Below are 225,342 nucleotides of genomic sequence, written 5' to 3'. Positions count from 1 at the left end.
CGGCCATTGACCGCGTAGGCCTGCTTGAGAAAGCCCTAGCACGGGCAGACACCTTGTCTGGTGGGCAACAACAACGCATTGGCATTGCGCGTGCCTTGGTGCAAAAGCCCCGCCTGCTGCTGGCCGATGAGCCGGTGGCCAGCCTCGACCCGGCGACCGCGCAGAGTGTGTTGACCCTGCTTCACGACATCTGCAAGAAAGACCGACTCACGGCCATCGTGACTCTGCATCAAGTCAACCTCGCGCGCATGTTCGCCGACCGCATTGTGGGCCTTCGCCAGGGCCAGGTGGTGTTCGACGGGACAGCAGCGCAGTTGACGGAAGAAGCCCAGTCTGCCCTGTACGCGAAGTCGTCACCTGCCAACATGGGCAGTCAATTTGATTCCCCCTCTCAATCCAAGGAGTTTTTACCGTGCTGAATCGTCGCCGTTTCCAATTTATCGCTGCCGTCACTTTGGCCGCCCTGTTGCCACTTGGCGCCCATGCCGAGGGCAAAAATCCTTCCAAGCTTCGCGTTGCACTGTTGCCGGACGAAAACGCCGCCACCATCATTCAGAACGCACAGCCTCTGAAGCGGTACCTGGAACAGACCCTGAAGAAGGAAATAGAGATTACGGTGACTACGGACTACTCGTCGATGATTGAAGCCATGCGCTTTGGCCGCATCGAGGTGGCCTACTTTGGACCGTTCTCTTACGTGCTGGCCAAGTCCAAGGCGCCCAACATTGAGCCTTTTGCCGTTGGCGTGGAGCGCGGCTCTCCGACCTACCAGTCGGTTCTCATTGCCACGGCGGGCGGCCCGGTCAAGACCCTGGCTGACGTTCGTGGAAAGCCTTTTGGCTTTGGCGATCAGGCTTCGACGTCCGGTCACCTTGTACCGCGCGCGCACTTGCTTAAAAACCACCAACTGAACGGCGAGACTGACTACCGCCCCGTTCACCTGGGCACGCACGATGCCGTGGCCCGAGCTGTTCAGGCAGGGCAGGTTCCCGCCGGCGCTCTGTCAAAAACCATTCTGGACAACCTCATCGCAAAGGGCATGGTGGATGCCAACAAGATTGTGCAACTTGAACTGTCGGCACCCATTCCGAACTATCCCATTGCGATGCAAGGTAATCTCACGCCGGAGCTCAAGGAAGCCATCCGAGCCGCCTTTCTTCAGATGAAGGACGCCGAGATTCTCAAGTTATTCCGTGTGCAGGCCTTTGCCGCGACCGATGACAAGGCCTACGACGTTCTGCGTGACACCGCACAAATTCTCAAGCTTGATCTGGGACGCATGAAATGACATCGGTAGCCTTGGAATCCATCATTGCCATTGACGGACAGCGGCGACTCAGACGGCTGGGCGCAGCCTGCGTAGTCCTGCTCGTTTGCACGCTGGCATTGTTTGTCACCGGTTTCTTTGACGCGCAGCGTTTCATCGAAGGGGCTCCTGCCATTCAGCAGTTGGCCTCTGAGATGGTGCCGCCGAATTTCGAGCGCTGGGAGCACTGGGTCATTCCATTGCGTGACACCTTAGCCATGTCGATCGCAGGCACGGCGCTGACCGTTCTGGCGTCGTTGCCGCTGGCCCTGGTGGCGGCGCCCAACACCGCGCCGAATGCGGTGGTTGGGCGAATCGTCAGAACCATCTTGGCTGCATTTCGGTCTGTGCCTGAAATCATCCTGGGCATTCTGTTCGTCGCGGCCGTGGGCTTTGGGGCATTGCCTGGTGTGCTGGCGTTGGCCCTGCATTCCACGGGCATGGTGGCCAAGTTCTACGCCGAAGCCATAGAGCACGTGGACCCGAAACCTCTGGAGGCCGCTAAGGCCGCGGGCGCAAGCCGGTTTCAGGTCATCACCCATGCTGTGTTACCGCAGGTTTTGCCCCAGTTGGCGGACATCACCATCTACCGATGGGAATATCACTTTCGCGCATCGGCAGTGATGGGCATCGTGGGTGCGGGCGGCATTGGCTTCGAACTCATGGCAGCTCTGCGCCTGACCAAGTACGACGAGGTCTCCGCCATTTTGCTGTCCATCCTCATATGCGTGCTCGTGGTCGACGGCATTGGGTCGGCGCTTCGCAAACATCTGAAATAGAAAGAGAGAGGAAGGTAATGATGCCGAAAATTGTGGTGACGCAGCCCATTCATGAAGAGGTACTGGCGCGTCTTATGCAGGTTGGTGAAGTGGTGATGAATCCCGGTCCTGAGCCGTGGAGCGAGGCCGAGCTCCACCGTCATCTGAAGGATGCCGACGCAATGATGGCTTTCATGCCTGACCGGGTAGATCAGCGAACCCTGTTGCACGCTCCCAGGCTCAAGACCATCGCTTGCGCCCTGAAGGGGTATGACAACTTTGACCTCAAGGCATGTGCGCAAGCCGGTGTCAGCGTGAGCTTCGTTCCTGACCTGCTCACAGAACCCACGGCAGAACTCGCCATTGGGCTGGCCATCGCCGCCGCGCGCCATGTGCTGGCAGGTGACGTCAGTGTTCGCAAGAGCTACGCAGGATGGCGTCCCCAGCTGTACGGAATGGGGTTGCACGGCTCGATAGTGGCGGTCGTCGGACTTGGCGCCGTTGGGCGGGCCATTGTGGACCGTCTCTGTGGCTTCGGGTGCGCTCAACTGCTGGGCGTGGACCCGCATGGTGATGACGAACGCCTGACCATGGTGAGCCTGGGTGAGGCCCTGTCGCAATCCGACTATGTCATTCTGGCCGTTCCGCTGCTGGACGTAACGCGTCACCTCGTCAATGACACCATGCTTGAAGGTGTTCGGCGGGGGCAGATCCTGGTCAACATTGGGCGAGGCTCGGTTGTGGACGAGGCTGCCGTGGCACGGGCGCTCAAGGACGAGCGCCTGGGTGCATACGCCGCCGATGTCTATGAGATGGAGGACTGGCTGCTTGCAGATCGCCCTCGCCAGATTCATCCGGAACTCTTGCAACACCCCTCCACCGTCTTCACTCCCCACATCGGATCGGCTGTGAAGAAGGTCCGTCTCGCTATCGAGTTGCGCGCTGCTGAAAATTTGCTCGTTGCGTTAAATGGTAATGAGCCGCTTGCACACTACGAGGCATCGCACTGAGCGGCTCATGTGGCAGCTTCGCACTGCTCGGTGCAGCCATGAGGTCACCACACCAGAGAATGCTTTTGGACGTTCTATGGTTCTGGCCGATCTAATTCTTTGAGAAGACCTTGGCTACGTGTTTCGGACCCGCGGGCCAACTGCGGATGCTCTTCGCAATGGTTCCGATAAGCCGTGCCGCCAAGTATCCGGGGTGGGATTCCCCCGGTTTCTCGGACGGTTTTCTGGGATCGTTGCCTACATCAACACCGACCGCAGCGGGTCGGGAGAACCAATTCATCCTTGGTGTGATCAGTTGCTCCTGCTACCTTGCCCGGCTCGCATCAATAGAGTGACCGGTCTGAGCAACAAAGCGGTCGCTTGAGACCCTGCTCGGCCAATGACCAGTTGCGCAACACGCGAACTTTCAGGCGTTAGGTTCGAGTGTCGGAGATCAGCCTGAAGCAGCCAGCCCAGCAGGCGTTGCGACCGGCCCCTTCTGGCCGCAAGCTGCCCCACAGCCTTTGAAGCGCGGTCTTTGCTCAGCGCCTTCTGAGCATTTCACTGAAAAATCAGCTTTCCCTTCAAGCCGATTCGGGGAATTAAATCCTGCCGGCCTATCAGTTAAATAGGCCGCTAAGGCGCTTTAGATAAGCGCTAGCAGCTACCAAATTCATAGCATTCAGCACCGTTCGGTATCACGGGCACGCGTGCTGCCCCCCATCCGAACCCAGCCCCTCACCCCACCAGCCACCACCGTGGCAACAACGCGCGCACCTCTGCACGCTGAAAGCGGTCGTCCATCAGCACCACCACGCCCCGGTCGTGTTCGGTGCGGATCACGCGGCCGGCGGCCTGCACCACCTTGCGCAGGCCGGGGTAGAGGTAGGTGCAGGCATAGCCCTGGCCAGGGCCCATCGCCTCGTCCAGCGCACATTGCATGGCGTCGTTCACCGCGTTCACCTGCGGCAGGCCCAGCGTGGCGATGAAGGCGCCGATGAGGCGGGTGCCCGGCAGGTCCACGCCTTCGGCAAAGGCGCCGCCCAGCACGGCCAGGCCCACGCCCTGGCCACCTTCGGTGAAGCGGGCGAGGAAGGCGGCGCGGCTGGCGTCGTCCATCTCGCGCGTTTGCTGCCATTGGGGCACCTGCGGGTGGCGCTGGGCCAGGGTGGCGGCCACGCGCTGCAGGTAGTCGAAGCTGCTGGCAAAGCACAGGTAGTTGCCGGGCTGGCGCGCGTACTGCGCGGCCACCAGATCGGCGATGGGGGCGAGCGAGGCCTCGCGGTCGCGCCAGCGGGTGGAGATGTACGGGGCCACGCGCACCTGCAGCTGGTGGGCGGCAAAGGGGGCGGCCACGTCCAGCCAGGCGGTGTCGGGCGGCAGGCCCAGCAGGTCGCGATAGAACTGCGGCGGGCTGAGCGTGCCCGAGAACAGCACCGTGGCCTGCGCCGCGGCGTGGCGCGCGGCCAGGTGCGGCGCGGGCATGACGTTGCGGATGCACAGCGTGGTGGCGGGTGTGCGGGCCCGGCCGCTGCGGCTGCGCGGTGGCGTGGCGGTGCGCTGCAGGTCGAACAGCGCATGCGGGCCGAACTGCTCGGCCAGGGCCTGGAAGTGCAGCAGCGACCAGTAGAACACCAGCACCGCGTCGCCCGGCGGCAGGGGCTGGTCGGCCTGGGCCTCGGCCATGGCGCCTACGGCGCGCTGCACGGCGCCCAGCAGCGCGGGCGGCACGGTGGTGTGGGCCTGGTAGCTGGGCGTGGCGGCGATGGGGAGCGCGGGTGCGGTGGCGCCGGTGTGCAGTGCGCCGGGTGCGCCCGGCGCGTCAGCGTCTTCTGCGGCCTGGCTCACGGTCTTGCTCAACGCATTCCACTGGCGGTGCAGCGCGTCGAGCGCCTTCTTCACGGGGCCGGTGGCGGCCTGGCGTGCGGCGGCCAGCTCGAAGGGCGAGAGCGGCGCGGTGTACATGCTGCGCGCGCGCTCCAGCAGGTTGTGGGCTTCATCCACCAGCACGGCCACGCGCCAGCCCTGCTGCTGCGTGAGGGCGTACAGCATGGCGGCGCTGTCGTAGTAGTAGTGGTAGTCGGCTACCACCACGTCGGCCCAGCGCACCAGCTCTTGCGACAGGTAGTAGGGGCAGATGCCGTGCTGCAGCGCCACGCTGCGCACGGCGGGCGCATCCCAAGGCGCGGGCTGTTGCACGGCGGCGGCGCGGGCGGCGGGCAGCCGGTCAAAGAAGCCGCGCGCCAGCGGGCAGGCATCGCCATGGCAGGCGCTGCCGGGGTGTTCGCAGGTCTTGTCGCGCGCGTGCAGGTCCAGCACGCGCAGCGGCGTGCCGGGCGCGTGCGGGGCCAGCGCGCCCTGCAACTGGGCCAGCGCGTGCAGCGCCAGGCCGTGGCCCGTGCCCTTGGCGGTGAGGAAAAACAGCTTGTCCAGGCCGCTGAGTGAGCGTGGCGCGCTCTCTTTTTTGATGACTTCCGTATCCCCGTTGGGCACCGCATCGGCGGCGGCGCCGGATGCGGCAGCGGCCGGGGCTGGCCCGCCCTGCCCTGGCGTGGTCATTGCCGGGGGCACCGTGGCTGGGGGCACCGTGGTCGGGGGCGCCATAGCCGGGGGCGCCATAGCCGGGGGCGCCATAGCCTTGAGCAGCGGGAACAGCGTGCCCAGGGTCTTGCCGATGCCGGTGGGCGCCTGGGCCAGCAGGCAACGCCCGGCGGGGGCGCTGGCACCCTCTGCGTTGGGGTGCGCGGTGCGGTACACGGCCACGGCCAGGTCGCGCTGCCCGGCGCGGAACGCGGGCAGCGGAAAACGCAGCAGCGCCAGGGCCGCGTTGCGCTGCTGGCGGTGCGCGGCTTCGCTGTGCGCCCAAGCCAGGTAACGCTGGCACTGCGTGGCAAAGAACGCCTGCAGCGCGGCGGCGGTGTTCTCTTGCACCAGCACGGTCTCGGCATGGGTGGTGGCGTGCACGTAGACCAGCGCGAGCTTGAGCCCCGCCAGCCCGCGCGCCTGGCACAGCAGGTGGCCGTACACCTGGGCCTGGGCCCAGTGCAGCGCGCGGTGGTGGGGGCGCACGCTGTCCAGCGTGCCGCGGTAGGTCTTGATTTCTTCAAGCTGCCCCAACGCTGCGTTCCACCCATCGGCACGGCCGCGCACCGTCAGGTGGTCGTACGTGCCGCTCAGGGGCACCTCGGCCTCGTAGCCGGCGCCCCGGCGCTGCTGCACGGCGCGGTGGCCTTCCATGCCCTCAAGGGCGCTGGGAGCGGGGGTGAAGCGCAGGTCCAGGTCGCCCGTGCGGGCCGTGAACTCGCACAGCGCGCGCACGGCCACCACGTGGGGGCGCGGGGCGGCCGTCATGCCGCGCCGCACCACTGCACGTGGCACACCTGCACCGGAATGCCCTGCGCCACGCAGTAATCCAGCCAGCGGATCTGGTTGTCCTGCAGCTTGTCGCCGGGGGCCTTCACCTCCACCAGCGCATAGCGCTCGGCCCCGGGCGGGCGGCCGGGCCAGAAGCGCACCAGGTCGGGCAGGCCGGTGCGGTTGGCCTGCACGTCGCGCAGCAGCCGGGCGAACAGCCGCTCCAGGTGCGCCGGCGGAATGCATTCCAGCGCCAGCGCCAGCAGTTCGGCGCTCAACGCGCCCCAGGCCACGAAGGGCGACTGGGTGCCGTGCTTCTCTTCAAAGCGCTGCAGGATGGTGGCGCGGTAGCGGCCGTCGTGCAGCTCGGCCAGGCAGGCGTCGAACAGGGCCTGGCGGCGCGCCACGAAGTCGGGCGCGCCCAGGTCGGCCGGGCCACTCTGGAACGGGTGGAAGAACGCGCCCGGCAGCGGCGCAAAGATGGCCGGCCAGCACAGCAGGCCGAACAGCGCGTTGACGAGCGTGTTCTCCACATAAAACACCGGTGCCTCGGCGCAGTGCCAGTGCGCGCGCAGCGCGTGCTCCACCGACTGGGGCGGCGTGGGCGCGGGCAGTTCCACGTCCATGCGCAGCGCAGCCACGGCCGGGGCCAGCGCGGGCCGGCGCGGCCCGCCGCCCTGCCCCAGGCTGCGGCGCAGGCGCGGCAGCATGCGCGCCACGCGCTGGTGTTCTTCTTCACTTTCAGGAGCAGCCAGCGCTTGATGGGCAAGGGCTAGAGCCTGATCGGAGCATTGCATGCGCTCCAGCACGCGGATATGGCGGTGGCGCGCACCGGGGGCGCGGCTGGCGGCGTAGGCCTGGGCGGCCAGCGGCCAGTCGCGCGCGCGCTCGCAGGCCTGGCCCACGCGCAGCAGGACCCGCGCGCGGCGCTGCTCCAGCCACGGCGTGGCGCTGTGCGCGGCGGCCAGGGCCTGCAGCAGCGCAGCGGCGTCGAAGCCCTCCGCGTCCAGCGCCTGGCGGCAGGCGCTGAGGGCGAGGTAGGTGTCCACATCGGCCTGATGCTGGAAGGCGCGCGAGGCAGCGTCCAGCGGCACGGCCTCGTAGCGGAACACGCCCAGGTCGGCCAGCACGAACTCCGCCCAGCTCTGGTGCAGGTTGCCGAAGAACATGAGCCGCAGGCGCTCGCAGCGCGCGCCCACCGTCACCTGCCACACGGGCTCGTCGGCGTGCGGGTGCCACGCGGCGTAGGGCTGCCGCAGGTCAGCGCGGTCGACCAGGGCCTGCAGCATCTCGGCCTTGCGCATGGTGGGGTGCAGCGCAGTGCCCTGCAAAATCTGTAGCAGCTCGCGCTTAGTGTGCAAAGCGAACAGCTCCGATAGACCCAGGGGCGCATCGGCGCACAGCCAGCCCCGCGACAGCAACGGCGCGGCAGCGTCGCGCGTGTCGGGAATCTCGTCATAGGCCAGCTTGCTCGCGCGAAACCACGGCCTGCGCCGCATCACCATGCGCACCAGCAGGGCCTGTGCGGCCTGGGGCAGTTGCCGAAAGTCGGTGAGGAACTGCAGGTCGTCCACACCGAGCAGGTCGCCATAGCGCGTGTGCAGCCAGTCCAGCGCACGCTGGAAGTTGTGCAGGTAGTAAAAGCGGTGCGGTGCGGGCGCAGGGCCGGGCTGCGGCATACAAAAGACTGTGCGTTTATAAGGGGTATCTATTTAGCTCCAGTGACGTGAGAATAGCTGGATGGAAACCCAGATGCTAACGCCAACTCCTGGAGGGGACTACCCCCGCACCTGGAACGAATTTCTTGACTGGTTTGCCACCGAAGAGGCTTGCCAGGCGTTCCTGGAGAAGCTTCGGTGGCCCCAAGGCTTCGTCTGCCCGCGTTGCGGCAACGCTGGCGATGTGTACCGCGCCAGCCGCACCCGCCTGATGTGCCGCTCATGCCAGTACCAAGGCACAGTGACATCTGGAACCATCTTTGACAAGACGCGCACACCGCTGCGTGTCTGGCTGGCTGCAGCTTGGTACCTGACCAATCAGAAACAAGGCGTGAGCGCCCTGGGGCTGCAGCGCGTATTGGGTTTGGGGAGCTACCAGACCGCCTGGACCATGCTGCACCGGTTTCGACGTGCCATGGTCCGCCCGGGCCGGGACAAGCTCAAGGGGCTTGTGGAGGTGGATGAAACGTACCTGTCCATCACGGATCGCAAGAATCCCGCCACCCCTGCAGGGCGCAAGAGCAGCACCACCAAAGTGTTGATGGTCATGGCGGTGGAGATCGTGGAGCCCAAGGGGTTTGGGCGCATCCGGTTACGCCGCATTGACCGAGACGCCGCCACCCACGTAATCCCCTTTGTGCAGGAGGTGGTCGAGCCTGGAGCCCAGGTACGCACGGATGGTTCGGCGGCATACCGCGCTCTGGGAGAACTGGGTTACACCCACCAGCGCACCGTCATGCTCGGCTCAGGCGTACCTGCCCATGTCTCCATGGCGGGAGTGCACCGGGTCGCCTCACTGGTACAGCGCTGGGTGCTGGGAACACATCATGGCTCTGTACAGCCAGACCACCTGGACGCCTATCTCGATGAATTCGTGTTCCGTTTCAACCGGCGCACATCCAGCTCACGCGGGATGCTGTTTTACCGCTTGCTGCAGCAAGCGGTGGTTACGCCGCCAGTGACGTATGGGGATGTCGTGAGCAAGAACACCGGGGAGAGCCAATCGGATACCATTGCTGGATGAAATCACAGTATCAATGGGGCTGCTGGAGCTAAATAGATACCCCTTGCGTTTATACAGTCAATGATACCGGCGCAGCGGGTGCGCCGTTAATGTGGGGATAACGCGCCGTTCCTAGAATGCGGGCTTTTGCCAAGCGGGCCGCATGCACATCCTGATCGTCGAAGACAACGCACTGGTGGCCAGCGGCATCCAGGCCGGGCTGGAGTTGCACGGCTTCACCAGCGACACCGCGGGCAGCGTGGCGCAGGCGCAGGCCCACATGACCAGCCGCCAGTTCGATGCCTGCGTGCTGGACTTAGGCCTGCCCGATGGCGACGGCATCAGCCTGCTGCGCCAGTGGCGCGGCAAGGGGTTGGCGCTGCCGGTGCTGATCCTTACCGCGCGCAGCACCATCGAGGACAAGGTGGCCGGCTTTCAGACCGGCACCGACGACTACCTGACCAAACCCTTCGACCTGCAGGAGCTGGTGCTGCGCCTGCGCGCCCTGCTGCGCCGCGCGGGCGGGCGCACCAGCGACCTGCTGGCGCTGGGCGACTGCCAGGTCAACATGGCCACCGGCGAAGTCACGCGCAACGGCGTGGCGATAGACATCTCGCGCCGCGAATGGGCGCTGCTGCAGGCCCTGCTGCAGGCGCACGGGCGCGTGCTGAGCGCGGCGCAGCTGCATGACAGCCTGTACGGCCTGGACCAGGACGTGGGCAGCAACACCGTGAACGTGCATGTGCACCATCTGCGCAAGAAGCTGGGCGCCGATGTGATCGACACCGTGCGCGGCCTGGGCTTTCGGCTGGGCACGCGGTACTGCGGCGGTGCGGCATGACGGCACGACCTATGCAAAGCCTGCGGGTTCGGCTGGTGCTGGGCCTGAGCCTGACCATTTGCCTGGTCTGGAGCGGCGTGGCGATCTGGCAGTTCACCAACATGCAGCGCGAGCTGCGCACGCTGCTGGACGACCGTCTCATCGCATCGGCCCGGATGGTGGTGGGCATCGTGCAGCAGTTCCAGCAGGCCGAGCTGGCGGTAGCGCCGCGCGCCAGCAACGATGCGCTCCTGTCGGTCATTGGCCGCGATGGTGTGGCCTGCGAGGTGAGCCTGGTGCGCAGCGAAGTGGACATCCTGCCCATCGCGCGCACCAACAACATCCCGGACATGGCCTCTGCCGGCAACGCGGGCTTTGGCCAGATCACCAAGGGCGGCAAGCAGTGGCGCACCTATGTGCTGGAGGACAAGGGGGTGCGCGTGGCCACCGCCGACCGGCTGGATGTGCGTGACCAATTGGTGCAGACCTTCGTGCGCACGCTGGTGCTGCCCTTCGTGCTGGCGCTTGCCGTCATCCTGCTGCTGACCTGGTGGATGGGCACGCGCAGCCTGCGCCCGCTGCAGCGCCTGCGCGAGGAGCTGGTGCAGCGCCCACCCCACGACCCCACGCCCGTGCAGTCGGGCCGCGACGTCAAGGAACTGGCCCCGCTGGTGGACAGCCTGAACCAGTTGCTGGCGCGCATGGATGCCAGCATGGAACACGAGCGCCGCTGGACCGCCGACGCGGCGCATGAGCTGCGCACGCCGCTCACCGCCATCAAGACCCATGTGCAGGTGGCGCAGCTGACACTTGCCGCGGGCAACAACAACGCCAGCCCCGACAAGGCCGCCAACGCACTGCGCCAAGCGGGCGAAGGCATCGACCACATGCACGCCACGCTGGAGCAACTGCTGCAGCTTGCACGCGTGGAAAGCGCCAGCGCGGGAGAGGCGCGCGCCACCGTGGGCACCGGCATCGCGCAGGCCTTCCGCCTGGCCTGCAGCCAGTCCCTGCAGCGTGCCGAGAACGAGGGCATTCAGTTGCCCTCCCCACCGCTGGACGCGGCAGAAATACCCGCCGACCCGGCAGCCTGGCAGGCAATACAGCTACCGCTGCCCCCCGCGCTGCTGGCCTGCGCCATCACCAACCTGATCGACAACGCGCTGCGCCATCACCAGGGCCCCGCCCCTGTGAGTGCCACGCTGCGCTGGCAAGCCGATGATGCCGGCCCGGGCACGGTGGAAGTCTGTGTGCGCGACGAAGGCCCCGGCCTGACCCCTGCGGAGTGCGAGCAAGCGCTGCGGCGTTTCTGGCGCAAGTCCAGCACCTCGCCCGGCAGCGGCCTGGGCCTGACGATCGTGCGCCGCATCGCCGAAAGCGCCCATGGCACGCTGACGCTGGAGCCGGCCGAGCCCGGCCTGCGGGCGCGGCTGTGCCTTCCGGCGCTGGCAGTGACCTCTTCGGCGGCAAGGGACTGACGCCGCCGTGGACCGCGTACTGCACCTGGGCCCACTGGTCCTGCCGTGGATGTTGCTGGTGCTCCTGGGCGCCTGGCAGTTGGGCACGATGGTGCATGAGCGACTGGCCGCACGGCGTGGCCTGACGGGCGGCCCGCATGGCTGGCGGCTGCCCCTGGTCGCACTGATCGCGGCGCGGCTGGGCTTTGTGCTGCGCTATGCGGATCTGTATGCCAGCGCGCCGGTGGCTGTGCTCGACATCCGCGACGGCGGGTGGTCGCCCTGGGCGGGCCTGGGCGCCGCGCTGCTCTATGTCGCGCTGCTGTGGCTGCGCCGCAGCCCATGGCGGCAGAGCGCCACGGCAGGGCTGGCCACATTCGCCGGCGTATGGCTGCTGGGTTGGGGCGTGCTGCAGGCTACGGCACCGCGCGAGCAGGCCGCCCTGCCCTCATGGCAAGGCGTGGCGCTGGATGCGCGCACGGTCGCCCTGCCAGAACTGAAGGGGCAGCCCGTGGTGGTGAACCTGTGGGCCAGTTGGTGCCCACCCTGCCGGCGCGAGATGCCCGTCATGCTGCAGGCGCGCGAGGCCCAGTCGCCCCAGTCACAGGTGCGTTTTCTGTGGGTGAACCAGGGGGAGCCTCCCGAGACAGTCGCCCGGTTTGCTGCGCAGCAGCGCCTGCCGGCCGCCGATGTGCTGCTGGACTCAGCGGGCCAGCTGGGTAGCGCGCTGGGCCACAAAGCCCTGCCCACCACCCTGTTCTATGACCGCCAGGGCCGTCTGGCCGCGGTGCGCGTGGGCGAGCTGTCGGCTGCCACGCTGGCCCAACACCTCGCGCTCATCAGCGGCCACTCCGCCCCTTAGCAACGCGGCCGCTGGCGCAAAGAGGTGCGCCGCCGGCATCACGACATGCCCTGCGGCGCGCCAGCCCCTTTCAGGAACGCATTGATGGGCAGCTGGATATAGGTACGCCCGTCGTCCTGCGCGGGCGGCAGCTTGCCGGCGCGCACATTGACCTGCACCGAAGGCAGGATGAGCGTGGGCATCGCCAGTGTGGCGTCCCGCGCGGTGCGCATCTGCACGAACGCGGCCTCGGTCACGCCCTCGTGCACATGGATGTTGCCGCTGCGTTGCTCTGCCACGGTGCTGACCCAGGCAGGTGCGCGGTTCTCGGGCGGATAGTCGTGGCACATGTGCAGTCGGGTGTGCGCGGGCAGCGCCAGCAGGCGCTGGATGGAGCGGTACAGCGTGGCGGCATCGCCACCCGGAAAGTCCGCGCGGGCCGTACCCACGTCGGGCATGAACAGCGTGTCGCCCACAAACACGTCGTCACCCACGCGGTAGGCCATGTCGGCAGGCGTGTGGCCCGGCACATGCAGCGCCGTCAGCTCCAGCCCGCCGACATGGAAGGTCTCGCCGTCCTCGAACAGGTGGTCGAACTGGCTGCCGTCGGGCAGGAAGCTGCGCTCGAAATGGAACACGCTGCGAAAGAGCTGCTGCACCGCGCGGATGTGCGCGCCGATGGCGACCTTGCCGCCGAGGTGGTGGCGTATGTGCTGCGCGCCCGAGAGATGGTCGGCGTGTGCGTGGGTTTCCAGGATCCACTGCACCTGCCAGCCCTGGCGGCGCACGTATTCAATGATGCGGTCCGATGACGCGCTGGTCAGCGTGCCGGACTTCGGCTCGAAATCCAGCACGGGGTCGATCACTGCCGCTTGGCCGGCGTCGGTGTCTGCGAGCACATAGCTCACGGTGCCCGTCACGGGGTCGAAGAAGGGCTCGATATGCATGGAGGCGTGGGGCATGAAGGTCCTTTCGCAATGAAGACGGAAGTGCCGAAGCAGCACCACCAACCAACAACAATTTATTTTTTGATATATTATATGAAAACATATTGTTTTGCACCTCCATCATGATTGACGACGCCACGACCCTGGACCTGCCCGCCATGCGCGCCCATGCGGGCGAAGCCGTGACCATGCTCAAGCTGCTGGGCAACGAAGACCGGCTCATGCTGCTGTGCCAGCTGACCGAAGGCGAGCGCACCGTGGGCGAGCTGGAGCAGCTCACCGGCATCGGCCAGCCCACGCTGTCGCAGCAGTTGGGCGTATTGCGCCGCGACGGGCTGGTGCAAACCCGCCGTGAAGGCAAATTCATCTGGTACCAACTGGCGGACGACCGCGCACTGCAGCTGATGCAGGCCATCCATCGCCTTTTCTGCAAGCAAGGAACTTGATCCCATGACCATCCTCTGGAATTCGTTCACCCCCTGGTCATCGCTGGCCGGCGGCATGCTGATCGGCCTGGCCGCGGCGCTGCTGATCGTGCTGCTGGGGCGCATCGCCGGCATCAGCGGCATCGTGGGCGCGCTGCTGCAGCGCAGCAGCTGGGCCAGCGTTGCCAACTGGGGCTGGCGTGCGGCCTTCGTGATCGGCATGGTGGTGGCGCCATTGGTCTGGCAGCTCATCGCCCCCCTGCCACCCATGGAGATGCCCAGCAACCCGCTGGTCATCGTGCTGGCCGGCCTGCTGGTCGGCTTTGGCACCCGGCTGGGGTCGGGCTGTACCAGTGGGCACGGCGTGTGCGGACTCTCGCGCCTGTCGCTGCGCTCCCTGGCCGCCACCCTGACCTTCATCGGTGCCGGCGCCGCCACGGTGTTCGTGGTGCGTCACGTGCTGGCCTGACCCCATCTCAAGGAGAAACACCATGGCTTCTGCCATCGCATCACTGCTCGCCGGCCTGATCTTCGGACTGGGCCTGATCCTGTCGGGCATGGGCAATCCCGCAAAAGTACAGAACTTCCTGGACTTCTTCGGCGCATGGGACCCTTCGCTCGCCTTCGTCATGGGGGGCGCCATTGTTGTGGGCCTGGTGGCGTTCACCTGGGCCCGCAAGCGCAAGACCTCGCTGCTGGGAGACCCCATGCAGCTGCCCTCCTCCACCGCGGTGGACAAACGCCTGCTGACCGGCGCGGCGCTGTTCGGCATTGGCTGGGGATTGGCGGGGTTCTGCCCCGGCCCGGCCGTGATGAACCTGGGGACGCTGCGCGGCGAGGTCTGGCTGTTCGTGGCCGCCATGCTGGCGGGGATGCAGCTGCAACACTTCTGGGATCGCCGCACGCGCTCCTGAAAAAATAGCTGGCAGCGCTTGTCATTGGCTGAATTCATCGCAGTAACGCATTGAAAACCAATACCAGCAAGCGCTATAAGCTCCTTAATTCATAGCGATGCACATGGACTCCCTGTTGTTTCTCCTCACCGCCGCGCTGCCGTTGCTGTACCTTGTGCGGCACTGGGCGTGGGCACCTTCCGCCACACGCGCCCATACCCGGTTGCGGCAGGAATGGTTTACCGCCATTGCGCAGCACAAGGGCACCGAAGTGCTGGGGGTCCAGACGCTACGCAACTCGCTCATGTCCTGCACCATGACGGCGACCACCGCCACCCTGGCCTTTATGGGCGGGCTTACGCTCACCCAGGGCCACTGGCCGTCGCAGTGGTGGCACCACGGTTTTCCACCGTTGGGCACCGACCAGGGGTTGGCCTTCTGGAACGCGTTCGCCGTGCTGGTGCTGTTGGCACTGGCATTCCTGACCTCGATGCTGGCGGCGCGCAACTACCACCACGCTGGCTTCGTGGCGGGCATGCCGGTGGAGTCCGCTGCGCGCCGGTCATGGCAGACCCTGGGCGAGCGCAGTCTGATGCGCGCGGGCCTGTACTACAGCCAGTCGCTGCGCCTCATGATCTGGGCGGTGCCGCTGGCGCTGTTCTACATCCACAGCCTGCTGGGCGCTGCCGTTGCGGTGGCGCTGTTCCTGTCGATGTGGGGCTGGCTGGACGTGGACCGCTGATGCCCTATTTGCCGCCGCCCAGGCGGTCCATCAAGCCGCCGCGAGAGCTGTCGGGGTTTGCCACCTGGCCGCTGGCGGACTCCACGGCAGTGACAAAGTAGCTCATCGCCTCGACGGCCTTGCTGCGCTCTTCACCGCTGTTGAGCGTCTCATCCACGCTGCGCCCATCGGCGGTGTGAACCCGCACCCAGCTACGCGGCGTATAGGCGATCTGGTCCACCAGCCGCAAGGGCACATCGAACGCCGTGGCGGGGTAGCCCAGCGCAGCGGCCTCGGCGCGCGAACGCGACCGCACGCGCACCGCCTGCCCGCCCCCCAAATGGAAGTCCGCGCCCGTGACCTCCGCCGCCTGATGGGGCAGGCCCACGGTGAGCACCGCCTGCGCCGGCTTCGCCGCGCTCCACGCCGCCGCCAGCACGGGGCACTGGGGCCGGGAGCACGCGGCACTCGCGGGCGCCACCGTCACGGTCTTTTTCCCTTCGGATTCGCCTTGCTGAATCTGCGGCACCAGCGTTTGCTGGCTGGCACAGCCCGCCAACACCAACGCTCCGAACGCACCCGCCCGCCAGAATTTCATGGATTCACTCCCACATAGAAAACCGCATGGTGCCATGCCCGCGGGCGAGATGCGGCAACCCTCGGAATCCTTCATGGGCCCGCTCCCGGAATAAGGCATCCGCGCCGACCGGCTCCGGCGTCGCCATTGCACGCTCTGCGCCAACGCGACGGCACGCGATGCGGCGCGCGGCTTTCACCGAGGCGCGCAGGAGGCGATCCGCCACCGCACTGCCGGGCATTACCGCCCCAGCAGGTCCGCCGACGGATTGCATGGCAGCCACCATGGCCGGGCTTACCACCAGTGCCCACCTTGCTAGGTCAGGGCCTGGATCGTTTGCTGGATAGCGCATCACCTGGCACGCAACGCACTGAGGCCCGCCACCCCGCTCCGCGCATGGCCGCAAGCCGGCCGGCCAAGGAGTTGCGGGTCACGATGTGGGGGACGTCGCCTCCCTCATGGCTTTGGCGAGCCCATGGTTGCCGCGGGACTCCAGTCCTTGAATCGCGCCCTCGCGGTCTTGCTCGCCGTGGTGCTGGTTCAGCTTGCGCTTTCCTTCCAGTCGCCCGAGACGGATCTCAATGCCCACGATATGCCGCAGTTGCTCATCCAGGTAGTCTGGCGGCGCATCGCCCATCTTCCACGGCTGTGCCTGCCCCGCCTCATGCTGGCGCGTTAGCAAGGCGACCACCCTGCGAACGAATTTCACATCGTCGCGGACATGAATCGTTCCGTGGGCATGGACAACCTCGTAGTTCCAGGTAGGCACGCGCCGATGCGTCTCCTGTTTACCGGGATACCAGTTGGGAGAGATATAACCTTCGACGCCGCGGAAGACGACAAGCACTTGATCGCCGTCGCGTACCTCGCGCCAGATGGGATTGCCACGCGCCACATGCGCCAGCAGCATGTCGCCATCCAGAAAAAAAGGAAGGTGGTTGGCCTCCAAACCGGCGGGAGTGTGTGTCACCAGCATGCCCAGCGCGTTCTCGCGGACGATGCGGTGAAGCTCCCCGATCCGGGACTCGGCGAATTGTGCAGGTAGGTACATAAAGTGCGTGGTGAAAAAAGTTGCCGGAAGCCTTTCAGCCAAGCGCCCGTTTGGCGCCTATCCAAACCCGCTGCGCAAAGGATGGACAGGCCCCTAAGGCTAGCAGCCTCATCGTCAGCACTAACGTGATGGGCGCTTCAAATGTGCGAGCGCCTGTCCAAATCCAGCGACTATGGGGCTAGGGAAGGTCTGCAAAACCTCCCGAGCTGATCCTCCCCAGCGCCAAGCATCCAAGACAATGGCGCCATGGATCAATACACCCTGGGCCTGGGCCCACTGCCCAAGAAGACCCGCAAAGAGGTCTTTCTCGATGAGATGAACCAGGTGGTGCCCTGGGCAACGCTAGTGGCTGTCATTGCCCCATTCGCCCGGGGCTCGCACCAGGCCCTGGGTGGGCGCCCACCGTTTCCCATCGAGACCATGCTGCGCATCCACTGCCTGCAGCTGTGGTGGAACCTGAGCGACCCGTCCATGGAAGAAGAACTGCACGAGCGGCCCCTGTACCGCCGCTTTGCAGGCCTTGATGGTGCAGCGCGCATGCCCGATGAGACCACCATCCTGCGGTTCCGCCATTTGCTGCAGAAGCACCAACTGGCCCCGCAGGTGCTGGCTGCCATCAACACCGGACTGGCCCAGCAGGGCCTGATGCTCAAGACCGGCACCATCGTGGACGCCACCATCATTGCGGCCCCCAGCTCAACCAAGAACAAAGAAGGTGAGCGAGATCCAGAGATGCACCAGACCAAGAAGGGCAACCAGTGGCACTTTGGCATGAAGGCGCACATTGGCGTGGATGCCGACTCAGGACTGGTGCACACCGTCATCGGCACAGCTGCCAACGTCAACGATGTGACGCAGGCAGCAGGACTGTTGCATGGCAAAGACAAGCATGCCTGGGGTGACGCGGGCTACCAGGGCGTGGACAAGCGCCAGGAGATGCAAGGGAGCAAAGCCAAGGCCAAGATCAAGTGGCACGTAGCCATGCGCCCGGGCAAGCGCAAGACGCTCGATGCCAATCGGGAGCTGCACAAACTGCTGGAGAAGGTCGAGCGACTGAAGGCCAGCGTGCGGGCCAAGGTGGAGCACCCCTTCAGGGTGATCAAGCAGCAGTTTGGGTATGCCAAGGTACGCTACCGTGGGTTAGAGAAGAACACGGCGCGGCTGACGATGCTGTTTGCGCTGGGCAACCTGTGGATGGCCAGGAAGCGGATCATGGCGCTGCAGGGATAGGTGCGTCTGTGGGGCGCCAAAGTGGCGCCACAAGGGCTGAACCAGGCCTGCAAACGGTGTCAATACACCCAGCGCAGCCGGTCGTTCCTGTATGTCTCCATCGGCGCGACGATTGCTGGAATGCTGGGCCTGCGCAGCGTGCGCTTCTACGAGAACGGGGTCATCAGCTTGAACCTGCCGGTGTGCGCCCAAGTGGTCGGCGGCCGCGCCACGCGCACGACGCATCCCCGGGTGATGAAAGGTTTTCAGGACATCATTTCGCTGGTCGCGGGAGAGCCCTTCACGATAGAGAACCCGTACATCTGGAAAACCAAGGCAGACGTCGTCAAGGTCATCACGGAAGCAGGCTGCCACGATTTGATCGCGCACTCGATGACCTGCACGCACACGTGGGAGATGACGAACCAGCATACCCACTGCGGGGGCTGTTCCCAGTGCATCGACCGGCGCTTCGCGGTACTTGCGGCAAAAGCCGATCAGTACGATCCTGTCGACCACTACAAGTTCGACGTGTTCACCCAGAGCCGCGATGCCCAAGACGAGAAGAAGAACGTGGACAAGATCATGGCAGCGGCCTACCTGGAACGCGCCAATCAGGTGAAGGGGCTATCAAACGTCGCGCAGTTCGTCAGCAGCTACCCTGACGTAGGCCGGGTGTTCAAGTTCTTGAACTGCAACAGCGCCGGGCAGGCTGCGCAGCGAGTGTTCGATCTCTACAAGCAGCACGCCAAAGAGGTGATGGGAGCCTTGGATGAGCTGCTCGGTCGTCATCGCACAGCGATTCGGGAGCGGACGCTCCCAGGTGATTGCCTGCTTCAAACTGCGTACCAAGCAAATTCCGTGATCTCGATGCCTGCCGTGGTCTCGGCAGAAAAGCAGCCGGAGAACTTCTTCCGCAAGCGCGGAGCAGTCTGGGAGACGCGATTCCAAGGTCGCAACACTATCTGCCTGATCAATGTCGACAAGGGAGCGGAGTACATCAACCTCTTGCTGGCGTTTCCAGATCGTGAGTCATCGGTCTATGAGATCGCCGTCGGAAGCGCAGCCAACGCCATTGACCTCCCAGCCAACACTGGGGTTGCGCCGGAAGACATTGAGGAAGGCTTCCTAGTCACCCAAGGCATCCCGCAGGGCGATGCTGGAGACGTCGCAGACCGGCAAGCACTCCGTGAATGGCAGCAGCGCGCCCGCGAGCTGCTGAGCGAGATTGAGGAAGCGCGCGAAGCCGGTGACCACGCCCGCATTGAGGAAATCGAGGAAGAAATGGCCTTCCTGACCAAGGCGATGGAAGGCGGTAAAGGCCTCGGCGGGCGGCAACGTAAGGCTGGGGACAAGCGCAAGAACGTCAGGGACGCCTTTCGCAACGCCGTCGACCGGGCGATCAAGCAGATCGAGAAGTATGACAAGCCGCTGGCCGAGCACCTCAAAGACACGATCAAGATCAGTCACGAGGTCGCCTACCGGCCTGGGGTGCCGATCACTTGGGACGTCCGGCCCATCGTGAATGGGTAGCTCGTTCGGGGGCGGGTCGCCAGCGTGAAGGCGCTTTCCCTGACGAACAAGGAGCCGGAAACCCGCATCAATGCTGAGGTGGGCGCGAAGGCGTCCGTCGCAGAAACAGAGAATGGGCGGGAACAGAGAGCGGAAAACCGCCCGAAACCGGGCCGTCCTGGGTGATAGCGTCCGTCGCAGCGTGGCCCGAACCCGCGCCAGCACTGGGGATTCCGGGCGAAAAAAACCAACCGAGAACGGTTGGTTTCTTGAAAAGTGGTGGAGCTGGCGGGAATTGAACCCGCGTCCGCAAGCCTTCTTCGGGCAGATCTACATGTTTAGTGCTCTGTTTTCATTCTTGCATCTCACGTCGCGCAGGCACACGCTACGCAAGATGCCAGCACCCTTGAATCTCGTGCCATGCCAAGGTGCCCGGCATGCCACCAGCTGATGTAAATTCCCTTGCAGCCGGGAGGCCTTGCGGCCCCCTTGCCCAGCCCATCAGCGTGCTGTTGCAAGGCTCACCGGTATTTAAGCGGCGAGTGCGAAACGTTCGTCGTTTGCAGTTAGTTTAGTGAATGGAGATTTACGAGCGTCACTCAAGCTCGACATGCACCGCTCCGATTCCGAACCCACGTCGAAACCGGGACAGCCCCTTGGATGACTATTTTAGTCCAGGCCCATCAATTTCAAGAGGTCAAGGGGGGAATAAATCTCTGCATCCGCGCCCCAACTCTTCGGGGAGGCGCCCGAGCCAAGATAGCCGTACATGGCCACCACGGTTTTCATGCCTGCGGCTTGCCCTGCTTGAATATCTCTTTCGTCGTCACCGACGTAAATGCACTCGTGCGGCTCCAGCCCCAGGCGCCGTGCAGCCTCCCACAAAGGCTCTGGGTGAGGCTTGGAATACGCAGTGGTGTCTCCGCTGACGATGGCCCCCGCATTGGCGAAAAGCGCCACGCGCTGGGCGATGAGCGAGGTAAAACGCTCCACTTTATTGGTCACCACACCCCATTTCAACGGACGATGCTCAAGAGTAGCCACCAATTCCTGGATGCCAGGAAACAATGCCGTTTGGTCGTGGATGCATTGCTCGTAGTTAGTGAAAAACTCTTCCCTCAAGCCGGGAAAGTCCGGATGGTCCGGCGTGATACCGAATGCCACCGACAACATACCCCTCGCGCCCGCGCCGGCCAGGGGGCGATAGGCCTCCAGCGGCAGCGAAGGGAGCCCGCGGACGGACCGCAACTGGTCCGCAGCAAAGCCCAGGTCAGGCGCACTGTCGATCAAGGTGCCATCCAGGTCGAACAACACCCCGCGCACCGCCGTGAAAGACACCTCGCTCATGCAGTGGGTCGCCTGGTAGCGAACAGGTAATTCACATCGGTATCCCCGCTCAGCCAATAGCGGCCGGTTACGGGGTTGTACTGCATGCCGCGCGTATGCAACACATCAAGGCCCGCCTGGCGGCATGCGGATGCCAGCTCACTAGGGCGGATGAATTTGGCGTACTCATGCGTTCCCTGGGGCAGCATCTTGAGCAGGTATTCCGCCCCCACGATCGCCAACGCAAAGGACTTCGCATTCCGGTTGATCGTAGAGAAGAACACCCATCCGCCTGGCTTGACTAGGCGCGCGCATGCGGCCACAACCGACTGGGGATCGGGCACATGCTCCAGCATCTCCATGCAGGTGACCGTGTCGAACGACCCAGGACACTCGTTTGCCAACTCTTCGACGCTGATCTCCCGGTACTGTACGCGCGGCGTTTCCGCCTCCAGGGCATGAAGCCGCGCCACGCGCAATGCCTTGGACGCCAGGTCGATCCCCGTGACCTCTGCCCCCTTGCGGGCCATGGAGTCCGACAGAATTCCCCCGCCGCAGCCCACGTCGAGAACCTTGCGCCCTTCCAGAGGCGAGAGTTGATTGATCCAATCCAGCCGCAACGGATTGATTTGGTGCAGCGGACGGAATTCGCTGTCGGGGTCCCACCAGCGATGGGCCAGTTCCGAAAACTTGGCCAACTCAGCGGGATCGGCGTTTACAGAAACAGTCATGTTTTCATTGTCCCATCTGCAACGAGCAAGGCATAAAAAAAGCCCCGTTGCCGGGGCTTTTTTGTGACCGATGGATCGATCAGTTGGCGCGGGTACCAACCACTTCGATTTCCACACGGCGGTTCTTGGCGCGACCTTCCTTGGTCTTGTTGTCCGCCACGGGCTGCTTTTCGCCCTTCCCTTCGGTGTAGACGCGGTTCTTTTCGATGCCCTTGGACACCAAGTAAGCCTTCACGGCTTCAGCGCGACGCACGGACAGCTTCTGGTTGTATGCGTCGGTACCGATGGAGTCGGTGTGACCCACGGCAATGATCACTTCCAGGTTGATGCCCTTGACCTTGGAAACCAGGTCGTCCAACTTGGCCTTGCCTTCGGGCTTGAGGACGGACTTGTCGAAGTCGAAGAAAGCGTCGGCTGCATAGGTCACCTTGCTAGCGATAGCAGGTGCGGGGGCAGGAGCGGCAGGAGCTGCGGCTGCAGGAGCGGGTGCAGCTGCGGGAGCAGGAGCAGCAGCCTTCACCAGAGCGCCGTCGCAACCTTCAGCAGCGGTTGCGGGGGTCCAGTTGGCGTCGCGCCAGCACAGTTCATTCGTGCCGTTCTTCCAGACCAGCTCGCCCGAGCCGTTTTGCCAGTTATCGATGACCTTACCGCCGTCTGCCGCCTTCACTTGAGCAACAGCCGAGGTAGCAAGCACAGCAGAGGCCAACAACATCGCCACTTTGTTCAGTTTCTTCATGGTTCTCCTCTTGGGGAAAAAGCCGCAGCCGCGCTGCGAATCAGGGACGTCGTCAGTGACCATCACCAAAAACGTTGAAATGATTGTGCCATACGTAACAAGGCCGGGGCTGCTTTGACGAGGTGCAAACCGTAGGACAAAAGCGCAATCCCAGGGATGTGTTGCTCAGCTACTACAGGGCGTTGCACCTAAAATGGCCGCTTCCTGCCGCCACCCCTCCGTCGACATGACCCAGTTTGCCAAAGAAACCCTGCCCATCAGTCTCGAAGAGGAGATGCGACGCAGTTACCTGGATTACGCGATGAGCGTGATCGTCGGGCGCGCCCTGCCCGACGCGCGGGATGGCCTGAAGCCTGTGCACCGGCGCGTGCTGTTTGCCATGCACGAACTCAACAACGATTGGAACCGGCCTTATAAGAAGTCCGCCCGTATCGTTGGTGACGTGATCGGTAAGTACCACCCCCACGGCGACAGCGCGGTATACGACACGATCGTGCGCATGGCGCAAGACTTCTCTCTGCGCCACATGCTGGTGGACGGCCAGGGCAACTTCGGCTCAGTGGACGGCGACAGCGCCGCAGCAATGCGCTATACCGAAATCCGCCTGTCAAAAATAGCGCACGAGATGCTGGCGGACATCGACAAGGAAACGGTCGATTTCGGCCCGAACTACGACGGCAGCGAGAAGGAACCGCTGGTGCTGCCGAGCAAGCTGCCCAACCTGCTGGTCAACGGATCGGCCGGCATCGCGGTGGGTATGGCAACCAACATCCCGCCGCACAACCTCAATGAGGTGGTGGATGCCTGCTTGCACCTGCTGCGCCAGCCTGACGCGACGGTGGACGAACTCATGGAGATCATCCCCGCGCCCGACTTCCCCACGGCCGGCATCATCTACGGCATCAACGGGGTCAAGGAAGGCTACCGCACGGGCCGCGGCAAGGTGGTGATGCGCGCCAAGTGCCACTTCGAGGACATCGACAAGGGCCAGCGCCAGGCCATCATCGTTGACGAGCTGCCCTACCAGGTCAACAAGAAGACGCTACAGGAGCGCATGGCCGAGCTGGTGCACGAGAAGAAGCTCGAAGGCATCAGCCACATCCAGGACGAGTCGGACAAGTCCGGCATGCGCCTGGTGATCGAACTCAAGCGCGGCGAAGTACCCGAGGTGGTGCTCAACAACCTGTACAAGCAGACCCAGCTGCAAGACACCTTTGGCATGAACATGGTGGCGCTGGTGGACGGCCAGCCCAAGCTGTGCAACCTGAAGGACCTGATCGAGGTCTTCCTGCAGCACCGCCGTGAAGTGGTCACGCGCCGCACGGTGTTCGAGCTGCGCAAGGCCCGCGAGCGCGGCCACGTGCTGGAAGGCCTGGCCGTGGCGCTGGCCAACATCGACGAGTTCATCCGCATCATCCGTGAGTCGCCCACGCCGCCCGTGGCCAAGGCCGAACTGATGGCGCGTTCCTGGGACAGCCAGTTGGTGCGCGAGATGCTCACGCGCACGCGCGCCGATGGCGGCGTGGTCAACGCGGACGACTACCGCCCCGAAGGGCTGGAACGTGAGTTCGGCATGCAGGAAGGCGGCCTGTACCGCCTGTCGGACACGCAGGCCCAGGAAATCCTGCAGATGCGCCTGCAGCGCCTGACGGGCCTGGAGCAGGACAAGATCGTGGCCGAGTACAAGGACGTCATGTCGGTCATCGAGGACCTGCTGGACATCCTGGCCAAGCCCGCGCGCGTGTCCACGATCATCGGCGAAGAGCTTTCCACGCTGCGCCAGGAGTTCGGCCAGTCCAAGGTGGGTGCGCGCCGCAGCACCATCGAGCACAGCGCCCAGGACCTGTCCACCGAGGACCTGATCACGCCCACCGACATGGTGGTCACGCTGTCGCACACCGGCTATATCAAGAGCCAGCCACTGTCCGAGTACCGCGCGCAAAAGCGCGGCGGGCGCGGCAAGCAGGCGGCGGCGACCAAGGAAGACGACTGGATCGACCAGCTCTTCATTGCCAATACGCACGACTACATCTTGTGCTTTTCCAACCGCGGCCGGCTGTATTGGCTCAAGGTGTGGGAAGTGCCCTCCGGCTCGCGCAACTCGCGCGGGCGCCCCATCGTCAACATGTTCCCGCTGGCCGAGGGCGAAAAAATCAACGTCGTTCTGCCCCTGACGGGCGGCATGCGTACCTTCCCCGCCGACCACTATGTGTTCATGGCGACCAGCATGGGCACGGTGAAGAAGACCGCACTGGACGAGTTCAGCAACCCCCGCAAGGGCGGCATCATCGCGGTGAACCTGGATGATGGCGACTACCTCATCGGCGCGGCGCTGACCGACGGCCAGCACGACGTGATGCTGTTCTCCGACGGCGGCAAGGCCGTGCGCTTCGACGAGAACGACGTGCGGCCGCTGGGCCGCCAGGCGCGCGGCGTGCGCGGCATGATGCTGGAGGACGGCCAGAGCGTGATCGCCATGCTGGTGGCTGAGGATGAGAACCAGAGCGTGCTCACCGCCACCGAGAACGGCTACGGCAAGCGCACGAGCATCGTCGAGTACACCCGCCATGGGCGCGGCACCAAGGGCATGATCGCCATCCAGCAAAGCGAGCGCAACGGCAAGGTCGTGGCCGCCACGCTGGTGCATGCCGACGACGAGATCATGCTGATCACCGATACCGGCGTGCTGGTGCGCACCCGCGTGTCCGAAATCCGCGAACTGGGCCGCGCCACGCAGGGCGTGACGCTGATCTCGCTGGACGAAGGCGCCAAGCTCAGCGGACTGCAGCGCATCGTGGAGAACGACGCGAACGCCGCTGATCTCGATGCAGCCGACGCCCCGCCGCCTGCTGACGCCTGAAACCGCTTCCAAAACGATAGCTACCAGCGCTTGACTGACAAGCGCTGGCAGCACATTTGACCCATGACCATGAATCGCCCTTACAACTTCTCGGCCGGTCCGGCCGCCATCCCTGAGGAAGTGCTGCAGCAGGCCGCCGCCGAGATGCTGGACTGGCACGGCAGCGGCATGGGCGTGATGGAGATGAGTCACCGCGGCAAGGAGTTCATCGCGATCTACGAGCAGGCCGAAGCCGACCTGCGCGATCTGCTGGCGGTGCCGCCGGAGTTCAAGATCCTGTTCATGCAGGGCGGTGGCCTGGCGGAGAACGCCATCGTGCCGCTGAACCTCTCGCGCGCAGCCACCGTGGACTTCGTGGTCACCGGCAGCTGGAGCCAGAAGTCGCGCAAGGAGGCAGCCAAATACGCCGCCGAGGTGCGCACCGCGGCCTCCGGCGAAGAGAGCCAGTTCACCACCCTGCCCGACCCGGCCGGCTGGCAGCTGAGCCGCGGCGCCAGCTACGTGCACATCTGCAGCAACGAGACCATCCACGGCGTGGAATTCCAGGAGCTGCCCGACCTGCGCGCCCTGGGCAGCGATGCGCCACTGGTGATCGATTTCTCCTCTCACGTGGCGTCGCGCCCCGTCGACTGGAGCCGCGTGGGCCTGGCCTTCGGCGGCGCGCAGAAGAATCTGGGCCCGGCAGGCCTGACGCTGGTGGTGGTGCGCGAGGACCTGCTGGGCCACGCCCTGCCCGCCTGCCCCAGCGCCTTCGATTACAAGATCGTGGCCGAGAACCACTCCATGTTCAACACGCCCCCCACCTGGGGCATCTACATGGCGGGCCTCACCTTCCAGTGGCTCAAGCGCCAGCGCGAGGGCGCGGCCAGCGGCGTGGCCGCGATGGAGCAGCGCAACATCGCCAAGGCGCGGCTGCTGTACGACTTCATCGACCAGTCGCAGTTCTACGTGAACAAGGTGGCGGCCAACTGCCGCTCGCGCATGAACATCCCCTTCTTCCTGCGCGATGAGTCGCGCAACGACGCCTTCCTGGCCGGCGCCAAGGAGCGCGGCCTGCTGCAGCTCAAGGGCCACAAGTCCGTGGGCGGCATGCGCGCCAGCATCTACAACGCCATGCCTCTGGCGGGCGTGCAGGCGCTGGTGGACTATCTGCAGGACTTCGAACGCACCGCTGCCTGAAGCCACGGCACGGCCCTTTCATAAAAATGTGAGCTGTTCGCGCTTGATTTATCTGGGTTTGAGATAGTTTCTCCACTCAAACATAGAACAGACAAGCGCGGGCAGCTATCAAATCCATGGCAGACAACGCTTCAAGCCCCACACCCCAGGCCAGCCCCGCGCTGGCCGATCTGCGCGTGCAGATCGATTCGCTGGACCACCAGCTGCTGCAGCTTCTCAACCAGCGCGCCCGCGTGGCCGAGCAGGTGGGCGAGCTGAAGAAGCGCGAGGGCACGCCCTACTTCCGCCCCGACCGCGTCGCCCAGGTGATCGAGAAGATCACCAACGCCAACCCCGGACCGCTCAAGGGCGCACACGTGTCCGCCATCTGGCGCGAGATCATGTCGGCCTGCCTGGCGCTGGAATCGCCCCAGCGCGTGGCCGTGCTGGGCCCCGAGGGCACGTTCTGCGAGCAGGCAGCCATCGAGTACTTCGGCGGCGCGGCCGACCTGATGTACTGCAACAGCTTCGACGAGGTGTTTCACGCCACGGCCGCGGGCAGCGCGCAGTACGGCGTGGTGGGCGTGGAGAACTCCAACGAGGGCGTGGTCACGCGCTCGCTGGACATGTTCCTGCACACCCCCTGCCATGTGGTCGGCGAGGTCAGCCTGCTGGTGCGCCACAACCTGCTGCGCTCCACCAACAGCGCCGAGCACATCGAGGCCGTGTTGGCCCATCCCCAGGCGCTGGCACAGTGCCAGGGCTGGCTGTCCAAGCACCTGCCCCACGCCGAGCGCCGGCCCGTGTCCAGCAATGCCGAAGGCGCACGCCTGGCCGCCACCAACCCGGCGTGGGCCGGCATCTCCAGCGAGCGCGCCGCGCAGCAGTTCGGCCTGCATGTGGTGGCCCACGCCATCCAGGACGACGCCTACAACCGCACGCGCTTTGCCGTGATCTGCCTGCCGCACACGCTGGCCACGCCCGCGCCCACGGGGCGGGACTGCACCAGCCTCATCATCTCGGTGCCCAACCGTCCCGGCGCGGTGCACGACCTGCTGGTACCCCTGAAGAAGCACGGCGTGTCCATGACGCGCTTTGAATCCCGCCCCGCGCGCACCGGACAGTGGGAGTACTACTTCTACATTGACATCGAAGGCCACCCCGCCCAGCCCAACGTGGCTGCCGCGCTGGCCGAGCTGCAGCAGCTGTGCGCCTTCTACAAGGTGCTGGGCACCTACCCCGTTCCGGCGTGAGGGGGCAGCATGTTTGAACAACTGGGACTGATCGGCTGCGGCCTGATGGGCGGCTCCTTCGCCCTGGCATTGAAGAAGGCGGGGCTGGTCAAGCGCGTCGTGGGCTACAGCAAGTCGCCCTCCACCACCGATCGGGCGCGCCAGCTCGGCGTGATTGACGTTGAGGCGCCCTCCGCGCTGCTGGCCGCCGCGGGTGCCGACATCGTGCTGCTGGCCGTTCCCGTGGCCGCGACCGAATCCACCTTGAAGGCCATCAAGCACCTGGTCACGCCGCAGATGCTGCTCATGGACGTCGGCTCCACCAAGGCCGACGTGGTGCAAGCCGCGCGCCGCGCGCTGCGTGACCAGATCGGCTCGTTCGTGCCGGCGCACCCGATCACGGGGCGCGAGGTGTCGGGCGTGGAACATGCCGACGTCGACCTGTACACCGGCCGCCAGGTGATCCTGACCCCCACCGAACGCACCCTCACCGCCCAGCTGCACCGCGCGGAGGACGTGTGGCGCGCCCTGGGCTGCCACGTGAGCAGCATGTCGCCCGAGGCGCACGACGCCAGCTTCGCGGCCGTGAGCCATCTGCCGCACATGCTCGCGTTCGCCATGATCTCGGGCATCACCGCGCAGCCCAACGCGGACGAACTGCTCGCACTGGCCGGACCCGGCTTTCGCGACTTCACCCGCATCGCCGCCAGCGACCCCAAGATGTGGCGCGACATCCTGCGCGCCAACCGCGACGAGGTGCTGGCCCAGTCGCGCGTGTTCAAGCAGGCACTGCAGACGCTAGAGGAGGCCATGCAGGCCGACAACGACCAGGCGCTGGAAGACCTCATCACGCTCGCCAGTCACACCCGCGCGCACTGGCGCATGGGCGCGCCCCGCAAGCACAAGGACCACTGATGTTCTCCACCGCGTTCCTCGACCTGCCGCCCCTGGCCAGCGTGCAGGGCAGCGTGCAGCTGCCGGGCTCCAAGAGCATCTCCAACCGCGTGCTGCTGCTGGCCGCGTTGAGCCAGGGCACGACCGAGGTGCGCGACCTGCTGGCCTCCGACGACACGCGCGTGATGCTGGATGCGCTGCGCCAGCTCGGCTGCACGGTCGACGAAGCCGGAGGCGGCACCGTGCGCATCACGGGTTTGGGGTCTTCCACGCCGCCCTCGCCCACGCAGCTCTTCATGGGCAACGCCGGCACGGCCATGCGCCCGCTCACCGCGGCACTGGCGCTGCTGGGCGGCGAGTACGAACTGTCGGGCGTGCCGCGCATGCACGAGCGTCCCATTGGCGACCTGGTGGACGCCCTGCGCCAGCTCGGCTGCCGCATCGACTACCTGGGCAACCAAGGCTTTCCACCGCTGCGCATCGCCCACGCGGGCGGCCTGCCGCCGCTGCAGTTGCAGGCGCCGATCCGCGTGCGCGGCGACGTGTCCAGCCAGTTCCTCACCGCGCTGCTGATGGCGCTGCCGCTGGTGGCCCGGCAGCAGGACGTGGTGATCGAAGTCGTGGGCGAGCTGATCTCCAAGCCCTACATCCACATCACGCTGGAGCTGCTGGCGCGCTTTGGCATCGCCGTGCGGCATGAGCAGTGGCAGCGCTTCACCATTCCCGCGGGCAGCCGCTACCAGTCGCCGGGGCTGATCCATGTGGAGGCGGATGCATCATCTGCTAGCTATTTCATAGCTGCTGGCGCAATCGCTGCGGGCGCTAACGGCCAAAATGGCATCAAGATCCTGGGCGTCGGACTGGATTCGATCCAGGGCGACATCCGCTTCGTGGAGGCCGCACAAGCCATGGGCGCACGCGTCACCGGCGGCCCCAATTGGCTGGAGGTGACCCGCGACACCTGGCCGCTCAAGGCGATCGACCTGGACTGCAACCACATCCCCGATGCAGCGATGACCCTCGCCGTCATGGCGCTGTATGCGCGGGGCACGACCGTATTGCGCAACATCGCAAGCTGGCGCGTCAAGGAAACCGACCGCATTGCCGCCATGACCTGCGAGCTGCGCAAGCTGGGCGCCACGGTGGAGGAAGGCGCGGACTACCTGTGCGTCACGCCACCCGCCCAGTCCGGCGACTGGCGCGCCGCCAGCATCCACACCTACGACGACCACCGCGTGGCCATGTGCTTTTCGCTGGCGGCCTTCAACCCGGCCGGGCTGCCCGTGCGCATCGAAGACCCCAAGTGCGTCGCCAAGACCTTCCCGGATTACTTCGAGGCCCTGTTCCAGGTGGCGCAGACGGACGCGGACCGCATCCCCGTGATCTGCATCGACGGCCCCACGGCCTCGGGCAAGGGCACGGTGGCCGCTGCCGTGGCGCGTGCGCTGGGCTACCACTTCCTGGATTCGGGGGCGCTGTACCGCATCACCGCCCTCGCGGCGACCCGTGCGGGCCTGGAGATCAGCCCCGACAACGAGCCGCGCATCGCCGAACTGGCGCGGCAACTGCCCGTGCGCTTCGCGGGCAACCGCATCTGGCTGGGCGAGGAAGACGTCACCGACGCCATCCGCACCGAGCAGGCCGGCATGAACGCCTCGCGCGTGTCGGCGCTGCCGGCGGTGCGCGGCGCCCTGGTCGCGCTGCAGCATGGCTTTCGCCGCCTGCCGGGCCTGGTGGCCGACGGGCGCGACATGGGCACGGTGATCTTCCCGCAGGCACCGCTCAAGGTCTTCCTCACGGCCAGCGCCGCCTGCCGGGCCGAGCGCCGCCATAAGCAGTTGATTTCCAAGGGAATTTCGGCTAATATCGACGAACTTCGCGCAGACTTGGAAGCGCGGGACGCGCGGGACGCAAACCGCAGTGCCTCGCCCCTGAAGCCCGCGCAGGACTCCCTGGTACTGGACAACTCCGAGCACACGATCGACGAGGCCGTGATGCAGGTGATTGACTGGTGGCAGGCTCGCCAGCCGTTCGGCGCGTAAGTGCTGACGGCCGGTACATGGCCCACACGGCTCCCGCCGCGCCCTGACTGCGCACTGGCCGTGTGGTTCTTACAACCTCAACCCCGCGGTGTGATGCCGCACAACCTCCGCAAGCAGTCTTAGAAACGAAGGCAATGGTGCCGTCGGAAACCTGCATGCGGGCAAGGAACTACATGTCTGAATCTTTTGCCGCCCTTTTTGAAGAGTCGTTGACACGCACCGAAATGCGTCCCGGCGAAGTCATCACCGCTGAAGTCGTGCGCGTGGAGCACAACTTCGTCGTGGTGAACGCTGGCCTGAAGTCGGAAGCCTATGTGCCGATCGACGAATTCAAGAACGACCAGGGCGAGATCGAAGTCCAAGTGGGCGACTTCGTGTCCGTGGCCATCGGCTCGATCGAAAACGGCTACGGCGACACCATCCTGTCGCGCGACACCGCCAAGCGTCTGGCCTCCTGGCTGTCGCTGGAGAAGGCGCTGGAGTCCGGCGAATTCGTGACCGGCACGACCTCCGGCAAGGTCAAGGGCGGCCTGACGGTGCTGGTCAACGGCATCCGCGCCTTCCTGCCCGGTTCGCTGATCGACACCCGTCCCGTCAAGGACCTGACTCCGTACGAAAACAAGACCCTGGAGTTCAAGGTCATCAAGCTGGACCGCAAGCGCAACAACGTGGTGCTGAGCCGCCGCGCCGTGGTGGAAGCCTCCATGGGCGAAGAGCGCGCCAAGCTGATGGAAACGCTGAAGGAAGGCGCCATCGTCAACGGCGTGGTCAAGAACATCACCGAATACGGTGCGTTCGTGGACCTGGGCGGCATCGACGGCCTGCTGCACATCACCGACATGGCATGGCGCCGCGTGCGCCACCCCTCCGAGGTGGTCACCGCCGGCCAGGAAATCACGGCCAAGATCCTCAAGTTCGACACCGAGAAGAACCGCGTCTCGCTGGGCCTCAAGCAAATGGGCGACGACCCGTGGCTGGGCGTATCGCGCCGCTACCCCTCGGGCACGCGCCTGTTCGGCAAGGTCACGAACATCGCCGACTACGGTGCATTCGTCGAGCTGGAGCCCGGCATCGAAGGCCTGGTGCACGTCTCCGAAATGGACTGGACCAACAAGAACGTGGCTCCTTCCAAGCTCGTGTCGTTGGGTGACGAAGTCGAAGTCATGGTCCTGGAGATCGACGAAGACAAGCGCCGCATCAGCCTGGGCATGAAGCAGTGCAAGGCCAACCCCTGGCAAGAATTCGCGCAGGACACCAAGCGCGGCGACCGCGTCAAGGGCCCGATCAAGTCGATCACCGACTTCGGCGTGTTCGTGGGCCTGGCTGCCGGCATCGACGGCCTGGTGCACCTGTCCGACCTGTCCTGGAACGAGCCCGGCGAATCCGCCGTGCGCAACTACAAGAAGGGCCAGGAAGTCGAGGCGATCGTGCTGGCCGTGGACGTGGACCGCGAGCGTATCTCCCTGGGCATCAAGCAGCTCGACGGCGACCCGTTCACCACCTTCGTGACGGTGAACGACAAGGGCCAGACGGTGACCGGCAAGGTCAAGACCGTGGACGCCCGTGGCGCCGAGATCGATCTGGGCGAAGACATCGTGGGCTACCTGCGCGCTTCGGAAATCTCCCGCGACCGCGTGGAAGATGCCCGCAACGTGCTGAAGGAAGGCGACGAAGTCACGGCCGTGGTGGTGAACGTGGATCGCAAGACCCGCAACATCCAGCTGTCCATCAAGCAAAAGGACATGGTTGACCAGCAGGAAGCCATGGCGCACCTGTCGGCCCAGTCCGCGAAGGAAAACGCCGGTACCACCAGCCTGGGCGCCCTGCTGCGCGCCAAGCTGGACAACTCCGACAAGTAATCCGTCGCGGCCTGCCCTGCAGGCGCCGGTGTTCCGCCACCTGCGGGTGGCGGCACACCACACACAGCGGGCGCTCTGGTAGCGCCCGCTGTCACATCAACCTCTGCCCGAATGCCGTCCCATGACCCGATCTGACCTCGTCGAAGAACTGGCTGCCCGCTTTGGGCAGCTCACCCAGCGCGACGCCGAATACGCCGTCAAGACCATTCTGGACGCCGTGAGCGATGCACTGGTGCGCGGGCACCGCATCGAGATCCGCGGCTTTGGCAGCTTCTCGGTCAACCGCCGCCCCCCGCGCATGGGCCGCAATCCGCGCAGCGGCGAGGCGGTGCATATCCCCGAAAAGCGCGTTCCCCACTTCAAGCCTGGCAAGGCCCTGCGCGAAACCGTGGACCAGCGCACCGCTGAACTGCAGGGCGTACAGGCGCAATAAAACCATAGCTGTTCACGCTTGCTGGGCAGGCGCTAGAGCCGTTTTTGGCTTGAGGCCAACGGATGGCCTGCCGCCTGCCGCTCAGGCCGCTACGCTGCCCGTAGAATCTCGCCACCACTGGGGAGATGCATGAAATACCTCCTGTGGCTGCTCAAGGCAGCCATTTTTTTTACCCTGTTCGCGTTCGCGCTGAACAACCAGCAGGACGCCACGGTGTACTTTTTCTTCGGCACGCAGTGGACGGCACCGGCCGTGCTGATCGTGCTGACGGCCTTCGCGCTTGGCGTGGCCGTAGGCGTGCTGGGCATGGTGCCGCGCTGGTGGCGCCACCGCAGCGCTGCGCGCCGCGCGCACCAGGCCTTGCCGCACCCCGCCGCGCCCACCGCCGCGCCCACCGCCGCATCCGCTGCCGCATCTCCGGCGGCGGCCGACCCCGCCTTGCCGCAGCCACCCATCCATGGAATTTGACCTGAGCTGGATCTTCCTGGGGCTACCGCTGGCCTTCGGGCTGGGGTGGTTCGCCTCGCGTTTCGACCTGCGGCAGATGCGGGAGGAGAACCGCCGCGCACCCAAGGCTTACTTCAAGGGCCTGAACTACCTTCTCAACGAGCAGCAAGACCAGGCCATCGATGCCTTCATCGAGGCGGTGCAGAGCGACCCTGACACCACCGAACTGCACTTCGCCCTGGGCAACCTGTTTCGCCGCCGCGGCGAGTACAACCGCGCCGTGCGGGTGCACGAGCACCTGCTGTCGCGCGGCGACCTGAGCCGCGCCGACCGCGAGCGCGCACAGCATGCGCTGGCGCTGGACTTCCTCAAGGCAGGCCTGCTCGACCGCGCGGAAGACGCACTGCGCCGCCTGGAGGGCAGCGCCTTCGAGGGCCAGGCACGCATGGCCCTGCTGGCCATCTACGAGCGTTCGCGCGACTGGCCACAGGCGTCGGACATTGCACGGCGCATGCACGATGCGCAGCAGGGCGACTTCAGCACCCGGCTGGCGCACTACCTGTGCGAGCAGGCGCTGGCGCTGGCGGCCCATGGCGAACTGCACGCCGCCCAGGCGCTGCTGGAGCAGGCCCTGGCCACGGCGCCCCAGGCGCCGCGCGCGCGCATCGAGCTGGCGCGGCTGCAGCAGCGCCAGGGCCAGCCCGAAGCGGCCTTCGACACCCTGCAAGCGCTCGCCCAGGCTGCACCCGCCGCGCTGCCGCTGGCCGCACCGCTGCTGGTGGAAACCGCCACCGCCACGGGACAAGCGCCGCAGGCCCAGGCGCTGCTGCAGCACCACTACGGGGACATGCCATCCCTGGATCTGCTGGAAGCCGTGGTGGCGCTGGAGGCTGCCAACGCGGACACTGCGGCCGTCGGGCGCGAATGGTACGTGCGCCACCTGGAGCGCGAGCCCTCCCTGGTCGCCGCGACGAAGTGGCTGGCAGGCGAGACGCTGACCCATGAGCAGTTCCACCCGCAAATCCAGCGCGCGCTGGAGCAAGCGGCAAAGCCGCTCACGCGCTACCGCTGCGCAGCCTGCGGGTTCGAGGCACGCCAGCACTTCTGGCAATGCCCGGGCTGCCAGACCTGGGACAGTTATCCGGCACGGCGCGTCGAGGAGCTGTAGCCGTGCGCATGCCCCCGGCCCTGCGGCTTGCGAGCGTAGCGCTCGTGCTGCTGCATGCTGCCGTCGCGCTGGCCGGCGTGGACGTGAACCACGCACGCGAAGCGGACCTGGATGGCGTCAGGGGCATCGGGCCGGCGATGTCGTCGCGCATCCTGGCAGAGCGGGCACGCGGGCCCTTCCAGGACTGGAGCGACCTGATCGCACGCGTGAAGGGCATCGGCCCCGCGGCCGCCGCCCGGCTGTCGGCGCAGGGGCTCACCGTCAATGGCGCCGCCTATCCAACCGTAGCAACGCCCGCGGGCGCGCCTGCAGCCTCCGACGCGGGGGTCGGCGACAGCCCCTTCTCACGCTGACACACACTGGTAGCCGCGCGCCATAACGCGCTGGACGGCAGCGTATTCGCCGCCACTTGCTCGGGTTTTCATAGCACGCGGGAAGGGGCGACGCCCTAGAATCAGACGCTGATGCCTCTGACCCTCCTCATTCTTCTTCCCTTTGTGGGCAGCTTGCTGGCGGCCGTGCTGCCCGCGAATGCGCGCAATACCGAGTCCACGCTCGCGGGCCTGGTCGCGCTGTTTTGCACGGTGCAAACGGCGCTGTACTTCCCCCAGATCGCCGAAGCGGGCGTGTTGCGCGAGGAGATCACCTGGTTGCCTGCCCTGGGCCTGAACCTGGTCATCCGCATGGACGGGTTCGCCTGGATGTTCAGCATGCTGGTGTTCGGCATCGGCACGCTGGTGGTGCTGTATGCGCGCTACTACATGTCGCCGGCGGACCCGGTGCCGCGCTTTTTCTCGTTCTTTCTGGCTTTCATGGGCGCCATGGCCGGCGTGGTGCTGTCGGGCAACATCATCCAGCTGGTGTTCTTCTGGGAACTCACCAGCCTGTTCTCGTTCCTGCTCATCGGCTACTGGCACCACCGTGAAGACGCCCGCCGGGGCGCGCGCATGGCCCTCACCGTGACGGGCGCGGGCGGACTGTGCCTGCTGGCCGGCGTGCTGGTGCTGGGCCACATCGTGGGCAGCTATGACCTGGACCGCGTGCTGGGCGCAGCCGAGCTGGTGCGCGACCACCCCATGTACCTCACGGCGCTGGTACTGGTGCTGCTGGGGGCGTTCACCAAGAGTGCGCAGTTTCCGTTCCACTTCTGGCTGCCCAACGCCATGGCTGCGCCCACGCCCGTGTCGTCGTACCTGCACTCGGCCACCATGGTGAAGGCGGGCGTCTTCCTGCTGGCACGGCTGTGGCCCGTAATGGGCGGCACCGAGCCGTGGTTCTGGCTGGTGGGCGGCGCGGGCCTGGCCACGCTGCTCATCGGCGGCTACGCGGCCATGTTTCAGAACGACCTCAAGGGCCTGCTGGCGTATTCCACGATCTCGCACCTGGGCCTGATCACGCTGCTGCTGGGCCTCAACAGCCCGCTGGCCGCCGTGGCCGCCGTGTTCCACATCATGAACCACGCCACGTTCAAGGCATCGCTGTTCATGGCCGCGGGCATCATCGACCACGAAAGCGGCACGCGGGACATACGGCGCCTCTCGGGCCTGCGCCGCATGATGCCCGTCACCGCCACGCTGGCCACGGTCGCCAGCGCCGCCATGGCGGGCGTGCCGCTGCTCAACGGCTTCCTGTCCAAGGAGATGTTCTTCGCGGAGACGGTGTTCTTCGACGCTGCGCCGGCCGTGGCCCAGATACTGCCGATCGCGGCCACCGTCGCGGGCATGTTCAGCGTGGCCTATTCGCTGCGCTTCATCGTCGATGTGTTCTGGGGCGCCCCCGCCACCGATCTGCCGCATGAGCCCCATGAGCCGCCGCACTGGATGCGCGTGCCGGTGGAGCTGCTGGTCTGCGCCTGCCTGGTGGTGGGCGTGCTGCCCGCGTGGTCGATCGGCCAGTACCTGAATGCCGCGGCGCTGCCGGTGGTGGGGGGCGAACTGCCGGCCTTCAGCCTGGCGGTCTGGCACGGCTTCAACACGCCCTTCATGATGAGCCTGGTGGCGCTGGTCGGCGGCACCGCCCTGTACATGGTGTTGCGCTGGGAGCGCAAGCGAGGCCGCATCAACGCCGCCCCACTGATGCACCGCGTCAGCGGACGCGGCGTGTTCGAGGCAGTGCTGGTGCAGATCACGCGCTGGGGGCACAGCGGGCGGCGCCTGCTGTCCACGCGCCGCCTGCAGTGGCAGATGCTGTGGCTGGTGCTCGTCACGCTCGTGGGCGCCGCCATGCCGCTGTACACACGTGGCTTGCAGCTGGGAGACCGGGGCACGCTGCCGCTGTCGCCCGCTTTCGTACTGATCTGGGCGTTGGGCATGGTCTGCGCCGTGGCCTCGGCCTGGCAGGCCAAGTACCACCGTCTGGCGGCGCTGACCCTCATGGGTGGTGCAGGGCTGTGCGTCTGCATCACCTTCCTGTGGTTCTCTGCGCCGGACCTCGCACTCACCCAACTGGCCGTGGAACTGGTCACCACCATCCTGATCCTGCTGGGCCTGCGCTGGCTGCCCAAGCGCGACGAAAGCCTGCCCGCCTCGCCCGCCAGCGCCGCGCTGGCGCGCACGCGGCGCGTGCGCGACCTGCTGCTGGCCGTCGCCGCGGGCGGCGGCATGGCGTGGCTGGCATTTGCCATGATGAGCCGGCCCTTCGCGCAGAGCACCTCCACGTTCTTCCTGGAGCGCGCCCTCACCGAAGGCGGCGGCACCAACGTGGTCAACGTCATGCTGGTGGACTTCCGCGGGTTCGACACGTTCGGCGAGATCGTGGTGCTGGGCATCGTGGCGCTTGCGGTGTATGCGCTGTTGCGGCGCTTTCGCCCCGCGGTGGAGACCATGGACCTGCCCGAGCAGCAGCGCTACCTGCCGGCCGATCTACAGACCGACCTGCTGAACCCGCGCAACGCCACCGACACGGCCATCGGTTACCTGATGGTGCCCGCGGTGCTGGTGCGGCTGCTGCTGCCGTTCTCGGCCCTGGTGGCCTTCTACCTCTTCATGCGCGGGCACAACCAGCCGGGCGGCGGCTTCGTGGCGGGGCTGGTGTTCTCGGTGGGGCTGGTGCTGCAGTACATCATTTCGGGCACATCGTGGGTCGAGGCGCACCTGCCCCTGTATCCGCGGCGCTGGATTGCTTCCGGCCTGCTGCTGGCGCTGGGCACCGGACTGGGCGCCGTGGCGCTGGGCTATCCGTTCCTTACCAGCCACACCGCGCACCTGCACCTGCCGCTGATCGGGGACCTCCACGTGGCCAGCGCCATGTTCTTCGACATGGGCGTCTTCGCGCTCGTCGTCGGCTCCACGCTGCTCATCCTCACTGCCATCGCCCACCAGTCGGTGCGCAGCCACCGTTACCACGCCCGTCTCATGGAAGAAGAACAACAAGCGGCCAGCGAGCAAGCAGCCGTCCCCGCCACACAAGGAGCCGTCTGATGGAAATCGTGCTGGCTCTGTCCATCGGCGTGCTCACGGGCTCGGGCGTCTGGCTGCTACTGCGCCCCCGCACCTTCCAGGTCATCATGGGCCTGTCGCTGCTGTCGTATGCCGTGAATCTGTTCATCTTCAGCATGGGTCGCCTGGGCCTGGCCGTGGACAAGGAGCCCGTGCTCGTGCCCGGCGTGCCGCAGGATCTGCAGCATTACGCGGACCCCATGCCCCAGGCGCTGGTGCTCACCGCCATCGTGATCGGCTTTGCCATGACCGCACTGTTCCTCGTCGTGCTGCTGGCTTCGCGGGGCATGTCGGGCACCGACCACGTGGACGGCTCGCACTCGCGTGAAACGCAGGAGATGCCATGAGCCGCATCGCGGAGCTGACCTCCCTGCTCATGCCGCACCTGATGCTGGCGCCCATCGGGCTGCCGATGCTCACGGCCGCTTTGCTGCTCACCATGAAGGAAGAGCAGCAGCGCCTGAAGCTGGGCCTGAACATCCTGTCCACCCTGCTCGGGCTGCTGGTGGCCTTGGCGCTGCTGCTGTGGTCGCACGAATCCAGAGCGCCCGCGACCATGGGTGTGTACCTGCCGGGCAACTGGCCGGCGCCGTTCGGCATCGTGCTGGTGCTGGACCGGCTCTCGGCCATGATGCTGCTGCTGACGGGCTTCGTGGCGCTGTGCTCCATTGTGTTCGCCGGTGCGCGCTGGCACCGAGCCGGCGTGCACTACCACACGCTGTTCCAGTTGCAGCTCATGGGACTGGGGGGCGCCTTCCTCACGGGCGACCTGTTCAACCTGTTCGTCTTCTTCGAGATCCTGCTGGCAGCCTCGTACGGCCTGCTGCTGCACGGCGCCGGCCGCACGCGCGTGCAGGCCGGCCTGCACTACATCGCCATCAACCTGGCGGCGTCCTCGCTGTTCCTGATCGGCGCGTCCATGATGTACGGCATCACGGGCACGCTCAACATGGCCGACCTGGCGCAGGCCATCCCGCAGGTGTCGGCCGCCGACCGGGGGTTGCTGCACTCGGCGGCCGCCATCCTGGCCACGGCGTTTTTCATCAAGGCGGCTGTGTGGCCCCTGAACTTCTGGCTGGTGCCGGCCTACAGCGCGGCCACGGCGCCCGTGGGTGCGCTGTTCGCCCTGATGACCAAGGTGGGCATCTACACGCTGCTGCGCCTGTGGACGCTGATGTTCAGCAGCGAGGCCGGTCCCTCCTCCCTGTTCGGCAGCCTGTGGCTGATCGGCGGCGGCATGGTCACCATGGCCTTCGGCGCCATCGGCATGATGGCCTCGCAGCGCCTCACCCACCTGGCCGGCCATGCGGCCGTGCTGTCGTCGGGCACGCTGCTGGCGGCAGCAGGCTTCGGACAGAACGCGCTCACTGCCGGGCTGCTGTACTACCTGCCCAGCTCCACGCTGGCCGTGAGCGCGCTGTTCCTGCTGGCCGACCTCATCGACCGCTGGCGCAACGATGGCGCGTCGCTGGCGCCTTACGAACTGGACGACGTGGCCCCCTTCCTCACCCCCGAGCTGATGCCCACCACCGGCCTGAACCTGGGCGAGGACGAGGAAGTGCTGGTCGGCCGCGTCATCCCCGCCGCGGCCGCGTTTCTGGGTCTGGCCTACATGGCCTGCACGCTGGTGATTGCGGGCCTACCGCCGCTGTCCGGCTTCATCGGCAAGTTCGCGATGCTGACGGCGCTGGTAAACCCGCTGGGGCTCGGCTCCTCGGCCGGCACACAGCCCGGCCTGCCGGGCTGGACGTTGATCGCGCTGATGATCGCCACGGGTCTGCTGGCGCTGCTGGCGCTCACGCGCTCGGGCATACGCCACTTCTGGGCCGCGCACGACCGCCCCACGCCCCAGTTGCGCGTGATGGAGGGGCTGCCCATCGCCATACTGCTGGGGGCCTGCGTGGCGCTCACCCTGCAGGCCAACGGCGTGATGCGTTTCACCGAGGCAACGGCCAACGGGCTGCATGCGCCGGGCACGTATGTACGCGCCGTGATGACGGCCGCGCCCATTCCCAGCCCCACCACGACGCCGACGCCTGAGCGCGCGGAAAGCTCTGCCACCACGAAGGCCGCGCCATGATGAAGAAGCTGCTGCCCGCCCCGCTGGTCTCCCTGGGTTTGTTTGTGATGTGGCTGCTGCTCAACCACACCACCAGCATCGGCCACGTCCTGCTGGCACTGGTACTCGCATGGGGCCTGCCGGTGCTGTTCAGCGAATTGCGCCCGCAGAAGGTGCGCGTGCGCCACCTCGGCACGATCATCCGGCTGTGCTTCACGGTGATGGTGGACACCACGCGGTCCAACCTTGCCGTGCTGCGCTTTCTGCTGCTGCCGTCACAGCGCCGCCACCCGCCGGACTTCGTCAAGATTCCGCTGGAACTGCGCGACCCCAACGCCCTCGCCGTACTGGCCATGATCGTGTGCATCACCCCTGGCACCTCCTGGGCCGAGCTGTCGCTGGACCGCAGCCTGCTGATGCTGCATGTGCTGGAGGTGGGCGATGCGCAGGCCATCATCGACCACGTCAAGGCGAGCTACGAGCGCCCGCTGATGGAGATTTTCGAATGACCGGTTCCGTACTGTCCTGGGCGCTGCCCATCGCCATGTTCCTGCTGGCCGCGGCCATGGTGCTGTGCCTGGTGCGCCTGCTCAAGGGCCCCGCCGCGCAGGACCGCGTGCTGGCGCTGGACTGCATGTACCTCAACGGCATGCTGCTCATACTGGTACTGGGCATCTACTACGGCAGCACCAACTACTTCGAGGCCGCCATGTTGATCGCACTGCTGGGCTTCGTCAGCTCCACGGCCATGGCCAAGTTCCTCTTGCGCGGCGAGGTGATCGAATGAGCGACGCACTGCCGCTGTGGCTGGACATCGTGCTGTCCGCGCTGGTGCTGTGCGGCGCGGCCATCGCGTTCATGGGGTCACTGGGGCTGCTGCGCCTGGCCACCTACTTCGAGCGCGTGCACGCACCGTCCATCATCGCCACCATGGGCTGCTGGTGCATCATGCATGCCACGCTGGTGTACTTCTCCGTGACGGGCAACGGCCTGGCGCTGCATGCGCTGCTGATTGCCCTGTTCATCGCCATCACCGTGCCCGTGACCAACATCTTCCTGATGCGCGCCGCGCTGTTTCGCGCGCGCCGCGCGGGCGAGAAGGTGCCGCCCAGCCTCAGCCGCGTGGCGGACAGCAGCACGCTCGACTCGTGATTTGCTATTGAAAATATAGCTACTAGCGCTTGACCAGCAAGCGCTAGAGCCTTATTTCACTCAAACCCACTCAGCGTCCACCAAAGCCACCACCGCCCGGCGTGTGGATCTCGAACACATCCCCCGCTTCCATTTGCGCCTGCCCGATGTGCTGCAGCGGCTCCGCCCGGCCGTCCGCACGCACGACGCGGTTGACGCCGGGCATGCCCGGCTGCCCACCCGCCATGCCGAAGGCGCCGTGCACCCGGCCGTTGGACAGAATGCTCGCGGTCATGGGCTCCAGGAAGCGGATGCGGCGCACGCCGCCGTCGCCGCCCTTCCAGCGGCCGCCGCCGCCCGAACCGGCGCGGATGGCGTAACTCTCCAGCCGCACGGGGAAGCGGAACTCCAGCACCTCCGGATCGGTCAGGCGTGAATTGGTCATGTGCGTCTGCACCACGCTCGTGCCATCAAAGCCCCCCACCAGCGCGCCCGCGTCGTCGAACTGGCCGCCCGCCCCGCTGCCGCCCGAGATGGTCTCGTAATACTGGTAGCGCGCGTTGCCGAAGGTGAAGTTGTTCATCGTGCATTGGCTGGCCGCCGACACGCCCAAGGCGCCCAGCAGCGCGTTGGTGATGCAGCTGGAGGTCTCCACGTTGCCCGCCACCACCGATGCCGGTGGGTTGGGATTGAGCATGGAGCCCGGCGGAATGATGACCTGCAGGGGCTTGAGGCACCCGGCGTTGAGCGGAATGTCGTCCTCCACCAGCGAGCGGAAGACGTAGAGCACCGCGGCCATGCACACCGCCGTGGGCGCATTGAAGTTGTTGGACTGCTGCGCACTGGTGCCGGTGAAGTCGATCACCGCACTGCGCGTGGCCGCGTCAATGCGCACGGCCACGGTGATCTGCGCGCCGTTGTCCAGCGGCAGGGTGAAATGCCCGTCCTGCACGCGCGCGGCCAACCGCGTGATGGCGCGGCGCACGGACTCCTCGGCGTTGTCCTGCACATGCTGCATATAGGCCTGCACCACGCTCAGGCCGAAGTGCTCCACCATGCGGCGCAGCTCCTGCACGCCCTTCTCGTTGGCGGCGATCTGCGCCTTCAGGTCGGCCAGGTTCTGCTGCGGGTTGCGGCTGGGGTACTCGCCACTCTCCAGCAGCGCAATCATCTCGGCCTCGCGCAGCACGCCGGCATCCACCAGCTTCACGTTGTCGATCTGCACGCCCTCTTCCTCGATGCGCGTGGAAAACGGCGGCATCGACCCCGGCGTGGTGCCCCCCACGTCCGCATGGTGGCCGCGGCTGCCGACATAGAAGGTGGGCTCGGTCGCCTCGTCGTCGTCACCGATATAGACCGGCGTGATCACGGTGATGTCCGGCAGGTGCGTGCCGCCGTGGTATGGGTCGTTCAGCACAAACACGTCGCCGCGCCGCATGTGGCCGCGGTTGCGCGCGATCACGGTGCGGATGCTCTCGCCCATGGACCCCAGGTGCACCGGCATGTGCGGCGCGTTGGCAATCAGTTGGCCCTCGGCGTCGAACAGCGCGCAGCTGAAGTCCAGCCGCTCCTTGATATTCACGGAGTACGCGGTGTTCTGCAGCTGCAGCCCCATCTGCTCGGCAATGTTCATGAACAGGTTGTTGAACACCTCCAGCAGCACCGGGTCCACCTGCGTGCCCGCGGCATGGCGCTGGGCGCGCGGCAGGTGGCGGTGCAGCACCAGATGGTCCAGGGACGTGAGCCGTGCCTGCCAGCCCGGCTCTACCACCGTGGTAGCGTTCTTCTCGGCAATGATGGCCGGGCCCTGCAGCAGGTCGCCGGGGCGCATGTCTTCGCGCACCACCAGCGCGGCGTCGTGCCAGGCCGGTGTGCCGTCCGTGCCCACGGTGAACATGCGCACGGTGTCGCGCCGCGGCACTTCGCGCTCGGGCTGCAGATCCTGCGCATGCTCGACCGGCGCATCGCCCGCCACCACGGCTTCCACCGACACCGCCTCCACCATCAGTGCCTTGCCCTGCATGAGGAAGGCAAACCGCTGGCGGTACGCGGCCTCGAAGCCCCGCGTGATCGCCTGCAGGTCGCCAAAGGGCACGGCCAGCGCCGAATCGGTACCCTCGTAGCGCACATGCACGCGCCGACGCACCACGATGTCGCCGCCCGAGAGGCGCTCTTGCGCCATCTCGGCCTCGGCGGCCTGGGCCAGTGCATCCAGCGTGGCCGTGATGCCGGGCAGCGCCTCGGGTGTGAGGCGTGCCTCCACCGCCTTCTCACGCATCACGTTCTGGTCGGCCAGCCCCATGCCGTAGGCCGACAGCACGCCCGCCAGCGGATGCACCAGCACCTGCTGCATGCCCAGCGCATCGGCCACCAGGCAGGCGTGCTGGCCGCCCGCGCCGCCAAAGCACTGCAGCGTGTAGCGCGTGACGTCGTAGCCGCGCGCCACGGAGATCTTCTTGATGGCGTTGGCCATCTGCTGCACCGCGATCTGGATGAAGCCATGCGCGCAAGCCTCGGGCGTCAGCGCAGCTGCGCCATCTGCCGCTCCTGCGGTCTGGCCCGCCAGCGCCGCAAAACGCTCGCGCACCACGACCGCGTCCAGCGGCTCGTCGGCGCCATGGCCGAACACGCGCGGGAAGTACGCGGGCTGGATCTTGCCCACCATCACGTTGGCATCGGTCACGGCCAGCGGGCCGCCGCGGCGGTAACTGGCGGGGCCGGGGTTGGCGCCGGCACTTTGGGGACCTACGCGGAAACGGGCGCCGTCGAACTCCAGGATGGAACCGCCGCCCGCGGCCACCGTGTGAATGCTCATCATGGGCGCACGCATGCGCACGCCCGCCACCTGGGTCTCGAACTCGCGCTCGAACTCACCCGCAAAATGGCTCACGTCGGTGGACGTGCCGCCCATGTCGAAACCGATCACGCGCACCGGCGGCTGCGTGGCGGCCGCACCGGCCCCTGGCGCTGCCTCGGCCTGCGCCGCAATCTGCGCCGTGCGCGCCATGCCCACGATGCCGCCGGCCGGCCCGGAGAGGATGGCGTCCTTGCCCTGGAAGCGGTGCGCATCCGTGAGCCCCCCCGAGGACTGCATGAAATACAGCGGCACGCCCGGCATCTCGGCCTCCACCTGCTGCACGTAGCGCCGCAGGATGGGCGACAGATACGCGTCCACCACGGTGGTGTCGCCCCGGCTCACGAACTTCATCAGCGGGCTGGTGCCGTGCGAAGTGCTGACCTGCGTGAACCCGGCAGCCAGCGCCAGGCGGGCGGCTGCTTCCTCATGCGCGGGATAGCGGTAGCCGTGCATGAACACGATGGCCACGCTGCGCAGGCCCGCGTCATAAGCGGCCCACAAACGCTCCTTCAGGTGGTCTTCCTCCAGCGGCTGTACCACCTCGCCGTGCGCGCCCACGCGCTCCTGCGCCTCGATGACGCGGCTGTACAGCAGTTGCGGCAGCACGATGTGCCGATCGAAGATGCGCGGACGGTTCTGGTAGGCGATGCGCAGCGCGTCCTTGAAGCCACGCGTAGTAACCAGCAGCGTGGGCTCCCCCTTGCGCTCCAACAGCGCGTTGGTGGCCACGGTGGTGCCCATCTTCACGCACTCCACCAATTCAGGCGTCACGGCCTCGCCCGGCGCCAGCCCCAGCAGGTGGCGGATGCCCGCCACCGCCGCATCGCGGTACTGCTCGGGGTTCTCGGAGAGCAGCTTGTGCGTCACCAGGCTGCCGTCGGGGCGCCGGCCCACGATATCGGTGAACGTACCCCCCCGATCCACCCAGAACTGCCAGAGTTTCTTTGCCATACCCGTTTCCTTTGTGTGCCGCGTGTGAAACATTGCGGAGAAAGAACCCACAATTTACCGATAATTTATCTGCAAGCCTGCATGATCCATACCGGATATTCACCACCCCCCCACGCATATGACCCAACCGCCCGCCGCCACAGGTTCCCGGCTGCTTGACCTGCCACTGGAGCGCACGCTGCACGCCTGGGTACAGCGCTTTGGCGAGCCGCGCTGGCGCGGCTGCCACGTGGAAGGCTGGGTGTTCGAAAGCCAGGCCGCGCGCCTTGCTGCGGCGCAGCAGCTGGCGGCCGCAGGCGTGCATGCCCGCTTTCACAGTGCCTACAAGCCGCTGGTACAGCATTTCATGGACCACGTGGATTGCACCCAAGTGGTGCAGGCCCGCGTGCGCTACCCGCTGGCGGCGCACGGGCCTGCACAGCGCTTTCGGTTGGAGGCCTATCCGCTCGCCGCCCTGCTGGGGGGCAGCATCTTGCACATGGAGCCCCACGACGACGCCAGTGGCGGCTACCACGTGGAACTGGAGCTGCGCGACGGCACCCGCACCGTGCAGCACGTGCACGCACCCAACCGCGTACACGCCGACATGACGGGCGCCACGGTGCTCTCGCCCACCGGCTGGCTGCGCGTGGGCACACAGGAAGGCGCTGCCGACCTGATCGACACCGCCGTATGCACCGACTACGAGCAGGCCTTCGCCGCGGCGGTGCAGGCGGTGCGCAGTCACGCGTGGCCGGACCATGAGCCGTACTTCGACCGCCTGCTGCTGCGCGTGGACCTGCCGGGCTACGAGCAGCCCGTGGGCGCCACCGGCGAGACCATAAGCACCCTGGAGGCGCTGCACGAGGACCTGTACTTCACGCTGCTGGAGTTCTTCCAACAGCACAGCGGCCGCCCCGTGGGCGACCGCCGGTTGCAGCCCGGGCAGATCGTGCCCGACGTGCGCGCGGGCGACGGCGCTCCGCACGTACAGGTGGACCTGCTGCCCTTCGCGGCGTGCGCCGACGACCTGCCAGCCCACCCAACGGCCCACGCCCCGGACAGTTTGGCGACGCTGGCCGAGTCCCCTGCCCCTGATCGCATCACCCAGACCCTGCACGCCTGGCCAGCGCAACGTTTCAGTGCCCGGTCACGTCAGGGACGCACCGTATGGGGGCAGTACCACGCGGGCACGCAGGCACCGGTGTTCATCAGTGCGGGCCAGCATGCCAACGAGACATCGGGCATCGTGGGCGCGCTGCGCGCCGCCGAAGTGCTGCAGGCGCAACCCGGCGCGCACTTCGCGCTGATCGCGCTGGAGAACCCCGACGGCTACGCTCTGCACCGCGCGCTGTGCGCCCGCCACCCGAGCCACATGCACCATGCCGCGCGCTACACCGCGCTGGGCGACGATGTGGAATACCGCGACCACGCGCCGCTCTACGAGCGCGAGGCCCGCCAGTCCGCGCTGGCGCTGTCGGGCGCGCAACTGCATGTGAACCTGCATGGCTACCCCGCGCATGAGTGGACGCGACCGCTGTCGGGCTATGTGCCGCGTGGATTCGAGCAGTGGATGCTGCCCAAGGGGTTCTTCCTCATCCTGCGCTACCACGCCGGCTGGCAGCAGCCCGCGCGTGCGCTGCTGGAGGCCGTGTGCGCGCGCCTGCGGCAAGTGCCGGGGCTGGCAGATTTCAACGCACGCCAGCGGGCCCTCTACGAGCACCACGCAGGCCCGCTGCCCTTCGAGGTGCTGGATGGCATCGCCTGCATGCAGTCGCAGACGTCGCACGATGCGCCGGTGACGCTGATCACCGAGTTCCCCGACGAGACGGTGCACGGCGACGCCTTCCGCTTTGCGCACACGGTGCAGATGCACACCGCCCTGGCCGCCGTGCAGGCCTGGCAAGACATTGCCACGCATCTGCCATCGCCCGTCGGCACTTCAAGCCAAACAGGCCTCTAGCGCTTTACCGACAAGCGCTAACAGCTATCAAATAAATAGCATTTCTCACATGGACGCCGCGGCACGGGCCGCCTGGTCGTACATGCCGGACAGCACGCGCAGCAGGCGCGCCAGCTCGCCAATGTCGCGGTTCAGGCCGTCGTCGGCATTCAGCGCATCGATCAGGCAGCTCTCGCGGATCTCACGGTAGCGCTGCACATGGGCGCGGCCCGCCTCGGTGGCGGCGTAGGTCACTTCCTTGCCGTTCTTGCTGGAGGCCACCACGCCCAGCGCCAGCAGCTTCTTGAGCGAGTAGTTCACCACGTGCGTGTCTTCCACGTTCATGATGAAGCAGATGTCGGCCAGCCGCTTGTCGCGTGCGCGGTGCGTCACGTGGTGCAGCACCACCACGTCCAGCGGCGTGAGGTCGCGCAGACCGGCCGCGGCCATGCAGTGCACCACCCAGCGGTGGAACGCATTGCCCGCGACGATGAGGCCGAACTCGAACTCGCTCATCTCCGCACTGCGGTCCGACACCAGATGCGCGGACGACACGATGGGCCCGCGCGCCTTGGCGGCCTTGCCCACCTTGGCAGTGGCAGCGGGGGCTGGGGACTTGGGTCTGGCGGCTGCGGTCATGGTTTCACTCCGAGGACTGCGCCAAAAGCGACAGATGGCATTGGCATGGGATGTGCATGTCGATTGATTGTAGGGAGCAGCCCGATGATTTGCCGGCAATTTATCGACATTCAGGTGAATCACCTAGGCCGTTTCCCTGTGGCCCCCGCTACAGTGAACGCGCTGAGCCCCCTCTCTTCTCAACCCTTGCGGAGACCCCCGAGATGAAGCGTCGAAACCTTGCCGCCGTTGCACTGGCTGCCCTCACCGGCCTGTGCGCCCCCGCCCTGCATGCCCAGACCAAGTGGGACCTGGCCGCCGCCTACCCGGCCACCAATTTCCACACGGAGAACCTGGCGCAGTTCATCAGCGACGTGGACAAGGGGTCAGGAGGCAAGCTCAAGATCACGCTGCATGCCAACGCCGCACTGTTCAAAGCGCCCGAGATCAAGCGCGCCGTGCAGGGCGCGCAGGCGCAGCTCGGCGAGATCCTGCTCGCTAACTTCCAGAACGAATGGCAGATCTTCGGCGTGGACGGCCTGCCCTTCCTGGCTGACAGCTACGACGCGTCGATGAAGCTGTACAAGGCGCAAAAGCCGTTCCTGGAGAAGAAGCTGGCCGAGCAAGGCATGGTGTTGCTGTACGCCGTGGCCTGGCCGCCACAAGGCATCTACACCAAGAAGCCCGTGAACAACGCCGCCGATCTGAAGGGCATCAAGTGGCGCGCCTACAGCCCCGCCACCGCGCGCATCGCCGAGCTGGTGGGCGCGCAGCCGGTGACGGTGCAGGCCGCCGAGTTCTCGCAAGCGCTCGCCACCGGCGTGGTGGAGTCCACCATGACCTCGGGCGCGACGGGCGTGGACAGCAAGCTCTACGAGCACCTCAAGTATTACTACGACACCCAGGCCTGGCTGCCCAAGAACGCGCTCATCATGAACAAGAAGGCGTTCGATGCGCTGGACAAGCCCGTGCAGGAAGCCGTGCTCAAGGCCGCCGCCGACGCGGAGACCCGCGGCTGGGCCGCCAGCCGCCGCGTGAACGAGGACACGTTGGCCAAGCTCAAGGCCGAGGGCATGCAGGTAGTGCCGCCCAGCAGCCAGCTGAAGGCAGACATGGCCAAGGTGGGCGACACCATGCTCAAGGAATGGCTGGACAAGGCCGGGCCCGACGGCAAGGCGCTGATCGACGCCTACCGCAAGTAACACCTCCCCGCCCAGAGAGCCTCCACGCGCCAGACCACGATGCGACGCCTGTTGAACTTCCTCTATGACGGCGCCGCCGCGCTGGCGGCGCTGTGCATGGTGGCGCTTCTGTGCGCCGTGCTGCTGTCCATCGTGAGCCGGCAGCTCAGCTTCCATGTACCGGGCATCGACGCCTATGCGGGCTACCTCATGGCAGCTGCGGGCTTTCTGGCGCTGGCGCATACCCTCAAGCGCGGCGAGCACATCCGCGTGACGCTGGTGCTGAGCGCCCTCAAGGGGCGCGCGCACCAGGCGCTGGAGCTGTTCGCGCTGGCCCTGGGCACGCTGCTGGCCGTGCTGTTCGCGTACTACAGCGTGCGGCTGGCCTGGCAGTCGCATGCGTTCAACGACATCTCCACCAGCAGCGACGCCACGCCGCTGTGGCTGCCGCAGCTGTCCATGGGCGTAGGCGCGGTGGTGATGGCGATTGCCTTCGTGGACGAGCTGGTGCTGCAGCTCCTGGGCCGGCGCGCGGGCGCCAGGCCGGGCGAAGCCCTGCGCAACGAATGACCGGAAGACGCCTTCATGAGTGACCTTGCCATCACCGGCCTGTTGATCCTGTCGCTGTTCCTGATCCTGGGCAGCGGCGTGTGGATCGGGCTCACGCTCTCGGGCGTGGCCTGGATCGGCATGCAATTGTTTTCCTCGCGCCCCGCGGGCGACGCCATGGCGGTGACCATCTGGGGCTCCTCGTCGAGCTGGACGCTCACCGCCCTGCCCCTCTTCATCTGGATGGGCGAGATCCTGTTTCGCACGCGGCTGTCGCAAGACATGTTCAAGGGCCTGGCCCCGTGGGTGCAGGGCCTGCCCGGGCGGCTACTGCACACCAACGTGGTGGGCTGCACCATCTTTGCCGCCGTGTCGGGGTCCAGCGCCGCCACCTGCGCCACCATCGGCAAGATGACGCTGCCCGAGCTCACGCGCCGCGGCTACCCCGAGAAGATGGTCATCGGCACGCTGGCCGGCGCCAGCACGCTGGGCCTGCTGATCCCGCCCTCGATCATCATGATCGTCTACGGCGTGACGGCCGAGGTATCGATCTCCAAGCTGTTCATTGCCGGCGTGCTGCCCGGGGTGCTGCTGGCCGCGCTGTTCTCGGGCTACATCATGTTCTGGGCATTGCGCCACCCCGACCAGGTCCCAGCGGCAGACCGGCAGATGGGCCTGGTGGACAAGCTGCGCGAATCGCGCGCGCTGATTCCCGTGGTGCTGCTCATCGCCGCGGTGCTGGGCTCCATCTACACGGGCATCGCCACCGCCACCGAAGCCGCGGCCGTGGGCGTGGTGGGCTCGCTGGTGCTGTCCGCGGCGCAGGGGTCGCTGAACTGGGCGAGCTTTCGCGACGCGCTCATGGGCGCCACGCGGCTGTACTGCATGATCGCGCTGATCCTCGCGGGCGCGGCCTTTCTCACGCTGGCCATGGGCTACATCGGCCTGCCACGGCACCTGGCGGAATGGATCTCTTCGCTGGGGCTGAGCCAGGCGCAACTGGTGGTGGCGCTGGCCGTGTTCTACATCGTGCTGGGCTGCTTCCTGGACGGCATCTCCATGGTGGTGCTGACCATGGGCGTGCTGATGCCCACGGTGAGCGCAGCGGGCATCGACCCGATCTGGTTCGGCATCTTCGTCGTGCTGGTGGTGGAGATGGCGCAGATCACCCCGCCCGTGGGCTTCAACCTGTTCGTGCTGCAGGGCATGACGGGCAAGCAGCTGCCGTGGATCGCCCGCGTGACCGCTCCCATGTTCCTGCTGATGTGCGCGGCCGTCACGCTGATCTATGTGTTTCCGGGCATCGTGACCTGGCTCCCGCAGCAAATGACGGCGCGTTGACCAGGCCGCCGCCGCTCGGCAGCGCCTCCCTACAATGCGCCGATGTTCCACGTTCTTGCCATCTGCGCCGGTGCCTGCGCCGGCGCGCTCGCGCGCTGGCGGCTGGGCCTGTGGCTCAACACGCAGGGCGCGCTGCTGCCCTGGGGCACGCTCGCGGCCAACCTCATCGGCGGCTACCTCATCGGCCTGTGCCTGGCGCTGTTCCAGGCACTGCCGCAGTTGGACCCGGTATGGCGCGCGCTGCTCATCACGGGCTTTTTGGGGGCGCTGACCACCTTCTCCACCTTCTCGGCCGAAGTGGTCGGGCTGCTGCAGCAGCAGCGCCTGGCGCAGGCCCTGGGCCTGTGTGCGCTGCATGTGGCCGGCTCGCTGTGCATGACCTGGGCCGGGCTGCACAGCCTGCCCTGGCTGTGGGCGGGCGCGCGGCAAGGCGCTTGATCACTATTAATTTAATAGCTGCTAGCGCTTGATACATAAGCGCTACAGGCCATTTTCATTAAAATCCCCCCGCTACACTGCGCACCCCGGCGACTGCCCCACAGACAGCCGCCTCCACTGAAAAATCATCCATGCAAGCCAATACCGACCTTCAAGACAGCCGCCTGGCGCATGCCTGGGCCGAGCTGCACAACTACGCCGTTGCCGGCAATCCGCTGCACGCCGACGCCTACCGCCTCGCCTTCGCCGACCCCGAGTTCATGCTGCGCCGCGAGACGCGCGGCATCCGTTTTCAACTGGAACTGCTGAAGCCCGACCTGGGCCAGACGGCGCAGGGCATCGAGCACACCGTCGTGGTGTACGGCAGCGCACGCTTCATCTCGCCCGAAGCGGCCGAGCAGCAACTGGCCGATGCACGCGCCAGCGGCGATACCGAGCGCATTGCGCGCGCCGAGCGTGCGGTGAAGAACGCCTATTACTACGACCAGGCCCGCCAGTTCGCACGCCTGGTGGCCGAGTACAGCGAGAGCCGCCCGCCCGCCGAGCGCCTGTACATCTGCACCGGCGGCGGCCCGGGCATCATGGAGGCGGCCAACCGCGGTGCGCACGACGCAGGGGCACTCAACGTGGGCCTCAACATCTCGTTGCCGCACGAGCAAAGCGGCAACCGCTTCATCTCGCCCTCGCTGTCGTTCAAGTTCCACTATTTCGCGCTGCGCAAAATGCACTTCATGATGCGCGCCAAGGCCCTGGTGCTGTTCCCTGGCGGCTTCGGCACGCTGGACGAACTGTTCGAGGTGCTCACGCTGGTGCAGACCGGCAAGGCCAAGCCCGTGCCCATCGTGTTGTTCGGCGTGGCCTTCTGGAAGAAGCTGATCAACTTCGAGGCGCTCGTGGAGCAAGGCACGATCTCGCCCGAGGACCTCCAGCTGTTCCACTACACCGACGACCCAGCCGAGGCCTGGAGCATCATCCGCACGTTCTACGAACTCTGACCGCGCACCGGCGGCGCGGCGCACCCTGCGGACCGCCTTGCAAATCCAGGCCTGTCAGGGATGCGGCGGAGGGGCCGGCGCCTCGCCGCGCAACCGCCAGGCCACGCGCGCACCCAGCCCCACGGTGGCGCCCACGGCCCAGAACAGGCCACTCAGCCCCACCAGCGCGCTCGCGGTGCCAAACAGCAGCGGCATCACCACGCTGGAGCCGTTGATCGCCATCAGCCGCAGACCCAGTGCCTCGCCATGGCGGTGCGGGGGCGTGAGTTGGTGCAGCATGCTCATGATCATGGGCTGCACCGAGCCCAGCGCGAACCCCAGCAGCACCGAGCACGCTCCCAGCGTCACGGCCGTCGGCAGCAGCGGATAGACCGCGAACAGCAGTGCCGTCGCCACCATGGCGCCGGTGACCACGGTGGATTCGCGCAGCCGGTCGGCCACCAGCGGCATGAGCACGCGGATCACCGCGGCGGCAATCGCGAACGCGCCGAGGATGGAGCCGATCACCGAGGCCGACAGCCCCCGCTCATGCCCCAGCAGCGGCACCACGAAGGTGTGCACGTCCCAGCACGACGACAGCAGCCAGTTCACGATGAGCAGCCGCCGAAAGCCGGGCTCGGCCAGCAGGTCCCAGGCCCGCGCGCGCGTGCCGTCCTCCGCGGCCACCACTGGCGGCATCTCCTGCGTGCCGCGCACCCAGAACCAGGTGGCCAACGGCAATACCGCCATGAGCGCGAAGGCCGCGCGAAAGCCCATGGTCGCGCCCGCCTGCGCACCCGCGTGATCGATCAGCAGCCCCGCGCAGAACGGGCCCACGAAGTTGGACACCGCCGGCCCGATGGCCAGCCAGCTGAAGACCTGGCGCAGCTGCGTGCCGCCGTGCGCGGCGCGACCCACGTGGCGTTGCAAGGCGATCGTGGCAGCCCCCGTGGCGCCACCGGTGAGCAGTGCCGCAGCGCACAGCACCGCAAACGTCGGCCATACCAGCGCCGCGCCGGCACCCAGGACGGCCGCGACGACCGCGTGGCGCACCGGGCGCTTGAGCCCATGGCGGTCGGCATAGCGTCCCGCCGGCAGCGCCAGGAACACCTGCGTGAGCGCGAACAGCGCCAGCAGCACGCCCACGGCCGCCGCGCTGTAGCCCTCGCGCAGCGCCAGCAGCGGCGCGGCCATGCGCATGCCCGCCATGCTGGCGTGGATGCAGATCTGGCCAGCGATCAGCCGCGCAAGCGCCAGATTCAAGTCACTCGCCTTCGTCTTCGATCAGCAGGTCCGGCAAGGGTGCACCCTCTGCATCGCCCTGCCCCGCCGCCGGCTCCGGCGCGGGCAGCTCCTGCACGCCGCGCAGCTTGCGCTGGATGGCACGTGTGCGCACATCCACCTGCTCGAATTTCTTGGCCGCCGCGTCGATGGACTTGCGCGTGGCCTCCACCACGTCGCCGAACTTGGCGAACTCGGTCTTCACCTGGCCCAGCACGCTCCACACCTCGGACGAGCGCTTCTCGATGGCCAGCGTCTTGAAGCCCATCTGCAAGCTGCTGAGCATGGCCGCCAGATTGGCAGGCCCGGTGATCATCACGCGGCAGTCGTTCTGCACCGCCTCGACCAGCCCGGGGCGGCGCATGACTTCGGCAAACAGCCCTTCGGTGGGCAGGTAGAGCACCGCGAAGTCGGTGGTGTACGGAGGCGCCACGTATTTGCTGAAGATCTTCTTGGCTTCCAGGCGGATGGAGGATTCGAAGGCGTTGCCCGCCGCCGTGATCGCGAGCTTGTCCGCCGTGTCCTGCGCGTCCAGCAGGCGCTGGTAGTGCTCCACGGGGTACTTGGAGTCGATGGGCAGCCACACGGGCTGCTCGTCGCTCTTGCCCGGCAGGCGGATGGCAAACTCCACCAGATCGTCGCTGCCCGGCATGGTCTTGACGTTGCGGGCGAACTGCTCGGGCGTGAGCACGTTGTCGATGATCGCGCCCAGCTGCATTTCGCCCCAGGTGCCGCGCGTCTTCACGTTGGTCATCACGCGCTTCAGGTCGCCGACGCTGCCGGCCAGCGTCTGCATCTCGCCCAGGCCCTTGTGCACCTGCTCCAGCCGGTCGCTCACCAGCTTGAAGGACTCGCCCAGGCGCTGCTCCAGCGTGGCGTGCAGCTTTTCGTCCACGGTGCGGCGCATCTCCTCCAGCTTGGCGGCGTTGTCGCCCTGGATGGCGGCCAGGCGCTCGTTGAGCGCGCCCCGCAGCGCCTCGGCATTGTTCTGGCTGCTGGCGACCAGGCCGGACAGCTGCTGCCCCATGGACTCCTGCAGGGCCGAGAACTGGCTGCGCAACTGGTGCGTGGTGCCTTCCAGCTGGTCGCGCAGCGCGCCCGACATGGTGCCCAACTGGCCCTGGATGTCGCCCTTGAGCGAGTCCAGCGTGCCGCGCGTGGTGCCGCTCAGCGCCTCGAAGCGCTCCTGGATGCGCTGGCCGAAGAGCTGCGTGCTCTCGGCCATGGCGTCGCGCGACTTGAGGCTGTCGGCCGCCAGCGCCTGCGCCGTCTGGCTCAGCTCGGCACGAAAGGCGGCCAGCGCATCCGCCTGCTCCTTGCGGGCCACGGCGGCATCGGCGCGCGCCTGCGCCAGGTGCTGCTCCAGACGCGACTGCAGCGCGGCAAACGACGCCTGCAGCTCGCCGCGGCTGGTGCGCGACTCCTGCGCGGCCAGCGCCAGCCGCTCGTCCAGCAGGGCCTGCGTGGTCTGGGTGAACCCGCGCAGCTGCTGGGCCATGGCATCGAGGGCACCATCATTCTTGGCCACGGCCAGCTGCGTGGCCTGCACCGAAGATTCCAGCGTCTGCAGGCGCACCAGCCATTCGGGCGGCAGGTCAACGCGCGGGCGGCGCAACAGCAGCACCGCCAGCAACGCCACGGTGAGCACCAGTAAAACCAGTGCTGCAGTCATTTCCAATGTCATTTTTCCACTATCAAAAAAATAGCTTCCAGCGCTTGTCTATCAAGCGCTACAGGCTGATTTCATTCAAATCTTGCCCAGCGTGCTCACCGGCGTGTTGACGGGCGTGTTGACGGGCGTGAGGGCGCCCCGCCCCTCGAAGAACGCGATCAGGTTGTCCACCGCCTTGTGCGCCATGGCCAGGCGTGTGGGCACGGTGGCGCTGGCAATGTGCGGGGTGAGCACCACGTTGGGCACTTCCAGCAACGCGGGGTGCACCGCGGGCTCGCCTTCGAATACGTCCAGCCCTGCGGCAGCGATGCGACGGTCTTTCAAAGCCTGGGCCAGCGCCGCGTCATCCACGATGCCGCCGCGCGCGATGTTGATCAGCGTGGCCGTAGGCTTCATGCGCGCGATCTCGGCCGCGCCGATGGCGTGGTGCGACTCGGGCGTGTAGGGCAGCACCAGCACGAGGTGGTCGGCCTGGGCCAGCAGCTCGTCCTTGCCCACGTAACGCGCCTTGCATTCGGCCTCCAGCGCGGGCGACAGGCGCGAGCGGTTGTGGTAGATCACGTTCATGCCAAAGCCATGCGCCCCACGCTTGGCAATGCCCTGCCCGATGCGGCCCATGCCCAGGATGCCCAGCGTGCTGCCATGCACCTCGCAGCCGGCGAACATGTCGTAGCTCCAGCGCGTCCACTGGCCGGCGCGCAGGTAATGCTCGCTCTCCGTGATGCGCCGCGCCGTGGCCATGAGCAGCGCAAAGCCGAAATCGGCCGTGGTCTCGGTCAGCACGTCGGGCGTGTTGGTGCCCTGCACGCCGGCGGCGGTCATCGCGGCGATGTCGAAGTTGTTGTAGCCCACCGTCATGTTGGCCGCGATGCGCAGCTGCGGGCAGGCGGCCAGCAGCTCGGCGTTCACCGGCTGAGTGCCGGTGAGCAACGCGCCGTCCTTGCCCTGCAGCCGCTCGATGAGCTCGGCCTGCGTCCACAGGTTGTCGTCCTGGTTGGCATACACCTCGAAATGCTGCGTCAGGCGCTCAATGACCTCGGGGAAGATCTTGCGCGCGACGAGGATGTGGGGCTTGGACATGGGAAGTGCTCCTTTCGGTCAGGTGTCGGCAGCCTGAACGCGGGGCCGTGCCGAGGCACCCCGCGGTTCAGGCCCGGGCTCATTGCAACCAGATGAAGGTCATCACGACGAACAGCGGCACCAGGATGCCGCACGACCACAGCATGTAGCCGAAGAAGCTGGGCATCTTCACGCCGCGGTCCTCCGCAATCGCCTTGACCATGAGGTTGGGCGCGTTGCCGATGTAGGTGTTGGCGCCCATGAACACGGCGCCCGCCGAGATGGCGGCCAGCGTGGCGGCATGCGTGGTCATCAGCGTGGCCGCATCGCCGCCGGCCGTGTTGAAGAACACCAGGTAGGTGGGCGCGTTGTCCAGGAACGAGCTGAGCAGGCCGGTGGCCCAGAAATACATCGCCGGATCGGGCGAGCCGTCGGGCCGCGTGACGGCGGAGACGATGGCGCCGAAAGGCCCGTTCACGCCGGCCTTGAGCATGGCAATGACGGGAATGATGGTCAGGAAGATGCCCGCGAACAGCTTGGCCACCTCCTGCATCGGGCCCCAGCCGAACTGGTTGTCTGCATGCACTTGCCGCGGCGTCAGCGCCAGCGATGCCACGGTCACCGCGATCAGCCCCGCATCGCGCACCAGGCCGGGCAGGCCCAGCGGCGTGCCGGCTATCACCCATTCCACGGGCGACTTCCAAATGCCGCTGAGCAGCACCAGCCCCACCACAGCCAGCAGCAGCACGAAATTGATCTTGCCGTCAAAACCCAGCGCGGCCGGTGCCGAATCGGGGGTGGGGTCGGTGCGGCTGACTTCACCCGCCTGGCGGTAGTACCAGCTGTCCATTACATAGAACAGCACCAGCAGCACGCCGATGAGGAACAGCGTTTCCGGAAACACGTGCCGCGCCGTCCAGGAGAAATCCACGCCCTTGAGGAAGCCCAGGAACAGCGGCGGATCGCCCAGCGGCGTGAGCGAGCCGCCGGCGTTGGAGACGATGAAGATGAAGAACACCACCACGTGCGCCACATGCTTGCGGTTGTCGTTGGCGCGGATCAGCGGACGGATCAGCAGCATGGACGCGCCCGTGGTGCCCATGAAGCTGGCCAGCACCGCGCCCACGGCGAGAAAGCCGGCATTCAGGGCCGGGCTGCCGTGCAGATTGCCACGGATATAGATACCACCGGCCACGGTGAACAGCGCCGTGAGCAGGATCACGAAGGGCAGGTATTCCGCGACCAGCGCATGCGCGAAGCCCGCCGCCGCCACGCCGGGGCCAAAGACCACGGCAAACGGCACCAGAAACGCCAGCGCCCACGCGGCGGTGACCTTGCCGAAGTGGTGGTGCCAGAACAGCGGCGCCAGCAACGGCAGCAGCGCAATGCTCAACAGCACGCCGGCAAACGGGACACCCCACAGCACCGACAGCTGGCTGCCGTCGATCTCCGCCGCCCCCGCCAGCGCGGGTGCCAGGCACAGCAGCCCAAGGGCCAGGGTGCGGATGGGGTTCATGGACAGGTCTCCTCGGGTCGTTCTTGGGAAAGTTGAAATGCCGCCGGCGGCGCCAGGCGCGCGCTCACTGCGGCGAGGGAATCTCGAACACCTGGCGCAGGTAAGCCAGGTATTTCTCGTCGTTGCACATGTTCTTGCCGGGTGCGTCCGACAGCTTGGCCACGGGCTGGCCGTTGCAGCGCGTCATCTTGATCACGATCTGCAGTGGCTCGTAGCCCAGGTCGTTGGTCAGGTTGGTGCCGATGCCGAACGCCAACTGGCAGCGGCCGTTGAAGCGCTGGTACAGCTCGATGATGCGAGGCACGGTCAGCGCGTCGCTGAAGATCAGCGTCTTGGTCAACGGGTCCACGCGGTTGTCGCGGTAGTGCTGCAGCAGCCGCTCGCCCCATGCGAAGGGATCGCCGCTGTCGTGGCGCGCGCCATCGAACAGCTTGCAGAAGTACAGGTCGAAGTCGCGCAGGAAGGCGCTCATGCCGTACACGTCGGACAGCGCGATCCCCAGGTCGCCGCGGTATTCCTTGGCCCACATCTCGAAGCCGAACACCTGGCTGTCGCGCAGCCGCGGGCCGAGGGACTGGCAGGCCTGCAGGTATTCGTGCGCCATGGTGCCCAGCGGCGTCACGCCCAGCTTCATTGCGTACAACACGTTGCTCGTGCCCGCAAACTGCCCCGGCGCGCCGCGCCGGTCGTCAGAGCCCAGGCGCACGCACAGAACGCGCAGCACCTCCTCGTGCCAGGCGCGCGAAAAGCGCCGACGCGTGCCGTAGTCGGCAATCTTGAGACTGTCCAACCCCGGCTGCTGCAGCTGGCCGATCTTGGCTTCGAGCCGGCGGCGCCCCTCGGGAAAGTCGGGCACCTTCTGCGTGTTGCGGAAGTACACCTCGTTCACGATCGCCAGCACCGGGATCTCGAACAGGATGGTGTGCAGCCAGGGCCCGGTGATGGTGATGTCGATCTCGCCCGAGGGCAGCGCGCTCACGCGGATGTACTTCTCGTTGAGGCGAAACAGCCCCAGGAAGTCGACGAAGTCGCTCTTGATGAAGCGCAGCGAGCGCAGGTAGGCCAGCTCCGCGTCCTGGAACTGCAGGCTGCACAACGCGCGGATCTCGTCGCGGATCTCGCTGACGAAGGGCGCCAGCTCCACACCCGGGTTGCGGCACTTGAAGCGGTACTCCACCTGCGCGCCCGGAAACTGGTGCAGCACCACCTGCATCATGGTGAACTTGTACAGGTCGGTGTCGAGCAGGCTGGTGATGATCATGGATGCGCGCGGGGCAGACTGTCCCGCTACTGGACATGGCGATGGGGATTCGCCGCGCCGCCACACACGCGTGGCCGGGCCGGCGAGCCCCTGATTCTGGCATCAACCCACCCGGGCCGCCGCGAACCGGCGCGCAGCCCCGGCAGCCCTCAGGGAAAGCCGGCGCGCCGCGCTCGCGATCAACGCGCCACGCACAAGGGCTGCAGTGCCTGGCGCAGCCGATCGGGCAGCGCACGCGGACGGCGGTCGTCCCGTCCCACGTACACATGCACGAAGTGGCCGCAAGCCGCACTCATGGCCTCGCCCTGGGCGAACAGGCCGACCTCGTAGCGCACGCTCGTGTCACCCAGCCGCGCCACACGGATGCCGGCGTCGATGGTTTGCGGGAACGCCAGCGACGCGAAATAGTTGCACTGCGTCTCGATGACCAGCCCGATGGTGTCGCCGTGATGGATGTCCAGCGCGCCCTGCTCGATCAGGTAGGCGTTCACCGCGGTGTCGAACCAGCTGTAGTACACGACGTTGTTCACATGGCCATAGACGTCGTTGTCCATCCAGCGTGTACCAATGGAGCGAAACACCGCGTAGGCCTCGCGCGGCTGCGGCCGGGGCCGCTGGGCCGTGCCTGCAGCGCCTGCCGCACCTGAGGGAGAGAGGGACGTGTTCATGAGGCGCTGATTCTGCCAGCGGCCAGCGGCGGCCTCCCCTTGTCCCCTGTCTTCGTAATAGGCAGCGCGCAGTCCACCGCCGGTCCAGATGTAACCAACAGAACTTTGGGAGTTGCCCCTAAAAATGCTGCATTGCAACAAAAATGCTTGCGCCTATCGACAGGATCCCTAAAATTCGGCTCATGCTGCACTGCAACATGACGCACAGGTCAGTCAGGGCAGATGTCTCAACCCGCCCATCCCGGGCATCCAATGGAGATATGACATGTCGCTGACCCCTGAGCAAATCCTCGCTTCCCACAAGGCCAACCTGGAGACCCTGTTCGGCCTGACGAACAAGGCCTTCGAGGGCGTGGAGAAGCTCGTCGAACTGAACGTGACCGCCTCGCGCGCCGCCCTGGCCGAAGCCGCCAGCCACACCCAGGCCGTGCTGTCCGCCAAGGACGCACAAGAGCTGCTCGCACTGCAAGCCAGCCTGTTCCAGCCCCTGGCCGAAAAGGCCGTGGCTTACAGCCGCCACCTGTACGACATCGCTTCCGGCACGGGCGCCGAGTTCGGCAAGACCTTCGAAGCACAGGCCGCAGAAGTGCAGCGCAACTTCACCAACCTGGTGGACAGCGCCGCCAAGAACGCCCCCGCTGGTTCCGAGACCACCGTCGCCGTCTTCAAGAGCGCTGTGTCTGCCGCCAACAACGCCTTCGAGTCGGTGCAAAAGGCCGTGAAGCAGGCCAGCGATGTGGCCGAAGCCAACTTCAACGCCGTGGCCAGCTCTGCCGCCACCGCTGCCAAGACGGCGACCGCCGCAACCGCTGCTCCCCGCAAGCGTTGAGTGAATCGCTGCCACGTCGCTGGCAGATTACAGGGTTTACCCCTATAATTCACTCACTGGCCCGGCGATGGGAATGAACGTCGCAGGGCCCTCCAGTTGTCTCCTTGGATCCTCTCGAAACTCTGGTTTCTTGGATCCCTTCAAGCCCAGTCCCTGACTGGGCTTTTTTTTGGGCGGATGACCGCCGCGGCCTACCGGCGCCTTCGGCAGCAGCCGAGGCCCCGGCAGCGCCCCTCAATCAGCGGCCTGGATGGCGCCCGCCTGCGTGAGGCGCTCGGCCACCAGCAGCTTGTGCATTTCGGCCTGGGTCATGATGCCCAGGTCCTCGGCCACCACGGCAATCGGCTTACCCGTGGCAATGGCCGACTTGGCGATGGCAGCCGCCTTCTCGTAACCGATCAGCGGGTTGAGCGCGGTCACCAGCGTCACCGACGCGGCGATGCGTTCCGTCAGCAGCCCCTGGTTGGCCACGATGCCCTCCACGCAGTTCACCTGCAGGGTTTGGCAGGCCCTGGCCAGGTGGTGCAGGCTCTTGTGCAGCGCCCAGCCCATCAGCGGCTCGAAGGCGTTGAGCTGCAGTTGGCCCGCTTCGGCAGCCATGGTGATGGCGGCGTCGTTGCCGATCACTTCGAAGCACACCTGGTTCATCACCTCGGGGATCACGGGGTTGACCTTGCCGGGCATGATGGACGAGCCCGCCTGGCGCGCGGGCAGCTGGATATCGCCCACGCCGGCCTGCGGGCCCGAGGACAGCAGGCGCAGGTCGTTGCTGATCTTGGAGAGCTTGGCGGCGATGCGCTTGAGCACGCCCGAGATGTCAACGAAGGCCCCCGTGTCCGACGTGGCGGCGATCAGGTTGGCCGCGGCCTTGACCGGCACGCCCGACAGCCGCGCCAGCTCGGGGATGACCACGTCCACGTAGCCGACGGGCGCGTTGATGCCGGTGCCGATGGCGGTGCCGCCCATGTTCACCTCGGTCATCAGGTAGGCGGACTCGCGCAGGCGGCGCTCATCGTCGGCAATCATGGCGGCGAAGGCGGCGAACTCCTGGCCCAGCGTCATGGGCACGGCATCCTGCAACTGGGTGCGGCCGATCTTCAGGATGCCCTTGAATTCCTCGGCCTTGGCCTCGAACGCGCCGCGCAGGGCCGACAGGGCCTTGAGCAGCGTCTCGATACCGAAATAGGTGGCGATCTTCAGCGCCGTGGGGTAGGCATCGTTGGTGCTTTGCGATGCGTTGACGTGATCGTTCGGGTGGATCGTGTCATAGCGGCCTTTGGGCAATCCCAGGTGCTCCAGGGCACGGTTGGCGATCACCTCATTGGCGTTCATGTTCGTGGAGGTGCCGGCACCGCCCTGGATCACGTCCACGACGAACTGGTCGTGCAACTGTCCGGCGATCAGGTCGTCGCAGGCTTGGGCAATGGCGTGGGCTTGGGTTGCGTTGATCGCGCCCAGCTGCAGATTGGCGTGGGCGGCGGCCTTCTTGACGAAGGCAAAGGCCCGGATCAACTCGGGCATGTGGGCCACGGTGTGGCCGGTGATGGGAAAGTTTTCTACGGCACGAGCGGTGTGGACGCCCCAATACGCGTCCGGGGGAATGGTCTTGATACCGATGAAGTCATGTTCTTGACGCATGGTCGATCTGCTTTCTAGCGAAATGGAATAAACAAAAGGGGAACAAAGCCAGGCCCCAAGTGAAAACACCGCCTGAGGTGCAGGCGGTGCTTGGTGGGTGCAGCCGTAGAGCGCCCTGGAGCCGGGCGCGCACCTTGTGGGCGCAAGTGCCGTGCCAGACGTGGCAATGCCCCGGGCACCATGGCGCCGAGGGCATTGGGTGCGGATTATGGACCACTGCCTCGCACGCGCATGAGAACCTTAGCTTTGCGCATAACCATGCCCACGCGGCGGGCAGGCGCCGGCCACGAGCGCTCTACACTGCGGCCGTGCCATTTCCTTGCGACCCCACTTTTCCGCCCCTTTCCCCCTCAGGCGCACGGCGCCGCACGCTGCTGCAGGCGCTGGGCCTCGCCCTGGCGCCCGGCATGCCCGCGCTGGTCCTGGCGGGCACCGCCCAGCAATGGCCGCAGGCCCTGGCCGTGCCCGGGGGCGTGGCCCGGCTGTCGCTGGGCCCCGCGGCCGATCGGCCGGTGGTGCACGCGGGCGACATCCCGGTGCTGGTGCTGGGCGATGCGATCGAGTGGACGGCCATCGTCGGCATCCCGCTGGCCGCGCCTACGGGCGAGGCCGAGGTGACGGTACAGGCCACGCCGACCGCACCGGCGCGGCGCGTGCCTTACCGCGTGGCAGCCAAGCAGTACCGCGAGCAGCGCCTGACCGTGGCACCGCGCACGGTGGATCTGGCACCCGAAGACCTGGCCCGCCACGAGCGTGAGCGCGCCCACCAGCAGCACGTCATGGCCACCTTTTCAACGCCCCTGCCAGAGGGACTGCAGATGCGTCAGCCCGTGCCGGGACGGCGCTCCAGCAGCTTCGGTCTGCGGCGCGTGTTCAACGGCCAGGCGCGCAATCCGCACAGCGGCATGGACATTGCCGCCGCCACGGGCACCCCTGTCGCCGCGCCGCTGGCGGGCCGGGTGATCGATGTGGGCGACTATTTCTTCAACGGCGGCACCGTGTGGCTGGACCATGGCGGCGGCCTGCTCAGCATGTACTGCCACCTCAGCCGCATGGAGTGCCAGGTGGGTGACGTACTGCGCACGGGCGATGCGTTCTGCAGGGTAGGGGCCACCGGCCGCGTGACCGGCCCGCACCTGCACTGGGGCGTGATGCTCAACCGCACCATGGTGGACCCGGCCCTGTTCCTGCCCGCATGAGCACGCCCCCTGCCCCACGCCCGCGCCTAGCGCTGCGCCGCCCCGCGGCCGCGGCCGCGCTGGCGCCCGCCCCCCAGCGCGCGGCGCGGCTGCTGCGCTTCAACAAGCCCTATGGCGTGCTGAGCCAATTCACGCCCGAGGGGCGCTGGCGCGGGCTCCAGGACTTCATCGACGTGCCCGGCGTCTATGTGGCGGGGCGGCTCGATGCCGACAGCGAGGGGCTGCTGCTGCTCACCGACGACGGGGCGCTGCAGGCACGCATCAGCGATCCGCGCCACAAGATGGAGAAGACCTACTGGGTGCAGGTGGAGGGCATTCCTGACGAGGCCGCGCTGCAGGCCCTGCGCCATGGCGTGCAGCTCGGCGACGGCCCCACCCTGCCCGCACGCGTGCGCCGGCTGGAGCCGCCCCCCGCCCTCTGGGAGCGCGATCCGCCCATCCGCGTGCGCCAGAACATTCCCGACTGCTGGATCGAACTCATCATCCGCGAAGGCCGCAACCGCCAGGTGCGCCGCATGACCGCCGCCGTGGGCCACCCCACGCTGCGGTTGGTGCGCGCGGCCATCGGCCCCTACGCCCTGGACGGGCTGGAGCCGGGCTGCTGGCAGCCCGCCAGCCCGCCCTCGCCAGTGCCGCACCACCGCAAAAAGTAGAGCTGCTGGCGCTTTCCTGCATTGGCTTTGCGCCGGATTCTTCACTTACGCTCAGCACCCTCCACCCAGCAGCGACAATCGCGGCGGGAGGAACTGAACACCATGACCACAAACCCTGGCGACGGCCTGTCCCTCGCCCCGCTCGACCCCGCGCCCACGCAACCCGCGCCTGCTGCGGCCTCATCGCACGTCGCACGCACCTGCCCACGCTGCCATTACACGCGCCAGGCCAGCGACACCGCCCCCGCCTGGCAATGCCCGCGCTGCGCGGTGGTCTACGACAAGGCCACGCCGCGCCCACGCGCACGCGCGGGCCACGATGAAGATGACGATACCCAGCCCGTCCCGCTGGACCCGCGCCGCGCCCGGGCCAGCGCGGGTCTGCCCTGGGCCTGGATCGCCCTGGGCAGCGCCGTGCTGGCCGGGGCCGCGCTGCTGGGCTGGAAGTGGAACGGCGAGCGCCAGCGCAGCGCCCAGCAGGAGCAACGCGCCGCCAGCGACAGCCGCGCCGCCGATGTCAGCCAGGCCCGCGCCGTGCAGGACGGGCGGGCGCGCATCGATGCACTGGAACACCAGTGGCGCATGGGCGAAGGCGCCCAGGCGCTGCCTGCCGTGCGCGCGCTGGCCGATGAGGGCGAGCCGCGGGCCATGGTGCTGCTGGGCTCCATGCTGCTGGGTGGCAGCAGCTACCGCAACGCCATCGGCCAGCCGCTGGACCCGGCCGAGGCGCTGCAATGGCTGGAGCGCGCCGCCCGCGCGGGCGATGCCACCGCCGCCGTGCGCCTGGGGGGTCTGTATGAGCGCGGTGAACATGTGCCGCGCCAGCCCTCACTGGCCGAGAACTGGTACCTGCGTGCGGCGCGCCAGGGCGACGGCGCGGGCCTGTACAGCCTGGGCATGCTCTACGCGCGGGGCGCCGATCCCGTAAGCCAACGCCCCGTCCCCGCGTGGATGCTGCTCACGCTGGCCGAACGCGCCTCGCGCGCCACGCCGGAGCGCGACGCGCTGCTGACCGAGCAGCACTACCCGTCCAGCGCCCGTGCAGGCCTGGTCCGCCTCAAGGACAAGCTGCATCCCAGCGACATTGCCGAGGCCGAGCGTCTGGCCGACGCCTGGAAGCCCGGCCAGCCGCTGGGCTTCTAGCGCGGCACGCGCCCGCCAGCGCCACGGGCGGCCTGCACGGTGTGCAGTGCGCCGAGCGGCGCTAGCGCTTGCGCCACCAGACGACCAGCGCGAGGAACACCACACCCGTGAGCAGCGGCACGGCGGACATGAGCAGCTCGACGAACGAGCTGCGCCGCATGCCGGACCACACCTCCACGCGCACGCCGTCCAGCCGCAGGTTGCTCGCGCCCGCGAACTCCAGCGCCGGCGCCACCTTGCGGTCCTCCTTGAAGCTCACTGGCCCGGCCGTGCCCGCCAGCTGCAGCACCTGGCCCGCGCGCGTGCCCGTCCCGAACGCAGCGCCCTGCACCATCGACAGGCGCGTGCCGTTGTCCGTGTCCCAGCCGGCCATCCAGCGCGTGAGACCCTCGCCGTCGGCCTGGGCCACGCCGGCCACGTGCACCACCAGCGTGTAGGGGTTGCCGCTGGCGGGCAGGTCCAGCGCGCGCGGCGCCTTCCAGGCCACCGTTTCGGAGAAAAAGCCCGCGGGCTTGCTGCCGGCCGTCTTGTCTTGGTGGCGCGCCAGCCGCGCCAGGTCTTCGGGCGTCAATTCGAACGACTCCACCAGGCGCTTGCCCCAGGCGGTGGACGCGTCGCGCGCGCCCGCGGGCGTGGCGGGCAGCGCCAGCAGGCCAGCGGTGGCCAGGGCGAAGCACACGCCCGCCGCAGAAAAGACGCGCAAACGCTGGCGCGGACAGGACACGGTGGCGTGCATGTGGGGGCTCCCTCGGGTGGCTGTGCGGTGCTGCGAATGGCACCGTTTGCATCGATTTTAATAGCTGCCAGCGCTTGATGGACGGGCGCTAGAGCGGTTTTTTGTCTTGAACCTGCACGGCCGGGCGGCGCAGGCGCAGTGCGCCGTCCAGCACCAGCAGAGCCACGGCGGCGAAAATGGGGCCGTAGGTGGGCCACTGCGCCGCGCCGATGCTCTCGCCCAGCGCCAGCGCCACCAGCGCCAGCAGCACCGGCTCCACATAGCTCAAGAGACCAAACAAGCCCAGCGGCAGCAGGCGGCTGGCGGCCATGTACAGCGCCAGCGCCACGGCGCTGAGCACGCCCAGGACGGGCACCATCGCCCATAGGTGCGCATGCTCCAGCACCAGCGGCAGGGACGACGGCACGCGCACCACGAACCACAGCGCCGCGGGCACCAGCAGCAGCATGTCCAGCCAATGGCCGCCCAGGTGGTCGGTGCCCAGGCGCCGGCGCATCACGAAATACGCGGTGTAGCCCAGTGCGACCAGCCAGGTCTCCCACGACATGCCGCCGGCGCGCAACACCTCGTGCAGCACACCTGCACCCGCCAGTGCCGTGGCCAGCCACTGCAGGTGCGACAGCCGCTCGCGGTACAGCACCCGCCCGGCCAGCACCATCACCAACGGCAGCAGGAAGTAGCCCAGCGACACCGGCAGCGCCCGCCCGTGCAGCGGCGCCCATAAAAACAGCCACAGCTGCACGCCCAGCATGGCGGCGCTGGCCAGCAGCCCCAGCGCCAGCAGCGGCTGCCGCCACGCGCGCGCAGCCAGCAGGCGCACGCGCGGCCACTGCCCGCGCGCCAGCAGCAGCGCCGTGGTGAACGGCAGCGTGCACAGCACGCGCCAGCCGAAGATCTGCTCGCCATCCAGCGGCGCCAGCGCCGGTGCCAGGTAATACATGGCGCCGAACAGAACGGACGCGACGATGGACGCAACAAGACCTTGGATCACAACGGCAGCAGGTGGACAAGAAACGATGCGGGAAACCCGGCGACAACGCAGCGTCGCCGCCTCGGGCAAGACACAACAAGCACGCATCCGGACGAGGACAGCAGGCAGGCACCCGAACGAGGTAAGGGCAGACCTTCGCCCGCGTGCGACCCGCGATTGTCGGCCATTGGCGCATGCCCCGCCGCCGCACCACTTATGCCCACCGCCTGTGGGCGGCCCTGTGGACAACCGCCGGGACAACCGCGCGCAAGCCGCGCCGGCATTGGGCTGCAGCGCATCGCTCATTTTTTAGGCAACCGGTACGGGCAAGGCCGCGAGGCCGCGCGGACCGGCAAGCGCGCATCACACGCGGTTATAGTGCGCGCCCTTGCGGCGTCACCGTGCGACACCGGCGCGGCCGCAGCGGCCGCATGCCCACACGCCACCGTCACCGCCACCGCCACCGCGCTTTTATCCGCTCTTCACCTCTGCCCCACCCGTGTCTGCTGCCGCCCTCCTCTGCCTTGTGATTGCCATCAGCGATGGCGACACGCTCACCGTGCGTTGCGGCACGCCGGGGGCCTGGCGCCCGCAGCGCGTGCGCGTGGTGGCGATCGACGCGCCCGAGAGCCGCCAGGCCTTCGGCCAGCGCGCGCGCCAGAACCTGGCGCGCCTGTGCTTTCGCCAGCAGGCCGCCCTGCGCACGCTGGGCCGCGACGACTACGGCCGCACGCTGGCGCATGTGCGCTGCCAGGGGCAGGACGTGGGCACGGCCCAGGTGCGCGCCGGCCTGGCCTGGGTTTATGCCCCCCAGGCCCAGCGCTACCCCCACCTGGTGGCGCTGCAGCGCCAGGCACGCACCAGCCAGACCGGGCTGTGGTCGCAGCCGCGCCCGCAGGCACCCTGGGACTACCGGCGCCGGCAGCGGTAGGCGACTATCATTTCAATAGCTGCTCACGCTTATCCATCAAGCGCTACGGGCCATTTCGGCTAAAAATTCACACCCGTTCCATTGGCCTGGAACACGCCTGACAGCAACTGCGCCAGCCGCTCGCCAGGCAGGCGAAAGCCGCAGGCCTGGGCATGGCCGCCACCGCCCATGCTCACGGCCAGGGGCGAGCAGTCATAGCCGCGCTGCGAGCGCAGGCCTACCTTGACCTGCCCGTCCTTGCCCACCACCCACATCAGCGCGAAGGTGCCGCTCTGGCGCGACAGCAACTCGCCCACCAGGCTGTGGAAGGCGCCGGGCGCATTCACCATCAGCCCGGCCTCGCCGTTGAACACCAGCGGCTGTGCGCCGCCCGCCACGTCCTGCGCCAAATGGCGGAACTTCTCGTCCATGGCCTGCCCGCGCGCGACGAAGGCCGCCGTCTCGGCGGGCGTGAAGTCGGCGATCTGCTGCCAACGGGCGAAGTCGAACGGCTCCATGTCCAGCGCCGCCACGTAGCCCGCGGTGTCGGGGTACTGCCAGGCCCACAGGTCGCGGTCTTCCACGTGGCGCACCAAGGCGGGCAGTGGTGCGTCACGGTGGAAAAACTCCCACGCCAGGCGCGCGCCAGACTTGCCCATGTCGAAGTGCAGGCCCCCGCAGCGGCAGGCAAAGCCCTCCAACTGCTCGGCCGCGCTCTTGTGGTGGTCCAGCAGCACCAGCCGGGCGGCACGCGCGTCGATGGCGGCGAGCAGGTCGGGCGCAAACGCAAAGTCCAGCACATAGACGGCCCGCCCCTGCAGCGACGGCAGGTCGTCCACGGTGGCCACCTGCCCGTGGGTCAGCCCCAGGCATTCGACCTGACCGCCATAAAAGCGCCAGGCGGCCAGCGCGGCGGCAAAACCGTCGGCGCAGCGGCCGTGGTACAGCACCAGCGGGTGCGGGTCGTCCCGCTGCGGCGCGGCCAGCAGCGACAGGGGCAGGAAGGTGGAGCGCGAAGACACAGTCATGGCGGGATTGTCGGTCAGCGCACGGCACCGAACTGCCTACTTGAGAACGGGGCCTTTGTTGTACCGGCCTCGCCCCAGGGGCCACAATAACCCCGTCCGCCGCACCGTTTGCGCGGCGCAGCACCGGGAGCCAGTCACATGCCCATGGAACTTCTCCGTCAACTTGCGCAGCGGGACCAGTTTCCCGCCCCCGTCGTCGGTGAGGCAGAGGTGGACAAGCTGCGTGTCCTGCGCGCTGCGGGCATGGTGCAGGCTGAACTGCCCGGCGAAGGCGAATCCGTACGCTCCGCACGCGTCATCACCATCACCGGGCTGGGCCGGGCCACCCTGCGCGCCCAGGCGGCCCGCGAATTCATCGCCCGGCGCGACCGACTCCCCGGCACGCCCCTCTCCACCGCCAAGGCGTAGCGCGCCCGCGTCGCCTGCGGGAGCTCCTGGCCGCTGCAGCCCCCGCCACTGTTATCATGGCTGTACAAACATAAGGGGTATCTATTTAGCTCCAGTGACGTGAGAATAGCTGGATGGAAACCCAGATGCTAACGCCAACTCCTGGACGGGACTACCCCCGCACCTGGAACGAATTTCTTGACTGGTTTGCCACCGAAGAGGCTTGCCAGGCGTTCCTGGAGAAGCTTCGGTGGCCCCAAGGCTTCGTCTGCCCGCGTTGCGGCAACGCTGGCGATGTGTACCGCGCCAGCCGCACCCGCCTGATGTGCCGCTCATGCCAGTACCAAGGCACAGTGACATCTGGAACCATCTTTGACAAGACGCGCACACCGCTGCGTGTCTGGCTGGCTGCAGCTTGGTACCTGACCAATCAGAAACAAGGCGTGAGCGCCCTGGGGCTGCAGCGCGTATTGGGTTTGGGGAGCTACCAGACCGCCTGGACCATGCTGCACCGGTTTCGACGTGCCATGGTCCGCCCGGGCCGGGACAAGCTCAAGGGGCTTGTGGAGGTGGATGAAACGTACCTGTCCATCACGGATCGCAAGAATCCCGCCACCCCTGCAGGGCGCAAGAGCAGCACCACCAAAGTGTTGATGGTCATGGCGGTGGAGATCGTGGAGCCCAAGGGGTTTGGGCGCATCCGGTTACGCCGCATTGACCGAGACGCCGCCACCCACGTAATCCCCTTTGTGCAGGAGGTGGTCGAGCCTGGAGCCCAGGTACGCACGGATGGTTCGGCGGCATACCGCGCTCTGGGAGAACTGGGTTACACCCACCAGCGCACCGTCATGCTCGGCTCAGGCGTACCTGCCCATGTCTCCATGGCGGGAGTGCACCGGGTCGCCTCACTGGTACAGCGCTGGGTGCTGGGAACACATCATGGCTCTGTACAGCCAGACCACCTGGACGCCTATCTCGATGAATTCGTGTTCCGTTTCAACCGGCGCACATCCAGCTCACGCGGGATGCTGTTTTACCGCTTGCTGCAGCAAGCGGTGGTTACGCCGCCAGTGACGTATGGGGATGTCGTGAGCAAGAACACCGGGGAGAGCCAATCGGATACCATTGCTGGATGAAATCACAGTATCAATGGGGCTGCTGGAGCTAAATAGATACCCCTTACAAACATCCAGTTAACACCCTATCGCCACGCAACGGCCACATCACCATGGGACTTGACCAGATTGCCATCGCCCTGCTGGGTGCCACCGCCGCCTGGCTGTCGCAGGCGCGCAGAACGGCGCTGCGCCGCTGGGCCTGCATCTTCGGGCTGCTGGGGCAGCCGTTCTGGTTCTACGCCTCGTGGAAGGCCGAGCAGTGGGGCCTCTTTACCGTGTCCATCATCTACATGGGCGCGTGGCTGCGCGGCCTGTGGGTGTACTGGCTCACCTCGCAGCAGGACCCGCCCCATTCGGGCCTGAGTACCATCCAGCTCACCCCGGGGCGCAACCCCTGACGCCCGCGCACCCTCCGCTGCGCCTGCTGTGGCAGGACGCGCACATGGTGGCCGTTTTCAAGCCGGCGGGCTGGCTGGTGCACCGCACAGGTCTGGACGCAGGCGAAACGCGCTTCGTGATGCAGGCGCTGCGCGACCAGATCGGCCAGCACGTCTACCCCGTGCACCGGCTGGACAAGGGCACCTGCGGCGTGCTCGTCATGGCCCTGCTCCCCGCCGCCGCGCGGGCCCTGGCCGACGCCTTCGCCCGGCATGCCGTGCGCAAGCAGTACTTGGCGCTGGTACGCGGCTGGGCACCGGCGCAGGCCGAAGTGGACCACCCGCTGCGCCCCGACGACGCGCCGCCCGACGCCCCCACCCAGCCTGCCCACACGCGCCTCATGCGCCTGGCGCGGCTGGAGCTGCCCGAGTCCAGCGACCCCCGCTTTGCCACGACGCGCGCATCGCTGGTGCTGGCCGAGCCGACCACGGGGCGCCGCCACCAGATCCGCCGCCACCTCAAGCATCTGGCCCACCCCATCCTGGGTGACGCCACCCACGGCAAAGGGCCGCTCAACCGTTGGTGGGCACAGCGCCTCGGCCTGCACCGCCTGTGGCTGCATGCGTGGCAGCTCAGCCTGCCCCACCCCGCAGACGGCCGCCTGGTCACGCTGCACAGTGGATTGCAGTGGCCCGCTGCCAGAGCATCCACCACCGCCAGCGCACCCACGCCGCCAAACGCGGCCGCAGCGCCCGATTGGCAGCAACACATCTGGACCCTGCCCTGGCAGCAGGACATCGAAGACGCGCTACCAAAAGAGTAGCTTTTCGCGCTTACCTAGCAAGCGCTACCGGCCAATTTTTATCTAACGCCCTGCAGCTTTTCGGAGCATCCCGCCACCCGGCCGTGTCCTACCCACAGGAGCGGCGGCCGCCGCTGCCCACCCCTGTCTGCGCGCTTCACACAGGCGGCCATGCACCGTGCAGCGCCCCACGCTTTCCTCCCCGCTTTGCCCCTTTCTCGCCTGGTCTTCAGGCGTGGCACGCCATGACCGGCTGGTGGGCTGACGCCCTGGCCGTGGCCGCCCACGAGTTCTCGGACATTGGCGACCCCCAGCAAACCACGCGGGTGGTCTTGCGCATGGGCGTGGCCGCGCTGCTGGGCGGCCTGCTGGGGTGGGAGCGCGAGCAGGCCGGCAAGGCCGCAGGCATGCGCACCCACATGCTGGTGGCCATGGGCGCCGCGTTGTTCGTGCTCGTCGCGCAGCAGGCGGGCATTGCCCCGGCGGACAACAGCCGTGTGCTGCAAGGGGTGATCGCCGGCATCGGCTTCCTGGGCGCGGGCACCATCCTGAAGGGCGACGCGGAAAGTCAGGTCAAGGGCCTGACCACCGCAGCCGGCATCTGGCTTACGGCCGCCATCGGCGTGGCTGCGGGCCTGGGGCGTGAGAGCACGGCCATCCTGGCCACGCTGCTGGCAGTGGTGGTGCTGTGGGTGATTCCGCTGGTACAGCGCGTCGCCCCGACGGACCCGGGCCAGCCCGCGGCTCGACGCAAACGCCTGCGGCGCAAAACGCGCGCTGGTCTGACAGCCGACACGCCGCAGGATGGCCTGTAATGCGGTAGGGGGCACCCGTCCCCCTTTTGACCGCAACGACCCAGGAGCACGCACATGCCCCAGCAAGCCACCATCCAAGGCCACGTCACCTACCGGGAAGGAGACGGCATGCCCATTGCCATTCCGGAAGGACCGGTGGAACTCACCTTCGCCACCGACAGCGTCACGCTGAGCTGGCGCGACGACAACAACACCGCGGGCCTCACCGCCCTGCCGCGCGACCAGTACGAGCTGTATGTCGCCGACGGCAAGATCGTGCTGTAGTCCCTCCCGCGTGCGGGCCCCGGTCGGCAAGGCCCCGCGCTGCCCGCCGCAGCGACAGAACCCAGGCCCAGCCATGGCCGACGCCCCGCTACCCATGGCTCGTGGGGGCCCACGGGCCGCACATTGATGGCGCAGCGGTGTCGGCGCTACCATGCGCCACACAACCGTGCGCCTTTGCCATGTCCAGCCCCTCTTCATTCGTGCCTCCGCCTGCCAGCGCGGTCAAGCCGGCTCTGTCCGAAGAGCCCGGGCTGCCGGTGGACGACGGATTGTGCGCAGGCGATGCAATGGACGCGGCGCAACTGCGGCGGCTGCTCCAGGCCGCCCTGCCCGACAAGAGCCAGCACAAGGCAGCCGGCTGGTTCGGGCAGACGGACTTTCTGCTCACGCGCAGCCACGTGGATGAAGACCAGGACGCCTACCACGACGCCCTGTTCATCACTCTCTGGAAGCGCTGGGACTTCTGGCTCGCCCTGCCCCCGGCCGAGAGCGCACCTACCCACGCGCTGGCGCAGGCCTGGGCGCGGTTGCGCTCTGGCATCCCGCCTCCGCCCCCCGGCGCGGACGGCCTGGTGCGCCAATACCGCGCCTACGACAGCGCCGGCCAGCCCGGCGCATGGCAACCGCTCCCCGCACAGGCCGGGGCGGGCGACGCGGCAGCCGGCGCGCTGGTCGCCTGCGGAGAGGGCTGGCGCGAGGTGCTGGCCTACTGGCGCCTGGCCGAGGGCCAGCGCCGCGCCGGCCGGCCGCTGCGCGAGCGGCTGCATGCCACGCTCACCCCCGCACGCATCGAGGCGCTGACGCTGCTGCCCGTATTCACCACCCGTTACAACACATGGAGCGACCCCGAGCGCAACGGCTGGTGGGAGGGCGACGTGTGGATCGGCGCGCGCCAGCCCGGCCAGCAGGGGGGCCATTCATGGGGCCGGGCGCTCAAGTTCAGCTGGCGCAACGGCAGCGAGCGCGCCGGCGACCCCGAGGACGACGCACATGCCTGCTACCAGATCGACCTGACGCCCGGCGATGCCCTGCCGGAGGGCACGGCCCACCCGAACGGCCTGCGCATCAGCTACAGCCAGCGCCAGAGCGATCCGCGCACGCCGCTGCCCAACCACGCCGTGCAGCACATGCAGCACCTGCTGGAGCTGTTCACCACGCTGGAGCAGCGCCTGCACGCCGCCCATGCACAAGAGCAACAGGCGCTGCACTCCAGCGGCTTGTCCGGCGATGCCCCGCCCCTGCCCCGCCTGCCGCCCTTCGCGCCGCACGAGGCCGACACCGAGGTGTTCGGGCCCGTCCTCATGGCGCTGTCGCACGACTGGCAGGCCCACGGCCGGGCCCACGCCGCCCGCGTGCGGGAGCACTGGCTGCGGCAGGCCGACGACGCTGATGCCGCGGCGGCCCTGGAGCACGGCACGGAACCCGCGGCGTCATCCGCTGAGGCGGCGGCCGCTGCCGTGGCGGCCGCTGCGGTAGGCGATGCTGTACCCGCCCATGGTGTGGCGCCCGGCGCCGCGGCAGCCGGCACGCCCCCGGCGACCGTACCGCCGCCCGCCCCTGTGCATTTCATGCCTGCGCAGCCCACCGACCCGCGCGGCCCCCAGGCTGGCGCCGTGCTGCAACTGGCACGCGCTGTACACGCGCTGGCCGACGGCGACCTGTCCGCACGCTTTCACCGGCGCTTTGCCTTCGCGCCCCATGTCTATGCCCACCACGCCGCACGCACCGGCCACGCCGTGGACGCCCTGCAGTGGCTGGAAGATGGCCGTCTGCTGGCCCGCACGGAGCCCGTGCATCCCACGCAAGCACCCGCGTGGTGGCGGATCAGTGTCGATGCGTGGGCGCTGAGCCCCACGGCCGCACCGCCAAACCTGCCTGCATCGTGCCCCGCCGCCACCGTCCATGGCCTGCGAGTGGAGGGCGACGCACAGGGCGATCTGCACGGCCTGGCCGAGGACGGCACGGCCCTCTGGCGCCACCACATCGGCGGCGCCATCCTGGCGATCGCCGCAGCGCCCGACGGCCACACCCTGGCCGTGGGCAGCGCCAGCGGCTACCTGGTGCTGCTGCGCAAGGGCAGCGGCACCGACCCGGCCCTGCTCAGCACGTCGCGCTATGCGGAGCTGCGGCGCTTCATCTTCTGGGCGGATGCATCCAGCCCGCTGGCCTGGTAGGGGCAGCGCGTGCATTGCTTCGATATCCATAGCTGCTCGCGCTTGACAGGCGGGCGCTAGAGGCATTTTTCATTCAAACACCACCATGGCCACTTACCACGCCGAAATCACCTGGACGCGCGACGCCACGCCGCAGGACTTCCTCAAGAACCGCTACAGCCGCCGCCACCTGCTGCGCTTTGACGGTGGCGCGCAGTTGGCCGGCTCCTCGTCGCCCCACGTCGTGCCGCTGCCCTGGTCCGACGCGTCCGCCGCGGACCCGGAGGAAGCCTTCGTCGCCGCACTGTCGAGCTGCCACATGCTGTGGTTCCTCTCCATCGCCGCGCAGCAGGGTTTTTGCGTGGACGACTACCGCGACGCAGCCGAGGGCGTGATGGCCCGCAACGCCCAGGGCCGCATGGCCATGACCGTGGTCACGCTGCGCCCGGCGGTGCGCTTTGGCGGCGACCCGCAGCCCACGCACGAACAGTTGCACGCCCTGCACCATGAGGCGCATGAACAGTGCTTCATCGCCAACTCGGTCACCACCGAGGTGCGCTGCGATCCGGTGCTGGCCTAGGGCCTGTTCACACTATTTTTGCCAGTGCGAATGGCGTGAAAACCGCGCCAATCTAGGCGCGTGACGACGCCAAGGCCGGGGCCTTGGCTAGGAGGGCAACGACGAATGGCGCGGTTTTCACTCCGTTCCCTCCGGGTTGCGATCAAAAAGGGCCATTCGCGGCGTTGCCAAGCCTCGCTGGGGTAGCACCCCAGCTTCGTTTGGCGCCTTGCGCCTGGCCCTTTTTGATCGCAACGCATCTGGCAAAAATAGTGTGAACAGGCCCTAGGGCCTGTGAACTGTGCAGATCCTGCGAGCGAACCTGGCCCTGATCAGTCCTCGTCCCGCGGGGCGTTGCGCGCGCGGCGCTCGTTGCGGCGCAGCTGCTCGGCCTTGCGCGCGGCGCGTTCCTTTTCCTGCACCTCGGCGGCGGCCAGCCAGGCTTCGAACTCGGTCGGCGTCTCCAGCGTCACACGGCCCAGCGCTGCGCTGCGCAGGTCGGTGAGCACGATCTCGGCGGCCTTTTGCAGGTTGAGGCGCCCGCCGCTCATCACCGCGCCGCGCTTCCTGGCAATCAGCTCCAGCAGCTCGTCGTCGTGCTTGGCGGCGATGGCCGCCGCGTCCAGCCCCAGCTTGTAGCGCGCATCCAGCAGCGGCGCGTAGTGCTGCTTGAGGTAGGCCAACAGTTCCAGCGCCACTTCTTCCTCGTCGTACGCATTGCGGCCCACGGCGCCGCTGGCGGCGAGCTTGTAGCCGCTTTCGGGCACGGTGATGCGCGGCCACAGCATGCCGGGCGTGTCCCACAGGTAAAAGTCATCGTCCAGCACGATGCGCTGCTCCTGCTTGGTCACGCCGGCCTCGTCGCCCGTCTTGGCTTCGCGCTTGGCGGACAGGGTGTTGATCAGCGTGGACTTGCCCACGTTGGGAATGCCGCAGATCAGTACCCGCATGGGCTTGGAGAGGCCGCGCCGGTTGGGCGCAAGCTGCCGGCACGCGTCGATGAGCCGGCGCGCGGGCGCGGCGTCGGACGCATCCAGCGCGATCGCGCTCGTGCCGGGCCGCGCGTTGTACCAGGCCAGCCACGCGGGCGTGCGCGTCGGGTCGGCCACGTCCTGCTTGTTGAGCACCTTCAGCGCAGGCTTATGGCCCGTCAGCTCGGCCAGCAGCGGATTGCTGCTGGAGCCCGGCAAGCGCGCGTCCAGCAGCTCGATCACCACGTCGATGTCCTTGATGCGCTCGCCGATCGCCTTGCGCGTCAGGTGCATGTGACCGGGAAACCACTGGATGGCCATGGACTGTGTACTTTCACGAATGGGGCTTGCGAAGCCGCCAAGGATAATCGCCGCCATGCCCTCTTTCTCCCAGCGCAAACAAGATTCCGAGCTGCTGCTCAAGGGCGCGGTGTGCACGCTCATTGGCGTGATCATCCTGCTGGCCCCCTACATTGCCCGCTCGCCCGACGTGCGCGAGATGATGGCCCAGGGCCACGTCATGGGGTGGTTCGCGCTGGTGCTGGGCTGCGCCTTCCTGGCGCGCTACGGCCTGATCCGTTGGCGCGGGCGCCGGTAAGGCCCCGTCACCTTCATGCTGCAAGCCACCCGCCAGCGCTTCGCCGCCCTGCAGGCGCAGGCCGCCCACGCCGGTGTAGCGCTGCGCCCACCGCCACCTGAGCCCACCACCTGCTGCGGGCGCGGGTGCAACGGGTGCGTGTGGGAGGGCTTTTATGCGGCCGCGCAGTGGTGGTGCGAAGATGCGCAGGGCGCGCTGGCGCAGCCCGGCGGGGGCTCCTCCTGACGCTGCACCGTGGCTGAATGTGTACCGCGGCCCGCGAGGCTCTTGCATGCCAGGAAGGGCCGCCTCCGCAGGTCAAGGCTCCAGCAGATCCCCCAGCGCCTTTGCGCCCACGGGCGGGGTCGCCGCCCAGGGAATCAGATAGAACCGGCCTTGCGCCAATGCTTGAACCCGCTCCATCTGCCGCCTCTCGCTGTTCAACCGGGCCTGAAGAAGGGGATCGCGGGTGTTGCTGGCCAACAGTGACTTGTTGACCACCCAGGCGAAGGTGCCGATCCGGGCCCGCTGCAGGTCCTCCTTCAGCGCGGCGGCCTGCGACACCGGGGTGGCCTCGGGCAGCGTCACCAGAATGATCTTGGTGTAGTCAGGGTCCTGCAGCCGCATCAGGGGCGTGGTGATGCGCCCCGACGCCTTGCCTTCAAACTCCCGCACCATCTGGCGGTGGTAGGCGCCCGTGGCATCCATGAGCAGCAGCGAGTGGCCCGTGGGCGCGGTGTCGAGCACCACGAACGCACTGCGGGCCTGAGACACCACATGCGAGAACGCGTGGAAGACCGCCACTTCCTCCGTGCATGGAGAACGCAGATCCTCAATCAACAGGTCCTTCTCCGCCGGGGTCATGCCGGCCGACTTGGCGGCAACGACCTTGTCCACGTATTTCTGGGTTTCTGCTTTGGGATCAATGCGCCCGACGGTCAGGCCCGGGATCTCGCCGTCGAGCGTCACCGCCAGGTGGGCGGCGGGATCGGTGGTGCTCAAGTGCACGGACTTGCCGAGCTTGACCAGTCCCAGGGCGATCGCGGCGGCAATGGTGGTCTTGCCCACGCCGCCCTTGCCCATCACCATGATCAATCCACGCTCACCCCGCGCCAGCTCCGCCACCAGCGCGGACAGTTTCTGGTGCGCGAAGTCGGGCGCGTCCAGGACTGCCGCAGGCACCTCGGTCGGTGATGGCGACAGCAGCGCCCGCAGCGCCTGCAGCCCCACGGAATCGACGGGCCGCATGGGAATCACGTCAGCCGCCAGACGTTTCAGCGCCTGCGGCATCTCCTGCATGGCCTCCTGTCCCAGAGCCTCGATGGCCAGGGCGACGGCATCGCGAGGGTCTTGCGCCTTGAAAACCGCGTTGATCACCAGGCGCTGGTGGGAAAGGCCCAACTCACGCAGTTCGTCTGAAGACCTGGCGGCTTCGTTGAGCGCTCCCGCCTCAGGCCGCGCCACCAGAACAATGGTGGTGAGCGAAGCGTCGTTCAGGGATGCCAGCGCCCGGTTGAAAAGCTGCTCCTGCATCTTCAACCCCGAATGCGGCCCCAGGCAGGATGCTCCGCGGTCATTGCCCTTGAGGAACCCGCTCCATGCCTTGGGCAGGCTGAGAAGCCTCAAGGTATGGCCCGTGGGGGCGGTATCGAACACGACATGGTCGAAATCCCGCCCTCCCTCCGACAGAAGTTGAGAGAACTCATCGAAGGTGGCGATCTCGGTGGTGCAGGCACCCGAGAGCTGCTCGCGCACGAGGTCCACCTCCTCAGCCGTAGCCTGTGTGCCCATCTGTTCAATGACGCGGGCACGGTAGTTCTGCGACGCGGCTTCCGGATCGATGTTCAGGACCATCAGGCCCGGAACCCCTGGCACAGGAACCGGATGGTTGCGCAGCGCAATGCCGAGCATTTCATCAAGGTTCGACGCCGCATCGGTACTGACCAATAGAACCTTCTTGCCCGCGTCTGCCAAGGCGATGGAGACGGCCGTGGACACCGAGGTCTTGCCGACACCACCCTTGCCGGTGAAGAACAAATACTTGGTGGGCGCGTCCAGAAGGGAGAAGTGAGATGGCATAGGCGTTCGTGGTCAATGCACCGAATGGGCGGGGATAAGGGCGTGCCTCAGGCATGCGCAATGTTGCGCCAAAGAAATTTACAACATTTCCAATATCGTTGTATAGTCGTCTTATGCAAGAAATCGATGTCATCCGCTCCCTCGCAGCGTTGGCCCAAGAAGTACGCCTGCGGGTGTTTCGCGCACTGGTCGTGGCCGGCGCAGAGGGGCTCACGCCAGGCTCGTTGTGCGAGCAACTGGCGGTAGCGCCCAACACCTTGTCCTTTCACCTCAAGGAACTCGTGCACTCCGGCCTCGTCAGCCAGGAGCGTCAGGGGCGCAACCTGATCTACCGGGCCTCCTTCGACACGATGGACGATCTGCTCGGCTACCTCACGGAGAACTGCTGCCAGGGCGCGTCCTGCCTGGCGGAGACAGCAAAGAGCTGCGACTGCTGACCCACTTTTGAAGGAGAACCCCATGAAGCGATTCCATGTCCACCTGCATGTGGAAGACCTGGCCCAGAGCATCCGTTTCTACTCCCAGCTCTTCGCGGCTGAGCCCGCTCGCGTGGAGGCCGATTACGCGAAGTGGATGCTCGACGATCCGCGGGTCAACTTCGCGATCTCCACGCGGGGCACCTCCCCAGGCCTGGATCACCTGGGCTTTCAGGTGGACGACGCGGCCGAACTGTCAGAACTGAAGGCCAGGGCCGCATCGGCCGACATGGCCCTGCTCGACGAAGGCGCCACCACCTGCTGCTATGCGCGCAGCGAGAAGCACTGGGTTACCGACCCGCAGGGCATCGCGTGGGAGCACTTTCACACGCTCGGCGACATTCCCGTGTTCAACGAGTCCAGCCCAACGGCTGCCGCCGGCGCGTGCTGCGCGCCAAAGGCGCCTGCGGCCACGGCATCCAAGGCGCCCTGCTGCGAGCCCGCCACTTCCTCATCCACCTGCTGCTGATCCGCTGAAGGTCCTTCATGACGACGCCCTTGAATGTTCTTTTTCTCTGCACGCACAACTCCGCGCGCAGCATCCTGGCCGAGGCCTTGCTCAACGCCATGGCGGGCGGGCGCTTCAAGGCCTGGTCTGCCGGCAGCAGCCCGCGCGACAACCAGCAGCCGCATCCCCTGGGTCTGCAGGTCCTGCAAAAGGCAGGCGTCTCCACCGAGGGGTTGCGCAGCAAGAGCTGGGATGAGTTTGCCGCCCCAGGCGCGCCCACGATGGATCTGATCATCACCGTGTGCGACAACGCCGCGGGAGAGGTCTGCCCGATCTGGCCGGGGCACCCCGCAACGGCGCACTGGGGCTTCGCCGATCCTTCCGAAGGCGACGCGCCTGACTCGGAAAAGCTCGAAGCCTTCCGCCAGACGCTGCACCTGATCAAGCGCCGCCTGGACCTGCTGATCAACCTGCCCGCCGACAAGCTGGAGAAAGCGGTATTGCAGGCCAGCGCCCGCGAACTCGCAGGGAAATGACATGAGTGCCCAGTGCGAAACCACCGCCCAACGCGCGGCAGGCGCTCCCATGAGCGTGTTCGAGCGCTATCTCACCGTGTGGGTGCTGCTGTGCATCGTGGTAGGCATCGGGCTGGGCCAGGCGTTTCCCGGTGCAGCGCGGACCATTGGGTCGTGGGAGGTGGCCCGCGTGAACCTGCCGGTGGGGCTGCTCATCTGGGTGATGATCATCCCGATGCTGCTCAAGGTGGACTTCTCCGCCCTGGGCGAGGTGCGGCACCACGTGCGCGGCATCGGGGTCACGCTGTTCGTGAACTGGCTGGTCAAGCCATTCTCCATGGCCTTCCTGGGGTGGCTGTTCATCCGCCAGTGGTTTGCCCCCTACCTGCCTGCGGACCAACTCGACAGCTACATTGCTGGCCTGATCCTGCTGGCCGCCGCCCCCTGCACGGCCATGGTGTTCGTATGGAGCCGCCTGACCGGCGGCGACCCCCTGTTCACGCTGTCCCAGGTCGCGTTGAACGACAGCATCATGATCGTGGCGTTCGCGCCGCTGGTGGCCTTCCTGCTCGGCCTGTCGGCCATCACGGTGCCATGGGACACGCTGCTCACCTCGGTGGTGCTGTACATCGTCATTCCGGTGGTGCTGGCCCAATGGTGGCGGCGCGCCTTGCTGGCACGGGGGCAGGCCGCGTTCGACGCGGCACTCCAGCGCATCGGGCCGTGGTCCATTGCGGCGCTGCTGCTCACGCTGGTGCTGCTGTTCGCCTTCCAGGGCGAGGCCATCCTGCGCCAGCCACTGATCATCGCGCTGCTGGCCGTGCCCATCCTGATCCAGGTGTTCTTCAACTCGGCGCTGGCCTACTGGCTCAACCGCGCGGCGGGCGAGAAGCACGCGGTCGCCTGCCCGTCCGCCCTGATTGGCGCATCCAACTTCTTTGAACTGGCCGTGGCCACCGCCATCAGCCTGTTTGGCTTCGAGTCGGGCGCGGCACTGGCCACGGTGGTGGGCGTGCTCATCGAAGTGCCGGTGATGCTGCTGGTCGTCAAAGTCGTGAATTCATCCAAGGGCTGGTACGACGCGGGTGCAAAGCGTGCAGCGTAGAACCACTACCACGCTGATGCTGGGCGTGGCCCAGACACTGGCGTGGGCGTCGTCGTACTACCTGCCGGCCGTGGTGGCCGCGCCGATGGGGCGAGACGTCGGCATGTCCTCGTCGGCGGTGTTTGGGGCGTTCTCGATGGCGCTGCTGTTTGCCGCAGCAACCGGCCCCTGGGCGGGGCGCGCCATTGACCGGGCTGGTGGGCGGCCGGTACTGGTCGTCAGCAACCTGGTGTTTGCCGCAGGGCTCGCGGCGCTCAGCCTGGCCTCACAGCCCGCCCATGTCTTTGCTGCCTGGGCCTTGATGGGCCTGGCCATGGGCAGCGGCCTCTACGAAGCCGCGTTCGCCACCGTGGTCCGCCTGCATGGCCAGGACGCGCGGCGGGCGATCACCGGCATCACCTTGCTGGCAGGCTTTGTAAGCACGATCGGCTGGCCATTGACGGCCTCCCTGGAGTCGGCGTTCGGCTGGCGGCAGGCCTGCCTGACATGGGCGGCGCTGCATCTGCTCATCGGCCTGCCGCTGAACGCGATGCTGCCCACGGCCGCGCCGGCCGCTTCGGCCGGTGCGCAGGCCGCTGCGGCAGGGAGTCCTCATCCACAGGCAGCGGCGAGCCCGGCACCGGCCCGGCGGCGTGCGGCCGTGCTCATGGCCTGCGTGTTTGCCATTGCGTGGTTCAACAGCACCGCGATGGCGGCGCATCTGCCGCAGGTCCTGCAGGCTTCGGGCGTGGCCTTGGCTGGCGCGATCGGCATTGCGGCGCTGGTGGGGCCGGCCCAGGTCGCGGGGCGATTGGTCGAATTCACCGTGCTCAAGCGGTCGCATCCGCTGTTGTCGGCGCGGCTGGCCACGCTGGCGCATCCGCTGGGCGTCGTACTGCTGATGCTGCTGGGCAGCTACGCGGCGCCCGCGTTCGCCGTGCTGCACGGGCTCGGCAACGGCATCCTGACCATTGCCATCGGCACCCTGCCGCTGCTGATCTTCGGCGCACAAGGCTATGGGCAGCGGCAGGGGTTCCTGATGGTGCCCGCGCGCATCGTGCAGGCCGGGGCGCCATTCCTGTTCGGGCTGGCCGTGGAGCGCTGGGGCGGCGCGGCGCTCTGGCTCTCCGCCACACTGGCGGTCCTGGCTTTTTTGGCACTGGCCGCCCTGGCCGCAGGCATGAAACGGTCCGGCGACGCTTGACCGCTATTGCCAGGGAGGGTGTCCGCCCGCAATGCGCACCATGCGCTCATCCACCAACGCGGCCCCGCTCCTGCTGGCCCGCTACCTCCCGCAGCCACGCCCTGATGGCCTTCACCCCCGCCGACTCTGCACGCGCCAGCGGCACCACGAGGTAGTACGCATCGCTGCTGGTCAGCACGCCACCGGGCAGCTCCACCAGCGCACCGCTCGCCAATTCCTCCTCCATCAGAAACCGCGGCAGCAGGGCCACGCCCAGGCCGGAGATGGCGGCCTGGGCGATCATGGCGAACTGCTCGAAGCGCGGGCCGCGCAGGGCCTGGGGCGCGGGCACGCCCTCCTGCTCGAACCAGTCGGCCCACAGCATGGGGCGCGTGGTCTGGTGCAGCAGGGTCAGGCCGGCCACGTCGGCAGGGGTCTCGATGCGGTGACGGGTGCGCAGCGCGGGGCTGCACACCGGCACCACTTCTTCGTGCAGCAGGTAGTCGCACACGGCGCCGGCCCAATGGGGCGCACCGTAGTGGATAGCGGCATCGAACGGTTCCTGGGCGAAGTCAAAAGGCTCGCCACGGGCAGAAAGATTCACTGTCAGCTCCGGGTGCAGCGCGGCAAACGCAGGCAGGCGCGGCACCAGCCAGCGCGCGCCCAACGTGGGCAGCACCGCCAGGTGCAGGAGTCCGCCGCCATCGGCCAGGGCCATGGCCTTCTGCGTGGCGGCACCGAGCTGCTGCAGCACGGCGCGTACGTCGGCGGCGTACAGGCGCCCCGCATCCGTCAACACCACGCGCTGGCGCACCCGGGTGAACAGGGCCTGACCGAGCTGTGCCTCCAGTTGACGCACCTGGCGCGAGACGGCGCTTTGCGTGAGGTGCAGCTCCTCCGCCGCACGTGAGATGCTGGCGTGGCGCGCGGCGGCCTCAAAGGCGAGCAGGTCGGCCACGGGCGGCAGGAAAAGTTTGCGAAACATGGCGTTAATTCATGCAATCAAAGAATGAACCCGACCAAGGCTTGTGGTAACGCATAAGGCGCCAGCGCTTGATCCATAAGCGCTGGCGGCAGGCAGGGCTGGGACGGGATATTGCCACTTGATGCGATTTAAGCAACAAGTCGTTCCGCTTTTTTGCTATGCAAGCGCGCATGGCTGGGCGATATTTGCAGCTTCGCCTTCTCTTGGACCTCCATGCCGCACACCGCTACCTCCACCGCCGCATCCCGCACGGGCGGGCAGATCCTCGTCCAGCAGCTCATCGTGCACGGCGTGCAGCAGCTCTTTTGCGTGCCGGGCGAGAGCTACCTGGCCGTGCTGGACGCCCTGCACGACGCCAACATCGCCGTCACCGTGTGCCGCCAGGAGGGCGGCGCGGCCATGATGGCCGAGGCGCAGGGCAAGCTGACCGGCCGCCCGGGCATCTGCTTCGTGACGCGCGGGCCGGGGGTCACCAACGCATCGGCGGGCATCCACATCGCGCACCAGGATTCGACGCCGTTGATCGTCTTCGTAGGCCAGGTGGCGCGCGGTGCGCTGGGGCGCGAGGCGTTCCAGGAGCTGGACTACGGCGCCGTGTTCGGCACCATGGCCAAGTGGGTGGTGCAGATCGACGATGCGCGGCGCGTGCCGGAACTGGTCTCGCGCGCATTCCACGTCGCCACCTCGGGCCGCCCCGGCCCCGTGGTGGTGGCCCTGCCCGAGGACATGCTGACCGATGCCGTGCAGGTGGCCGATGCCCTGCCCTACTCCGTGCCCGAGACCTACCCCGGCGCGCCCGCACTGCAGGCACTGGCGGCGCGGCTGCAGGCGGCCGAGCGGCCGGTGGTCATCGTGGGCGGCAGCCGCTGGTCCGACCAGGCGGTGCGCGACATGCAGGCCTTTGCCAGCGCCTGGCGGCTGCCGGTGTATTGCTCGTTCCGCCGGCAGATGCTATTCCCGGCCAGCCACGCCAGCTACGCGGGCGACCTGGGCCTGGGCGTCAACCCCCAACTGCTGGCGCGCATCCGCGCGAGCGACCTGGTGCTGGTGCTGGGCGGGCGGCTGTCGGAGATCCCCTCGCAGGGCTACGAGCTGTTCGACATTCCCGTGCCGGCGCAGCCGCTGGTGCATGTGCATGCCGACGCCGACGAGCTCGGCCGGCTCTACCGCCCGGTGCAGGCCATCCACGCCACGCCGCAGGCCATGGCCGCCGCACTGGCCAGCCTGCGCCCCGCGGCCGAGCCGCGCTGGACCGCGCACACCGAGGCTGCGCGCGCCGAGTACCTGGCCTGGAGCGACCCGGCGCCCATCCGCATCCCCGGCAAGCTGCAGATGGGCGAGGTGATGCAGCACCTGCGCGCGGTGCTGCCCGCCAACACCATCTTCTGCAACGGCGCGGGCAACTTCGCCACCTGGGTGCACCGCTTCTGGCCGTTCACCACCTATGCGAGCCAACTGGCCCCCACCAGCGGCTCGATGGGCTACGGCCTGCCGGCCGGCGTGGGCGCCAAGCGCCTGTGGCGCGAGCGCGAGGTGGTGGTGTTTGCGGGCGACGGCGACTTTCTGATGCACGGCCAGGAGTTCGCCACCGCCGTGCAGTACGGCCTGCCGCTGATAGTGGTGCTGTTGGACAACGCCATGTACGGCACCATCCGCATGCACCAGGAGCGCGAGTACCCCGGGCGCATTAGCGCCACACAGCTCAAGAACCCCGATTTCAAGGCCTATGCCCAGGCCTTCGGCGGGCACGGCGAGCGCGTGGAGCGCACCGAAGACTTCGCCCCGGCACTGGCACGCGCACGGGCGAGCGGGCTGCCCAGCGTGCTGCACTGCCTGATCGATCCGCAGGCGATCACACCCACGGGAACGCTGGATGGCATCCGGTCGGCGGCGATGGCGCGCAAGGGGTGATCTGAAGGGCTAGGGCCTGTTCACACTATTTTTGCCAGATGCGTTGCGATCAAAAAGGGCCAGGCGCAAGGCGCCAAACGAAGCTGGGGTGCTACCCCAGCGAGGCTTGGCAACGCCGCGAATGGCCCTTTTTGATCGCAACCCGGAGGGAACGGAGTGAAAACCGCGCCATTCGTCGTTGCCCTCCTAGCCAAGGCCCCGGCCTTGGCGTCGTCACGCGCCTAGATTGGCGCGGTTTTCACGCCATTCGCACTGGCAAAAATAGTGTGAACAGGCCCTAAATGGGGCTCTGCGCTTGTGGGGCAAGCGCGGACAGCTATCGTTTTTGAGTTTTTTTTGCTGCCGAATGCTTGGGTGCCGACCGGGTTATGCGCCCCCGCGCAGCAACATCAAAAAGAATAGCTGGCGGCGCTTACGCCATAAGCGCTGCCCTCAAAAAACTACCCCAACTGCTCGACCGCCATGAACCGCTCGCGCCACGCCTCGAACGGCAGGTCATCTGCCACTTCAATGGCCCGCTGCTCCTCCAGCGACCGCTCGGCCAGCGCCTGGTAGCGCGCCTGCTGCGACTCGCTCCAGGGCTGCCCCATCAGGATGTCCTGCGCCGACTGGGAATGCGCAAGTGCGAAGGCGATGAAGTCGTTGTCATGCTGCTGTTGCAGCTCGGCCAGCACGCGCGCGGACGGTGTGGAGTGCGGGGCCGCCAGTGTCGCCTGGGCCGCCGTCAGCGCGTGCGCATAAGCCTCGCCGCCGTGGGCGGCATCCAGCGTGGCGGCAATGGGCGCGCATTCGGCCAGCACCTCGGCGGCCCAATCGGTCAGCAGCACACGCTGGCCGCGGCGCATGAGCTGCAGGCCGGCCTCGCGCCCGCGCTCGGCCGCCAGGTGCTGGTTGTTCTTGAGTTCGGCGATCTCGGCCGGCGTGTCGGGCGGGCTGTCCGACAGCAGGCAGTGCAGCAAAAACACGTCCAGCAGGCGCATGGTGTCGGCGGTGATGCCCACGGGCACGAACGGGTCCAGGTCCATCAGGCGCACCTCGACATACTCCACGCCGCGCTCGCGCAGCGCGTGCAGCGGGCGCTCGCCGCTGTGGACGGTGCGCTTGGGCCGGATGGTGCCGTAGAACTCGTTCTCGATCTGCAGCAGGCTGGTGCCCAGCTGGTTGTAGTCGCCGCCGGGGTTGCGCACGCCAATCGCCTCGTAGGCCGGATAAGGCCGCGTGAGCGCCTCGTGCAGCGAATCGGCATAGCCCTGCAAGCCGTTGTAGCTGACGGCCAGCGTGGCCTGGGCGTCGCTCTGGTAGCCCAGGCGCCCCATGCGCAGCGAAGTGGCATGCGGCAGGTACAGCGCGCGCTTGCCGTCGCCCAGCGGCTGCAGGCTGTGTTGTCGCCCTTCGACGAAGCACGGGCACAGCGCAGGCGATGCACCAAACAGGTACAGAAGCACGAACGCGTGCCGGCGGAAGTTGCGGATCAGCGCAAAGTACTCGTCGCTGCCTACGCCGGGCAGCGACCAGTTGTAATGAATGCCCGAGATGGTCTGCATGCGCCGGCCGTAGCGGTGGCCCAGGCCCATGCGGTACACGCTCTTGGCACGCCCCGGGTTGGACGAGCCGTAGCGCGCCAGCGGAATGGTCTCGTCCGTAGGCAACATGCAGGGCATGCTGGACACCCAGAGCATCTCGCCGCCCGGCTGCTGCTGCAGCACGCGGTGCACGAACTGGTGGATCTCGGTCAGTTCATCCTGGCATTCCTGCACCGTGCGGTGGGCACCGGTGATGAGCTCGATCTGCGATTCGCTGTAGTCCGTGGTGATGCAGGGGTGCGTGAGGGCCGAGCCCAGCGCCACCGGATGGGGTGTGAGCGCCAGGGCGCCCGTGGGCAGCACGCGCAGCCCCTCCTTCTCGATGCCGCGGCGCATGCCTGCCAACCGGTCGGCGGACAGGGCTGCGATTCGCTGTGGGAGTGTGCTCATGGTGGTGGTTGTTCCATCTTTTTTGATGTGGGGCCGAAACTTAGCACGCCGCGCTGCGGCCTGCCCGCGCCCACATCAAGCGCCGGCCTGACACCGGGGAACTGCCGCCGGCCTCTGCACGGTCGCTCTTGGTACGGTAGCAGCGGGGCAGCACCGCCCCGGACAGGCCGTGTCAGCGGTGCGCAGCCAGGGCCTGCGCCACCTCGTTCGTCCCCTGTGCGGCGCCGCTTTGCGGTACCTGCTCACCCGCTCCGCGGGCCGTCACCTCGGCCAGGCGCGCGGCCAATTGCTCCGGCACATCGGCACCTTGTCCCAGGTGGATGCCCTGGGTGAGCGTAATGTGCGCGGCCTCGAATGTGCCCGCGCCTGCACACAGAATGGTGCGCGTGGGCGCGCTCTCATGCGCCAGCACCAGCATGGCGGGTACCACCGCCTCGGGTTGGAGGGCAGCCAGCACTTCCTCGGGCATCAGGCCCTCGGTCATGCGGGTGGCGGCCGTGGGTGCCAAGGCGTTCACATGGATGCCGTACTTGGCCCCTTCGATCGCCAGCGTCTGCATCAACCCCACCTGGGCCAGCTTGGCCGCGCCGTAGTTGGCCTGGCCGAAGTTGCCGTACAGCCCCGTGGAGGACGTCGTCATCACGATGCGCCCATAGTTCTGCGCCTGCATGTGCGGCCACACCGCCTTGCAGCAATGGGCCGCGCCCATGAGGTGGACCTGGACCACGAGGTTGAAGTCCGCCATGTCCATCTTGGCAAACGACTTGTCGCGCAGGATGCCCGCGTTGTTCACCAGGATGTCCACGCGACCCCACGCGTCCATGGCCTGCTGCACCATGGCCTGCACGGCCGCGAAATCGGTCACCGACGCACCGTTGGCCAGCGCCTCGCCGCCTGCGGCGCGGATCTCATCCACCACGGCCTGCGCGGCGGACACCGAGCCGCCGCTGCCGTCCACGGCACCGCCCAGATCATTGACCAGCACCTTGGCGCCACGCGCTGCCAGCGCCAAAGCATGCTGACGGCCCAGGCCGCCACCCGCACCCGTCACGATGGCCACACGGCCGTGGAAATCAAGGGACATGTTGAAGTCTTTGAACGAAAGATTGCCACCAGACACGCAGGCCCGCGGCCACCGGTGGCCGGACACACGCGCAGCGAAAAGAAATGGCCCCGGCCGATGACCGGGGCGATTCAAAGGATACAGGAAGCAACCAGGTTCAATCAGCGGCCGCCTAGACCGCTTGTATGCCTTCGCCCCACCATGATTGCATGCAGGGCCACCAGGGCTATGGGTGGCGTTTTTCCCCAAGCGCCTTGATCGCCGGCCCGATGGACACGGCAGCCTCGTCATAGCCCGACCAGGGGCCATTGCCCGTCTTCAAGCGCCGGCCCACGGTCTGCACCGTCCAGTGGGCGCCACCCGTGAGCGCGTCCAGTTCCTGCCAGGCGACGGGCACGGACACGCCCATGCCCGGCCGCGCGCGCGCCGTCCATGCACAGGCCGTGGTGGCGCCAAAGCCATTGCGCAGGTAGTCCACGAAGATCTTTCCCACACGGTTGCGGGGTCCGCTCTTGGCCACGAAACGCTGCGGCAGGGTGCGCGCCAGATGCTGCACCACGGCTTGACTGAAGTCTTTCACGGCATCCCAGCCGTGCAGTCGCTTGATGGGCACCACCACATGCAGTCCCTTGCCGCAGCTGGTCTTGAGGAACGATGGCAGGCCCAGCTCGGTGAGCATCAAGCGCACGAGCGCTGCGCCCTCTTGCACGTGCGCCCACGGCACGCCCTCGCCCGGATCCAAGTCGAAGGTGATGCGGTTGGGCCGCTCGATCCGGTCCTTGCGAGCATTCCAGGTGTGAAACTCCACGGTGTTCATTTGCGCGGCCGACAGCAGGCCCTGCGCCGTGGCCACTTCCAGCAGCGGCGGGTGGCCAGGATCCAGGTCGGGTGACAGCGCACTCACCCCGTCCAATGCCCCCGTGTCCAGGTGCTTTTGAAAGAAAAGCTCGCCCTCCAGACCTTGCGGCGCCCGCAGCAGGGACACCGGCCGCCCCTGCAGGTGGGGCAACATGAGGGGCGCTACCGTGGCGTAGTACCGCACCAGATCAAGCTTGGTGAACCCGGTGGAGGGATCCACCACGCGCGCCGGGCTTGTCACCTGCAGCCCCCCCACGCGCGCGGCGCGGCTGGGCGCAGCCCCCTGCAGGTGCGCAGGCTCCTCGTGGACGATGGCGGCGGCGGGCTTGTCGTCGCGCAACCCGCGGAACACGGCGTGGCGCACCTTGCCCTCTTTCGTCCATTCGGCGAAGGAAACCTCCGCCACCAGCGTGGGCCTCACCCAATGCACCTTGCGGGGGATGGAGCGCGGCTGGGCAAACGGGCTGTCCTGGGTGCGCAAAGCGCCCAGCCGCCGGGCCAGGTCCGCGAGGACGCGCTCGCTGAAACCCGTGCCCACGTTGCCGGCATAGCGCAGGGCACCGCCCTCGTCATGCACGCCCAGCAGCAGTGAACCGATCCCTGTGCGTGAGCCCTGCGGGTCGGTGTATCCGCCGATGACGAACTCCTGCCGATGGCTGCACTTGAGCTTGATCCAGTCCGTGCTGCGGCGCGAGGCATACACGCTGTCCTTGCGCTTGCCGATCACCCCTTCAAATCCCAGCCGGCAGGCCGAGGCCACCAGGTCCGCGGGCCGGGCTTCGAACGCTTCGCTGAACCGCACCCGGTCTGAGGAGGCTGGCTGCAGCACACTGCGCAGCAGCGCACGCCGTTCAGCGAGGGGCATCTGCCTCAGATCGCGCCCGTGCGCATAAGGCAAATCGAAGGCATAAAAGACCAGCGCGTCGGTCGATCGCCCGTCAAACGCGTTCTGCAGCGCCTGGAAGTCGGGGACACCCTGGGCGTCCAGCACCAGCACCTCGCCGTCGATCCATGCAGAGGACAGCGGCAAGGCGGCCAGCGCTTGCGCCAGGGCGGGCATCCTGGCGGTCCAGTCGTTGCCGTTACGGGTGTACAGCCGTGCCTTGCCGCGCTGAACCCGGGCCAGCATGCGATAGCCGTCGAACTTGAGCTCCCACAGCCACTGCGTAAGGTCGGCCGGCGGTCCGTCCACCAGCGTGGCAAGTTGCGGGGATAGCTGGTCAGGCAGCGGTGCCGTGGGTGCGGATGTCCACGGCACCGCCGCTGCCGTGGGCTGAATCTGCGCGGGCCCGGCCCGCTGAGCGAATGCGCGCGCTGGTGGCGCAACCGGCGGCTGGTCTGCCACGCTGTCGGGCATTTCGTCCACCACGTTGAACTCCTCGGCCGCACGCTCTAGCCCGTCGCGCTCCTTGATCAGCAGCCAGGGGGGCTGCTTATCGTCGTCCCGGCCATGCATACGCACCAGGGTCCAGTGACCCTGCAATTTGTGGCCGTGGATCTCGAACTTCAGCTTCCCCTTGCGGTAGTCTTCGCGCGGATTGCCCTGCGGCACCCAATAGCCGCGGTCCCAGATGATGACCCGCCCCGCGCCGTATTGGCGCGGCGGGATCTGCCCTTCGAATTGGTTGTAGGAAATCGGGTGGTCTTCCACCTGCACGGCCATGCGTTTGACCGCCGGGTCGTAACTGGGGCCCTTGGGTACGGCCCAGCTCTTCATGGTGCCGTCCAGCTCCAGGCGCAGGTCGTAGTGCAGGCGGCTGGCCCAGTGCTTCTGGATCACGTACTGCAGCGCCTGCGACTGAGCTCCGCCGTCCGGGGGCTCTGGCGTCACGGCAAAGTTGCGCTTTTGCTTGTACGCCGCCAGCGGGTCTTTGCGGGGCATGGTCCGTCGCCTTGTCCGGGACCGCTATCCGTGTGCGCGGCGAGGTTTCTTGGCCGCAGCGGGCTTGGCAGGCGCCGCCTTGGCCGCCGTCTTGCGGGCCGGTGACTTTTTGGCGGCGGTCGATTTGGCCGCTGTCTTGCCCGACGGTGCAAGGCGGGTCACGGAGGCGGGTTTGTCCTTGCGCGGCGGGGTGGCCGAGGCGCCCTCCAGGCTGCGCTTGAGCAACGCGGTGAGGTCCAGCACCTCCGCCCCCGCAGCCACCGCCGGTCCTTCATCCGGCTGAGCGACATGGGCAATCTCTCCCGCGGAGGCCTTGGCCTCGACCAGCCTGTGGATCTCCTCAGAGAAGGAATTGCGGAAGCGGTCCGCGTTCCACTCCTGCGTCATGTCCTCGATGAGCTGCATGGCCATGGCCAACTCCGCGTCCTTGATACCCGCGGCTTTCGCATCCAGCGGCGGCAGGGCCAGCTGCTCGAATGAGCGGATCTCCCCTCCCCAGCGCAGCAGGTTGAGGATCAGCGCTCGGCCGCACGGAATGAGCACGGCCAGGTGCTGCTTGGACTGGATCACCACTTTGGCCACGCCCACGCGGTTGCTCTGGCGCAGGGCCTCGCGCAGCAGTGCGTACACCTTTTCGCCACGCTTGAGGGGTGCCGTGTAATAGGGACGCTCCAGGTAGACAAAGGGGATCTCGTCGGCGTCAAGAAACGCCTCGATCTCGATCGTCTGCGTGACCTTGGGAAAGGCGGCCGCGATTTCCTCGGGCGTCAGAATGACGTAGCGGCCTTCTTCATACTCCACACCCTTGACGATATCGACCGTGGCGATTTCCTTGCCCGTGATTTTGTTCACACGCTTGTACCCCACCGGCTCCATCGACCGGCGGTCCAGCCAGTCAAAGTCGATGCCCGAGCTGACGGTCGCCGAGTACAAGCCCACGGGAATATGGACGAGGCCAAAGCTGATCGCCCCCTTCCAGAGGGTGCGCGTCGAGGTAGGGGCCTTGCCCTGCCCCTGCTTCGCGCCAGATGAGAGGGCGTCGCTCGCGGTGGGTTCCTTAGATCGCATGTGCAAACGCTATCCATGACGCAGGGGCGCAGATGTAGGACGGCGGTTGCTTCTATCGTGGTGGAATCTCCGGTCATCCTGGGGCGTCGGACTATGTGCGGAGGCTTCTTGCCGTCGGCCTGATGTGCGGACGCTGCCGCATCCCCATCGCCGCGCCCCCCGGTGCATCGCCCTGCACCCGACAACTGCACTGCCCGCACACGGACCAGCGGCTCGCTCTGCTTGTTCAGGCAGCCTGGCAGGCACCAGCACTAAGCCACACGTTCATAGGCAGCCCCGTGTGCGCCCCGTTCGGCGCACGCCCTCTTCCCCACTGCAATCCATATTCACACAAAAAGGCTGCAACCCCTACCTAGCAAGCGCCAGCAGCTCCTATTTTTAGAGCAAAAAAAAAACGCCCGGTGTTCAGACCGGGCGTTGTGCAAAAGTTGACGGGGTTACAGGAGCAGCACCTACTGCCTGCTAGACGCCGGTAAGCGTCACTCCCACTCGATGGTGGCAGGCGGCTTGCTCGACACGTCGTAGGTCACGCGGTTGATGCCGCGCACCTCATTGATGATGCGGCTGGAGACCTTCTTCAACAGCGCGTAGGGCAACTCCGCCCAGTCGGCTGTCATGAAGTCGCTGGTCTGCACCGCGCGCAGTGCCACCACATAGTCGTAGGTGCGGCCATCGCCCATCACGCCCACGCTCTTGACCGGCAGGAACACGGTGAAGGCCTGGCTGGTGAGGTCGTACCAGGTCTTGCCCGTGGCTTCGTCGGTGAAGTTGCGCAGCTCTTCGATGAAGATGGCATCGGCGCGGCGCAGCAGGTCGGCATATTCCTTCTTCACCTCGCCCAGAATGCGCACGCCCAGGCCCGGGCCAGGGAACGGATGGCGGTAGACCATTTCGCGCGGCAGTCCCAGGGCCACGCCGAGCTCGCGCACCTCGTCCTTGAACAGGTCGCGCAGCGGCTCCAGCAGTTTGAGGCCGAGTTGCTCGGGCAGCCCGCCCACGTTGTGGTGGCTCTTGATGGTGACGGCCTTCTTGCTCTTGGCACCGCCGGACTCGATCACGTCGGGGTAGATGGTGCCTTGCGCCAGGAAGGTCGCGCCCTTGTGGCCCTGGCCGCTGGCCTTGAGCTTTTCGGCTTCGGCCTTGAACACGTCCACGAACAGGCGGCCGATGATCTTGCGCTTTTGCTCGGGCTCGGACACACCGGCCAGCTCACCCAGGAACAGGTCCGAGGCATCCACGCGCACCACCTTCGCGTGCAGCTTGCCTGCGAACATGTCCATGACCATATCGCCTTCGTTGAGGCGCAGCAGGCCGTGGTCCACGAACACGCAGGTGAGCTGGTCGCCAATCGCACGGTGGATCAGGGCCGCAGCCACCGACGAATCCACGCCGCCAGACAGGCCCAGGATCACTTCCTCGTCGCCCACCTGCTCGCGGATCTTCTGCACGGCTTCCTCGATGTGGTCGCGCATGATCCAGTCCGCCTGGGCGCCACAGATCTCGCGCACGAAGCGGTTGAGCAGCGCGGCGCCCTGCACCGTGTGCGTGACCTCGGGGTGGAATTGCACGGCGTAGAAGCGCCGCGTTTCGTCCGCCATGCCGGCGATGGGGCAACTGCCGGTGGAGCACATCAGCTTGAAACCGGGAGGCAGCTCGGTGACTTTGTCGCCGTGGCTCATCCACACCTTCAGCATGCCGTGGCCCTCGGGCGTGGAGAAATCCTCGATGCCCTTGAGCAGCGCGGTATGGCCATGGGCGCGGACTTCGGCATAGCCGAACTCGCGGCTGTGCGAGCCCTCGACCTTGCCGCCCAGTTGCGCGGCCATGGTCTGCATACCGTAGCAGATGCCCAGCACGGGCACGCCCAACTCGAACACGGCGTCAGGGGCGCGGTCGTCCACTTCGTAAACGCTGGCGTGGCTGCCCGACAGGATCACACCCTTGAGCTTGCCGTCTGCGGCGAACTGGCGCACCCAGTCGCTGCTCACGTCGCAGGGGTGGACCTCGCAGTAGACATGCGTCTCGCGCACGCGGCGCGCGATGAGTTGGGTGACCTGGGAGCCGAAGTCGAGGATGAGGATCTTGTCGTGTTGCATGGAGAGCGACAGGGTCGGTAAAAGACAAAAGGCCCGAACACCTGGAGACGGGTTCGGGCCTGCGGAATGGCGAAAACTCAGTCCGCCCGGTAGTTGGGGGCTTCCTTGGTGATCTGCACGTCGTGCACGTGCGACTCGCGGATGCCAGCCGCCGTGATCTCCACGAATTCGGCCTTGTTGTTCATCTCTTCGATGGTTGCGCAACCACAGTAGCCCATGGCCGCACGCACGCCGCCGGCCATCTGGAACACGATGGACACCATGGAGCCCTTGTAGGGCACGCGGCCTTCGATGCCTTCAGGCACCAGCTTGTCAGCGTTGGGATTGCCCGTGGTGGCCTCCTGGAAGTAGCGGTCGGCCGAGCCCTGCTGCATGGCGCCGATCGAGCCCATGCCGCGGTAGCTCTTGTAGGAGCGGCCCTGGTACAGGATGACTTCGCCCGGCGCTTCCTCGGTGCCAGCGAACATGCCGCCCATCATGATGGTGGACGCGCCTGCGGCCAGCGCCTTGGCGATATCGCCCGAGAAGCGAATGCCGCCGTCGGCGATCAGTGGCACACCTGTGCCCTGAAGCGCGGTGGCGACGCTGTCGATGGCCATGATCTGGGGTACGCCCACGCCAGCCACGATGCGTGTGGTGCAGATGGAGCCGGGACCGATGCCGACCTTGACCGCATCGGCGCCTGCCTCGGCCAGGGCCAGCGCGGCAGCGCCGGTGGCGATGTTGCCGCCGATCACGTCCACTTGCGGGTAGTTCTGTTTGACCCAGCGCACGCGGTCGATCACACCTTTGCTGTGGCCGTGGGCCGTATCCACCACGATGGCATCCACACCGGCCTTGACCAGCAACGCCACGCGCTCTTCGGTGCCCGCGCCGACGCCCACGGCAGCAGCCACGCGCAGGCGGCCTGCCGCATCGCGCGCGGCGTTGGGGAACGTGGTCTGCTTGTTGATGTCCTTGACCGTGATGAGGCCCTTGAGCTCAAAGGCGTCGTTCACCACCAGCAGGCGCTCCAGCTTGTGGCGGTTGAGCAGCGCCTTGGCCTGGGCCGGGGTGGTGCCGTCTTTTTCGTTGACGGTGATCAGCTTCTCGCGCGGCGTCATGATCTCACGCACCTTGACGTCGTAGCGCGTCTCGAAGCGCACGTCGCGGCTGGTGACGATGCCCACCACCTTGCCACCGTCACAGACCGGGAAGCCCGAGATGCCCAGGTTCTCGGACAGTTCCAGCACCTGCAGCACCGTGTGTTCGGGCGTGATGACCACGGGATCGTGCACCACGCCGGACTCATGCCGCTTGACCTTTGACACCTCGGCCGCCTGCTGCTCGGCCGTCATGTTCTTGTGGATGACGCCAATCCCCCCTTCTTGCGCGATGGCGATGGCCAGACGCGCTTCGGTCACGGTGTCCATGGCGGCGGACACGAGTGGGAGGTTCAGGGTGATGTTGCGCGTGAAGCGCGTGACGAGGGAGGTGTCCTTGGGCAGGACCTGGGAGTACGCCGGCACCAACAACACATCGTCGAAGGTGAGCGCTTTTCCAAGAAGGCGCATGTGAAAGCTCCAAAAAAAGGATTGTACCCGCCGCGCGACAAATCGCACACACCCCGCGTGAGCGCCCCTTGGTGGGTGCAGCCGCTCACCGCTACACTCGCCCGCATGAAACCGCACAAGCTTCTTCTGCTGGCGCTGGGCTGCTCCTGGGCCATGGGCGCAACGGCCCAATGGCAATGGGTGGACAAGGATGGGCGCAAGGTGTTCAGCGACCGCCCGCCGCCACAGGACATTCCTGACAAGAGCATCCTCAAGCAACCGCAGCGCGCCCTGCCGCGTACAGCGATGGCAGCGCCCGCTTCGCCAGCGTCGGCCCCCGCATCCGAAGCCGCCGCGCCTGCCAGCGGCAAGGACAAGCAGCTGGAGGAGAACAAGGCCAAGGCTGACGCCGCCGAAGCCGCCAAGAAGAAAGCGGAGGAGGACCGCGTGGCCAAGGCCCGTGCCGACAACTGCGCGCGCGCCAAACGCGCAAAGGAGCAGTTGGCGCCCGGCCAGTTGGTGAGCAATGTCAATGCCAAGGGGGAGCGGGGCTTCATGGACGACGCAACCCGCGCAGCAGAATTACGCCGAGCGGAAGCAACCATCGCTTCCGACTGCAAGTAGCAGCTACCCCATAACCGCCGCCACCGGCCGCCCTTCCGCATGGATGAGGCGGCCGTTTTGTTTTCAGCGCATGCTGGGAAGCACTCTCAATAACCGGACTTAGCCCCCGGCCGGCGTTTGGCGAACAATCCCGCCGCACGAGCGCCCTGGCGCGCAAAGCGCTGGCGGCGCGCCAGCTTCGGGTCAACCCGCAAGAGGCGGCAACCTTCCACGCGGTCACCATCGTGCAGCAAATCGTCCAGTCTGCCTTCCCTGCCCCAAATGCCCCAGACAAGCCCCTCAGCCTGCGCATCCAGTCCGCAGGCGCTCAGAGCATCGGCCACCGTAGCACCGGCCGGAAGCAGTAGCACCCACTCGTGCACATCGCCCGGTTGCCGCGAGATGGCCACCGCGATGCGTAGCCGCCCCGGCGGGGGCAAGGTTTCAGCCATAAACCTGCTCGGCCCGTTTGATGAAGGCATCAATGAACGTGGCGGCGATGCGGTCAAACACGGGGCCGACCAACGCCGCCAATGCCCGGTTGTCAAAGCCGTAGCTCAGCTGGAGTTCGACCTTGCATGCGCGCTGCGTACCGTCCCCCACAGGATGAAAGTGCCAGTCGCCGTCGAGCTGTGAAAAGGGGCCCTCCACCAGCTCCATCTTGACGCGGCGCCCGGGCTCATGCGTATTGCGCGTGACAAACGACTTGCGTATACCGCCCAACGCAATGCCCACTTCCGCCTTCATGCCATTTGCATGGGTTTCCAGGACGGTGGCGTGGTCGCACCACGGCAGGAACTGCGGATACTTGGCCACGTCCGTCACGAGGGCGAACATTTCTTCGGGGCTGTACCAGATGAGGACGGACTTGTTGACAGTTTTCATGCAGGCGAAGGCTGGATGGGCCTGGTGGCACAGCCGGCCTAGAATCGATGGTGCGAGACGACAACAATTGTAGGGAGACCCTTGATCTCCCGGTTTGCGCCGCATCTATTCACCATGGCCAAGAAACCTGACACATCGTCCCGCATCGCCGACAACAAGAAGGCGGCATACAACTATTTCTTTGAAGAGCGCTACGAGGCGGGGCTGGTGCTGCACGGCTGGGAGGTCAAGGCACTGCGCGAGGGCAAGGTGCAGCTTACCGACGGCTACGTGATCATCAAAGATGGGGAACTGTTTCTCATCGGCTGCCAGATCAACCCGCTCAAGACCGCGTCCACGCACGTCAGCCCCGACGCGGCGCGCATCAAAAAGCTGCTGATGCACAAGGACGAAATCCGGCGCCTGATCGGCAAGGTCGAGCAAAAAGGCTACACCCTGGTGCCGCTGAATCTCCACTGGAAGGACGGCCGCGCCAAATGCGAGATTGCCTTGGCCAAGGGCAAGGCCGAGCACGACAAGCGCGACACCATCAAGGAGCGCGAAGGCAAGCGCGAGGTGGAACGCGTCATGAAGAGCCGCCACCGCTGATCTTTTTTTGGCGGAGGGTGGAATAAACGCACCGCCCCCGGTGTTCATGCCAGCGTCCGGCCACAATTCCTGTGACCGGCACCCTTCCGGAGAACACCATGACCAAGCTCAGTTCCCTGCTCGCCGCGCTGGCACTCGCCGGCTGTTATTCCCTCGCGCCCGCGCAAGTCAGCACCCAGGACGGCGTGCTCGTCGGCCCGAACGGCATGACGCTCTACACCTTCGACAAGGACGTAGCGGGCGATGGCCAGTCGGCCTGCAACGGCGCCTGCGCCACCAACTGGCCGCCCCTGACCGCCACCAGCGCCCCCGCGGGTGAAGGCTACAGTCTGATCCAGCGCGCCGACGGCATCAAGCAGGTGGCCTACAAGGGTAAGCCGCTGTACTACTGGATCAAGGACGGCAAGCCCGGCGACAAGACGGGGGACGGCGTGAACAACCTGTGGCGCACAGCCAAGCCATGAGCCCCACAATGCGCCCATGAACCGCGTCCAGATCGTGGAGCAACTGCCGGGGTTGCGCCGCTATGCGCGCGCGCTCACCGGCGACGCATGGGCAGCCGACGATCTGGTGCAGGACACGCTGGAGCGCGCCTGCCGCAAGTGGCTGCTGTGGCGCGGCGGCAGCAATCTGCGCGCCTGGCTTTTCACGCTGATGCACAACCTGTACCTCAACCAGCGCCGCGGCCTGGTGCCCGTGCAGGCGCTGGATGTGGATGCCCTGGCGGCCATCGCGGACGCGCCTGACGCCTCCCACGAAACAGCCATGGACCTGGACCGCTGCCTGCAACGCCTGCCCGCCGATCAACGGGCCGTGCTGCTCCTGGTGACACTGGAAGACATGGCCTATGCCGACGTGGCGCGTGTGCTGGGTATACCGGAAGGCACGGTGATGTCGCGGTTGTCCCGCGCTCGCGCACGCATGCGCGAATTGATGGAGCCCTCAGTCCACGCCCAGCCGTCATCCACCCCGACTGCCTTGCGCCGCATGAAATGAAGCGCCCTTTCCGCCCGTAGTGAGCCCGCCATGAAGCCCGACCCTTTCAGCCCTTCGGACGAGACGCATCTGCATGCTTTGGCGGACGACCGGCTGCCGCGCGCCCAGGCAGAGTCGCTGCACTCCCGCATGGACTCCTCGCAGAGGCAGCGTGCCGAAGCGTGGGCGCAACAGCGTGCGCAGCTGCAGACCCTGCACGCTGACTGGTTGCGGCAGCCTGTGCCCAATGTGCTGGTACAGGCGGCAGAGCGCCTGCAAGACGCACACGACACGCAACAGCACTGGGCCCGTTGGGGCGGCTTTGCCGCGGGCTGGGTGCTGGCGTTCGGGCTGGGCTGGAGCCTGCATGCGACGGACGGCAAACAAACCACACTGGCCACGGCCCCCCCGCAACGGTTCGTGCAGCAGGCGGCCGTGGCGCACGCGGTCTACCAACCCGAACAGCGCCATCCTGTGGAAGTGGCGGCCGCGCAGCAGGACCACCTGGTGCAGTGGCTGTCCAAGCGGCTGGCGCGCCCGCTCACCGTGCCGCGGCTGCAGGCCGAGGGGTTCGAATTGATGGGCGGGCGCCTGCTGCCCGGCGGCAGCGGGGCGCGCGCGCAATTCATGTACCAGAACGCCGCGGGCGCGCGAATCACGCTGTACCTGGGCGCACTCGACGGCCTACAGGCTGCGGCGGCACCGACCACCGCGTTCCAGTTCCACGACGAAGGGACCGTGTCCAGTTTCTACTGGGTGGACCAGGGTTTTGGCTACGCCCTCAGCGGCGAACTGCCGCGGCCCACGCTGCAGGCGCTGGCCACGGCGGTGTACCAGCAGATCAGCGCAGCGCCGCCAGCGGGTGCGCGTGCGCCGGCCAAGGGCTCTTGAAGAACGCTTGCACCAGCGCGGGCTCCACATCCTCCACGCGCGCGGGGTTCCAGCGCGGGCTGTGGTCCTTGTCCACCGCCAGGGCGCGAATGCCCTCCACCGTCTCGCTCTGGCCGGGACGCAGGTAGAAGCAGTGCCGAACCATGTCGCGCTCCATGCGCAAGTCGTCGGCCAGGCCCATGCTGCGCGCACGGCGGACCTGCTCCAGCACGACATGCAGCATCAGTGGAGAGCGCTTGCGCAACGTGGCAGCCGTGGCGCGTGCCCACTCGTCGTCAGACTGCTCCAGCGCAGCCACGATGGCCGCCGCATCATCCAACGCAAAGTAGTGATCAATTTGGCCTCTAGCGCTTACAGCGCAAGCGCCAGCAGCTACAAATTTTGATGCAACCCACTGCTGAACGGCAGCGCCGTCGGCAAACGTCTGCAACGCCAGACCGTCCCACACCGCCGCTTGCTGGTCCGCTGGCAGGAAGCCGTCCGCCAGGCCGAAGTCAATGGCATCGGCTGCGCCGATGGCGTCGCCCGTCAGTGCCAGCCACTCGCCCACGCGGCCAGGGCAGCGCGAGAGGAAGTAGCCGCCGCCCACATCGGGGAACAGGCCGATCGCCGTCTCCGGCATGGCCATCTTGGTGCGCTCGGTCACGATGCGCAGCGTGCCGCCCTGGCTAATGCCCATGCCGCCCCCCATGACGATGCCGTCCATGAAGGCGATGTAGGGCTTGCCGAAGGTGTGGATCAGATGGTTGAGGGCGTATTCCTCGGTGAAGAAGTCCTCCAGTTGCGGATTGCCCGTGCTGCCCGCGGCGTGCAAAAAGCGGATGTCGCCGCCCGCGCAGAAGGCGCCGAAGGGCCCTTCGCGGCCGTTGCCGCGGATGGCCACGGCCAGTACCTTGTCGTCATGCTGCCAGGCCAGCAGCGCCGCCATCAGGTCGCGCACCATGCCCAGCGACAAGGCATTCAGCGCCTTCGGGCGGTTCAGCGTGATGCAGCCCACCTGGCCGCGCACCTCGGTCACGACTTCCGCCGTCATCTCCGTCATTGTTGTTCCTTCCATCCAAGCAGTTCATTGAAAACGAGCGCGCCGATCACCAGCGCGCCTCCCATCAGCACGGCCGGGGCTGGGCGCTCTCCAGCGCCCACCCAGGCCAGCAGAATGCCAAAGATCACTTCCAGCAGGCCCAGCAGCGCAATCTCAGGCGCCTTGAGCACGCGCGCGCAGTACACCACCAGCACGCAGGGGATCGCCAATTGGACCAGACCCAGCAGGGCCAGAAGGGACAAATCACGCGCCGTGGCCTGGAACGGCCACGCAAGCGGCAGCGTGGCCAGGGCGGACAGCGCCGCCCCCAACAGCACGGCGGGCACCAGGCCCACCGCATGGCCCTGGCGCTGCGAGTGCTGCACCACCACCCAGTTCACGGCCGCAGCCACCGGCACGCACAAGGCAACAAGCACGCCCACCACGGACAGGCCGGAGATGCCCGAGCCATACATCCACCCGATGCCTGCGCCCGCCAATGCAATCGCGCACCAGGTGCGCGGCGCGATGTGGTGGCCAATGAAGACGCGCGCCAGCATTGCCGTGAGCAGCGGTCCGATGGCCATGGTGACCAATACGCTGGCCACGGGGATGAGCAATATGGCGATCATGAAGGCCGTGAACATCACGCTCCAGCACACGCCAGAGATCCACACCGCCCGCCCCCCGCGCCGCAGATTGGCCAGCAACGCCCTGCCCTGCAGCACCGGCAGGATTACGCACAGCGACAGCAGCATGAAGAAGCTGCGCCAGAAGGTCACTTCAAAGCTGCGCGCCTGGTCCAGATGGCGCGTGACGACGCCCGCGATGGACCACATGAAGGTGACGGCCACCATCAGCCAGACCGCCCGCGCGTGGCCGGGCAAGGCATTCGCGGTCATCGCTGTCTCCTCCCTGTGGATTTCTTGTGTCGTCGGCATGTGCTACCCACGCATGCCGTGAGGCCCGCATGTTAGCGGCTGGCGCCATACCGCGCTGCCTCAGATGCGCGAAGGGCGAACCCTCCTTGCGGATGGGCTCACCCTTCGTCGGCTCGCAGCGCCTTGGCTGCCGCAGCCAAGCCGGTTCAGGCAGAACAGGCCTTGCCGATCACGCGCCTTCGCGGCTGGCGCGCTTGCGCTCGTGCTCCTTGAGGTGGCGCTTGCGCAGGCGAATGCTCTTGGGCGTGATCTCCACCAGTTCATCGTCCTCGATGAACTCCACACCGTACTCCAGCGTGAGGTCGATCGGGGGCGTGATCTTGATCGCGTCTTCCTTGCCGCTCACGCGGAAGTTGGTGAGCTGCTTGGTACGCGTGGCGTTCACCACCAGGTCGTTGTCGCGGTTGTGCACGCCGACGATCATGCCTTCGTACACCGGGTCGCCTGCCTTCACGAACATGCGGCCACGGTCGTCGAGCTTGCCCAGGGCGTAGGTGAAAATTTCACCATCGTCCATGGAAATCAGAACGCCGTTCTTGCGGCCGCCAATGTCGCCCTTATGCGGCTCATAGCTGTCGAAGATGTTGCTGATGAGGCCCGAGCCGCGCGTCAGGTTCAGGAATTCGTTGGTGAAACCGATCAGGCCACGGGCCGGGATGCGGTACTCCAGGCGCACGCGGCCACGGCCGTCAGGCTCCATGTTCACCAGTTCACCCTTGCGCTCGCCGAGGGCCTGCATCACACCGCCTTGGTGCCCTTCCTCGATATCAGCGGTCACCAGTTCGATAGGCTCGCAGCGCTCGCCGTCGATGTCGCGGTACACCACACGCGGCTTGGAGACGGCCAACTCGTAGCCTTCACGGCGCATTTCTTCCAGCAGGATGGTCAGGTGCAGTTCGCCGCGGCCGGACACCTCGAAGATGCCGTCCTCGTCGGTTTCATTGACGCGCAGGGCCACGTTGGAACGCAGCTCCTTCTGCAGACGGTCCCAGATCTGGCGGCTGGTCACGAACTTGCCTTCACGGCCCGCCAGCGGCGAGGTGTTCACGCAGAAGTTCATCGTCAGCGTGGGCTCGTCGATCTTCAGCATGGGCAGCGGCTGGGGGTTGGCGGGGTCGGTGAGGGTCTCGCCGATACCCACGTTCTCGATGCCGTTGATGAGCACGATCTCGCTGGGGCCGGCTTCGCTCACCTGCACGCGGTCCAGGCCCTGGAACTGGTGGATCTGGTTCACGCGGCCCTTGTAGCTGGCGCCATCGGGGCCAGCCATGACCAGCACGTCCTGCCCGGCCTTGAGCGTACCCTGGGTGATGCGACCCACGCCAATGCGGCCCACGAAGGTGGAATAGTCCAGCGCCGATACCTGCATCTGCAGGGGTGCCGTGGCGTCACCCTTCACGGACGGCACATGCTTGAGGATGGTCTCGAACAGCGCCGACATGTCGGGGCCCCATTGCTCGCCGGGGTTGCCCTGCTCCAGGGAGCTCCAGCCGTTGATGCCCGAGGCGTAGACCACGGGAAAGTCCAGTTGCTCGTCGGTGGCGCCCAGCTTGTCGAACAGATCGAAAGCGGCGTTCACCACGTAGTCGGGGCGCGCGCCGGGCTTGTCCACCTTGTTGACCACCACGATGGGCTTGAGGCCCAGCGCCAACGCCTTCTTGGTCACGAAGCGCGTCTGGGGCATGGGGCCTTCCTGCGCGTCGATCAGCAGCACCACGCCGTCCACCATCGACAGGGCACGCTCCACCTCGCCGCCAAAGTCCGCGTGGCCGGGCGTGTCCAGGATGTTGATGTGCGTGCCGTTCCAGCTCACGGCGCAGTTCTTCGCCAGGATGGTGATGCCGCGCTCGCGCTCGATGGCGTTGCTGTCCATCACGGTGTCCACGACCTTCTCGTGCTCGGCGAAGGTGCCGGACTGGCGCAGCAGTTGGTCCACCATCGTGGTCTTGCCATGGTCGACGTGAGCGATGATGGCGATGTTGCGGATTTGTTTGCTCATAGCGTAGTTGCTTCCAATGTGCCGCGTTCAGCCCGCGGCGAGTTCTCCAGAATCTGTTGAATTTCAAGGGGGCTGAGCAGCCGGTCTGGAATCAGCTCTCCTCCCCGCACATGACCGACCCCCAGCAGCACGCGCGGGCGCGCCCCGAACACGGCCACGGCGGGCGCGTCGGGCCAGGGGCCGCGCCGGCGCATGCCCGAGAGGAAACGCCCGGCATTGTCATCGTCCAGCGTGACAGCCGTGTGCTGCGCCAGCAAGGTCTCCGCCGGGTGCACGCAGGCCATGCGCGCATCCTCGTCCATGGCCTGCAGCGCCTCCAGCGTCACGCAGCGCTCCACGCCGATACCGCCCGTGTCGATACGGCGCAGGAACGTGAGATGCGCGCCGCAGCCCAGCGCCTGGCCGATGTCTTCGCCCAGGGTGCGGATGTAGGTACCTTTGCTGCAGGTCACTACTATTTTAATAGCTGGTTGCGCTTGCTCCGTATGCGTTAGCGCCAGTTTCAATGCATGGATCGTGACATCACGCGCCTCGCGCTCCACGGCAATGCCGGCACGCGCGTACTCGTACAGCGCCTTGCCGTCTTTCTTGAGCGCGCTGTGCATGGGTGGCACCTGGCGGATGGGGCCAGTGAACTGCGCCTGTACCGCCGCCAGCCGCTCGGGTGTGAGCATGGCCGGATCGACCGCGCACTGCGCCAGCACCTGACCCTCGGCGTCACCGGTGCTTGTGGTGGTACCCAACAATGCGACGGCTTCATAGGTCTTGGGCGCTTCCAACTGCAACTGGCTGAACTTGGTGGCGGCACCAAAGCACAGCGGCAGCACGCCACTGGCCAGCGGGTCCAGCGTGCCCGTGTGGCCAGCCTTCTCGGCGCGCAGCAGCCACTTCACCTTCTGCAAGGCGTCATTGCTGGACAGGCCCAGGGGTTTGTCGAGCAGCAGCACTCCGTGCACCGGGCGCCGCTGCACCCGGATGCGGGGAGCGCGTTCGGTCATGCTGCGTCGTCGTCTTTGGAACGAGAGGCCACCGCACGCGCGATTAGCGCATTCATGTCGGCCGCCTTCTCGGTGGTGCGGTCGTACACGAAGTGCAGCGTGGGCACGGTGTGGATGTGCAGGCGCTTGAACAGGCCGTTGCGTAGAAAGCCAGCCGCCTGGTTCAAGGCCTCCTCGGAGGCCTCACCATCACCGATGAGCACACTGAAGAACACCTTGGCGTGCGCATAGTCCGGCGTCACCTCGACCCCTTGCAGCGTCACCATGCCGATCCGCGGATCCTTGAGATCGCGGATCAGCTCGGTGAGGTCGCGCTGGATCTGATCCGCGACCTTGAAGCCGCGGTTGGGGGACGAGGATTTCTTGGCAGCCATGTCGTGCGGACCTTACAGCGTGCGTGCGATTTCCTTGATCTCGAAGAACTCCAGCTGATCACCTTCCTTGATGTCGTTGTAGTTCTTGAGCTTGATACCGCACTCGAAGCCTTCCTTGACTTCCTTGACGTCGTCCTTCATGCGGCGCACCGATTCCACATCGCCCGTGTAGATGACGATGTTGTCGCGCAGCAGGCGGAACTTGCAGTTGCGCGTGACCTGGCCCGACGTGATGTACGAACCCGCCACGGTACCGATCTTGGAGGCCACGAACACGGTACGGATCTCGGCCGTGCCGATGGCTTCCTCGCGCTGTTCGGGCGCCAGCATGCCGGACATCGCTGCCTTCACTTCATCCACGGCGTCGTAGATGATGTTGTAGTAGCGGATGTCCACGTCGTTGCCTTCGGCCGTCTTGCGGGCCTGCGCATCGGCGCGCACGTTGAAGCCAATGACGATGGCCTTGGAGGCGATCGCCAGGTTGACGTCCGACTCGCTGATGCCGCCCACGCCGGAATACACGATCTGCACGCGGATCTCTTCGGTGGAGAGCTTGAGCAGCGAAGCGGCCAGCGCCTCCTGGGAGCCCTGCACGTCCGCCTTGATGATCAGCGGCAGGGTCTGCACCTCGCCCGCCCCCATCTCGGCAAACATGTTCTCCAGCTTGGCCGCCTGTTGCTTGGCCAGCTTGGTGTTGCGGAACTTGCCAGCGCGGTACGTCGCGATCTCGCGGGCGCGGCGTTCGTCCTGCAGCACCATGAAGTCGTCGCCCGCCTGGGGCACTTCGTTCAGGCCTTGGATCTCCACCGGGATCGACGGGCCGGCTTCCTTGGTCTGCTTGCCGTCTTCGTCCAGCATGGCGCGCACGCGGCCGAAGGTCTGGCCTGCCAGCACCACATCGCCCACCTTGAGCGTACCGGACTGCACCAGCACGGTGGCCACGGACCCGCGGCCCTTGTCCAACTGGGCCTCGATGACGATACCCTTGGCAGCCGCATCGACGGGAGCCTTGAGTTCCAGCACCTCGGCCTGGAGCAGCACCTGCTCCAGCAGAGCATCGATGCCCATGCCCGTCTTGGACGACACGGCCACGAACGGCGAATCGCCGCCGTATTCCTCAGGCACCACCTGCTCGCCCACCAGTTCCTGCTTGACGCGCTCGATGTTGGCCTCGGGCTTGTCTGCCTTGGTAAGCGCCACCACGATGGGAACACCAGCCGCCTTCGCGTGCTTGATGGCTTCCTTGGTCTGGGGCATCACGCCGTCGTCTGCCGCACACACCAGAATCACGATGTCGGTGGCCTGGGCGCCGCGCGCACGCATGGCCGTGAAGGCCTCGTGGCCCGGCGTGTCCAGGAACGTGACGATACCGCGTGGCGTCTCCACATGGTAGGCGCCGATGTGCTGGGTAATGCCGCCAGCTTCGCCAGAGGCTACCTTGCTGCGCCGGATGTAGTCCAGCAGCGAGGTCTTGCCGTGGTCCACGTGGCCCATCACCGTGACCACGGGGGCGCGGGACAGCTGTTCGGCATCCTGGCTGGACACTTCCTCGGCGGTGAAGGCTTCCGGATCATCCAGAGCGGCCACCTTCGCGGTGTGGCCCATTTCCTCCACCACGATCATGGCGGTGTCCTGGTCCAGCGGCTGGTTGATGGTGACCATCTGGCCCATCTTCATGAGCGACTTGATCACTTCGGAAGCCTTGATGGCCATCTTGTGCGCCAACTCGGCCACCGTGATGGTCTCGGGCACATAGACCTCGAGCACGCGGAACTCTGTGGCTGCCTGCTGCTGGCGCTGGTCGTCGCGGTCATTGCCGCGGCGGCCGCGGGGGCCGCCACGCCAGTTGTTGCGACCCACGCCGCCACTGCTGTCGCCGCGGGTCTTGATTTCCTTCTTCTTGGTCGTGTCGTTGGCCCAGCTGGACGACAGCTTGGCTGACTTGACCTCCTTGCCCGCCCCGCCTGGCGCCGATGGCGCAGCGGTGCGCGCGCCCGTGCCGGAACCGGTGGCGGGTTTGTGCAGCGTACCCTTCTTGGCATCCCCGGAAGCTCCCGCCTTAGCAGCAGGCTTGGGTTCCTCGGGCTTCTTCGCCACGAGCACCTTCTTGGGGGCAGCCATCATTGCGCGAATGGCCTCGGCCTCGGCAAGCGCCTTGCGGCGGCGCTCGTCCAGGTCGGCCGCACGCGCGGTTTCTTCCGCCGCACGTGCCTTGGATTCTTCATCGGCCTTTGCCCGGGCATCGGCCTGCGCCTTCGCACGTTCTTCGGCCTCCACGGCAGCTTCGCGCTGCGCCTCGGCACGCTCCGCAGACTCCTGCGCCTTCTTTTCCGCCTGCTGGGCGGCATAGGCGGCAGCGCGTTCTTCGGCTTCGCGCTCGCGGCGCTCGCGCTCTTCACGCTCGCGGCGTGTCAAGGCCAACTCTTCCTCCTGGCGGCGAATCAGCTCTGCCTGACGGCGCGCCTCTTCCTCGCGGCGCACGAGCTCGAGATCCTCCGCCGAAGGAGCGGATTCAGTCGCATCGGAAGGCGCGTCGACACTGTCGTCACGCTTGATGAAAGTACGCTTCTTACGCACTTCGACCTGGATCGTGCGTGCCTTGCCAGAAGCGTCGGCCTGCTTGATCTCGCTGGTGGACTTCTTGACCAGGGTGATCTTTTTGCGGTCCCCCCCCGCAGTGCCATGACTGGCCTGCAGGTGGGCCAGCAGCTTTTGCTTGTCGGCTTCGTTTAGAACGTCCGACGGCGACGCCTTGACCACACCGGCGGACTTCAGCTGGTCCAGCAAGGTTTCAGGCGATTTCTTGAGCTCTGCAGCGAACTCAGCAACAGTGTTACTCGACATATTGTGTTCGAACCTCCCTGACCCTTACTCTTGCCCCGTGAACCAGTGCTCGCGCGCCTTCATGATCAAGGCGGTCGCATCTTCGGCAGACTGGCCGGTCAGCTCGGTCAGTTCGTCAATGGCCAAATCGGCCAGGTCGTCACGCGTATGCACGCCGCCTTCCGCCAACTTGGCGATCAGTTCGGGCGTTAAACCTTCGAGGTCACGCAGGTCTTGCGATACGCTTTCCACGCTTTCTTCACGAACGATTTCCATGGTGAGCAGCGCATCCTTGGCGCGTGCGCGCAGTTCGTTCACCGTGTCCTCGTCGAAGCTCTCGATCTCCAGCATTTCCTGCAGCGGCACATAGGCCACTTCTTCGAGGCTGGCAAAGCCCTCCTCGATCAGGATGTTGGCGATCTCCTCATCCACATCCAGCTTCTCCATGAACAGGCGACGCGCGGCATCGGTTTCATTGGCCTGCTTCTGCGCGGATTCGGCCGCATCCATGATGTTGATCTTCCAGCCCGTGAGGTCGGACGCCAGGCGCACGTTCTGGCCGCCGCGTCCGATGGCGATGGCGAGGTTTTCCTCGTCCACCACGACGTCCATGGCATGCTTCTCTTCGTCGACCACGATGGAGGTCACGTTGGCCGGAGCAAGCGCGCCGATCACGAACTGCGCAGGGTCGTCGGACCACAGCACGATGTCCACGCGCTCCCCCGCCAGTTCGTTGGTCACGGCGTTCACACGCGTTCCGCGCACGCCCACGCAGGTGCCGATGGGGTCCACGCGCTTGTCATGGCTGAGCACAGCGATCTTCGCGCGGCTGCCGGGGTCACGGGCACAGCTTTTGATCTCCAGCAGGCCCTGCTCGATCTCGGGCACCTCGTTGCGGAACAACTCGATCATGAACTCCGGCGCGGAGCGCGAGAGGATGATGGGTGCTCCGCGCAGCGTGAGGTCCACATCCATGATCAGGGCGCGCACACGGTCTCCATTGCGCAGGTTTTCCTTCGGGATCATCTCGCCGCGACGCAGGCGCCCTTCCACCCGGCCGCTCTCGACGATGATGTCGCCCTTGTCCATGCGTTTCACCGTGCCGGTGAAAATTTTCTCGCCGCGTGACATGAAATCGTTGAGCAGCATCTCGCGTTCGGCATCGCGGATCTTCTGCAGGATCACCTGCTTGGCCGCCATGGCCCCGATGCGGCCGATCGGTACCGACTCGACGGCTTCCTCGATGTACTCCCCCACCTCGATATCGGCCACCCGTTCGCGGGCATCCATCAGCAGCTCTTCGGCGTCGGGGTTCTGCAATCCGGCATCGTCGGGCACCACCAGCCAACGACGGAAAGTCTCGTATTCGCCGCTGTCGCGATCAATCGACACGCGGATGTCCACTTCACCCTGGTAGAGCTTCTTCGTGGCCTGTGCCAGAGCAGACTCCACAGCGCCCAGGACCACATCGCGCTCCACGTTCTTTTCGCGCGAAATGGCTTCTACCAACATCAACAACTCGCGATTCATGCGACGGCTCTCCTGTTTCTCAATTCCTGACGAACTGCCCGTTCAGAGGACAGTCCGGTTATGCAACCTTCAGCCCGGCTCTCCGGGCTTGATCCCTCGTCCTTTGAAATCCACGATCGGCGCAAGCCGCGCCTCGCGCAACTCATCCAAAGTGAAACCAAGGGCCTGCAAAGGCGCTGGCACGCGCTTCTTGCTGATGCGCTGCCCCGGCTTCACGGGCGGCTCATCGCTCCAGACAATCTGCCAACCGCCCGAATCGGCATGCTCGAGCGTTCCCCGGAATTTCTTGCGGTTGGCATGCACTTGCCCTCCCGCCGCAGCGCCCATGGGCTGCTTGAGTGTGATGTCGATCACCTCGCCCTCGAAACGCTTGAAGTCCGCCTCGTTGCGCAACAAGCGATCGATCCCAGGGGATGAGACTTCCAACCGCGTGTAGTCCACCCCCTCCACCTCCAGCGCGAACTGCAGCTGACGGGTGACCTTTTCACAATCCTCTACGGTAATGAATTGCTCGACGCCTACGGCAGCGGACACCTCATCCGTGGGCGGCACCCAAACCAGGTCAATGGTAATGCGCAGCAACCCTCCGGCGGAGCGCTCAATCTCCACCAGGTCATAGCCCAACCCGGCCACGGTTTGTTCAACGATTTGCTGCAATGCCACGTGCGTGCGCTCTATCCAATTCCAAGTGATGACCCCGCCGGGGCCGGCAAGGCTGCAAAAACCAAAATCAAACGCCCAAAAAAAAAGGGCGGTAAGTACCCGCCCGTTTTGGTCGTGAAGCCAGTATTGTAGCCAATATGCGAGGCACCTGCAAAGATCAAAGGCACGTATCTTGCGTTCGGGCGGGAATCAACCCTGGCGGCTTGACCGTATTCTCTCAAAAAGGTCCTGCGCTGCGCTGTCCATCGTGGCTACTTGGGAAGCCTGCTGCATGCTTTGAAGCATGCGCCCCAACACTGTGGCCTGAGGCAATAGGGGTCCCAGAAACCGTGCAGCCCTGCCATCGGCAATCAAGACAGTAGGAAAAGTCTCTACATCCAGGTCGCCGACCACTTCTTCCTCATCCTCCACATCCACCCATTCAAAGCGCATTTGCGGCCAAGCGCGCGCAGTTTGCTCGAAGGCTTGACGGTATTCACGGCATACACCGCACCATTGTGCGCACAGGCACACAACCCACCACTGCGGCGTTGCGCTGGCATGTGAAGCAGCATCCGGCAAAAAGGCTTCGGAGCCCATGAGAAGTTCCTTAAGAATCACGCCCCTCACGGGCCCGATGGACATCGATCGTATCGACCCTGGAAGCCGCATTACCCCAGGCGTTGCGAATATATGAAAGCACATCCGCCACTTCTGCGTCACTCAAACGCTGCAGGAATGGCGGCATGCCATGGGGTTGCGGATTACCGCCGGTTGCTGGCAGATACCCGCCCCGCAGCACCATATGCACCAGATTGACAGGATTTTCCAGCATCACCGCCCGGTTGCCTGCCAGCGGAGGAAAGGCCTCAGGATCGCCCTGGCCCTCGCCTCCATGGCACTGCGCGCATTGACGCTCGTACGTGGCCCGCCCACGCTGCATCGACCCAGGTGAAGGGGGCCGCCGAGACGCGGCGACCTTGTCCGTTGGCGGCAGCGCTTGCAGATACTCCGCCATCGCTTGCAGATCGGCATCGCTCAAATACTGAAGGCTGTGGTAGACCACCTCCGCCATGGGGCCGGATACCGCGGCCCGGGGTGAGCGCCCCGCCCCCAGAAGCATGACCACATCCTGCCTGGGCCATTCCGCCACACCTCCTTCATTCGAGGTGGTGAGCGCTGGGGCGTACCAGCCTGCCGCCATCCCCCCGCTCAAACGCCCGTCTGTAGATACCGCCCCCATCGCGTTGCGCGGCGAATGGCATGCAGCACAGTGCCCGAGCCCCTGCACGAGATAGGCGCCTCGATTCCATTCCGCAGAGCGGGACGGTACGGGCTCGAATACACCAGGCCGAAAATACAACGCTCGCCACACTGCCAATGCCGCTTGGGTATTGAACGGGAAGCGCATGCGCGACGGCACGCTGGGTTGCACCACCGGCGGCAAGCTTTGCAAGAAGGCAAAGATGGCATCCGAGTCTTCACGGGTGACGCGCGTATAGCTGGGATAAGGAAAGGCCGGCGAAAGCAGCCTGCCATCGCGCGAACGGCCATTGTGCAGGGCACGCCAGAATTCCGATGCAGACCACGCTCCGATACCCGTTTCCCGGTCGGGTGTCAGGTTGGGGGCGTAAATCACGCCAAAAGGCGTCTCTATCCCACGGCCCCCTGCGAATGCCACGCCTCCCTGCCGGGTGTGGCAGGCGAGGCAGTTACCAGCACGTGCCAAGTACCGGCCTCTGGCAATGTCGAGAGAGGCCGTGGTGGTCACGCGTTCGGCGTGCGGCAACGGAGCTTCATCCAGCCGGTTCAATACCCAGATCCCTCCCGCAACCAACGCCACGGAAAGCCCCGCCGTCGCAAGCCTTTTGCGCCAAGCACTCATTGCACCTGCTCCGCGCCAGCCCGCAACGCCGGAGAATCCATGCCGCCACAGGGTATTGGCAGCGACGCCTTGATTGCCGGCGCCGGTGTGAACCTTGAGGGAACAGGACGGGAGGACAGCCACGCCGCGATGGAACTTACATCGGCAGCGGTCAGTTTGCTGGCGATGCGCGCCATGCAATCTGGCGCATGGGCGCGCCGCAGACCGGTCTGCCAGGCCCCCAATTGGCTGCTCACATAATCGCGAGACAGCCCCAGCAACCCTGGAATGAAAGGCGCGACGCCCGCCAGAGCATCGCCATGGCACTGCACGCAGGCCGGCAATTGGCGGCTCGCATCCCCCCACAGCACAAGCCTCTCTCCCTGCGCCAGTGTGGCTGCTGATACAGCTGCAGCCACCGGTGGCGCATAAGGCAGGTCCAATCTTGCGAAGTAGTCCGCCATCTCCCGGAGATAGTCGTCCGTCAGATGCTGCAGCAAGTACGCCATCTGCGGATAGCTGCGCCGGCCATCCCGGAAATTGAGCAGTTGGTTGTGCAGATATCCCGCCGGCTTTCCCGCGATGCGAGGGAAATAACCGTCAGGAGTGGCACGCCCCTGCTTGCCATGGCACGCGGTGCAGGCCTGCACACGCGGCGCCATATCCACGGCCGGCGCAGCGGCCACCGAGGCAGCGAGCAGCATGCACAGCGCCCCTGCCGCGTGCTGCAAGGGGCGTATGAATTTCTCAGCCACGCCCGACAAAAGGCATTTTGGTCGCCATGACGGTATGGAACAACACATTGGCCTCCAGCGGAAGATTGGCCATGTAAAGCACGGACTGCCCCACGATGTCCACGTCCATCAGAGGTTCCGCCGCAATCTGGCCATTGGCCTGTTGCACGCCCTGCGTCATGCGCTGGGCCAGCTCGGTCTGGGCGTTCCCGACATCGATTTGTCCCACCGCAATATCGTACTTGCGCCCATCGAGAGCCGCTGTCTTTGTCAGGCCCATCACCGCATGCTTGGTGGCGGTGTAGGCGATGGAGTTGGGCCGCGGGGCGTGCGCTGAAATCGAGCCGTTATTGATGATGCGCCCGCCCCGTGGCGACTGCGTCTTCATGACCCGAAAAGCGTTCTGCATGCAAAAGAACATGCCATTGAGGTTGACGTCGACCACCTGCCGCCACTGCTCCACCGCCAGATCCTCCAGCGGCACGGCGGGAGCACTCACGCCCGCGTTGTTAAACAACAGATCCACGCGCCCGAAATGAAGCACAGCCCGGTCAAACAGCGTGCGCACCGCAGCGGGGTCGGACACATCGGTGGGGACGGCGAGCGCACGCACCCCACCCTCTGATTCGCCCACGACATCCTGCAATAGCGACTCACGCCGCCCAGCGAGAACAACGCTCCATCCATCGCGCAGCAGCGCCAAAGCCGCCGCCTTGCCAATCCCTGACCCAGCCCCCGTAACGATGGCCACCTTCGATGCTTTAACCATATGCGACGCTTGTCTCCTGTCCTTCTTACCCATCAATCTACTCAACCGCGGGATTTGCGGCCCTTAGAAGGGTTCTTGCCACCTGCCGCTTTTTTGCCGGCCAAGGCCTGCTTATGCGGGCGCCGCCGGCTCCCCTCCTCTCTGCTTTCCCGGGCCGTGGGCACCGAGGCGGATCGACCATCCAAGGCCGCTGCCGAGGAACCGCGTTTCGCGCCATCCCTGGACTTGGGGCCTTTGGTGGAGAAACCGTCGCCGGCTTCGTGCACCAGCCGGAAGTCGATCTTGCGGCCATCGAGGTCGACGCGGCTGACCTGAACACGCACGCGTGCACCAATCGCATAGCGGATACCCGTGCGCTCCCCCCGCAGTTCTTGCCGCGCCTCATCGAACTTGAAGTACTCCCCACCCAGTTCCGTGATGTGCACCAGCCCTTCCACATAGAGGGCATCAAGCGTCACGAAGATGCCGAAGCTCGTCACCGCGCTGACGACACCGCTGTACTCCTCACCCAGATGCTCACGCATGTACTGGCACTTGAGCCATGCTTCCACGTCACGACTGGCCTCGTCCGCACGGCGTTCGTTCGCACTGCAGTGCAGTCCCGCGGCCTCCCACGCCTGCGTCTCCCGGACGCTGATAACGCCACCCGTCTTGGAAGGGCGTGCAGAGGATTCCCCCCCCTTGGAAGCCAGACGCTTGGCCAGCTTGAACTGAGCCTCCCCCGGCGTCGGCAGCGCGGGCAGCACATATTTGGTGCCGCTCAAGATGGACTTGATCACGCGATGCACCAGCAGGTCCGGGTAGCGGCGAATAGGACTGGTGAAGTGTGTATAGGCTTCGAATGCCAAACCGAAGTGACCGCTGTTGACAGGCGTGTAGATCGCCTGCTGCATCGAACGCAGCAGCATGGTGTGGATCTGCTGCGCATCCACCCGGTCCTTGGTGGCCTCGGCAATCGCCTGGAATTCTGCCGGCCGCGGGTCGTCCCCGATCGACATGCCAACACCCATGGCTTTGAGATATGCACGCAGGATCTCTTGCTTCTCCGGCGTAGGCCCCTCATGAACGCGATACAGCCCCGCCCGGCCGGCATGACCGATGAAATCGGCGCTGCAGACGTTGGCGGCGAGCATCGCCTCCTCAATCAGGCGGTGCGCCTCGGTGCGTACACGCGGGACGATTTTCTCGATACGGCCATTGTCATCACAGACGATTTGCGTCTCGGTCGTCTCGAAGTCCACGGCGCCGCGCGCCTGCCGCGCGGCCAGCAATGCGCGGTAGACCTCGTAGAGATTGAGCAGGTTGCCCACGCGCTCTTGATGCTTCAGCGCTTCCGGGCCGCGCGTATTGGCCAGCACCGCAGCCACCTCGGTATAGGTAAGCCGCGCGTGGCTGAGCATGACCGCAGGATAGAACTGATAGGCGTGAATTTCACCCTTGGCGGTAACCATCATGTCGCACACCATGCACAGGCGCTCGACATGGGGGTTCAGCGAGCACAGCCCGTTGGAGAGCTTCTCCGGCAGCATGGGGATAACGCGCCGCGGGAAATAAACGCTGGTCGCCCGGTCGTAGGCGTCAATATCGATGGCGCTGCCCGTCTCCACATAGTGGCTCACGTCCGCGATGGCCACGAGCAGGCGCCACCCCTTGGCGCGCCCGATCTTGGCGGGCTCGCAATACACCGCGTCGTCGAAGTCGCGCGCGTCTTCACCATCGATGGTGACCAGGGGGACATCTGTCAGATCAACGCGTCGACGCTTGTCCTGAGCGCGCACCTTGTCCGGCAGCGCCTTCGCCTGGTCAAGGCACGCTTCGGAGAATTCGTGCGGAACCCCGTATTTGCGCACGGCAATTTCCACCTCCATCCCGGGGTCATCTACCTCCCCCAGCACTTCGACCACCCGCCCCACGGGTTGCCCAAACAAAGCCGGCGGCTCGGTCAGTTCCACCACCACGACCTGTCCCGTCGCAGCAGCCCCCGTGGCACCCTTGGGAATCAGCACGTCCTGGCCGTACCGTTTGTCCTCAGGAGCGACCAGCCAGACACCGCTCTCCTGAAGAAGGCGCCCGATGATGGGTTGGGGCGGGCGCTCCAGAATCTCAACCACGCGGCCTTCAGGCCGGCCGCGCCGGTCCTGGCGCGCGATGCGCACGCGCACCCGGTCCTTGTGCAATACCGCCCGCATCTCATTGGCAGGAAGGTAGATGTCAGGCTGGCCGTCATCGCGCAGGACGAAGCCATGCCCGTCGCGGTGTCCCTGGACGGTGCCTTCGATCTCGTCCAGTGAAACTTTGGCGACGGATGATTCAGAGTGATTTTTTTTGATATACAATCTATGACTTTCCTGAAATGCCCAGGTGGCGGAATTGGTAGACGCACTAGTTTCAGGTACTAGCGAGTAACATCGTGGAGGTTCGAGTCCTCTCCTGGGCACCAAGTTTAACGAGAACCCGCCAGGGTTCTGACAGCAAAGGCCACTTCATTTGAAGTGGCCTTTTTTGTTACCCGCGTCTCAACAATGTGGGCGTGTTGGAGCAGCGCGAGGGATACATAAAATTTTTTGAAATGCCGTTCAGGCGAACAAAAAGGCTCCTATAATCTGAGCTTCCCTGAAATGCCCAGGTGGCGGAATTGGTAGACGCACTAGTTTCAGGTACTAGCGAGTAACATCGTGGAGGTTCGAGTCCTCTCCTGGGCACCAAAGACAAGCAAAAGCCGCTGTTTTTTTCAGCGGCTTTTTTGTTTGTAACGCCCCTGCAGGCCCGAGATTCACTGCTGGCGCAGCGAGCCACACAATAAACATTACCGGAGGAGGATCATGAAGCGGCCCACTTTCGCCCTGCTGGGACTGATGCTCACACTAAGCGCCCCGCATGCCCTGGCCCAAGATGCCGTGATCGGCCGGTATGGCCATCATGTGTATGTGATGGTGCCGACCGACAAGGCAGGCAACCGCGCCTATGTGCAGCGCGCCGCGGCGAATGCCTGCGAAGGCAAGAGCCTGTGCCATGCCTCCGTGTGGGCCGAGAGCCTGGACCGCCCCGAAGGCGCGCCGCCCCATCCGCGCTACGAAGAGAACAAGCTGGCGGCATTCCAACGCAACCGCAACGCCGGCGTGGAAGCAAGCCACTCGATCAATTGCCGGCTGTTCGCGCGCGACATCAATGTGCCCTGTCTCGCGGGCACTGAGTAGGCTTTCCCACCGATTCGCCCTACCGCCGGCGGACGCGCGGCCAGGGCCGTGAACGCCTCAGCCAGCCGAGTCGCGCGCCGCAGCGCTGGCATGGAGGCAGATGGCCGCGGCGGCCCCCACGTTGAGCGACTCCTCGCCCCCAGGCTGCGCAATGCGGATGTGGCGCCGCGCACGCTGCTGCAGGGCGGGCGAGACGCCCTGCCCTTCGTGGCCCATGATCCAGCCACACGGCCAGGGCAAGGCTGCGCGATGGAGGAAGTCGCCCTCGTGCGAGCTGGTTGCCAGCAACGGGACCTCCAGCCGGTCGATGTCTGCGGGCGCCAACCCCTCGACCAGCCGCAGGGCGAAATGGGCGCCCATGCCCGCGCGCAGCACCTTGCCACTCCAGAGCGCAGCGGTGCCTTTCAGCGCCGCCACTTGCGTGAACCCGAATGCCGATGCGCTGCGCAGGATGGAGCCCACGTTACCTGCATCCTGCAGGCGGTCGAGCACGACAGTCGGCATCCTTCCGTCCAACCCCTCCGCTTCAGGCAGCGGCAACACAAACCCCATGGGCGCCGGAGACTCCAGAGCGCAGATGTCACTCCAGAGCGCATCAGCGATCACTACATTTTTTATAGCTGCTCGCGCATATTCAGCAGGCGCTTGGGGCCAAAATGACTCCGAGAACACCGCTACCGCTGGCTTTTGTCCACGCGCCAGCGCAGCGCTGCACAGATGATCTCCCTCCAGCCACACACGGCCCTGCTTGCGGTATGCGGAACTGTCCTGCGACAGGCGGCGCAACTCCTTGAGCAGTGCGTTGTCGCGCGATTGGATGAAAGCAGGCGTGGCGTGCATAGGAAACGCAAAGGGGGATAGCGATCTGACTCAGGCAGCGACGGGCGCCTGCAAGGCGCGCGCCACCGGCGCGAACGAGCGCCGGTGCTGGGGACAGGCCCCATGCACTTCCAGCGCGGCCAGATGCTCTGCCGTGCCGTAGCCCTTATGGCCGGCAAAGCCATACACCGGGTATTGCTGATGCAATTGCGCGCACCAGCGGTCGCGCGTGACCTTTGCAAGGATGGAGGCGGCTGAGATCGACGCGACCAGCGCATCGCCCTTGACGATGGCCTCCGCCGGAACGTCCAGCGGCGGCAAGCGATTGCCATCCACCAACACCCGCACCGGCTTCAGCCGCAGCCCCAGCACCGCACGACGCATGGCCAGCATCGTGGCTTGCAGGATGTTGTGTTGATCGATCTCCTCCACCGATGCTTCCGCAATGCTGCAGCACAGCGCCTTGGCGCGGATCTCGTCGTAGAGCTTCTCGCGCCGTGCGGCCGTAAGCACCTTGGAGTCGGCCAGGCCGGCGATGGGCTGCAGGTCGTCCAGGATCACCGCAGCCGCCACCACGGGGCCGGCCAACGGCCCACGCCCGGCCTCATCCACGCCGGCGACGAGGCCGGGCGGATGCCAGTCCAGGGCGGCCTGTTCAAGCAAGGAGGTTCTGGATCGCATGGGCAGCCAGTCGCGGGGTATCGCGCTGCAGATCGTCGTGCAATGCCGTGAAGCGCTGTTCCAGCCGTTGGATACGGGCCGGATCCTGCAACCGCGCGTCCAGCCAGTCCTGGACCGCGGTGGCCAGTGCGTCGGGCGTGGCGGCGTCCTGCAACAGCTCGGGCACCACGAACTCCCTGCACAGGATGTTGGGCAAGCCCACCCAGGGCTGCAACTGCTTGCGGCGCATGAGGCGCCAACTGATCGGATGCATGTGGTAGGAGATGACCATCGGCCGCTTGAACAGCGCGGCCTCCAGCGTGGCGGTGCCACTGGCAATCAGCGTCACGTCGCAGGCCGCGAGCACCGAGTGCGATTGGCCCGTGACGATGGTCGGCGCATCCAGCACCCCGCATTCGCGCGCGATCTGCTCGATACGAGCCCTCAGGGCCGGCACAGCGGGCACTACTATTTTTATAGCTGATCGCGCTTTTTTGATAAGCGCTGCAGCCTGAAAGAACGGCTTGGCAATGTAGGCCACCTCTGCCGAGCGACTGCCCGGCAGGATGGCCAGCACTTCATCGTGTACCGCCAGGCCCAGCTGTGCGCGCGCAGCCGCCTTGTCGGGCACCCGGGGGATGACACTGGCCAATGGGTGGCCGACATAGGTGGCGGAGATGCCCTGGCGCGCGAGCAGTTCCGGTTCAAACGGAAAGATGCACAGGACATGGTCCGCGCTGGCACGAAGCTTCTCGACCCGTTCGGCGCGCCACGCCCAGATCGAAGGGCAGACGAAGTGCACCGTCTTTATACCCGCGGCACGCAGATCCGCCTCCAATCCCAGGTTGAAATCGGGCGCATCCACGCCGATGAAGACGTCGGGCTTGTCCGCCAGCAATCTGGCACGCAGCTGCCGGCGGATCCGCAGAATGCCCAGCAGGCGCCGCACCAGCTCGACGCTGTAGCCGTGCACGGCCAGCCGTTCGCTGGGCCACCAGGCCTGAAAGCCCCGCTCCTGCATGCGCGGCCCGCCGATGCCCATACTGGCCACGGCGGGCCACCGCGCACGCAGGCCGTCCAGTAGCAGGCCGGCCAGCAGGTCGCCGGAGGTTTCGCCAGCCACCATTGCGACGCGGGGAGACTCAGCCACCATGGCGCCAGTGGCGTCTCAGCGCGCGATACCGCGCTGCGACGCGATCACGAAATCACGCAGCAGGGCGATATCGCCTTCCGCCTCGGGATGCGAATGCGGCACGTCGGCCATGGCCGACAGCGCGGCCTCCAGCGTGAGGCCCTGGCGGTACAGCAGGCGGTAGGCCTGCTTGATGCCCGCCATGCGCTGCGCGGAAAAACCCCTCCGGCGCAGCCCTTCCAGGTTCAGCCCGCGCACGGCCAGCGGATTGCCGTCCACCATCATGAAGGGCGGAACATCTTGCGAGATGCGGCTGGCAAAGCCCGCCATGACGTGGGCGCCGATGCGTGAAAATTGGTGCACTCCGGTCAAGCCGCCGATGATGGCCTGGTCACCCACCTGCACATGTCCGGCCAGCGTGGCGTTGTTGGCCAGGATGGTCTGGTTGCCCACCACGCAGTCGTGCGCGATGTGCACATAGGCCATGATCCAGTTGTCGTCCCCGATGGTGGTGACGCCCCGGTCCTGCACGGTGCCGACGTTGAAGGTGCAGAACTCCCGGATCGTATTGCGGTGGCCGATCTCCAAACGCGTGGGCTCGCCCGCGTATTTTTTGTCCTGCGGAGCTGCTCCCAGCGAACTGAACTGGAAGATGCGGTTGTCTTCGCCAATGCGCGTATGGCCCTCGATCACGCAGTGCGCGCCAATCGACGTGCGCGCGCCGATTTGCACGTGGGGGCCGATAACCGCATACGGCCCCACCGTAACAGTAGGGTCCAACTGCGCGGCCGCATCAACGAGGGCCGTGGAATGTATGTTGGGCGCCAAGCGAAATCCTCGGCCTGTCAGGCCACCGTGCGCATGGTGCACATGATCTCGGCCTCGCACGCGACGCTGTCGCCCACGCGCGCGACGCCCTTGAACTTGTAGATGCCGCCCTTGATGCGGTCCAGTTCCACGTCGAGGATGAGCTGATCGCCTGGCTCCACGGGGCGCTTGAAGCGCGCACCATCGATACCGACGAAGTAAAAGACCTTGTCGTCGCCCGGCGCCTCACCCATCATGTCGAACGACAGCAAGCCCGCCGCCTGCGCGAGTGCTTCGAGAATCAACACCCCCGGCATCACCGGGCGTGCGGGGAAGTGCCCCGTGAAAAACGGCTCGTTGATGGTCACGTTCTTGATGGCCAGGATGCGCTTGCCGCGTTCGAGCTCATTCACCCGATCCACCAGCAGGAACGGATAGCGGTGGGGCAGGAGTTTGAGAATTTGGTGGATATCCATCATTTTTCTGTGAGCGGCCTAGCCGTCTTTTCGTGTTTGTTCGAGAGCCTTGATGCGTTCACGCAGCCGGTACAGCTGCCGCAGCGTGGCCGCGTTCTTTTCCCACTTCGCATTGTCGTCCATGGGAAACACCCCGGTGTACTGCCCCGGTTGCGTGATCGAGTGCGTCACCACCGTGTTGGTGGAGATGTGCACATTGTCCGCCAACTGCAGGTGCCCCACGATGGACGCGGCCCCTGCAATCGTGCAGTGCGCGCCGATGCGGGTGCTGCCCGCCACCGCAGAACAGCCCGCCATGGCGGTGTTGCGGCCGATGTGCACGTTGTGCGCAATCTGGATCAGGTTGTCGAGCTTGACGCCGTCTTCGATGACCGTGTCGTCGAGCGCTCCGCGGTCGATGCAGGTGTTCGCACCGATCTCCACATCGTTGCCGATGCGCACCGCGCCCAGTTGCTCGATCTTGATCCATTCGCCGCGCTGCTGCGCAAAGCCGAAGCCGTCAGCCCCGATGACCACGCCAGGGTGCAGGATGCAGCGCTCGCCAACCGTGCAACGCTCGCCGACCGTCACCCGCGACTTGAGCACCGTGTGCGCTCCAATCACTGCGCCGCGCTCGACCACGCACAGGGGACCGATGGAGGCCGTCGGGGCCACCTGGGCTTGAGGATCAACCACGGCGCTGGGGTGAATGCCCGCAGGCGCACCTTGGCCATGCGCGCGCACCCACAGCTGCGTCACGTGTGCAAAGTACGTGTAGGGCTGCTCCACAACGATGCAAGCGCCGCGCTCCAAGGCTGCATTGCGCATCGCGGGGGCCACAATGACACAGGCCGCCTGGGAGGCGGCCAGTTGTGACTGGTAGCGCGGATTGCTCAGGAAGGACAGGTCACCCGGGCCGGAGGATTCCAGCGGGGCGATGCGGAGGATTTCGGTATCCCTGTCCCCTCCTTCCAGGCTGCCCCCAAGTGCATCGACGATCTGCCCGAGTCGCAAGCTCACGCGCTACTGCCTCGTGCCGGTGCTTTACTTGCCGCCGTTGGCAGCGTTCATCGCCTTGATCACCTTGTCGGTGATGTCGTGCTTGGGATTGATGTAGACGGCCTCCTGCAGGATCACGTCGTACTTCTCCTGCTCGGCCACCTGCTTGACGACGCGGTTCGCACGCTCGAGCACCTGGCCCAGTTCCTCGTTCTTGCGCGCGCCCAGGTCCTCCTGGAATTCGCGGCGCTTGCGCTGGAATTCGCGGTCCTGGTCCACCAACTGGCGTTGCCGTACGGTGCGCTGGCTCTCGGCCATCGTGGGCGCCTCACGCTCGAACTTCTCGGTGGCGGACTTGAGCGAATTGCCCATGTCCACCAGTTCTTTCTCCCGGCGGGAGAACTCCTGCTCCAGCTTGGCCTGCGCCGCCTTGGCGGTGTTGGCTTCGCGGAAGATGCGGTCGGTATTCACAAAGCCGGCCTTGAACTCCTGTGCCTGTGCAGGCACGGCGGCAGCCAGGGAGCCCAACAGGACGACCAGGGGAATGTGGCGGGAAAGGGATTTCATTAGAAAGACGTTCCGATCTGGAATTGCAGTTTCTGGATTTTATCGCCGGCGAACTTGCGCACCGGTTGCGCGATGGCGATACGTAGCGGGCCCAGCGGGGAAATCCAGCTCAGGCCCAGACCAGCCGAGACGCGCATGTCGCCCAGCTCCCAGCTCTCATCCTCGCCGTACACGTTGCCCGCGTCCACGAAAGTGAACCAGCGCAGCGTGCGGTCGTTGCCGGCGCCGGGGAACGGCGCGATGAGCTCGGCATTCAGCGTGATCTTCTTGGGGCCGCCCAGCGACGCACCGGTCACGTCCCGCGGACCCAGTGTACCCTGGTCGAAGCCGCGCACCGAGCCCAGGCCGCCGGAGTAGAAATTCTTGAACACCGGGAAGGGACGGCCATTCATGCCCTTGCCTAAGCCCAACTCGCCGTTGAAGGCGATGGTGAACTGCTTGTTCAAGGGAATGTACTGCTGGTATTGGTAGTTGGCTCGCACATAGCGCGCATCGCCGGCCACGGACCATTCGGAGTTCAGGCGCTGGTACCGCCCGGAGTTCGGTGCCAACGCACTGTCACGGTCATCGCGCGACCAGCCAATGGTGAGCGGCACGGATAGGCTGTTTTCACCAAACTGCTGCGCATAGGCGAGGTAGGCGGCGGGGATATTGGTACCGGCCTTGATGCGCGTCTGCTCCACTCCCCCCCCGAAGAACACGGTGTCGGTCTCGCTGAAGGGTACGCCCAAGCGCACACTGGTGCCCGCGGTGACCAGCTCATAGTTGCCGCCCTGGTCTTCATAGGGCTTGGCCGTGCGGTAGTACACGTCGAAGGTACGGGAGATGCCATCCTGCGTGAAGTACGGATCGGTGGTGGAAAACACCAGCGTGCGACGGTACTTGCTGGTGTTGACGTCCACGCCAAGGTAGTTGCCTGAACCGAAGACGTTCTCCTGCTTGATGGCAAACGACACCGAGACCTTCTCGGCGCTGGAAAAGCCCGCCCCCAGTTGCAGCGAGCCCGTAGGCTTCTCGGCCACGTTCACCACCAGGTCCACCTGGTCGGGCGCGCCCGGCACCTCCTGGGTTTCCACATTCACCTCAGTGAAATAGCCCAGGCGGTCCACGCGGTCGCGCGACAGCTTGATCTTGTCGCCGTCGTACCAGGAGGCTTCAAACTGGCGGAATTCGCGGCGGATGACTTCGTCGCGCGTGCGGTTGTTGCCGCTCACGTTGATCCGGCGCACATAGGCGCGGCGCGAGGGCTCTGCACGCAGCACCAGGGCCACGCGGTTGTTCTCGCGGTCGATCTCGGGCACGGCCTCCACACGCGCGAAGGCAAAGCCGAAGTTCCCGAAGTGGTCAGTGAAAGCCTTGGTGGTTTCGGCCACCTTATCGGCGTTGTAGGGTTCGCCAGGGCGGATGGTGATGAGCGACTTGAACTCGTCATCGCGGTCCAGGTAGTTGCCTTCCAACTTCACCCCTGAAACCACATAGCTCTGGCCTTCGTTCACGTTGACGGTGATCGAGATGTCCTGCTTGTCGGGCGAGATTGCCACCTGCGTGGACTCGATGCGGAACTCCAGGAAGCCGCGCGCCAGATAGTACGAGCGCAGCGTCTCCAGGTCTGCATTGAGCTTGGCGCGCGAATAGCGGTTGGATTTGGTGTACCAGCTCATCCAGCCGCCCGTGTCCTGGTCGAACAGCCCCTTGAGCGTGGATTCGCTGAAGGCCTTGTTGCCGACGATGCGGATTTCCTTGATCTTGGCGGGCTCGCCCTCGGTGACGGTGAAGGTGAGGTTGACACGGTTGCGCTCAATCGGCGTGACGGTGGTCACCACCTCCGCGCCGTACAGGCTGCGGTTGATGTACTGGCGCTTGAGTTCCTGCTCAGCGCGGTCGGCCAAGGCCTTGTCAAAGGGGCGCCCCTCGGTCAAACCCACGTCGCGCATGGCTTTCTTGAGGGTGTCCTTGTCGAACTCCTTGGTGCCGGCGAAATCCACGTCGGCGATGGTCGGGCGCTCTTCCACCACCACCACCAGCACGTTGCCGGAAGCCTCCAGGCGCACGTCCTTGAACAGGCCAAGGGCAAACAGCGCGCGGATGGCTGCTGCACCCTTGTCGTCGTTGTACTCGTCACCCACGCGCAGCGGCAACGACGCGAAGATGGTGCCCGGCTCCACACGTTGCAGGCCTTCCACACGGATGTCCTGCACCTTGAACGGCGCCAGCGCCCATGCGGCTTGGGAGGCAAAAACCATGGCTGCGAGGGCGGATGCCGTACGCACGCCCAGGCGATTGATATGTTTTCTCATGGATGAAGCTGGAGCCGACAGTGCAGCGCAACGGCGGCGAAAAGGTTAGCCAAAAAGCCGGGTGAGGTCGTTGAACAGGGCGATGGACATCATGAGGAGAAGCACCGCGACGCCTGTGCGCTGCAGCCGCTCCATCCAGGCTTCGGACACGCCCCGTCCCGTCACCCCCTCCCAAAGATAATACATCAGGTGCCCCCCATCCAATACGGGCAGCGGAAGCAGGTTCAGCACTCCCAGGCTCACGCTGATGAGTGCGAGGAAGCTGAGGTACTGGGTCAGCCCCATGCTGGCGGAACGGCCTGCGTAATCGGCGATGGTCAGCGGCCCGCTGAGGTTCTTGAGCGAAGCCTCACCGATCACCATGCGGCCCATCATGCGCAGCGTGAGGACCGACACCTCCCATGTGCGCACCGTGCCTTTCCAGAGCCCTTCCAAGGGGCCGTAATGCACGTTCACCATCTCGGGCGGCGCGCCCACATAGGCGCCGACGCGTCCCACGGCGCCGCCAGCCTCCTGTGCCACTTCGGGCGTGACTTCCAGGTCGCGCGGCTGACCGTCGCGCTCGATGCGCCAGACCTGCGTGAGCGGCCGGCCTGCCTGCACGGACGCGCGTATCAGCTCGCGCAGTTGCACGCCATCCACCACCGCCGCATTGCCCAGGCGCAGAACCACATCGCCAGCGCGCAGCCCCGCACGCGCAGCCGCGCCGCCTGGCACGACCTCGCCCAACACGGGACGCGTCCAGGGCGCGGTGATGCCGATGCGGCGATACAGCTGCACATCGGCCTCACGCACGTCCAGCTGATCTATGCGCAACAGCACCTCGCGCGGCGTCGTTCCGCGCTCTGGCTGCAGCAGCAGCCGCACGTTCTGCCCGTCCAGCGCGCCGCGCGTGAGCGTCCAGCGCAGGTCTTCGAACGAGCGCACGGGCTCGAAATCGCCCTCGCCCAGCCCGGCGGACACCACCAGTTCGCCGCCGCGCAGGCCCGCCTGCTCGGCCACCGACCCCGCTACAGGGCTGGCCAGGTAGGCCTTGGGCTCGTCCACGCCGCTCCAGTTGACGGCGGCGTACAACAACACCGCCAGGAGCAGATTGGCCAGCGGCCCCGCGGCAACGATGGCGGCGCGCGAACGCAGGGGCTGGGTATTGAAGGCCAGGTGGCGTTCATGCGGCTCGACGGGCGCTTCGCGCTCGTCCAGCATGCGTACGTACCCTCCCAGCGGAAAGGCGCCGATGACGAATTCCGTGGGTGAGCCCTTGGGCTGCCAACGCAGCAAAGGCTTGCCAAAGCCGACCGAGAAGCGGAGGACCTTGACACCGCAGGCCACCGCCACGCGGTAATGGCCGTACTCGTGCACGGCGATCAGCACGCCCAACGCGACGATGAAGGCAACGACAGTCAGCAGCATGCCTGGGGTTTCCTACAAAAATCAGAGCGCCTGGCGCTTATCCACCAATGACTTGAATATAAAAGGCACCTGTAACCCTTGTATGACAAGCGCAAAACGCTCACCTTTTAAGAGCATCCTCACAAGCGCGCCATCAACTCCGCGGACCGCGCACGCGTGCGCGCATCCAGCGCCAGCAGTGCGTCCAGCGAGTCCGGGTTGGACGGTTCGACGGCTTCCAAAGTTGCAAGGTTGAGCGCATGGATCTGGTCGAAACGTATGCGCTGCTCCAGGAAAGCCGCCACTGCCACCTCGTTGGCGGCATTGAGCACGGCCGTGGTGCCGGGCGCCGCGCGCAACGCCTGCCAGGACAGGTGCAGCCCGGGAAAGCGCGTGGCATCCGCTTCTTCGAAGGTCAGCGCTGCCAGTTGCGTGAAATCCAGGGGTGCCGCGCCGCTTTCCACCCGCTCGGGCCAGGCCAGGCCACAGGCGATGGGCACGCGCATATCGGGCGTGCCCAACTGGGCAATGATGGACGCGTCCACGAACTGCACCATGGAGTGGATGATCTGCTGCGGGTGGATGACCACCTTGATCTGCTCGGGCGCCAGGTTGAACAGCCAGCGCGCCTCGATCACCTCCAGCGCCTTGTTCATCATCGTGGCCGAGTCGATGGAAATCTTGCGGCCCATCGAGAAGTTGGGATGCGCGCAGGCCTGCGCCGGTGTCACGTCGCGCAGCGTGGCCGGGTCACGCGTGCGAAACGGCCCGCCCGACGCGGTGAGCAGCACGTGGTCCACGCGCCGCGGCCAGGTGGCGGGGTCTTCGGGCAGGCTCTGGAAGATGGCGGAATGCTCGCTGTCGATGGGCAGCAGCGTGGCGCCGCCTTCGCGCACCGCAGCCATGAACACCTCGCCCCCGACGACCAGCGCCTCCTTGTTGGCCAGCAACAGGCGCTTGCCCGCACGCGCGGCCGCCAGGCACGGCGCCAGGCCCGCCGCGCCCACGATGGCCGCCATGACCGCGTCCACCTCTTCGTGCGAGGCAATGGCTTGCAGCGCATCGGGTGTTTGCAGCACCTCGGTGGGCAAGCCGCTCTGCTGCAGTTTGTCTGCCAGCTGGCGCGCATGCGCACTGCTGGCCATCACCGCATAGCGCGGACGGAACTGCGCGCATTGCGCCAGCATCAGGTCCACCTGCGTGGCCGCGCTCAGCGCAAAGACTTCGTAGAGATCGGGGTGGCGAGCCACCACGTCGAGGGTGCTGGTGCCGATGGATCCCGTAGAACCCAGCACCGTGAGACGTTGTTTCATGCGGATGCGAAATGAGAAAGCATCATGGCCAGGGGCAGCGTAGGCAGCAGCGCATCGATGCGGTCCAGTACGCCGCCGTGGCCGGGCAGCAGGCCGCTGCTGTCCTTGACACCGGCGCTGCGCTTGATGAGCGACTCCACCAGGTCGCCTACCACGCTCATGGCGGCCATGAACAATGCGCCAACGACCAGCAGCCATACGCCCTGGGCTGCCAGGCGTGAGTACAGGCTGGGCACGCTGGCCTGCCAGGCCCCATCGGCCGCGGTCCAGGCCGCGGCCAGCACCAGCACACCCAGCATGCCACCCCACACCCCTTCCCAGCTCTTGCCGGGGCTGATAGAGGGAGCCAGCTTGTTGCGCGTGAAGCGCAGGCCAAAAGCGCGGCCGGCAAAGTAGGCAAAGATGTCGGCCGCCCACACCAGGGTCAGAACCGACAGAAGGAAATTGACCCCCACCACGCGCGCCTGGGCTACGGCCAGCCAGGCCATCCACAGCGCCAGCACGCCGCCGGCCACGCGCAGCCCGCGCGGCAGCTGCGGCCAGCCGGCCACGCCGACGCGCAGCAAGGCGGCCCCACCCAGCACCCAGGCAGCGCCGCCCACCAGCCACAGCCAGGGCAGCGGCTGGTGCAGCCAGCCCGCGGCCCACCCGAGGCCGCACAGCACTACACACGCCGCCCCCAGGCCGATGCTGGCGCCGCCGCCGAGGCCGTTAAGCCGACCCCATTCCCACGCCGCCGCAGCCATCATGACCAGCGTCACCACGGCAAAGGGCACGAACGAGGGATAGAACAATGCCGGCAACAGAATGGCCAGCAGGACCAACGCGGTGATGACACGTTGCTTGAGCATCCAGGCCCCCTTCAGCGATGTGCGGTGGACGGAATCAGGCACGCAGCGAACCGGGCTGCTGCGCTTGTACCTGGTCGGAGGTTTGGCCAAAGCGGCGCTCGCGCGCCGCGAAGTCCGCGATGGCTTCATCCAGTGCGGCCTCGTCGAAATCGGGCCACAGGCGGTCACTGAAATACAGTTCGGTATAGGCGGCCTGCCACAGCAGGAAGTTGCTGATGCGCCGCTCGCCACCGGTTCGGATCAGCAGATCCGGATCGGGCACATGGGCCATGCCCATGGCGGCATGCAGGCTGGCCTCGGTGATGGGCTCGCCCCGCGCTGCAAGCGCAGCTGCGGCCTGTGTGATGTCCCAGCGGCCGCCGTAGTTGAAGCAGACATTGAGCACCAGGCGCTGGTTGCTTGCGGTGGCCGCCTCGGCACGCTGGAGCCCTTCGCGCACCTGCGCCGAAATGCCCGATTTTTCCCCCACGAAGTGCACCTGCACGCCATCCCGGGCCAGTTGCGGCACCTCACGTGTCAGCGCCTTGGCAAGCAGATCCATGAGACCGGACACCTCGTCCGCCGGACGGTTCCAGTTCTCGGAGGAAAACGCGAACACGGTAAGCACGCCCACGCCGCGTTGGACGCAGGCATGCACGCAGCGCCGCAGCGATTCCACGCCCTGCCGATGCCCCGCCAGGCGCGGCAGGAAGCGGCGCGTCGCCCAGCGGCCGTTGCCATCCATGACGATGGCAATGTGGTGGGGAATGGCTCCCTGCACGGTGGGCATGAATCCAGGATCGATCCGCAAAACCGGATCAGATCGCCATGATTTCCTGCTCCTTGGCCGCCACCAAGGCATCGATCTCTGCAATGTGCTTGTCGGTGGTTTTCTGCACATCGGCCTCGGCGCGCTTTTGGTCGTCCTCGGAGGCGAGCTTGTCCTTGACCAGCTTCTTGACGCCCTCATTGGCATCGCGGCGCAGGTTGCGGATGGCCACCTTGGCGCCCTCGCCTTCGCTGCGCGCCAGCTTGGTCATCTCCTTGCGGCGCTCTTCACTCATCGGCGGCATGGGCACGCGGATCAGGTCGCCCATGGAGGCCGGGTTCAGCCCCAGATCGCTTTCACGGATCGCCTTCTCGATCTTGGCACCCATGTTCTTTTCCCAGGGCTGCACACTGATGGTGCGCGCGTCGAGCAAGGCCACGTTGGCCACCTGGGACAACGGCACCATGGATCCGTAGTACTCGACATGGATTGTGTCGAGCAGCTGCGGGTTGGCGCGGCCGGTGCGGATCTTGGCCAGGTTGTTCTTGAAGGCGGCGATGGACTGGTCCATCTTCGCCTCGGTCGTTTTCTTGATGTCGGCAATCGTCATGTGTGGTTCCTCTGCAAGCGGGCAATCAGGCCAGGCGCGGCAAAGCCATCAAGCGTACACCAACGTGCCTTCGTCTTCGCCCATCACCACGCGCTTCAGCGCGCCATGTTTCACGATGGAGAACACGCGGATCGGCAGCTTCTGGTCGCGGCACAGGGCAAATGCCGTCGCGTCCAGGATGCCCAGGTTGCGGCTCATGGCCTCGTCGAACGTGAGCTTGGCATAGCGGGTGGCCGACGGGTCCTTCATCGGATCGGCCGTGTACACGCCGTCGACCTTGGTCGCCTTGAGCACCACCTCGGCGCCGATCTCGGCGCCACGCAGCGCGGCGGCCGTGTCGGTGGTGAAGAAGGGGTTGCCGGTTCCGGCGGCGAACACCACCACTTTGCCCTCTTCGAGGTACTGCAGCGCCTTGGGACGCACGTAGGGCTCCACCACCTGCTCGATGCCGATGGCGGACATCACGCGGGCCGTCAGCCCCTGCTTGTCCATGGCGTCCGCCAGGGCCAGCGCGTTCATCACGGTGGCCAGCATGCCCATGTAGTCGGCCGTGGCGCGGTCCATGCCCACGGACCCGCCCGCCACACCGCGGAAGATGTTGCCCCCGCCGATCACCACCGCCACTTGCACGCCCAGGCGGTTGACCTCGGCGATCTCCTCGACCATGCGCACGATCGTGGCACGGTTGATGCCGAATGCGTCATCGCCCATGAGCGCCTCACCAGACAACTTGAGCAGGATGCGCTTGTGGGCTGGCGTGGCGAGGGTCATGGGCAATTCTCCGTAAGGCTGGACTGGGGGGATGAAGGGCGTGGGCGGCAGGCGCTATCAGGCGCCCGACTTGGCGGCAGCGACTTGCGCAGCCACCTCGGCGGCGAAATCGTCCACCTTCTTCTCGATGCCCTCGCCCACCACGTACAGGGTGAAGCCCTTCACCGTGGTGTTGGCGGCCTTGAGCATCTGGGCCACGGTCTGCTTGCCATCGGCGGCCTTCACGAAGACCTGGTCGGCCAGCGAGACTTCCTTGAGGTACTTCTGCACCGAGCCTTCGACCATCTTGGCGGCGATATCGGCCGGCTTGCCGGACTCGGCGGCCTTGCCCTCGGCCACGGCACGCTCCTTGGCGATCAGGTCGGCAGGCACGTCGGCGCTGGTCAGCGCCACGGGCTTCATGGCGGCCACATGCATGGCCACGTCCTTGGCGGCCACGGCATCGCCGTCGAACTCCACCACCACGCCGATGCGCGAGCCGTGCAGGTAGGCGGCCAGGTTGGAGCCGCTGAAACGCTTGAAACGACGGAAAGACATGTTCTCGCCGATCTTGCCGATCAGGCCCTTGCGCACATCTTCCAGGGTGGGGCCGAAGCCATCCTGCTCATAGGCCAATTGGCCCAGGGCTTCGATGTCGGCGGGGTTGTGCTCAGCGACCAGCTTGGCGGCGGCGTTGGCCATGGCGATGAAGCTGTCGTTCTTGGACACGAAGTCGGTTTCGCTGTTCACTTCGATCAGCGCACCCACGTTGCCGTTGATGAACGATGCCACCACGCCTTCGGCCGTCACGCGGGAAGCGGCCTTGCCGGCTTTGGTACCCAGCTTGACGCGCAGCAGCTCTTCGGCCTTGGCCATGTCGCCGTCGGCCTCGGTCAGGGCCTTCTTGCATTCCATCATGGGGGCATCGGTCTTGCCACGCAGTTCGGCAACCATGCTTGCGGTAATTGCAGCCATCGTGTTTCTCCAGTTCTTGAGTTCAGTTCGTTACAGGATCAGAAGCTAAAAAAAAGGGGGCTCACCAGGGGCCCCGCTTTTTTTGCGACGCATCGCGCGGCCCTTGACTTAGGCGGCGTTCTCGTCCACTTCCACGAATTCGTCGGAGCCTTCGGCAGCCACAGCCTTGGCCACTTCCGTCACGGCGTTGGCACGGCCGTCAAGGATAGCGTCGGCGATGCCGCGAGCGTACAGAGCCACAGCCTTGGCCGAGTCGTCGTTACCGGGGATCACGTAGTCAATGCCCTCGGGCGAGTGGTTGGAGTCCACCACGCCGATCAGCGGGATGCCCAGCTTCTTGGCTTCGGACACGGCGATCTTGTGGTAGCCCACGTCGATCACGAAGATGGCGTCGGGCAGCGCAGCCATGTCCTGAATGCCCCCGATGTCCTTCTCGAGCTTTTCCAGCTCGCGCGAGAACATCAGCTGCTCCTTCTTGCTCATGGACTCCAGGCCGGCTTCCTGCTGTGCCTTCATGTCCTTCAGGCGCTTGATGGAGGTCTTGACGGTCTTGAAGTTGGTCAGCATGCCGCCCAGCCAGCGCTGGTCGACATAGGGCACGCCAGCGCGCTGGGCCTGCTCGGCCACCAGTTCGCGGGCCTGGCGCTTGGTGCCGACCATCAGGATCGTGCCGCGGTTGGCGGCCAACTGCTTGGCGAACTTCTGCGCCTCCTGGAACATCGGCAGCGACTTTTCCAGGTTGATGATGTGAATCTTGTTGCGATGGCCGAAGATGAAGGGGGCCATCTTGGGGTTCCAGAAGCGCGTTTGGTGGCCAAAGTGGACACCGGCTTCCAGCATTTCACGCATGGTGACGGACATGAGGTTTCTCCGAAGGTTGGGTCTAAAATCCAGCCTCAATACTTGCCCACTGAATCGCTCTTGCGTGGAACTTGCAGTCCCACGAGAGGGCAGAGGGCAACACCTTGAGAGGGCTGGTTTGCGATTAAGTTCTGCATGGTGCCTGGCAGCACGGCGGCGGCGCAGCTCTCAGCAAAACCCAAAGATTCTAGCATATCCCCCATGTTGGCTGACCTCGTCTCCACCCGCAGCCACGTAGCTGCCGGGCACAGCAGCGCACGCGATGAAATCGAGCGCTGCATCGCCGCCGCCGAAGGGCCCACCTGCGCCCATGTGTTCCGCCAGACCAGCTTCGACCAGGCCCGCCCAGCAGCCGCCGTGCCCGGCGTGGAGCGTCTGCCGCTGGCGGGCCTTGCCGTGTCGGTCAAGGATCTGTTCGACATCCAGGGCATGACCACCGCCGCGGGCTCCACCGTGTTGCGGGATGCGCCACCCGCGCCGGCCGACAGCCCGGCCGTGGCGCGCCTGCGCCGCGCGGGCGCAGCGTTCATCGGCCGCACGCACATGGTGGAGTTCGCCTTCTCCGGCGTGGGTGTGAATCCGCACTTCGGCACGCCCGCCGCATTTGACGCCCGCCACGGCGCGCTGCCCGGCCCCGCGCGGGTGTGCGGGGGCTCATCGTCGGGCGCCGGGGTGTCGGTGGCCACGGGCGCGGCCTTCATTGGCCTGGGCTCCGACACGGGCGGCTCGATCCGTATCCCGGCCGCGCTGAACGGCATCGTGGGCTTCAAGAACACCGCGCGTCTCGTGCCCACCGAAGGCGCTGTCCCCTTGTCCACCACGCTGGACACGGCCTGCGCACTCACCCGCACGGTGCGCGATGCCGTCGTGGCGCACGAGATCCTGGCGGCACGGCGCGTCACGCGCAGCCCCGCACCGCTGTCGGCCTGGCGGCTGGCCGTACCCGCCACACTGTTCCTGGACGGACTGGACGCCACCGTGGTCCGCGCCTTCGACCGCACGCTGTCCCGCCTGCGCGCGGCCGGCGCGCAGATCACCGAGATTGCCCTGGCAGAAACCGCCCAGTTGGCCGATGTGAACGCCACCGGCGGGTTTTCCGCCGCCGAAAGCTACGCCTGGCACCGCACGCTGCTGGCACGGCACGGCAACGCCTACGATCCGCGCGTGAAGAGCCGCATCGAGCGCGGCGCTGGCATGTCCGCGGCCGACTACATCGATCTGCTGCACGCGCGGCGCGCCTGGATCGCACGCATGCAGACCGCCATGGCCGACTTCGACGCCCTGCTCTCGCCCACCGTGCCCATCGTGGCGCCCCCCATCGCATCGGTCGCGCCGGGCAGCGAGCGCGACGCGGAGTTCTTTCGCGTCAACGGATTGCTGCTGCGCAACACCAGCGTGGTCAACATGCTGGACGGCTGCGCCCTGTCCCTGCCCTGCCACGAAGCGGGCGAACTGCCCGTGGGCCTGATGGTGTGGCACGGCGCACTGCGCGACGACCCGGTGCTGAACATCGGCCTGCTGATCGAACAAGAACTACAAAAACAATAGCTACTAGCGCTTATCCTACGGGCGCTAGAGGCATATTTCGCTTCAATTTTCATGCACATCATCATCGTGGGCGCCGGCATCGTCGGCGCGGCCACTGCTTATGAACTGGCCGCGGACGGCCATCAGGTCACCGTGGTCGAGCAGCGCGGCGCCGCGGCAGAGGAGGCGAGCTTCGGCAGCTCCGGCCTGCTGGCGCCCTCGCTACTCATGCCGTGGGCGGCGCCGGGCCTGGGTGGGCCGCTCGGCCGCTGGCCTTGGAGCCGCGATGCCACGCTGCGCCTGGTACGCGGCGCCGGCATGGCAGGCCGGCGCTGGCGCTGGCGCTGGTCCCAGGCGGGTCGCCGGCCCGAGACGGCGGCGCGGCTGGCCGCGCTGGAAGGTCTGGGCCGCTACAGCCTGGCACGCACGCGCGAACTCATCCACCAATTGGACGTGGACCTGGAAACCAGCCGCGGCACTCTGGTGCTGCTGTGCCGCCCCGAAGATGTGGAGCGCCTGCAGCCCGCGTTGAAGGTGCTGCGCGACGCGGGCGTGGGCCTGCGCGATGTGGATGCCGACACCGCGCGGCTCATCGAGCCCGGCCTGTCCACCGACGTGCCGCTGGCGGGCGCCGTGCATGTACCGGATGGCGAGTCCGGCAACTGCCGGCTGTTTGCGCAGATCCTGCGCCACGCGGCGCAGGAGCGCGGCGCACAGTTCGTGTTCGGCGCGCATGTCCGCGCTCTCAGCGCATCGCCGCCCGGCGTCCACGTCGTAGGCGAAGCCGCCCCGCGCCAGGCCGACGCCGTGGTGCTGTGCGCCGGCGTGGCCAGCGCCGCGCTGCTGCGCCCGCTGGGGCGCCACCTGCCCCTGGAGGCCGTACATGGCTACACTGTCAGCGCGCCGGTGCGCGAGGACAGCCATGCACCCCAGGGCTCGGTAATCGATCCGCTGCACCGCATCACCATCACCCGCCAGGGTCAGCGCGTGCGTGTGTCCGGCGGCGCCGAGATCGGGCACGGCAACGGCAGCCACCACGCGCCCACGCTGCAGACGCTCTACCTCGCGCTGTCGGGCTGGTTCCCGGGCGGCGCACTCACCTCGTCCCCGCAAGTGCAGGTCTGGCGCGGCGCGCGCCCCACGCTGACCGATGGCGCCCCTGCCATCGGCGCGAGCGATGTGTCCGGCCTGTGGATCAACACCGGCCATGGCGCTTGCGGCTGGGCCCAGGCCTGTGGCAGTGCCCGCGCCTTGGCGGACCTGATCGCCCAGCGCAGTCCCGCGATTGACCTGCAGCCCTTTGCGCCGCAGCGCTTCTAGCGCGCTTCGCACGGCCCCCGCCCGGCGCCACAATGCCGGGCATGCAGCGCATCGCACCTGACCGGCCCCATCCCCTGTTCGACACCGCGGCCACGCGCCGCCTGGAGGCCAGCGCCGCCGCTGCCCTCGCGCCCCACACGCTGATGCAGCGCGCCGGCCAGGCCACGGCCCGGTTGGCGCTCGCGCTGGCTCCACATGCGCGCACCTTCTGGTTCGCCTGCGGCGGCGGCAACAACGGCGGCGATGGGCTGGAGGCCGCCCTGCTGCTGCACCGCGGCGGCCACCCGGTCGTGGTGACCTGGATGGGAACGCCCGAGACGGCGCCTGCCGACGCGCGCCAGTCCTGGCAGCGCGCACAAGAGGCCGGCGTGCCGTTCGCGGCTGAGCCACCCTCCCTCGGTCCGCAGGACCTGTGCGTGGATGCGCTGCTGGGCATCGGCCTGAGCGCCGATCCGCGCCCCCGCAGGCCCGACGCGCGGCTGCTGCAATGGCTGGCCCGCATGCGCGCCTGCGCGGCACCCACGCTGTGCGTGGACCTGCCATCGGGCCTGGTGGCGGAATCAGGCCAGTACATCCCGGGGCTGGCGCCGGCCCAACCAGGTGCCACGGCGGCGCGCCACACGCTGAGCCTGCTCACGCTCAAGCCAGGCCTGTTCACCGGCCAGGGTCGCGACGCAGCGGGCAGCGTGTGGTTTGATGACCTGGGCGTGCCGGCATCAACCGAAACCCCTTGCGCCTGGCTCGCCGGCCCCCCCGCCCCTGCCGTGCGCGCCCATGCCAGCCACAAGGGCAGCTACGGCGACGTGGCCGTCATCGGCGGCGAAGGCCTGCAGGCGCGCGGCATGGGCATGACGGGTGCGGCCCTTTTAGCCGCCAGCGCGGCGTTGCACGCCGGCGCGGGCCGCGTGATGGTGGCGCTGCTGGACGCCGGCGCACTCCCCGCCCTGCCGCAGCAGCCTGAACTGATGCTGCGCCGTTGTGACGCGCTGGCGCTGGACCACGCCACCGTGGTCTGCGGCTGCGGCGGGGGCGCGGCCGTGGCGGCCGTGCTGCCAGACGTCCTGCAGCAATCGGCACGCCTGGTGCTGGACGCAGACGCGCTGAACGCCGTGGCCGCCGACCCCCATCTGCAGCATCTGCTGCGCGAGCGTGGCCGGCAGGGCCGCCCCACCGTGCTGACTCCGCACCCCCTGGAGGCCGCGCGGCTGCTGGCCGGCACCACGGCCACCGTGCAGGCCGACCGCCTGGCCGCGGCGCGCACGCTGGCCGATCAGTACGGCTGCACCGTGCTGCTCAAGGGCTCGGGCAGCGTGATTGCCGCACCGGGGCACACGCCCCTCATCAACCCCACGGGCAATGCGCGTCTGGCCACGGGCGGCACCGGTGACGTGCTGGCCGGCCTGTTGGGGGCGCGCTTGGCCGCGGAGCCTGCACAGGCCGGTGCGGCATTTGCGGCGGCGGGCCGCGCCTGCTGGGAGCACGGCGCTGCTGCCGACCGCTGGCCCGCCGGGAGGTCCCTCACCGCGGGAGCGCTCGCACGCGCACTGAACGCTGGTTGACCGCGCAGCGCGCCGCGCGGTCCGGTCGCCGCACGATTGCATCCAACGGTAACGGTGGTTTCCAAGCTGCGCATATCTACCTTGTCTTACAGACGGTGCGAGGACTGAAGCGCTTTAATCGCTCCATGTCTTGGTATGCATGCATACCGTGTGTTCCACCCACCTGAGGTACTGCCATGAAACGCCATTTCCGCCCCGGATCGCGCGCCTACGCGGCCTTTGTGGTCACCGTGGTCCTGGCCTTCGCGGCCAGCGTCATGACCCTGGTGCCCCACCAGACGACCCAGGTGGCCGACTCGCAGGTGCACAGCCAGCTGGAACAACTCGTTCCCGCTGGCGTCTTCGACTGAGCTCCCTTTCACTCCTCCCCTCCAGCCGCCTTCGGGCGGCTTTTTTGCGGGCCGCCCGGGCCGGGCTTCAGGGCACGGCGCTGGCGGGTGCGCCGCCGCTTTCCACCACAGCGACGCGCCGCCGCAGCGCGGCCTCCAACGCGGTATCGCCCGCCGCACCCGCCCGTTCGGCGCGCAGCAGCAGCCAGGCCATCAACGGGCGGCGCCATCCCTGCGCCGAGGCGGTGTCGGTGGCCAGCACCATGACTTCCGGCGTAGCGCGCCCGGCGCGCACGGCCGCACCCGCTGCCACCAGGCGCGCCAAGGGGTCGGCAATCCCGGCAATGGACTGGGGGCTGGCCGCGGCGGCGCGTTGTGCCTCGGGCAGCAGCGCCGCCTGCGCGGGCGTGGCGCGGCCTGCCAGGTAGTCGGCATAGGCCTGCTCCGGCGGCGCCGCATCGGCGCGCAGCGGCTCGAAAGCCGTGCAGGGCTGCAGTTGCAGGCTGGCGACCTGCGCGGCGCAGCGCATCAGCTCCACGCGCGCCAGCAACTCGGGCCGGCCTGTGCGTGCCACCTCGGCGCGTGCGCGGGTCCATTCCTGGTCGGCCACGCGGGTGTTGCCGGACAGGTAGGCCTCGGTCGCCCGCTCGGCCGCGCCGTGGGCATTCATCTGCCAGTCGGGCACCGGCGCCTTGCCGGCGCAGGCCGACAGCACCACGGCCAGCGCGGGTGCCAAGCCCCGGCACAAGAGAAGCTGCAGGGAGGTCATGGCAGTTTCAGCTCCGTTTCGCGGGCAAAGGGCCACTTGCGGTTGATCTCGTTCACCAGCGCATCCACCTTGCGCAGGCTGCCTTCCACCTCGGCGCGCAACGTGCCCAGGTCGGTCGTGGCCTCGCGCGCGTTGGCGCCCACGGCCTGGGCCTCGGCCAGCACGGCGTCCACCTTGGTGAGGCTCTGGCGCGCGTCGGCCAGCAAACCGTTGAGCTGCACCACGGCGGCCCGCACCTCGGGCACCAGGCCGGGGTCGCCCTGCGCACCGAAGACCTGCCTGTCCGCCTTGGCGGCCATGCCGTCGATGCGCGCAAGCAGCTGGTTGGTGCGCTCCAGCGTGGTGAGGATCTTCTTCGCGTCCGCCTCGTTGCCCATGAGCACGCCCAGGGCGCCGCTTGGCGCGTTGAGCCGCTCGGTGAGTGTGCGCACCTGGGCCATGGCGCCACCCAGGGCGGACTCTGCGCCGGTCATGGCGTTCAGGTTGTCCAGCAGCTGGCGTGCCGATGACATGAGCTGCGGAATCTCCGCCGTGGCGTCGCCGCGCAGCACGGGTCGCTCGGCGCCGTCCTCCAGCGGCGGGTCGGCCAGCATGCCGCTGTAGGCCTTGATGGTGGTGCCGCCCACCAGTCCGCTGACCAGGGTGAACACGCTGGAGGTGCGCAGCCAGTGCGCGTCGCGCTGGGCCACGTCGATGAGGATGCGCACGTTGCCGGTCTCGGCCAGTTCGATGCGCCGCACCCGGCCGATGGGAAAGCCCGAGAACGTCATGTCCATGCCCACGACCACGCCCTCGGAATCTTCGGCCGTGAGCACCAGCCGCTGCGTGGGCTCGAACGCGCCGCGCGCGTACAGCAGGTACAGGCCCGCACCCAGCACGAGCACCAGCGTGAACAGCAGCAGCGCCGCCGCCTTGCGCTCCAGATGGGCCACGGGCCGCAGCAACTCTACCGGCGCGTTCGCCGGCGGTTCGGACAGCGGGGGTTGGGGACGTTGCGGATCGGTCATCGCGTGGCCATGAAATCAGTAGTAATTGCCCATCAGCGAGATCACCTCGATGAGCAGCAGCACAGCGAACATGCGCGCCAAGCCGCCCAGCTCGGAGTCGGGCTGCTGGGCCTGGCGTGCGTCGCCGCTCTCGTAGAGCCCCGAAGCCATGGGAATCAGCGCCACGGCCAGGCTGAAGAACACGGTCTTGAGCACGAACACCAGCGTGATCTGCGGCGCGAACACATGGCCGAACATGCGCGTGTACACCGGCAGCCCCGCCGTGTTGAGCCCATACACGCCCAGGTAGGCCATGACCAGCGCCACTACGCACGACAGCGCCGCCAGCGTGATGCTGGCATACACGCCAGCCACCACGCGCGGCAGCAGCTCCATGCGCACGGGGTCGGCGCCGCGTTGGCGCAGAGCCTGAAGGTGGCCCGACTGGCGCATCAGCGCCAGCTGCGTGCCGTTGGGGATGGTGGCGCGCATCGCCACGAACAGCGCGGCGGTCAGCGGGATCAGCTCCAGCACCAGTACGCGGATCACCATCTCCAGCGCATAGCGCGACAGGCCGTAGCTGAGCGCCGTGACGACCACGATGCGCGTGATGACCAGACTGATGAGTGCCGCCAGCACCGTGAAGCCCAGCAGGATGGGCGCGGTGTCCTGGTACATGTGGCGCGCCAGCCGCCAGCGCGTGGCGCGGCCGTAGCTGGACGGCGAGAGCATCAGCACCATGACCACGGCGCCCAGGTAGATGATGCGCCACCACGCCACGGCCCAACGCCGCGCCTGGGCCCACAGGCGCCGGGGCACGATGGAAGGGTGCAGGCTGGCGTTCATGCGCGGATCATAGGCGAAGGCTGCATTCGATAAGTAACAAATTAGCCGCTAGCGCTTATGCAGCAAGCGCTAGCAGCTATTAACACCATAGCAACCTGTGCCATGGGCCTCATACATGCCTGCGGGCCGCCGGCCCTGCGGGCGGCACGGGATCGGCATCGGCGCGTGCGTGCAACGCCTCGATCACGTGGCACTGCCTTCCCGTGCCGTCGCAACGGCTGCGCAGCGACAGCAGTTCCTGCTCCAGCGTCGCCAGCTCGGCCATGCGCGTGCGCACGTGCGCCAGGTGCTCGTCCAGCGTGACGCAGGCGGCATGGCCGTCGGTGGTACTGCAGGCGTCCAATGCCAGCAGGCCGCGCACCTCCTGCAGCGACATGTCCATGGCGCGGCACAGCCGCACGAAGCGCATGCGGTGAACCTCCTCGTCGCTGTAGAGGCGGTAGCGGTTGTCCGCGCGGGTCTGCGCGGGCAGCAGGCCTTCCTTTTCGTAATAGCGGATGTTGGCCGGTGGCACGCCCGAGAGCCGGGCGGCATCACCGATACGGTGGCGGGGGCTTTGTCGCAGCATGGCTTGACCTTCGAGTGGCTTCAAGGTTTCCAATCATGGCATGAGCCAAAGCCATTCCTCCCATTCCGCGTCCCATTCCCATGGCCCGGGCGCGGCAAACCTGCCTCCTTCGCCTGCATCCGCATGCAGCGGCTGCGCCTGCAGCACATCGGCGGGCGACGGCCACGACCACGGCACCCTGCCCGGTTGGCCGCGCATCGCCGCGGCGCTGGCCCTGGCCACGGGCGCCGAGGTGGCGCACTGGATGCAGCAGGACTACGCCGGCATGGCCCTGGCCGTGGTGGCGATTGCACTGTCGGGCCTGGGCGTGTACCGGGTGGGCCTCAAAGACCTTGCGCGCCTGCGCCTGGGCATCCACGCGCTCATGGCCGTGGCGGTGACGGGCGCCTTCCTCATCGGCCAGTGGCCCGAGGCAGCGATGGTCATGGCGCTGTACGTGGCGGCCGAGCGCATCGAGGACGGCGCCATGGACCGCGCGCGCCATGCCATACGCCAGCTGCTGCAACTGGCGCCCGCCACGGCCGACGTGCTGCAGCCGAATGGCAGCACCCTGAGCCTGCCCGTGGACCAGGTGCCGCTGGGTGCCACCGTGCGCATCGCCCCGGGCGCGCATGTGCCGCTGGACGGCACCGTCACCCACGGCAGCAGCAGCGTGAACCAGGCCCCCATCACCGGCGAGAGCCAACTGGCCGACAAGGCCGCCGGCGACCCGCTGTACGCGGGCAGCGTGAACCAGCAGGGCGAGCTGCTGATGCAGGTGAACGCCCCGCCCGGCGACACGCTGATTGCGCGCATCGTGCGCGCGGTGGAGCAAGCGCAGGCCGGCAAGGCCCCCATCCAGCGCTTCGTGGACCGCTTTGCCGCCATCTACACGCCCGTCGTGTTCGCACTGGCCGTGCTGCTGGCGCTGCTGGCCCCCCCGCTGATGGGCTGGACCTGGACGCAGTCCACCTACCAGGCGCTGGCGCTGCTGGTCATCGCCTGCCCCTGCGCGCTGGTCATCTCCACGCCGGTCACGGTGGTCAGCGCGCTCACGGCCGCCGCGCGGCGCGGCATCCTCATCAAGGGCGGCAGCGCGCTGGAGGCCGCGCGCGGCCTGCGCGTGGTGGCGCTGGACAAGACCGGCACGCTGACCATCGGCAGCCCTGCCCTGGTGCAGTGGCGTGCCCTGAACGGCGCCGATGCCGACGCCGTGGCAGATGTGGCCTGGCAGCTGGCCAGCCGGTCTGAGCACCCGGTCTCGCGCGCCATCGCCGCCGGCCTGCCCGCGGCCACCCACAACGGCGTGCAGAACCTGCAGGCCCTGCCCGGTCGCGGCGTGCAGGCCGAGGTGGGCGGCCAGCGCTGGTGGCTGGGCAACCTGCGCCTGATGCGCGAACAAGGCCTGGCCGACGCTGCGCTCGAAGACGCCCTGGCCCAACAGGAGCGGCAGGGCCGCACCGTCACCTTGCTGGCCGACGCGCAAGCCGTGCGCGCGCTGTTCGCCGTGGCCGACCCGCTGCGCGGCCACGCGCGCCAGGCCATCGCCGAACTGCGCGCGCTGGGCGTGCACCCGGTGGTGTTGAGCGGCGACAACCCGGCCACCGCACAGGCCATCGCGGCCGAGGCGGGCATTACCGACGCGCAGGACGCGCTCGGCGGCCTGCTGCCGCAGGACAAGCTCGACACCCTGGCCGCGCTGCAGCGCACGCGCGGCCCCACCGCCATGGCGGGCGACGGCATCAACGATGCGCCCGCGCTGGCCCAGGCCGACGTGGGCTTCGCCATGGGCGGCGCACACAGCACCGGCATGGCCATGGAGACGGCCGACGTAGTACTCATGAACGACGACCTGCGCCGCATTCCCGACACCGTGCGGCTGGCACGCCGCGCACACGCCGTGCTGTGGCAGAACATCACCCTGGCGCTGGGCATCAAGGCCGCGTTCTTCACCCTGGCGCTGCTGGGCATGGCCAGCATGTGGATGGCCGTGGCAGCCGACATGGGCGTGAGCCTGCTGGTGGTGGCCAACGGGCTGCGCCTGCGCCGCGGTGCCTCTATCGCGGCGAAGGAGGCCGCATGACCATGACCCAATCACCACAAAGCCGCCAGCGCGCCGCCTACGACTACCTGCTGCAGCGCTGGCGCACCAGCGTGGATGCGCCCACCGAACAGCGTTGGCGCTACCTGGAGGCCGCCCATGTGGTGGGCCAGAACCGCCTGGGCCTGCACTGGCGCGCGCACTGGCAGATGCTGCGCTTTGCGCGCCAGTTGGGCGACGCGCCGGAGGCTCGGGGCCAATGGGCGCGGCTGGGCCTCACGCTGGTGGGCCACCTGGTGCGCCGGCTGCCGCAGGGCAACATCGGCCGTGCCAGCGTGCCCGCGCTGCGGCCCATGGTGCCCAGCGTGGCCGTGCGCGCATGCATCACCGAAGCCATGCAGGCCACCCAGCCCCCCGGCACGCCGGGTGCGTCAGAGATGAGTCAAATCGACCTCTAGCGCCCGCCTGACAAGCGCAAACAGCTCACCTTTTAGGAGCATCACACCACCCAGACACGGGAATTTGACCCAGCGCAAGACACAACGACCGATGCCGTGGTGCAATCGCGCCCCCGCCGGTCACCACGGCGACTGCCGATCCCGCCCATGTCCACCACCACCGCCAACGCCGCTCCCGCCATGGTCCCGCACACCCGCACCGAAGACGCCGTGGCGATTGGCGTGGGCGTGACGCTGATCTCCGTGGGCGTGGCCTTCCTCGCCAGCGCCGGGCTGCTCACCACCGGCGGCATGGCGGGGCTGGCCTTCGTGCTGCACTACGCCACGGGCATCGGCTTCGGCAAGCTGTTCTTCGCGCTCAACCTGCCGTTCTACTGGCTGGCGCTGCGCAAGCTGGGCCTGGCCTTCACGCTCAAGACCTTCGCGGCCGTGGCGCTGCTGTCGGTGCTGTCGGAGCTGCAGTCGCAGTTCCTGCAGATCAGCGAACTGCAGCCGCTGTATGCGGCCATCACCGGCGGGCTGATCATGGGTATGGGCTTTTTGGTGCTTTTCCGCCACCGCTGCAGCCTGGGGGGCGTGGGCATCATGGCGCTGTACCTGCAGGACCGCTTCGGCTGGCGCGCCGGCAAGGTGCAGATGGCCGTGGACTGCTGCATCGTGCTGGCTGCGCTGGTCACAGTGGAGCCGCTGCGCGTGCTGTGGTCGGTCATCGGCGCCGTGGCGCTCAACCTGGTGCTGGCCATGAACCACCGGCCAGGGCGCTACATGGCGGTCTGACGGCACGCGGCCGGGCCATCGCCCGGCGCTCGCTCTGGCGGGAACTTCCTGCACCGCGCCGGTATCATTCGCTGCATGCGCCACGCCGTTGCCATGATCCTGGGTCTGCTGCTGGTCCTGCGGGGCCTGCTGGGCGACGCCATGGCCATGGGCGTTGCACCGGCCACGCCCGCGCAGCCCACCATCGCGGCAGCCGCTACCCACCACGCTATGGCAAGCGACACGCACGACCACGGTGGTCATGACGGCGACCATGCCAGCGCATCAGCACAGCCGCACTGCTGCGATACCGGCGGGGCGGTCCACGCGGAACACCCAGCCGGCTGTTCGGCCTGCGGCGCCTGCCATTCGGCCTTCTACGCGCCGGTCTGGGCGCCAGCCTTCCATGGACGGCACGACAGCAGGTTGCAACCGCACCCTGGCACCCACTTTGCCAGCGCCACGGCTGCGCAAGCCATCAAGCCACCCATCTCCTGAGCACTGACGCCCGAAGTGCGTCCGCAATCGGCTGCATGTCCCCCGACGGGGCCGCAGCCGAGAGTCGCGGACGCGGTTGTGTCATGTTTGACGGGAGACTCCCATGCGCTTCGCGCACCCCACCAGCCCTGCGGCCATGATGGCCCTGGCGGCCCTGGCCGGCATCGCACCGCCGACCTGGGCGCAGGTTGACAATGTTCCTGCCGCCCCATCGCAGACCGCCACCGCCGACTCGGCACAGGCCCCCAGTCTGCCCTTGCGCCACCAGCCCCTGCCCCCCAGCGGCGACGTGGCCGAGGCCGACATCGGCTGGAAGGCCGCCAACACCGCCGTGGGCGCCTTTCCCGGTGGCCACTCCGACATCGTGCGTTGGGAAGCCGAGCAGGCACGCGCCGCGCCGCCCAGCCCTGGCATGCCCACCCCGAAACACCACCACGGAGGCCGGCCATGAGGCGCCCTCCGCTCGCCCTGGCTGCGCTGGCCGCTGCACTGGTGTTGGCCGGCTGCGCCAGCGTCGCCCCCGATGGGCTGCGCGGCGACGTGCAAAGCCATGTCCAGCCCCGCCTGCCCGACGGCGCGCAACTGCCCGCGCCCGATGCGCAAAGCCGCAGCGACGCGCAGGCCCAGATCACCGAATGGCTGCGCCTTCCCGTGGATGCGGACACCGCCGTGCGCGTGGCGCTCTTGAACAGCCCCGCGCTGCAGGCCCGCCTGGCCAATCTGGCCGCGCAGGATGCGCAGCGCGCACAGGCGCTGACCCTGTTCAACCCCACGCTGACGCTGGGGCGATTCACCAGCGGGCATGAGCGCGAGATCGAGCGCCAGCTCGGCTTCAGCCTGGTCAACGTGATCACCCTGCCCTGGCGCACGCGTTGGCAAGGCTGGCAGATGGAGCAGGCCACGCTGGCCGCCGCACAGGATGTGCTGCGCCTGGCCGCGGACACACGCCGCGCCTGGCTGCGCGCCGTGGCCGCCCGGCAGGTGCTGGCCGCGCGCGAACGCATGCACGAGGCGGCCGAGGCCGGTGGCGAGCTGGCGCGGCGCATGGCGCGCGTGGGCAACTTCAGCCGGCTGCAGCAGGCACGCGAAATCGCCATCACACAGGACGCGGCAGCACAGCTGGCCCGCGCGCGGCTGAATGCCGCGCTGGAGCGCGAGCAACTGGCGCGGCTGATGGGGCTGTGGGGCGCGCAGGCCGACTTCACGCTGCCCGATGCGCTCCCTGCCTTGCCCGCGGCGGATGCACTGCGCGGCGGCGACGACGCCGAAGCCACGGCCCTGCGCGAGCGGCTGGACCTGCGCGCGCTGCGCCGCGACCTGGACACCACCGCCGACCGCAGCGGCTGGGCCGGTGTTGGATCCGTGTTCGGCGACATCGGCCTGAGCTACAGCCGCAACACTGCGACCGAGCGCGCCTCCGGCCACCGCGAGACCACACGCGGCTGGGAGGTAGAGCTGCCTCTGCCGCTGTTCGACTGGGGCGGAGCTGCCACGGGCCGCGCGCGGGCCGAGTTGCAGCACAGCGCCGCGCAACTGCAGGATGCCGCCATCCGCGCGCGCAGCGAGGCACGCAGCCACTGGCTGCGCTACCGCACCGCCTGGGACCTGGCGCACCAGCAGCAGGCCGAGGCTTTGCCGCTGGCGCGTTTCATGCAGGACGAGGCCGTGCTGCGCTACAACGGCATGTTCATCAGCGTGTGGGAGCTGCTGGCCGAGGCGCGCCGCGCCAGCCAGGCCGTGGCTGCCGCCACCGAGGCGCAGCGCGACTTCTGGCTCGCCCAGACCGACCTGCAACTGGCTCTCACGGGCACATCGCCCGGCGCGCCCACCGGCCTGCCGTCCGCTCCCACCACCCCCAACGCCCCTTCGGAAGGCCACTGACATGCAGCGCCGCCATTTCTTCTCCGGCGCCGCCACGGCCGTGGTCGCAGCCTCCGCCGCATCGGTGAGCCGCGTGGCCTTGGCCGCGCTGCCCGAGGCGCCCTCGCAATCCTCTGCCGCCACGGCCGCGCCGCTAACCCCGTCCGGCGGCCGGCCCTACCAGCCCGTGGTCACGCTCAACGGCTGGACGCTGCCATGGCGCATGAACGCCGGCGTCAAGGAATTCCACCTGGTGGCCGAGCCGGTAGTGCGCGAGGTGGCGCCCGGCTTCATGGTCAACATGTGGGGCTACAACGGCCAGAGCCCGGGCCCGACCATCGAGGTGGTGGAAGGCGACCGCGTGCGCATCTTCGTCACCAACCGCCTGCCCGAGCACACCAGCGTGCACTGGCACGGCCAGCGCTTGCCGAGCGGCATGGACGGGGTGGCCGGGCTTACCCAGCCGCACATCCCCGCGGGCAAGACCTTTGTGTACGAGTTCACGGCGCGCCGCCCCGGCACCTTCATGTACCACCCGCATGCGGACGAAATGGTGCAGCTGGCCATGGGCATGATGGGCCTGTGGATCACGCACCCGAAGGCGCGCCACCCCCTGATCGCGGAGGTGCAACGTGACTACGCCTTCCTGCTCAGCGCCTACGACGTGGAGCCGGGGAGCCTCACGCCCAAGGTCAACACCATGACCGACTTCAACATCTGGACCTTCAACAGCCGGGTGTTCCCCGCCATCGACCCGCTGGTGGCACGACAGGGCGACCGCGTGCGCATCCGCGTGGGCAACCTGACCATGACCAACCACCCCATCCACATCCATGGGCATGAGTTCGAGATCACGGGCACCGACGGCGGGCCGACCCCGAAGGCCGCGCGCTGGCCCGAGGTGACCACCGACGTGGCCGTGGGCCAGATGCGGCAGCTGGAGTTCATCGCCGACGAGCCCGGCGACTGGGCGCTGCATTGCCACAAGAGCCACCACACCATGGGCGCCATGGGCCACGGCGTGCCCACCATGATCGGCGTGGACCATCGCGGCCTGGTCGGGAAGATCCAGAAGATCATTCCCGACTACATGGTCATGGGCGAGCGCGGCATGGCCGACATGGGCGCGATGGAAATGCCGCTGCCCGACAACACCTATCCCATGATGACCGGCACCGGCCCCTTCGGCCCGCTGGAGATGGGCGGCATGTTCACGACCCTGAAGGTCCGCCAGGGCCTGGCCGCCCAGGACTGGCGCGACCCGGGCTGGTACCAGCACCCGGCGGGCACGGTGGCGCACGAATGGGCCGGTGCGCCCTTGGACGCCACTGCCCCGCGCCCGACCCCGCCCGGCCGGGCCCCCGGCGCCCCCAGCGTGCGCAAGCCGGGTGCCAGCCACGAACACCACTGAACTCTCGGAGAAACCCATGAAATCTATCAAATTCATAGCTGCTTGCGCTTTACTGGCGGGCGCTTCAGCCAGTTTTAGCCATGAGAACATGCACAACAGCCACCCTACCGTCGCCCCGCAGCAGCAAGAATGGGGGATTGCGGGAGAGGCCAAGGGCGCAAAACGCACCATCACCTTGCGCATGACAGACGACATGCGCTTTACCCCCTCGCACTTCACCGTCAAGCAAGGCGAGACCGTGCGCCTGCGCGTGGAGAACAAGGGCCAGGTCATGCATGAGGTGGTGCTGGGCACACAGGGCACGCTGGACCAGCATGCGGCCATGATGCGCCAGTACCCCGACATGGAGCATGCCGAACCCCACATGGCCCACGTGGCCCCGCGCGCCAAGGAAGACCTGGTCTGGCACTTCAACCGGCCCGGCCGCTTCGACTTCGCCTGCCTGATCCCCGGCCACTACGAAGCAGGCATGCGCGGCACCTTCACCGTCACGCCCTGAACAACACCACCACCCGCATCATCAGGAGTCCACCATGCGAATCACGCAACCCACCCGCCGCCAATGGATGACGGCCCTCGCCACCGGCTTGGCCGGCGCTGCCCTGCCCGCCCTGGCCCGTGCCGCCGCCCCGCAGACTGCCGTGGAGGTCTGGAAAGACCCCAACTGCGGCTGCTGCAAGGATTGGGTGAGCCACATGCAGGCCAACGGCTTCACGGTCACCGTGCACGAAACGGGCAACGCCGCCGTACGCGCCAAGCTCGGCCTGCCCACGCGCCTGGGCTCGTGCCACACCGCGCTGGTGGGCGGCTACCTGCTCGAAGGCCATGTGCCCGCTGCCGACGTGCGCAAGCTGCTCCAGGACAAACCCAAGGCCCTGGGCCTCACCGTCCCGGGCATGCCGGTGGGCAGCCCCGGCATGGACGGGCCCGAGTACAACGGCCGCAAGGACCCGTACGACGTGCTGCTGGTCACCAAGAACCTGATGAACAGCGACGTCTCCACGCGCGTATTCACCAGCTACCGTTGATGCACACCATGAAAGGCCACGCCATGCCATCGCACACCCTGCCAGCGCGCGCGCCGCGCATCGCCCTCGCACCCGTGGCCGCTCTGGCACTGCTGGGCCTGCCCGGCAGCTGGGCACATGCCCAGGGCTCGGACCACGACGCCCATCACACCGAAACGCCCGCCGCGTCCGGCGACAGCACGCAGGATCTCAGCGAGGGTGAAGTCACGCGTTGGGATGCACGCAGCGGCAAGATCACGCTGCGCCACGGCGAGCTCAAGAACCTTGCCATGCCGCCCATGACCATGGTGTTCACGTTGCTCGACCCGGCACAGGCGGCCACCTTCAAGCCCGGCGACAAGGTGCGCTTTCGGGCCGAACGGGTGAAGGGCGTATTCGTCGTCACCCATATCGAACCATTGCGCTGACGCCCCACGGACCGGGCGGCAGTTGCCCGGCCTCGTACCGCACCAAGGAGCCCTCATGCATTCCCACAGCACGCCGCCCGCAGCTGCCCCACACGGGCAGCACCTACACCACAGCCCCCACGTGCCCCGGCCATCGGCCGCTCCACCCGCCCCACCAACCGCCGACACGGTCTATACCTGCCCCATGCACCCGCAGGTGCGACAGAGCGGCCCCGGCCACTGCCCCAAGTGCGGCATGGCGCTGGAGCCGGTACTGCCCAGCCTGGACGCAGCCGATGACAACCCCGAACTGCGCGACTTCTCGCGCCGCTTCTGGTGGACGCTGCCGCTCACCATGGTCGTCACCACGCTGGCCATGGCCGGGCACCGGCTGGGTTGGGTCGGCATGGCCACGCAAAGCGGGGTGGAGCTGGTGCTGACGCTGCCCATCGTGCTGTGGGCCGGCGCACCGTTCTTCGTGCGCGGCTGGCAATCCGTGGTGCAGCGCAGCCCCAACATGTGGACTCTGATCAGTCTGGGCACGGGCGCGGCCTTCCTCTACAGCGTGGTGGCCACCGTGGCGCCGGGCGTGTTCCCGGCCTCATTCCAGTCCATGGGCCGCGTGGGCGTGTACTTCGAGGCGGCCGCGGTCATCATTTCGCTGACGCTGCTGGGCCAGATGCTGGAGCTCAAGGCGCGCTCGCAGACCTCGGCCGCCATCCAGTCGCTGCTGGGCCTGGCGCCCAAGACCGCGCGCCGCATCGCGGCCGACGGCAGCGAGGAGGACGTGCCGCTGGCCCATGTGCATGTGGGCGACCTGCTGCGCGTGCGCCCCGGCGAGAAGGTGCCGGTGGACGGCGTGGTCGTCGAAGGCAGCAGCGCCGTGGACGAGTCCATGCTCACGGGCGAGCCGCTGCCAGTGAGCAAGCGCACGGGCGACAAGCTGATCGGCGCCACGCTCAACACCAGCGGGGCGCTGGTCATGCGCTCCGAACTCGTGGGTGCGGCCACGATGCTGTCGCAGATCGTGCAACTGGTGGCGCAGGCCCAGCGGTCGCGCGCGCCCATGCAGCGCATGGCCGACCGCGTTGCGGGCTGGTTCGTATTGGCCGTGGTCGGCGTGTCTGTGCTCACGCTGCTGGGCTGGGGACTGTTCGGGCCCGAGCCCAGGTGGGTCTACGGCCTGATCAACGCTGTGGCGGTTCTCATCATCGCCTGCCCCTGCGCGCTGGGCCTGGCTACGCCGATGTCCATCATGGTGGCCACGGGGCGCGGCGCCACGCAGGGCGTGCTGTTCCGCGATGCGGCCGCCATCGAACATATGTGCCGCGTGGACACGTTGATCGTGGACAAGACCGGCACCCTGACCGAGGGCCGGCCGCGCTTTGAGCGCACCGTGGCCGCGCCCGGCTGGGGCGAGGCAGAGGTGCTGCGCCTGGCCGCCAGCCTGGACCAGGGCAGCGAGCATCCGCTAGCGGCGGCCATCGTCGCCGCGGCACGCCAGCAGGGGCTGGCGCTGGACGCGGCCGAGCAGTTCGACTCGGCCTCGGGCATCGGCGTGCGCGGCCGGATCGCGGGCCGCACCTTGGCGCTGGGTAACACAGTGCTGATGCAGCAGTCCAGCGTGAATACGGGACCACTGGCGCAGGCCGCCGAGGCACTGCGCGGCGAAGGCGCCAGTGTGATGTTCCTGGCCGTGGATGGGCAACTGGCGGGCCTGCTGGCTGTCTCCGACCCCATCAAGGCCAGCACGCCCGACGCGCTGGCCGCCCTGCATGCGGCCGGCCTGCGCATCATCATGGCCACCGGCGACGGGCTGACCACGGCAGGTGCCGTGGGACGGCGCCTGGGCATCGACGAGGTGCACGGCGAGGTATTGCCCGCCGATAAGCTGGCCCTGGTCGAACGCCTGCAGGCCGAGGGACGCACCGTGGCCATGGCCGGCGACGGCATCAACGACGCGCCGGCACTGGCGCGCGCCGACGTGGGCATCGCCATGGGAACCGGCACGGACGTGGCCATGAACAGCGCCCAGCTCACCCTGGTCAAGGGCGACCTACGCGGCATCGCCACGGCGCGCGCACTGTCGCAGGCCACGGTGGCCAACATGCGCCAAAACCTGGGCTTTGCCTTCGTCTACAACGCGCTGGGCGTGCCGCTGGCCGCCGGGCTGCTCTACCCATTCACGGGCTGGCTGCTGTCGCCGATGATCGCGGCGCTGGCCATGAGCCTGAGTTCGGCCTCGGTGATCACGAATGCCCTGCGGCTGCGCCGCGCACGGCTTTGAGAGCACCCCGCAAGACGCGGGGACAGGTGCCGGCGCGGCACCATAATCGGCGCCCATGCAAGCTTGCTCCCTGCACAGCGCCTGCGGCGCCATCACCGACGTTGCCGGCATCGAGGTCGGCCACTTCACCGACCCACGCCGCCCCACCGGTTGCAGCGTGGTGATTGCGCGCGAGGGTGCCGTGGCAGGCGTGGATGTGCGCGGCGCCGCCCCCGGCACGCGCGAGACCGACCTGCTGGCCCCGGGCAACCTGGTGGAGCAGGTGCACGCCATCATGCTGGCGGGTGGCAGCGCCTGGGGGCTGGAGGCCGCCACGGGGGCCGTGCGCTGGCTGGAGGAGCACGGCGTAGGGCTGGACGTGGGCGTGGGCCGCCTGCCACTGGTGCCAGCGGCCGTGCTGTTCGACCTGCACGTGGGCGACATGAAGGTGCGTCCCGATGCGGCGGCCGGCTATGCGGCCTGCGCCGCCGCCACATGCGAGCCGCCAGCCGAGGGCAACGTAGGCGCCGGCGCTGGCGCCGTGGTGGGCAAGATGTTCGGCCTGCAGCACGCCATGAAGGGCGGCGTGGGCACAGCCTCGGTCACCGTCGCGGGCGTCACGGTGGGTGCGCTCATTGCCTGCAACGCCGTGGGCGACGTGGTCGACCCGGACACCGGGCGCCCACTGGCGGGCGCCCGCGCTGCCGACGGGCTGACGCTGCGCGATACACGGCACGCGCTGCTGCGCGGCGAGCCCCCTCATCCCCTGCTGGCCGGCAGCAACACCACGATCGGCGTGATCGCCACCGACGCGCGGCTGACCAAGGTTCAGGCTCAGCGACTGGCCGTTGCCGGCCACGACGGCCTGGCCCGCAGCATCAACCCCGTGCACACCATGAGCGACGGAGATACGCTGTTCACGCTGGCGACGGGCCACGTGCCGCACCACCCCGGCATGATGGTGTTGGCCACGATGGCGGCCGAGGCGGTGGCCCGCGCCACCGTGCGCGCCGTGCTCGCCGCGCGCACCCTGCGCACGGCCGAGGGCCTGGCACTTCCGTGCCATGCCGATCTGGCTGCCGGGAGCTAACCATGGGACAGATGTCACGCCGCCTGCGCATGGCGCTGCTGTCGCTGCGCGACCTGTTGGTGTCTGCCGGGCCGCTGGCGCTACTGGGCGCGGGCCTGGTGCTACTGGCCTATTGGTGGCTCAACCCCACGCCGCCGCGCACGGTGACGCTGGCCACCGGCCCCGCGCAGAGCGCCTACGAGGCCTTCGGCCAGCGCTATCGTGACGCACTGGCGGCAAGCGGGATCAACGTGGTCTTGCTGCCCAGCGATGGTTCGTCATCCAACCTGCAGTTGCTGCGCGATGGCCACGCCGACCTCGCCTTCGTGCAAGGTGGCACGGGTGAGTTGCGTCCCGAGGACAGTGATGAGCTGGTCTCGCTGGGCAGCCTCTTCGTGGAGCCCATCTGGCTGTTCTACCGCGGCGATGTGGCGCGCCGCATCCACCGATCGGCCCGGCTGGAGGGGCTGCACCAGCTGCGCGGGCTGCGCGTGAACGTCGGCTCGCCCGGCAGCGGCGTGCCAACGCTCATGGAGCGCCTGCTGGACGCCAACCACATTCCGCTGGATGCCCTCACGCTCACCCGTCTGGAGCAGACGCCCGCCACGGTGGCGTTCCTGGCGGGGCGGTTGGACGCCCTGGTGTTTGCCTCCGCCCCCGAGTCATTGATGGTGCAGATGCTGCTGCAAACGCCCGGCGTGCAGCTCATGCACTTCCCGCAAAACGAGGCCTACAGCCGCCGTTTTCCGTTCCTCACGCCGGTAGTGCTGCCACGCGGCGTGGTGGACCTGGCGGCCAACGTACCCCCGCGCGACGTACGGTTGGTGGCATCCACCACATCCCTGCTGGCGCGTGAAGGCACCCACCCCGCCCTGCTGCAATTATTTGCCCAGAGCGCGCAGGGCATCCATGGCAATGCGGGCTGGTTCAACCGTGCGCGCGAATTCCCCAGCACCCGGCACGCGGAACTGCCCATTGCCAAGGAGGGCGAGCGCGCCATCAACGAGCCGGCGCCGCTGATGCAGCGCTATCTGCCATTCTGGATCGCCAACCTCGTCGAGCGCATGTGGCTGGTACTGGGTATCTTGATTGCCATCATGCTGCCGCTATCGCGCGTGGTGCCGCCGCTGTACCAGTTCCGCGTGCGCTCGCGCGTGTTCCGCTGGTATGGGCATCTGCGCGACATCGAAGACGACATGGAACGAGGAGAGGCCACCCCCGACGCGCTGCGCGAACGGCTGGACCGCATGGAGGCGCAGGTGGAAAAAGTGAGCGTGCCACTGTCCTATGCCGACGAGCTCTACGCCCTGCGCAACCACATCCAACTGGTGCGCCGGCGCCTGCCACGCGCGGCAGGCTGAACGGCAGTCCCCGCGACCGGCGGAGCGCCCTAACGCAGCTTGGCCGGCTTGGTGCGCACGGCGCGCAAAGCGCGGTCCACCACCGGCTGGTCGGAAATCAGGCGGAATGCCCCGTCAGAGGACAGTTTGTCGATCATGCGCCGCGTCATGGACTGCGTGCTCGCGTCGGCTCCGGTGAACAAAAACAGCGTGTTGTGCGGGCTACACCAGGTGAGCTGGGTTCGCACCGCACGCTGGTTGGTGATGATTTCCACCCACTGGCCGATGCGCAATGCGGGCTGAGCCACTGCTCCGGCCATCGACGGGTCCGCCGCGGCGGCCGTATCGGAAGACAGCACATCGTCAGCGCGGGTTTCAGGGCTGACCTCTTCCGCCGGCGTGTCGCCGAAGACGCTCGCGGCTGCGTAGTTCAGCGCTTCACCCTGAAGCTGCGCCAAGCGCTGCGTCACTTCGGCAATACGCTCGATCGGGTGGTCAATGCTCTCCAGCCCACGCACCAACACCGGCACCATGTCGGCAATGGCCTGGCCCAGGCGCTCCGGGTCCGAGCGCAACTGCTCGGGCTGCGCGCAGCACAGCAGCAGCGGCACCAACGCCAGGTAGCCTCCGGGGTCTCCGCCGGTTTCTTGGGGCTGGCAGCTTTGCGCCTGCGCCACCACATCCGCCCACGGGCCGGTCACGAAGGCCAGCAGGTCGGCCGGCACCTTGTCCGCATCGGGCAGGCGGCGGAAGTCGGCGGCAATCTTCTCGGCCAGCAATTCCCGCTGCTCCCGCTGGAGCAGTTCGCGCTGCTGCGCTTCATGGCGCTCAAGCTGGCGACGCTCCTGCGCGGTCCAGGCCTTTTCCAGCGCCTTGAGCACTTGGGCGAACGGTGCGGCATCCCGGATCTCAATGGAAGCCAGGTGGCCTACGGCTTCGTTCACCAGCCGCATGAAGCGGCTGAAGGCGGGCCCATCCTCGGCGTTGAATGCCAGGCTGCGCTGGGTCAACTCGTCCAGCAGGCGCCGGGCGGGGTGCTGCTCATCCGTGAAGAACCGCGTGTCGTGCTGCACCAACTCCTTCAGCGCGGGCTCCAGGCTTTGCACGGCACGCTGCATGGGAGGCAGCAGCCGCGAATCCTGCGCAATGTTGTCCATCATGCGGCTCACGACCTCATGCGCCGTCCGCGTGGGGGATGCCGCCACCGGCGCATGTGCAGAGGTGCCGTTCCAGCCCGTCACCGGGACCGCAGCCCCTCCCGACAGACGGCCCACGATGCGTTCCAGCTGCGCAATGTCTTCCATTGCTTCCACCGCGGCCGGCGTGACGTACGCGTTGGCCGGAGTAGCTGCCGTATAGCCGCCGCGTGCATCGTAGGCGAAAGGGTCACCACCACCGGCCAGCATCTGGCGCAGGATACCCACCGTCAGCAGCGCTTCTTCGGCCTGCGGCGCCAAGGCCACGTTGCCCGAGGCGCCTCCCCAGCCTGCCCCGTAACCTTGGCCATAGGCGCTCGCGGCACCATATTCGCTGGCCGGCGCACCATAGGCCGAGGGCGGCGCGTAGCCCACGCCCATCTGGGAACTGTGGGCATATCCACCACCATGACTGCTACGCACACCCGGGGCTCCCGCCACCGCATAGCCCACGGGCTCGACGCCATGCTCGCGCAGGCTCTGGGCGGCGCGCTTATAGGCGCTTACCAGTTGCATGCCCAGCAGTTCGCGCATCTGGCTCATCCACAGCTGCCGCACTTCCCCACTTACACCGGTATCGCTCACCACTTGCTGCAGCGCGCGGATGTAGTTCTCGGGGCGGAAAGGGTTGCTCTCGGGTTGCACGCTGTGCAGGCCCTGCGCCGAACTGACGAGCGTGTTGAGTTCCGCCAGCGTTGCCTCTGTCGCCAGAGCGGCGATCTGCTGCGCCCGCGACAGCTCCACCTGGACCAGCACGTCGGCATCGTCCATGAGGGCGAGCTCGCCCAGGTCCATTCCGCCGGGCTGCCCGGCCCTCGTCTTCGCGGCCGAGGGGCCTTCGGCAAAAATCTCCAGCAAGGCCATGGGGTAGGCCTTGGGCAACGACGCCTCGTGCTGCTTGAGCAGGCGCAAGGCATCGCTGATCTGGGTACGCTTGTGAAGGTCGCGGGTGGAAGACTCCTGCGCCGTGAGCGCTTCGCGCGTACCAGTCACCAGCGCCTCCATCAGGGCCTCGCTGTCCCTGACGGCGTTGACAACGCAGGCGCGAAAAACCGTACGGGCGCGGGACGCGGAAAGGGACATGGTGGAGACGGACGAAGAATGGGCGGCGGTCCGCCCGATGCTACTACCTGTAAGTGCTTATTTGAGGGCCTTGTAGCGCATACGCTTCGGTTTCGCACCCTCTTCACCCAATCGTTTTTTCTTATCAGCTTCGTATTCTTGGTAATTGCCGTCAAAGAATACCCATTGGCTGTCGCCCTCGGCGGCCAGGATGTGCGTCGCGATACGGTCGAGGAACCAACGATCGTGGCTGATGACCAGCACGGTGCCAGCGTATTCCAGCAACGCGTCTTCCAGCGCACGCAGGGTTTCCACGTCCAGGTCGTTGGACGGTTCGTCCAGCAGCAGCACGTTGCCGCCCTGGATCAGCGTCTTGGCCAGGTGCAGGCGGCCGCGCTCGCCCCCGGACAGGTTGCCCACCTTCTTCTGCTGGTCCTGGCCGTTGAAGTTGAAGCGCCCGGCATAGGCGCGCGACGCCATTTGGAACTTGCCCACGTTGATGATGTCCAGCCCGCCGGAGATGTCCTCCCACACGGTCTTGTCATCGGCCAGTGCGTCGCGGTGCTGATCGACAAAGGCCATCTTCACGGTCTGACCGATTTCCACGGTACCGGAATCAGGTTGCTCCTTGCCCGCGATCAGCTTGAACAGGGTCGACTTGCCGGCACCGTTCGGGCCGATGATGCCGACGATGGCGCCGGCAGGGATGTTCATGCTCAGGTTGTCGATCAGCAGGCGGTCACCAAAGGCCTTGGAGACATTTTTGAATTCGATGACCTTAGAGCCCAGGCGATCCGCTACAGGAATGAAGATCTCCTGCGTTTCGTTGCGGCGCTGGTATTCGTAATCGCTCAGCTCTTCGAAGCGGGCAATACGCGCCTTGGACTTCGCCTGGCGGCCCTTGGCGTTCTGGCGCACCCACTCCAGTTCCTTTTTCAAAGCCTTGGCGCGAGCCTCCTCGCCTTTTTGCTCGGCTTCCAGACGGTTGCCCTTCTGGATCAGCCAGTCAGAGTAGTTGCCCTTGTAGGGGATGCCGTGGCCTCGGTCCAGTTCCAGAATCCACTCAGCGGCGTTGTCCAGGAAGTAGCGGTCGTGGGTGATCGCCACCACGGTACCGCTGAAGCGGTGCAGGAATTGCTCCAGCCAGTCCACGGACTCGGCGTCCAAGTGGTTGGTGGGTTCGTCCAGCAGCAGCATGTCGGGCTTGGACAGCAGCAGCTTGCACAGGGCCACGCGACGCTTTTCGCCACCCGATAGCTTGCCGATCACCGCATCCCACGCCGGCAGACGCAGCGCGTCGGCCGCAATTTCCAACTGGTGTTCGGAATCGGTACCGGCCGCGGCGATGATGGCTTCCAATTCACCCTGCTCTTTGGCCAGCGCGTCAAAGTCGGCATTCTCTTCCGCGTAAGCAGCGTATACCTCTTCCAGGCGGGCTTTGGCGTTGTTCACCTCGGCCATGGCTTCTTCCACGGCCTGGCGCACGGTGTGCTCGGGATTGAGTTGGGGCTCCTGGGGCAGGTAGCCGATCGACAGCCCGGGCATGGGCAGTGCCTCGCCTTCGAATTCCTTGTCCACGCCCGCCATGATCTTGAGCAGAGAGGACTTGCCGGAGCCGTTCAGGCCCAGCACGCCGATCTTGGCGCCCGGAAAGAAGCTAAGGGAAATGTCCTTCAAGATCTGCCGCTTGGGCGGCACGGTCTTGGTGACGTGGTTCATCGAGAAAACGTATTGGGCCATGGATTTATTCAGGAAACGGGCAGAAGAAGGCGCCAAAATTTTTTGCGCACAAACGCGGATTATCGGCGCATGCGACAATAGACCCCGTCTTGGGCTCCAGTTGCCCACGGCATCAGCCTAGACAAGCTGGGGACGAAGGAAGAATTTTCCGGGCTCCCACCCTTGCAATCATCTGCCTAACAAACTGGCTGGGCGGCCCGTAAAGTCGCCTGCGACAGGCCGATACCCAGCGCCCCGGATGGGCGCATCCAATTACATGACATTTGAAGAACTGAAGCTGGCGCCGGCCATTTTGCGGGCCGTGCAAGAACAAGGCTACGACAACCCGACCCCTATCCAGGCCCAGGCCATCCCGGCCGTCCTCGCTGGACACGACCTCCTCGCCGGCGCACAGACCGGCACTGGCAAGACCGCCGCGTTCACGCTGCCCATGCTGCACCGCCTGGCCGAAGGCCAAGCCCCACGCAGCCAGTTTGGCGGCAAGGGTGTGCGCGCCCTGGTGCTCACGCCCACGCGGGAGCTGGCAGCGCAGGTCGAAGAATCCGTGCGCGGCTACGGCAAATACCTGGATCTGAACTCCACTGTGATCTTCGGCGGCGTCGGTATGAACCCCCAGATCGAACGCATCAAGCGCGGCGTGGACGTGCTGGTGGCCACCCCTGGCCGCCTGCTGGACCTGCAGCAGCAAGGCTTCATGGACCTGTCCACCGTCGAGATCCTGGTGCTGGACGAAGCCGACCGCATGCTCGACATGGGCTTCATCCACGACGTGAAGAAGGTGCTGGCGCTGCTGCCCCAGTCCAAGCAAAGCCTGCTGTTCTCGGCCACGTTCAGCGACGACATCCGTGAACTGGCCAACTCACTGCTCAAGAACCCGCAGAGCATCCAGGTCACCCCGCGCAACACCACGGTGCAACGCATCAGCCAGGTGATCCACCCCGTGGGGCGCGGCAAGAAGAAGCAGGTGCTGCTGCACATCATCCAGGAGCACGACTGGAGCCAGGTGCTGGTGTTCACGCGCACCAAGTTCGGCGCCAACAACGTGGCCGAGTACCTGACCAAGAACGGCGTTTCGGCCATGGCGCTGCATGGCAACAAGAGCCAGAGCGCCCGCACCCAGGCGCTGGAGGGCTTCAAGACGGGCCAGATCCGTGCCCTGGTGGCTACCGACATCGCGGCACGCGGCATCGACATCGACGACCTGCCGCACGTCGTGAACTACGAAATCCCCAACGTGCCCGAGGACTATGTGCACCGCATCGGCCGCACGGGCCGCGCCGGCCGCGAGGGCCATGCCGTGAGCCTCGTCTGCATGGACGAGGAAGGTTTCATGATGGAGATCGAGCGCTTCACCAAGCAGGAAATCCCCGTGCAGGTGATCGACGGCTTTGGCCCGGACGAGGGAGAGAAGGCCGAGCCCATCGCCATGGGCCGCCAGACCATCTGGGGCGGCGCGGGCAAGCCGCCCAGCCGCGAAGTCATGCAGGCCGCGGCCAAGGCGGCACGCCAGGAGATGATGGAGCGCATCCGCACCAACAAGGCGGCCACTGGCGGCCAGCGCGGTTCGCGCCAAGGCGGTGGCCAGGGCGAAGGCCAGCAGCGCGCCGGGGGTCAGAACGGCAGCGGGGGCCGCGGCGGCAACGCAGGCAATGCAGGCCGTCCTGCCGGTCCACGTGATCAGCAACGTCCGCAGAACACGGCCGGTGGCCGCCGCCGCGGCGGTCCCGCGGGTGCAGGCAATGGCGGCGGTAATGGCGGAAATCGCCGTTTCGACGACAGCCAGCCTCGCAGCGAGAACGCCCACCTGGGCACGCAGCTCGGCAACATTGGCATCGGCCCACGCCATGGCAGCGGCCGTGCCAGCCAGCCGGACCCCATGCGCACCAGCGTGGACAGCATGGCGGACCGCGGGCGTCGGGGCGGCTTCGGCCGTGGCAACGGCGGCGGCGGTGGTGGCCGCGGCCCACGCGGTGGCGGCTTCGGCCGCTGAGACCTTCACGACAACAGAAAGCCCGGCACAGCCGGGCTTTTTTCCATGGCCCCTGAGCCAACCACCCCGCCGCACGCGCAGGACATCAAAGCTGCCAGGTAACATCCGCCCCAGCACCACTTCCGCCACGCCCACCATGACGCCGAAGAATCTGCTCACCCACACTTACGCGCTGCCAATCGCCGCAATCGCAGCACGGCACCGCGCTACCGCGCTGCTGGGCGCATTCCTGCTGTCCGCCTGCTCCAGCACGCCCCTGCCTCCGTGGCCCGCGCAGTCCTCCCCCCCCACGCCCACTGGTCCGCAAACGTCCCGCGCCGTACCGCCGCCGCTGGGAACAGTGCAGCGTGGCGAAGTCGTGCCCAGCCCGGTCACGGTAACGCCCGTCGCCCCGGCCACCGAGCCGGCCTCCACCGCGCTCCCCTACAGCGCGGCTGTCGCGGCACGCTTTCCCGCGCCTTCCGTGCGGTACGAAACGCCGGGGCTCGCCGAGGGGCGCCAGGCTTTCACCACCAACGCCGAACTCACCCAATGGCTGCGTAATCTGGCCACGGCGCAGCGCGGCACGACCCGCGTGCAGATGCTCGACCTGGGGGTATCGCAGCGCGGCACGCCCTTGCACGGCCTGGTGCTGACCCGCGCGGCTGGCACCGACGTGGCCGCACTGGACGCCAGCCGCCGCCCCACGGTGCTGCTGCTTGGGCAGCAACATGGCGACGAGCCCGCCGGCAGCGAGGCATTGCTCGTACTGGCGCGCGAACTGGCACAGGGTCTGCTGGAGCCCATGCTGGAGCGCATCAACGTGATCGTCGTTCCCCGCGCGAATCCCGACGGAGCCGAGGCCGGCACACGAGCCACGTCCAACGGCATCGACATGAACCGGGACCACCTGCTTTTGCAGACTCCGGAGGCCCAGGCACTCGCCAAACTGGTGCGCAACTATCGCCCGATCGCCATTTTCGATGCGCATGAATACACCGTCACCGGACGGTTCCTCGAGAAATTCCATGCCATCCAACGCTACGACGTGCTGCTGCAGCACGCAACGACGGCTAACCTGCCGGAATTCATGACCAAGGCAGCTCTGGAATGGTTCCACCACCCCATGATCAGGGCCCTGGAAGCGGAAGGCCTGAGCCAGGAGTGGTACTACACCACCTCGACCCGCGCCGAAGACCTTCGCCTGTCCATGGGAGGGACGCAACCCGATACCTGCCGCAACGTGAATGGTCTGAAGAACGCCGTCAGCATGCTCGTGGAAACGCGCGGCGTGGGCATTGGCCGCACCCACATCCAGCGGCGCGTGCACTCGCAGGTGACGGCCCTCACCAGTGCACTGCGCAGCACCGTGGACCGCGCCGCCGACTTGGAGCAGGTGCGCTCCTATGAAGCGCGGGACATTGCCTCCCAGGCATGCCGCGGCGAGATCGTGGTGGAAGCCACGCAAACCCCTGGCCAGCGCGACCTGGTCATGCTGGACCCACAGACCGGCGCAGACCGGACCCTGCGCGTGGATTGGAATTCCTCGCTGCAACTCAAGCCGGTCAAAAAACGCCACCGTCCCTGCGGTTATTGGTTGGCAAGCGGCGCAACGGATGCAGTGGAGCGCCTGAAGCTGCTGGGCATCCAGGTGATGCACGTCGCCGAGGCGGGCTCCGTACTGGCCGACATCTATGAGGAAACCAGCCGGGAGAGCTCCGAGCGAGAGGACGTGCGCGGAGCCATCCCTGGCGCCCGCCCGATCATCCGCGCCACCGTGACCCCCATGCGCAGCGCCATCGACGTGCCGGGGGGCAGCTATTACGTGTCTCTCAACCAGCCCTTGGCCAATCTGGCCGTGGCAGCGCTGGAGCCCGATACGCAGAACAGCTATTTCGCCAACCATGTCATCGGCCAGCTCGGCGATGTGGCACGGGTCATGGCACCTCCATCGCTGGTGTTTGAGGAGATGGACTGAAGAGCACGCCAGACTGCGGCCACTCTTTAAATGATAGCTGCTTGCGCTTGCTGGATAAGCGCTAAAGGCATATTTGGCATCATACAAAGCACCCGCATGCCGTCTTCTATTTCATGGGCTGCGCAGGCTGGCGCGGAAGCGCTCCGGGCGCCTGTATGATCCTGCACTCCGAGCGCGCACATCACCGCGCGCACCGCATACCTGCATCATCTGCCCGTAGCTCAACCGGATAGAGCAATTGCCTTCTAAGCAATAGGTCGGGGGTTCGAGTCCCTCCGGGCAGGCCAAAACAGACCTCCAAAAAATCTCACGACCTTTTAGAGCCCGCATGCTTCCTAGCGTTGCGGGTTTTTTGTTTTCTCAAGCCGTCTCGCGTACCGTGACATACCAACAAATAGTTGGTACTTTTGCCGGCATCTCCACATACCGTATTGACCCAGCAGAAACTGCACAGGTCACAGGTCACAGGTCACAGGTCACAGGTCACAGGTCACAGGTCACAGGTCACAGGTCATGCCGCTAATGCGAATGCCTCAGCGGGGGTTCTCACGTTCAGCGCCTGGTGCGGGCACCGGTGGTTGTAGAAATGGATCCAGTCCCCGATCAGGCGTAAGCGCACGGTCATCCCACCCTTGAGGGCGGCGGCGTAAGCGGCAACGATGGTGTCCACCAAACCAGATAGGTGGACACCATGACCGAAGCCCAGAACAAGACCCGTCGGCGCCACAGCGCCGAGCTCAAGCAGCAGATCCTGGCCGAGTGCGCCCAGCCCGGTGCATCGGTGGCCAGCGTGGCGCTCTCGCACGGCATCAACGCCAACGTCGTGCACAAATGGCGCCGACTGGCCCATGCCCCCAGCACAGATATGCAAGTTCCCACCTTCGTGCCGGTGACGCTGCCTGCGCCCAGCTGTGCGCCGGCCCCAGACATCCGCATCGAGTTGCGCCGTGGCGCTACCAGCATCTCGCTGACCTGGCCGGTCTGCGCGGCCGAGCACTGCGCGGCCTGGATGCGGGACCTGCTCAAGTGATCCGCATCGACGCCCTGTGGCTGGCTACCGAGCCGCTGGACATGCGTGCCGGCACAGACACCGCGCTGGCCCGTGTGGTGGCCGTCTTCGGTGCTGCGCGTCCGCATCACGCCTACCTGTTTGCCAACCGGAGAGCCAGCCGCATGAAGGTGTTGGTGCACGACGGCATTGGGGTGTGGCTGGCGGCGCGGCGCCTGAACAGCGGCAAGTTCGTCTGGCCGCGTGACGGTGCGTTGACCACCACGCTCAGCCGCTCGCAGTTCGACGCTCTGGTGCTCGGGTTGCCTTGGCAGCGCCTGGGCGATGGTGGCCTCATCACCGTGCTCTGAATCTGATCGCTGACATGCGGCCTGCCAATCGGTGCATGTGCCAATGGCGTGGCGTTACCGGCGCTGGCACAGTCATGCCCATGGTCGTAGAGCCGCAATCCCTGGATAGTCTGAGTCCCGAGCAATTGCGCTCGGCGCTGCTGTCCATGCTGCAAGCCGCTGCTGCCAAGGACCAGGAGCTTGCCTTCAAGCAGACCCTCATCGACAAGCTCACGCACGAGAACGCGCTCTTGAAGCGCATGAAGTTCGCCGCCCAATCAGAGCGCTTCAGCCCTGAGCAGAAGAGCCTGCTCGACGACGAGATCGAAGCGGACCTGGCGGCCGTGGCCAGCGAGATCGACGCGCTGGCGCAGACGCAAGCACCGGCCACCCCCGAGAAGAGACAGGCCAAGCGGATGCCCTTGCCGGCGCACCTGCCACGCCGCGAGATCCGCCACGAACCCACGTCCACCACGTGCGCGTGTGGCTGCCAGATGAAACGCGTGGGCGAGGACGTGGCCGAGAAGCTGGACTATGTGCCCGGCGTCTTCAGTGTCGAGCGCCACATCCGCGGCAAGTGGGCCTGCGCCCGGTGCGAGACCATTCAACAAGCGCCGGTCGAGGCGCACGTCATCGACAAAGGTATCCCCACCACCGGCCTGCTGGCCCAGGTGCTGGTGGGCAAGTACGCCGATCACCTGCCGCTGTACCGGCAGGAGGCGATCTTCGGCCGCGCTGGCCTGGCCATCCCTCGCTCGACCCTGGCGCAGTGGGTGGGCACCTGCGGGGTGCGGCTGCAGCCGCTGGTCGATGCCCTGAAGACCGAGATCCTCAGCCACCGGGTGCTACACGCCGATGAGACGCCGGTGGCCATGCTCAAGCCCGGCGATGGCAAGACGCACCGCGCCTACCTCTGGGCCTATGCGCCGGGGGCCTTCGAGAGCATCAAGGCTGTGGTCTACGACTTCTGCGAATCCCGCTCGGGCGAACACGCCCGGCGCTTCCTGGGCCACGGCACCGACAAGGCCTGGAAGGGCTGCCTGACCTGCGACGACTTCAGCGGCTACAAGGCCTTGATCGCCAGCGGCGTGACCGAGGTGGGCTGTCTGGCCCATGCCCGGCGCAAGTTCTTCGACCTGCACGCGGCCAACCAGAGCCAGATCGCCGAGTTCGCCCTGCAGCAGTTCGCCCGGGTCTATGAGATCGAGCGGGACGTCAAAGAGCTGGACACCGAGCAACGGCAAGCCGTTCGGCAGCAGCAGACCCGGCCGATCCTGGACGCTCTTAACGAGTGGATGACGCTGCAACGGCGCCAGGTGCCCGACGGATCAGCAACCGCCAAGGCGCTGGACTACAGCCTGCGGCGCTGGGATGCGCTGACCCGATTCGTGGATGACGGACAACTGCCGGTCGACAACAACTGGATCGAGAACCAGATCCGGCCCATTGCCATCGGTCGTAACAACTGGCTGTTTGCCGGCAGCCTGCGTGCGGGCCAGCGAGCGGCCGCCGTCATGAGCCTGATCCAGTCGGCCCGTATGAACGGGCACGACCCGTATGCCTACCTCAAGGACGTGCTCACGCGACTGCCCACGCACAAGGCCAGCCGCATCGTCGAGCTCCTGCCACACCGCTGGAAACCCGCCGACGCCTGATCACCGGCCTCGGTAGGCCTGGGTTTGCCGGACGCTTACGATCAGGCGACTGGCATGCTGCAGCGAGTCGAAGCGATGCCGATGCACGCACTTGAGCGTGCGGATCACCCGCTCGACCAGACCGTTCTGCTCAGGGCTGTGCGGCGTGATGAATTCTTGACGCAGTCCGTAGCTTCCCAGGGCCGTGAAGCTGCGGCTGGTGAAGACCAACCCATTGTCCGAACGCAGCAGGAACGGCTCGGGTACCACCGCTTGGCCTTCTTGCAGGCGCACCAGGTCAGGCGCCCTCAACTCCTTGCCCACCACCAGCACACCCGCCTGCTGCGCCACATGCACCACGGCCGCCAGGTTTTCCACACAGGGGCATGGCCCATGGTCCATCCATCGGCCAACAGCCAGTAACGCGACCGCTCCATGCCGTCCAGCCCTGCGATGGTTTCCTCATAGACCAGACACAGTGGACCATCCGCACCTGGCCCTACCGGGGTGCCGTAGGCTTTCCAGACGGACAAATAGCGTTGCACGTCCGGCGCTTCCGCCTTGCGCGCCTGCAGCCAAGGTCCGTATCGGGCGGGGTGCTTGTAATGGTCTACAACCAAGTGCGGCGGCACATCCTCCCTGCCGTCCAACCAATCCCTGCGCAGATTCAAATAACCTGCCGCCCAATCCAGCAATGCCGGAGTCAGCTTGGGCTTGAGTTGCTCAGGCGACGAGCAATCGGCCATACCCAGCTCAGGCTTGGCCTGGGCGATAGCGGCGGGCACCAGGCGAATGATCTACTGCCGAGGCACGCCATGCGCCTCAAAGGCAAGGATCAGGCGCTGAGCCGCACGACGGGCCGGGTCGCGCCTGCCCCGCCACCAGTCCCAGCCCTTGCTGAGCACACCCCACAGGCCCGTGGCTTCGCCTACCCAAGACATGGTCAGGCGACCTCTTGCACCAGCGCCTCGGCCAGACGGGCCTGCACGGACTGACGTTCGGCCAGGCGCTGGCGCAGGTTGGCGCACAGGCGGCGCAGGGCGGTGACGCGGGTGACGATGCGGGATTGTTCGGCCAGGGGTGGCACTGGAAATGCGCAATCTTTTAACTGCGTCATGTTGATCGAAGCCAAATTGGTTGTTTGCTTTGCAGAGGAAGCGAAATAGCTCCGGGCCACCGCCGAGTTGAGAAAAAGCTCTGCCCAAACGGCATTCCAGTCACTCGTGATCCCTCGTGCTTTAAACACATGGTTCTGATGCAAGCATGTTGTGATTTCATCGCGCCAAATGGCTGTTCGTCCCACCTTGTCCCAGTCGCCACCTTCGGTGATGAGCAAATCCCCCTTTTGCAGCTGATAACGGGGCAGTTCAGTCTGATCAACAACAACTTCCTTCATGGAAGTGAGGTCTAAGCGCCACCGCTGAACATTCGCAACACGCAGATATGGCAAAGACACAGGCTTGGTCAAAGGCGTCTTTCGCCCAAGCGTGACGCCACTGGAAACCGAGACAACATCCCCAAACCTCACCCACTCCCACCCAACAGGCAACTCAAACGGTTTTTCCTCGTCGGTGATGGGCGGCAGGGGTTTGTCGCGTTTGATCTTCCCCTCGGCGATGAGGCGGTCTTTTTCGGCGCGGATTTTTTGCAGCAGGGCGCTGGCGGGTTCGTCGGTGGGGTCTTGGGGCACGAGCAGGCCGCGCACGGCCAGTTGCAGCAGGGTTTGCTCCAGGGCGTCGATGGCTTCGGGGCGGTCCAGCAGCAGGTCGAAGTGCTGGGCCACGCGCTGCCAGTGGGCGGCCAGCTCTTCAGGCGTGGTGCTGGCGGTGAGCGTGCCCAGCAGGGTGCTGACCAGTTGGGCGTGTTGCGCGGCCTCCAGCCGGTCCTTGGCCTCCAGCGCATCGCACAGGCGCATGAGGGCTTCGACACGGTTTGCGATACGGGATTGTTCAGCGAGGGGCGGTACTGGAATTGGTATCAGTTGCAAACGAGCAGATTTGATTCCTTGGGCTGTTACGCCAGTAGCTTGGTCTGAGAACACACCTTGCATCCAGGGCGACCGGAGAAATGTTGAGAGCGCACCGGACATTTGGGGCTCGTACAGTCCAAAACAGATGACGCGCTGGGCGAGTGCAAAGCGTTCTTCAATATCAATTGCAGCGACATTTCCAAGCGGGGCTTCGGTTGTGAACAACAGATCACCGACTTTCGGGAATCCGCGAGTCATCCAGCCAGCGTAAGCCGCTTCAGCAATGAATTCGCGCGGCAAACGGTTGATGAACCCTTGCCGAACATTTTTTGCGGTGATCAGTGGAATACCTGACTCGGTCTTCGTCGGCGTTTTGCCGCGATAGTCGATGAAGTTTGCAAGTTGGCCAAGCCGCACCCACTCCCACCCCTGCGGCAACCCAAACGGCTTTTCCTCCTCCGCAATCTCCGCCAGCGGCTTGTCCCGCTTGATCTTGCCCTCGGCGATCAGCCGATCTTTCTCCGCCCGAATCTTCTGCAGCAGCACGCTCGCCGGTTCATCGGCCGGGTCTTGCGGCACCAGCTTGCCTTGCACGGCCAGGGTGAGGATGAGTTCGCGCAACTTGGCGACGCCACCGGGGGCGGTGGCGATTAGCTCCATATTTGATAGCAGCATGCGCTTGCTCCTCAAGCGCCAGAGGCGTTTTTGTTCAATAACGGGGCCAGCTTGTGCTGCGCCAGCTCGCTGAGCGTTTGGGCCTGTTGCAGGCATTCGCGCAGGGTTTGCTCGGTGACCAGCTCGCCGTCGTAGTCGCTCAGGTTGCGCTGTTTGCGCAGGGCATCGAGCACGCGCACGGTGGCGGGGCTGACGCCCAGGGTGTGCACCAGGCAGCCGATGGTGGTTTGGTGGTGGCCGGGCTTGCTGGTGGAGGTGCGCCAGCCTTGGGCGTGCAAAGCGGCGTCGGCCAGGGCGCGGATGGCGGTGTAGGCGCAGTCAAAGCGCGTTTCCGTGCTGTTGTCGGTGCGCTGTGCGTCTTGCAGGCGGGTGTGGGCGGTGGCCAGCATTTTTTGCAGCAGGGCGGCAGAAAACGGCACCTTGTCGAGCATGCCAATGCGGGCCAGGTTGTTGAGTTCTTCTTCAGGCATCGAGGGTTCCGGTCAGCAAAATTCGGGGCTTGGCCAGCAGCTCTTGCACAAAGGGGTGGCCTTCGGCGCGTTTGGCGGCCCATTCGGTGGGGGTCATGACCTTGGGGTTGATGTCGCGCCCCAGCTGGGTCTGGGCGGCGTAGGTGGCTTCCACCACCTGGGCAAAGCTGGCGCTGCCCACCACCAGCACATCCACATCGCTGCCTGCGTGGGCGCTGCCGCTGGCCATGGAGCCAAACACAAAGGCCAGCGCCACCTGGTCGCCCAGCGGCTGCAGGGCCTGGCGCAGCACATCAGCCAGGCCAGTGGTTTTGCGGATGAGGGCTTGCAGCTCGGCAAACACGGGGTGGCTTTGGTTGGCCTGGAACTGCACCTGGTTGCCTACGCGCTCGCTGGTGAGCAGGCCCACATGGCACAGCGCGTCCAGCTCTTTTTTCAGGGTGCCGGGGGCGGCCTGTGTTTGCCGAGACAGTTCGCGCAGGTGCATTTTTTGGTCGGGCTGCATCAGCAGCAAGGCCAGCACTTTGCGGCGGTACTGGTTGGGGAACAGCAGCTCGGCCAGGGTGGGTGGTGTTTTCAAAATGGAAACGAATGTTTTCTTTTAGAGAACAAATTATGCGTTCCGGCGCATGAATGTCCAGCCCCCCGGCGCCCCCCCAACGTGGCTCAGGGGCTTGGCGGGTGCACGAACTGCTCTTTTTTTGATAGCTACTAGCGCTTGTCCTTCAAGCGCTAGCGGCTGTTTTTGCCAAAGACTGGGCCAGGATGCCCTTGAGCTCATCGCGCAGGGCCTGGGCCTCGGCCTGCAGGCGGGCGTAGTCGGCCAGCAGCGCGTCGGGGTCGTGGCTTTGCTGTTCGCCGATGTGGGGGTTCTTCTGGTCCAGGTTGTAGCCTGCGGCCTTGATCTGGTCGATGCCGACCTTCCAGGCCCGTTCGTTTTCCACGCGGGCGGCAAAGCCGTCCTGCTCGGTGCCCCACCAGGCTTTCTCGGCGTCGAACTCGTCGATGCGGATGGGTTTGGTCTTGTTGTAGGTTTTGACGCCCTGGGGGTAGGGGTGTTCGTAGTACCAAATGTGCTGGGTGGGCTGGCCCTTGGTGAAGAACAGCAAGTTGGTTTTGATGCCGGTGTAGGGCGCAAACACGCCGTTGGGCAGGCGCACGATGGTGTGCAGGTTGCAGTGCTGCAGCAGTTGCTCTTTGATGCGGGCCTTGACGCCTTCGCCAAACAAAAAGCCATCGGGCAGCACCACGGCGGCGCGGCCGCCGGGTTTGAGCAGGTGCTGGATGAGCACGAGGAAGAGGTCGGCGGTTTCCTTGGTGCGCACGTCGGCGGGGAAGCCCGCCTCGATGCCCGGCTCTTCAATGCCGCCAAAGGGCGGGTTGGTGAGGATGACGTTGACGCGGTCTGCCGCCGTGTAGTCGCGCAGCGGGCGGGCCAGGGTGTTGTCGTGCACGATCTGGCTGGGCACTTCAATGCCGTGCAGCAGCAGGTTGGTAACGCACAGCATGTGCGGGAGCTGCTTTTTCTCTACACCCCGAATGCTGTTTTGCAGCACGGCTTCTTGCTCTGCGTTGTGCACTTGTTTGCGCAGGTGTTCGATGGCGCAGACGAGGAAGCCGCCGGTGCCGGTGGCGGGGTCCATCACGCTTTCGCCCAACTGGGGGTTGGTCATGTCCACCATGAATTGGGTGACGGCGCGGGGGGTGTAGAACTCGCCCGCGTTGCCCGCGCTTTGCAGGTCGCGCAGGATCTTTTCGTACAGGTCGTTGAACTGGTGGCGTTCGGCCTGGCGGTTGAAGTCGATGGCGTTGAGTTTGTTGACCACCTGGCGCAGCAGGTGGCCGCTTTTCATGTAGTTATAGGCGTCTTCAAACACGCCGCGCACCACGAAGCCGCGTGGGTTGCGTTGTGGGTCGGCGCTCAGGCCCTTGAGGGCGGGGAAGAGTTGCTTGTCCACAAAGTCGAGCAGCGCGTCGCCCGTCATGCCCTCGGGGTCGGCCGCCCAGTGGCGCCAGCGCAGGTGCTCGGCAATGGGGCTTTGGTAGTCGTCGCGGGTGAGTTCGAGTTCTTCTTCCAGAGCGTCGAACACCTTGAGGAACAGCAGCCAGGTGAGCTGGCTGATGCGCTGGGCGTCGCCATCCACGCCAGAGTCCTGGCGCATGATGTCTTGGATGGATTTGATCACGGGGGTGAGGTTGGACATGGGGTGCAAAATTTAAGTCAAAACAGGCTCTAGCGCTTATGGGATAAGCGCTATTAGCTATCATTTTATGAGCTACTGCGCCACTGTTTCGGGCGGTGTCCGGGGCAACAGGCGGTCGCGATAAAGCGTCCCTTGGGCACGGCAGGCGGCGAGTTGCTCTTTGAAGCTGCTCCGGTAGTTTGGCCCCAGCCAGGCGCCAAAGCCCACCAACCCGTCGCAGATGACCTGCCCTTGAAACACCAGCAGACCGCAGGAGATGACGGCACCGCTGCTGCCAAGCATTTCTTTGAGGGGCGTGGTCAGCGTCTTGATGGCATACCCCGCATTCGTCTCATGGGGCTCCAGAAAGTGGCTGTGTATGGCGGTGTCGTTGACATAGATCCAGTTGTCAACGCGCAGCGTGTGCACGGCTTGCAGCACGTCGTCGGCACAGAAGCGGCCCTGGTCCTGCAGTTGTGCCAGCGCTTGCTGCAAAAGCGCAGGGTTGGCATACAGGGCATCGCGTGCCGCGGTCAGTTGCGCCACCAGGTTCGCCTTGCGCTTGGTGGTGGGGATGGTTTCGAGCAGGCTTTGGTAGTTGGCAATGAAGTGCCGTGCCGCTGCAGGGTCGATGCATTTTTTGTTCGTCATAGGGGTTTCCAACGCGGCTCTTGAGAGGCTGGCGTTTGTCTGAATTTCGGCGGGCAGCAGTCAGCGAGGAGCGTACAGCTCGCGCTCCAGGGTTTGCAGCGCGCTCAGGTACTGCGGGCGGCCGCCAAAGCTGCGCACCAGCTCCACGGGGCTGCCCAGGTCGGTGAAGGGTTGGAGCTTGAAGACTTCGTTGCTCTCGATGGTGGTGATGCCTTCGTCCGCGTATTTGTCGAGCAATGCCTCCAGCACCTTGCGGGCCACGGGGCCGTATTGGGTGAAGACATTGCGCTTTTGCACACGGCGTGCGCGTTCGCGGCGGGTGAGCGGGGGCTGGTCGTAGGCGACGTGCAGCAGCAGGTCGAAGGGGTCGAGGTCTTTGCCAACCTCGTCGGCCAGCGCATCGAGCAGCACGCCCTGCGCTTCCAGTTCTTGCAGCAGGGCGGCCTTGCGGTCGGCCTGTTGCCAGGCTTGCAGGAACTGGTCGAGCGACTCGTATTGCTTACGCACGTTGATGCGGGTGTAGTCGCGCAGGCTCTCGGTGATGAGCTTGCCTTCGGCGTTGAGGTACTGCACGCGCTCGCGGGCCACGGCCACGGTGACGTTGTTGCCGAGGACGTATTTTTTGGGGCCATCTGATTCGCCACTGCCGCCAGCAAAGGGGCCTAAAGTGCTCAAAGGATCCAGAGGGTCTGGCGCACCTGGGTCGCCAGGAGTGGAGCCAGGCAGTGCCGGTTCGGGCGGGGCCACAGGTTCACCACCGCCGGGTTCGTAGATTTGCACGGGCTCGCCGTCAAAGTCCTTATCGGCAAACAGTTCAGTGGCGCGCTTGAAGTCGAGGATGGTGAACCAGGTCTTGCCCAGGTCTTCGCGCAGGCGGGTGCCACGGCCGATGATCTGCTTGAACAGCGTCATGGACTTGATGGTCTGGTCCAGCACGATGAGCTTGCAGGTCTGGGCATCCACCCCGGTGCTCATGAGCTTGGAGGTGGTGGCGATCACCGGGTAGGTTTTCTCGGGGTCGATGAAGTTGTCGAGTTCCAGCTTGCCTTCGATGTTGTCGCCGGTGATCTGCACCACATATTTGGGCTGGGTGGCGCACAGGTCGGCGTTGGCGTTGCTCAGCGCTTGGCGCATGCGCGCGGCGTGGTCGATGTCTTCGCAAAAGACGATGGTTTTGGCGTAGCGGTCGGTGGCCTTGAGGTATTCGGTGATCTTGGCGGCCACCACGGCGTCGCGCTGCTCCAGCACGAGCTTACGGTTCATGTCGGCGCCGGTGTAGATGCGGTCTTCGATGGCGTGGCCGTGTTTGTCGGTCATGCCCGCCGTGGGGCGCCAGCCAAAGGTGTCTTTGTCCAGATCGACGCGGATGACCTTGTACGGCGCCAGGTAGCCGTCTTCGATGCCTTGCTTGAGGCTGTAGGTGTAGACGGGCTCGCCGAAGTAGTCGGTGTTGGAAACGTCCTTGGTTTCTTTGGGCGTGGCGGTGAGGCCGATCTGAGTGGCGCCGGCAAAGTAGGTGAGGATGTCGCGCCAGGCGGAGTCTTCGGCTGCACTGCCCCGGTGGCATTCGTCCACCACGATCAGGTCGAAGAAGTCGGGGCTGAACTGCTTGTAGATGTTGCGCTCTTCCTCGGTGCCGGTGACGGCCTGGTACAGCGACAAGTAAATCTCGTAGCTCTTGTCCACCAGCTTGGTAGTTTTGTTGACAGCCAAGTCCACGTCTTCGACCGACACCGCGCCCTGCGCATCGACACGCTCCACGCCCTTGGCATTGGGGCTGAGCTTGGCCATGGCGCCCTTGAAGGGGCGAAAATCGTTGACCATGGTCTGGTCGATGAGGATGTTGCGGTCGGCCAGGAACAAGATGCGCTTCTTGGCGCCGCTCTTCCACAGGCGCCAGATGATCTGGAAGGCGGTGTAGGTCTTGCCGGTGCCGGTGGCCATGACCAGCAGCACGCGGTCTTGCCCTGCGGCGATGGCCTCGACGGCGCGGTTCACGGCGTTCAGCTGGTAGTAGCGCGGGGTCTTGTTGGGGGCGTAGTCAAAGCCGGCGATGCGGCTTTCTTCGGCGGACCAGCCCTTCCAGGCGCAGTAGCGACTCCACAGCTCGGCAGGTGACGGAAATTCCTCCAGAGTCAGGTTGCGCTCCAGCACACCATCGGCCAGCGTGGCATCACGGAACACGAAGCCATCGCCATTGCTGGCGAAACTGAACGGCACGCCCAGCAGCTCGGCATATTGGATGGCCTGCCCCATGCCTGCGCCCACGGCATGCTGGTTGTCCTTGGCCTCCACCACGGCCAGGGGGATGTTGGCCTTGAAGAACAGGGCGTAGTCGGCACGCAGCACGGTGCTTTTGTCGCGCTGGGCCTGCCTGCCGCGCACCACCACACGGCCCGCGCGCAACGGATACTCCCGGTAGATCTGGTCCATGCCGTCCCAGCCCGCCTGCTCCATGGCCGGCCGGATGAACTTTTCGCAAATGTCGCTTTCGGAGAGTTTGGTTTTATCCATTCGGCAGTTCGCACCATCCCAGTGCATGCAAAGGCGACGTGTGGTTGTTACCGGATACTACCGCCCCTGCCCGAGACCACCGAAAGAATCACTACCATTAAAGCCGTCTCATAGCGTGTCCTAAGCGCCACAAAGGAGACGCACCGAAAATGATGGTACTTTTCAAAATCGAAAATACGAAACGTAGCGCCTGTGCGGCTTTCAGGGCGTTATGTGAACTCCTCCGGGCTTCGAGTGTGCCTCCGCATCCTGGAGAAGACGTCTCTCTGCGGCCGAAGTGCCACTGTCGGGCGGAAATGCGGGACGCCGTCCGACACTCTACAGCGCGTTGCGCGCTCTATGGTCTTGTTACCCCTTCACAGGAGAAGACCATGCTCAAGCGCCTCTTTGATCCCGCTGCCATGTATGCCCGCCGTCTCGAGACCAGCCTGAATGAAGCGCGAATGGCGGCATTCGAACACGAAAACGCTGCCGAACACCATGCTGCACTGGCACGGATGTACCGGCAGCGCATTGCACGGCTGGAAGCCGAGCTGGCTCCCGCAACTGCGGGTATACCTTCGCGGTTGATCCTCGACCCTGCGGGGCCCATTCCACGTGTGACCCCGCTCAAAAAGCCTCGGGAGCCCCACCAACGCATGCCAGCTTATCTGCCTCAAGGGGCGGGAGGATAGTGTGCGGTGCGACTGTGCAGAGCAACCTTTGGTACCCCCGCCCCTTCCCAGGATTCACGCCATGACGCCCCACGACCCGACAGAACACCCGCTGCACACTGTGCCAGACGACTTACCGCGCCCACCCGGTGATCTGCCACCGGCCCCACCACCGACCTCGCCACCGCGGCAGCCCAACGAGGAAATACCAGCCAACTTACCGGGTTAAACCACCTGCAGGCTCCACTAGCTTGGTTCTTGCATAGGGTCACCGGGCAGTTCGATGGGCGGCGTGTTGTCGGGCGGATCAATGGGAATAGGTCGCGGCGGCACCTCGCCGGGATTTGGCGGGACGGGCGGGACCGGTTGAGGGGCGGGGGTTGCTGGCATGGGGCATCCTTTGTGCTGGTTGTAGTGCCTTTGCACTTCGCACTCCGTCGGACAAAACCGTATGCAGGCGAACGGCTTCCGGCACGATCAGTCTGCTGTTCGGGAGGGCCTCTTCAGTCAGGCCACCGGTCACACCAACCTTGTTGAATGCAAAAGGCCCCCGAAGCTTGCGCTGCGGGGGCCTTTGTTATTTGGGGTGGCTGATGGGACTCGAACCCACGACGACAGGAATCACAATCCTGGACTCTACCAACTGAGCTACAGCCACCGTAGCCTTGAATTATAGCCTGATAAATCTACCCGCTGAGGTAACCGGCTTAGTTTTGTAGCTCTGCCTGGGCCACCGGTCGGGGGGCCTTGATCTGGACCTTGAAACGCTGCTTGAGCAAATCGTAATACGCTAGCGCCTCGGCCGACGCCCACGATTGCAAGTATTGCTCTCGCTCCATACGCGCACGAGCGTCGTCCACACCGTCCCGGGGAACGACGCGGTTGATTTTCACCACGGCATAGCCCTGCGCACCAAGGTCCACACCTGTCCAGGCCGGGAGTTGGTCCACATTGGCACGCAAGGCGGCATCCACCACGGAACGAGGTTGATCCTGCAGCCGGTCCCGCGACACCGTCAACGCAGCAGTCAACCCGGAGGCTGCGTCCGGCGCGGCCTTCCAAGCGGTCAGTTTGGCTTGGCCTTCCTGCCGCGCAAGTTCAGCGGACTTCTCGGCGATATAGATCGCGCGCACCTGGTCGCGCGCCTTGTCCAGCGGCAGCGTCATGGCGGGCTGGTATGCCGTAACGCGGCCGGCTGCCAGCACACTTGTACCGATCTCGATGGCCTCGGTATTGCGCTTGTTCTGCAGCGAGTCCGACTGGAACAGCGCCTCCAGGAAGCGTGCATTGGCAAGCGGCCCCGCGCCGCCGGCAGCCGGAGTACGGGTAACCCCGTCGGCCGTCTGAATCTTGAGCTTGAGCTTGTCGGCGACGGGTTGCAGGCTGTCCGCCTGTTCATACACACCATTGGCAAACGCCTCGGCCACTTCTGCGAACTTGCGTTGGGCCTGCTGCTGCTTGAGTTCTGCCTCGAGCGAGGGGCGCAGCTCCTCGAAACTGGGCTGGCGCGGAGTCTTGATATCGGAAAGCAGGATGATGTGGAAGCCGAAGTCGGTTTCCACTACGTCGCTGATCTCCCCCTTCTTCATGGAAAAAACGGCGTCTTCAAAGGGTTTGACCATGGCTCCCCGGCCAAAAAAACCGAGGTCACCGCCGGACGGTGCTGAGCCCGGGTCCTGCGACTCCTTTTTGGCAATCTCCGCGAAGCTGCCCGGCGCTTTGCGTACCTGCGCGAGCAGTTCCTCCGCCTTGGCCTTGGCCTGGGTGCGCGCATCCGCAGGGGCGTCTTTGTTGGCGTTGATCAGTATGTGACTTGCGCGGCGCTCCTCCTTGCCCGCGAGGCGATTCAGGTTTTCCTTGTAATAGGTGCGCAGGTCATCTTCGCTGAGCGTGATTCCCGCTTTCACGGCATCAAGGTCAAGCACCACATACTCCACTGACGCTTGTTCAGCCTGCTGGAATTTCGCAGGATGGGCGGTGTAATAGGCCTCCAGGTCGGCATCCGTCACCACGACCTTTGACACAAACGCCGAAGCATTGAAACGGGCGATTTGGATTTCACGGCGCTGGAACAGTGCATCCAGTGCCAAACGTGCTTCCGCCGGGCCGCTGAATGCCGAACCCATGACACCGCCCATGACCTGGTTGACCGACAAGTCCTGCCGGATGCGTGCTTCAAGCCCCTCAGGGGTGAGTCCCTGCGCACCGGCCAGGGCGCGATAGGCTTCGGCATCCAGCGTGCCGTCAGCTCGTTTCAACGCCGCTATCTGCGGAATGCTCTGCAGTTCGCGTGCCAACCGCGCATCGCTGGTCAGCATGTGCATGTCCTGCGCCGCGACTTGCAGCACGCGGTCACGCACCAGCCGCTCCAACGTGGCATAGCGTGCCTGCGGTGAATCCAGCAGCTTGGCGTCGATACCTGGCGACTGAGCGCGGATTCGATCACTCTCCATACGGTGAGCGTTGTCCCAGTCGGCTTGGGTGATGTCCTTGCCATCGACCCGCGCTACCACCGGGCTTCCTCCGCTGAAATAGTTGCTGTCGATACCCACGAGGATGAACGACGGGATGATCAGCAAGAACAACAAGAACATGACGATCTTGGAGTGCTTGCGGATGGATTCGAACATGGTCAATCTTTCAACAGCTGCAAAAGAAAAGGCGAACTTGCGTTCGCCTTTGAATGGGGTGGTGGGTGCTAACGGGGTCGAACCGCTGACCTACGCCTTGTAAGGGCGCCGCTCTACCAACTGAGCTAAGCACCCCCCATATTTCACAATCAGTTCAAAGCATCTTTCAGTGCTTTGCCTGGACGGAACTTTGGAACTTTAGCAGCCTTGATTTTAATCGTAGCGCCCGTGCGGGGATTACGACCAGTGCGCGCAGCGCGCTTGCCGACGGCGAATGTGCCGAAACCGACGAGCGACACCGTGCCGCCCTTCTTGAGAGTCTTCTTAACCGCTTCGATCGTGGACTCCAGTGCGCGCGCAGCTGCAGCCTTGGAGATATCAGCGTTGTTGGCGATGTGCTCAATCAATTCGGTTTTATTCACAAGAAGCCTCTCGGGAAAAGAGTGGATGAATGTCTTTATGCAAATCTGGCCTCCGCGCCCCCTGCAACGGAAGCGGTCCGAAAGGCAGAGGCGGAGGGAACTGAAGCAGCGTCAGAAATTGCTGTGTCAGATTAAAGCCATCGCACTGTAGGGTGTCAATAAGACGTACCGCGTGGGCGACAGCATGGGAGCGAATTCTAGTCGTATTTGATCCCCGTCCCGGATTCGAGCACCGCTTTTGTTTCGACCTTGCGCGCTAGGCGCATTCCGTATTGACAAGCACTTTCGCCCTGCGGTGCCGAGTTGCCGCCACCAGCCTTCTCCATGTGGGCGCGGATTGCCTTGCTATGTCATCTATAGCAATGAACCCTTTTGACACAAGGCTCTCCCAGCAGTAGCAAGAAACTTAACGGACTCTCGCTCGAATTTCTGGCAGTGCTTTTTGCAGGTAATAAACCATGGACCACACCGTCAGCACTGCGGCGACCCAGATCAGCCAGGTACCCCACACACCCGTGTCAATGACGCCAAACAACTGCCCGTCATACAACAGGAAAGGAATGGCAATCATCTGCACCGTGGTCTTGAGCTTGCCGATCATGTGCACGGCCACACTCTTGCTCGCCCCGATCTGCGCCATCCATTCCCGCAAGGCACTGATAGCGATTTCGCGGCCGATGATGATGAGTGCCACGAACACATCGGCACGTTGCATATGCACGAGTACCAATAGCGACGCACATACCAAGAACTTGTCAGCCACGGGATCCAGAAACGCCCCGAACGCGGAGGTCTGGTTGAGCTTGCGTGCAAGAAACCCATCGAGCCAATCGGTGGCCGCAAAAACGATGAACATCACCGTGGCGATGAGGTTGCGCATCGCCGGGTCCAGCGGCGCATAGAACACTCCCACGATCAAGGGTATCGCGACAATGCGCGTCCAAGTCATGATGGTGGGAATAGTGAAAAACATGGGTGCCAATTGTGGCACGCGCGGCAATGCCCCGGGCCGTCAACCGGGTCAGCGCAGCGCGCGATAGATCTCTTCCGCCAAGTCGTGAGATATGCCCTCGACCGTGGCGAGGTCGTCCACGCTGGCATCTGCCACGCCGCGCACGCCGCCAAAGCGCTGAAGCAGCCTTGCCCGTTTTTTAGGCCCCACACCGGGTATATCTTCCAATCGGCTGCCGCCTACGCGTACTTTTGCACGAGCGGCGCGCATTCCGGTGATGGCGAAGCGGTGGGCCTCGTCACGGATCTGCGCCACAAGCATCAGCGCAGCCGAGTCTCGCCCCAGATAGACTTTGTCGCGTCCATCCGCAAAGACCAGTTCTTCCAGCCCCACCTTGCGGCCCTCCCCCTTTTCGACACCAACGATGCGTGAGATATCCAGGCCCAGTTCCTGGAACACATCGCGCGCCATGCTTACTTGCCCCTTGCCACCGTCCACCAGCACCAGGTCCGGCAAGCGCGGGGCATTTGTCACCTCCGCTCCCCCTGCCTCACGCTGTGCTTCGGCAACCTTGCTGTAGCGACGCATGAGTACCTGACGCATAGCTGCATAGTCATCGCCCGGGGTAATGCCCTCGATTTTGAAACGGCGGTACTCGCCACTTTGCATTTTGTGGTGATGAAAAACCACGCAGGAAGCCTGGGTCGCCTCCCCTGCAGTGTGCGAAATGTCGAAACACTCGATGGTGAGGTCATCCAAGCTCTCTGCCTCCAGATCCAGCGCTTCCGCCAGGGCACGCGTGCGCGCCCGCTGGGAACCCTCCTCCGCCAGCAACCGTGCCAACTGGATCTGTGCGTTCTGCTCCGCCATTTCCAGCCAGATTCGCCGTTGTTCACGCGGCTGGTGGACGACTGTCGCTCGCACCCCCGTCTGCTGTGCCAGCACCCAAAGCAATGCGGGGTCGACTGGCTCGCTCGTGATCAGTGTCGGTGGCAAGGGTACCCCAAGGTAGTGCTGCGCAATGAACGCAGCAAGGATCTGCGCCGGCACCGACTGCTCGAGTCCGCCAGCCTCCTCTACCACCAGGTTATCCGGGGCATCCTCGCGCGTTTCCAGTTGGAAGACACCTGTCGCTTCCTCTACGTGAACCGGAAAGTAAGGCCTGTCGCCAAGGTGCCGGCCACCGCGCACCATCGCCAGGTTGACGCAGGCACGGCCGCCAGCCACTTTAACGGCGAGTATGTCCACGTCCTTGTCCGATGCCGTCTCCACCGCTTGTTGGTGCAACACACGTGCGAGTGCCGTGATCTGGTTGCGAACCTCAGCCGCCTGTTCAAACTCCAGCTTCTCGGCGTACGCGAGCATGCGCTCTTCCAGCGTTTGAAGCAGTTCCTGGGTTTCACCCAGCAACATCGCCTCCGCACTGCGGACATCTGCTGCATAGGCCGTTGGGGAAATCAAACCCACACACGGAGCGGAGCAGCGTTTGATCTGGTACAGCAAGCAGGGACGCGCGCGATTCGCAAACACCGTGTCTTCACAAGTACGCAACCGAAAAACCTTCTGCAGTAGCTGAATGCTTTCTTTGACGGCCCATGCGCCAGGGTAAGGACCGAAGTATCGGTGACGTTTATCCACTGCCCCCCGGTAATACGCCATGCGCGGGTAGCACTGTCCCGGAGCATCCCCCGTACCGTCCTTTGCCGAGACTCCGGTGATCTTGAGATAAGGGTAACTCTTGTCGTCCCGAAAAAGAATGTTGTACTTCGGGCCCAGGGACTTGATGAGATTGTTTTCCAGCAGGAGCGCCTCGGCCTCGGAGCGCACCACCGTCGTTTCCAGCCGCGCGATTCTGCCCACCATATGGCCAATGCGCGTGCCTCCGTGCTGCTTGCTGAAGTAGCTGCTGACTCGCTTTTTCAGGTTGCGCGCCTTGCCGACATATAGCAAGACATTCTGTGCATCGAAGTAGCGGTACACCCCGGGCAAAGGTGGCAACGCCGCCACCTGTGCCAGAAGCTCATCCGAATAGGTTGTGGTCATGACGCTATTGTGGGCACGCGTCGAAAGCCTCTTCTATACCGAGCGAGGGGAGCACTGCAACTCACGCCGTGGTGCTCGACACAGAGATCGAGCACGTCAGTGAAGGTGACGCGGCCGGCGTCCGCCGCCATGCCCGCTGCCACCCGGACCTCGTGGCGGTTTACCAATTTCAAGCGAACTCACCAGCGCATCAAAACGTTGAGAGAAGAGCTTGTCAATCTCTGAGACAACGCCACCGAGCTCGGAGCCGTCGAAGTGCCGCTCCATCAGATTGACCACATCTTGCACAAGAAGGTCACGTTGTACTTGCATGATGGCGGCGGGAGTGGGCCCCACAAACAGCATCACGAAATCATCACGCGCCTCTTCGTCCTCGGGTGCCTCATCCTCATCGAACTCGGCATCGTAGAACGTCACCTCGATGGCTGCGCCCTGCTCGGCCAATTCATTGAGACTCATGCACATTTCATCCAAAGACTGGCGGAAGTCTTCGTCGCCACGCACCGTCCAGCACATCTGCAGAATGTGCTCCTTGGCATCGAACTGTATGCCCGGCTCCTCCTCATAGGCGCTCGAAGCCCCATCCGCGAGAGAACGCGCACCAGCGTACTTCCACAATGGCTTGAGTGCTTCCTGAAGCTGATTGAAGTCCACATCAGCACGCAATTGCACTTGACCATGGACGTGGATTTCAAAGGGAGCGTTGTAATGTGACATAGCGAATCCAGATGGTGCCCCGAGCCGGGGTCGAACCGGCACGCCCCTTCTCAGGAAGCGGCGGATTTTAAGCCAGAGCATGGCATCCGCACCGGGCTACCGATGGGCTTGGATGAGGCTTGCTGTAGCAGGTTTTCCCCCAGGCCAATGCCTTCGATCATATCCCGGTGCGCGATGCAAACCGCCCCGGTTCCCTTCCGCCTGGCTCCTAGCCGGCCCCTGGAATCGGGGCCTATCAGGAGCACCTCATGGCGAAAATCAAACTCACCAAGTCCGTCGTTGACACGGCGCAGGCGCAAACCTGCGACGTGGAACTCCGGGATACGCTCGTTCCGGGCTTCTTGTGCAAGGTTACACCAACCGGGCGCAAGGTCTTTATGGTTCAGTACCGCACGAACTCCGGCGTGCGGCGCAAGCCGGCAATCGGCCAGTTCGGCGAGCTGACGGTCGAACAGGCCCGGTCGCTGGCACAAGACTGGCTGGCCGAAGTCCGGCGCGGGGGCGACCCCGGACTCGACAAGGCCGAGGCCCGCAAGGCGCCGACGGTCAAGGAGCTGTGCGGCCGGTTCGTGGACGATCACTCCAAGCCGCACAACAAGCCCAGCACGCAGGCCGGCTACCAGTACCAGATCGACAGCTTCGTCATCCCAGCCTTCGGCAGCAAGAAGGCTCACGAGGTTACGCGCAACGACATTACCGCGCTGATGAAGCGCATGGAGAAGTCCCCCACCCAGGCCAACCGCGTGCTGTCGCTCGTCCGCAAGATGTTCAACCTGGCCGAACTGTGGGGCTATCGGCCCGATGGCTCCAATCCCTGCCGTCACGTCCCCAAGTACCCGGAAAAGGGTTCGACCCGGCTCATCACCGACGACCAGATGACCAAGCTGTTCGCCTATCTGGAGAAGGCCGAGGCAGAAGGCTTGGAGCACCCCATCCACCTGTTGGCCGTCCGGCTGCAATTCGAGTTCGCGGCGCGCATGTCGGAAATCCTGCTGTTGCAATGGGATTGGCTCGACCTGCCCAACGGCCGGGTGGTCTGGCCGGACAGCAAGACCGGTGATATGTCCAAGCCGTTGAGCGAGGAAGCCCGCCGGCGGCTGACCAATGCCCCCCCGCTACGGCGATTCGCCCTATGTCTGCCCGGCGATCCTCGACCACAGCAAGCCCCTCAGCACCCATACCTACTATCAGGCTTGGCGGCGCATCCTTGACCGTGCCGGGGTGCCGAAGGTCGGCACCCACGGCATCCGCCACCGCTCGGCGACGGACATTGCCAATTCCGGTGTGCCGCTCAAGGTTGGCATGGCGCTGACGGCGCACAAGACCGTGGCGATGTTCATGCGCTACGTCCATACCGAGGACGATCCGGTGCGGCAAGCGGCCGAACTGGTGGCGGCCCGGCGCAAGACGATCACGGGTGCGCAGCGCCCGGCAGAGCTAGAAGCATGAGAAGGACACTGCCCACTGCGGTTGCGCGGGGAGCTGCCGCAGCCTGCCAACAAGGAAATCCGAGACAGTGTCTCGGAAATGTGGGCGCCGGCTCGCCCCTTCATCCTTGACTTTCATTCGTCTATAAACGAAAATGACCATGTACCGAATCGAGCACTACCTCACGGCCGACGGCCAGAAGGATCTCTACACCGACTGGCTGCGGCGCTTGCGTGATGCCCAAGCCAAGGTGGCGGTCATCCGTCGCGTGGCCCGTGTCGAACAAGGCAACTTCGGTGACCACAAGTTTTGCCGCGATGGCGTGTGGGAGCTACGCATCGACGTGGGGCCAGGCTATCGGGTGTATTACGGCTTGGCGGCCCAGCGGCTGGTGCTGCTGCTGTGCGGTGGCGACAAGCGCACGCAGGATGCGGACATTGACCGGGCGGTGGACTATTGGCAGGACTGGCAACGGAGAACCGACGAATGAGAAGCAGACCCCATGACGAGGCGATGGCCGAGCTGTACCGCAGCGATCCGGCGCTCGCACTGGAAGTCATCAACAACATCCTGGCCGATGGCGACCAGGCCGAGCTGATGACCGTGCTGCGCCAGCTTGCACAGGCAGTCGGTGGCGTGCAGGCGGTGGCCGAACAGGCTCACCTGAACCCGACTCAGCTTTACCGCACGCTGTCGCCGAAGGGCAATCCCGCCCTGAACAGCCTGACCGCCATTCTCAAGGCGATGGGCCTGCGCTTGGCGGTGCAGCCACTGCCTTCACCGCCGTCCGCGCACGTGGCTTGACCCTCGGCGGGAAAGCGCCCGCCGATTCTCGTATCACTGATACGACAATTTCTCCCGTTCATGCCCTGGTGTCAGCTTGGGCGTCCCGGCGCGCCGCCGGCGCGCTGTCTTACTGCACATCAGGCCTCGCTGTACGAGTCTCGCCCCCCAGCGGGCTTCGTCATCGTCGGCAAGTTCGACTCACCGCCGTTAATCCTCAAATCATTCGGCAGCCTACTCGAAATTCAGGCGATCCCTATACCTTCCAGTGGGTCTGGTAGTTGGGACCGTCAGAAAAAGGCTTCGCGCTCGGCGGGAAGACTTGAATGGTCAACGGGATGGGGAAATCGGCGCCGATGATCGCAGCCTCGCCGGGCTTCAGATTGGGCAGAAACGACGATGCCGATCGGTCGATTTCGCCGCAGGCGCGTTCGACAACCTCGCGGTCCCGATCATTCGTGAGCCGATGTACCACGAGTGTTCCCATCTGGCTCAGAACACCTTCCGTTATGTCGCGTGGGCGCTGAGTTGACAGACAGATATTGAGTCCGTACTTACGGCCCTCTTTGGCGATCAACTCGAATGCGTCCAGGCGGGCAACCACGTCATCGGCTCCGATATGCCGCCCGAGAAAGTTGTGTGCCTCATCGACGATGACGACAACAGGGCAACTCTTGAATGCGCCATCGCGTGCCATGTTGAGAAGATGCCGTCCGATCACGTTCGCGATGATCTCGCGCGCCTTGAACTCAAAGGCAACGCCACTCAGGCATATCCGAAGCAACCGATCTTCGTTGGAGACGAAGGACGAGATGCTTTCCGTCAATGCAGGAGCCTTCGACTTGAAGACACAGTCGAAGGACGATGAACTGAGAATGCCGCTAATGCGCGACATCAAGGACAGGCAGTATGAGACCTCGCCCGAGTCGCCACCCCATTTTGTGGTGTCTTTTGATCCCCGGGCCACGCCGAATCCGTCCGGGTAAACGCACTCCTGCTCGATCTGTGAAACGAGCTTCCACACGTCGAACGCTTGCTGTGGATCATCAAGTTTCTCCGCGATGCCAGCCTTGGCTTCTTCGGTCAGGATCGGGACCTTAGACTGATCGATCTTCTTGATAATCCCGCCTGTCGCAACATGAGGAGCGAGAGTGGCGAGTCGAAGGCTGCGAATCGCCGCACGCAGTTTCGGCCCCTGAACCTTGCCAGCAGGCTCGAACAGCGCGATAAAGTCCGACTCCATGAAGGACGTATGCGGCAACGAACAAGGAGCAGAAGACTTCGCAGTGCTGACCGGCGCACCCAAGTGAAGATTTGAGACGTGTTCTCCGTCGAACCCGCGATATTCCCCCGTCGCGTCCAAGAGGATGATTTTGGTCTTGTAGCGCAGGCATTCTTCAATGATCCGAGCGGTCGTCCAACTCTTGCCGCCGCCAGTGGCGCCCAGAATCGCGCAGTGCCGGCCGAACAGTTTCTCCGGCTTGACCGACACGTAGCTTTCAGGCGCGACATCGATCGAGCCCAGCTTGAGAAGGACGTGGCTCGCTTCGGTCTCCGCCGCCTCCATGAACTTCGGTAAGTTGGCGATGAAGCTGTGCGGCGCAGCGTAAACGCGGTCGCCCAAGCGAGGATAGGAGTCAACGCCCGCCGAGATTCGAAGTGAGTCCATTGCGATGGAGCCCAGCAGTTGGATCGTCCCGATGCCGTCCAGATCCGGCACCCTGCCATGCGAGGTGTCGATCAGGCGCCTGTCGGCATCTGGCAAATGGATCTCGACCACCCGTCCAAGCAGGAGGTTGATCTGTCCCTCGATCAGGACGAACTCTCCAACCTCACCTTTTCCATATCGGCCACCCAGAAAGTGGGAACCGCTGGGCGAGCCCGCCTCGTTGAGGTTGAACTTCACCACCTGGGCGGAAACGGAGCACAACTGGCCAACATACAACTCCGGTCGGAGCAATCCGCGCGGAAAAGCGTCGGTGACGTCGAGCGCGGTACTCATGTCGGTTTGACCAGCGACTTGATGTCGCGCGTGAGCCGCTGCGCGGGAGTCAGCGATTTGAGGTCCGGAATCATCTCGGCGAACTCGCTGAACGTGGCATTGATCAGCCACACATCCTCGCCCTGTTTAGCGAGGCTGTAGAGCGCATCCCAGTATCGGTTGTTTTCCTTGGGTCGGGAGGTCAGGTCGTCCGCCGAGGGATTGACGATGATCAACCGCAAATGCGGGTTGGTGCGGACCGCCGCGACAATAGGTTCAGACAAGTGATCGTCATTGAAGCCGAACCCCGAGACAATGAGGCAGGTATTCGGTTCACGCAGCGCCGCCAGGTACTGGGAGATCAGTTCCAGGTGCGGTTGTACGTAGGACTGTTGGTATTTTCCTTTGGCGGGATAGATGAGACAGGCCGTTTCCGGTGTTGGATCGGTCTTGATCTCGATATCGCCCGAACTGGACTGATCCCAGTTGACTGAACCATGCAATTTGTAGAGGTGAAACACACCCTCCAGCGGATTGCCGACCTCATCGCCGGTCGAAGGTCGGCGGACGATGTCGTATAGGAAGAACCGCGGGTCAAATTGCCTGGGCTGCGTGAACGAGAAACCGTCGAGCAAGACCAGCCCCTGCTTGCCAGCAGCGCGCTCAAAGCACAGATCGTAGTTCGTCGTGAACAACTTCATCCGTGAGTCGCGGACGCGGCGACGAGACAGTCGATGTAGGAACGTGCGATGGCTCGCCAACTTTGAATCGTCGGCTCCATTGAGAAAAGCGGAGCACTTCTTCAGGATCACGGCCTTTGAGGCGGATACGAATTTTTCGACCTGCTCGCTCTTCTTGATCTGAAGGTATGCGTCACACCGTGAAAGAAGGGCCTCGATGTTCTCATGTTCGACGGCAGTCTCATAGCCGATCTCAGAAATGACAGCTTCAGCCTGCTCGGTAGGCTTCCGCTCATCCTTTCCAGTGTCGGGATTCGAGTTCACGCAGTGGTCCCACAGCGTCCACATCGAAGGACCGTTGATCTCTCCCAGAGATGTTCCACTTCCTGCGAGTGCAACCACATGCTGCATCTGAAGCGAGGACAGCAATACCGCCTTCAGTTCTTCGCGCGCTGCGGCGGCCTCCGACAGCATCTGCTGCCTCTTGGCATCATCGGCCTCGCCAGCCGCGTCCGGCCTGAGCGCCTTCCAAGTGCCGGCTTCCGGACTGAAGAAAAGTTGTTGACCGAAGGTGGTCGGCTGTGGCGTCGTCATGTCGTCCCTACAGATGTATTTGGATTCTTCCGGATACCCGATCGCCCCGGAATTGTCCTTTGGAATAGTAACAAAGCGCTTCGCACATTCTGGCCGACCCGCGGCCCCAATATCCATGAAAGCCAAGGCCGTGCGTCCCGGCGCGATGCGCCGTCTGGTTCGCGGGCTGCGCCCCGCGCCTCGTGCCGAGTCGCGGCCATTCGGCTTTGACCCCTGACGCCTCCGGCCCTCTCGGGCCTGCGCGCTCCGCTTGCCCCCAAAGCCGACTGTGTGCAGTGGGCGGGTGTGGGCGGTCTTGCTGTTCCCTTCACCGTATCACGGCGTTCTCGCCGTCAAGGGCGGCGCGCGCCATGCGCGCTTGCGTCCTCGCGGCCGTCTAGCGACCCCTGACTGCTTGCGCTGCGCCGTGCTGGCGCCGGTTCCGGGCAATTCCGCCCGAGCAACCGGAGCACGATCATGTCGCAACTGACCCTCTCTCTCGATACCCCGCTGATGGTGCGCGATGGCCGTGGGCGCTATCGGCCGGCGGACGCCGACCAGATTCTGGAAGCCGCACGCCAGGTTATCGAACAGAAGATGCAGCGTGGCGCCGAGTTCACTTCGCCGGTGGTGGTCAAGGACTACCTGCGCGCCAAGCTGGCCGGCTTCGAGCACGAAGTCTTCGCGGTGTTGTTCCTCGACACGCGCCATCGGCTGATCGACTACGTGGAGATGTTCCACGGCACGATCGACGCCGCCGAGGTGCATCCGCGCGAGGTGGTCAAGCTGGCGCTGCGGCTCAATGCGGCGGCGGTCATCGTTTCGCACAACCATCCGAGCGGGAACCCCGAGCCGAGCGCGGCCGACAAGGCGCTGACCTCGCAGCTTCGGCAGGCGCTGGCGCTGGTGGACGTTCGCACGTTGGATCACATCATCGTCGCGGGAAGCCGTACCACGTCATTCGCCGAGCGCGGCCTGCTTTGACCCTTGGGGGCTTCGGCCCCCTTTTTTTGCTGCGCCCGGCCGCGCGACTCCGGCCCTCGCGGGCCTGCGCGTGCTGCGCACTTGCCGAAAACCGGGGTGCGTGGAGGTGCGAGAGAGGCGGTCTTGCTGTTCCCTTCATCGTGCCACGGCGTTCTCGCCGTCAAGGGCTGCGCGCCGATGGCGCTTGCGTCCTGGCGGCCGTCGTTGACCCCTGACTGCTTGCGCTGCGCCGTGCCCCGGAAGGGTCGGGCAATACCGCCCGGCATCCTTTCAGGAGTTCACCGTGAACAACGCACTCATCACTGACGAGCAGCGCATCGTGCTGCTGGCCAACGGCCGCGAATCCTTGGAGAACCCGGACTTCGATCCGGCACCCGTGGTCAAGCTGTTTACGCCGGACGCCGGCGCGACCTGGCTGCTGACCGAGATTGATCCCGATGACCACGACCACGCCTTTGGTCTTTGTGACCTGGGCCTGGGTGCGCCAGAAATCGCCTGGGTCAGCCTGGGCGAGCTGGCGACGGTGCGCGGCGGGCTGGGCCTGCCGATCGAGCGCGACCTGTCTTTCCGCGCCGAGAAGCGGTTGAGCGCCTACGCGCGCGATGCGCGGCTGGCCGGGCGGATCGCTGTCTGAGCCGGCCCTCGGAGCGCCGCAAGGCGCTCCTTGCGCTTTTCCAACCTTCGCAGGAGATCAATGCCATGAGCAGCCATCACGACTACATCATCGAAATCACTGCGCAGCACGATGCGCTCAAGCCGTTCGCGCCGGAGAACGGCCAGCCCCTGCGCTTCAAGATCGGCGACGCGGTGATCTACACCAACGAGTTTGGCGCGCAGTTCCGGCGCCGCGTCACCGGGTTCTACCAGCCCACCGGGCTGTCGGGTCTGTACGCGCGTGGTGCGCGCTACCTGCTGGACTCGTCATCGCCGTGGATGCCGGTATCGGAATCCAGCCTGCGCCCTGACGACTCGGCGTGATGCCTACGCGCCCCTTGTGGGGCGCTGCGCGCTTCGCTTGCCTCCAGGGAAAGCCCTGCGGGCTATCCCCGCCGCGCGGTGCTTGGCGCCCCTCAAAGACCGCCGAACCGGCTGCGCCGGATCGGCCAGACCACAGCAGTCGTTGTCGAACCTGTTTCCCCATGACTGACGCATGAGCTTGTGCATCGAGCATTGAATGCTGTGCGTCCCCGGCCAAGAAACATGGCCGGTCGCGCTGTCGTGCGCGCTGCGCATCGAGCCGCCTGCGGCGTCTCGCCCCTGTCGGGCTTCCATCGTCCCCTCGCTCCGCTCGGCTGACGCCTCCGGCCCGGATTCCTAGATCCGGGCCTGCGCGCTTCGCTTGCCGTGCGGTCGGCGTGTTGAGGGGCCGTTGCCTTGTCCAGCCGTCTTCCCTGACTCCATCACCTTCATCGCGACTGTAGCCCGCGGCCGTGTGCCGTCAAGGCGCGCCAGGCCGTGTCCTCGGCTGCGCCTGCGGGCCGCACCTACCTGGCGCTTGCCTCCTTGACGGCCCCCGTCCACGGGCTCCCTTCCGTCGCGGGCGATGAACTCAGGAAAGACGGTGGCAACAGGGCCAACCGGGTTCCTCGTGCCGACCGCACCGAACAGCCGGAAGGCTGGGCTTCCGAATCTAGGAATCCGGTGTGCGGTGAACAGCAAACCCTTTTTTCTTTGTCAGGAGAAATGCCATGCAACTCGCATCCCGCTTCGCTTCCCGTTCCCCGGTGCTGCGTTCGGAACGTCCCTTGTCCGACGACCAAATCCGGGCCGTGGCCCCGTCCATCTTCGCGGACGCGCCGCACGAAAGCCGCTCCGAGCGGTACAGCTACATCCCCACCGCGACCGTGCTGCAAGAACTGCGCGGGGAAGGCTTCGAGCCTTTCATGGTGACGCAAACCCGCGTGCGCAACGACGACCGCCGCGACTACACCAAGCACATGATCCGGCTGCGCCACTCCAGCCAGATCAACGGCCGCGAGGCCAACGAAATCATCCTGCTGAACTCCCATGACGGCACCAGCAGCTATCAGATGCTGGCCGGGATGTTCCGCTTCGTTTGCAGCAATGGCCTTGTCTGCGGCGACACCGTGGCCGACGTGCGCGTGCCGCACAAGGGCGACGTGGCGGCGCATGTGATCGAAGGCGCTTACGAAGTCCTGCACGGCTTCGACCGGGCGCATGAATCCCGCGATGCCATGCGCGCCATCACGCTGGACGCCGGGGAATCGGAAGTGTTCGCCCGCGCTGCGCTGGCGTTGAAGTACGACGAGGACAAGCCCGCGCCCATCACGGAATCGCAAATCCTGATGCCGCGCCGCCACGACGACGACCGCCGCGACCTGTGGAGCGTGTTCAACCGCACGCAGGAGAACTTGACCAAAGGCGGCCTGTCCGCCCGCGCCGCGAATGGCCGCCGCCAGACCACCCGGCCCGTGCAGGGCATCGACCAAAGCGTGCGCCTCAATCGCGCCCTGTGGCTGCTGGCCGATGGCCTGCGCCAGTTGAAAGCCTGAATCCCCACGCGGCAGGGGCAGGCAGCAGCCCTTGCCGCTTCTCTCGCTGCTGCATCCCTAACCGCAAGGAGTTATCACCATGAACGCCGTACTCAAAACCGAAGCCGTCGCCATCGAAGCCGCCGCCCCGCTGGAAATGGCCGACCCGTCCAAGAACCTGATTCTGGTTCCGCTCTCGCAGTTGCTGCCGCGCCGCTCCAAGCGCAACGCCCGCAAGATGCCGCGCCTGTCCATCCCCGAACTGGCCGCGAGCATTGCCCGCATCGGCCTGCTGCAAAACCTGATTGTCATCCTCGCCGCCGATGGCGAGCAATACGAAGTCGTCGCAGGCGACCGCCGCCTGACCGCCTTGAAGCTGCTGGCGAAGAAGAAGCGCATCCCCGCCGACTACGAAGTGCCGTGCCTGCTGGTGGCCGATGCTTCCGCCCGTACCGTCAGCCTCGCGGAGAACGTGCAGCGCGAGAACATGCACCCCGCCGACCAGTTCGCGGCCTTCGCCGCGCTGGTCAAGGAAGGCCGGCCCGTCGAAGACATTGCCGCCGACTTCGGCGTGTCCCCGCTGGTGGTGCAGCGCCGCTTGAAGCTGGCGAACGTCTCGCCGCGCCTGATGGCCGACTACCGGGCCGGTGGCGTGACGCTGGAACAGTTGATGGCCTTGACCATCACCGATGACCACGCCGCGCAGGAAGCCGCGTTCTATGGTGCGCCGGAATGGCAGCGCAGCCCGTCCAAGCTGCGCGAGCGCCTGACCGAGCGTGAAATCGACGCCACGCACGCGCTGGTGCGCTTCGTCGGGCTGGACACCTACCGGCAGGCAGGCGGCGGCGTCCGCCGCGACCTGTTCGCCGAAGGCGATGCCGGAACCTACCTCACCGATACTGCAGTGCTGGAAACGCTGGTGCGCGACAAGCTGGCAACGCTGACCGAGGACGTGCGCGCCGAGGGCTGGGCATGGGTGGAGGCCGTGCCGCATCTGGCCTATGAGGAACGGCAGGCGTTCCAAAACGCCCCGCGCCACCGCCGCGAGCCGACCACCCGCGAGGCCCGCCGCATCGCCTCGCTGGAAACCCGCCTCGAAAAGATCGACGCCGAACTGGAAGAGGCCTACCAAGGTGAAAGCAGCGAGGACGAGGCCAAGGCCGAGAAGCTGGAACAGCGGCGCGATCAGGTGGTCGGGGAACTGCAAGACGCGGAGGACGCCTTGCAAGGCTACGCCCCCGAGGTGCGCGAGGTGGCCGGTGCCATCGTCACCATCGACCGCAACGGCGAGGCCGTCATTCATCGCGGCCTGCTGCGCGAAGCCGAGGCCAAGGCGCTGCGCACGCTGGAAAAGCTGCGGCGCGGTTTCGGCAGTGCCGAAGGCGAAGCCGCCAACGACGAGCACGAGGACGCCGACGACGCGCCCAAGGCCGCGAGCCTGTCCGACCGGCTGGCGCAGCGGTTGAGCGCCCACCGCACGGCGGCGCTGCAAATCGAAGTCGCGCGGCATCCGCACGTCGCGCTGGCCGCGCTGGTGCATGGCATGGTGCAGAGCGTCTTGCAACCCGACGCCTACGGCGACGGCCTGCCGCTGGGCGTGCGCCTCACGGCGCAAGACCGGCTAGAAGGCAGGGCCCCGGACTGGCCGGAATCGCCCGCCGCCGTGGCGCTGCGCGAACTGCAAGAGTTGGCGGGCGAAGCCTTGCCGCAGGACAGCGCCGAACTGTTCGCCGCGCTGCTGGCGAAGTCGCAAGACGAACTGGTGCGGCTGCTGGCCGTGTGCGTGGCTTCCACGGTGGACGTGGTAACGCCCCGCGCCACGCCATACCAGCCCGGCGAGGAACTGGCGCAGGCCGTGGGCCTCGACATGGCCGCATGGTGGAAGCCGACCGCAGAAGGCTACTTCAAGCACGTTTCCAAGGCCGTGATTCTGGATGCCGTGGGCGCATTTGCACCGGAATCCGTCACCCGACTGGCGAAACGCAAGAAGGCCGACATTGCCAGCGAAGCCGAGCGGCTGGCCGATGGTACGGGCTGGATGCCCGCCATCTTCAAGGCCGAAGGCCCGCAGCAGGCAGTACGGGAAAGCGCGCAGGAGGCAGGCCCGGAGCAGGACGCACCGGAGGATGCCGAAGCAAGGGCGGATGAACCCGCCGAGGCGCTGGCCGCTTGACCCGCGCCGAAGGCAAGCGCCCCGGCCTCGACCGGGGCGCTTCGCTGGAAGGAGAGGCCCCATGACCCACATCACCAACAGCCGCCCGCGCATGGCGGCGATCTACGCCCCCGGCAAGGCACGCGCCCGCCGCTGGCACGGCGCAGGCGACGTGCGCGGCTACCGCCCGCCCTCGGGCTGGTCGGCTTGCGCCGACCTCACCGACATTCATCCCATCACGGGCCACGCCTTGCCGCGTGCCGTGTGGTGGCTCATCGAGACGAAGTAATAATCGCGTTCAGCACCGCGTCCAGGCCGTTCCGACCTGGACGCGGTGGACGCAAAATCCGGGCGCGGCAGTGGCCGCGCCCGGTGTTCCAAGCGCACAGCCGAATCGGAACGCCGTCGCCATCACCACAGTTCAGGCGGCGGCGTTGACGTGACCGGGCTTCCCGCCCGGCAATACCAGGCCCGCATGGACCTGCAAGCCGAAGCGCCCGCGGTGCGCAGGAATCACCAGCAGTTTTCGGCTTGCCGCGTGCATACCCCGCAGCGTAGGCCGCGCCCATTTCATCAGAGGCATGTCCGCGTTTCCTGTTTGGAAATCTGGAACTGCCTGGGCGTGTCGGCGCACTGCGCCGCCGGGCTTTCGGGCTGCGCCCCGTGCCGACTTCGCTGTCACGGCCATTCGGCTTCAATCCCTCACGCCTTCGCGCCTGCGGCGCTGCGCTTGCCTCCAAGGGAAAGCCCTGCGGGCTATCCCCGCCGCGCGCAGCTTGGCGCCTCTCGATGCGGCCAAACCGGCTGCGCCGGATCGGCCCGGCCAGCGCCCCGCCGCGATGAACGGAGCGCTGGCGACCACGCTGGCGCTTGCTGCGGCAGGTTGTGCAGGTGCGTGCCGTCCTCAACGCTGGCGGTTCCTGCCCATCACGTCACGATGGACGGTTCACGGACAACCCGCCCGGCATCGCTATGGAACTTCCACGCCACGCCTCAAGACCGGCACCGCAAGATGTGGCGGAGGCGTTCTCGCCTGTCGTTGCGGGGCTGACCTGGCCCGCGTCAGCGGGCGAGCCGGAGAAGCCTTCGGGCGGGGATGCCGAGTTGGCCCCATCTCCTTTCGGAGCGGTTCGGCCCAAGGCGTCCTTGTCTCGTTATGAATCCTGGCGGGGGCGCGGCTGCGCCTCGGGCTTCATGGCTGCAACCGTCCGGCGAAAACAATTTCCCCGCCGCTGCGCGGCTTCCTCGCGCAGCAAATTCTTTTCGCCTCCCGGCTCTCCACTGCGTTTCGACCGCAAGCGGTGCAGCCAGCCCGTCCCCCGCCGGCCGGATCACAACAAGGACGCGATGGGCGCGAACCTTGTTCAACCGAAAGGAGAAATCATCATGGCCAACATCGGCACCTTCACCGCAGACAAAGACGGCTTCACCGGCACGCTTCGCACCCTGACGCTCAACGTCAAGGTCAAGCTGGTTCCCAACGACAAGGGGGACAGCGAGAAAGCCCCGGACTTCCGCGTTCAGGCCGCCAGCCACGATATCGGCGCGGCGTGGAAGAAGACCAGCGAGGCCGGGCGGGACTACCTGTCCGTGACCCTCGATGACCCTTCGTTCCCGGCTCCGGTCTATGCCCGCCTGATTGAAGGCGAGGACGGCACGCACGACCTGATCTGGTCGCGCAGCAAGCCCCAAGCGGCGTGACCGCCGCAGCGCCCCGCCCATTGCGGCGGGGCGTTTTTAGCTCACGGCCCTAGTTTGAGGAATGGCTTCATCAGGCACTGTCAAGTTCTGACTGAAGAACATTACCTCATTACCAACATATCGTCTTTGTGCGGTGTAGTTCAGACCATAGCTCAACGATTGGCTCATGCGATACATGGCACAAATTTCTTCCGCGTTGTCATAAGAAACAACCCAAGGCCATTTGAACTTCTTCTGTTGAATGACTTTGGCAATGGCCGCGTGGTCATCATGCTCGTAGTAATTTCGATACAACCCCTTTCCCTTAACGTAGTATGGGGGGTCGAGGTATATCAGAGATTGTTTTGGCAGAAAATCCGAGCAGCGATTCAGAAGGCGCAATGAATCTTCACGATACACCGATATGTCACTCTGTCGCCGGGCGATTTCACGAATGCGTGAAGCAACAACGTCCTTCTTAAATCTAGCATCCAGCTTGTAGTTCCCGTTCTGACTCTTTCCGCCAATGACGCCTGCCTTGAGAATTCCAGATCGATTCGTCCGATTCATGAATAAAGTCGCAAATCCTTTCTCGACTAGGCTGGCAACGCAATCTTCGCGCAAAATGGTTCGCCATCTAAACCATTCTTCAATGGTAATAGGGGTGGATTCGAGTAAATCAAGAAGCTCAGTTGAATGCTTTGTTACAGCAACCCAAAAAGCGTATACGGCAGGATCAGCATCGTTGATATGGATATGACTTGCGTGCCCATGAAAGAGTAGATCAAGTGCAACGCCTGCCCCGCCAGCGTATGGCTCCAAGTAATGCCCTCCCGTGACACCATTCGTTTCCATTATTTTTGCAATGAATGGAGCAAATGGCGCCTTCCCGCCAGGGTAGCGCAGAGGGCTATACAGTCTGTTTGAGAACATCGTTATACCTTTCTTGGCTTAACTTCCAAGGCGGCCAACTTGGTGACGTCCACAGCATACCCTATGCTCATCACACCGTGAACAGCCGTCTTGAAATTTTCCAAGAATTCGTTAATAAGCACTGGATTGTTATCTGCCCAATGCTTCCAAGGATTGTAGGGCTTGGCTCCAGAGGTGAGCAATTTCTGAAATTCGACACTCTTATAAAAACGCTTAAAAACCTCTCTCGGCTTCTTGGTTCCAGTGTATGCAGCCACCCGCTCCTTCACCTCAACAGAATCCCCGTTGATTGAAAACTCGTTCAAAACCTCGCGAGCTGCATTGGTGAAAACATCTCTTGTGAACTGCAAGTCATTTTTCCAAAATGGATGTGCGGCAGGGAGATTGTACAAGTGCTCGAATACAAGTTGGTCAGGCGGGAGATGCCCGGGCAAGAGAGTCACTGTCTTATAGCTCTTCCCTGTAACTTGAGAGCCTTGATCTGCATCCAGACAGACGATGCTTCTTTCCGAGAACTCAGGGATTTTCTTCTGGATCAACTGAAGATAGTTGGAGCATCCGAGTGACACTTCCGACATCGGGTTTGTGAACTTCTTTATTGGCTGCCTGTACAGCAAAGTTGCAAAAAAGTCTTCAGCCTCTTTATCTTCGAAATAGATATTGATGCGAGGCAGTGAAACTCCAGACGATGTATCGATGGTCTTTGTGTTGATGTCTGCACTAATCTGCGCCCATGACCAGTCTTGCATCACCTGGACATTGCCATAGGTGTTGCTCAAATAAATGGTCTTGTACTTTCTTCTGAACTGGCGACTTTGCTCATATGCATACTCAATCAGAACTGGCGAATGCGAAGTCATGACAACTTGAAGATCCAAGTTCTTGCACTCGCGATCAAGCATCTTCAGTAGATTTACTTGTGCAGTCGGAAATAGCCCAGCATCAGCCTCGTCGATTAAAAGCAAACCGCCTTTATAGTCAGCATAATCTTCCTTCAGCTTTCTGAAAGACATCAAGGCCAATATGATCTGGCCTGCATTGTCCTCACCCGCCGAAACAGAGTCTTGGTCGTAGTTCTCCCCGTGCGCCACCGCAGAACTGATTGTTCCATCAGTCCCTGTTGCAAGCGATGCGTTGCGATTGAGAAGTTCGTTCGTTAGCGCAATGAAATCTTTCTTGTGTTGCTCTAGATAATCAAAGTCGCCTAGCTTGTAGTCTCTGGCCGCGATAGGGTAAAGACGCTTCAAGCTAAGAAAAATCACCGGATGAGTAAAATTCCTGCTCGTGTTGCTGCTTCCGGCCGCTGTACTATTATTCCTAACCACAGGCCTGGGTGACTTCCCTCTTTTCATCAGCTCAAGTTTGGCGGTCGCAGCCTGATTTGTATATCCATCAAGCAAATCAATGTTCACGGACATGGAGCCGGGGACATCAAACTTTTCGGATATCCTGAAATGGTCACTGTATTGAGACTTGAACATCCCTCCTGCAATCTGCCGGAATGCAAGGGACTCATCCTTGACGTAATCTTTTTCAAAGCTAAAAATTTGCGCAGCTATGCCCAGTATCGAGGACTTTGATGTGCCATTTTTCCCGCAAACAACAGTGATGTAATCGCCGAACTCAACCGCCACATCGTTCAATGCGCGGAATTTCTCGATTGTTAGCTTTTTTAGTTGAGTCTTAGGCATGGTGTGCGGAGTTTGTTTTTAAGTCCCTTGAAGAAACCTATCTTTGGCCGGAATCATCCACAGCCAATTCTTTGAGTTCCTGTCGAACTAACATTAAAAGGTGATCGGCTTTCTGTTCGCTGTCGCCGGAGTACGCCAAGGTCAGCAACGTGAGCGGGTGGATCTTCATCACTTCGGTATCCGTCCGGTGACCCCATATTGAACGCGCCGTGAGAAGCGGGCATCGTGCCCACGATTGGAGGATCGTGGAGACGATGGAACAGGTTTCAAGCGAAGGCCGGCCGCGCCGGCGTGAATACAGCAAAGCGTTCAAGGCACAGTTGGTGGCTGCGTGCGCGCAGCCCGGTGCCAGTGTCGGTGGTGTGGCCTTGTCGCACGGGCTGCACGCGAACATGGTGCACCGATGGATTCGGGAGGCGGGCCCTGTGCGCGCTCAACCGGGCGTTTGTTCGGATGCTGAGCCCGGCTTCATCTCGCTGCCGCTGACGGCAATGGCGGACAGCACCCATGAGGAGCAGGCGCTGGCTGCATTACCGCCATCCGCGCCTTTACCGCTGCCGTCTGCGCCAGTCCATGTGCGCCTGCAACGCGGCGAACTGGTGGTCAGCCTGCAGTGCCCACTGGGCCAGTGCGGGGCGCTCTTGCGCGAGGTGTTGCGGTGATCCGGGTCGATGCGGTCTGGATGTCCACGCAACCGCTGGACATGCGCGCCGGCCCCGAGACGGCCCTGGCCAGAGTGGTGCAAGTCTTTGGCGCGGCCCGCCCGCACCACGCTTATCTCTTTGCCAACGCACGGGCCAACCGCCTGAAGGTACTGGTGCACGATGGCTTTGGCGTCTGGCTGGCCGCAAGGCGCCTGAACCAGGGCAAGTTTGCCTGGGGCGATGAGCGCCTGGGTCCTCGGCTCACACTCAGCGTCGAACAACTGCAAGCCCTGGTCACGGGCTTGCCCTGGCAGCGCCTGGGAGAAGACGCTGTGATCACGGTGCTGTGATGTTGGTCGCCCCTGGGGCGGCGTTCAATTCGTGGATATGCCAGTAGGCGGCTGCCCACCCATCAGGGATGATGACGGCCATGAACGAACCGGTGGATCTGCAGAGCATGGACGAGGCGCAAATGCGCCAGATGCTGCAGCACCTCATGAGCGAGCTCAAACACAAGCAGACGCTGCTGGACAAGCTCAGCTACGAGATGGCCATCCTCAAGCGGCTGAAGTTCGCCGCCAAGACCGAGGCATTGAACGCCGATCAGCGCAGTCTGCTGGAAGACGCGCTCGAAGAAGACCTGCAGGCGGTGGATGAGGAGATCGAGCAGCTGCGCTCGGCTGAAGAGCGCAGCCCACGCCAGCAACCCAAGCGCCTGCCATTGCCGGCACAACTGCTGCGCCAGGAATTCACACACGAGCCCGAGGTGACTGAGTGCTGCGGCCAGGCCATGCGCCGCATGGGCGAGGACGTGGCCGAGAAGCTCGACTACACGCCCGGCGTGTTCATGGTGCACCGCCATGTGCGCGGCAAATGGGTGTGCGCGTGCTGCCAGACGCTCAAGCAGCAGCCGGTCGAGGCGCACATCATCGACAAGGGCCTGGCCACCACCGGCTTGCTGGCCCAGGTGCTGGTGGCCAAGTACGCGGACCACCTGCCCCTGTACCGCCAGGAGAGCATCTATGCCCGTGCTGGGGTGCCGCTGGCACGCTCGACCCTGGCGCAGTGGGTGGGCAGCTGCGGCGTGCAACTGCAGCCGCTGGTCGATGCGCTGCGTCAGGAGGTGCTCGCACACAGCATCGTGCACGCCGATGAGACCCCGGTGCAGATGCTCAAGCGCGGCAGCGAGCGCGATGGCAAGACGCACCGCGCCTACCTGTGGGCCTACACCCCGGGGCGGCACGAAGACCTCAAGGCCGTGGTCTACGACTTCTGCGAAAGCCGCGCGGGCAAGCACGCCGGTGAATTTCTCAACGGCTGGCGCGGCACGCTGCTGGTCGATGACTTTGCGGGCTACAAGCAGCTCATGGGCGAGCACATCACCGAAGCGGCTTGCTGGGCGCACGCCCGGCGCAAGTTCTTTGAGCTGCACGCAGCCAACAAGAGCCAGATCGCCGAGCAGGCGCTGGTGCAGATCGGGCAGCTCTACGAGGTGGAGAGGCAGGCGAGCAATGTCGATGGCACCGAGCGGCTGCGAATGCGCCAGCAGCACAGCCGCCCGATCGTGGACAAATTGCACGCCTGGCTGAGCGAGCACCGCAGTAAGGTACCCGAGGGTTCAGCCACGGCACGGGCCATCGACTACAGCCTGCGGCGCTGGCAGCCGCTCACGCGCTTGCTGGACAACGGCCAACTGCCGATCGACAACAACTGGATCGAGAACCAGATGCGACCGGTCGCGCTCGGTCGTAAGAACTGGTTATTCGCCGGGTCGCTGCGGGCGGGACAGCGTGCGGCTGCCGTGATGAGCCTGATCCAGTCGGCCAAGCTCAATGGCCACGACCCACACGCTTACCTCAAGGATGTGATGACCCGACTGCCCACACACAAGGACAGCCGCATCGGGGAACTGTTGCCGCATCGGTGGCAGAGCGCCACGATCTGAGTCTCAGTCATGACCGCCGGCGACGGTCAATATGGGGTGGCCGGACGGATACTCACTTCGCACAGTTCGGCCAGCTTGTGCAAGGTCGGGCTTTTCAGGTCGCGCTCCAGGGTACTCATGTAGGTGCGGCTAGACACGTCAGAGAACGCTTCCTGGCTCAAGCCGCGCGCCTTCCTGACCGTCTTCAATGCCTTCGCCAGCGAGTAAGTTGTTGCCACCTTGGGTTCCCCACAAATACCAAGATGACACCCCATTGCATCCTATAGAGCTACAATCTATAGTGTTCATTCAATGCCTGTGCTTTTACGGAAATCCGTATCGGCGGGTTCCTGTAGAGCCACGGAACCGCATCCGTGCTTGCGCACGAAGGCGCAAATCCGGTTTCGCGGTTCTGCGCTTCGACGTGGAACCGCGTTCGTGCACCATTGGATTTGTGGGATTGCCGACCATGCCGCAGCCGCTCACCACCGCCCCGGAACGCGCGCAACTGCTCGCCAACGGCGAGGCCCGCGCCGCTGGCCGGGCCATCGACCCGGTGCCCGTGGTGCGGCTGTTCACGCCGGACGCGCATGTGACCTGGCTGCTGGCCGCACTCGATCCCGCCGATGGCGACACCGCCTGGGGACTCATCGACCTGGGAATCGGGATGCCGGCGCAGGGAACCGTCAAGCTGTCCGAGCTGGCCGGCATCGTCGGGCCGCGCCAGCAGCCCGTGATGCGCGACCTCTATTTCCGCCCCACGCGCACGCTGTCGGAATACACCCGGCTGGCCGAGCGCGACGGAGCGATCCCGGACTGAATACGGCTTACTGTGACTTTTTCAGTCTGGTGTCATACCGGGTAAGTCTCAATCGGGATTCTTGCGGCGTAGCCCCACCAGTCTGACCCAAATAGACAGGATGCTTGGCGCGGGTCGCGGCAGGCTGGCTTGTGCAGTGTCCCCGGTCGGGGCGCTGCCGCCGCAGCATTGAGACGAATACCGCAACACATCGGAGCCAATCGGTCTTGACAGCCCCATCCGCCTTTGTAACCCATGACGTTCCGACGAGGGCGATGTAGCGCGTAGTTCTTCCGTGGCGGCGAGTCCTGTTCGCAGGAGGAGACGTCATGGTCAATCCTCATCACCTCGCGCATTGGTATCCGACTGCCGCATACCTGTATGTCTTTTGGCTGGATGCGCTCGCGCTCGCTTGGGAGTACCTGCGCAGGCATCCCGACTACCGGCTCGACTGGCTGCGCCGTCATGGCCGGCCTGAAGCAGCGCATCGCTGGGGCTTGCGCCTGCTGGAAGATCCGATGCTGGATGCGCGTGACGCGCATCCGGCCTGGCTGCCTGGTCATGCCGCCGTGGTGCAGCTCTACCCCGACGCTGATCCGCCGCAGGATGCCACCGCCTTCGCGTTCTGGCGCATCCCCGGCCACAAGCAACTGTTCCACGACGGCAAGAAGCTGGCGCTGATCGCGCGCAGCCCAGGCCATTGCCTGCGCTTTGCGCTGGCGCCCGGCCTGGAAGACGGCATGGCCGTGGCCTATGCCCAACGGAGCGGCACTGCCGCGCCTGTGCGCGGTCATGCACGCGGCGCGACCTTCGCTGCCACCACGCCCAGGCCAACACCTTCCGCGCTGCTGGAACTGCACACCTTGCAGGCGCTCGACGCGACCCTCGCGGGCGCGTCCTTGCGCGATTTGGGCGAAGGACTGTTCGGTGCCGACGCTGTGGCCGATTGGTACAGCGACGGCGGCCTGCGCTCGAAGGTGCGCCGCCTGGTGCGGCGCGGCGATGCGCTGATGCGCGGCGGCTATCGCCACCTAGCACAGCTTCCGCCGCTTGAGAAGGGTCGTTTTGATGTGGACGCAAAACGACCCTGAGTAGAAGGGCCGCGTTTTCTGAGACTGCCTCCATCCGGTCGCGCTGTGTGGCCGGGCGCTTTCAACCGATGGAGGTTCACACCATGCGTCCCGCTCCCTTGCGGCCTGCCGCCACTGTCTCGACCGCTGCCGCGCAGCCCCAACGCTATCTCACCAACGACGAAGCGGCCGAATACCTGCGCCTGTCGCCGCGCACGCTGGAAAAGCAGCGCGTGATCGGTGGTGGTCCGCGCTTTCGCAAGTTCGGCCGGCGCGTCATGTACGCCGTGGCCGACCTCGATGCCTGGGCCGCCGACCGCAGCTTCGAGACGACTTCCGATCCCGAATACGCCGAGCACCACTCGGCCGACAGCCGTGCGCGCTGATCGGCGGTGCGCGGCAGGCCATCGCCATGTCCAGCACCGCGCTGCCATCCCGGCAGCGGCCGTTGCAAGAGCGCGAACAGCTCGACCTGTTCCGCGCCTTGCCGGGCGAAGGCATGGCACCGCGCGACAGCCAGGACTTGATGGCCTTTCCCTTTTTCTCGCTGGCGAAGTCGCGGCGCACGGCGCCGATCGACTTCCGCGCCGGCAACGTCACGATCCGCGTGGAAGGCACGCAGGAGCATGGTATCGCCACCATTTGGGATGCCGACATCTTGATTTGGGCCGCCAGTCAGATCGTGGAAGCACGCGACGCGGGCCTGCGCCCGTCGCGGCTGATGCAGGCCACGCCCTACGAGATCCTGCGCTTCATCGGTCGCGGTACGTCGCTGCGCGACTACCAGCGCCTCAAGGCGGCCCTGGATCGGCTGCAATCGACCACGGTGGCCACGTCGATCCGCGAAACCACGGGAAGGCGGCTGCACCGCTTCTCGTGGATCAACGAATGGAAGGAGCTGGCCGATGCCAGCCGCACGCCGCTGGGCATCGAGCTGATCCTGCCGGACTGGTTCTATGGCGGCGTGCTGGATGCGGCACTGGTGCTGACCATCGACCCGGCGTATTTCCGGCTCACCGGCGGCATCGAGCGGTGGCTGTACCGCCTGGTGCGCAAGCACGGCGGCAAGCAGGCATACGGCTGGCAGTTCGACTTTCGCTATCTGCACCAGAAGTCCGGCAGCACCGCGAAGCCCTACGACTTCGCCTGCGATCTGCGCGCGCTCGTCGCGCGGCAGTCGCTGCCCGGTTACGTCCTGGGCATCGAGCGGATGCCCGACAACGGCATGGAACTGCTGACGTTCCGGCCCGTGCCGCAGACGGCACGGGGATAACTCCGGGAAAGCCTGTGAATGGTGTCGTGCTATCAGGCGTGCGGGGTATCGTGCTATCAGGCGTGGGACTATCGTGCTATCAGGCGTGCCGATCGGCCGCAAACCCGCGCCAGCACTGGGTTTGCGCGTCCTCTAACTTCCCTAACTTAGTTTCTCTAACTTTTAGTAGGGAAACGCCGCTGCGGTGGACAACCACCCCGCGGCCACAAACGCAGCAGCAAAAGCCCGGCTTTCCAGCATGGAGGGCCAGGCCATGATCGTCGCACTGCTCAACCAGAAAGGCGGCGTCGGCAAGACCACGCTCGCCACGCACATCGCCGGCGAGTTGGCGATGCGCGGCCAGCACGTCGTCCTGCTGGACGCTGACCCGCAGGGCTCATCGCTGGACTGGACGCAGCGCAGAAGCCAGCAAGGCTTGCCACGGCTGTTCAGCGCCGTGGGCCTCGCACGCGAAACGCTGCACCAAGAGGCGCCGGAACTCGCCAGGCGGGCCGATCACGTCGTCATCGACGGCCCGCCGCGCATCGCCGCCTTGGCGCGCTCCGCGCTGCTGGCGGCCGAGCGCGTGCTGATCCCGGTGCAGCCCAGCCCCTACGACTTGTGGGCCAGCGCTGAGATGGTGGCGCTGATCCGCGAGGCGCAGGTATTTCGGCCTGCGCTGCGCGCGGCCTTCATCATCAATCGGCGCGTCAGTACCACCGTGATCGGGCGCGAAGCACGCCAGGCACTCGCCGACCAGCCGCTTCCTGCGCTGCGCGCGGAAGTGCATCAGCGCATCGTGTTCGCCGATAGCGTGGCCGCTGGCCGGCTTGCACGCGAGACGGCACCCGACAGCGCCGCCGCACGCGAAATCACTGCGCTGGTGGACGAATTGCTGCGGTGGCCGACATGACCGCGAAGCCGCCATCGAACAGCAAGCGCACGGCAAAGCGCGTCGGCATCGGCGCGCGTCCGCCCGCGAATCCGCACGCCGAGGCGTGGATTCGCCAGGGCGACGCCGATGCGCTGGGCAAGGGCGACCTCTACACCGCCCGTCTGACTCTCGACATCACGCCCGCGATGCGGGCACGCATCAAGGTGTCGGCCTTCACGCAAGGCGTGACCGTGGCCGACCTGCTGCGTGGCCTGTTGGAGCGGGAGTTTCCAGAGCACCGCAGGGAGAACGCACCATGACTGCATCCGCTTCGCCTGCCGCTGGCGCGGCTACGGCTGCACTTGCCGGCCAGCCTGCCAGCGCGCCGCTGACGCGCGTGGCGCTGGCCTACATCGAACCACGCTTCAAGCTCTACCTGCGCTTCGGCGAACCTGCGCGCACGCACCAGCTCGACCGCTGGCGCCGTTGCGCGGTGTTCCTGCCGGGCGCCATGTTGTGCCGTATCCGCTGGCAGGCCAACGACTACGGCACTGTGCGTTGGCAGCTCATGGTGATGCAGGCTTGCACGCCGCTGGATGCAGCGCAGCGCATCCCCGGCGTGCAGCCGGGCGCGCGCCTGCTGCTCCACGCCGAAGGGGAGAACCAGGTGCGCGCGGTGCTGGAGTGCATCGACGCCATCGAGGCGCTGGGCATCGCGCCTAACGGCGCCTCGCCCGCGTACTGGCGCACGCTCGCCAACCGGCTCGCTGCACGCCTGCCGCTGCCCGAATACACCGCCGAGCGGCACGCTGCCTGGCTAACCGGGAGGACGCTGCCATGACGCTTCCATCCGCCGTTGCCAGCGCAACCGGCATCCCGCCGCATCCTCGCTCGCGCCTGCGCGCTCGCCTCGTGTTGGCGGGCCTGTCCGCCTGCGGCCTCGCTGCGCTCGCCTGGGCGTCCTTCGTGCATCCGCTGCCGCGCCTGATCTACAACCCGTCCGACAGCGTGGCGGTCGGCTGGTATCGCGTCGATCCGCAAGGCCACGGCACCGACTCGCCGCCACGTCCCTTGTCCGTGGGCAGCATCGTCCTGACCACGCTGCCGCCAGACGCCGCCGCGCTGGCCGCGCAGCGCGGCTACCTGCCGGCGCGCGTGCCGCTGCTCAAGCGCGTGGGCGCCGTCGCGCCGCAGGAGGTGTGCAGCACTGGCCGCGTCGTCCGCATCGACGGCGTGCCTTCGGCCGCCGTGCTGCCTGCCGACCGCTGGGGCCGGCCGCTGCCATCCTGGCAGCAATGCCGCCGCCTCGAATCCGGCGAACTGTTCCTCTTGAGTGTGACCAACCCGGCGTCGTTCGACAGCCGGTATTTCGGGCCGGTCAGCGCATCCGCCGTGATCGGCATTGCGCATCCGGTCTGGCTGGAGTCACGCCCATGATGGCCGCCGACTCGCTGCACGTTGCCGTGCATCTTGTCGTGCCATCGGGCGTATCGTCCTGCTGGTCGTCGCCGTGTCGTCGCGCGTGCAGTGCGGGTGCCAATCCTGCGCATTGGGCACCGCACTTCGCGCTGCCTTCGGCGCAGCCGTCCAACGTGCAGGCGTCTTGCCTCGAACGCGCCCGGCCTATGGCCGTCGCCGCGTTCGCCGGCGCGCTGGCTGCTCGCGCAGCAGCACCGCCGGGCCGCCGCTGCCCGGAGCGCCAGCGAGGGGCAAAGGCGGAAGGCAAGACAAAAGGACGCGGCACCGGGCCGCGTCGAAAGCCAGTCTGCACATGGGGTGGCGCGGCACGGAGCGGCTTCGCCACCGTGCCGCTTGGGGCGCGAGGCCCGCGCCAATGCAGGGCTGTCCGCGTGCTTCACACGACCGGACACGCCAGAGCTTGCAGGGAGCGCAGCCATGACCGACCGCCGCGACGATGATTTCCGCATCCGCCCCAGCGCACCGAAGAACCGGGGCCAGAGCTTCGTTTCCAAGGTGCTCAAGCAGGCAGGCAAGGCCAGTAGCGGCAAGTCGTCGGTGCGCCATTCCGCAGCCGGCGGCAGTGGCGCACGCGCAGGCCAGAGGCCCGGCTCGCGCCTGGGGCGCGGCTATACGGCGGCGCGTTTCGCCGGGGCGAAGCTGACGCCCATGTCTCGGCGCGTGACCATCAAGACCCTGCTGGTCAATCAGCGCAATGCCAGCCCGCAATCGCTCGCCAAGCACCTGCGCTACATCGAGCGCGATGGCGCCGGCCGCGATGGCGAACCTGGGCGGGCCTACGGGCCGCAGACCGACGAAGCCGACCTCGATGCCTTCAAGGAACGGGCGGCCGACGACCGGCACCATTTCCGCTTCATCGTGTCGCCAGAGGACGGCGCCGAGCTGGACGACCTGCGCACCTACACCCGGCATCTGGTGAACCGGATGGAAGCCGACCTGGGCACGCGGCTGGATTGGGTGGCGGTCGATCACTGGAATACCGACAACCCGCACACCCACCTGATCGTGCGCGGACGCGACGACACCGGCAAAGACCTCATCATCGCCGGCGACTACATCGCCCACGGTTTCCGCCATCGCGCCGTCGAGCTGGCGACGGAATGGCTGGGGCCGCGCACCGAACTGGAGATCCAGCAGACCTTGCAGCGGGAAGTGAAGCAGGAGCGGTGGACGAGCCTCGACCGCACGTTGCAGCGCGAAGCCGGCGAGGACGGCCGGGTGCAGATCGAACGCTTCAACGAACCCCGGCTGCAACGCCAGCGCCTGCTGCTGATCGGCCGGCTGCAACGCTTGCAGCGCCTGGGCCTGGCCGACGAGACGCAGCCCGGCACCTGGGCCGTCCATGCGGACGCGGAGAAGACCTTGCGCGCTCTGGGTGAGCGTGGCGACATCATCCGCACCATGCAACGGGCCATGAGCGGCCAGCCGCGCGAGCTGGCGGTGTTCGAGCCGGGCGACGACGGCCGTACCGTCATCGGCCGAGTGGCTGCAAAGGGGCTGGCCGACGAGCTGCACGACCGCGGCTATCTGGTCATCGACGGCGTGGACGGCAAGGCCCACTACGTTGCGTTGAACGCCCGCGACGAGCTGGCGAACTATCCGACCGGCGCGGTGGTGGAGGTGCGCGGTTCCGCCGAGGTGCGGGCGGCCGACAAGAACATCGCCGCGCTCGCGAGCGATGGCCTGTACCGCACCGATCATCACCTGGCGATCGAGCAAGGCCGGGCCACGGCTGGCCGCGACCCGCAAGAGGTCGTCGCGGCCCATGTTCGCCGGCTGGAAGCCCTGCGCCGGGCCGGCATCGTGGAGCGCGTGGCCGATGGTCTATGGACGGTGCCGGACGACCTGGCCGAGCGTGGCCGCCAATACGACGCGCAGCGCCTGGGCGGCGTGGCGGTGGAGCTGAAATCGCACCTGTCGATCGAGCGGCAGGCCCGCGTGATCGGGGCCACCTGGCTCGACCAGCAGTTGATCGGCGGCGGCTCGGGGCTGGGTGACCTGGGTTTTGGCAGCGAGACCAAACAGGCGATGCAGCAGCGCGCCGACTTCCTGGCCGAACAGGGACTGGCCGAGCGGCGCGGGCAGCGCGTGATCCTGGCGCGCAACCTGCTGGGCACGCTGCGCAATCGAGAACTGGCGCAGGTCGCCAAGGACATCGCTGCGGAAACTGGCTTGGAACACCGCCCGACGGCGGACGGGCAGCGCGTGGCTGGCATCTACCGCCGGAGCGTGATGCTCGCCAGCGGACGGTACGCGATGCTGGACGACGGCATGGGGTTCAGCTTGGTGCCGTGGAAGCCAGTGATCGAGCAGCGACTGGGGCAGCAGCTTGCGGCGACGGTGCGTGGCGGAGCGGCCTCATGGGAAATCGGGCGTCGGCTTGGAGTTTCTTTGAGCTAGTCACTTGAGGCTATGCGCCCCATGAACATGACCCCTGCGCGTTGCTGGCTCGTGCACCTGGCGCGATGCTGAGGACAGTTCGGTCAAGATGCCGCACTGACTGGCCTGCTGGGATTCCCGGCAGCTTTCCCGCAAGGTCTTGAGTTGTCGTTCCAGCGCTTTCAATTCCTTGATGCGAGTAGCCACATGGTCTATGTGCTCGTCGAGCAGGTCATTCACCTGGGCGCAGTTCTCGTGCGGAGCATCCTTGAAGCGCAATAGAACCCGGATTTCATCCAGTGTCATGTCCAAACCCCGGCAGTGCCGGATGAAGGACAGTCGGTCAACGTGTTCTTCTGCGTACATGCGGTAGTTGCCATCTGTACGGGCCGTTTCTGGTAGCAAGCCTTCACGCTCGTAGTACCGGATCGTCTCTACCTGGGTATGTGCGGCCTTAGCCAGTTCGCCGATTTTCATAGCTTCATCTTGAGCGGTCGCGGGTTTTTCTCCAAGGCTCATTGTAGGCGCTTGACTCTGTAGTGGGTACAGGGTTTCCAATTTGCCTGAAAAGGAGAATTTCATGAACTCTGCCCGCCAACGCCAACACGCTGACCCTGCCTGCTGCGGGAGTGGCTGTGCAACAGTGCCTGCGGTGCCCGAGCCAACAGCGTCTGATGGAACGACTATCGAGCCGCAACGCTTTCGCATAGCGAACATGGACTGTGCCTCGGAGGAGTCGGAAATCCGCCGGGCGCTGGAAGGCATGGCGGGGATTCGCAGCCTGCGATTCAACCTGGGGGATCGAGAGCTTGCCATTGCCGCCGATGACCACGCGCTGCCCCAGGCCCTGGAAGCGATCCGCAAAGCGGGTTTCAAGCCAGAACCCCTCGGCGCGAAGAATGTCCAGCGCTTCCGCATTGCGAATATGGACTGTGCCTCGGAGGAGTCGGAAATCCGCCGGGCGTTGGACGGCATGGCGGGAATTCGTAGCCTGCAATTCAATCTGGGCGAACGCGAGTTGGCCATTGCCGCCGATGATCCTGTCTTGCAGCAGGCGCTGGACGCAATCCGCAAGGCAGGCTTCAAGCCGGAACCTCTTGGCGACACAGGCTCGTCGGCTGCTGCGGTTGCCTCGCCAACGGGCTTCTGGACGAGATGGGGCAAATCGCTGGGCGCCCTTGGGTTGGCTGTGGCGGCCGAGGGCTTGGCATTCGCCTTTCCAGACAGCGTACCTGTCAAGGCGCTGGGAATGGCGCTGGCCGCGGCGGCCATCGCGCTGTCGGGTTTCTCGGTTTACGGCAAAGGGCTGGCTGCACTGCGGCAGGGCCGCTTGAACATCAATGCCCTGATGACCGTGGCCGTGACCGGCGCTTTCCTGATCGGCCAGTGGCCCGAAGCGGCGATGGTGATGGCCCTGTATGCGATTGCGGAAGCCATTGAGGCCCGCGCCGTGGATCGGGCGCGCGGCGCCATCAAGAGCCTGCTGGCGCTCGCGCCGGAGCAAGCTGAAGTGCGTCAAGACGATGGCAATTGGGTGCGCATGGGAGTCAAGGAAGTCACCGTGGGCACGACCGTGCGTATTCGCCCCGGCGAGCGCGTTCCGCTGGATGGCATCGTGAGCCTAGGTCAGAGCGCTATTGACCAGTCCCCCGTGACCGGCGAAAGCTTGCCGGTGGACAAGAGCCCCGGCGATGAAGTCTTCGCCGGCACCATCAATCAGGCTGCGGCGTTGGAAATCCGTGTCACGGCCCCCGCGTCCGACAGCACGCTGGCGCGGATCATCCACGCCGTTGAGCAGGCCCAGTCTTCCCGTGCGCCCACGCAGCGTTTCGTGGATCGCTTCGCCGCCGTCTACACGCCTGCGGTGTTCGTCCTGGCCGTTGCCGTTGCGTTGTTGGCGCCCTGGCTCATGGGGCTGACCTGGACGCAGGCCGCCTACAAGGCCCTGGTGCTGCTGGTCATCGCCTGCCCTTGCGCCTTGGTGATTTCCACGCCCGTCACCGTCGTCAGCGGTTTGGCCGCTGGGGCGCGGCGAGGCATCCTGATCAAAGGTGGTGTGTACCTGGAAGAGGCGCGCAAGATCAAGGCCGTGGCGCTGGACAAGACCGGCACCATCACCGAAGGCAAGCCCAAGCTGGTGGCTTTCGAGCCCGTGGACACAGGACTCGGCCAACAAGCCCTGGAGGGGTTGGCCAAGAGCCTCGCAGCGCGGTCGGATCATCCAGTGTCCAAGGCCATTGCGGACGGCGTGTCGTCCGCCACGCAAGAAGTGGATGAGTTTCAGGCTGTTGCCGGGCGCGGCGTGCAGGGGGTGATCGACGGCCATACCTATGTGCTGGCTAACCACCGCTGGATTGAAGAGCGCGGGCAGTGTTCGGCTGACCTCGAAGCCCGCCTTGCAGTGCATGAGCAAGCTGGCCGCACCGTCACGTTGTTGGCCAGCAGCGAACGGGTCATGGCCATCTGTGCAGTAGCCGACACCATCAAATCCTCATCCGCGCAGGCCGTGGCCGACCTGAAGGCATTGGGCGTGACGCCGGTGATGTTGACGGGCGATAACCTGGCGACGGCGCAAACCGTCGGCACCCAGGCGGGCATCGCCGAGGTGCGTGGCAACCTGCTGCCCGAGGACAAGTTGCAGGCCATCGGAGAGCTTCAGCAGCGCTTGGGCGTCACGGCGATGACCGGCGACGGCATCAACGACGCCCCCGCGCTGGCGAAGGCTGACATCGGCTTCGCTATGGGCGGCGCTGGCACCCACACCGCGATGGAGGCCGCCGATGTGGTGGTCATGAATGACGACCTGCGCCGACTACCCGAAACGATCCGACTGTCCAAGCGCACCCACGCCGTGCTGTGGCAGAACATCGTGCTCGCGCTGGGCATCAAGGCGGTTTTCCTGTTGCTGGCCGTCTTCGACGATGCCTCCATGTGGATGGCCGTGTTCGCCGACATGGGGGCGAGCTTGCTGGTGGTCTTCAACGGACTGAGGCTGCTCAGACAGCGGGCGGGTCGATAAAACGGAATACGGAGTTTGAAAATGGGAATCTTAGGTCGAATTTTTGGCGGAGACAGCGGAGGGCATGGCAGTTCCCACGGGCATGGCAATAGCCACGGCCGCGGCAGCTCCAGCGGTCATGATTGGGGGCGCAATCCAACGCCTTCGGCCAGTGGCATCCCATGCCCGCAATGCAAAACGATCAATCCGCAAGGCTCCCGCTTTTGCGGCCAGTGCGGGACATCGCTGGTGCCAGCATCGTGTAAGAAGTGCAGTAGCGTCATTCCCATCGGCGCGAAATTCTGCGCTCAGTGCGGCAACGCAGTAACTTGAATCATGGTGATCTCGGCCTGGATCTACACCTTGATTCCGGCAGCGGCCGCCATCATCGGAGCTACGGTCGCGGTGAACGTGCGGCCGGGGCCAACACTGGTCAGTGCGATTCAGCACTTTGCCGCTGGCGTCGTGTTCGCGGCGGCGGCCGGCGAAATTTTGCCCGACATCATGCACCGCGCCTCACCTTTGGCGACGATGATCGGCGGCGGAATCGGCGTCGCCACCATGCTGCTGGTGAAGCATCTGGAAGCATTGGCGAAGGGGCCAGCCGGTCTCCTGACCGTGATCGGCATCGACATCCTGATTGATGGCTTGGTGCTTGGTATCGGGTTTGCGGCTGGCCCAAAGGTCGGCTTGCTTCTGACCATCGCCCTGACCATTGAGGTTCTGTTCCTGGGATTGACGGTGGCGACGGAACTCGGCGAGAGCGTTCGTTCTCGTGCCAAGGTCATTTGGATTACGTCCGCGCTCGTGCTCTTGCTGCCGATCGGGGCCTTGCTTGGAGCGCCGGTGGCGCTGTTGCCCAACCCTCTTCTGACTGGCTTCTTCGCGTTTGGTCTGATTGCGTTGCTCTACCTCGTGACCGAAGAACTGTTGGTCGAAGCGCACGAAACGCCAGATCGTCCCTGGGTGACGGCGATGTTCTTTGTCGGCTTTCTGGCGCTTCTCCTGCTAGAAGAAGTAATTGGCTAGTAGGCCAGCCTGTTGGTAGGGCGCGACCCGTTGAACTATTGCGTGTTCGGGGTAGGCACCGCGAGCCCGATAGATGTGACGCCGTTGCTCGAATCGACCATAGTCCGCCCTCCGTGCATGCGGGCGATGGCGGCCACGATGGCCAAGCCCAGTCCATGATTGCGGGCGGCATCCGACCGCGCTGCATCTGCCCGGTAGAAGCGGTTGAACAGATTGGGCAAATGCTCGGCTGAGATCGTCGGCCCTTCGTTCATCACCCGCAGGGCGATCTCACCATCCAGTCGGTCGATTTGCACGACAACGGTGCTGTGCGGATGCGCGTGCCGGGTTGCGTTGCCGATCAGGTTGGACAATGCGCGCTGCAATAGGCGCACGTCGGCCAAGCCAGTGGCATCACCATTGATACGAACTTTCAGCCCGGCTTCCTCAATGGCCGCCTCGTGCAATTCCACCACCGCGCGCGCAACGCCGGCCAGACTGGCGACATGCTCGCGGCGGGCTTCAGCTCCTCGGTCGGCTTGCGACAAGAAGAGCATGTACTGCACGATCATCGACATGCGCTGGATATCTTCGAGGTGCGAGCCCAACACATCCCGCAGCGTGTCGGCATCGCGTGCTTTGCGCAAAGCGACTTCGGTGCCCCCCATCAACGTCGCCAACGGCGTGAACAGTTCATGCGCAACGTCAGCATTGAAGGCTTCCAGTTGTTCGTAGGCTTTGTGCAGACGCTTCAGCAATTCGTTGACGTGGGCCACCAGCGGAGCCAGTTCGTCGGGTTGAGCGGAGCCATCCAGAAGCCGGTGCAGAGTATCGGCCTCCAGCGCCTGGATCTGAGCCGAGAGGTCGCGCACTGGACGCAGCCCGATCTGCACCAGCGTAAATCCGCCAACAGCAATCACCACTGCGCCAGCGAGTGCGGCGGCGACGAGCGTGCGGGCTAGACGCTCTAGCACACGATCGTCCTCGCTGACATCAAGACTCAGCACCGCCTGGATGGGGGGAGTGCCGGTCGTAGCCTCGAATCGCATGTCGATCACGCGGTGATGCACTGGAATGCCGGCGCTGGCATAGATGACGCTGCCGTCGGCACGGGTCAGGATCAATTTCATGTCCTGTCGGCCGACCATGCCATCGTCAAGCTTGTGTGCAAGCGTACCGCTTCCCAACCCTGCTGCCTCAGCAATGAGATGGTTCACCTGGATCTGCTGTTGCCGCAGCGTGTCCATCTGCCGCTCTTTGAAGCTCAGTGCGGTGACGGTGTAAATGCCCAGACAGGTCAAGGCCAGCCCGACCAGGGTGAGAAGTGCGAGCCAGCGGGCAAGCCGCCGCCCCAGCGATCCGGCACGCCTGGGTCTCACGACTGCCGATCTTCGAGTACGTAGCCCATGCCACGGACGGTGTGCAGCAGTGGGCGCTCGAAGGGCAGGTCGAGCTTGCTCCGAAGGCGACGCACAGCGACGTCGATCACGTTGGTACCGTGATCGAAGTTCACGTCCCATACTTGCTCCGCGATTTCAGTACGTGACAGAACCTCGCCCTTGCGGCGCAAGAGTAGCGTCAGCAGTTGGAACTCCTTTGCCGACAGGTCGATGCGCTGGCCGGCCCGAGTAGCGCGCCGCCGCGCCAGGTCCACCTGCAAGTCCCCCAGGCACAGCACCAGCGCATCGGGTGCGGGCGCAGTGCCAGCAACGCGGCGCAGCAGCACTTCGATGCGGGCCACCAGCTCGGAAAAGGCGAACGGCTTGACGAGGTAGTCATCCGCTCCCGCCTTCAGCCCGCGTACGCGATCCTCGATGCGATGGCGGGCCGTCAACATGATCACCGGCGTCTGCTTGCTCTGCCGCAGTGCAGCCAGCAAGCCGAAGCCATCGATGCCCGGCAGCATGGTGTCGAGAACGATCAGGTCGTAGTGGCCGTCAGAGGCCATGTGGAGGCCATCGATGCCGTTGGCAGCCACATCGATCACATAGCCTTCTTCAGAGAGTCCCTTGCGAAGATAGTCCGCGAGCTTGGCTTCGTCTTCCACGATCAGCAGCTTCATGCGCAGCGTTCCTGCTGCGGTCTCTCGCAACCTGTCCAAATTGTCATCTGCACGTTTTACTCCCGTTCGGTGCCGGTTCTTACATTGTGCTCATGCCTTCGGGCATATCGATTTTCTGCAAATCACACTGGAAAGGACCATGCAATGAAACTGACCCATCTTGTCGCCATGAAAGCCATTATCCTGGCCACGGCACTGCCCATGGCGGCCCAGGCCGATTCGCTCTGGCACCCCGCGTCCAATGAGCAGGGCTTCACGTATCACCCCGATCATTTCAAGAGTACCAAGACCCGTGCCCAGGTGATGGCCGAAGTCGAGGCCGCCCGTAAGGACGGTACGCTGGCGATACTGCAACGTGGAGCACCGTTGCCCATCAAGAGTTCCGAAGCGCCGAAGACGCGCCAGCAGGTTCTCGATGAGATGCGCAGCGAATCACCAGAAGCTCGACGTGCGCGGCTCGAAATGTACTCCGGCGGTTGACCTGCTGCTGCCCGTACCCTGCGCTGTGGCGCCCCCTCGTGTCGCCCCAGTCGTCAAAGCGGCCACAACTCGCCGAATATCGAAGCGGCTCTGATTTGATGCAGGATGAACCTGAGAGGAGGCACGCTACGCGCACGGGGCTCTGAGAAAACCCAAGCAGCGAGGAGTGGCAAAGTAAAGCCTGTACTGCTACACTGTTACCCCTATGCGCAAATGGCTGGCCCTCGTCTTGCTGGTGTTCTTGCCGCTCCAATTCAGTTGGGCGGCTGTGGCCAGTTATTGCCAGCATGAAACCGGGGCTGCGGCCAAGCACTTCGGCCACCATGCGCACCAGCACAAGGCGGCCGACGGCAAGGACGCCAGCCCTGATCCGGCCAAGACCCTGGGCGGCGATCCTGATTGCCCGTCCTGTCATGCCGGGTGCTTCTCGGTCTTGTCAGGGGATGTCAAGCTGGCGTCGTCGATCAGCCCGTCCCTGGATACGGCGTACCACCCGGAGAGCCTTGCCGCGCCTCCACCCGAACGTTTAGAGCGCCCTCGGTGGCGTGCCCTCGCCTGATCGGCGGGGAGCGCGTTCCTTTCTCTTCGTCCTCACCCCTGCCGTCGCGCATGGCGCGCTACGGTATCCAGCCGGCTTCGTGCGGCTGATGTGACGACGTTGCTGGCGATCATCTGGATCGCCCCCCGCCGATTCCCTCGTGTATTTCAAGTCACTGGAGAATCGGATGTTGAAGGGTATTCACAATCACAACGCAAGGGCAACGGCGGCAGGCTTGCTCCTTGCGTTCACGGCAGGGCTGGCTTTCGCCCAGCCGCTGCCAGCGCTGCCGGGCAATGCCCAAAGCGGGGCGCAGACTGAAGCAACGGCTCCACTGAGCCTGCAAAAAGCCATCGCGCTGGCTTTGGAAGCCAATCTTGACCTGACCGTCGCTCAGCGGGAAGTCGAGGCCGTGCAAGGCCAGGTGCTTCAGGCGCAAGCGCGCCGCAACCCCGAACTGGCGTATGCGCTTGAAGACCAGCGCACGCAAACCCGCACCCAAAGCGCTCAGATCAACCTGCCCATCGAATTGGGCGGCAAGCGCGCTGCCCGCATCACGGCGGCAGAGCGTGGGCGTGACGTTGCGGTCGAGGAGTTGAACGCGCGTCGCGTCGAAATTCGCGCCGCCGTGGTCGCCGCCTTCTTCGATGCGCTGGCAGCCCAGGATCGCACGGCCTTGGCCCAGGACAGCGTTGACTTGGCCAGGAAAGCGACGGACGCCGTTGCCAAGCGCGTGATGGCGGGCAAGGTCTCTCCGGTCGAGGAAACCAAGGCCCGGGTGGCCGAGGCCGGCGTGCGGGTTGAACTGGCGCAGGCCCAAAGCGAACAGCGCAGCGCCCGCGCACGGCTGGCCAGCTTGCTGGGGGCCAGCCCGCCACAGTTCACCCAGGTGTCGGGCAGTGTGGATGATCTCCCGGTCGTCCCTTCGCTGGATGACATCCAGCAGCGCCTGTCGGCCTCGTCGGCATTGCGCCGGGCGCAGTTGGAAGTTGAACGCCGCAGGTCATTGGCTGACGTGGAGCGGAGCAAGCAAACGCCAGATGTCACGGTCAGCCTGGGCGTGAAGCGCCCGAACGAGCTTGCGCGCAATCAGTTGATGCTCGGCGTTTCCGTGCCGCTGCCTTTGTTCGACCGCAATCAGGGCAACTTGCTGGAAGCGTTGAAGCGTGAAGACAAGGCGCGGGACGAACTCCAGGCGTTGAACCTGCGCCTGAGCACGGAAGTGCTGCAAGCCCGCGAACGGCTGACGTTGGTTCGCGGCGAGATCGACGTGTTGCAGCGCGAGGTACTGCCTGGGGCCAAGAGCGCCTATGACGCGGCCACCGTGGGTTTTGGCTACGGAAAGTTCAATTTCCTGGAAGTGCTGGACGCGCAACGCACCTACTTCGCCGCCCAATCCCAATACCTCAAGGCACTGGCCGAAGCGCATCGCGCGGCGGCGGACATGGATCGCGTGATCGGCGCATCCGAACCCACGACCACCCCGCCCGCGAACAAGGAATGAACATGAAATTCGACACGAACAAACTGAACGTCGGCAAGAAGCAATGGATTGCCATCGCCGTGATCGCCGTTGTGGGCGTTGGACTGGGCGGCGCCATCCTCGGCGGCAAGACGGGCAAGAGCGCCGAAGGCGAGGGCCACAGCAGCCACGTTGAAGCCAAGGCCCACAGCGATGGTGAGCATCATGGCAAGACAAGCGATGCGCAGCACGAGGACGACAAGGGCCATGCGGATGGCGAGCACCATGAAGGGCCGGGCAAGGGGCCGCATGGCGGCAAGCTGTTCAATGAAGGGGATTTCGGATTGGAGGCATTGCTCGCCGAAGACGGCGGCGAGCCGCGCCTACGCATCTGGCTGTACGACAAGGGCAAGGCGCTGGCCGCCAGCGCCGCCAAGGTCAGCGCCACCGTTTCGCGTTTGACCGGCGAGAAGCAGGCGCTCAATTTCGCGCCCGACAAAGACAGTCTGCTGAGTCGCGAGACCGTGCCGGAGCCCCATGCGTTCGAGATCAACATCGTGGCACAAACGGCCAATGCGCCTTTCAGGTTCAGCTTCAGCCAGGAAGAGGGGAAAGTCGAACTCAGCGATGCGCAAATCAAGGCGGCATCCATCGGCATCGACACCGCAGGGGCTGCAAGCATCAAGTCTGCCCTGCAATTGCCGGGCGAGATCCGCCTGAACGAAGACCGCACCTCGCATGTCGTCCCGCGCATGGCGGGCGTGGTCGAGAGCGTGCAGGCCAGCTTGGGACAAACGGTCAAGAAGGGACAGGTGCTGGCGGTCATAACCAGCCCGACCGCCTCCGAGCAGCGCAGCGAATTGCAGACGGCGCAAAAGCGGCTGGCTTTGGCCAAGACCACCTTCGAGCGCGAGAAGCGGCTGTGGGAACAGAAGATTTCCGCCGAGCAGGATTACCTGCAAGCCGGGCAGGCATTGAACGAGGCGCAGGTCGCCGTGGCCAACGCGCAGCAGAAGCTGTCTGCCGTGGGCCTGGCCCCAGGGTCTTCGGGCGGGCTGAACCGCCTGGAGTTGCGCGCACCCTTCGATGGCGTGGTGATTGAAAAGCACCTCAGCCAGGGCGAAGCCGTCAAGGAAGACGCTGCCGTGTTCACTGTGTCTGACCTGGGCCAGGTCTGGGCGGAAATCAACGTGCCTGCCAAGGATTTGCCGCTCGTCCGAGTGGGCGAAAAAGTCAACATCAAGGCCACGGCCTTCGATGCCAGCGCGCAAGGCACCATCACTTTCGTGGGCGCGTTGATCGGCGAGCAGACCCGCACGGCCAAGGCCCGCGTGGTCTTGGCCAATCCGCAGGGCGCGTGGCGTCCCGGCCTGTTCGTCAATGTGGAAGTGACCGCATCCGAGGCCAACGTGCCCGTCACTGTGGCCAGCGATGCGATACAGAGCGTGGGCGACAAGCCCGTCGTCTTCGTCAAGGTGAATGACGGCTTCGTGGCCCAGCCCGTGCAGTTGGGCCGCAGCGACGGCAAGCGCGTCGAGGTGCTGCAAGGGCTCCAAGCCGGGGCAGCGTATGCGGCGGCAGGCAGTTTCGTCGTGAAGTCCGAACTCGGCAAAGCCTCTGCCGAACACACCCATTGATGCCGGAGCCACGTCCATGTTTGAAAAACTTATTCGCGCGGCCATCGAGCACCGATGGCTGGTGCTGCTGGCCGCCATCGGCATGGCCGCCATTGGCGTATTCAGCTATCAGAAGCTGCCCATCGACGCCGTTCCGGACATCACCAACGTCCAGGTGCAGATCAATACGCAGGCGCCGGGCTATTCGCCGCTGGAGGTCGAGCAACGGGTGACGTACCCGATTGAAACGGTGATGGCGGGCCTGCCCAACCTGGAGCAGACCCGCTCCCTGTCGCGCTATGGTCTGTCGCAAGTGACGGTGATCTTCAAGGACGGCACCGACATCTACTTCGCGCGCCAGTTGGTCAATGAGCGCATCCAGGAGGCACGCGACAAACTGCCCGCCGGCATCACGCCTGCACTGGGGCCGATTTCCACCGGCCTGGGCGAAATTTACCTGTGGACGGTCGAGGCCAAGGACGGTGCGAAGAAGCCCAACGGCACACCCTACACGGCCACCGACCTGCGCGAGATCCAGGACTGGATCATCAAGCCGCAGTTGCGCAACGTGCCCGGCGTGACGGAAATCAACTCGATCGGCGGCTATGCCAAGGAATACCAGATCGCGCCTATCCCCGCGCGTCTGGCTTCGTTGGGCGTCACCCTGCAAGACATCGTGACGGCGCTGGACCGCAACAACGGCAACGTGGGCGCGGGCTACATCGAAAAGCGCGGCGAGCAGTATCTGATCCGGGCGCCTGGGCAGGTCAAGACGCTGGAGGACATCGGCAACGTCATCCTCAGCAGCGCGGGCGGGGTGCCCATCCGCGTGCGCGACGTGGCGGACGTTGGGATGGGGCGCGAACTGCGCACCGGTGCCGCCACGGACAACGGCCGTGAAGTGGTGCTGGGCACGGTCTTCATGCTCATCGGCCAGAACAGTCGCACGGTGTCGCAGGCCGTGGACAAGAAAATGGTGGAGATCAACCGCAGCCTGCCCGAGGGCGTGCACGCGGTGACGGTCTACGACCGCACCGTGCTGGTGGACAAGGCCATCGCCACGGTGAAGAAGAACCTGCTGGAAGGCGCGATCCTGGTGATCGTCATCCTGTTTCTGTTCCTGGGCAACATCCGTGCGGCCATCATCACGGCGACGGTGATTCCCTTGTCGATGCTGTTCACCTTCACGGGCATGGTGCATTACAAGGTGAGCGCCAACCTGATGAGCCTGGGGGCGCTGGATTTCGGCATCATCATCGACGGGGCGGTGGTGATCGTCGAAAACTGCGTGCGCCGCCTGGCCCATGCGCAGGCCCACTACGGCAGGCCCTTGACGCGCACGGAGCGCTTCCACGAGGTGTTCCTGGCGTCCAAGGAATCGCGCCGCGCGCTGCTGTTCGGACAGCTCATCATCATGGTGGTGTACTTACCCATCTTCGCCCTGACGGGCGTGGAAGGGAAGATGTTCCACCCGATGGCGTTCACCGTGGTGGCCGCGCTGGTGGGGGCCATGATCCTGTCGGTGACTTTCATTCCGGCGGCGGTCGCCCTGTTCATCGGCCATCGGGTCAGCGAGACGGAAAACTTCTTGGTGGTGCAAGCCAAGCGCTGGTACGGCCCGTTGCTGGATCGCGTGATGGCGGCCAAGGCCGTGGTGTTGGCGGCAGCCGCCGTGGCGATTGTGCTGTGCGGCCTGATTGCCACCCGCATGGGCAGCGAGTTCGTGCCCAGCCTGAACGAGGGCGACTTCGCCATCCAGGCCCTGCGCATTCCGGGTACCAGCCTGACGCAATCGGTGGCGATGCAGCAGCAACTGGAAGCGACGCTGAAGGCCAAATTCCCTGAGATCGACCGCGTTTTTGCGCGCACTGGCACGGCGGAAATCGCCTCCGACCCGATGCCGCCGAACATTTCCGACGGCTACATCATGCTCAAGCCCCTGTCCGAGTGGCCCGAGCCGCGCAAGTCACGCGACGAATTGCTGGCGGCCATTCAGGAGACCGTGGGCAAGGTGCCGGGGAACAACTATGAGTTCTCGCAGCCGATCCAGTTGCGCTTCAACGAACTCATCTCGGGAGTGCGCAGTGATGTGGCAGTGAAGATTTTTGGCGACGACATGGATGTCTTGAACAAGACGGGTGAGGAAGTCTCATCCATGTTGCAGAAGATTCCTGGCGCGTCCGAGGTCAAGGTGGAGCAGACCACCGGCTTGCCGATGCTGACCGTGAACATCGACCGCCAGAAAGCCGCACGCTACGGGCTGAACGTAGCCGACATCCAGGACGTGGTGGCCACGGCCATCGGCGGGCGCGAGGCCGGCACCTTGTTTGAAGGCGACCGCCGTTTCGACATCCTGGTTCGCCTGCCGGAATCGTTGCGCAACGACCTGGAAAGCATGAAGCGCCTGCCGATTCCGCTGCCGCGCGCAACGGGTGGCACGGGTGGCGCCGAGGGCCGAACCAACTTCATCCAACTGGCCGAGGTGGCGAGCTTCGAGCTGGCGCCCGGCCCCAACCAGGTCAGCCGGGAAAACGGCAAGCGCCGCATCGTGGTCAGCGCCAACGTGCGCGGTCGTGACGTGGGCTCCTTCGTGGCCGACGCCGAGGCCGCGCTGGCGCAGGTCAAGATTCCCACGGGCTATTGGACGAGTTGGGGTGGCACGTTCGAGAACCTGCAATCCGCTACGCAGCGCTTGCAAATCGTCGTGCCGGTGTCGCTGCTGCTGGTCTTCGTGCTGCTGTTCGCCATGTTCGGCAACGTCAAGGACGGCTTGCTGGTCTTCACCGGCATTCCGTTCGCGCTGACCGGCGGCATCCTGGCGCTGTGGCTGCGCGACATTCCCCTGTCGATCTCCGCCGCCGTCGGCTTCATCGCGCTGTCGGGCGTCGCCGTGCTCAATGGCCTGGTGATGATTTCCTACATCCGCAGCCTGCGTGAGGCTGGAACGCCGCTGGACGAAGCCATCCGCGAGGGCGCGCTGACGCGCTTGCGGCCGGTGCTGATGACGGCCCTGGTGGCATCGCTGGGCTTCATCCCGATGGCCATTGCTACGGGCACCGGCGCGGAAGTACAGCGGCCGTTGGCCACCGTGGTGATTGGCGGCATCTTGTCTTCCACCATGCTGACGCTGCTGGTGTTGCCGATCCTGTACCGGCTGGCCCATCGCCCGGATGAGCAGGAAGAGGATGTCACGGCAGAGCCAGCACATGAGGGCGTAACCGCTTGAAAGGACAAACGATGAACGCCGTTACGGCACCACGACAGACTCCTTTAAGCTTTACAGGGACATCGACTCATGGAATTGCGTCACCTCCGGTACTTTCTGGCCGTTGCCGAAGAGCTTCACTTCGCCCGCGCTGCGGAGCGGTTGCATATCGAACAGTCACCACTGTCGCGCGCCATCAGGGAATTGGAAGAGGAATTGGGCGCGCAACTGTTCGTGCGTACCAGCCGCAGCACGCGCCTGACGCTGGCGGGCAAGCTGCTGATGGAGAACGCGCCTCGCGTGCTGCTGGCGCTGGACCAGGCGCGTGAGAGCGTGAAGGCGGCAGCCAATGGCTTTCACGGCCGGTTGCGCGTGGCGCTGTCCGACGGCATCACCCCCTCGCGCCTGCCGGCGCTGCTGGCGCGCTGCCGCGAGGAAGACCCGGAGATCGAGATCCGCCTGTTCGAGGTGCCGCTGGCCCAGCAACTCAGCGGCCTGCGTGACGATCTATACGACGCGGGCTTCTCGATGGCCGACGAGGTGGGCGACGGCATCATCATCGAACCCGCCTGGGAGGATGAGCTGATGGTCGCCATGCCCGCGCGCCATGAACTACTGGCCCACAGGCGGGTACCGCTGGATGAAGTGCTGCAACATCCCCTGGTGCTGGGCGACCCGGCAGTTTGCGAAGGCCATGCCAAGCAGATCGACCGCATCCTGCGCAAGCAGGACCGGGAGCCCTTGATCGAACAGTACGTCGCCACGTTCGACGTGATGATGACTTTCGTGTCGGCCGGCTTGGCGCTGGGGCTCGCAGGCGCCGCGCACATCGCTTCCAGCCGCGAGCCGGGCGTGGTGGGCCGACCGCTCGCGGGAAAGTCGCCCATGCTCACTACCTATCTGCTGCGCCGCGACGCCGAGCCGTCGCAGGCGCTAGCCCGCTTTATCGAGCGGGTCGAAGCCCTGGGACCGGGAGACGCTTAGCCATTGGCCCCGTTTCACTTCGGAGGATTCAAGCCATGAACCTATCCAAGATCATCGCTATGTCGTCGCTAGCAGTTCTGCTGGTCGCCTGCGGCAAGTCTGAGCCGTCCAAGCCCGCCGCCGTGCCCAGCGTGGAGGAACTGGCTGCTGACCCCGTGCGTTTGCGAGAACTGCGCCAGCAGTGCAAGACGGATCGTCCGACGATGGGCGACGTGCTGTGCAACCGAGTGGCCGAGGCGACGAACCGGCGTTTCCTGGGTGACGGCAAGGTGCCTTATACGCCGCCGAAGGAACCGCCGAAGTTCTGATGGTCGGTTTGCCGCAACGCACCTGCGCGTGCCTGCGCCTTTTTGCGCGCTGCGCAGCAGCGCGCCCGTTGTGGCGGTCTTTCGCCCCAGTTCTTCCCTGCCGGAAACCATGCTTTTTGCGGCATCAACCTGCCGATAACGGTCTTTGACCGGCACGCCCAGCGGCACTGATCCTCACGAGGGCGGCACATGCCTGTGCCGCGATCGGAGGCTGGATGATGCAGGGAACGAACGTGCTGTTCGGTCAGATTGCCGTGGTGTTCGGCATCGTGATCGCTGGGGTGTGGAGCGCCACGCAATGGACAGCCGCCGCCCTGGGCTATCAGCTACGCCTTGGCTCGCCCTGGTTCGATTTCTTCGGTACGCCGGTCTATCACCCGTGGCGGCTGTTCGAGTGGTGGTTCGTCTTCGATGCCTATGCGCCGCGCGTGTTCGACACCGGCGGCGCCATCGCAGGCGGCAGCGGATTGCTGGCGGTGGTGGTCGCCATCGGCATGTCGATCTGGCGCTCGCGGCAATCGCGCCTGGTCACGACCTACGGCTCGGCCCGCTGGGCGAACGCGGATGACATTCGCAAGGCCGGCCTCACGCAGCCGACCGGCGTGTTCCTCGGCCAGCACGACCACCAGTACCTGCGCCATGAAGGCCCGGAACACATCCTGACCTTCGCGCCCACGCGCTCGGGCAAGGGCGTGGGCCTCGTGGTGCCGACGCTGCTTTCCTGGCCAGCTTCGGCCGTCATCCACGACATCAAAGGCGAGAACTGGCAGATCACCGCCGGTTGGCGCTCGCGCTTTTCGCATTGCTTGCTGTTCAACCCGACGGATAGCCAGTCAGCGGCCTACAACCCGCTGCTGGAAGTGCGGCGCGGCGTGCATGAAGTCCGCGACGTGCAGAACATCGCCGACATTCTGGTCGATCCCGAAGGGGCGTTAGAGAAACGCAATCATTGGGAGAAGACCAGCCATGCGCTGCTGGTCGGCGCGATTCTGCACGTGCTCTATGCCGGCGAGGACAAGACGCTGTGCGGCGTCGCCAACTTCCTGTCTGACCCGGCTTGCCCGTTCGAGCTGACGCTGCACCGGATGATGACGACCCTGCACCTGGGCGATCGCTCGCACCCGGTGGTGGCGTCGGCCGCGCGCGAAGTGCTCAACAAATCGGACAACGAGCGTTCCGGCGTGTTGAGCACCGCCATGTCGTTCCTCGGCCTGTACCGTGACCCCACGGTGGCCGAAGTCACATCGCGCTGCGACTGGCGCATCGCCGACCTGATCGCGGCCGAGCATCCGGTGTCGCTGTACCTGGTGGTGCCGCCTTCGGACATTTCGCGCACGAAGCCGCTCATTCGCCTGATCCTCAACCAGATCGGCCGGCGCCTCACCGAATCGCTCGATGGCTCCGATGGCATCGAGCGCCGTCACAAGCTGCTGCTGATGCTCGATGAGTTTCCGGCGCTGGGGCGCCTGGACTTCTTCGAGACGGCGCTGGCCTTCATGGCGGGCTACGGCATCCGCAGCTTTCTCATCGCGCAGTCGCTCAACCAGATCGACAAGGCGTATGGGCAGAACCATTCCATCCTCGACAACTGCCATGTGCGCGTGACGTTCGCCACGAACGACGAGCGCACCGCCAAGCGGATCTCCGAGACGCTGGGTACGGCCACCGAGCTGCGCGCCCAGCGCAACTACGCGGGCCACCGGCTTGCGCCGTGGCTGGGCCACCTGATGGTGTCGCGCCAGGAAACCGCGCGTCCGCTGCTGACGCCGGGTGAAGTCATGCAGCTTCCGCCCGACGAGGCCGTGGTGATGGTGTCCAGCGTGGCACCGATCAAGGCGAAGAAGCTGCGCTACTACGCGGACGCCAATTTCAAGCGCCGCGTGCTGCCGCCGCCTGTGCTTGCAGGCGGTCAGTACGCCGACGCGCCGCCGCTACGCCCGGACGACTGGAGCGGGCTGGCGATCCCCGCCGTGCCCGCCGCACCGGCCACGGCATCCGCCGATGGCCTGGGTTCCACGGATGAAGGCGGCCCGCGCCGTCAGCCTGAACTCTCCGAAACCGTCGCCTACGACCCCGAGCTGGCCGCGCCCGCAGCCGACCTCGGGTTGCTCGATGACGACGACGACTTGCCGCTTCCCCTTCCGCGCCAGCTTGATCCGGCCATGCAGCGCACGGCCCGGCTGGCTTCCCTCGACCCTGACGACGGAATCGACCTATGACCCAACACCGCCTCAACGTGTTCATCCAGCCTGAGCATGGCAAGCGGCTCGACGAACTGGCCGCCAAGAAAGGCGTATCCAAGTCCAGCATCGTCGCTGCCGCCTTGGCATCGTGGCTGTCGCCCGATGCCGCCGACCAGCGCGAAGCAGCAATTGCCAAGCGCCTGGATCGCTTGTCACGGCACGCCGAGCGCATGGAGCGCGACCTGAACATCCAGATCGAGACGCTGGCACTGTTCATCCGCTACTTCCTCACGGTGAGCACGCCCGTGCCCGAAGCGCATCAGGACGCAGCGCGCGCCCAGGGCAAGGCGCGCTTCGAGCAGTTCGTCGAACAACTCGGGCGGCATTTGCTGCGCGGTCGCAGTCTGGTGCGGGACGTGGTGGAAGAACTGCATCCAGACCCGGCACGCATGGACGACGCGCAGGAGCGCGCGTCATGAGCGCCGTTCCTTCCTTCACCGCCGTTTCCCTGGATCGCCGCATCCAGATGCTGCGCACGGCAATGGGGCCGCTGATCGCCGCCGCGCTGGAAGACCCCGACGTAGTGGAAGTCATGCTGAACCCGGATCGAACCTTGTGGATCGACCGGCTTTCGTCGGGTCGCGCACCGATGGGTGTGGAGCTGTCCGAGGCGGACGGTGAACGCATCATCCGCCTCGTCGCGGCCCACGTCGGCGCCGAGGTGCATCGCGGTCAGCCGCTCCTGACGGCGGAGCTGCCCGAGACGGGCGAGCGCTTCGAGGGCATCTTGCCGCCCGCCGCACCGGGGCCGGCCTTCGCCTTGCGCAAGCGCGCCTTTGGCGTGATCCCGCTGTCGCGCTACATCGAGGACGGAATGATGACCGCCGCGCAGGCGGGTCTGCTGGTGCGCGCCGTGCGCGAGCGCCAAAACATCCTGATCGCAGGTGGGACGAGCACCGGCAAGACCACCTTGGCCAATGCGCTACTGGCGGAGATCGCCGCCACGGGCGACCGCGTGCTGGTGCTCGAAGACACTGTGGAGCTGCAATGCGCGGCCCGCGACCATGTGCCGCTGCGCACACGCCAGGGCGTCGTGTCCATGACCGAGTTGGTGCGTTCGTCCATGCGCCTGCGCCCGGATCGCGTGGTCGTCGGCGAGGTACGCGGCGCCGAAGCGCTGGATCTCATCAAGGTGTGGGGTACAGGCCATCCGGGCGGCATTGCCACGATCCATGCCGGCTCCGCGCTGGGCGCGCTGCTGCGTTTGGAGCAACTGATCCTCGAAGTGGCGGTGAACCCGCCCCGTGCGTTGATCGCGGAAGCGGTCAATGTGGTCATCCACATCGCTGGGCGCGGGCGCAAGCGCCGCATCGAGAGCATCGCCCGCGTCATCGGCTTCGATGGCGTGGGCTACCACCTGGCGGATGCGCTTGAGGCTCCATTCCCGGAGCTGCTGCCGCAGTCCGACCTTTCCTCCCCGTCCCCCGACCACTCTGGAGAACTTCCATGACGCACGTTGATGCTTTCCGTATTTCCGCAAATCCGCTTCCTCGGCCCGCACGGCTGCATGGCTTGGCTCGCCCGGCCATTCAGGGCTTGATGCTCGCTGCCTTCATGCTGCTGCTCGCAGGTACTGCGCAGGCCGCCGGTTCTTCGATGCCCTGGGAAGGACCGCTGCAATCTATCCTCGAATCCATCCAGGGGCCGGTGGCGCGCATCGTCGCAGTCATCATCATCATCGCCACGGGCTTGGCGCTGGCCTTCGGCGATACCTCGGGCGGCTTCCGCAAGCTGATCCAGATCGTGTTTGGCCTGTCCATCGCGTTCGCCGCTTCGAGCTTCTTCCTGTCGTTCTTCAGCTTCTCCGGTGGGGCCGTCGTATGAACGGCCCGCACGATGGAATGCCCGGCTTCGAGGTGCCGCTACATCGGTCTCTGACCGAGCCGATCCTGATGGGCGGCGCTCCGCGCACCGTGGCCATCACCAACGGCACGCTGGCCGCCGCCGTGGGCCTGGGCCTGCAACTGTGGATTCCCGGCGTGGTGCTGTGGATCGCCGGCCATTCGCTGGCGGTGTGGGGTGCCCGAGTCGATCCGCAGTTCATGGCCGTGTTCGCGCGGCACATCAAGCACCGGCCGCTGCTGGACGTGTGAGGGAATGCCATGCTGAACCTTGCCGAATACCGCCAGCGGCCCGCGCTGCTGGCCGACTGGCTGCCTTGGGCTGGACTGGTTGCGCCGGGCGTCGTCTTGAACAAGGACGGCAGTTTCCAGCGCACGGCCCGGTTTCGCGGGCCTGACCTCGATAGCGCAACGCAAGGCGAACTGATTGCCACGTCGGCGCGCTTGAACAACGCGCTGCGTCGTATGGGTTCGGGCTGGGCGCTGTTCATCGAAGCCGAGCGCCGGCCCGCAGCCGACTATCCGCACTCGGAGTTTCCCGAGCCGTTGTCGTGGCTGGTGGACGAGGAACGCCGCGCTACGTTCGAGGACTCGGGCAACCACTTCGAGAGCGGCTACCACCTGACGCTGGTGTACCTGCCGCCCGAGGAATCGCGCGCCCGCGCGGCGGGGATGCTGTACGAGAACCGGCCCACCGAAGGCGTGGACTGGCGCGAGCGCCTGACGGCCTTCGTCGCGGAAACCGATCGCATCTTCGACCTGCTCGATGGCGTGATGCCGGAAATCGCGTGGCTGGACGACAGCCAGACGCTGACCTTCCTGCACGCCACCATCTCGACGCGGCGCTATCGCGTCGGCGTGCCTGAAGTGCCTTTCCACATCGATGCGCTGCTGACCGACTCCGCGCTGGTCGGTGGCCTGGCGCCCATGCTGGGCGGCCAGCACCTGCGCGTGGTGTCGGTGCGTGGCTTCCCGACCTCGACTTGGCCGGGGATTCTGGATGACCTCAACCGCCTCGGCTTTGGCTATCGCTGGTCCACCCGGTTCCTCTGCATGGACAAAGCCGATGCGGAAAAGGAGCTGTCCCGCCTGCGCCGCCAGTGGTTCGCCAAGCGCAAGAACGTGATCGCGCTGCTGCGCGAAACCATCTTCCAGCAGGAAACCCCGCTGGTCGATACCGACGCCAGCAACAAATCGGCCGATGCGGACGCGGCCTTGCAGGAACTGGGCAGCGATCAGGTGGCCTTCGGGTATGTCACCACCACGGTGACGGTGC

At 65.8% G+C, this 225,342-nt stretch carries 209 protein-coding genes, 5 tRNA genes, 1 other RNA gene and 3 pseudogenes (2 of these 218 cut by a window edge); 127 read left to right on the top strand and 91 right to left on the bottom strand.

Annotation, left to right across the window (positions count from 1 at the left end; genetic code table 11):
* The 4 genes in view from phnC to K2L43_RS08010 are tightly spaced (at most 17 nt apart) and all read left to right on the top strand, a layout consistent with a single transcriptional unit that may run on beyond the window.
* On the top strand, window positions 1-419 hold the 3' portion of the coding sequence (phnC, locus tag K2L43_RS08025; protein WP_015913024.1) for a phosphonate ABC transporter ATP-binding protein. 403 nt of this gene lie to the left of the window's left edge; the window shows 419 of its 822 coding nt (coding positions 404-822); the start codon falls outside the window, past its left edge; its stop codon occupies window positions 417-419.
* On the top strand, window positions 413-1,288 hold the full coding sequence (gene phnD / locus K2L43_RS08020; protein ID WP_220638824.1) for a phosphate/phosphite/phosphonate ABC transporter substrate-binding protein: 876 nt from the start codon (window positions 413-415) through the stop codon (window positions 1,286-1,288). Before phnC ends, phnD begins: the two co-directional genes overlap by 7 nt.
* Window positions 1,285-2,085, top strand: coding sequence for a phosphonate ABC transporter, permease protein PhnE (phnE, locus tag K2L43_RS08015; protein WP_066698153.1), 801 nt, complete (start codon window positions 1,285-1,287; stop codon window positions 2,083-2,085). The genes phnD and phnE overlap by 4 nt, the downstream gene beginning before the upstream one ends.
* A gap of 17 nt (window positions 2,086-2,102) precedes the next feature.
* The gene (locus K2L43_RS08010; protein ID WP_067511980.1) at window positions 2,103-3,074 is read left to right on the top strand and encodes a phosphonate dehydrogenase; all 972 of its coding nucleotides are present in this window, start codon (window positions 2,103-2,105) and stop codon (window positions 3,072-3,074) included.
* 717 nt (window positions 3,075-3,791) lie between these two features.
* On the opposite strand, the gene K2L43_RS08005 is transcribed toward K2L43_RS08010, so the two are convergent.
* Together K2L43_RS08005 and K2L43_RS08000 are read right to left on the bottom strand one after the other, a co-directional pair.
* Window positions 3,792-6,404 carry an ATP-dependent DNA helicase gene (locus tag K2L43_RS08005; protein WP_220638823.1) on the bottom strand — a complete coding sequence of 871 codons (2,613 nt, stop codon included), beginning with the start codon at window positions 6,402-6,404 and terminating at the stop codon, window positions 3,792-3,794.
* Window positions 6,401-8,086, bottom strand: coding sequence for a VRR-NUC domain-containing protein (locus tag K2L43_RS08000; RefSeq protein ID WP_220638822.1), 1,686 nt, complete (start codon window positions 8,084-8,086; stop codon window positions 6,401-6,403). Before K2L43_RS08000 ends, K2L43_RS08005 begins: the two co-directional genes overlap by 4 nt.
* Window positions 8,087-8,147: 61 nt before the next feature.
* On the opposite strand from K2L43_RS08000, the gene K2L43_RS07995 reads away from it, so the two are divergent.
* The 4 genes from K2L43_RS07995 (at window position 8,148) to K2L43_RS07980 (ending at window position 12,267) form a co-directional block, all read left to right on the top strand.
* Complete coding sequence (locus K2L43_RS07995; RefSeq protein WP_011805635.1) at window positions 8,148-9,149, top strand: IS1595-like element ISCsp2 family transposase; 1,002 nt, start codon at window positions 8,148-8,150, stop codon at window positions 9,147-9,149.
* A gap of 142 nt (window positions 9,150-9,291) precedes the next feature.
* A complete protein-coding gene (locus K2L43_RS07990) occupies window positions 9,292-9,969 on the top strand; it encodes a response regulator (protein WP_220638821.1) in 678 nt (225 codons plus the stop codon).
* A complete protein-coding gene (locus K2L43_RS07985) occupies window positions 9,966-11,426 on the top strand; it encodes an ATP-binding protein (RefSeq protein WP_220638820.1) in 1,461 nt (486 codons plus the stop codon). Before K2L43_RS07990 ends, K2L43_RS07985 begins: the two co-directional genes overlap by 4 nt.
* A 7-nt stretch (window positions 11,427-11,433) precedes the next feature.
* Window positions 11,434-12,267, top strand: a complete 834-nt coding sequence (locus K2L43_RS07980; RefSeq protein WP_011805638.1) for a TlpA disulfide reductase family protein — start codon at window positions 11,434-11,436, stop codon at window positions 12,265-12,267.
* Window positions 12,268-12,305: 38 nt separating this feature from the next.
* On the opposite strand, the gene K2L43_RS07975 is transcribed toward K2L43_RS07980, so the two are convergent.
* Window positions 12,306-13,208, bottom strand: a complete 903-nt coding sequence (locus tag K2L43_RS07975) for an MBL fold metallo-hydrolase (protein ID WP_011805639.1) — start codon at window positions 13,206-13,208, stop codon at window positions 12,306-12,308.
* 107 nt (window positions 13,209-13,315) lie between these two features.
* Here K2L43_RS07975 and K2L43_RS07970 point away from each other — a divergent pair, with 107 nt between their 5' ends.
* The 4 genes from K2L43_RS07970 (at window position 13,316) to K2L43_RS07955 (ending at window position 15,253) form a co-directional block, all read left to right on the top strand.
* Window positions 13,316-13,639: a metalloregulator ArsR/SmtB family transcription factor gene (locus tag K2L43_RS07970; protein ID WP_220638819.1), complete on the top strand. Its 324-nt coding sequence runs from the start codon at window positions 13,316-13,318 to the stop codon at window positions 13,637-13,639.
* A gap of 4 nt (window positions 13,640-13,643) precedes the next feature.
* Window positions 13,644-14,087: a YeeE/YedE family protein gene (locus tag K2L43_RS07965; protein ID WP_123676436.1), complete on the top strand. Its 444-nt coding sequence runs from the start codon at window positions 13,644-13,646 to the stop codon at window positions 14,085-14,087.
* Window positions 14,088-14,109: 22 nt separating this feature from the next.
* Window positions 14,110-14,532: a YeeE/YedE family protein gene (locus K2L43_RS07960; protein WP_220638818.1), complete on the top strand. Its 423-nt coding sequence runs from the start codon at window positions 14,110-14,112 to the stop codon at window positions 14,530-14,532.
* Window positions 14,533-14,635: 103 nt separating this feature from the next.
* The gene (locus K2L43_RS07955) at window positions 14,636-15,253 is read left to right on the top strand and encodes a DUF599 family protein (protein ID WP_255580556.1); all 618 of its coding nucleotides are present in this window, start codon (window positions 14,636-14,638) and stop codon (window positions 15,251-15,253) included.
* Window positions 15,254-15,257: 4 nt separating this feature from the next.
* On the opposite strand, the gene K2L43_RS07950 is transcribed toward K2L43_RS07955, so the two are convergent.
* Together K2L43_RS07950 and K2L43_RS07945 are read right to left on the bottom strand one after the other, a co-directional pair.
* Window positions 15,258-15,830, bottom strand: a complete 573-nt coding sequence (locus K2L43_RS07950; protein WP_015913012.1) for a hypothetical protein — start codon at window positions 15,828-15,830, stop codon at window positions 15,258-15,260.
* A gap of 409 nt (window positions 15,831-16,239) precedes the next feature.
* Window positions 16,240-16,860, bottom strand: coding sequence for an FMN-binding negative transcriptional regulator (locus K2L43_RS07945; protein WP_220638816.1), 621 nt, complete (start codon window positions 16,858-16,860; stop codon window positions 16,240-16,242).
* Window positions 16,861-17,106: 246 nt separating this feature from the next.
* Here K2L43_RS07945 and K2L43_RS07940 point away from each other — a divergent pair, with 246 nt between their 5' ends.
* On the top strand, window positions 17,107-18,090 hold the full coding sequence (locus K2L43_RS07940) for an IS5 family transposase (RefSeq protein WP_220638815.1): 984 nt from the start codon (window positions 17,107-17,109) through the stop codon (window positions 18,088-18,090).
* Window positions 18,091-19,602 carry a 7-cyano-7-deazaguanine synthase gene (locus K2L43_RS07935; RefSeq protein WP_255580555.1) on the top strand — a complete coding sequence of 504 codons (1,512 nt, stop codon included), beginning with the start codon at window positions 18,091-18,093 and terminating at the stop codon, window positions 19,600-19,602.
* Between the two features lie 256 nt (window positions 19,603-19,858).
* Here the strand turns inward: K2L43_RS07935 and ssrA are convergent.
* From ssrA to ompA, 4 genes are all read right to left on the bottom strand, one after another.
* Window positions 19,859-20,237: a transfer-messenger RNA gene (gene ssrA, locus K2L43_RS07930) on the bottom strand.
* 13 nt (window positions 20,238-20,250) lie between these two features.
* A complete protein-coding gene (locus K2L43_RS07925) occupies window positions 20,251-20,928 on the bottom strand; it encodes an HAD family hydrolase (protein WP_103737555.1) in 678 nt (225 codons plus the stop codon).
* Window positions 20,925-21,638, bottom strand: a complete 714-nt coding sequence (ubiG, locus tag K2L43_RS07920) for a bifunctional 2-polyprenyl-6-hydroxyphenol methylase/3-demethylubiquinol 3-O-methyltransferase UbiG (RefSeq protein WP_172206662.1) — start codon at window positions 21,636-21,638, stop codon at window positions 20,925-20,927. Before ubiG ends, K2L43_RS07925 begins: the two co-directional genes overlap by 4 nt.
* Window positions 21,639-21,717: 79 nt before the next feature.
* On the bottom strand, window positions 21,718-22,374 hold the full coding sequence (gene ompA / locus K2L43_RS07915; RefSeq protein ID WP_011805663.1) for an outer membrane protein OmpA: 657 nt from the start codon (window positions 22,372-22,374) through the stop codon (window positions 21,718-21,720).
* A gap of 226 nt (window positions 22,375-22,600) precedes the next feature.
* On the opposite strand from ompA, the gene gyrA reads away from it, so the two are divergent.
* The 16 genes from gyrA to K2L43_RS07835 all read left to right on the top strand — a co-directional run bounded on the left by gyrA (window position 22,601) and on the right by K2L43_RS07835 (window position 41,115).
* Window positions 22,601-25,234, top strand: coding sequence for a DNA gyrase subunit A (gyrA, locus tag K2L43_RS07910; protein ID WP_123676470.1), 2,634 nt, complete (start codon window positions 22,601-22,603; stop codon window positions 25,232-25,234).
* A 69-nt stretch (window positions 25,235-25,303) separates the two neighbouring features.
* Window positions 25,304-26,413: a 3-phosphoserine/phosphohydroxythreonine transaminase gene (gene serC, locus K2L43_RS07905; protein ID WP_220638982.1), complete on the top strand. Its 1,110-nt coding sequence runs from the start codon at window positions 25,304-25,306 to the stop codon at window positions 26,411-26,413.
* A 116-nt stretch (window positions 26,414-26,529) separates the two neighbouring features.
* Window positions 26,530-27,645: a prephenate dehydratase gene (gene pheA, locus K2L43_RS07900; RefSeq protein WP_011805666.1), complete on the top strand. Its 1,116-nt coding sequence runs from the start codon at window positions 26,530-26,532 to the stop codon at window positions 27,643-27,645.
* A 9-nt stretch (window positions 27,646-27,654) separates the two neighbouring features.
* Entirely contained in the window at window positions 27,655-28,539 is an 885-nt protein-coding gene (locus tag K2L43_RS07895; RefSeq protein WP_015913006.1) for a prephenate dehydrogenase/arogenate dehydrogenase family protein, read from the top strand.
* Window positions 28,539-30,560, top strand: coding sequence for a bifunctional 3-phosphoshikimate 1-carboxyvinyltransferase/cytidylate kinase (locus tag K2L43_RS07890; RefSeq protein ID WP_220638814.1), 2,022 nt, complete (start codon window positions 28,539-28,541; stop codon window positions 30,558-30,560). The genes K2L43_RS07895 and K2L43_RS07890 overlap by 1 nt, the downstream gene beginning before the upstream one ends.
* A gap of 155 nt (window positions 30,561-30,715) precedes the next feature.
* Window positions 30,716-32,419: a 30S ribosomal protein S1 gene (gene rpsA, locus K2L43_RS07885; protein ID WP_094766865.1), complete on the top strand. Its 1,704-nt coding sequence runs from the start codon at window positions 30,716-30,718 to the stop codon at window positions 32,417-32,419.
* Window positions 32,420-32,540: 121 nt separating this feature from the next.
* Window positions 32,541-32,852, top strand: coding sequence for an integration host factor subunit beta (locus tag K2L43_RS07880; protein WP_011805670.1), 312 nt, complete (start codon window positions 32,541-32,543; stop codon window positions 32,850-32,852).
* Window positions 32,853-32,981: 129 nt separating this feature from the next.
* Complete coding sequence (locus K2L43_RS07875) at window positions 32,982-33,320, top strand: lipopolysaccharide assembly LapA domain-containing protein (RefSeq protein WP_220638813.1); 339 nt, start codon at window positions 32,982-32,984, stop codon at window positions 33,318-33,320.
* Entirely contained in the window at window positions 33,310-34,467 is a 1,158-nt protein-coding gene (gene lapB, locus K2L43_RS07870) for a lipopolysaccharide assembly protein LapB (RefSeq protein WP_220638812.1), read from the top strand. Before K2L43_RS07875 ends, lapB begins: the two co-directional genes overlap by 11 nt.
* A gap of 8 nt (window positions 34,468-34,475) precedes the next feature.
* Window positions 34,476-34,820 (top strand): helix-hairpin-helix domain-containing protein, encoded by a 345-nt coding sequence (locus K2L43_RS07865; protein ID WP_220638981.1) that lies wholly within the window; start codon window positions 34,476-34,478, stop codon window positions 34,818-34,820.
* A gap of 111 nt (window positions 34,821-34,931) precedes the next feature.
* On the top strand, window positions 34,932-37,886 hold the full coding sequence (locus tag K2L43_RS07860; RefSeq protein ID WP_220638811.1) for a monovalent cation/H+ antiporter subunit A: 2,955 nt from the start codon (window positions 34,932-34,934) through the stop codon (window positions 37,884-37,886).
* Window positions 37,886-38,251 (top strand): Na+/H+ antiporter subunit C, encoded by a 366-nt coding sequence (locus K2L43_RS07855; protein ID WP_011805675.1) that lies wholly within the window; start codon window positions 37,886-37,888, stop codon window positions 38,249-38,251. Before K2L43_RS07860 ends, K2L43_RS07855 begins: the two co-directional genes overlap by 1 nt.
* On the top strand, window positions 38,248-39,984 hold the full coding sequence (locus tag K2L43_RS07850) for a monovalent cation/H+ antiporter subunit D (RefSeq protein ID WP_220638810.1): 1,737 nt from the start codon (window positions 38,248-38,250) through the stop codon (window positions 39,982-39,984). The genes K2L43_RS07855 and K2L43_RS07850 overlap by 4 nt, the downstream gene beginning before the upstream one ends.
* Window positions 39,981-40,472: a Na+/H+ antiporter subunit E gene (locus K2L43_RS07845; RefSeq protein WP_047349163.1), complete on the top strand. Its 492-nt coding sequence runs from the start codon at window positions 39,981-39,983 to the stop codon at window positions 40,470-40,472. Before K2L43_RS07850 ends, K2L43_RS07845 begins: the two co-directional genes overlap by 4 nt.
* The gene (locus tag K2L43_RS07840) at window positions 40,469-40,750 is read left to right on the top strand and encodes a K+/H+ antiporter subunit F (protein ID WP_220638809.1); all 282 of its coding nucleotides are present in this window, start codon (window positions 40,469-40,471) and stop codon (window positions 40,748-40,750) included. The genes K2L43_RS07845 and K2L43_RS07840 overlap by 4 nt, the downstream gene beginning before the upstream one ends.
* Window positions 40,747-41,115 (top strand): monovalent cation/H(+) antiporter subunit G, encoded by a 369-nt coding sequence (locus K2L43_RS07835; RefSeq protein ID WP_011805679.1) that lies wholly within the window; start codon window positions 40,747-40,749, stop codon window positions 41,113-41,115. Before K2L43_RS07840 ends, K2L43_RS07835 begins: the two co-directional genes overlap by 4 nt.
* A gap of 70 nt (window positions 41,116-41,185) precedes the next feature.
* Here K2L43_RS07835 and K2L43_RS07830 read toward each other — a convergent pair whose 3' ends face one another.
* Window positions 41,186-44,902 carry a hydantoinase B/oxoprolinase family protein gene (locus K2L43_RS07830; protein WP_220638808.1) on the bottom strand — a complete coding sequence of 1,239 codons (3,717 nt, stop codon included), beginning with the start codon at window positions 44,900-44,902 and terminating at the stop codon, window positions 41,186-41,188.
* Window positions 44,903-45,020: 118 nt separating this feature from the next.
* On the opposite strand from K2L43_RS07830, the gene K2L43_RS07825 reads away from it, so the two are divergent.
* Window positions 45,021-46,844, top strand: coding sequence for a peptidase M14 (locus K2L43_RS07825; RefSeq protein ID WP_220638807.1), 1,824 nt, complete (start codon window positions 45,021-45,023; stop codon window positions 46,842-46,844).
* A gap of 45 nt (window positions 46,845-46,889) precedes the next feature.
* Here K2L43_RS07825 and K2L43_RS07820 read toward each other — a convergent pair whose 3' ends face one another.
* A complete protein-coding gene (locus tag K2L43_RS07820; RefSeq protein ID WP_246867457.1) occupies window positions 46,890-47,462 on the bottom strand; it encodes a winged helix DNA-binding protein in 573 nt (190 codons plus the stop codon).
* A 203-nt stretch (window positions 47,463-47,665) separates the two neighbouring features.
* Between K2L43_RS07820 and K2L43_RS07815 the strand changes: the two genes are divergently transcribed.
* The 5 genes from K2L43_RS07815 (at window position 47,666) to K2L43_RS07795 (ending at window position 51,945) form a co-directional block, all read left to right on the top strand.
* Window positions 47,666-48,643 (top strand): TRAP transporter substrate-binding protein, encoded by a 978-nt coding sequence (locus K2L43_RS07815; RefSeq protein WP_015912994.1) that lies wholly within the window; start codon window positions 47,666-47,668, stop codon window positions 48,641-48,643.
* A 39-nt stretch (window positions 48,644-48,682) separates the two neighbouring features.
* A complete protein-coding gene (locus K2L43_RS07810) occupies window positions 48,683-49,192 on the top strand; it encodes a TRAP transporter small permease (protein ID WP_220638806.1) in 510 nt (169 codons plus the stop codon).
* Window positions 49,193-49,207: 15 nt separating this feature from the next.
* On the top strand, window positions 49,208-50,512 hold the full coding sequence (locus K2L43_RS07805) for a TRAP transporter large permease (RefSeq protein WP_220638805.1): 1,305 nt from the start codon (window positions 49,208-49,210) through the stop codon (window positions 50,510-50,512).
* 42 nt (window positions 50,513-50,554) lie between these two features.
* Entirely contained in the window at window positions 50,555-50,950 is a 396-nt protein-coding gene (gene crcB, locus K2L43_RS07800) for a fluoride efflux transporter CrcB (RefSeq protein WP_015912991.1), read from the top strand.
* A 131-nt stretch (window positions 50,951-51,081) separates the two neighbouring features.
* Window positions 51,082-51,945, top strand: a complete 864-nt coding sequence (locus tag K2L43_RS07795) for a TIGR00730 family Rossman fold protein (RefSeq protein WP_011805687.1) — start codon at window positions 51,082-51,084, stop codon at window positions 51,943-51,945.
* Window positions 51,946-51,999: 54 nt separating this feature from the next.
* Here the strand turns inward: K2L43_RS07795 and K2L43_RS07790 are convergent, their stop codons facing one another.
* The 6 genes from K2L43_RS07790 to K2L43_RS07765 all read right to left on the bottom strand — a co-directional run bounded on the left by K2L43_RS07790 (window position 52,000) and on the right by K2L43_RS07765 (window position 59,381).
* Window positions 52,000-53,187 (bottom strand): MFS transporter, encoded by a 1,188-nt coding sequence (locus tag K2L43_RS07790; protein WP_047349170.1) that lies wholly within the window; start codon window positions 53,185-53,187, stop codon window positions 52,000-52,002.
* Window position 53,188: 1 nt separating this feature from the next.
* Window positions 53,189-54,889 carry a DNA recombination protein RmuC gene (gene rmuC / locus K2L43_RS07785; RefSeq protein WP_220638804.1) on the bottom strand — a complete coding sequence of 567 codons (1,701 nt, stop codon included), beginning with the start codon at window positions 54,887-54,889 and terminating at the stop codon, window positions 53,189-53,191.
* A 63-nt stretch (window positions 54,890-54,952) separates the two neighbouring features.
* Entirely contained in the window at window positions 54,953-55,957 is a 1,005-nt protein-coding gene (locus K2L43_RS07780; protein WP_220638803.1) for a D-glycerate dehydrogenase, read from the bottom strand.
* Window positions 55,958-56,036: 79 nt separating this feature from the next.
* Window positions 56,037-57,452 (bottom strand): sodium:proton antiporter, encoded by a 1,416-nt coding sequence (locus tag K2L43_RS07775; RefSeq protein WP_220638802.1) that lies wholly within the window; start codon window positions 57,450-57,452, stop codon window positions 56,037-56,039.
* Between the two features lie 64 nt (window positions 57,453-57,516).
* On the bottom strand, window positions 57,517-58,713 hold the full coding sequence (gene pncB, locus K2L43_RS07770; RefSeq protein ID WP_011805692.1) for a nicotinate phosphoribosyltransferase: 1,197 nt from the start codon (window positions 58,711-58,713) through the stop codon (window positions 57,517-57,519).
* Window positions 58,714-58,892: 179 nt separating this feature from the next.
* Window positions 58,893-59,381, bottom strand: a complete 489-nt coding sequence (locus K2L43_RS07765) for a thioesterase family protein (protein WP_015912986.1) — start codon at window positions 59,379-59,381, stop codon at window positions 58,893-58,895.
* Between the two features lie 265 nt (window positions 59,382-59,646).
* Here K2L43_RS07765 and K2L43_RS07760 point away from each other — a divergent pair, with 265 nt between their 5' ends.
* Complete coding sequence (locus tag K2L43_RS07760; RefSeq protein WP_103737538.1) at window positions 59,647-60,210, top strand: phasin family protein; 564 nt, start codon at window positions 59,647-59,649, stop codon at window positions 60,208-60,210.
* Between the two features lie 234 nt (window positions 60,211-60,444).
* On the opposite strand, the gene K2L43_RS07755 is transcribed toward K2L43_RS07760, so the two are convergent.
* Window positions 60,445-61,848, bottom strand: a complete 1,404-nt coding sequence (locus K2L43_RS07755; RefSeq protein ID WP_220638801.1) for an aspartate ammonia-lyase — start codon at window positions 61,846-61,848, stop codon at window positions 60,445-60,447.
* A gap of 407 nt (window positions 61,849-62,255) precedes the next feature.
* Between K2L43_RS07755 and K2L43_RS07750 the strand changes: the two genes are divergently transcribed.
* The 3 genes from K2L43_RS07750 to K2L43_RS07740 all read left to right on the top strand — a co-directional run bounded on the left by K2L43_RS07750 (window position 62,256) and on the right by K2L43_RS07740 (window position 64,843).
* Window positions 62,256-63,047, top strand: a complete 792-nt coding sequence (locus tag K2L43_RS07750; RefSeq protein ID WP_348639064.1) for a peptidoglycan DD-metalloendopeptidase family protein — start codon at window positions 62,256-62,258, stop codon at window positions 63,045-63,047.
* On the top strand, window positions 63,044-63,700 hold the full coding sequence (locus tag K2L43_RS07745; RefSeq protein WP_220638800.1) for a pseudouridine synthase: 657 nt from the start codon (window positions 63,044-63,046) through the stop codon (window positions 63,698-63,700). Before K2L43_RS07750 ends, K2L43_RS07745 begins: the two co-directional genes overlap by 4 nt.
* Before the next feature lie 102 nt (window positions 63,701-63,802).
* Window positions 63,803-64,843, top strand: a complete 1,041-nt coding sequence (locus tag K2L43_RS07740; protein WP_220638799.1) for a tetratricopeptide repeat protein — start codon at window positions 63,803-63,805, stop codon at window positions 64,841-64,843.
* A 61-nt stretch (window positions 64,844-64,904) separates the two neighbouring features.
* On the opposite strand, the gene K2L43_RS07735 is transcribed toward K2L43_RS07740, so the two are convergent.
* Window positions 64,905-65,579, bottom strand: coding sequence for a hypothetical protein (locus K2L43_RS07735; protein WP_220638798.1), 675 nt, complete (start codon window positions 65,577-65,579; stop codon window positions 64,905-64,907).
* Window positions 65,580-65,667: 88 nt separating this feature from the next.
* Window positions 65,668-66,570: an EamA family transporter RarD gene (gene rarD / locus K2L43_RS07730; protein ID WP_220638797.1), complete on the bottom strand. Its 903-nt coding sequence runs from the start codon at window positions 66,568-66,570 to the stop codon at window positions 65,668-65,670.
* 478 nt (window positions 66,571-67,048) lie between these two features.
* Between rarD and K2L43_RS07725 the strand changes: the two genes are divergently transcribed.
* A complete protein-coding gene (locus K2L43_RS07725) occupies window positions 67,049-67,480 on the top strand; it encodes a thermonuclease family protein (RefSeq protein ID WP_220638796.1) in 432 nt (143 codons plus the stop codon).
* Window positions 67,481-67,539: 59 nt separating this feature from the next.
* Here the strand turns inward: K2L43_RS07725 and K2L43_RS07720 are convergent, their stop codons facing one another.
* Entirely contained in the window at window positions 67,540-68,487 is a 948-nt protein-coding gene (locus K2L43_RS07720; protein ID WP_220638795.1) for a DHH family phosphoesterase, read from the bottom strand.
* 144 nt (window positions 68,488-68,631) lie between these two features.
* On the opposite strand from K2L43_RS07720, the gene K2L43_RS07715 reads away from it, so the two are divergent.
* The 8 genes from K2L43_RS07715 to K2L43_RS07680 all read left to right on the top strand — a co-directional run bounded on the left by K2L43_RS07715 (window position 68,632) and on the right by K2L43_RS07680 (window position 74,984).
* The gene (locus K2L43_RS07715) at window positions 68,632-68,895 is read left to right on the top strand and encodes a hypothetical protein (protein ID WP_231403416.1); all 264 of its coding nucleotides are present in this window, start codon (window positions 68,632-68,634) and stop codon (window positions 68,893-68,895) included.
* A 113-nt stretch (window positions 68,896-69,008) separates the two neighbouring features.
* Window positions 69,009-70,010: an IS1595-like element ISCsp2 family transposase gene (locus K2L43_RS07710; RefSeq protein ID WP_011805960.1), complete on the top strand. Its 1,002-nt coding sequence runs from the start codon at window positions 69,009-69,011 to the stop codon at window positions 70,008-70,010.
* Between the two features lie 92 nt (window positions 70,011-70,102).
* Entirely contained in the window at window positions 70,103-70,390 is a 288-nt protein-coding gene (locus K2L43_RS07705) for a hypothetical protein (RefSeq protein ID WP_220638794.1), read from the top strand.
* Window positions 70,391-70,434: 44 nt separating this feature from the next.
* Window positions 70,435-71,193: a pseudouridine synthase gene (locus K2L43_RS07700; protein WP_255580549.1), complete on the top strand. Its 759-nt coding sequence runs from the start codon at window positions 70,435-70,437 to the stop codon at window positions 71,191-71,193.
* A gap of 224 nt (window positions 71,194-71,417) precedes the next feature.
* Window positions 71,418-71,987: an MgtC/SapB family protein gene (locus K2L43_RS07695; protein WP_103737531.1), complete on the top strand. Its 570-nt coding sequence runs from the start codon at window positions 71,418-71,420 to the stop codon at window positions 71,985-71,987.
* Between the two features lie 54 nt (window positions 71,988-72,041).
* On the top strand, window positions 72,042-72,251 hold the full coding sequence (locus tag K2L43_RS07690; protein WP_011805706.1) for a hypothetical protein: 210 nt from the start codon (window positions 72,042-72,044) through the stop codon (window positions 72,249-72,251).
* A 179-nt stretch (window positions 72,252-72,430) separates the two neighbouring features.
* Complete coding sequence (locus K2L43_RS07685; RefSeq protein ID WP_220638793.1) at window positions 72,431-74,425, top strand: hypothetical protein; 1,995 nt, start codon at window positions 72,431-72,433, stop codon at window positions 74,423-74,425.
* A gap of 85 nt (window positions 74,426-74,510) precedes the next feature.
* Window positions 74,511-74,984, top strand: a complete 474-nt coding sequence (locus K2L43_RS07680) for an OsmC family protein (RefSeq protein WP_220638792.1) — start codon at window positions 74,511-74,513, stop codon at window positions 74,982-74,984.
* A 311-nt stretch (window positions 74,985-75,295) separates the two neighbouring features.
* Here K2L43_RS07680 and ylqF read toward each other — a convergent pair whose 3' ends face one another.
* Window positions 75,296-76,255: a ribosome biogenesis GTPase YlqF gene (ylqF, locus tag K2L43_RS07675; protein ID WP_220638791.1), complete on the bottom strand. Its 960-nt coding sequence runs from the start codon at window positions 76,253-76,255 to the stop codon at window positions 75,296-75,298.
* Between the two features lie 55 nt (window positions 76,256-76,310).
* Between ylqF and K2L43_RS07670 the strand changes: the two genes are divergently transcribed.
* The gene (locus tag K2L43_RS07670) at window positions 76,311-76,532 is read left to right on the top strand and encodes a hypothetical protein (protein WP_220638790.1); all 222 of its coding nucleotides are present in this window, start codon (window positions 76,311-76,313) and stop codon (window positions 76,530-76,532) included.
* A gap of 15 nt (window positions 76,533-76,547) precedes the next feature.
* Window positions 76,548-76,757, top strand: coding sequence for an oxidoreductase-like domain-containing protein (locus tag K2L43_RS07665; protein ID WP_123676493.1), 210 nt, complete (start codon window positions 76,548-76,550; stop codon window positions 76,755-76,757).
* Between the two features lie 72 nt (window positions 76,758-76,829).
* On the opposite strand, the gene arsA is transcribed toward K2L43_RS07665, so the two are convergent.
* Window positions 76,830-78,590, bottom strand: coding sequence for an arsenical pump-driving ATPase (gene arsA / locus K2L43_RS07660; RefSeq protein WP_220638789.1), 1,761 nt, complete (start codon window positions 78,588-78,590; stop codon window positions 76,830-76,832).
* A gap of 113 nt (window positions 78,591-78,703) precedes the next feature.
* On the opposite strand from arsA, the gene K2L43_RS07655 reads away from it, so the two are divergent.
* From K2L43_RS07655 to K2L43_RS07635, 5 genes are read left to right on the top strand one after another with little or no spacing between them, the layout of a single operon-like run.
* A complete protein-coding gene (locus K2L43_RS07655; protein ID WP_015912969.1) occupies window positions 78,704-79,027 on the top strand; it encodes a helix-turn-helix transcriptional regulator in 324 nt (107 codons plus the stop codon).
* Between the two features lie 22 nt (window positions 79,028-79,049).
* Complete coding sequence (locus tag K2L43_RS07650) at window positions 79,050-79,535, top strand: ArsI/CadI family heavy metal resistance metalloenzyme (RefSeq protein WP_220638788.1); 486 nt, start codon at window positions 79,050-79,052, stop codon at window positions 79,533-79,535.
* Between the two features lie 17 nt (window positions 79,536-79,552).
* Complete coding sequence (locus tag K2L43_RS07645) at window positions 79,553-80,050, top strand: arsenate reductase ArsC (RefSeq protein ID WP_220638787.1); 498 nt, start codon at window positions 79,553-79,555, stop codon at window positions 80,048-80,050.
* A gap of 1 nt (window position 80,051) precedes the next feature.
* Entirely contained in the window at window positions 80,052-81,134 is a 1,083-nt protein-coding gene (gene arsB / locus K2L43_RS07640) for an ACR3 family arsenite efflux transporter (RefSeq protein ID WP_047350586.1), read from the top strand.
* 16 nt (window positions 81,135-81,150) lie between these two features.
* Window positions 81,151-82,317, top strand: coding sequence for an MFS transporter (locus tag K2L43_RS07635; RefSeq protein WP_220638979.1), 1,167 nt, complete (start codon window positions 81,151-81,153; stop codon window positions 82,315-82,317).
* 46 nt (window positions 82,318-82,363) lie between these two features.
* Here the strand turns inward: K2L43_RS07635 and K2L43_RS07630 are convergent, their stop codons facing one another.
* A complete protein-coding gene (locus tag K2L43_RS07630; RefSeq protein WP_172206639.1) occupies window positions 82,364-83,281 on the bottom strand; it encodes a LysR family transcriptional regulator in 918 nt (305 codons plus the stop codon).
* A gap of 213 nt (window positions 83,282-83,494) precedes the next feature.
* Between K2L43_RS07630 and K2L43_RS07625 the strand changes: the two genes are divergently transcribed.
* The gene (locus K2L43_RS07625; RefSeq protein ID WP_220638786.1) at window positions 83,495-85,192 is read left to right on the top strand and encodes a thiamine pyrophosphate-binding protein; all 1,698 of its coding nucleotides are present in this window, start codon (window positions 83,495-83,497) and stop codon (window positions 85,190-85,192) included.
* Between the two features lie 440 nt (window positions 85,193-85,632).
* On the opposite strand, the gene gshA is transcribed toward K2L43_RS07625, so the two are convergent.
* From gshA to guaB, 6 genes are all read right to left on the bottom strand, one after another.
* Window positions 85,633-87,165: a glutamate--cysteine ligase gene (gene gshA / locus K2L43_RS07620; protein WP_103737522.1), complete on the bottom strand. Its 1,533-nt coding sequence runs from the start codon at window positions 87,163-87,165 to the stop codon at window positions 85,633-85,635.
* Window positions 87,166-87,337: 172 nt separating this feature from the next.
* Window positions 87,338-88,249 (bottom strand): SDR family oxidoreductase, encoded by a 912-nt coding sequence (locus tag K2L43_RS07615; protein ID WP_103737521.1) that lies wholly within the window; start codon window positions 88,247-88,249, stop codon window positions 87,338-87,340.
* A gap of 205 nt (window positions 88,250-88,454) precedes the next feature.
* Window positions 88,455-90,968, bottom strand: a complete 2,514-nt coding sequence (gene ligD / locus K2L43_RS07610; RefSeq protein WP_220638785.1) for a DNA ligase D — start codon at window positions 90,966-90,968, stop codon at window positions 88,455-88,457.
* A 24-nt stretch (window positions 90,969-90,992) separates the two neighbouring features.
* Window positions 90,993-92,036: a Ku protein gene (locus tag K2L43_RS07605; RefSeq protein ID WP_220638784.1), complete on the bottom strand. Its 1,044-nt coding sequence runs from the start codon at window positions 92,034-92,036 to the stop codon at window positions 90,993-90,995.
* Between the two features lie 479 nt (window positions 92,037-92,515).
* Window positions 92,516-94,132 (bottom strand): glutamine-hydrolyzing GMP synthase, encoded by a 1,617-nt coding sequence (guaA, locus tag K2L43_RS07600; protein WP_011805742.1) that lies wholly within the window; start codon window positions 94,130-94,132, stop codon window positions 92,516-92,518.
* A 77-nt stretch (window positions 94,133-94,209) separates the two neighbouring features.
* On the bottom strand, window positions 94,210-95,685 hold the full coding sequence (guaB, locus tag K2L43_RS07595; RefSeq protein WP_011805743.1) for an IMP dehydrogenase: 1,476 nt from the start codon (window positions 95,683-95,685) through the stop codon (window positions 94,210-94,212).
* A 105-nt stretch (window positions 95,686-95,790) separates the two neighbouring features.
* On the opposite strand from guaB, the gene K2L43_RS07590 reads away from it, so the two are divergent.
* Window positions 95,791-96,288 (top strand): DUF4124 domain-containing protein, encoded by a 498-nt coding sequence (locus K2L43_RS07590; RefSeq protein WP_103738371.1) that lies wholly within the window; start codon window positions 95,791-95,793, stop codon window positions 96,286-96,288.
* A gap of 86 nt (window positions 96,289-96,374) precedes the next feature.
* Here the strand turns inward: K2L43_RS07590 and K2L43_RS07585 are convergent, their stop codons facing one another.
* Both K2L43_RS07585 and K2L43_RS07580 read right to left on the bottom strand, forming a co-directional pair.
* The gene (locus K2L43_RS07585; RefSeq protein WP_220638783.1) at window positions 96,375-96,719 is read right to left on the bottom strand and encodes an RnfH family protein; all 345 of its coding nucleotides are present in this window, start codon (window positions 96,717-96,719) and stop codon (window positions 96,375-96,377) included.
* Window positions 96,712-97,152, bottom strand: a complete 441-nt coding sequence (locus K2L43_RS07580) for a type II toxin-antitoxin system RatA family toxin (RefSeq protein ID WP_011805746.1) — start codon at window positions 97,150-97,152, stop codon at window positions 96,712-96,714. Before K2L43_RS07580 ends, K2L43_RS07585 begins: the two co-directional genes overlap by 8 nt.
* A 114-nt stretch (window positions 97,153-97,266) precedes the next feature.
* Here K2L43_RS07580 and smpB point away from each other — a divergent pair, with 114 nt between their 5' ends.
* The 4 genes from smpB to K2L43_RS07560 all read left to right on the top strand — a co-directional run bounded on the left by smpB (window position 97,267) and on the right by K2L43_RS07560 (window position 99,606).
* Window positions 97,267-97,740, top strand: coding sequence for an SsrA-binding protein SmpB (gene smpB, locus K2L43_RS07575; RefSeq protein ID WP_011805747.1), 474 nt, complete (start codon window positions 97,267-97,269; stop codon window positions 97,738-97,740).
* Window positions 97,741-97,838: 98 nt separating this feature from the next.
* On the top strand, window positions 97,839-98,204 hold the full coding sequence (locus tag K2L43_RS07570) for a hypothetical protein (RefSeq protein ID WP_220638782.1): 366 nt from the start codon (window positions 97,839-97,841) through the stop codon (window positions 98,202-98,204).
* A 16-nt stretch (window positions 98,205-98,220) separates the two neighbouring features.
* A complete protein-coding gene (locus K2L43_RS07565; protein ID WP_123676525.1) occupies window positions 98,221-98,736 on the top strand; it encodes an RNA polymerase sigma factor in 516 nt (171 codons plus the stop codon).
* A 30-nt stretch (window positions 98,737-98,766) separates the two neighbouring features.
* Window positions 98,767-99,606 (top strand): anti-sigma factor, encoded by an 840-nt coding sequence (locus K2L43_RS07560; RefSeq protein WP_011805750.1) that lies wholly within the window; start codon window positions 98,767-98,769, stop codon window positions 99,604-99,606.
* On the opposite strand, the gene K2L43_RS07555 is transcribed toward K2L43_RS07560, so the two are convergent.
* The 13 genes from K2L43_RS07555 to rnr all read right to left on the bottom strand — a co-directional run bounded on the left by K2L43_RS07555 (window position 99,557) and on the right by rnr (window position 115,637).
* Window positions 99,557-100,648: an enoyl-CoA hydratase/isomerase family protein gene (locus K2L43_RS07555; protein ID WP_011805751.1), complete on the bottom strand. Its 1,092-nt coding sequence runs from the start codon at window positions 100,646-100,648 to the stop codon at window positions 99,557-99,559. The genes K2L43_RS07560 and K2L43_RS07555 overlap by 50 nt on opposite strands.
* Window positions 100,645-101,529 carry a DMT family transporter gene (locus K2L43_RS07550; protein WP_047350562.1) on the bottom strand — a complete coding sequence of 295 codons (885 nt, stop codon included), beginning with the start codon at window positions 101,527-101,529 and terminating at the stop codon, window positions 100,645-100,647. The genes K2L43_RS07555 and K2L43_RS07550 overlap by 4 nt, the downstream gene beginning before the upstream one ends.
* A 208-nt stretch (window positions 101,530-101,737) precedes the next feature.
* The gene (typA, locus tag K2L43_RS07545) at window positions 101,738-103,567 is read right to left on the bottom strand and encodes a translational GTPase TypA (RefSeq protein WP_220638781.1); all 1,830 of its coding nucleotides are present in this window, start codon (window positions 103,565-103,567) and stop codon (window positions 101,738-101,740) included.
* Window positions 103,564-104,565 (bottom strand): tRNA pseudouridine(55) synthase TruB, encoded by a 1,002-nt coding sequence (gene truB, locus K2L43_RS07540; RefSeq protein ID WP_220638780.1) that lies wholly within the window; start codon window positions 104,563-104,565, stop codon window positions 103,564-103,566. The genes typA and truB overlap by 4 nt, the downstream gene beginning before the upstream one ends.
* Entirely contained in the window at window positions 104,562-104,939 is a 378-nt protein-coding gene (gene rbfA, locus K2L43_RS07535) for a 30S ribosome-binding factor RbfA (protein WP_011805755.1), read from the bottom strand. The genes truB and rbfA overlap by 4 nt, the downstream gene beginning before the upstream one ends.
* Window positions 104,940-104,951: 12 nt before the next feature.
* Window positions 104,952-107,783 carry a translation initiation factor IF-2 gene (infB, locus tag K2L43_RS07530; protein ID WP_047350560.1) on the bottom strand — a complete coding sequence of 944 codons (2,832 nt, stop codon included), beginning with the start codon at window positions 107,781-107,783 and terminating at the stop codon, window positions 104,952-104,954.
* Between the two features lie 24 nt (window positions 107,784-107,807).
* Window positions 107,808-109,292 (bottom strand): transcription termination factor NusA, encoded by a 1,485-nt coding sequence (gene nusA / locus K2L43_RS07525; RefSeq protein ID WP_047350559.1) that lies wholly within the window; start codon window positions 109,290-109,292, stop codon window positions 107,808-107,810.
* A 69-nt stretch (window positions 109,293-109,361) separates the two neighbouring features.
* Entirely contained in the window at window positions 109,362-109,955 is a 594-nt protein-coding gene (rimP, locus tag K2L43_RS07520) for a ribosome maturation factor RimP (RefSeq protein ID WP_047350597.1), read from the bottom strand.
* A 189-nt stretch (window positions 109,956-110,144) separates the two neighbouring features.
* On the bottom strand, window positions 110,145-110,534 hold the full coding sequence (locus K2L43_RS07515) for a thioredoxin domain-containing protein (RefSeq protein ID WP_220638779.1): 390 nt from the start codon (window positions 110,532-110,534) through the stop codon (window positions 110,145-110,147).
* Window positions 110,535-110,544: 10 nt separating this feature from the next.
* On the bottom strand, window positions 110,545-111,819 hold the full coding sequence (locus K2L43_RS07510) for a cytochrome c (RefSeq protein ID WP_220638778.1): 1,275 nt from the start codon (window positions 111,817-111,819) through the stop codon (window positions 110,545-110,547).
* Window positions 111,816-112,502 carry a cytochrome c4 gene (locus tag K2L43_RS07505; protein ID WP_220638777.1) on the bottom strand — a complete coding sequence of 229 codons (687 nt, stop codon included), beginning with the start codon at window positions 112,500-112,502 and terminating at the stop codon, window positions 111,816-111,818. Before K2L43_RS07505 ends, K2L43_RS07510 begins: the two co-directional genes overlap by 4 nt.
* Window positions 112,503-112,545: 43 nt before the next feature.
* Entirely contained in the window at window positions 112,546-113,301 is a 756-nt protein-coding gene (locus tag K2L43_RS07500) for an SDR family oxidoreductase (protein ID WP_220638978.1), read from the bottom strand.
* 41 nt (window positions 113,302-113,342) lie between these two features.
* Window positions 113,343-115,637 (bottom strand): ribonuclease R, encoded by a 2,295-nt coding sequence (gene rnr / locus K2L43_RS07495; RefSeq protein WP_220638776.1) that lies wholly within the window; start codon window positions 115,635-115,637, stop codon window positions 113,343-113,345.
* Window positions 115,638-115,656: 19 nt separating this feature from the next.
* On the opposite strand from rnr, the gene K2L43_RS07490 reads away from it, so the two are divergent.
* From K2L43_RS07490 to K2L43_RS07480, 3 genes are all read left to right on the top strand, one after another.
* Window positions 115,657-115,741: transfer RNA gene (locus K2L43_RS07490), tRNA-Leu, on the top strand.
* Between the two features lie 180 nt (window positions 115,742-115,921).
* A tRNA-Leu gene (locus tag K2L43_RS07485) sits at window positions 115,922-116,006 on the top strand.
* Window positions 116,007-116,123: 117 nt separating this feature from the next.
* Window positions 116,124-116,498 (top strand): hypothetical protein, encoded by a 375-nt coding sequence (locus tag K2L43_RS07480; RefSeq protein WP_011805764.1) that lies wholly within the window; start codon window positions 116,124-116,126, stop codon window positions 116,496-116,498.
* 57 nt (window positions 116,499-116,555) lie between these two features.
* Here K2L43_RS07480 and K2L43_RS07475 read toward each other — a convergent pair whose 3' ends face one another.
* The 16 genes from K2L43_RS07475 to rpsB all read right to left on the bottom strand — a co-directional run bounded on the left by K2L43_RS07475 (window position 116,556) and on the right by rpsB (window position 131,731).
* Window positions 116,556-117,338 carry an RNA methyltransferase gene (locus K2L43_RS07475; RefSeq protein WP_220638775.1) on the bottom strand — a complete coding sequence of 261 codons (783 nt, stop codon included), beginning with the start codon at window positions 117,336-117,338 and terminating at the stop codon, window positions 116,556-116,558.
* 30 nt (window positions 117,339-117,368) lie between these two features.
* A complete protein-coding gene (gene rnhB / locus K2L43_RS07470; RefSeq protein WP_011805766.1) occupies window positions 117,369-117,998 on the bottom strand; it encodes a ribonuclease HII in 630 nt (209 codons plus the stop codon).
* Window positions 117,973-119,130: a lipid-A-disaccharide synthase gene (gene lpxB / locus K2L43_RS07465; RefSeq protein ID WP_011805767.1), complete on the bottom strand. Its 1,158-nt coding sequence runs from the start codon at window positions 119,128-119,130 to the stop codon at window positions 117,973-117,975. Before lpxB ends, rnhB begins: the two co-directional genes overlap by 26 nt.
* A gap of 15 nt (window positions 119,131-119,145) precedes the next feature.
* Window positions 119,146-119,937, bottom strand: coding sequence for an acyl-ACP--UDP-N-acetylglucosamine O-acyltransferase (gene lpxA, locus K2L43_RS07460; RefSeq protein ID WP_011805768.1), 792 nt, complete (start codon window positions 119,935-119,937; stop codon window positions 119,146-119,148).
* 17 nt (window positions 119,938-119,954) lie between these two features.
* A complete protein-coding gene (fabZ, locus tag K2L43_RS07455; RefSeq protein WP_011805769.1) occupies window positions 119,955-120,395 on the bottom strand; it encodes a 3-hydroxyacyl-ACP dehydratase FabZ in 441 nt (146 codons plus the stop codon).
* Between the two features lie 15 nt (window positions 120,396-120,410).
* Entirely contained in the window at window positions 120,411-121,391 is a 981-nt protein-coding gene (gene lpxD, locus K2L43_RS07450; protein WP_220638774.1) for a UDP-3-O-(3-hydroxymyristoyl)glucosamine N-acyltransferase, read from the bottom strand.
* A 24-nt stretch (window positions 121,392-121,415) separates the two neighbouring features.
* Window positions 121,416-121,937, bottom strand: coding sequence for an OmpH family outer membrane protein (locus K2L43_RS07445; RefSeq protein ID WP_220638773.1), 522 nt, complete (start codon window positions 121,935-121,937; stop codon window positions 121,416-121,418).
* Window positions 121,937-124,234 (bottom strand): outer membrane protein assembly factor BamA, encoded by a 2,298-nt coding sequence (gene bamA / locus K2L43_RS07440; RefSeq protein ID WP_220638772.1) that lies wholly within the window; start codon window positions 124,232-124,234, stop codon window positions 121,937-121,939. Before bamA ends, K2L43_RS07445 begins: the two co-directional genes overlap by 1 nt.
* Before the next feature lie 45 nt (window positions 124,235-124,279).
* Window positions 124,280-125,644, bottom strand: a complete 1,365-nt coding sequence (rseP, locus tag K2L43_RS07435; RefSeq protein ID WP_196995737.1) for an RIP metalloprotease RseP — start codon at window positions 125,642-125,644, stop codon at window positions 124,280-124,282.
* Window positions 125,645-125,763: 119 nt separating this feature from the next.
* Window positions 125,764-126,936: a 1-deoxy-D-xylulose-5-phosphate reductoisomerase gene (gene ispC / locus K2L43_RS07430; protein ID WP_220638771.1), complete on the bottom strand. Its 1,173-nt coding sequence runs from the start codon at window positions 126,934-126,936 to the stop codon at window positions 125,764-125,766.
* Window positions 126,933-127,787 carry a phosphatidate cytidylyltransferase gene (locus K2L43_RS07425; protein ID WP_103738359.1) on the bottom strand — a complete coding sequence of 285 codons (855 nt, stop codon included), beginning with the start codon at window positions 127,785-127,787 and terminating at the stop codon, window positions 126,933-126,935. Before K2L43_RS07425 ends, ispC begins: the two co-directional genes overlap by 4 nt.
* A gap of 34 nt (window positions 127,788-127,821) precedes the next feature.
* The gene (uppS, locus tag K2L43_RS07420; protein ID WP_015912865.1) at window positions 127,822-128,556 is read right to left on the bottom strand and encodes a polyprenyl diphosphate synthase; all 735 of its coding nucleotides are present in this window, start codon (window positions 128,554-128,556) and stop codon (window positions 127,822-127,824) included.
* A gap of 28 nt (window positions 128,557-128,584) precedes the next feature.
* Complete coding sequence (frr, locus tag K2L43_RS07415; RefSeq protein WP_011805777.1) at window positions 128,585-129,145, bottom strand: ribosome recycling factor; 561 nt, start codon at window positions 129,143-129,145, stop codon at window positions 128,585-128,587.
* Window positions 129,146-129,193: 48 nt separating this feature from the next.
* Window positions 129,194-129,916, bottom strand: a complete 723-nt coding sequence (gene pyrH, locus K2L43_RS07410; RefSeq protein ID WP_220638770.1) for a UMP kinase — start codon at window positions 129,914-129,916, stop codon at window positions 129,194-129,196.
* Between the two features lie 57 nt (window positions 129,917-129,973).
* Window positions 129,974-130,870 (bottom strand): translation elongation factor Ts, encoded by an 897-nt coding sequence (gene tsf / locus K2L43_RS07405; RefSeq protein WP_011805779.1) that lies wholly within the window; start codon window positions 130,868-130,870, stop codon window positions 129,974-129,976.
* 108 nt (window positions 130,871-130,978) lie between these two features.
* A complete protein-coding gene (gene rpsB, locus K2L43_RS07400) occupies window positions 130,979-131,731 on the bottom strand; it encodes a 30S ribosomal protein S2 (RefSeq protein WP_015912864.1) in 753 nt (250 codons plus the stop codon).
* Between the two features lie 201 nt (window positions 131,732-131,932).
* Between rpsB and K2L43_RS07395 the strand changes: the two genes are divergently transcribed.
* From K2L43_RS07395 to K2L43_RS07380, 4 genes are all read left to right on the top strand, one after another.
* Window positions 131,933-133,279 (top strand): amidase, encoded by a 1,347-nt coding sequence (locus K2L43_RS07395; protein WP_220638769.1) that lies wholly within the window; start codon window positions 131,933-131,935, stop codon window positions 133,277-133,279.
* Window positions 133,280-133,330: 51 nt separating this feature from the next.
* The gene (locus K2L43_RS07390; RefSeq protein WP_220638768.1) at window positions 133,331-134,578 is read left to right on the top strand and encodes an FAD-dependent oxidoreductase; all 1,248 of its coding nucleotides are present in this window, start codon (window positions 133,331-133,333) and stop codon (window positions 134,576-134,578) included.
* Window positions 134,579-134,619: 41 nt separating this feature from the next.
* Window positions 134,620-136,137, top strand: a complete 1,518-nt coding sequence (locus K2L43_RS07385) for an NAD(P)H-hydrate dehydratase (RefSeq protein ID WP_220638767.1) — start codon at window positions 134,620-134,622, stop codon at window positions 136,135-136,137.
* A gap of 176 nt (window positions 136,138-136,313) precedes the next feature.
* Entirely contained in the window at window positions 136,314-136,487 is a 174-nt protein-coding gene (locus K2L43_RS07380) for a hypothetical protein (protein ID WP_011805784.1), read from the top strand.
* Between the two features lie 67 nt (window positions 136,488-136,554).
* Here the strand turns inward: K2L43_RS07380 and K2L43_RS07375 are convergent, their stop codons facing one another.
* From K2L43_RS07375 to K2L43_RS07360, 4 genes are all read right to left on the bottom strand, one after another.
* On the bottom strand, window positions 136,555-137,235 hold the full coding sequence (locus K2L43_RS07375) for a hypothetical protein (protein ID WP_103738354.1): 681 nt from the start codon (window positions 137,233-137,235) through the stop codon (window positions 136,555-136,557).
* Window positions 137,232-138,242, bottom strand: a complete 1,011-nt coding sequence (locus K2L43_RS07370; RefSeq protein WP_172206620.1) for an MlaD family protein — start codon at window positions 138,240-138,242, stop codon at window positions 137,232-137,234. The genes K2L43_RS07375 and K2L43_RS07370 overlap by 4 nt, the downstream gene beginning before the upstream one ends.
* 15 nt (window positions 138,243-138,257) lie before the next feature.
* Window positions 138,258-139,067, bottom strand: a complete 810-nt coding sequence (locus K2L43_RS07365; protein ID WP_011805787.1) for an ABC transporter permease — start codon at window positions 139,065-139,067, stop codon at window positions 138,258-138,260.
* A gap of 109 nt (window positions 139,068-139,176) precedes the next feature.
* Window positions 139,177-139,635 carry a MerR family transcriptional regulator gene (locus K2L43_RS07360; protein WP_088887098.1) on the bottom strand — a complete coding sequence of 153 codons (459 nt, stop codon included), beginning with the start codon at window positions 139,633-139,635 and terminating at the stop codon, window positions 139,177-139,179.
* A 40-nt stretch (window positions 139,636-139,675) separates the two neighbouring features.
* Between K2L43_RS07360 and K2L43_RS07355 the strand changes: the two genes are divergently transcribed.
* The 13 genes from K2L43_RS07355 to K2L43_RS07295 all read left to right on the top strand — a co-directional run bounded on the left by K2L43_RS07355 (window position 139,676) and on the right by K2L43_RS07295 (window position 152,748).
* Window positions 139,676-141,697 carry a cation-translocating P-type ATPase gene (locus K2L43_RS07355; protein WP_220638766.1) on the top strand — a complete coding sequence of 674 codons (2,022 nt, stop codon included), beginning with the start codon at window positions 139,676-139,678 and terminating at the stop codon, window positions 141,695-141,697.
* Window positions 141,694-142,113, top strand: a complete 420-nt coding sequence (locus K2L43_RS07350) for a DUF3703 domain-containing protein (protein ID WP_047351140.1) — start codon at window positions 141,694-141,696, stop codon at window positions 142,111-142,113. The genes K2L43_RS07355 and K2L43_RS07350 overlap by 4 nt, the downstream gene beginning before the upstream one ends.
* 147 nt (window positions 142,114-142,260) lie before the next feature.
* A complete protein-coding gene (locus K2L43_RS07345; protein ID WP_220638765.1) occupies window positions 142,261-142,890 on the top strand; it encodes a YitT family protein in 630 nt (209 codons plus the stop codon).
* 75 nt (window positions 142,891-142,965) lie between these two features.
* A complete protein-coding gene (locus tag K2L43_RS07340; protein ID WP_015912855.1) occupies window positions 142,966-143,367 on the top strand; it encodes a hypothetical protein in 402 nt (133 codons plus the stop codon).
* Between the two features lie 103 nt (window positions 143,368-143,470).
* Window positions 143,471-143,818, top strand: a complete 348-nt coding sequence (locus K2L43_RS07335) for a hypothetical protein (protein WP_220638764.1) — start codon at window positions 143,471-143,473, stop codon at window positions 143,816-143,818.
* Window positions 143,815-145,248, top strand: coding sequence for a TolC family protein (locus K2L43_RS07330; protein WP_220638763.1), 1,434 nt, complete (start codon window positions 143,815-143,817; stop codon window positions 145,246-145,248). Before K2L43_RS07335 ends, K2L43_RS07330 begins: the two co-directional genes overlap by 4 nt.
* Before the next feature lies 1 nt (window position 145,249).
* Window positions 145,250-146,638, top strand: a complete 1,389-nt coding sequence (locus tag K2L43_RS07325; RefSeq protein ID WP_220638762.1) for a multicopper oxidase family protein — start codon at window positions 145,250-145,252, stop codon at window positions 146,636-146,638.
* 16 nt (window positions 146,639-146,654) lie between these two features.
* Window positions 146,655-147,137: a plastocyanin/azurin family copper-binding protein gene (locus tag K2L43_RS07320; protein WP_220638761.1), complete on the top strand. Its 483-nt coding sequence runs from the start codon at window positions 146,655-146,657 to the stop codon at window positions 147,135-147,137.
* A gap of 67 nt (window positions 147,138-147,204) precedes the next feature.
* Window positions 147,205-147,666, top strand: a complete 462-nt coding sequence (locus tag K2L43_RS07315; protein ID WP_220638977.1) for a DUF411 domain-containing protein — start codon at window positions 147,205-147,207, stop codon at window positions 147,664-147,666.
* Between the two features lie 23 nt (window positions 147,667-147,689).
* On the top strand, window positions 147,690-148,073 hold the full coding sequence (locus tag K2L43_RS07310; RefSeq protein ID WP_255580543.1) for a copper-binding protein: 384 nt from the start codon (window positions 147,690-147,692) through the stop codon (window positions 148,071-148,073).
* A gap of 55 nt (window positions 148,074-148,128) precedes the next feature.
* On the top strand, window positions 148,129-150,339 hold the full coding sequence (locus tag K2L43_RS07305; protein WP_220638759.1) for a copper-translocating P-type ATPase: 2,211 nt from the start codon (window positions 148,129-148,131) through the stop codon (window positions 150,337-150,339).
* A gap of 55 nt (window positions 150,340-150,394) precedes the next feature.
* Window positions 150,395-151,408 carry a P1 family peptidase gene (locus K2L43_RS07300; protein WP_011805800.1) on the top strand — a complete coding sequence of 338 codons (1,014 nt, stop codon included), beginning with the start codon at window positions 150,395-150,397 and terminating at the stop codon, window positions 151,406-151,408.
* A 2-nt stretch (window positions 151,409-151,410) separates the two neighbouring features.
* The gene (locus K2L43_RS07295; RefSeq protein ID WP_047351132.1) at window positions 151,411-152,748 is read left to right on the top strand and encodes a TAXI family TRAP transporter solute-binding subunit; all 1,338 of its coding nucleotides are present in this window, start codon (window positions 151,411-151,413) and stop codon (window positions 152,746-152,748) included.
* A 29-nt stretch (window positions 152,749-152,777) separates the two neighbouring features.
* On the opposite strand, the gene K2L43_RS07290 is transcribed toward K2L43_RS07295, so the two are convergent.
* Window positions 152,778-155,006: a DUF1631 family protein gene (locus K2L43_RS07290; RefSeq protein ID WP_220638758.1), complete on the bottom strand. Its 2,229-nt coding sequence runs from the start codon at window positions 155,004-155,006 to the stop codon at window positions 152,778-152,780.
* A 57-nt stretch (window positions 155,007-155,063) separates the two neighbouring features.
* A complete protein-coding gene (gene ettA, locus K2L43_RS07285; protein WP_015912846.1) occupies window positions 155,064-156,725 on the bottom strand; it encodes an energy-dependent translational throttle protein EttA in 1,662 nt (553 codons plus the stop codon).
* Window positions 156,726-156,981: 256 nt separating this feature from the next.
* On the opposite strand from ettA, the gene K2L43_RS07280 reads away from it, so the two are divergent.
* The 6 genes from K2L43_RS07280 to K2L43_RS07255 all read left to right on the top strand — a co-directional run bounded on the left by K2L43_RS07280 (window position 156,982) and on the right by K2L43_RS07255 (window position 163,665).
* Complete coding sequence (locus K2L43_RS07280; RefSeq protein ID WP_011805804.1) at window positions 156,982-158,715, top strand: DEAD/DEAH box helicase; 1,734 nt, start codon at window positions 156,982-156,984, stop codon at window positions 158,713-158,715.
* A 136-nt stretch (window positions 158,716-158,851) separates the two neighbouring features.
* Entirely contained in the window at window positions 158,852-160,672 is a 1,821-nt protein-coding gene (locus K2L43_RS07275) for a M14 family metallocarboxypeptidase (protein WP_220638757.1), read from the top strand.
* 210 nt (window positions 160,673-160,882) lie between these two features.
* Window positions 160,883-160,959: transfer RNA gene (locus K2L43_RS07270), tRNA-Arg, on the top strand.
* Window positions 160,960-161,363: 404 nt separating this feature from the next.
* Window positions 161,364-161,702, top strand: a complete 339-nt coding sequence (locus K2L43_RS07265; protein WP_015912731.1) for a transposase — start codon at window positions 161,364-161,366, stop codon at window positions 161,700-161,702.
* A complete protein-coding gene (gene tnpB, locus K2L43_RS07260; RefSeq protein WP_015912732.1) occupies window positions 161,699-162,031 on the top strand; it encodes an IS66 family insertion sequence element accessory protein TnpB in 333 nt (110 codons plus the stop codon). The genes K2L43_RS07265 and tnpB (K2L43_RS07260) overlap by 4 nt, the downstream gene beginning before the upstream one ends.
* An 80-nt stretch (window positions 162,032-162,111) precedes the next feature.
* Entirely contained in the window at window positions 162,112-163,665 is a 1,554-nt protein-coding gene (locus K2L43_RS07255; protein WP_015913892.1) for an IS66 family transposase, read from the top strand.
* On the opposite strand, the gene K2L43_RS07250 is transcribed toward K2L43_RS07255, so the two are convergent.
* From K2L43_RS07250 to hsdR, 8 genes are all read right to left on the bottom strand, one after another.
* On the bottom strand, window positions 163,666-164,022 hold the full coding sequence (locus tag K2L43_RS07250; RefSeq protein WP_255580542.1) for an integrase core domain-containing protein: 357 nt from the start codon (window positions 164,020-164,022) through the stop codon (window positions 163,666-163,668).
* A 419-nt stretch (window positions 164,023-164,441) separates the two neighbouring features.
* Window positions 164,442-164,585: a hypothetical protein gene (locus K2L43_RS07245; protein ID WP_220638756.1), complete on the bottom strand. Its 144-nt coding sequence runs from the start codon at window positions 164,583-164,585 to the stop codon at window positions 164,442-164,444.
* Between the two features lie 2 nt (window positions 164,586-164,587).
* The gene (locus K2L43_RS07240; RefSeq protein WP_220638755.1) at window positions 164,588-166,288 is read right to left on the bottom strand and encodes a restriction endonuclease subunit S; all 1,701 of its coding nucleotides are present in this window, start codon (window positions 166,286-166,288) and stop codon (window positions 164,588-164,590) included.
* A gap of 11 nt (window positions 166,289-166,299) precedes the next feature.
* Window positions 166,300-166,758: a hypothetical protein gene (locus tag K2L43_RS07235; protein ID WP_011805807.1), complete on the bottom strand. Its 459-nt coding sequence runs from the start codon at window positions 166,756-166,758 to the stop codon at window positions 166,300-166,302.
* A complete protein-coding gene (locus K2L43_RS07230; RefSeq protein ID WP_011805808.1) occupies window positions 166,751-167,338 on the bottom strand; it encodes a nucleotidyltransferase domain-containing protein in 588 nt (195 codons plus the stop codon). The genes K2L43_RS07235 and K2L43_RS07230 overlap by 8 nt, the downstream gene beginning before the upstream one ends.
* A gap of 145 nt (window positions 167,339-167,483) precedes the next feature.
* Window positions 167,484-168,962, bottom strand: coding sequence for a class I SAM-dependent DNA methyltransferase (locus tag K2L43_RS07225; protein ID WP_220638754.1), 1,479 nt, complete (start codon window positions 168,960-168,962; stop codon window positions 167,484-167,486).
* Between the two features lie 72 nt (window positions 168,963-169,034).
* A complete protein-coding gene (locus K2L43_RS07220) occupies window positions 169,035-169,604 on the bottom strand; it encodes a hypothetical protein (RefSeq protein WP_220638753.1) in 570 nt (189 codons plus the stop codon).
* Between the two features lie 48 nt (window positions 169,605-169,652).
* Window positions 169,653-172,106: an EcoAI/FtnUII family type I restriction enzme subunit R gene (gene hsdR / locus K2L43_RS07215; RefSeq protein WP_220638752.1), complete on the bottom strand. Its 2,454-nt coding sequence runs from the start codon at window positions 172,104-172,106 to the stop codon at window positions 169,653-169,655.
* A gap of 371 nt (window positions 172,107-172,477) precedes the next feature.
* Here hsdR and K2L43_RS07210 point away from each other — a divergent pair, with 371 nt between their 5' ends.
* The gene (locus K2L43_RS07210) at window positions 172,478-172,780 is read left to right on the top strand and encodes a hypothetical protein (RefSeq protein ID WP_088887115.1); all 303 of its coding nucleotides are present in this window, start codon (window positions 172,478-172,480) and stop codon (window positions 172,778-172,780) included.
* A 561-nt stretch (window positions 172,781-173,341) separates the two neighbouring features.
* On the opposite strand, the gene K2L43_RS07205 is transcribed toward K2L43_RS07210, so the two are convergent.
* The 7 genes from K2L43_RS07205 to K2L43_RS07175 all read right to left on the bottom strand — a co-directional run bounded on the left by K2L43_RS07205 (window position 173,342) and on the right by K2L43_RS07175 (window position 179,523).
* A tRNA-His gene (locus K2L43_RS07205) sits at window positions 173,342-173,417 on the bottom strand.
* Between the two features lie 49 nt (window positions 173,418-173,466).
* Window positions 173,467-175,389, bottom strand: a complete 1,923-nt coding sequence (locus tag K2L43_RS07200; RefSeq protein WP_220638751.1) for a SurA N-terminal domain-containing protein — start codon at window positions 175,387-175,389, stop codon at window positions 173,467-173,469.
* 59 nt (window positions 175,390-175,448) lie between these two features.
* Window positions 175,449-175,524, bottom strand: a tRNA-Val gene (locus tag K2L43_RS07195).
* A gap of 14 nt (window positions 175,525-175,538) precedes the next feature.
* The gene (locus K2L43_RS07190; RefSeq protein WP_011805814.1) at window positions 175,539-175,811 is read right to left on the bottom strand and encodes an HU family DNA-binding protein; all 273 of its coding nucleotides are present in this window, start codon (window positions 175,809-175,811) and stop codon (window positions 175,539-175,541) included.
* Window positions 175,812-176,217: 406 nt separating this feature from the next.
* Window positions 176,218-176,784: a CDP-diacylglycerol--glycerol-3-phosphate 3-phosphatidyltransferase gene (gene pgsA, locus K2L43_RS07185; protein WP_015912838.1), complete on the bottom strand. Its 567-nt coding sequence runs from the start codon at window positions 176,782-176,784 to the stop codon at window positions 176,218-176,220.
* A gap of 48 nt (window positions 176,785-176,832) precedes the next feature.
* The gene (uvrC, locus tag K2L43_RS07180) at window positions 176,833-178,806 is read right to left on the bottom strand and encodes an excinuclease ABC subunit UvrC (protein WP_220638750.1); all 1,974 of its coding nucleotides are present in this window, start codon (window positions 178,804-178,806) and stop codon (window positions 176,833-176,835) included.
* A gap of 96 nt (window positions 178,807-178,902) precedes the next feature.
* Entirely contained in the window at window positions 178,903-179,523 is a 621-nt protein-coding gene (locus K2L43_RS07175) for a DUF6806 family protein (RefSeq protein ID WP_172206603.1), read from the bottom strand.
* 248 nt (window positions 179,524-179,771) lie between these two features.
* On the opposite strand from K2L43_RS07175, the pseudogene K2L43_RS07170 reads away from it, so the two are divergent.
* From K2L43_RS07170 to K2L43_RS07160, 3 genes and pseudogenes are all read left to right on the top strand, one after another.
* Window positions 179,772-180,972: pseudogene (locus tag K2L43_RS07170) on the top strand (tyrosine-type recombinase/integrase).
* 133 nt (window positions 180,973-181,105) lie between these two features.
* Complete coding sequence (locus tag K2L43_RS07165) at window positions 181,106-181,441, top strand: type II toxin-antitoxin system RelE/ParE family toxin (protein WP_220638749.1); 336 nt, start codon at window positions 181,106-181,108, stop codon at window positions 181,439-181,441.
* Window positions 181,438-181,755 carry a DNA-binding protein gene (locus tag K2L43_RS07160; protein WP_036193290.1) on the top strand — a complete coding sequence of 106 codons (318 nt, stop codon included), beginning with the start codon at window positions 181,438-181,440 and terminating at the stop codon, window positions 181,753-181,755. The genes K2L43_RS07165 and K2L43_RS07160 overlap by 4 nt, the downstream gene beginning before the upstream one ends.
* A gap of 235 nt (window positions 181,756-181,990) precedes the next feature.
* On the opposite strand, the gene K2L43_RS07155 is transcribed toward K2L43_RS07160, so the two are convergent.
* Both K2L43_RS07155 and K2L43_RS07150 read right to left on the bottom strand, forming a co-directional pair.
* A complete protein-coding gene (locus K2L43_RS07155; protein WP_220638748.1) occupies window positions 181,991-183,736 on the bottom strand; it encodes an ATP-binding protein in 1,746 nt (581 codons plus the stop codon).
* The gene (locus K2L43_RS07150; protein WP_220638747.1) at window positions 183,733-185,106 is read right to left on the bottom strand and encodes an SIR2 family protein; all 1,374 of its coding nucleotides are present in this window, start codon (window positions 185,104-185,106) and stop codon (window positions 183,733-183,735) included. Before K2L43_RS07150 ends, K2L43_RS07155 begins: the two co-directional genes overlap by 4 nt.
* 339 nt (window positions 185,107-185,445) lie before the next feature.
* Here K2L43_RS07150 and radC point away from each other — a divergent pair, with 339 nt between their 5' ends.
* The 6 genes from radC (at window position 185,446) to K2L43_RS07120 (ending at window position 190,885) form a co-directional block, all read left to right on the top strand.
* Window positions 185,446-185,952, top strand: a complete 507-nt coding sequence (radC, locus tag K2L43_RS07145) for a DNA repair protein RadC (RefSeq protein ID WP_036193286.1) — start codon at window positions 185,446-185,448, stop codon at window positions 185,950-185,952.
* Between the two features lie 283 nt (window positions 185,953-186,235).
* On the top strand, window positions 186,236-186,586 hold the full coding sequence (locus K2L43_RS07140; RefSeq protein ID WP_019372677.1) for a DUF2958 domain-containing protein: 351 nt from the start codon (window positions 186,236-186,238) through the stop codon (window positions 186,584-186,586).
* Window positions 186,587-186,651: 65 nt separating this feature from the next.
* The gene (locus tag K2L43_RS07135; protein WP_019372676.1) at window positions 186,652-186,930 is read left to right on the top strand and encodes a hypothetical protein; all 279 of its coding nucleotides are present in this window, start codon (window positions 186,652-186,654) and stop codon (window positions 186,928-186,930) included.
* Window positions 186,931-187,640: 710 nt separating this feature from the next.
* Window positions 187,641-188,465, top strand: a complete 825-nt coding sequence (locus tag K2L43_RS07130; protein ID WP_040435350.1) for a DUF932 domain-containing protein — start codon at window positions 187,641-187,643, stop codon at window positions 188,463-188,465.
* A gap of 79 nt (window positions 188,466-188,544) precedes the next feature.
* Entirely contained in the window at window positions 188,545-190,617 is a 2,073-nt protein-coding gene (locus tag K2L43_RS07125; RefSeq protein ID WP_217960704.1) for a ParB/RepB/Spo0J family partition protein, read from the top strand.
* A gap of 61 nt (window positions 190,618-190,678) precedes the next feature.
* Window positions 190,679-190,885, top strand: coding sequence for a hypothetical protein (locus K2L43_RS07120; protein ID WP_019372672.1), 207 nt, complete (start codon window positions 190,679-190,681; stop codon window positions 190,883-190,885).
* Window positions 190,886-191,017: 132 nt separating this feature from the next.
* Here K2L43_RS07120 and K2L43_RS07115 read toward each other — a convergent pair whose 3' ends face one another.
* A complete protein-coding gene (locus K2L43_RS07115) occupies window positions 191,018-191,179 on the bottom strand; it encodes a hypothetical protein (RefSeq protein ID WP_180551041.1) in 162 nt (53 codons plus the stop codon).
* 803 nt (window positions 191,180-191,982) lie between these two features.
* On the opposite strand from K2L43_RS07115, the gene K2L43_RS07110 reads away from it, so the two are divergent.
* On the top strand, window positions 191,983-192,297 hold the full coding sequence (locus tag K2L43_RS07110; protein ID WP_019372671.1) for a DUF736 domain-containing protein: 315 nt from the start codon (window positions 191,983-191,985) through the stop codon (window positions 192,295-192,297).
* Window positions 192,298-192,333: 36 nt separating this feature from the next.
* Here the strand turns inward: K2L43_RS07110 and K2L43_RS07105 are convergent, their stop codons facing one another.
* Entirely contained in the window at window positions 192,334-193,209 is an 876-nt protein-coding gene (locus K2L43_RS07105; RefSeq protein WP_075806994.1) for a DNA adenine methylase, read from the bottom strand.
* A gap of 2 nt (window positions 193,210-193,211) precedes the next feature.
* Window positions 193,212-194,900: an AAA family ATPase gene (locus tag K2L43_RS07100; RefSeq protein ID WP_082394029.1), complete on the bottom strand. Its 1,689-nt coding sequence runs from the start codon at window positions 194,898-194,900 to the stop codon at window positions 193,212-193,214.
* Window positions 194,901-195,154: 254 nt separating this feature from the next.
* Between K2L43_RS07100 and K2L43_RS07095 the strand changes: the two genes are divergently transcribed.
* The 3 genes from K2L43_RS07095 (at window position 195,155) to K2L43_RS07085 (ending at window position 197,489) form a co-directional block, all read left to right on the top strand.
* On the top strand, window positions 195,155-195,562 hold the full coding sequence (locus tag K2L43_RS07095; RefSeq protein ID WP_041835871.1) for a transposase: 408 nt from the start codon (window positions 195,155-195,157) through the stop codon (window positions 195,560-195,562).
* Window positions 195,563-195,582: 20 nt separating this feature from the next.
* Window positions 195,583-195,894: an IS66 family insertion sequence element accessory protein TnpB gene (tnpB, locus tag K2L43_RS07090; RefSeq protein WP_011804029.1), complete on the top strand. Its 312-nt coding sequence runs from the start codon at window positions 195,583-195,585 to the stop codon at window positions 195,892-195,894.
* 80 nt (window positions 195,895-195,974) lie between these two features.
* A complete protein-coding gene (locus tag K2L43_RS07085) occupies window positions 195,975-197,489 on the top strand; it encodes an IS66 family transposase (protein WP_011804030.1) in 1,515 nt (504 codons plus the stop codon).
* A gap of 35 nt (window positions 197,490-197,524) precedes the next feature.
* Here K2L43_RS07085 and K2L43_RS07080 read toward each other — a convergent pair.
* Window positions 197,525-197,707: pseudogene (locus tag K2L43_RS07080) on the bottom strand (helix-turn-helix domain-containing protein); the annotation flags it as partial.
* Window positions 197,708-197,937: 230 nt separating this feature from the next.
* On the opposite strand from K2L43_RS07080, the gene K2L43_RS07075 reads away from it, so the two are divergent.
* From K2L43_RS07075 to K2L43_RS07035, 9 genes are all read left to right on the top strand, one after another.
* Entirely contained in the window at window positions 197,938-198,288 is a 351-nt protein-coding gene (locus K2L43_RS07075; protein WP_040435232.1) for a DUF2958 domain-containing protein, read from the top strand.
* 308 nt (window positions 198,289-198,596) lie between these two features.
* Window positions 198,597-199,358: a DUF2285 domain-containing protein gene (locus K2L43_RS07070; RefSeq protein WP_220638746.1), complete on the top strand. Its 762-nt coding sequence runs from the start codon at window positions 198,597-198,599 to the stop codon at window positions 199,356-199,358.
* Between the two features lie 83 nt (window positions 199,359-199,441).
* Window positions 199,442-199,723 carry an AlpA family transcriptional regulator gene (locus K2L43_RS07065; RefSeq protein WP_003107109.1) on the top strand — a complete coding sequence of 94 codons (282 nt, stop codon included), beginning with the start codon at window positions 199,442-199,444 and terminating at the stop codon, window positions 199,721-199,723.
* Between the two features lie 26 nt (window positions 199,724-199,749).
* Window positions 199,750-200,610, top strand: coding sequence for a replication initiator protein A (locus tag K2L43_RS07060; RefSeq protein ID WP_220638745.1), 861 nt, complete (start codon window positions 199,750-199,752; stop codon window positions 200,608-200,610).
* A gap of 253 nt (window positions 200,611-200,863) precedes the next feature.
* Window positions 200,864-201,502, top strand: coding sequence for a ParA family partition ATPase (gene parA, locus K2L43_RS07055; protein ID WP_033953248.1), 639 nt, complete (start codon window positions 200,864-200,866; stop codon window positions 201,500-201,502).
* The gene (locus K2L43_RS07050) at window positions 201,499-201,783 is read left to right on the top strand and encodes a hypothetical protein (RefSeq protein WP_023114175.1); all 285 of its coding nucleotides are present in this window, start codon (window positions 201,499-201,501) and stop codon (window positions 201,781-201,783) included. The genes parA and K2L43_RS07050 overlap by 4 nt, the downstream gene beginning before the upstream one ends.
* Complete coding sequence (locus K2L43_RS07045; RefSeq protein WP_220638744.1) at window positions 201,780-202,304, top strand: DUF2840 domain-containing protein; 525 nt, start codon at window positions 201,780-201,782, stop codon at window positions 202,302-202,304. Before K2L43_RS07050 ends, K2L43_RS07045 begins: the two co-directional genes overlap by 4 nt.
* Window positions 202,301-202,900: a S26 family signal peptidase gene (locus K2L43_RS07040; protein WP_220638743.1), complete on the top strand. Its 600-nt coding sequence runs from the start codon at window positions 202,301-202,303 to the stop codon at window positions 202,898-202,900. The genes K2L43_RS07045 and K2L43_RS07040 overlap by 4 nt, the downstream gene beginning before the upstream one ends.
* A gap of 459 nt (window positions 202,901-203,359) precedes the next feature.
* Window positions 203,360-205,342 carry a relaxase/mobilization nuclease and DUF3363 domain-containing protein gene (locus tag K2L43_RS07035; protein WP_220638742.1) on the top strand — a complete coding sequence of 661 codons (1,983 nt, stop codon included), beginning with the start codon at window positions 203,360-203,362 and terminating at the stop codon, window positions 205,340-205,342.
* Here the strand turns inward: K2L43_RS07035 and cadR are convergent, their stop codons facing one another.
* Window positions 205,343-205,798, bottom strand: a complete 456-nt coding sequence (cadR, locus tag K2L43_RS07030; RefSeq protein WP_013517151.1) for a Cd(II)/Pb(II)-responsive transcriptional regulator — start codon at window positions 205,796-205,798, stop codon at window positions 205,343-205,345.
* Window positions 205,799-205,901: 103 nt separating this feature from the next.
* Between cadR and K2L43_RS07025 the strand changes: the two genes are divergently transcribed.
* From K2L43_RS07025 to K2L43_RS07015, 3 genes are read left to right on the top strand one after another with little or no spacing between them, the layout of a single operon-like run.
* Window positions 205,902-208,340 (top strand): heavy metal translocating P-type ATPase, encoded by a 2,439-nt coding sequence (locus K2L43_RS07025; RefSeq protein ID WP_220638741.1) that lies wholly within the window; start codon window positions 205,902-205,904, stop codon window positions 208,338-208,340.
* A 21-nt stretch (window positions 208,341-208,361) separates the two neighbouring features.
* Complete coding sequence (locus K2L43_RS07020; RefSeq protein WP_220638740.1) at window positions 208,362-208,652, top strand: zinc ribbon domain-containing protein; 291 nt, start codon at window positions 208,362-208,364, stop codon at window positions 208,650-208,652.
* Between the two features lie 9 nt (window positions 208,653-208,661).
* Window positions 208,662-209,348: a transporter gene (locus K2L43_RS07015; RefSeq protein ID WP_348638355.1), complete on the top strand. Its 687-nt coding sequence runs from the start codon at window positions 208,662-208,664 to the stop codon at window positions 209,346-209,348.
* Window positions 209,349-209,383: 35 nt separating this feature from the next.
* Here the strand turns inward: K2L43_RS07015 and K2L43_RS07010 are convergent, their stop codons facing one another.
* Window positions 209,384-210,574: a heavy metal sensor histidine kinase gene (locus K2L43_RS07010; RefSeq protein ID WP_220638976.1), complete on the bottom strand. Its 1,191-nt coding sequence runs from the start codon at window positions 210,572-210,574 to the stop codon at window positions 209,384-209,386.
* A gap of 128 nt (window positions 210,575-210,702) precedes the next feature.
* The gene (locus tag K2L43_RS07005; protein WP_220638738.1) at window positions 210,703-211,389 is read right to left on the bottom strand and encodes a heavy metal response regulator transcription factor; all 687 of its coding nucleotides are present in this window, start codon (window positions 211,387-211,389) and stop codon (window positions 210,703-210,705) included.
* A 144-nt stretch (window positions 211,390-211,533) separates the two neighbouring features.
* Between K2L43_RS07005 and K2L43_RS07000 the strand changes: the two genes are divergently transcribed.
* From K2L43_RS07000 to trbE, 13 genes and pseudogenes are all read left to right on the top strand, one after another.
* Window positions 211,534-211,869 carry a DUF4148 domain-containing protein gene (locus K2L43_RS07000; RefSeq protein ID WP_220638737.1) on the top strand — a complete coding sequence of 112 codons (336 nt, stop codon included), beginning with the start codon at window positions 211,534-211,536 and terminating at the stop codon, window positions 211,867-211,869.
* 205 nt (window positions 211,870-212,074) lie between these two features.
* Window positions 212,075-212,428, top strand: a complete 354-nt coding sequence (locus K2L43_RS06995; RefSeq protein ID WP_220638736.1) for a hypothetical protein — start codon at window positions 212,075-212,077, stop codon at window positions 212,426-212,428.
* Window positions 212,429-212,594: 166 nt separating this feature from the next.
* Window positions 212,595-213,911, top strand: a complete 1,317-nt coding sequence (locus K2L43_RS06990; protein ID WP_196995286.1) for a TolC family protein — start codon at window positions 212,595-212,597, stop codon at window positions 213,909-213,911.
* 2 nt (window positions 213,912-213,913) lie between these two features.
* Entirely contained in the window at window positions 213,914-215,506 is a 1,593-nt protein-coding gene (locus tag K2L43_RS06985) for an efflux RND transporter periplasmic adaptor subunit (RefSeq protein WP_304511170.1), read from the top strand.
* A 16-nt stretch (window positions 215,507-215,522) separates the two neighbouring features.
* A complete protein-coding gene (locus tag K2L43_RS06980; protein ID WP_220638735.1) occupies window positions 215,523-218,711 on the top strand; it encodes a CusA/CzcA family heavy metal efflux RND transporter in 3,189 nt (1,062 codons plus the stop codon).
* Window positions 218,712-218,780: 69 nt separating this feature from the next.
* Entirely contained in the window at window positions 218,781-219,674 is an 894-nt protein-coding gene (locus tag K2L43_RS06975; protein ID WP_013517141.1) for a LysR substrate-binding domain-containing protein, read from the top strand.
* A 35-nt stretch (window positions 219,675-219,709) separates the two neighbouring features.
* Window positions 219,710-219,982: an EexN family lipoprotein gene (locus K2L43_RS06970; protein ID WP_009523287.1), complete on the top strand. Its 273-nt coding sequence runs from the start codon at window positions 219,710-219,712 to the stop codon at window positions 219,980-219,982.
* Between the two features lie 218 nt (window positions 219,983-220,200).
* The gene (locus tag K2L43_RS06965) at window positions 220,201-222,201 is read left to right on the top strand and encodes a conjugal transfer protein TraG (protein WP_041715981.1); all 2,001 of its coding nucleotides are present in this window, start codon (window positions 220,201-220,203) and stop codon (window positions 222,199-222,201) included.
* A complete protein-coding gene (locus tag K2L43_RS06960) occupies window positions 222,198-222,644 on the top strand; it encodes a CopG family transcriptional regulator (RefSeq protein ID WP_013517139.1) in 447 nt (148 codons plus the stop codon). The genes K2L43_RS06965 and K2L43_RS06960 overlap by 4 nt, the downstream gene beginning before the upstream one ends.
* Window positions 222,641-223,675 (top strand): P-type conjugative transfer ATPase TrbB, encoded by a 1,035-nt coding sequence (gene trbB / locus K2L43_RS06955; protein WP_013517138.1) that lies wholly within the window; start codon window positions 222,641-222,643, stop codon window positions 223,673-223,675. The genes K2L43_RS06960 and trbB overlap by 4 nt, the downstream gene beginning before the upstream one ends.
* Window positions 223,672-224,049, top strand: coding sequence for a TrbC/VirB2 family protein (locus tag K2L43_RS06950; protein WP_013517137.1), 378 nt, complete (start codon window positions 223,672-223,674; stop codon window positions 224,047-224,049). The genes trbB and K2L43_RS06950 overlap by 4 nt, the downstream gene beginning before the upstream one ends.
* Window positions 224,046-224,318 carry a VirB3 family type IV secretion system protein gene (locus K2L43_RS06945; RefSeq protein ID WP_013517136.1) on the top strand — a complete coding sequence of 91 codons (273 nt, stop codon included), beginning with the start codon at window positions 224,046-224,048 and terminating at the stop codon, window positions 224,316-224,318. Before K2L43_RS06950 ends, K2L43_RS06945 begins: the two co-directional genes overlap by 4 nt.
* 9 nt (window positions 224,319-224,327) lie before the next feature.
* A pseudogene (trbE, locus tag K2L43_RS06940) lies at window positions 224,328-225,342 on the top strand (conjugal transfer protein TrbE) (its annotated part continues 815 nt past the right edge of the window); the annotation flags it as partial.

Origin of the sequence: Diaphorobacter sp. MNS-0 (assembly GCF_019602835.1) — a bacterium.
GTDB lineage: Bacteria > Pseudomonadota > Gammaproteobacteria > Burkholderiales > Burkholderiaceae_C > Diaphorobacter > Diaphorobacter nitroreducens.
Note: the sequence above shows the minus strand (reverse complement) of the source record. Positions and strands in the feature narration are given on the sequence as shown.

What these genes read in the sequence shown, in the direction of transcription:
- K2L43_RS07560 (WP_011805750.1), top strand. Translation starts at nt 98,767, where the DNA reads ATGAAGCCCGACCCTTTCAGCCCTTCGGACGAGACGCATCTGCATGCT.
- truB (WP_220638780.1), bottom strand. Translation starts at nt 104,565, where the DNA reads ATGACCGAACGCGCTCCCCGCATCCGGGTGCAGCGGCGCCCGGTGCAC.
- K2L43_RS07665 (WP_123676493.1), top strand. Translation starts at nt 76,548, where the DNA reads ATGCTGCAAGCCACCCGCCAGCGCTTCGCCGCCCTGCAGGCGCAGGCC.
- K2L43_RS08010 (WP_067511980.1), top strand. Translation starts at nt 2,103, where the DNA reads ATGATGCCGAAAATTGTGGTGACGCAGCCCATTCATGAAGAGGTACTG.
- K2L43_RS06950 (WP_013517137.1), top strand. Translation starts at nt 223,672, where the DNA reads ATGACGCACGTTGATGCTTTCCGTATTTCCGCAAATCCGCTTCCTCGG.
- K2L43_RS07075 (WP_040435232.1), top strand. Translation starts at nt 197,938, where the DNA reads ATGCCGCAGCCGCTCACCACCGCCCCGGAACGCGCGCAACTGCTCGCC.
- K2L43_RS07625 (WP_220638786.1), top strand. Translation starts at nt 83,495, where the DNA reads ATGCCGCACACCGCTACCTCCACCGCCGCATCCCGCACGGGCGGGCAG.
- K2L43_RS07710 (WP_011805960.1), top strand. Translation starts at nt 69,009, where the DNA reads ATGGAAACCCAGATGCTAACGCCAACTCCTGGACGGGACTACCCCCGC.
- K2L43_RS07720 (WP_220638795.1), bottom strand. Translation starts at nt 68,487, where the DNA reads ATGACTGTGTCTTCGCGCTCCACCTTCCTGCCCCTGTCGCTGCTGGCC.
- K2L43_RS07310 (WP_255580543.1), top strand. Translation starts at nt 147,690, where the DNA reads ATGCCATCGCACACCCTGCCAGCGCGCGCGCCGCGCATCGCCCTCGCA.
- K2L43_RS07425 (WP_103738359.1), bottom strand. Translation starts at nt 127,787, where the DNA reads ATGCTCAAGCAACGTGTCATCACCGCGTTGGTCCTGCTGGCCATTCTG.
- rpsA (WP_094766865.1), top strand. Translation starts at nt 30,716, where the DNA reads ATGCGGGCAAGGAACTACATGTCTGAATCTTTTGCCGCCCTTTTTGAA.
- K2L43_RS08000 (WP_220638822.1), bottom strand. Translation starts at nt 8,086, where the DNA reads ATGCCGCAGCCCGGCCCTGCGCCCGCACCGCACCGCTTTTACTACCTG.
- K2L43_RS07295 (WP_047351132.1), top strand. Translation starts at nt 151,411, where the DNA reads ATGGGACAGATGTCACGCCGCCTGCGCATGGCGCTGCTGTCGCTGCGC.
- K2L43_RS07890 (WP_220638814.1), top strand. Translation starts at nt 28,539, where the DNA reads ATGTTCTCCACCGCGTTCCTCGACCTGCCGCCCCTGGCCAGCGTGCAG.
- hsdR (WP_220638752.1), bottom strand. Translation starts at nt 172,106, where the DNA reads ATGGATAAAACCAAACTCTCCGAAAGCGACATTTGCGAAAAGTTCATC.
- K2L43_RS07095 (WP_041835871.1), top strand. Translation starts at nt 195,155, where the DNA reads ATGGAACAGGTTTCAAGCGAAGGCCGGCCGCGCCGGCGTGAATACAGC.
- radC (WP_036193286.1), top strand. Translation starts at nt 185,446, where the DNA reads ATGTCGCAACTGACCCTCTCTCTCGATACCCCGCTGATGGTGCGCGAT.
- K2L43_RS07175 (WP_172206603.1), bottom strand. Translation starts at nt 179,523, where the DNA reads ATGTCACATTACAACGCTCCCTTTGAAATCCACGTCCATGGTCAAGTG.
- K2L43_RS07125 (WP_217960704.1), top strand. Translation starts at nt 188,545, where the DNA reads ATGAACGCCGTACTCAAAACCGAAGCCGTCGCCATCGAAGCCGCCGCC.
- K2L43_RS07880 (WP_011805670.1), top strand. Translation starts at nt 32,541, where the DNA reads ATGACCCGATCTGACCTCGTCGAAGAACTGGCTGCCCGCTTTGGGCAG.
- K2L43_RS07000 (WP_220638737.1), top strand. Translation starts at nt 211,534, where the DNA reads ATGAAACTGACCCATCTTGTCGCCATGAAAGCCATTATCCTGGCCACG.
- arsA (WP_220638789.1), bottom strand. Translation starts at nt 78,590, where the DNA reads ATGCCATCTCACTTCTCCCTTCTGGACGCGCCCACCAAGTATTTGTTC.
- K2L43_RS07065 (WP_003107109.1), top strand. Translation starts at nt 199,442, where the DNA reads ATGCGTCCCGCTCCCTTGCGGCCTGCCGCCACTGTCTCGACCGCTGCC.
- K2L43_RS06990 (WP_196995286.1), top strand. Translation starts at nt 212,595, where the DNA reads ATGTTGAAGGGTATTCACAATCACAACGCAAGGGCAACGGCGGCAGGC.
- K2L43_RS07135 (WP_019372676.1), top strand. Translation starts at nt 186,652, where the DNA reads ATGAGCAGCCATCACGACTACATCATCGAAATCACTGCGCAGCACGAT.
- tnpB (WP_011804029.1), top strand. Translation starts at nt 195,583, where the DNA reads ATGTCCACGCAACCGCTGGACATGCGCGCCGGCCCCGAGACGGCCCTG.
- K2L43_RS07565 (WP_123676525.1), top strand. Translation starts at nt 98,221, where the DNA reads ATGAACCGCGTCCAGATCGTGGAGCAACTGCCGGGGTTGCGCCGCTAT.
- K2L43_RS07875 (WP_220638813.1), top strand. Translation starts at nt 32,982, where the DNA reads ATGAAATACCTCCTGTGGCTGCTCAAGGCAGCCATTTTTTTTACCCTG.
- nusA (WP_047350559.1), bottom strand. Translation starts at nt 109,292, where the DNA reads ATGAATCGCGAGTTGTTGATGTTGGTAGAAGCCATTTCGCGCGAAAAG.
- K2L43_RS07050 (WP_023114175.1), top strand. Translation starts at nt 201,499, where the DNA reads ATGACCGCGAAGCCGCCATCGAACAGCAAGCGCACGGCAAAGCGCGTC.
- K2L43_RS07865 (WP_220638981.1), top strand. Translation starts at nt 34,476, where the DNA reads ATGCCCCCGGCCCTGCGGCTTGCGAGCGTAGCGCTCGTGCTGCTGCAT.
- arsB (WP_047350586.1), top strand. Translation starts at nt 80,052, where the DNA reads ATGAGTGCCCAGTGCGAAACCACCGCCCAACGCGCGGCAGGCGCTCCC.
- K2L43_RS07840 (WP_220638809.1), top strand. Translation starts at nt 40,469, where the DNA reads ATGACCGGTTCCGTACTGTCCTGGGCGCTGCCCATCGCCATGTTCCTG.
- K2L43_RS06980 (WP_220638735.1), top strand. Translation starts at nt 215,523, where the DNA reads ATGTTTGAAAAACTTATTCGCGCGGCCATCGAGCACCGATGGCTGGTG.
- K2L43_RS07120 (WP_019372672.1), top strand. Translation starts at nt 190,679, where the DNA reads ATGACCCACATCACCAACAGCCGCCCGCGCATGGCGGCGATCTACGCC.
- K2L43_RS07040 (WP_220638743.1), top strand. Translation starts at nt 202,301, where the DNA reads ATGACGCTTCCATCCGCCGTTGCCAGCGCAACCGGCATCCCGCCGCAT.
- K2L43_RS06985 (WP_304511170.1), top strand. Translation starts at nt 213,914, where the DNA reads ATGAAATTCGACACGAACAAACTGAACGTCGGCAAGAAGCAATGGATT.
- typA (WP_220638781.1), bottom strand. Translation starts at nt 103,567, where the DNA reads ATGAGCAAACAAATCCGCAACATCGCCATCATCGCTCACGTCGACCAT.
- K2L43_RS07515 (WP_220638779.1), bottom strand. Translation starts at nt 110,534, where the DNA reads ATGGGCTCCGAAGCCTTTTTGCCGGATGCTGCTTCACATGCCAGCGCA.
- gyrA (WP_123676470.1), top strand. Translation starts at nt 22,601, where the DNA reads ATGACCCAGTTTGCCAAAGAAACCCTGCCCATCAGTCTCGAAGAGGAG.
- K2L43_RS07385 (WP_220638767.1), top strand. Translation starts at nt 134,620, where the DNA reads ATGCAGCGCATCGCACCTGACCGGCCCCATCCCCTGTTCGACACCGCG.
- K2L43_RS07590 (WP_103738371.1), top strand. Translation starts at nt 95,791, where the DNA reads ATGAAACCGCACAAGCTTCTTCTGCTGGCGCTGGGCTGCTCCTGGGCC.
- ettA (WP_015912846.1), bottom strand. Translation starts at nt 156,725, where the DNA reads ATGGCCCAATACGTTTTCTCGATGAACCACGTCACCAAGACCGTGCCG.
- rnhB (WP_011805766.1), bottom strand. Translation starts at nt 117,998, where the DNA reads ATGCGATCCAGAACCTCCTTGCTTGAACAGGCCGCCCTGGACTGGCAT.
- uppS (WP_015912865.1), bottom strand. Translation starts at nt 128,556, where the DNA reads ATGCCCACCGTGCAGGGAGCCATTCCCCACCACATTGCCATCGTCATG.
- K2L43_RS07255 (WP_015913892.1), top strand. Translation starts at nt 162,112, where the DNA reads ATGGTCGTAGAGCCGCAATCCCTGGATAGTCTGAGTCCCGAGCAATTG.
- K2L43_RS07690 (WP_011805706.1), top strand. Translation starts at nt 72,042, where the DNA reads ATGCCCCAGCAAGCCACCATCCAAGGCCACGTCACCTACCGGGAAGGA.
- K2L43_RS06945 (WP_013517136.1), top strand. Translation starts at nt 224,046, where the DNA reads ATGAACGGCCCGCACGATGGAATGCCCGGCTTCGAGGTGCCGCTACAT.
- K2L43_RS07700 (WP_255580549.1), top strand. Translation starts at nt 70,435, where the DNA reads ATGGTGGCCGTTTTCAAGCCGGCGGGCTGGCTGGTGCACCGCACAGGT.
- K2L43_RS07325 (WP_220638762.1), top strand. Translation starts at nt 145,250, where the DNA reads ATGCAGCGCCGCCATTTCTTCTCCGGCGCCGCCACGGCCGTGGTCGCA.
- K2L43_RS07160 (WP_036193290.1), top strand. Translation starts at nt 181,438, where the DNA reads ATGAGAAGCAGACCCCATGACGAGGCGATGGCCGAGCTGTACCGCAGC.
- K2L43_RS07475 (WP_220638775.1), bottom strand. Translation starts at nt 117,338, where the DNA reads ATGCACGCCACGCCTGCTTTCATCCAATCGCGCGACAACGCACTGCTC.
- K2L43_RS06970 (WP_009523287.1), top strand. Translation starts at nt 219,710, where the DNA reads ATGAACCTATCCAAGATCATCGCTATGTCGTCGCTAGCAGTTCTGCTG.
- K2L43_RS07755 (WP_220638801.1), bottom strand. Translation starts at nt 61,848, where the DNA reads ATGCGTCAAGAACATGACTTCATCGGTATCAAGACCATTCCCCCGGAC.
- ompA (WP_011805663.1), bottom strand. Translation starts at nt 22,374, where the DNA reads ATGAAGAAACTGAACAAAGTGGCGATGTTGTTGGCCTCTGCTGTGCTT.
- K2L43_RS07850 (WP_220638810.1), top strand. Translation starts at nt 38,248, where the DNA reads ATGAGCCGCATCGCGGAGCTGACCTCCCTGCTCATGCCGCACCTGATG.
- K2L43_RS07645 (WP_220638787.1), top strand. Translation starts at nt 79,553, where the DNA reads ATGACGACGCCCTTGAATGTTCTTTTTCTCTGCACGCACAACTCCGCG.
- cadR (WP_013517151.1), bottom strand. Translation starts at nt 205,798, where the DNA reads ATGAAAATCGGCGAACTGGCTAAGGCCGCACATACCCAGGTAGAGACG.
- K2L43_RS07225 (WP_220638754.1), bottom strand. Translation starts at nt 168,962, where the DNA reads ATGTCCAACCTCACCCCCGTGATCAAATCCATCCAAGACATCATGCGC.
- K2L43_RS07280 (WP_011805804.1), top strand. Translation starts at nt 156,982, where the DNA reads ATGACATTTGAAGAACTGAAGCTGGCGCCGGCCATTTTGCGGGCCGTG.
- K2L43_RS07650 (WP_220638788.1), top strand. Translation starts at nt 79,050, where the DNA reads ATGAAGCGATTCCATGTCCACCTGCATGTGGAAGACCTGGCCCAGAGC.
- gshA (WP_103737522.1), bottom strand. Translation starts at nt 87,165, where the DNA reads ATGAGCACACTCCCACAGCGAATCGCAGCCCTGTCCGCCGACCGGTTG.
- K2L43_RS07500 (WP_220638978.1), bottom strand. Translation starts at nt 113,301, where the DNA reads ATGGTTAAAGCATCGAAGGTGGCCATCGTTACGGGGGCTGGGTCAGGG.
- K2L43_RS07810 (WP_220638806.1), top strand. Translation starts at nt 48,683, where the DNA reads ATGCGACGCCTGTTGAACTTCCTCTATGACGGCGCCGCCGCGCTGGCG.
- K2L43_RS07845 (WP_047349163.1), top strand. Translation starts at nt 39,981, where the DNA reads ATGATGAAGAAGCTGCTGCCCGCCCCGCTGGTCTCCCTGGGTTTGTTT.
- ubiG (WP_172206662.1), bottom strand. Translation starts at nt 21,638, where the DNA reads ATGACTGTTTCTGTAAACGCCGATCCCGCTGAGTTGGCCAAGTTTTCG.
- K2L43_RS07820 (WP_246867457.1), bottom strand. Translation starts at nt 47,462, where the DNA reads ATGACCGCAGCCGCCAGACCCAAGTCCCCAGCCCCCGCTGCCACTGCC.
- fabZ (WP_011805769.1), bottom strand. Translation starts at nt 120,395, where the DNA reads ATGATGGATATCCACCAAATTCTCAAACTCCTGCCCCACCGCTATCCG.
- K2L43_RS08005 (WP_220638823.1), bottom strand. Translation starts at nt 6,404, where the DNA reads ATGACGGCCGCCCCGCGCCCCCACGTGGTGGCCGTGCGCGCGCTGTGC.
- K2L43_RS07780 (WP_220638803.1), bottom strand. Translation starts at nt 55,957, where the DNA reads ATGTCCAAGCCCCACATCCTCGTCGCGCGCAAGATCTTCCCCGAGGTC.
- K2L43_RS07740 (WP_220638799.1), top strand. Translation starts at nt 63,803, where the DNA reads ATGACCACAAACCCTGGCGACGGCCTGTCCCTCGCCCCGCTCGACCCC.
- K2L43_RS07370 (WP_172206620.1), bottom strand. Translation starts at nt 138,242, where the DNA reads ATGACCGATCCGCAACGTCCCCAACCCCCGCTGTCCGAACCGCCGGCG.
- K2L43_RS07895 (WP_015913006.1), top strand. Translation starts at nt 27,655, where the DNA reads ATGTTTGAACAACTGGGACTGATCGGCTGCGGCCTGATGGGCGGCTCC.
- K2L43_RS07990 (WP_220638821.1), top strand. Translation starts at nt 9,292, where the DNA reads ATGCACATCCTGATCGTCGAAGACAACGCACTGGTGGCCAGCGGCATC.
- K2L43_RS07960 (WP_220638818.1), top strand. Translation starts at nt 14,110, where the DNA reads ATGGCTTCTGCCATCGCATCACTGCTCGCCGGCCTGATCTTCGGACTG.
- ligD (WP_220638785.1), bottom strand. Translation starts at nt 90,968, where the DNA reads ATGCCCCGCAAAGACCCGCTGGCGGCGTACAAGCAAAAGCGCAACTTT.
- frr (WP_011805777.1), bottom strand. Translation starts at nt 129,145, where the DNA reads ATGACGATTGCCGACATCAAGAAAACGACCGAGGCGAAGATGGACCAG.
- K2L43_RS07925 (WP_103737555.1), bottom strand. Translation starts at nt 20,928, where the DNA reads ATGAGCGAGGTGTCTTTCACGGCGGTGCGCGGGGTGTTGTTCGACCTG.
- infB (WP_047350560.1), bottom strand. Translation starts at nt 107,783, where the DNA reads ATGTCGAGTAACACTGTTGCTGAGTTCGCTGCAGAGCTCAAGAAATCG.
- K2L43_RS07965 (WP_123676436.1), top strand. Translation starts at nt 13,644, where the DNA reads ATGACCATCCTCTGGAATTCGTTCACCCCCTGGTCATCGCTGGCCGGC.
- K2L43_RS07550 (WP_047350562.1), bottom strand. Translation starts at nt 101,529, where the DNA reads ATGACCGCGAATGCCTTGCCCGGCCACGCGCGGGCGGTCTGGCTGATG.
- K2L43_RS07350 (WP_047351140.1), top strand. Translation starts at nt 141,694, where the DNA reads ATGACCATGACCCAATCACCACAAAGCCGCCAGCGCGCCGCCTACGAC.
- K2L43_RS06975 (WP_013517141.1), top strand. Translation starts at nt 218,781, where the DNA reads ATGGAATTGCGTCACCTCCGGTACTTTCTGGCCGTTGCCGAAGAGCTT.
- K2L43_RS07635 (WP_220638979.1), top strand. Translation starts at nt 81,151, where the DNA reads ATGCTGGGCGTGGCCCAGACACTGGCGTGGGCGTCGTCGTACTACCTG.
- K2L43_RS07165 (WP_220638749.1), top strand. Translation starts at nt 181,106, where the DNA reads ATGACCATGTACCGAATCGAGCACTACCTCACGGCCGACGGCCAGAAG.
- K2L43_RS07320 (WP_220638761.1), top strand. Translation starts at nt 146,655, where the DNA reads ATGAAATCTATCAAATTCATAGCTGCTTGCGCTTTACTGGCGGGCGCT.
- K2L43_RS07630 (WP_172206639.1), bottom strand. Translation starts at nt 83,281, where the DNA reads ATGTTTCGCAAACTTTTCCTGCCGCCCGTGGCCGACCTGCTCGCCTTT.
- ispC (WP_220638771.1), bottom strand. Translation starts at nt 126,936, where the DNA reads ATGAAACAACGTCTCACGGTGCTGGGTTCTACGGGATCCATCGGCACC.
- K2L43_RS07985 (WP_220638820.1), top strand. Translation starts at nt 9,966, where the DNA reads ATGACGGCACGACCTATGCAAAGCCTGCGGGTTCGGCTGGTGCTGGGC.
- K2L43_RS06965 (WP_041715981.1), top strand. Translation starts at nt 220,201, where the DNA reads ATGCAGGGAACGAACGTGCTGTTCGGTCAGATTGCCGTGGTGTTCGGC.
- K2L43_RS07290 (WP_220638758.1), bottom strand. Translation starts at nt 155,006, where the DNA reads ATGTCCCTTTCCGCGTCCCGCGCCCGTACGGTTTTTCGCGCCTGCGTT.
- K2L43_RS07480 (WP_011805764.1), top strand. Translation starts at nt 116,124, where the DNA reads ATGAAGCGGCCCACTTTCGCCCTGCTGGGACTGATGCTCACACTAAGC.
- K2L43_RS07825 (WP_220638807.1), top strand. Translation starts at nt 45,021, where the DNA reads ATGACCCAACCGCCCGCCGCCACAGGTTCCCGGCTGCTTGACCTGCCA.
- K2L43_RS07585 (WP_220638783.1), bottom strand. Translation starts at nt 96,719, where the DNA reads ATGGCTGAAACCTTGCCCCCGCCGGGGCGGCTACGCATCGCGGTGGCC.
- trbB (WP_013517138.1), top strand. Translation starts at nt 222,641, where the DNA reads ATGAGCGCCGTTCCTTCCTTCACCGCCGTTTCCCTGGATCGCCGCATC.
- K2L43_RS07975 (WP_011805639.1), bottom strand. Translation starts at nt 13,208, where the DNA reads ATGCCCCACGCCTCCATGCATATCGAGCCCTTCTTCGACCCCGTGACG.
- K2L43_RS07390 (WP_220638768.1), top strand. Translation starts at nt 133,331, where the DNA reads ATGCACATCATCATCGTGGGCGCCGGCATCGTCGGCGCGGCCACTGCT.
- K2L43_RS07200 (WP_220638751.1), bottom strand. Translation starts at nt 175,389, where the DNA reads ATGTTCGAATCCATCCGCAAGCACTCCAAGATCGTCATGTTCTTGTTG.
- K2L43_RS07615 (WP_103737521.1), bottom strand. Translation starts at nt 88,249, where the DNA reads ATGTCCCTTGATTTCCACGGCCGTGTGGCCATCGTGACGGGTGCGGGT.
- K2L43_RS07010 (WP_220638976.1), bottom strand. Translation starts at nt 210,574, where the DNA reads ATGGACACGCTGCGGCAACAGCAGATCCAGGTGAACCATCTCATTGCT.
- guaA (WP_011805742.1), bottom strand. Translation starts at nt 94,132, where the DNA reads ATGCAACACGACAAGATCCTCATCCTCGACTTCGGCTCCCAGGTCACC.
- tsf (WP_011805779.1), bottom strand. Translation starts at nt 130,870, where the DNA reads ATGGCTGCAATTACCGCAAGCATGGTTGCCGAACTGCGTGGCAAGACC.
- K2L43_RS07805 (WP_220638805.1), top strand. Translation starts at nt 49,208, where the DNA reads ATGAGTGACCTTGCCATCACCGGCCTGTTGATCCTGTCGCTGTTCCTG.
- K2L43_RS07685 (WP_220638793.1), top strand. Translation starts at nt 72,431, where the DNA reads ATGTCCAGCCCCTCTTCATTCGTGCCTCCGCCTGCCAGCGCGGTCAAG.
- K2L43_RS07680 (WP_220638792.1), top strand. Translation starts at nt 74,511, where the DNA reads ATGGCCACTTACCACGCCGAAATCACCTGGACGCGCGACGCCACGCCG.
- K2L43_RS07100 (WP_082394029.1), bottom strand. Translation starts at nt 194,900, where the DNA reads ATGCCTAAGACTCAACTAAAAAAGCTAACAATCGAGAAATTCCGCGCA.
- K2L43_RS07745 (WP_220638800.1), top strand. Translation starts at nt 63,044, where the DNA reads ATGAGCACGCCCCCTGCCCCACGCCCGCGCCTAGCGCTGCGCCGCCCC.
- K2L43_RS07950 (WP_015913012.1), bottom strand. Translation starts at nt 15,830, where the DNA reads ATGAAATTCTGGCGGGCGGGTGCGTTCGGAGCGTTGGTGTTGGCGGGC.
- K2L43_RS07445 (WP_220638773.1), bottom strand. Translation starts at nt 121,937, where the DNA reads ATGAAATCCCTTTCCCGCCACATTCCCCTGGTCGTCCTGTTGGGCTCC.
- K2L43_RS07380 (WP_011805784.1), top strand. Translation starts at nt 136,314, where the DNA reads ATGAAACGCCATTTCCGCCCCGGATCGCGCGCCTACGCGGCCTTTGTG.
- K2L43_RS07110 (WP_019372671.1), top strand. Translation starts at nt 191,983, where the DNA reads ATGGCCAACATCGGCACCTTCACCGCAGACAAAGACGGCTTCACCGGC.
- K2L43_RS07775 (WP_220638802.1), bottom strand. Translation starts at nt 57,452, where the DNA reads ATGAACCCCATCCGCACCCTGGCCCTTGGGCTGCTGTGCCTGGCACCC.
- K2L43_RS07670 (WP_220638790.1), top strand. Translation starts at nt 76,311, where the DNA reads ATGCCCTCTTTCTCCCAGCGCAAACAAGATTCCGAGCTGCTGCTCAAG.
- K2L43_RS07035 (WP_220638742.1), top strand. Translation starts at nt 203,360, where the DNA reads ATGACCGACCGCCGCGACGATGATTTCCGCATCCGCCCCAGCGCACCG.
- K2L43_RS07955 (WP_255580556.1), top strand. Translation starts at nt 14,636, where the DNA reads ATGGACTCCCTGTTGTTTCTCCTCACCGCCGCGCTGCCGTTGCTGTAC.
- K2L43_RS07555 (WP_011805751.1), bottom strand. Translation starts at nt 100,648, where the DNA reads ATGACGGAGATGACGGCGGAAGTCGTGACCGAGGTGCGCGGCCAGGTG.
- pncB (WP_011805692.1), bottom strand. Translation starts at nt 58,713, where the DNA reads ATGATCATCACCAGCCTGCTCGACACCGACCTGTACAAGTTCACCATG.
- K2L43_RS07340 (WP_015912855.1), top strand. Translation starts at nt 142,966, where the DNA reads ATGCGCCACGCCGTTGCCATGATCCTGGGTCTGCTGCTGGTCCTGCGG.
- bamA (WP_220638772.1), bottom strand. Translation starts at nt 124,234, where the DNA reads ATGAGAAAACATATCAATCGCCTGGGCGTGCGTACGGCATCCGCCCTC.
- K2L43_RS07375 (WP_103738354.1), bottom strand. Translation starts at nt 137,235, where the DNA reads ATGACCTCCCTGCAGCTTCTCTTGTGCCGGGGCTTGGCACCCGCGCTG.
- pyrH (WP_220638770.1), bottom strand. Translation starts at nt 129,916, where the DNA reads ATGACCCTCGCCACGCCAGCCCACAAGCGCATCCTGCTCAAGTTGTCT.
- K2L43_RS07830 (WP_220638808.1), bottom strand. Translation starts at nt 44,902, where the DNA reads ATGGCAAAGAAACTCTGGCAGTTCTGGGTGGATCGGGGGGGTACGTTC.
- K2L43_RS07360 (WP_088887098.1), bottom strand. Translation starts at nt 139,635, where the DNA reads ATGCTGCGACAAAGCCCCCGCCACCGTATCGGTGATGCCGCCCGGCTC.
- K2L43_RS07150 (WP_220638747.1), bottom strand. Translation starts at nt 185,106, where the DNA reads ATGGATATTGGGGCCGCGGGTCGGCCAGAATGTGCGAAGCGCTTTGTT.
- K2L43_RS07020 (WP_220638740.1), top strand. Translation starts at nt 208,362, where the DNA reads ATGGGAATCTTAGGTCGAATTTTTGGCGGAGACAGCGGAGGGCATGGC.
- K2L43_RS07345 (WP_220638765.1), top strand. Translation starts at nt 142,261, where the DNA reads ATGTCCACCACCACCGCCAACGCCGCTCCCGCCATGGTCCCGCACACC.
- phnE (WP_066698153.1), top strand. Translation starts at nt 1,285, where the DNA reads ATGACATCGGTAGCCTTGGAATCCATCATTGCCATTGACGGACAGCGG.
- K2L43_RS07070 (WP_220638746.1), top strand. Translation starts at nt 198,597, where the DNA reads ATGGTCAATCCTCATCACCTCGCGCATTGGTATCCGACTGCCGCATAC.
- K2L43_RS07570 (WP_220638782.1), top strand. Translation starts at nt 97,839, where the DNA reads ATGACCAAGCTCAGTTCCCTGCTCGCCGCGCTGGCACTCGCCGGCTGT.
- K2L43_RS07045 (WP_220638744.1), top strand. Translation starts at nt 201,780, where the DNA reads ATGACTGCATCCGCTTCGCCTGCCGCTGGCGCGGCTACGGCTGCACTT.
- K2L43_RS07510 (WP_220638778.1), bottom strand. Translation starts at nt 111,819, where the DNA reads ATGAGTGCTTGGCGCAAAAGGCTTGCGACGGCGGGGCTTTCCGTGGCG.
- K2L43_RS07245 (WP_220638756.1), bottom strand. Translation starts at nt 164,585, where the DNA reads ATGTCTTGGGTAGGCGAAGCCACGGGCCTGTGGGGTGTGCTCAGCAAG.
- K2L43_RS07735 (WP_220638798.1), bottom strand. Translation starts at nt 65,579, where the DNA reads ATGCACGCCACCGTGTCCTGTCCGCGCCAGCGTTTGCGCGTCTTTTCT.
- K2L43_RS07760 (WP_103737538.1), top strand. Translation starts at nt 59,647, where the DNA reads ATGTCGCTGACCCCTGAGCAAATCCTCGCTTCCCACAAGGCCAACCTG.
- K2L43_RS07355 (WP_220638766.1), top strand. Translation starts at nt 139,676, where the DNA reads ATGAGCCAAAGCCATTCCTCCCATTCCGCGTCCCATTCCCATGGCCCG.
- K2L43_RS07995 (WP_011805635.1), top strand. Translation starts at nt 8,148, where the DNA reads ATGGAAACCCAGATGCTAACGCCAACTCCTGGAGGGGACTACCCCCGC.
- crcB (WP_015912991.1), top strand. Translation starts at nt 50,555, where the DNA reads ATGTTCCACGTTCTTGCCATCTGCGCCGGTGCCTGCGCCGGCGCGCTC.
- ylqF (WP_220638791.1), bottom strand. Translation starts at nt 76,255, where the DNA reads ATGGCCATCCAGTGGTTTCCCGGTCACATGCACCTGACGCGCAAGGCG.
- K2L43_RS07795 (WP_011805687.1), top strand. Translation starts at nt 51,082, where the DNA reads ATGCAAGCCAATACCGACCTTCAAGACAGCCGCCTGGCGCATGCCTGG.
- K2L43_RS06960 (WP_013517139.1), top strand. Translation starts at nt 222,198, where the DNA reads ATGACCCAACACCGCCTCAACGTGTTCATCCAGCCTGAGCATGGCAAG.
- K2L43_RS07505 (WP_220638777.1), bottom strand. Translation starts at nt 112,502, where the DNA reads ATGCTGCTCGCTGCCTCGGTGGCCGCTGCGCCGGCCGTGGATATGGCG.
- rseP (WP_196995737.1), bottom strand. Translation starts at nt 125,644, where the DNA reads ATGCTGCTGACTGTCGTTGCCTTCATCGTCGCGTTGGGCGTGCTGATC.
- pgsA (WP_015912838.1), bottom strand. Translation starts at nt 176,784, where the DNA reads ATGTTTTTCACTATTCCCACCATCATGACTTGGACGCGCATTGTCGCG.
- K2L43_RS06995 (WP_220638736.1), top strand. Translation starts at nt 212,075, where the DNA reads ATGCGCAAATGGCTGGCCCTCGTCTTGCTGGTGTTCTTGCCGCTCCAA.
- K2L43_RS07855 (WP_011805675.1), top strand. Translation starts at nt 37,886, where the DNA reads ATGGAAATCGTGCTGGCTCTGTCCATCGGCGTGCTCACGGGCTCGGGC.
- lapB (WP_220638812.1), top strand. Translation starts at nt 33,310, where the DNA reads ATGGAATTTGACCTGAGCTGGATCTTCCTGGGGCTACCGCTGGCCTTC.
- K2L43_RS07695 (WP_103737531.1), top strand. Translation starts at nt 71,418, where the DNA reads ATGACCGGCTGGTGGGCTGACGCCCTGGCCGTGGCCGCCCACGAGTTC.
- K2L43_RS07835 (WP_011805679.1), top strand. Translation starts at nt 40,747, where the DNA reads ATGAGCGACGCACTGCCGCTGTGGCTGGACATCGTGCTGTCCGCGCTG.
- K2L43_RS07945 (WP_220638816.1), bottom strand. Translation starts at nt 16,860, where the DNA reads ATGTACCTACCTGCACAATTCGCCGAGTCCCGGATCGGGGAGCTTCAC.
- K2L43_RS07115 (WP_180551041.1), bottom strand. Translation starts at nt 191,179, where the DNA reads ATGCCTCTGATGAAATGGGCGCGGCCTACGCTGCGGGGTATGCACGCG.
- uvrC (WP_220638750.1), bottom strand. Translation starts at nt 178,806, where the DNA reads ATGACCACAACCTATTCGGATGAGCTTCTGGCACAGGTGGCGGCGTTG.
- K2L43_RS07210 (WP_088887115.1), top strand. Translation starts at nt 172,478, where the DNA reads ATGCTCAAGCGCCTCTTTGATCCCGCTGCCATGTATGCCCGCCGTCTC.
- K2L43_RS07305 (WP_220638759.1), top strand. Translation starts at nt 148,129, where the DNA reads ATGCATTCCCACAGCACGCCGCCCGCAGCTGCCCCACACGGGCAGCAC.
- K2L43_RS07330 (WP_220638763.1), top strand. Translation starts at nt 143,815, where the DNA reads ATGAGGCGCCCTCCGCTCGCCCTGGCTGCGCTGGCCGCTGCACTGGTG.
- K2L43_RS07395 (WP_220638769.1), top strand. Translation starts at nt 131,933, where the DNA reads ATGTTGGCTGACCTCGTCTCCACCCGCAGCCACGTAGCTGCCGGGCAC.
- K2L43_RS07605 (WP_220638784.1), bottom strand. Translation starts at nt 92,036, where the DNA reads ATGCGATCTAAGGAACCCACCGCGAGCGACGCCCTCTCATCTGGCGCG.
- K2L43_RS07860 (WP_220638811.1), top strand. Translation starts at nt 34,932, where the DNA reads ATGCCTCTGACCCTCCTCATTCTTCTTCCCTTTGTGGGCAGCTTGCTG.
- K2L43_RS07335 (WP_220638764.1), top strand. Translation starts at nt 143,471, where the DNA reads ATGCGCTTCGCGCACCCCACCAGCCCTGCGGCCATGATGGCCCTGGCG.
- K2L43_RS07705 (WP_220638794.1), top strand. Translation starts at nt 70,103, where the DNA reads ATGGGACTTGACCAGATTGCCATCGCCCTGCTGGGTGCCACCGCCGCC.
- K2L43_RS07155 (WP_220638748.1), bottom strand. Translation starts at nt 183,736, where the DNA reads ATGAGTACCGCGCTCGACGTCACCGACGCTTTTCCGCGCGGATTGCTC.
- K2L43_RS07275 (WP_220638757.1), top strand. Translation starts at nt 158,852, where the DNA reads ATGACGCCGAAGAATCTGCTCACCCACACTTACGCGCTGCCAATCGCC.
- K2L43_RS07765 (WP_015912986.1), bottom strand. Translation starts at nt 59,381, where the DNA reads ATGAACACGTCCCTCTCTCCCTCAGGTGCGGCAGGCGCTGCAGGCACG.
- lpxB (WP_011805767.1), bottom strand. Translation starts at nt 119,130, where the DNA reads ATGGTGGCTGAGTCTCCCCGCGTCGCAATGGTGGCTGGCGAAACCTCC.
- K2L43_RS07105 (WP_075806994.1), bottom strand. Translation starts at nt 193,209, where the DNA reads ATGTTCTCAAACAGACTGTATAGCCCTCTGCGCTACCCTGGCGGGAAG.
- rbfA (WP_011805755.1), bottom strand. Translation starts at nt 104,939, where the DNA reads ATGGCTGCCAAGAAATCCTCGTCCCCCAACCGCGGCTTCAAGGTCGCG.
- K2L43_RS07235 (WP_011805807.1), bottom strand. Translation starts at nt 166,758, where the DNA reads ATGCCTGAAGAAGAACTCAACAACCTGGCCCGCATTGGCATGCTCGAC.
- K2L43_RS07580 (WP_011805746.1), bottom strand. Translation starts at nt 97,152, where the DNA reads ATGAAAACTGTCAACAAGTCCGTCCTCATCTGGTACAGCCCCGAAGAA.
- rmuC (WP_220638804.1), bottom strand. Translation starts at nt 54,889, where the DNA reads ATGACATTGGAAATGACTGCAGCACTGGTTTTACTGGTGCTCACCGTG.
- K2L43_RS07300 (WP_011805800.1), top strand. Translation starts at nt 150,395, where the DNA reads ATGCAAGCTTGCTCCCTGCACAGCGCCTGCGGCGCCATCACCGACGTT.
- guaB (WP_011805743.1), bottom strand. Translation starts at nt 95,685, where the DNA reads ATGCGCCTTCTTGGAAAAGCGCTCACCTTCGACGATGTGTTGTTGGTG.
- serC (WP_220638982.1), top strand. Translation starts at nt 25,304, where the DNA reads ATGAATCGCCCTTACAACTTCTCGGCCGGTCCGGCCGCCATCCCTGAG.
- K2L43_RS07940 (WP_220638815.1), top strand. Translation starts at nt 17,107, where the DNA reads ATGGATCAATACACCCTGGGCCTGGGCCCACTGCCCAAGAAGACCCGC.
- rpsB (WP_015912864.1), bottom strand. Translation starts at nt 131,731, where the DNA reads ATGTCCGTCACCATGCGTGAAATGCTGGAAGCCGGTGTCCACTTTGGC.
- K2L43_RS07005 (WP_220638738.1), bottom strand. Translation starts at nt 211,389, where the DNA reads ATGAAGCTGCTGATCGTGGAAGACGAAGCCAAGCTCGCGGACTATCTT.
- K2L43_RS07750 (WP_348639064.1), top strand. Translation starts at nt 62,256, where the DNA reads ATGCCCGCGCTGGTCCTGGCGGGCACCGCCCAGCAATGGCCGCAGGCC.
- smpB (WP_011805747.1), top strand. Translation starts at nt 97,267, where the DNA reads ATGGCCAAGAAACCTGACACATCGTCCCGCATCGCCGACAACAAGAAG.
- pheA (WP_011805666.1), top strand. Translation starts at nt 26,530, where the DNA reads ATGGCAGACAACGCTTCAAGCCCCACACCCCAGGCCAGCCCCGCGCTG.
- K2L43_RS07315 (WP_220638977.1), top strand. Translation starts at nt 147,205, where the DNA reads ATGACGGCCCTCGCCACCGGCTTGGCCGGCGCTGCCCTGCCCGCCCTG.
- parA (WP_033953248.1), top strand. Translation starts at nt 200,864, where the DNA reads ATGATCGTCGCACTGCTCAACCAGAAAGGCGGCGTCGGCAAGACCACG.
- K2L43_RS07085 (WP_011804030.1), top strand. Translation starts at nt 195,975, where the DNA reads ATGAACGAACCGGTGGATCTGCAGAGCATGGACGAGGCGCAAATGCGC.
- K2L43_RS07025 (WP_220638741.1), top strand. Translation starts at nt 205,902, where the DNA reads ATGAACTCTGCCCGCCAACGCCAACACGCTGACCCTGCCTGCTGCGGG.
- K2L43_RS07970 (WP_220638819.1), top strand. Translation starts at nt 13,316, where the DNA reads ATGATTGACGACGCCACGACCCTGGACCTGCCCGCCATGCGCGCCCAT.
- K2L43_RS07715 (WP_231403416.1), top strand. Translation starts at nt 68,632, where the DNA reads ATGGAACTTCTCCGTCAACTTGCGCAGCGGGACCAGTTTCCCGCCCCC.
- K2L43_RS07655 (WP_015912969.1), top strand. Translation starts at nt 78,704, where the DNA reads ATGCAAGAAATCGATGTCATCCGCTCCCTCGCAGCGTTGGCCCAAGAA.
- K2L43_RS07815 (WP_015912994.1), top strand. Translation starts at nt 47,666, where the DNA reads ATGAAGCGTCGAAACCTTGCCGCCGTTGCACTGGCTGCCCTCACCGGC.
- K2L43_RS07240 (WP_220638755.1), bottom strand. Translation starts at nt 166,288, where the DNA reads ATGCTGCTATCAAATATGGAGCTAATCGCCACCGCCCCCGGTGGCGTC.
- K2L43_RS07060 (WP_220638745.1), top strand. Translation starts at nt 199,750, where the DNA reads ATGTCCAGCACCGCGCTGCCATCCCGGCAGCGGCCGTTGCAAGAGCGC.
- K2L43_RS07130 (WP_040435350.1), top strand. Translation starts at nt 187,641, where the DNA reads ATGCAACTCGCATCCCGCTTCGCTTCCCGTTCCCCGGTGCTGCGTTCG.
- K2L43_RS07265 (WP_015912731.1), top strand. Translation starts at nt 161,364, where the DNA reads ATGACCGAAGCCCAGAACAAGACCCGTCGGCGCCACAGCGCCGAGCTC.
- K2L43_RS07365 (WP_011805787.1), bottom strand. Translation starts at nt 139,067, where the DNA reads ATGAACGCCAGCCTGCACCCTTCCATCGTGCCCCGGCGCCTGTGGGCC.